Here is a 230686-nt window from a genome sequence, read left to right as displayed (position 1 = left end):
AGGTGCGCATGTTTGTTGTGATGTTTATTTGCTTCCTGCTTGCAGCGGGTTGCACGAAAGGGGCTGGAAAAGAAGTCATGACGAAGACATTTACGAATCCAATTCTCGATAACGGAGCAGACCCATGGGTGACTTCGAAAGACGGCACTTATTATTATACACATACGACAGGTAACTCCATTCGAGTGTGGAAGTCGCAAAAGCTGACGGGGCTTGCTGACGCCGAATATAAGGATGTGTGGTTCCCGCCTGTATCAGGCCCTAATACTTCAAACATCTGGGCGCCTGAACTGCATTATCTGCAGGGAAAATGGTACATCTATTATGCGGCCGATGATGGCCAGAATGAGAACCATCGCATGTTCGTGCTGGAATCAGAAACGGATGATCCGCAAGGCCGATATATCGATAAAGGAATGATGGATACAGCTGACAGGTGGGCAATCGATGGGACGACGCTGCAAAAAGAGGACGGTTCCTTATACTTCATATGGTCCGGTTGGGAAGGAACGGTAAATGTTAGCCAGCAATTGTACATTGCTCCAATGAGTAATCCCTACACGATTAGCGGCAAGCCGGTCGAAATCTCGAGGCCTACATATGAATGGGAATTGAACGGTACACCAACCATTAATGAAGGTCCACAGGTTTTGCTGCATAAGGATCAAATTTATGTCATTTACTCAGCGAGCGGCAGCTGGACGGATGATTATTGTTTAGGGATGCTGAGCGCAACGATGAGTAGTGATTTGTTGAATCCGGCGTCATGGAAAAAGCACGAGCAGGCTGTTTTTTCCAAAACAGACCAGGTATTCGGACCAGGCCACAGCTCTTTTACGAAATCGCTGGACGGCAAAGAGGACTGGATTCTGTATCACGGTGCGAAGACGCAAGGCTCTGGCTGGAATCGCAATGTACGTATGCAGCCATTCAAGTGGCATCCGGACGGTTCTCCTGATTTCGGAGTACCGATTGCAGAGGGTGTTCCTATCCCTGTCCCGAGCGGTGAATAACAGTCGAAACATCTCCAGGATTGGGGATGTTTTTTTGCTATTTATTCGGGATCCAAAAATATGTCCATGTCTGGTGGAAATAGGTCATTGGATTCGGCAAGGCCAATTTGTATAATGAAGACACACTATGTATGGAGCGAGGGATTTCTGTGAGAGGCAAGCTGCGAGCTAGAATTAGCACCATTTTCCTTCTGATTCCATTCTGTTTACTAACCATAAGCTGCAGCTCTCAGCCGGATACGCAAGTTGATGATGCGGCATCGAATAAGCTTAGAATTACTTTCTGGTCGCCATTTAGCGGTGGAGACGGCCAATTTATGGCTGAATTAATTCAGCAGTATAACAATGAGAACAAAGATCATGTGAAAATTGATCAAATCAATAATAACTCAGGTGATTATTATACCAAGCTGTCAACAGCGATTGTGACAGAAGAAGCGCCAGATATCGCGATTGTCCATTCAGCCAAATATTCGCAGTATGCGCCTGCTGGATTTTTAACGGACTTGAATACGCTTGCTTCAGAAGCGGGCGTGAACTGGCAAGATTTTAACCAGACGATATTGAAAAGTACGGTTGCCGATGAGAAGCATTACGGAATTCCGCTCGATACCCATCTGGAAGTGATGTACTATAACAAGGCTTGGCTCAAACAAGCAGGCCTTTTAGATGAGAAAGAGAAGCCTGTTCTGATGAATGGCGAGGATGGATTCTTGCAATTTTTACAAAAAATAAAACAAAGTGTACCCGCAACTGTTACACCATTGGCTGAACCCAATGTACGTATCGACTCATTTTGGCTATGGTACTCCTTTTACAGTCAGATGAATGTAGATGGTGGCAGGTTTTATACAGACGACGAGAAGAAAGCGGCGATCGAGAATGCCTCTGCGCTTCAATCTCTGAATTTTGTTAATTCCCTCTATTCGCAAGGGTTCATTATTCCAAATATAAACGATTCCGTACAAACCTTTTCGAAGGGCAACGCCGCTTTGTTAATTACGGGTGTTTGGGCGACGGGCACGTTTGAGAAAATTCCGGACCTTAACTTCGGTGTTACGAAAATACCGCAAATTTACGATCATCCCGCTGCTTGGGGGGATTCGCATACCTTTTCCTTGCCTTATCATGAAAAACCGGATAAGAAAAAGCAAATCGCAGCGCTGAAATTTGCGAATTGGGTTGCAGCGCACGGCGCCAGCTGGGCGAAAGCCGGCCACATTCCAGCGGTGAAACAAGCGGTACAATCCCCGGAGTTTCAGAGCTTGAAGTACCGTCCGGACTATGCAAGTTCCGCTGACGATGTGAAATATTTTCCGAATCACCCTAGACAGGGGAAAATGAATGAAGAGATCGTACGCGAATTCGAAAAGATGATGGTGGGGCAATCCACCCCGCAAGAGGTGCTGCGTAATGCGCAAAGGATTATTAACACGAATATTCAAATACAGCAGAATACAGCTCCAGACTAAAAAGCAGTGGATTCAGAATCTTCCGATCGTCACCAAATTGATCGTTATCAGCTTTATCCTCATAGCCGTTCCGCTGGGGATAGCCAGCTATTTGACGTTTACAAGCTATTCGGCCTCGATTCAGAAAAATACAGGCAAATATCAAATGGACGTTGTGAAAGAGTTAATGGCTAACATTGATACGTACATGAATGAGCTTAATCTTTTAACCTTATTGCCGTATCAATCCCAGGATATTGTGAAATATTTGGAGTCGAATAAAGGGACGGAAACGACGATCTCGTTTGATGATCGGGTAACCGTTGAAGATTTCGCCAAGCGCGTGTATGCCAATGGACGTGTAGATATATCGGGATTAACGCTGTATCGCCAATCAGGCGGCACTTATACGGCGATGTTAGAGGAGCAAGCGAATTATTCTCTGAAAAAGGCTGAAAGTGAACCTTGGTACCCCAAGGTTTCCACGACAGGGAAGGTTGTCTATATCGGCACGTACAACAAGAACGCGTATGATACGACGAATCAGGTGTACTCTTTTGCGAGGAAAATACGCAGTGTAGATACTGGAAGAGTGCTGGGCTATCTCGTTTTGGATGTGGATAAAAATATCATTCGCAACAAAATTGAGACGATCTCGAATGACAAGAAAAACATTATGATTGTCGACAGCGAAGGGGCTCTCATTTATAAAAGCGCTGATTCTTGGATCGACATGGACAAAGTGCAGCAATATCAGGGTACCGGCACAGTTATCTATAAGCAAGGTGTAGATACAGAGCTGTTATCCTACTATACTTCGCCGAATACCGGATGGACGATGATCGAGATGGTGCCTCTCGCGTCATTGCTTCAGGATACAGTAAATGTGAGGAATTATATCATTCTGATTGGTGTCGTTTGCTTGCTGCTGGCTGTCATTCTGTTTACAGCTTTAGCTTTTCGTATCACTAATCCGATTGGCGAACTGCGTAATCTCATGAAAAAAGTGGTGCTAGGCGATCTGGACGTTTCGATTCCCATTCGAAGCCGGGATGAAATCGGTCAGTTAAGTCAATCTTTTAACCTCATGGTTTCGAAGCTCAGTGATCTGGGCTACCGGTTATACGAATCGGAAATCAGAGAGAAGAATGCGCAAATATCTGCGCTGCAAAGCCAGATTAATCCCCATTTTTTGTACAATACCTTGGGCTCCATTAGCATGTATGCTGAAATTCAAGGCAATCGTGAAGTTGTCAAAATGACGAATAATTTAAGCAAGCTGCTGCGCTACAGCATCAATAGCCATAAGAGCCAAGTGCCGCTGAACATGGAATTGGAGCACGTGAAAGGTTACATGGCTATCCAGCAGATCCGCTTCGAGGATAAAATACAATTTCAGGTCGATATCGAGCCTGAATTGCTTGTCTATTCAGTGATCCGGTTTATTTTGCAGCCGATCGTCGAGAATAGCATTGTGCACGGTTTTGAAAAAGGAAGCGGTTATGGGACCATTACGCTCAGCGGTAAGAAGCAAGATGACACGATGGTCATTATCATTCAGGATGATGGTGCGGGGATGAGTGAAAACCGTTTGCAGCAAGTGCTTCAGAAACAATTTGATTTCACCCCAAACGAAGAGGGAACAGGCGGGCACGGATTAATGAACGTACATCGGAGGATTGTGCTTCGGTATGGCCATCCATACGGCATGAAGATTGAAAGCCTATTACACCGAGGAACGACGATTATTCTCACATTACCACTCATCGCAGATGAACTTGAAGGAGGCAAACTGGATGCCTAAACTCCTTATCGTGGATGATGAAACCATCTTTCGCAAAGGCATTGGTTTAATGATTGCTGAAATGCAGTCGGAATGGTCGGTTATTGACGAAGCCAAAGATGGCGTGGAAGCTTTAGAGAAAATTGAAGCCTTGCAGCCGGACCTGATTATTACGGATATTAAAATGCCCCGCATGGACGGCATACAGCTGCAGTACATTGTGAAAGAGCGTTATCCGCATATTTCCTGTGTGGTGATGAGTGGCTATGACGATTTTCAGTACGCACGTGAATCGCTTAAATTAGGGGCGAAGGACTACTTGATGAAGCCTTTCGAACGGGCAGAGCTCTATACTTTGCTGGACAGGCTTCAGGTTGAAATCGCGCTTGAGAAGGAACAATTGACTACGAACAAGAAGGACAAGCAAGTTCAGAATCAAATGCGCCAGCATGTGCTTGCTGGACTGTTGACAGGAAGCTTTTCACATGGAGAAACAGAACTGCTCGATAATGTCGGCGTACAGTTTCCGCTTCCCTGCACAAGCTGTTTGGTAGCCAAGCTGGACCGAGATTCCGTGACGGATGAAAGGTATTACCAGTTAAATCCATCCTTATTTTCTGTGTATATTTTGCAGTTCATTCAGGAGAGCATCGAAAAACCGCTGCTTGGTTACGTGTTTATTTTAAATGAGCATGAAGTAGTCGCGCTGATTAATCATGAAGATACGGCGGCTTCCTTTGCTGACATCGAGAAATTAACGAATCGAATCCGCAAGGGAATTCGGGGGCAGTCGAATTTTACGATCTCATTCGGGCTCGGAAGTGCTGTGAAAGATTTGGAGTCGATCTCCAAGTCCTACAAGGAAGCGGGTTTGGCGCTGCTCTACCGTTTAGTTATTGGCGGGGATCGCCTTCTTTCCAGTGACACGATTGCTGATAGGACGATGGAAAAGCTCCAATGGCACACCGCCGATTGGAATTTACTCAATCAGTATGTGCAGGAGGGCGATTTGGCGAATGTGCATCTTCAAGCCGATCAATTCGTTACCAAGCTCTGCCAGCAATGGAGGGATCCCGAGCTGATTCATGAGCAAATTTGTAAAATGCTGCTGCATTTTTACGAGTTGGCCGTGAATTTAACCGTGGTGAAGATGTGGCTGCAAGGCACGGATATGAAACAGGTATTGATGGAGATTTATTCGATTTCGTCCAGTAAAGAGTTGAGCGAACGCTGCCAGAAGCTGCTGGGGGATTTGAGCGTGTGCATGGTGAACCGTAAAAAGAAATTCGTCACTAGCCCTGTTGAATTGGTGGTGCGGTATGTGGAGGAGCATTATGCGGAATCCATTACCCTGAATATGATGGCGGAGATCGTCTATCTCAACCCCTCTTATTTGAGTTCTTTGTTTAAAAGCAAGCAAGGCCAGTCCTTTATCGATTTCTTAACGGAAAAGAGGATCGAGAAAGCGAAGGCTATGCTGCTTCACTCTGATGAGAAGATTCAGGTGATCTCGGATTCTACAGGATTTACGAACATTCGCCATTTCAACCGCGTATTCAAAACGCTTACGAATCGAACGCCTACGGAGTACCGTGAGGGTAGACAAACGAGCTGACAAACGGCCAATCAAGTGCGAGGGAATTATTTTGCTGGGGCATACTAATGGAAAATGTCTGGCAGGAGGGGTTCCGCTTGCAAAGGAAACGCGTTGTTGTGATAGCTTTCTTGTTGACTCTGACCACCGGTTGTTTCTATCGCGCAAACCCTCTTGTTCATAAGGAAGCGGAGCCACAAGTTAAAGAAGAACTGCTAGGTGCCAAACAGGATGCCAAACCAGAAGCACCGTGGAAATCTAAAACAGAAGCTAAGCGCGTTGAGCCGCCGACTGTAACGGTACCCACGATACCGCCGGTTGTTTCGGAGCCTAGGGTAAGTAAAGTCACATTAGGAGCCATCGGCGACGTTCTCATCCACAGCGAAATTTACCAAGATGCGAAGCAAAAGGACGGCACGTACAACTTCTTCAAAATGTTTGAAGACGTGCAGAGCTATCTGCGTGTACCTGACATTTTAGTTGCGAATCAGGAAACGATGATTGGGGGGAAAGAGCTGCGACTATCCGGCTATCCGTCTTTCAATAGTCCGCAGGAAGTGGGGGATGCTCTCAAAGCGGCCGGGGTGGATCTCGTTACAGTAGCAAATAATCATACGCTGGATCGCGGGGAAAAAGTGATTCAAAGCGCTCTGTCGTACTGGGATCGTCTCGGCATTCCATATACCGGATCATTTAAATCAAAGGAAGATCAGAAGCATATTCGTACAATGGTCAAAAATAACATTACGTTTTCGTTTCTGAGCTACGCCTATGGACGAATGGCATCCCCCATCCGAAAGGGAAGGCGTATTTGGTTAATCGCATCGATTCCGCTCAGATTGCTCAAGAAGTCGAACAAGCCAAGCGTATATCTGACGTTGTCGTGGTTGCTATGCATTGGGGGACAGAATACGAAACTTTACCTAATGAGAGTCAAATGGCGCTGGCTCAAAAGCTGGCGGACTACGGTGTTCATATCGTCATCGGGAACCACCCGCATGTTTTGCAGCCGCCTGCTTGGGTATCAGGCATCAATGGCCACAAGACGCTGGTTCTGTACTCATTAGGTAATTTCATATCCGCGCAAGGCGGAGTTGCCAAGCGAGTAGGCGGAATGGCAACGATTGATGTCGTCAAAAGGATGGGGAAAGAGAGGACCATTACGCTGAAACAACCGTCCTTTCTTCCGACATTTACCTCTTACCAAAACTTGACGCAGTTCAAGGTGCTCCCGTTGAAGCAAGCTGCTCCTGTGCAGATTAGGAATGGTACGATTCAGTTTGATCCTATTAAGCAACATATGAGAACATACATGCAGGAACTTCACTTTATCGGTACGGAATAAAATACCCCTCGAACAAGTGTCGAGGGGTATTCGCTGCTGTGACTGCTGCGTGGCATTAGGAGAGACTTTCGTCATCCTCATTGCTTGCAGATGATTGCGTTGTACGCGCTTCAGCTAATTGTGCATGCGCCGCGTCTAACTGCTCCTGCGCACCTTGAATCACTTGCCGACGATTATTGTTGGCGGTCTGGGCTACGTTCAAATTGTGCAGAGCATCCGCCACAGCATTGTGAGCCTGGATTTCTGCATTTTGTTGTTGATCGGATTGTTGATCTGACATGGAGCATCCTCCTAATTGTTGGAATTTTGCTTCGTTAATATGCCCAAGAAGGCAGGAATCATTCATGCAGCGATAGAAAATGTCAGGTGGAAGGAGGCTGATGCGTTGAATATCAAAAGTGTGAACCATTTTCTTTTTTCGGTAACGGATTTAGATAAGTCGATTTCATTTTATCAAGAAGTGTTTGGAGCCAAGCTGCTGGTCAAAGGGAGAAGCTTAGCTTACTTTGACTTGTGCGGCATATGGCTGGCGTTGAATGTCGAGAAGGAAATTCCTCGGAATGAGATTCAATTTTCATATACCCATATGGCTTTTACAGTAGAAGAGGCGGATTTCGATGCTGTGGTGGAAAAGCTGGAGCATCTAGGAGTCAATATACTTCCAGGGCGGGAGAGAGACGAACAGGATAAGCGATCTGTCTACTTCACCGATCCGGACGGGCATAAATTCGAATTCCATACCGGCAGCCTGGAAGACCGGTTAGCTTACTACAGGAAAGAGAAGCCGCATATGACATTTTATGAAGATGATTTCCCTAAATAGAAAGAGGCTGCCCCGTGGGGCAGCCTCTTTGCTGTCTAATCCTTAATCCTGCGAATCGCTATTGGAAGATGAGGATGAATTGGATTGGAATACTTCTGCCGCTTCCTCTGCGGAGAATTCTGTATCCTCTTGACCAGGAACTGGTAATTTATTTAGTTCGGTAGTCTGTACTTGCGCTTTGGATGCTTGATTGGATTGATTTTGATTTGGCATAGTGACACCTCCTTTGCTCTATATACAACAAAGAGTAGTATGCCAAAGTTTGGAACTTTCTATACGGATTGTGTGGACATAAAAGAATAAATCAAATCTTGAATGTTAACGAACCGACGTTCTTTCGAGAGCATGTGGTGCACCAGCCGTTTCAGCGGGGTTCGTTCCTCGTAATAAGGTGGGGCATATTTGCGAATGTGAATATACGGAAATTCCAGAAAGGGGTGGTAATAAAATGAAGCCAAATCATCCGCACCGTATTGATCCACTTGATCCATAATCCTCGTGACGTCCTGCTCTACGGCATCACCCCTTACAAATCCCAGTGGCGTTGGGACGTAATAGGTTCTTCCAACGATTGAAGCAGCTATTTGATAGGTCACCTGGCGATTGGTTGGGTCATGGGGATTATCTTCGTAAATTAACCATGAGCATGATTCAATAATCGTACGCTGCACATCCGAGGCTGCATAGTGTGGCGTTTCAAACCAATCGGGTCGCAGGCCGGCGGATTGAAAGGCGGATAAGGCCATATGAAATCTGCCATACGCATAGGACCTCTGAATATGCAGACTATCGGTAAGGGAAGACCTCGGGTCATCCGGCGGGCAATCTTTGAGGCAGTCCGGATATGCGAATTCGTACCCCTCGCCGCTGATGGAGTGCCCATACTGATGAGTGTACCCGTGAATACCTAGTGAAGCTCCGCGAGTTCGTAAGGCTTGTAACGTTTCAACAAATCTGACGGAAATGGCATCAAACGGATTGCTGATGGTGCAGTCATATTGCAGATTCGGATTGATGTATCGGGGAATGACGGCCACATGAAAAGGAATCTTTTGCATATATAAATAATCCGCAACGGCACGTAACTTCATTTGGTCTTCTGTTTTTTCGTAAAAACCGCCAGGTCCGATATCTTCAAGCCGCAGTAATGCTTTCACGGTGAAATCCCTCCGCAACGAGTAAGTTGGATACTTCCAATACCATTGTATGTGTAAGACTTCCGTTTCATTTCGCTGAATATAGCGGTGAAATTCATGCAGAATTATGTCGATGCTTGTCCGAAAAAGAAGAATCCTGGCAAAGAGGAAAGAAGGTTAAGGTAAGCGGTTTCAAGTTTTGTTAAAATAGTGTAAACCTCTTTTGTACCAATGGGTTAACCGCTTTCTCATATTTTACGAATTATTAATAAAAAACGTGTTGTAATTTGTCTGTTTTTAACTATAATAGGGAATATGAAGGGCGTTAAACCGGTTTAATTAAACCGCTTTAATGATTTGAAAGTGAAAGCTATTTTAAATTGCATAGAGGAGGTGGAAGGATGGCTACCATTGATGATGTTGCCAAGCTTGCGGGTGTTTCCAAAGGAACAGTTTCGAGCGTATTCAGCAAAAAGAGACCGATTTCTCAACCGGTAACGGATCGAGTACTTTCGGTAGCCAAAGAACTGGGATATTTCCCGAATCATATTGCCAGAAGTTTGGCAATTAAGAAGACGATGATTGTTGGACTCAAGATGCCGATTTCTAAAGAGGGCTCGACGACGCAATTTGAAATTCAAATGCTGAATGGGGTCATTAAGGAATGTACGAAGCATGGGTATCGTATTCTGCTAGACACGCTTCCAGAGCATGAAGATCTTACACAATTTTCAAGCGATCCTGTCGATGGCGTTATTATGTTGAATCCACGTAAGCACGATCAGCGTATTGAGCGATTCGAGCAGATGAGAATTCCGTTAGTGCTGGTAGGCAGACCTGATCCCTTGGAGAGCTCAATCAGCTATGTCGATAATGACAATGAGCAGCTTGCCTACGAGGTTGGCAGTTACTTATTAGAGCAAGGCCACCGTTCTATTTTATTCTTAAATGCATCAGCGAACATGACGGTTTCAGTCGATCGTGTAAATGGTCTTAAGAAGGCATATGAAGAGCAAGGAATTCCTTATGATAACGTCCATGTTATGAACTTTGACCGTCAGCAGCATGCGACACCGATGGATTACGGCTACATGTCTATCATGCAAATGCATGAACAGGTTCCTTTCACAGCGGTTGTGTCGGATACAGACAGAGTTGCACTAGGTATTTTGCGGGCCACTCGTGAACTCGGTATCCACGTCCCAAGAGACCTTTCGATCGTGGCATTAAGCAACGATGTGAGGCTGGCCGAAGAGATGTCGCCGAAATTGACTTCTGTTGAGCTTTCAGCGGAAACGCTAGGAGCAGAGGCAGGACGCATTTTAATTCAAAAAATGAAAGATCCGTCAACGGTGGAACAACTTATCGTAGATGCACAGCTCATTGTACGTGAATCTACCAGAAGTTTATAAGGATGAGAAGCCAGGAAGAAAGGTTCATTGCCTATTGTGAAAGCGCTTTATTAACATTTCGTAAAGGTTAATCCCATAACAACGCATATAACGGAGGGTAATATGAAGGCCAAAAAAGCGAAAGTCGTTACTTCGATGATGGCAGCTCTGCTTGTCGGAAGTTTAGCAGCGGGTTGTACATCTAACAGCAGTACAGGAACTGAAGCTCCGAAAGCATCCGATCAGGCGAAGACGGAAGGGAATAAGGAAGAGCGCTCTTTGCGAATGATGTCCGGTGTTGTTGGCGGTAAAACACCCGAAGAGAACGTCTTGTTTGAGAAAGAAATCGAACGTTTGAGCGGCATCAAAGTTAAGATGGAAAAGCCGGCTTCCGATTATAATCAGAAGCTGATGGCGGCTGTGTCCTCCGGCGAGAAATACGACCTGCTTCAAGTAAGCAAAGAGTTGATGAACACCCTGGCTGAGCAAGGTATTCTCATGCCTTTAACCGATCAAGTGAAAGGGTCAAAAACACTTCAAGATCCTGAAGTTTTGCCAACGTCGGAGTGGGATCAAGTGAAGACCAAGGACGGCAAGATCTATGGCGTCTTCAGTAAATTTCAAGGTGGAACGATGCCGATCGTTCGTGCGGACTGGCTAAAAAAACTTAATTTGCCTGAGCCGAAAACGTTTGATGATTACTATAAGGTCTTGAAAGCATTCACGGAACAAGATCCAGATGGTAACGGGAAAAAGGATACATATGGATTAAGCACAGCTGGGATGTACGAACTGCAAGGTTTCTTCAGTGGAGCCGGCTTGAAACAACGTTATGTGGAGAAGGACGGGAAGCTGGACGTTCCATACTCAACGGATGCGGCTATTCCGGTATACGAGTGGTTGAACAAATTGTACAAAGAAGGCATTCTTGACCCTAACTTTGCAACAAACGATACAGGTAAAATGCGGAATCTGTTCCTTGCTGACCGTGTCGGCATGATTACTTACTGGGATGCTTGGGTTGGTATGCTGAACAATACAAGAAAAATTGCCGATGCGAATACCGCATTTGAAGCGAAGGGCCTTCCAGGCATCGCCGGAGCTGACGGTAAATATATGCTGCGCCGTGGAGATCCGGACGTTTGGGTCATTCCGGTGAATGCCCAACATCCAAAAACAGCTTTTGAATTCATTGAGTGGTGGCACTCCAAAGATGGTATTGTTTTGGGCAGCTTGGGAATCAAAGATACGGATTATACGGAAAATGGCGGGAAATACGAGCTTACACAAACAGGGAAAGATCATGCTATGGATCACGGCGTTCCTTTCTGGTATAACAAGAAATTCCCGAATCCATTCGGTTTACTTCCGGGCGTGAAAGAAGCGCAGGATCTTATTTTGAAAAATGCAACGCTTGAGCTGACGCCACCGAAATGGGCGGATGCTGAGAAAATCATTAACGAATATTCCTTCAAGGCTATTCTTGGCGAAATGCCGGCTGCGGATGCAGTGAAGAAAATGCGCGAACAATTAAAATCAGCGAAATTGATCGACTAGTTCATATGGACAGGGGAGTATGCACGACATATGCCTGACATACTCCCCTTACAATTAACGGCAAGGTGGTGACTTCGTTTGAAAGTTGTATGGAAATTCAAAGCCCTCTATTTGATGATGCTTCCAATCATGGCTTATTTTCTTGTGTTCTCCTATTATCCGCTCGTTCGCGGCTTTATCATTTCCTTCCAAGAGTTTCGATTGATTGGAAACCGGCCTTTTATCGGATTTGATAACTATATTACCGTGCTTAAGGATCATTCCTTCTGGGAAATGATGCAAAACACATTGCTGCTAGGCGGAGGCATGCTGGTGATCGGTTTTATTATGCCAATCTTGCTCGCGTTGTCGCTTAATGAGATCCTCCAGGCATGGTTTAAAAAAGTGGTTCAGATGATTGTTTACATTCCCCATTTGTTCTCATGGGTTGTCGTAGGCGGCATGTGGATTCTTATGCTTTCTCCGGACACCGGTATTGTGAATGCGATTCTCAAGCTGGTAGGCGTGGCAAAACCGATTACTTTTATGGCCAGTGCGGATTCTGCCCGTTGGGTCATGGTGCTTACTTCGGTGTGGAAAGAGATGGGCTTTATCTGCATCCTTTATCTAGCGACGATTGTAGCCATCAATCCGGCGTTATATGAGGCTGCACGAATGGATGGAGCGAATCGTTGGCAATTGGTTCGTTATGTTACACTGCCATCGCTGGTGTCAACGATGAAGGTTGTTATTATGCTGAATGTGCTTAGCATTTTGCGTATTTTTGATCAAATCATCGTGATGCGCAACGGTGCCATTGCCAAGAAAGTGGATGTCATCATGATGTACACGTACCATAAAGGAATACTGGAATTCAAAGTCGGTTTAGCAACATCAGCAGGATTTTTAGTGATTTTCGCGACATTGCTCATTACGTTTGTGACCAGAGCGATCATTCGCTATGACGAGGGGTGAAGGGATCTCCATGAAAACAAACAATTTGCCTACGAGCTGGGGAAGCCGGTTATTCGATGGGGTTAATTTATTATTTTTATTCATTTTACTGGCTACCATGCTTATTCCGTTATTGAATACGTTCGCACTGGCTTTCTCATCCAATTTTGCTTCCATGCAGCCAGGCATTATTTTATATCCAAAACAATTCAGCGTTGAGGGCTTCACGACGGTTTGGAATCGCATGCAATTGTATACGCCGTTCCTGAATAACGTGATTGTTACGCTTGTAGGGACAGTTTGTCATGTGCTGCTGTGCTCGATGGCTGGTTATGTATTGATCCAAAGAGGGTTGCCCGGGAAAAAGTTTATGGTTTCCGCTATTCTCCTTACTATGACGATTCCAGGCGAGGCGATCATGATCCCCGTTTATGTGGTGAACAAAGAGCTTGGCTTGTTAAATTCTTTAACGGCATTAATTATGTCCGGACTGGTTTCCGGTTTCAGTATTTTACTTATGCGTAATTTCTTCCTGTCCGTACCTGTTGAAATGTCGGAGTCTGCGACGATGGATGGGGCGGGAGCATTCCGTATTTTCATTACTATGTACATCCCGTTAGCTGCTGCAGGACTTGCTACAGTTACACTTTTCGAATTCGTTAGCCGTTGGAACCAATTCACGCCAGCACTATTATTTATTAGCGATCATGCGAAATATACGCTGCAAATCGCCTTGAAATCCTTAATCGTAGATACCGATTCTACATCCAGTAACTTTATTGTCACGACGAATGTTAGGATGGCAGGGATTGTGATTGCGCTTCTCCCTCTCGTTATTATTTATCCCTATGTGCAGAAATATTTCGTCAAAGGCATTTTGGTTGGTGCTAACAAAGAGTAACATATATGAAAAAGGAGCGTGGAGTTCGTCATGCCGCAGACAAGCCGAAGAAACCAAGTCACTACTTACCGCAGAGAGATTCATCACAGTGAGCAAAGTACATATGTGGAAGTTCCTTTCGAAATGCCTGAAAAGGTGGAAGAGATTCATGTGCAATTTGCCGTTCAATCTCACGGTGATGCAAAGCCTGTCATTGATCTTGGCGTCAGAGACAGCCATAAAGTGCGAGGCTGGAGCGGAGGGGCTCGCTCCGAGTTTGTGATCGGGCTAGAGAAGGCGACTCCCGGTTATTTGCCTGGTGAACTGCAAGCCGGGGACTGGGCTGTTCTTCATAACGCCTATAAAGTCCCTGAAGAAGGCTGTGAAGTTACGATTACCATCACGTTCTTTTTTCATACAGCGCGTTGGCTCAAAGGGGACTTGCACACGCACAGTGTTAACAGTGACGGCTCTTATACGCTGGAAGAAAACGCGGCGATCATGGAGCAGCTGGGCTGCGATTTCATTGCGATGACGGATCATAACGCGGTTAGCCAAAATTATTCGTATCCTCAGAATACGCCGGTCGTCATGATCCCGGGCATGGAGTTTACGACCAATTTTGGCCATAGCAATTTCCTTGGCGTTTTGGAGCCAATTGATGATTTTCGAGTGAAGAATCAAGATGATGTTAATCTTCGACTCGCAACGGCACGTGAGCGTGGGGCGAAAATCGTGCTTAACCACCCCCATTGCGATTATTGCCCGTGGGAGTGGGATTTCAATACGAATCACGACTGGTGGGAAGTCTGGAATGGCCCTTGGACAGCTCGCAATGAGCGGGCGCTGGCCTGGTGGCAGGAGCAGCTCGCCTCAGGCAGGAAGCTTGTCGCAACTGGCGGCAGTGATGTTCACCGACCTGAACGTTATGTCAAACATGCCATGCCGTGTACATGGGTTTATGCCGAAACGAAGACGGTGAATGGTATTCTTCAAGGGATCGATAAAGGGCATGTGGTGATTAGTTATTCACCGGAAGGCCCTTTCGCGCAGCTAACTTGTGGTGACTATATGACTGGCGATACCGTATTAAATGACGTGAATGACAACGTGCTGGTCAGGATTGAACACATTCATGTAGGTGACCAGATCAAACTCATTAGCGAACATGGCGTGGAGCTATCGGAAGTTTGTTCATCATCAGGATCATGGGAACTTGCGGTTGAGCAAAAGGGCAGAACATTTTACCGCGTTGAAGTATGGCGCCACTTTGAGGAATTCGATCAGAATTTAATGGCGATGTTAACGAATCCAATCTATTTTCAGAGGTGAGTTCAGATGGCATATACCGTAATGACATTTAACTTAAGATACAACAATCCAGGGGATGGACAGAACGCATGGCCGAATCGGATTGACAAGGTAGTGGAAATGATTCATGCGCATGCACCACTTTTTGTCGGAACGCAGGAAGGCTATTACGAGATGCTGAACGATTTGCAGCCGAAACTGGCCGAGTATGCGTGGATTGGCGAAGGTCGATTTGGCGCCCGTGAGAATGAACATTGCGCAATTTTTTACAAGCAAGAGGAGCTGACGCTTCAGCAGCATGGCCAGTTTTGGCTGTCGGAAACCCCGGAAGTCACCGCTTCCATTTCGTGGAACAGCGGTTTCCCTCGCGTCTGTACGTGGGCTATTTTCGAACATAAGAAAACGGGGGAGCGTTTTATCGTTTACAACACGCATCTTGATCATCAAAGCCAGCAAGCTAGAGATCTCGGCACGAAAGTAATCTGGGATTATATTACCGCTCATCACAAAGAACATGCCCTTCCCGTGATTTTGATGGGAGATTTCAATAGCCGACCTGTGGATTTACCGATACGTTTCCTGCGCGGAGAAACCGATCTGGATGGGGAGCAATCCTGGCTAAAAGATGCCTATACCCAACTGCCTGGTCCAATTGGATGGACAGCACATGATTTTCAAGGCGGCGAAGCAGGGGAGCCAATCGATTATATTTTTGTATCGCCGGATGTAGCAGTGGATCGAGCGCTTGTAGATCGAAGAGAAATTGGCGGGGGTTATCCGTCCGATCATTACCCGGTTATTGCTCAGATTAACCTCTAAGAAGAACAACTAGATGACAGTCAGAAGGAGACAGAGGAATGACACTTGAGAAGATTTATGTCGTTTTTAAAACGCATTTTGATATTGGATTTACAGGCTTAGTTTCAGATGTTGTGGGGCGTTATCGTACTGAGATGCTGAAAGATGTTATCGAGATTTGTGATCAAACCCATACGAATGAGGAACATGAGAAATATGTTTGGACCATGTCAGCTTGGCCGCTGCTTCAATCCTTGAAAGGCAGCCAAGAGGAAGAGAAGCAGAAGGCGCTTGCCTATCTGGAGAATAGACAGCTGATTTGGCATAAGCTTCCTTATACAACGCATACGGAATTTTGCGGCTTAGAGGAATGGATTCGCGGGATGTATGTATCGGAAGGACTTACCAACCTCTATGGCTACGATCCGAAGGATGCCAAAATGACGGATGTACCCGGGCATACATGGATCGTGCCGTCGCTCCTCAAAAAAGCAGGCGTGGAGTTTCTGCATCTCGGCTGCAATCCGGCTACTACACCTCCTGACGTTCCGCCGGTCTTTTACTGGGAAGGCCCCGATGGCGAGCGTTTGTTGACGTTTTATTCCAAAGGGTCCTATGGGACGGGCATTTTGCCGCCGGAAGAGTGGACGCATCCCGTGTGGCTTGCGATGATTCAGACCAGTGATAATCACGGGCCGCATGACGCTGGTATTATCGAAGAAATGAAAGCCTCCATTCGTGAAAGCGGTTCAACGGCAGAGCTGCATATCGGCAGCTTGGGCGACTTCGCAGCGGACTTCTTAGCGCGGAATCCGGAATTGCCGGTTATTCGCGGCGATATGGCGGATTCCTGGATCCATGGGGTTGGGACTGCGCCGCGCGAGGTGGCAAGGGTAAGAGCGCTAAGAAGTGAGGTTACCGCAGTGGAAAGCGCGGTGGCTATGAATCATTATGAAGGTGGAAAAAAAGAGTCTGAGAAGACTGTAAAAGCACTCATCGATGAAAGCTATGAGCACACGCTGCTATTTGGCGAGCATACGTGGGGGATGGATTGCAAGACATTCCTTTTTCCGAGAGTCGCTTATGATAAGAAGTCATTCCTTCAGTTAAAACAGAGTGAACGCTATCAGCGTATGGAACAATCCTGGGCGGAACAGGTTGACTATTTGAACAAAGCGGAGAGCTCTTTGCATGAGGCAAAAGCGGAATTGACAAGCGGACAATGGACAGATAATCAGGCTGCAAAGGCACTGCGAGTCCATTCTAATTTGGGCTGGAGCCGCTCGGCCAAAACATGGATTCAAGCTAGCGATTTGCCTGCTGACGATGAGGTACTAGTCGATGCGGAAACGGGCAAAGCGATTGCCTTAAAGCGGTCCGAGGGTGGTGCAGAAGCTTACATCTCCGGCCTGCCTGCACTTGGATATAAAACGCTGAATTACGTGAAGAAAGACGGTCAGACTCTTGCCGCTGAAAATAAAGGGCTAGCGCGAGCTTATCTAATGGAGACACAGGCTGTTATCGAAAATCCTTTTATCATCGTAAAAGTGGATCGAAACACGGGCTGGATTCAAAGCCTCTGGGATAAAAAGCTTCGGAAGGAATGGATCGACGATTCTGCAGAAACCGGTTTTGGTCAATATAAGTACGATATTTACTCCAATAAAGAGATCACGCGCTATTTGAAGAAATACGCCTATCGCTTTTATGATTGGGGTGTCCATGACTTTGGTAAAACCGATTATCCGGAACAGCAGAAAAGGCTTACGTTCACTACGCAAGCTGCGGATATTCAAATTTGGGAAAATGGCGGTTCTGTAGGCCTTACTTGCAAAGCAGCCACAGACATTGAAACTACGACGGAGTATGGTAATGCGAGTTCTATCGAATGGTCATTCTCCTTGACTGAAGATTCTCCGTATCTGGATGTTGCCTACAAGCTGCATGCCAAACAGGAAACCCCGCTGGCAGAATCGGGACATATCGTTTTCCCGTTGAAGCTTGAACGCCCGCAATACAGCATCAATAAGCTGGGCTCTGTCGTCAATCCGCTCACGGATACGATTCGCTCCTCAAGCACACTGCTTCATTGTTGTGAGCTTTTTGTCGATATTTCCAATGGATTCGCGGGAATGGCGATCATTCCGCTGGACTCGCCGCTCTTTTTTATCGGGAAAAATGGCATGTGGGATTTCGAGCACGAGTACAAGCCAGAGAAGCCGGAGCTGCATTTCAATGTATTCAACAATTGGTGGGGAACGAATTTCCCGCAGTGGAGCGGCGGCGACTTGCATTATCGTTTTCGTTTGGTTCCGCATGCCGGTGATTGGCGAGAAGGCGAAGTTTGGAAAGTGGCCCAGGAGACGATGACACAAACGGTTACGATTGCGGCACCTGCAGATGAGCTCCAAACGATGCAAGACATCCTTCCGGCGGGACTGGACGGGATGGCGGTTAGCTGCTGGAAAGTTGCAGAAAATGGGGAAGGCTGTATCCTGCGTATTCGTGAATGTACAGGCGTTCTGAGAGAAGTTGAGATTGTTCTCCCGGAGCAGGTCAAAGAAGTCCGTATGACGAATCTTCTGGAACGCGATCAAGACAACATGCCAATAAGCAATCATCGTATTCGACTGATAACGAAACCATTTGAAGTGCATACATTTAGAATAATCAATTAATTGCTAATCTCACGTTTACAGCTCGGCGGTTCATATCGTATGATAAAGCCAATATGGATTGTCTGTGATAGGAACGTTTATTGAGAGGGGCAAGGAATGAAACCGACCATCTACGATGTTGCCCAAGCCGCCGGGGTGTCCATCGCTACCGTCTCCAAAGTTATTAACGCCACGGGCCGAATCAGCGATAAGACGCGGAAGCACGTACATAGCGTAATGGAGCAGCTGAAATACCAGCCAAGTATGGTAGCGGCAGCATTAACGGGGAAAAGCACTTACACAATCGGACTCACGCTACCCGATTTGGCGAATCCTTTCTTCGCCGAGATAGCCCGGTCTGTCGAAGATCGCGGTCATGAGCATGGTTTTAACGTGTTTATATGTAACACCGATAACGATCCGGACAAAGAAGTGAAATATTTATCGCTGCTCTCACAGAAGCGAGTAGACGGAATTATCTCAGCGACCCGAATTCAGAATGATCAGTTTTTAAAAAAGCTGATCCAACAAAACATACCGATTGCTTTAATTACGGGCGAAATGCCAACGCTTGCCGTGGATACGGTCATGGTTGACGACTATCTTGGAGGTTTCCAGGCGGGCAACCATCTATTAGAATTAGGTCATAAGCGAATTGCTATCCTCGTTGAGGATATGGATAATATGAGTAACCGGGAGCGACTAAGAGGCTGTAAGCAAGCTTTGAGCCACGTTGGTTTGCATGTTGAAGAACGGTTGGTCGCTATAGGCGGTTTTTCCGTAGAGACCGGCCAGCAGGCGATGGCCCAACTGCTACAGCTGGAAGACAAGCCTTCGGCGGTGTTCGCTTGTAACGATCTGTTAGCTATCGGCGCCATTCGCGCGGCTAGAGTTGCGGGCATGCAGCTGCCGAGCGAGCTATCGGTCGTCGGTTTCGATAATACGATTCTGGCAACTTTGATTGATCCTCCCCTTACCACGATTGCTCAACCAATCCAGGAAATTGGACGAAGGGCGGTTGATCTGCTCGTAGAGGAGATAAAAGGAGAGAAAGTACTGAAACAGCGGGTTGTTTTGCTGCCGGAGCTTGTTATACGGAACTCATGTACATCTTACAATAAGCAATAAACGAGGCCGTTCTACCTCTCATGTGATAGATTCGAGAAGATGGAACGGTCTGCATTATTAAGATTAGGTTAAGCGCTTACCCTATTGTACCCCGAGGTGTTATTATCTAGAAGGAGGTTTTAGAATGAAAACTTTGTTGATTGCAGAAGGAACCGTGACACCGAGCTGTTCCAAAAGTCATATTACTTACACGCTTCATCTGTCTAGAGATTGCCATGAACTTCATGTGAAATTCGCCTATGAGCCGAAAAAGCTGGAGGATGAGGAGCAAGCGGAGGCATTGATTCGTGAAGGGTTTAACCAATACATCTTGGAAGAACATAGAGCCTCCTACAATTGGCGGGAGTTTCTGCCTTTGCAGAATTTATTGACACTATCCTTCGATGATGAGCATAGTTTTCGCGGCGCCGGACACCGCCACGATCCTGTCCAACACCTCACAGTTACTGCCACGGAGGCTTCTCCCGGATTTACGCCGGGTGTCTTCCCGAGGGGGCAACTAAAGATCATGATTAATGTTCATTGTGTTGTAACTGAGGAATGCCGCTATCGCCTGCAGGTATGGGATGGAGGTGCAGACGCATGAAGCAATGGCTGCCATTTGAGCTTCACTGTCATACCTTTCACAGTGACGGCAAGCAATCCCTGTTAGAGCTAGCTGAAGCTGCCAGAGAATTAGGGCTGCGGGGTGTCGCGCTAACAGATCATAATACGATGACAGGTCTTTCGAATCGTGATGAGGTCGTGGCCGCAACCGGGGTCGAGGTGATCCCTGGATTGGAGTGGACCACTTTCTTCGGTCACATGCTGACACTCGGATTGTCCGAGTATGTCGATTGGCGAAATCTAAGCCCGTTTCACATTCATAGAGGCATAGATGGAGTTCATCGCCAAGGCGGGCTTGTCGGGCTGGCGCATCCTTTTCGTGTCGGCAGTCCCATGTGCACAGGCTGCTACTGGGAGTTCGAGGTCTCGGACTGGAACGAGATCGATTATATGGAGGTATGGTCAGGGTTATTCCCATCGATTCGGAGAAATAACGCACGCGCATTTGCAATGTGGACGGATCTGCTTAATCAGGGTTATCAGATTGCCGCGACCAGCGGTAGAGATTGGCATGTGTCCGATCCGGTATCTGAGCCGATTTCAGCGACTTTTTTAAGATTAAGCGATTCGCTCGTGGCGAGCTCAGGCCTTGTCGCAGCTGCGCTTGATGCGTTGAAACGGGGAGCGGTCGCGGTTTCCATGGGGCCGCTGCCACAGCTGCGCGTTGGTCAGTCCGGCCGTGAAGGGGCAGAGATCGGTGACAGCATTCAAATCAAGCAGGGTGAGCTGACGGAAGTCACGGTTGGCGTGGATTTTACGGCAAGAGAGGGTCACTGGGAGCTTCCGGATCATCCGTTAGAGATGAAACTGGTTAGCAACAAGGGGGAGCTTGCCGTATTGAAACTGACGCGAGACCAATTCCAGCTGACAACAGAGCTTGATTTATCAGGCGTTACGTGGATGCGAGCGGAGATGAACGGTGTTTTTTGCAACGTTCATACGTTAATCGGATTTACGAATGCGATTTATCTGACGCAAGATAGAGGAGGAGACGATAAATGAGTTCATTTCCACGCATGACAGCCCACACCGGCTGTATGGGTACACCGGATAATACGCTCAAATCCATCGAAGCCGGATTAAGTTGCGGAGCCGATATTCTGGAAGAGGATATTCTTGTTACGGCTGACGGGATGCTTGTTCTTTCCCATGATGATAATGTTCATTTGGCAGACGGCACGGAATGCTGGATCTCTCAAATGAGCTATGAACAATTGCTTCAATTAGATGTTAAAGCCCATAATGGGGCACCTGGCGAAACCATGCGCATTCTTCCCTTGGACGCTGTACTTCCTTACCTGAGCAAATCTGGTGTGCGGATGAATTTGGATCTTAAATCAGATGCTTGTGTAGAGCCTATAGCAGCGTGGATTGAAAAGAATCAACTGCTGGAACAGGTTTTCTTGTCCGGCTGCGAGAAAGACCGTGCCCAGCTTGTTCAGCGAGTAAATCCGCGTCTACGCAAGCTGTTAAATGTTGATCCTGCTGTATTTATGACGGATGCTCCTTACACGGACGTAGCTCATCAAATTTGTAAAGACGCCGCAGCTTCGGCCTGTTTCGGGCTTAATTTGAATTATCGCGTGGTCGCACCTGAACTGCTGCCAATCGCAGCGGAGTACGGGCTTGATGTCTGTATTTGGACAGTCAACGAGGTAGATGAGATGGAGCATTTTAGTCAAATGGGCGTTCACTCGATCACCACACGTAACATTGCCGCCCTCGTCCAATTAAAGACTGACCGGCAGATATAGAAAAAGAAAACCTCCCGAACCACAGTTGTGGTAAAGGAGGTTTTTTACTTGTTCCTCATGACCGGAATCATGTTAAGGAGATGGGTTCTTCCAAAATGGACTTCAAGGGTTGTCCTTCTTTGTAATACAAATGAGGGGACAATAGAATAAAGAAGATATGAACATCGCCATAGCCATGCGCGGCTAGCAGGTTATTCATCTCTTGCGCAATGCGGTCGTGCATTTCCTGATCTCTTGGAAACATGAGAATTTCCAGCGATTGCGGTGAATTGCTAAGCTGTTCTACTAGCAGAAGCTCGATTTTCACCTTTTGCGGCAAGACGCCGGTTACCTTTGAAAACTCCTGCACCACGCTGGTTGAGATCGAAGAAACGAAGTCCTTCTGAAATCCTTTGAAACGGAGAAACGGCATGCTGATTCCTTCTTTGCATAGTTGTTAGCGAATTTAATCATTCTATTGAAAACTAAACATAAAAACAAAACCTATTTTAGATGAAATCATTCTCAGATCTCGATAGGTCGTGTGAACGATCTTGTACACTTAATCGTATTATAGTTGTTCAGATAAGTTTAGGAAAGTAATGCTGAATGGAAAAAATTTGAATCTCGGAGGTACTCCTATGCCAAGAACCGTTGAATATACGAATGACCGCCTTATTTTACATCTATCAGGATTGACTAGTGCTGCCGCGTTAAAACGTCAAGTCGATATCCCTTTTAAAAACATAAAAAAAGTGTCGATTGAAGATTTTAAATTATCGATGTTTCAATTCCGGGTGGGTACTTCGGTCGCCGACATTCGAGAAGGTCGTTTTCTGATCGGGAACAAATGGTGCTTCATTTCTTATGAAAATCACAAGGATGTCGTTGTTCTTGAATTGGAGGAACATGAATTTGGCAAAGTTGTCTTTCAGATCGATCATCCAGAGGAAATTAAACAGCGTATTTTGGAGCAAACTGTGAGATTATAATCAATGAAAAAGGGAGAGAGTTCAAAGGAATGGATATTCCTTGAACTCTCTTTTTAGTAAGTAAGCCTTATATTAAGGATTAATAATGTCTAGCTGTTATGTAGCGAGTACTCCAGTAACCCGTGTTTAAAGACGAAATGACAACGCCGGAGCTCTTCGTGTTACTTATAAAATTACCATTGCCAACATAAATCCCTACATGATCGATTTGACCAGGCTTGCTCACGCTGAACATGACGAGGTCGCCGATGGCTAGTTGGCTCTTGCTTGGCACGCGGGAACCGAAACTCGTTTGAGCTTTGGAGCCCCATGGGATATTCACACCATTTTTCTTAAATACAAATTGTGTAAATGCGGAGCAATCAAAGATGAGATGCGCTGGATCTTTGGTACCGAAACGGTAAGTTACTTTACCGATATAAGATTTTGCTGTATTTACAAATTTATGACCGTTCGTGGCATAAATCTCTTGTGCCGACGCAGAAGCAGGCATTGACACCCCAACCGTCGAAAATAGTACAGAAAGCGCTACCGTGGTAGATATAACTAGTTTTTTCATATGTGATGACACATCCTTATTCCAAATTTGGTAGTAAAAAGCCTTTATGGGATAACTGTACCATAGAAAATCATGGTGGGCTTTAGTGGATTAATGGGTACGAAGGGTTTATTAACCATGGCAATTATTGTGCTTACATTTAAACGTAAGATAAAATAATGAGTACGATTTGCGGAGAAAGAAGGATGAGAAACCCTATGATTCAATTGCAAAATGAAGCTGTGACCGTTTTCCAAAGCGCACTGTTTCAAACCACTTCGACCGTCATACAAACGAATGAAATGATCATCATCGTGGATCCAAATTGGCTGCCGAATGAAATTGAAGCTATCCAACAATATGTCCAATCCATCCAGGGGGAGCGGGAGATTTATCTGCTTTTTACACATGGAGATTTCGATCATATCATTGGCTATCAGGCATTCCCGGGCGCGAAAACAATTGGAAGTTTGGCGCTCCAAAACCACCCCAAGAAAGAACATAAGCTGAAGCTTATTAAGAACTTTGACAACGAGAATTATGTGATCAGGAAGTATCCGATTCTATTTCCCGAGCTGGATATCGTGATTCAGGAGGATGGTCAGCAGTTACAGCTGGGAGAAACGACATTGACCTTCTATTTGGCGCCAGGACATACAGCAGACGGATTAATGACGGTAGTTGAACCCTTGGGCATTCTGATTGCAGGGGACTATTTATCGGATTTTGAATTGCCTTTCATTTACGATAGCGCGAAGGCGTACACTCAGACACTTGAGAAAAGCAGCAGAATCCTCGAGCAGCATCATGTTCAGTTATTAGTCCCTGGTCATGGCTCAGCCACATCCGATCAAGGTGAAATGAAGAGACGTGTGGAACTGGCAGCCGATTATCTGAAAAGGCTCCGCCAGTCTGTTATCGCGAACGATGAATCAGCGCTAGAGGCGCTTAATCAAGAGCATGCTTTTCCATCTTCCTTCACGGAAGAGTGCCATAAAGAAAACGTGAGTATTATGAAACGTGAATATTTGTAGGTGGTGGAGGAATCGAAATGAGGACTGAAAAAGAGATGCTTGCACTCCTTCTAGGGTTTGCACAAGAGAGCGAAAACATTCGAGCGGTCATCATGAATGGTTCACGCGTTAATCCGAACGTTCCGAAGGATATTTTTCAGGATTATGACATTGTGTACGTGGTGACCTCTTTGCAATCCATTATTCAAGATCGCAGTTGGATTGACCGCTTCGGGAAAATTATGATCATGCAAACTCCAGATGAGATGGGGGTGGAAGTTTCAGAACCTATACATAAATTTACATTCCTTATGCAATTTACGGACGGTAATCGAATTGATTTATCCTTCTACGAGACAGACCATATCGCCACTTGGCATAGAGACAGCTTGAGCGTACTTCTGCTGGACAAGGATGGAATTATCGCGCCATTTGATGAACCAAGTAACCGCGACTATTTGACACATCCGCCAACTTCATCTCAATTTGCAGCTTGCTGTAATGAGTTCTGGTGGGTAAGTACCTATATAGCGAAAGGATTATGGCGCAGAGAGCTTGCCTATGCGAAATTCATGTATGAGCACCCCGTGCGGGATATGTTAATCAGGATGCTTCAATGGCATATCGGAATCAAAACGGAATTCGCTGTTGACTCCGGAAAATGCGGCAAGTATTTCGAGAAATACCTTGCACCTGCTCAGTGGAAGGCATTTGTTCAAACCTATCCAGATGGGGATTATGATCGTATGTGGCAAGGACTTTTTATCATGTGTGAGCTTTTCAGGGAAACGGCAAAGGAAGTCGCTCAATATTGTGGTTATGCTTATAATGTGGACGAAGACGAGAAGGTTACAGCTCATTTGGCACATGTAAGGGAACTTCCAGTGAACGCGGAAGGTATTTACTAGGATTAAAGTCGGATAGAGCGGAGGGCGTCTATGAAAAAAGTATGGTTAGACACCGATATCGGCGGAGATATTGATGATGCTTTATGTTTGGCGTACTTGCTTCGACAACCGGCATGTGAATTGGTCGGGATATCGACCGTCGGCGGCGAAGTTGAGCAAAGAGCGATGATTGCCGACAGCATCTGTAAAGCCGCTGGCCGTCATATTCCCATATTCGCAGGAGCGGACAGGCAGCTCTTACCTAGCGATCTGTATCCCACTCCTGGCGGGGCTGTCCATCTGCCTCTTTTTCCGCATGACACACACTTTCGTAAATATGAAGCCGTCGATCGCATGCGCATGGTGATAAGAGCGCATCCGTATGAAATTTCTCTCGTTGCCATCGGGCATTTAACGAATATCGCAATGCTTTTCTCTCTGGATCCGGAAATCCCCACGCTGCTCAAGGAGCTATTTATCATGAGCGGCGTATTTTCGGAGGCGTTGGAACGAAGTTTGAATATGCCTCAAGATAACTGGAACGCATGGGTTGATCCTTATGCTGCGGCAATTGTTTACCATGCAAACGTTCAGCATATGAAAACATTCGGACTAAACGTAACAACCAGGCTTGTCCTAGAAAAGCAGGAGAAAGATGACCTTTTTCACACGGATCTGATGAGAGCGGTGGAAAGTTTCGGCTCCCCCTGGTTGGCGGATCATCCGATGACGTTCCATGATCCGCTCGTGGCCGCCTGCTTATTTGAGCCAGCTCTTTGTGACTATCAAAGAGGGCACATCGAGGTTGATTTTAAGCATGAGCAGAAGCTTGGGATGATGAACTTTCGTGAGTGCGATGAGGGGAGACACGTAATAGCTTCAGCGGTTGACCGAACGCGCTTTTTTGAACATTATTTCTCAGTTGTGTGTGTCTAGTCTTATCGGGGGAGGGCGCAATATGCATGAACTTGTTGGTACTTGTGCAAAGTGCAGTAAACCGATTTATTGCCGGGAAGGGTTTCTGGACGGAGTTGTTTTGGAGGACAAAAGCCTCGTTTGTTTTGAGTGTTTGGAACTTTCGAAGCCGCGTTGGGAGCCGTCGGAGTAACGACGTATATTCGAAACATAAAATCTCATTGAATGGATTTCGTTATCTTGCTGTCATATTCGAGAATACGTACAAGAGCTTATTTTGGGGCTATACTGTTTGTGGACACCATTATCATAAGGGGGAGACTTACAATATGCCTGAAAGCCTATTGTTAAACGTTGAGAATATGAATTGGAATAGTATTCAGCAAATGCTGGACGAAAATGGTTATGCTAAACTACCCAGTTTGTTAAAGAAAAACGAATGTCAAGAGCTCATCAACACTTACGAAGAAGAAAGTCTCTTCCGAACGACTATCGACATGTCTCGATATCGGTTTGGGGTTGGAGAATACAAATATTACAGTGCCCCACTCCCATCATTGTTAAAGCGGCTGCGTGAAGGATTGTATCCGGAGCTTGCTATAACTGCGAATCGCTGGCTGAAACAATTAGGTCTCGATGCTTCATACCCGGCAACACTGGAAGAATTCCTTGAACAATGTCATCAAGAGGAACAGAATCGTCCAACCCCATTAATCCTGAAATACGATGCAGGAGGGTATAATTGCTTGCATCAGGATTTGTATGGGAAAGTGTTCTTCCCATTTCAGGTCGTAGTCGCTCTCAATCAAAGAGAAGTGGACTACACAGGTGGAGAATTCTTATTGGTGGAGCAGCGGCCGCGGGCGCAAAGCCGTGGGCACGTCATAACCTTGAATCAAGGGGAAGGTCTTATTTTTCCGACCAACCATCGTCCCGTATTAGGAACCCGTGGTTATTATAGAACGACACTTAGACACGGTGTAAGTACTGTAACTACAGGTACAAGATACAGTTTGGGGATTATTTTCCACGACTCGAAATAGAAAAAACACCTAGACCAGGGCAGACCAAGGCCTAGGTGTTACTATTTGTATCAGTTTGGTACTAGTTTAATGTAATCAAGTGAAAGATGGTTGGCTGAACTTGAGCCATTTTTACCTGCAACAGTAAACTTGAAAGCTTTATCGCCTGCTGAACTGAAGGTGATGTTGGCGACATTCAGTTCCACATAGTTAAATGCAGTTGAATATAAATCCTGAACCACACCATGATTTACACCGTTTACCGACAATTGGAACTGCCCTCTGTTAGGGCCCTTTTTCACACCGACCCTTACACTATAGCTGCGTGCCTCGGGCACATTCACCGTGTATGTCACATAATCATTGACCGCATTGGCTTCCAACGCAGTTCCAAATCCACCGCTCAAACTGAGGTCGCGACCAGTTCCATTTCCAAACATGGTGTGTTTATCGCCTGAGGTAGCGCTTACAATTAAATTTTCTGTTTCGTATCGGCTGCTTTGAACGGAAATATTATCAAATTTGGCCGCTGAATCATAGGTTCGAACGCCCACACTTCCTCCCTTATAAGTTGAATCCGTCACACTAACCTTTGGTGTCGTCATATCCCCAACATAAACCTTAAGGGAGTCATCTTGTGCGATTATTTTAACATGATACTTTGTATTAGCGGTTAAGCTCATCGGAGCCGTGGCAAGTGAGGTCCAGTTGTTGTTGGCCTTGCCAATCAACACTTGCTGATTGGGAACATCGAGTCCCGCATAGTAGCCTTGGTAAGCATCCGCACCCGTTCCAGGATTGGACACCCTAAATACCAGACCCGCATTGCCAGTTGACCCCGGTGTCACATCAGCTTCATAGATCAGATCTGAGAAACTGGTATCCAGAAGAGCTTTAGCACCTGGGTTTGATGCTACACTATATTGACCGCCAGCTGCGGTCCATGCACCGCCATATGTTGTCCATCCTGTATCATTACTGTCATCAAAGTTATCTTCTTCGGCCATTTCGACTGGCTTAATCGTATTATCAGGATTAAACTCAAATTTATCATACGCCAGTACGCGTTGGGAATTATTCAGATAACGTTTATGGTAAAAAATGTACCAATCATTTGTTGTAGGGGACTGAACAATACCATTATGGCCAGGCCCATCTGCTGTGGTCGTATCTGTGTGCAGCATAATACCTTGCGGTACAAATGGCCCTGTTACAGAGCTGGACGTTGCATACATAACCTTATATGATGAATCAGCCCATACACCGGCAGCATAATTCATATAGTAAATCCCGTTTCGCTTGAACACTTTAGGCGCTTCAAAGTAGTCATTATCGCCTGTTTTCGTAGGCGTAACTTTCTTATAGACGCTTCCGTCGGGCCATGTTCCCAGAGACTTCATGTCAGCGTTAAGCTTTACAACATTACACTCGCCCCAACTGCCATAATACATATATGCCTGACCGTCATCATCGATAAATACATCTTGATCCATTGGCCCTGCACCATTTCTTACAACATTGATAAGCGGTGCGCCAATCGCGTCGGTATATGGACCTTCTGGATGATCAGCGACTGCAACGCCTATTCCGCCTAATTGTCCATCGCCATTGATTGCGTTAGCAGCAAAATAGATGTAATATTTTCCATCACGATAAGCCCCGCTTGGTGCCCACAATGAATGTTGCAACCATGAGATATTGGCCGAACTGATGACATTTGGGTATTTGGTCCAATTAACCATGTCCGTTGAAGAGAAAATGTCCACAGATTTTGCCCCAGTGTTGGATTCACCAACTTGAGTCGAACGTGTCGGATACACCCAATATGTGCCATTATATATCTGTACATCAGGGTCTGCATAATAGCCATCCACAAATTGTGGGCCAGCGTGAATCGGAGCAGCATAAGCCAGTCCCGGCATCGATACAATCAAGCCAAATACGATCGAAAAGCAAAACAATACCCATTTAGATTTATTTATTTTCCCCATAAAATAACCTCCTTTGTAGCTGACAATGTACTATTCTTGTTGGCATTTGTAACTTTGAAGCTGATAGGGAAACGCTTTCAAAATAGATTAATTGCTACAAACGGGCCACCTCCTAAAGAATGTATCCGCCACTGCTGCCTAGCGCTATGGATATGCGGTTTACACTTAGCACATATGTGATTCGGGAGAAGACTCTGTTGGGAATTTTATACAGAGATCTCATGTGAAAAATTATACGCTGATGAATTTTTATTAAAAATGTAATTTGATAAATAAATTTTGTAAAAAATTTATATGTGAGATTTTGCGGAAATCATCACCTTGACGTAATTAAATAACTTTACTAAACTTAATTACAAATAGTAAGTATTTAAAGGGGGATTTCCATGTCAGCGACTCTGCCTAAGGATATGAAGCTTGGCATCATCAAATTGTTTGTCTCCAATTTAGAACGTTCCGTACACTTTTATCAAGAAACAGTCGGCTTTCGCCTAGGCAAGACAACGTCCACATCCGCTGAATTGACGATTGACGGCATTGAACCCTTTGTATTACTGGAAGAAATGCCTGATGCACAGATTACAGCACGCAGATCTGCAGCCGGGCTTTATCATTTTGCAATTTTGCTGCCGACACGGAAAGATCTTGGTTTGAGTTTAAAAAATTTGATTCAATCCGGCATCCATATTGGTCAAGCGGATCATTTGGTAAGCGAAGCCTTGTATATCACCGATCCGGATCATAACGGAATTGAGATTTATTGTGATCGGCCAAGAAACACATGGCGCCGCGACTCCGAAGGAAACTATATCATGGCGGCAGATCCGATTGACTGGGATGGCTTGCTGCATGAGGCGGAAGGTGCGGTATGGAGCGGTTTACCCGTCGGTACGGTGATGGGACATATTCATTTCCATGTTAAAAATTTGCAGAAGTCCAAGGAATTCTACTGCGATATTCTAGGTTTCGATGTGGCGGCCGATGCCCGCATTGCGATGAAAGCCTTGTTTATCTCCGCTGGTGGCTATCATCATCACATCGGTTTGAATGTTTGGGCCGGTGAGGAGGCGCCATTACGGCCTGCCAACGGCACAGGGCTGGATTATTACACCTTAGTGTTTCCTAATGTGGAGACCCGTAATGAAGCCATCGAGCGCTTGAAGCAGGCAAACGTGCAAGTAAGTGAGATGGGTAATATTTTTATGGTAAAAGATCCGTCCGGCATTCCGCTGAGATTGGGTTACGAACAATAAAGCCGAAAGAAGCAGTTGCGGGGGAACCCTGCCTGCTTCTTTTTTATTTAGGGAACTACAGGAAGGGATCCCAGTTCCCCTTCACGGCAAGATGGGTCTATTTCCCAGAAATAGCGCCCTGCAGTTCACCACCGCCGAGTCACAGCCTCGGCTCGGCCTTGCCGCCGCCATGCCAGGCAGCATGCGGCGGCACATAGAGGAACCTGAGGGCACTATTTGTTGCCTCAGGGCTATTCCAGAGCTTTCCGGGGAACTACAGGGCCTTATTTCTAAGTATTTGGGGGAGTATCAGCCAAGTACTTAGAAATAAGGGCCCCCAGTTCCCCTTCAACACCAAAAGGGCCTATTTCGCAGAAATAGCGCCCCGTAGTTCCCAACAGCCGAGTCACAGCCTCGGCCTGGCCTTTCCGCCACCATGCCAGGCAGCATGCGGCGGCACATAGAGGAACCTGAGGGCACTATTCGTGCCCTCAGGGCTGTTCTAGAGCTTTCCGGGGAATTACAGGGCCTTATTTCTAAGTATTTGGGGGAGTATCAGCCAAATGCTTGGAAATAAGGGCCCCCAGTTCCCCTTCAACACCAAAAGGCCCTATTTCGCAGAAATAGCGCCCTGTAGTTCTCCACCGCCGAGTCACAGCCTCGGCTCGGCCGTGCCGCCATGCCAGGCAGGCGGCACGCGGCGGCACATAGAGGAACCTGAGGCACTATTTGTGCCCACAGGGCTGTTCTAGAGCTTTCCGGGGAACTACAGACTCGTAATCGGCTGCTCGCTATAAGTTTGAAAAAGTACAAAAATTAGTTCCAGATTGTCCCTTGCGCTTCGGACGAACCACGCATACTTTAGCATAAAGGATGGCATGTACAGAGGAGGAGTCTTTCATGCGTCGAGTTGCTAGTAAATGGTCGAAGTTCGCTGTTCTGCTGCAGCATTCCGGTGTCGCCAAGCATATTCCAGCTATGCGTCGCTACAGCGCAGAGAACCTTGCAGCAATGCTTCGTCAATTTCAATTTGTCGTAGCCAAACCAATCGTTGGAACCGGTGGGAGCCGTGTGATGAAAATCCAACGGGCAGGCAGCGGCTTCATGCTTCACAACGCGGGTACGAAAAGAGTCTATAACTGGAATGAGCTGCTGCAAGCCATTAATCGCATACGCCAGAACCGTCCGTTGATGATCCAACAGGGTATACATTTGACTACCATCGATGGCAGGCCCGTGGATTACCGCGTTAAGCTGGCCAAAGTCGGACGTACCTGGCAGATTCGGGCGGTTGTGGGCCGATTAGCGCGTCCAGGTCTGTTCGTCACGAACCTATGTCAAGGCGGTACGCAGCTGAAAGGCAGGCATGCTGTGGGCCGGACGTTCCCTACTGCGCTTGTCAAATCCAAAATCGACACCATGGTTGGTGTTTCTCGGACTTGTACCATGTTATTAGAGGCCAAATTTCCCGGAATTGGGATGTTAGGCTACGATTTTGGCATTGATAAAAGGGGAACTGTCTGGATTTTTGAAGTGAACACAAGACCTCACTAATATTGGCCTCATGCTTCAGCCCACACGCCTTATTCCTGAGCGCATACCAATATGGTAGGTGCATGACTACTTACAAGTCACAGGAGGCTCATATCCATGTATAAAATAATATGTCATTGGAGCCGTTTGGATTGGCACTTTCCTCAGACTGTGATGAAGGAAGAATTTGAAACGAAGCAAATTTGGAAAAAGGCGATCCCCGCCAGTGTGAAAGTTGATCATCAAGGACAGTATTATGTTTCTGTTCCGCGGTGGTCTCCTGATATTCCTGCAACGATGAATCGCATCGTGGTCAAGGAAGATAAGCCGCTGCTTGAAGCTTTTCCAAGTTGGGCATGGAATGAGGTTGGCGACATCACTACCCTGCAATCTGTCCTCGGCTTTGAAATTGATGAATATAATCGCATGTGGCTGCTGGATCAAGGCAAAATTGCCTTCGAGCCTTCGCCGGACGGGTCTCAGAAGCTTGTGATTTGGGATTTAAACAGCAATTCGTTGGTTGACGCTATCGTCATTCCGGATGAGATCGCACCGTATCGGACTTCCTTCCTTAATGACCTCGTGGTGGATAATAAAAATGGTTTTGTCTATATTACGGATTCTGGCTGCGGCTACCCGGACCATCCACTACGCGGCGGCATTATTGTGTATAACATGAAAACCAAATCGTTCCGGCGTGTGCTCGACCGGCAGTTCAGTACGCAGGATTTCCCTGACTTTCATTTTCAAATTGATTATAAGCCTGTATTTAAGAATAAACCGCTGCGCATCGGAGTCGGTGGCATCGCTTTGTCAGGGGATCGTTCTACACTCTACTATTGTCAATTAACTGGCCGCAATTTGTACGCGGTTCATACGAAACTATTACGAAACGAGCAAATACCGCTCGAACAAATAAATAGCTCCGTGCAGGTCCTTGGGAGCAAAGGGACAACAACAGACGGGATGCACGCGGATAATCGAGGGAATTTGTTTTACACGATGTTGGAGGGAAAAGGGATCGGTTTTTTCGACGCAAGGGATCGCAGTTTCCATAAATTCGTTTCAGACGACCGGATGCTGTGGGTAGACGGGGTTGCTTTTGATCAGAAGGGCTCCATCATCTTTAACAACAACCGGCTTCATGAAATGGTTGAGGATCATGAAATCGATTGGAACAATCCGTACAATTTAATTATCTGGAAAGCTTATGTTGGAAAAGATGTGAAATCCTATTTATACGGGTAGCTTTAACTATAGTTCGCAAAAAAACGGTCAAGAAGGTAGAAGCTACCTAACTGACCGTTTTTTTTTTTTCAGTCGTTTTAGTTCAGCAACGATAACAAAGGATACAATCACAAGTAAAAACCAGGCAACAATTTTGGACGGGTGCACGATATGCCATAAGTGATCTTGATTGGGATACCGCCATGCACCGAAATAAGTAGCAATATTTTCTGCGATCCAAATGAAAAAACCGATGCACAAAAAAGATAATGGGAGTGGCATTGCAAGTTCAAACCGTGATAACTTAAACCTGATTTTTGTGCGGTAGAAAAGAATGCAAAGCAATAAAATGAGCAGGTATCTCACATCGTAAATGAAATGATGCGTAAAGAAATTGAGATAAATGCAAGCACCGAAAGGAATCGTGATCCATTTTGGCGGGTAAGCGTTCAAGGAAAGCGATAATCGACGCCAAGATTGACAGATGAAGCTTGCTACACTTGCATACATAAAGCCGCTGTAGAGGGGAACGCCCCAAATTTTACTAAACCCATACTCTGGATAGCTCCACGATCCCATATGTACTTTAAACAATTCCAAAGCAATACCAATGACATGAAAGACACAAATAACTTTTAATTCATCCTTCGTTTCCAACTTGCTGAGATACATAAAAACTTGCAAGAGGAGACAGCCTGCCAAAATAAAATCATACCGGGGTACCCCAGGGATTGATAGGAATTTGCTTAAAGCAAGTGTTATGAAAATGCCCACAGGGAATAAACACGACATCGCTTCGTGGTAAATAAAAAGGCTTAACAGCTTAATAAACAGTCTCATGCCATGCCTTCCTTTCGAGTACGATTCATAGCTAGTATATCGGCACTTTCCTAACAAATTGACTAGATTATTTACCGATTTGTTCAAAACAGAATTTTCCATTTTCAGCAAACGTTAAGTTGGCTTTCAACTTTCTTTCAGCCTGTGCTCAGTAGGGTTTCAGCCAAACCCCTTAGACTCCTAAATGTGAGATCTATATGACGAAGACAATCGTGGTCTTGGTACATGGGAGAGGGGAAATCAACAATGAACATGAATCGGAAGAAAAAATGGATCATTGTCGTTGTGGCTGCGATGTTGTGTGGTGCTGGAACTTACTACTACATACACAACAAATCGAAGCCTGTAGCAGCCGCTACGGGGCAGCAATCGGCAATGAAGGTAACCAAAGGAGCCATATCTTCATCTATATCGGGAACCTCTCAGCTGGATGCTAAAGATAAGCAAAATATCGTAATACCCGTGGACGCAATTATTAAAACAATGAATTTGACTCAGAATCAGGCGGTAAAGAAAGGCGATGTACTTGTAGAGTTGTCTGTTCCTTCCACAGAAACAAATCTGAAAGAAGCGCAGGTCACTCAGCAGCAGCTGGAAAAGGAACTCGCTGAGCTGCAGGGCGAGCAAAACCATATGACGATATCCGCCTCAATGAGCGGAAAGCTTACTCTGGCTTCCAATTTGGATGTGGGAAGTCAAGTGAATAAAACGACGAAGATCGGAACGATTTCGGATACTTCACAGTTTAAGGTCAAACTTGCTTTCCCTCTGCAAGAAGCTGTTCAACTGCAGAATGGGGAAAACGTCGAGTTGACGGTAGACGGATACTTATTGTCCAAGATTGGGACGGTATCCAGCGTATCTCATGAAATGAAAGCTGATACGAACGGCAATAAGATCGTTGACGTAGAGGTACTGGTCACGAATGACGGGACACTTTCTGCCGGCATGAAAGTGAAAGGCACTATCGGAAGCGGCGATAGCAAAATTGAATCAACAGAGCTTGTCGCATTGGATTATGTGCGTACGACGCCTATTTTTTCCGAAGCTAGCGGCACGGTTAAAAGCTTGAAATTTAAAGACGGAGAGACTGTGAAACAAGGGGATCTCATCGCAACGTTGTTTAACGATGATCTTCAGCAAAACATCATCAGCAAGCAAGCGGCCATCGACAGCCAGAAAATTAAAGTCGACGATGCGCAGCAAAAGGTGAATCAATTGACAATCACAGCGCCATTCGACGGCGTGTTCTCAGCGGACTTTGCGAATAGCAAAAGCAATGTGCTTCGCAACTATCCAGTAGGCGCACAGATCACGGCCAATACTACGCTTGGAGCGGTAGCGAGTTTAAGCACGATGCAGCTGGCCATTGCTGTGGATGAGCTGGATTTAACGAGTGTGAAGGTCGGTCAGAAAGCTGTCGTGAAAGTGGACGCGATTTCGGGTAAATCTTTTGAAGGTGAAGTAACATCCGTGTCAAATGTCGGTACGACAACCAACGGAGTAACCACCTACGATGCCGTTGTTTCCATCCCGAATCCGGATAGTGTACTCAAATACGCGATGACGGCAACAGCTGAAATTTACATTCAAGATAAAAAGGACATTCTCGTAGTGCCAATTCAGGCAATTACAACGACGAAGGGCAAATCCACCGTTTCCTTGAAGAAAGCGGATGGAACCGTCGAAGAACAGCACGAAATTAAAACGGGTATACGCAGTAAAACACAAGTTGAAATCTTAAGCGGTTTGGCAGAGGGCGATGAAGTTGTGATGCCGACGCGCAAAGCTACGACGACGAACGCGCAGATGCCAGGCGGTTTCCCTGGCGGAGAAGGCGGTCCTCCCGCTGGTTTCCAAAGAGGCGAAGGCGGATTCCAAGGCGGAGGAGGAGCGCGCCCATAATGGGCAGCTTCGAGGAAAGGAGCCAGTCGTATGAATATCATTGAATTAACGGGAGTCACCAAAAGCTACGCACGCGGGGAAGAAGAATTGCAAATTCTCAAGGGAATTACCCTGCACATTGCCAAAAGTGATTTCGTTGCTATTATCGGTCCGAGCGGATCTGGGAAATCCACGCTAATGAATACGATCGGATTGCTGGATATACCGACTTCAGGCACATACTCGCTGGATGGCGTTTCTACGGTAAAAATGTCCGACAACGGCTTAGCCGAGCTCAGAAATCGGAAAATCGGTTTTATTTTTCAACAGTTCAATCTGCTGCCCCGGCTATCCGCTATCGAAAATGTGGAATTGCCGATGATTTATGCAGGTATTCCTGCCAAACAACGCCGAGAGCAAGCCCAACGTATGCTGGAAAAGCTGGGAATGGGCCAGCGTGGACATCACAAGCCAAGTGAGCTTTCAGGGGGACAGCAGCAAAGGGTGGCGATTGCCAGAGCGCTAGCCATTTCACCATCGTTAATATTGGCTGACGAACCGACCGGAGCCTTGGACTCCAAAACAGGGATTGAAGTGCTGGAGTTAATTCAGGAGCTCAATCAGCAGGGCAACACGATTGTACTGATTACGCATGACAATCATATTGCCGATCATGCCAAACGTGTTGTCACGCTTCGAGACGGCGAAATCATCAAGGATGTTCGCAATCAGCCGATGCCGATTCCGAAGGTGGAAGAGGCGGTGACGAGATGAGACCTTGGGAGCTTTTTCAAATGGCGATGGCCACGGTACGTTCCAATCCGCTCAGGACGGTTCTGACGATGCTTGGCGTTATTATTGGGGTTAGCTCCGTAATTACGCTGGTATCTATTGGACAGGGAACCTCCAAATCGATTGAGAAGCAATATGAGGGACTAGGAACGAACCTACTTACAGTGAATCTGCTTGGCAATGGCCGCGCAACCCAACTGAAGTATGAAGAGATCATGGAGCTCGAAGGAACAGCGGGCATAAGCGGGATTGCACCAACGATGACCAGAAACAGCACGAATATCAAGTATGACCGCACGACGGAAACGTACAACGTGATAGGGACGAACGACCGTTATCTGAGCATGCAAAAAGGAGAAATGGGCAGCGGGCGTTTCCTGGCCGAAGCGGATTTGGATTATCGCAATCACGTGGCGGTCATAGGAAGCGAAGTGGCGACGAAATTTTTTGGCAAGGATGATCCATTGAATGAGGAGATCAATGTCAATGGCTACATGTATACGATTATCGGTGTTTTGAAAAGCAAAGGTTCTAATACGAGCGGAACGTCGCTAGACAGTGCGGTTATTGTGCCGCTGCCAACAATGAGCAGAGATTTTAAATTAGGATCCATTCGCTCTGCGTATGTAGAAGCAGCAAGCGGGGACGAGGTCAGCAAGGTGCAGGCTGTTCTTGAGAGATATTTAGCGAGCAAATTCAAGAGTACGTCAGGTTATAACATTTTCAACTCTTCCGAATTGATCAGCGCCAAACAAACGGCGTCAAGCACGCTAACGAATCAATTAGTTGCTGTAGCTGCGATCTCCTTATTGGTTGGCGGGATCGGAATTATGAATATCATGCTTGTAACCGTTAGTGAACGAACGCGGGAGATTGGGATTCGTAAATCCATAGGGGCCAAACGTCGAAATATTCTCTTGCAGTTCCTGGTGGAAGCTACGTTAATCAGCGGAATGGGCGGATTTATTGGCCTTGTTGTTGGGGTAGCGTTATCGCTCGCTTGGCCCTATATCAATCCGAGTCAGGCTACAAGTCTTTCCATTAACGTAGGTCTTTACGCATTCTTATTCTCAGCATTAGTCGGTGTCATTTTCGGACTGTACCCGGCCAATAAAGCGTCCAAATTAAAACCAATCGATGCTCTTCGTTACGATTAATGCATGACTGCTGAGTAATTTATTGATTATTCTAAGCTACGGGAGGTAAACATCATGATTCGCAAATTGACAACACTTTCTTTGAAACATACGACCTTAGCCTTGTTATTGACCGGCAGCCTAACCGCTGCCTCTTTACCAACAGGTATGGCTCAAGCAGCAGGGGAAGCCGTGTATATTACTTCTTCCTCTTATTTTACAATCAGCCAAGCTGCGCTCTCGTCCTCATCGTTACAGTTTGCGGTTTCCTTACATAATGGGGACCAAAATGCAATCGACTTCAATCAATATGGCGTGCGCGTCACCGATACGTCTGGGCATAGTTTTACAGCTAAATTGAGTGAAAAGAAAAGCGCCAGCGTTCTCCCCGGGCAGGATACGAGCTTTCGTTTCTATGCCAATTTGACAGAAGGCGAAACCGCAGATCAGCTGAAGATCGACGTCTTCCGTTGGGATGCTGGGCAGGCAGATTTCATGAAACATCTGGGGCAACTGCCTGTAAGTTCTGCGCTTGGAGAAGGTCAGGTGACCGTGCCGGAAGAGATTATTAATCTTCGGACGCTCGACAGCACGTTAGCCAATGATGCTTCACTTGCTTTCCAATTAGGGCAGAGCGTACGCGTTTCGGAAAATGGAAAATGGTATCTGTATACGCAGGTATCCGCGAAAAATCTAGGTTCCAGCAGCGTTAAACTGCCTGCAGCTCTTCAATTCAGATTAGTAGATGCCAATGGCTTGAAATACGCTTCAACCTATGCAAATGGATCAAGTACAACGTTCCTTCCAAGTGAATCGGATACCTTAACGTTAAAAACGCCTATCTCCAAACAGATGGCGATGTCTGGTGCATCGTTGGAACTTTATTACTTGAATCAAACCGAAGATGTGACGCTGGGGAACATGAGCCTGAATGCATCTCTCCAAACAACAGCGCTAAATACAAAACAGGTGTATAGCGGACAGCAAGACGGAGAGCAGATGACAGTCCAAGCGAGTACGTCCCAGTACTCGACGCAAGCTGACGGCGTTCATGTGCAAACGGTTGTTACGTTAAGTAATGACGGCGAAGCGTCTGCGGCAATTCCATCCTTCTTTGCAACTTACCAAGTTGGAGATTCCGGCACGGCTTTGTCTGCAGCGGATAATACGGCTCGCTCCGCATTTTTGGCTCCGAAAGAAACAACGACTTTTTACTTTAATGCGATTTTGCCGTCCGGCACGGATCCGAACGCGGCTCAGCTTGTCCTCTGGGAGAAGACATCGGGCACAACAGGCGCAGGTAATGGAGGCAGTACAGGTAGTGCGGGTAATACGAACAGCACGACTAGCACGAACAGTGCAAGCGGAGACACAACGTCAACTACGGCTGGAACGAACGAGACGTCCGAATCGGCAACAGTTTCTGCGGGTAGCGGAACTACAGGACAGATGCCTGTAGCGGTGTTCCTGTTGAAAGGCGCGAGCGAAGCCAAAAATGGCTTTACAACAGCTGCAAGCTACTCGATTGGCAATAAGCTGACTTTAACGGATAATTCCATCGTGAATAAAAATGTGGATGTTTCGCTCGTCGAGCTGCATGCTCACGAAAATGATGATCTTGGCTACAAAACCGCCATCGCCAAATATAAAATCACAAACAATGGCTCAAACACGATTGCTTTGCCTGAGCTTCAAAATGAGCTGTTGGATAGCAATGGCAATTCGTACACGGGCACACGCCAAAGCTCTGTCACCACGCAGCTTACGCCGGGCAGCTCTTATGTGGTTAGCTATTCCTATCTGCTTCCGAATCGCAAAACAGCGGACGATGAAGCCTTTGCGCTGAACATCTATGATGATAAATCAGTGTCCGAAGGCAAAGTATCACTCGGAACGTATCAGGTTGCTCTACAGAAAGAGGATGAGGGCGACACGATTGATCTCTATCCGTTCTCATTGAAAGTGAATGATGAGTCAATTAGTTGGCTGTATAGCGGTGGTTCTTACTCTTATCAACTAAACCTTGATCTTGATATCACCCATGAGGATCAAGTCATTATAGACTCGAATTTCTCGACTATTGAATTCGACATGGTGGATTCGCTTGGTCGCATCGTAGGCACTCAAACGTCCTCACTGGTCGGTACGGGTAAACTGACGAGCGGTAAGCAAAAAATTGTTGTCACTGGACTTAAAAACGAGCAAGTAGACTCGGGTGTCGTCGTCAACATGTACGAAGTTATTAATACCCCTAACGGGACAGCTAAACGTCTGATTAAGCAATTCCATTAATGTCGAGTTTATTTCAATCTAAATAACGCGTAGGCCGAAAACCAATCATACTTGATATGATTGGTTTTTATATATTAGGCTAGTAGTGTGCGAGAAAAATATGAAGCCGACGGGAGCTAGTAGCAAATTATGAAACAAAACAAATATGATGATCACAGCTTTTTTGAAAAATACAGCCAAATGGCACGCTCGACAGGTGGACTGGATGCAGCAGGGGAGTGGCCTGCACTTCGCGCGCTACTGCCGGATCTTTCAGGCAAAGCCGTGCTTGATCTTGGCTGCGGATATGGCTGGCATTGCCGATATGCACGCGAGAATGGAGCTCGCTTCGTTGTAGGCGTGGATCTTTCCGAGAAAATGCTGGAGCGTGCGCAAGAACTAACGGAGGATAAAGCCATTACATATCGCCGACTTGCGATTGAAGACATCGACTTTCTGGCAGGCCAATTTGATGTGGTGATTTCATCACTTGCCATTCATTATGTGGAACATTTCGACGACCTCAGTCATAAGGTTCATCATTGCCTCACAGAAGGGGGAAGCTTCATCCTCTCCGTCGAGCATCCGATGTTCACTTCGCGTGCAGAACAAGATTGGTATTATGGTCCACAAGGCGAACGCCTGCATTGGCCAGTCGACAATTATCAGGATGAGGGACTAAGACAGGCTAGATTTCTGGAAACGGACGTCGTGAAGTATCATCGAACGGTTGCCACTTATATGAATGCGTTGATCGATGCTGGATTCAGCATAACTAAGCTCTCCGAGCCTCAACCAACGCAAGAAGCATTGGACAAGTATCCGGAGATGAAAGATGAGACTCGGCGTCCCATTTTCCTTTTGATTGCAGCAGCAAAACACGCCCAATAAGCCTATTTCTAATTATTTCATGCCCGGCTGCATAATTTTCTTGATTGTTAGGCTAACTTGGTTATAATGAAATATGTAAGTTTATACATTAAACAAACTAAGTTTAACGAGGAGAAAATGGACATGAACAAGCCTGCACAGCCTAAGGAACCTTTAGTTACGCATATTTACACGGCTGATCCATCTGCCCACGTATTTGACGGCAAAATTTATATTTATCCTTCCCATGACCTAGACCACGATGGACCTTCTAATGATAATGGCGACCAATATGCGATGGAAGATTATCATATTCTCTCCATGGACGATTTTAATTCACCTTGTGTCGACCATGGCGAGGCTTTGCACCTGAGAGATATTCCTTGGGCGAAGCAGCAATTATGGGCGCCGGACGCAGCGTATAAGAACAATACGTATTATCTCTTTTTCCCGGCTCGGGACAAAGAGGACATTTTCAGACTTGGTGTCGCTACAAGCTCAACGCCTGCAGGTCCTTTTACGGCTCAGGAAAATTATATCCCAGGCAGCTACAGTATTGATCCTGCCGTGTTCATCGACGAGGATAACAAAGCTTATATTTATTTTGGCGGACTATGGGGTGGTCAGCTGGAGAAATGGCAGACAGGAACATTCCTACCTGATGCTAAGGGGCCGGCAGAGAATGAACCAGCCTTGGGGCCGAGAGTGGCTGTTTTAAGTGAGGATATGCTCACGTTCACGGACGAGCCGCAAGAAATCAAGATTGTGGACGAAGAAGGCAATCCAATCCTAGCAGGCGATGAGGACAGACGATATTTCGAAGGTCCATGGGTTCATAAATACAATGGATATTACTATCTTTCCTATTCAACGGGGACTACACATTGTCTTGTTTATGCAATGAGCGAACATCCTCAAGGGCCGTATGTGTTTAAAGGTACGATCCTTACGCCGGTAATCGGGTGGACAACCCATCATTCCATTGTTCAATTCGAAGATAAATGGTACTTATTTTATCATGACTGCTCCCTATCAGATGGTGTTAACCATAAACGCTGTGTCAAATATACGGAATTAACGTATAACGCGGATGGAACTATCCAAACGATTGACCCTTATAAATAAACAATTATTCCTATAGAACTGCTTCCTATGGTCTTGTAAGACTTGAGGGGGCAGTTTTTTTCATGCATAGAATCCCGATTTTGGATAAAAATACATGGAAGGAAATCAATGGGGCGAAGAAAGCTGCAATCATCTAATGAGATGTACAGGGGGCGTATTCGGATGACGATTTGGCAATGGTATAGGCGTCGAACAAGACCGGGATCCCAAAGTCAACAGCCTTCAAAGAATTCAAATGTCGAAACACCCGCACATCAGACTTTGGAGAAATATGCTGAAGCTACCATTAGCCATAAACTCGATGACAGCTTGGACTTCGTTCAGGGCATACTTGGCGACAATGACGATTTTATCATGCGCCGTTTTTGCATATGTGACGAGCATCCGGCAGCAGCTTTATATTTCGCTGATTTAATTGATAAACAACATTTAAATGATCATATATTAAAGCCCTTGATGCATACGACCGCGAAGGGATATCCGAAGGATGATAACCGTTCAATGAGAGATTATCTGTTGAACGATACTTTGTATTCATGTGAAGGCAGAACGGAAACTGAGCTGGATGAGATCATCCAAGCCATTGTAGAAGGGAAAACCGTCATCCTGGTTGATGGGCTGGCGGATGGTTTTGTTTTCAGCACCCGCCAAGTTGACAAACGTTCGATCTCGCAGCCGGAGACAGAGCAGGTGATCAGGGGAGCCCGGGAAGGTTTTATCGAAATATTGGGGACGAACTTGGCACTTCTGCGCTATCGGCTCCCGACACCGGATTTGCGAATAAAAACCATACGGATTGGGCGAGTTACGAAATCCAAAGTTGCTCTTTGTTATATTAATGGCATTGTGAACCCTGAACTCGTTAAAGAGGTATTCAGACGCCTTTCGTTGATTGATATTGATGGCGTTCTTGATGCAGGTTATTTGGAGCAATTTATCGAGGATAATCATGTCTCGCCGTTTCCTCAAATTCAAAACACAGAACGGCCAGACAAGGCTGTTGCCAATCTGCTGGAAGGCAGGGTGATTCTACTGGTAGACGGATCACCGTTTGCTCTTATTTTGCCAACAGTTTTCAGTCAATTTTACCAAACGGTGGAGGATTACTCGGAACGGTATCTCTTGGTTAGTTTCATACGTCTATCTCGCCTCGTAGCTCTGGTATTCTCACTGATTTTTCCATCGTTGTATGTAGCTCTAATCTCGTTTAATCCGGAGCTTATTCCAACGGAGTTCGCCGTCGCGGTGGCAGGGGGAAGAGCAGGAGTGCCATTCCCGTCGGTCATTGAGGTGTTAATCATGGAAATCTCCATGGAAGTTCTGAGGGAAGCGACGCTGCGGCTCCCCCAGCAGGTTGGCGGAGCCCTATCCATCGTTGGCGTGCTTGTCGTAGGACAAGCGGCGGTAGCGGCAGGATTTATCTCACCGATTACGGTTGTTATCATTGCGTTAACGACGATCGGTTCATTTGCAACACCGGCCTACAACGCTGCGTTAGCTCTTAGATTGTTGCGATTCCCGCTTGTCATCTTGTCAGGAATTTTCGGTCTGTATGGCGTAATGATCGGATTAATTTTGATCGCGAACCATATGCTCTCCTTGCGTTCATTCGGCGTTCCGTACTTGAGCCCGATAGTACCTGGAAATTTCCAGGGTATGAAAGATACGCTGGCACGCTTGCCCCTATGGTCGATGCCCAAAAGACCTGGGCTTTTACATACCCCTAATGACACTCGTCTAAGCAAATTAACGAAAGAAATGAGTGACAAAGCAGCAAATAATACGTTAGATCCATTGAAGGTTGGAGATAGGAGGAACGTAACCTATGGAGCATCCTCGCCAGATAACAGTGATTCAAGCCGCGATCATACTGATTAGCACGATTATTGGAGTGGGGGTGCTAGCTCTCTCACTCTTTGCTGTCCGAGCAGCTGATTCCGGGGCACCGCTTGTTACTTTTCTCGGTTTAATGCTTGGAATAGCTGGTCTTTGGCTTCTAACAAAGCTCGGAATGCGATTTCCTGATCAAACGATTATAGACTACAGCAAGGTTTTAATCGGCAAATGGACGGCAGGCGTATTCAGTGTATTAATCATTGTTTTTTTTGCTCTGATTACAGCGCTGGCAGCAAGGGAGTTCGGTGAAGTCGTTGTTACGTCCGTATTGATGAAAACACCGCTTGAAGTGACGGTGATCGTCATGCTGCTGCTAGCTGCTGTTTCCTCACGGGCGGATATTACCACGTTTACCTATTTCCATCATTTTTATTTCCCGGTCATTGTATTTCCTGGATTATTAATTGTTGTACTCTCGCTGAAGAACGCGCATTTAGTCAATTTGCTCCCCATATGGGGGAATGAACCAAGCGGCATGTCTGCTGGCATCCTCACGATGGCAGCCTTATTTCAAGGCTCTTTCGTTATGACCATCGTCATACCTGCGATGCGCAGACCGGAGAAGGCCATGATTGCAGGCTATGTCGGGATGGGTATTTCCGGAGCTTTATATGTCCTTATCGTCATTGCGACGGTTGGCGTCTTCGGATCGGAGGAAATTAAAAAATTAGTGTGGCCAACCTTGGAATTAGCCAAAACAACTTCACTGCCTGCGAACATATTGGAGCGTTTGGATGGGGCTTTTCTTGCTGTTTGGGTTACGGCGGTGTTTACGACATTACTGTCGTCTTATTACTTAGCCATTTATTTTATCAGTCAGCTCTTGAGACTTAAGGATCATAAGATGTTCACTTTCTTTCTAGTTCCTTTTATATATGTGATGGCTATGTTTCCTCAAAATTTGCTGCAGATGTATGAAATTATTCAAGTTGTAGGACGTTGGGGATTAATCATCACAGTGGTGTATCCACTTGTCTTATATATAGTGGCATTGATTCGTAAGAAAAAAAGTCGGGGTGATCAACTTGTGGCAAAATCTGATTAAACAGATTCTTGTTGTCGTGTTGATGACCCCTTTGCTTACAGGCTGCTGGGATCGTCTTGAAATCGAAGATCGCGCGGTTGTATTAGCCATTGGCATCGATGAAGCAAAGCCAGGAGATGAGAAAGAAACCAGCAATGCGACACATCTTCTTAGTCAGGAATCCTCAAACAAGGGACTCATTCGTGTCACCGTTCAAATTGCTGTACCAGGTCGCATTCCGCTCGGGACAGGAGGCGACACAGGGGGGCCAGCTGATCAAAAGCCAGTTTGGGTTTTGACCAGCGTAGGAAACACCATTGAAGATGGTTTAATGAACTTACAGCAGCAGCTCGCGGATCGGTTGTTCTATGGCCATTTAAGAGTCATTGTGCTGTCGGAAACGGTTGCCAAAAAAGGGATTCAGAACGAAAATGACTTCTTTCGCCGTCAGCCGCAAGTCCGCAGAACGGTCTGGATGGTTGTTTCCAAAGGAGCCGCGGCAGACATTATGAATGCGACTCCGCAATTAGAGCGCGTTCCATCCTTATATTTGCTCGCCACCTTGGAGCATGCCAGAGAAATGGGCAAGCTGCCCAACATTTTCTTAGGTGTTTTTTTCAGTGCCAGTTCGGCTAAAGGTCAGGAAGGAACGGTTCCTTACTTGGAGTTAAAGAAGGAATCGAATATTGAACTTGCCGGAATGGCTTATTTTAAAAATGATAAAATGGTGGGCACTTCAACAGCATTGCAAATAGGCCACTATATGGCCATAAAGCAATTAAACCCCGGCGGTTACAGTATCCTTCAGGAAATGCCGAACTCTCATACAAACGTTATTTTCAAAACCACACATCGGAAATCGAAAATAACAACAACAATCAAAAATGGGAAAGTGTTTGCGACCATTAGATGCCAGGTCGAAGGGGACTTAACGGAAAAATCGGATGAGAAGGTACTCGTGACGAAAAATAATTTGCTCCAGCTGGAAGAGAAAATAAAGAAAGACGCTGAAAAGGGATTTGAGACATTCATCCAGCAGACACAGGAAGATGGCAGTGACATTTTCGGCTTTGGAGAATTTGTACGCGCGACGCAGCCATCCTATTGGAACAAGGAAATAAAAACCAAGGAAAAGTGGGAGAGCAAATATAGAGAGATGAACGTTGATGTCTCGATGCACGTTAAGATTAGACGAATTGGAACGAAAACGAAGTAAGGAAGGATTCGGCTCATGATTACCTTTAATAATTACACGGTTTTGCTGCTGCTGATCTCCGGACTGCTCGTCTTAGTTTTCGATGTGAGAGTGTATAAGAAAGCAAACTTGCAGAGGGAGAAAAAAGGGGCTCTTTTTACCGGATGGCTCAATATATCCCTAGGGATTCTTTCCTACGTAGGCTACCTCGTTTATGAAAAATGGTTTTGGAAATAAGCGCGCACAGCCTTCTTGGTGTTATTCTTCAAAAGAGGGAAATAGGAGATATATGGAGAATATAGACATGCTGCACTTTGTACCAAAGCCGCAATTACGAGGAGGGGGAATTAGCAATGAAATACCGTCAACTAGGTGATACGGAACTTAGCATTAGTGAGGTTAGCTTTGGCACATGGGCCATCGGTGGGAGCTGGGGACTATCTAACGACGATGAAGCCATTAAAGGCTTGCACTTGGCTATGGAAGCAGGGGTTAACTTTTTTGATACAGCCGATGTTTATGGATCGGGGCATGCGGAAGAACTGCTCGCCAAAGCAACTAGAGGAAAAGAAGATGACATTTACATAGCAACAAAGTTTTGCCGTGCAGGAGATATTTATGATGCAAAAACGTATTCAGAGGAAACGGTTCGAGAGTATTGTGAAGCTAGCTTGAGAAGATTGAATCGGGAAAGAATCGATCTTTATCAAATTCACTGTCCACCGCTAGCCATTTTGAAGGATGGTCACGTTTTCGAAGTGCTGGACAAGCTCAAAGCGGAAGGCAAAATTCGTCATTACGGCGTTAGCGTCGAGACGGTGGAAGAAGGTTTGTTCGCGCTGAGTAAGCCAGGAGTCAAGGCGCTGCAAGTGATTTATAACCTGTTCCGGCAAAAACCGGCCGAAACTTTATTTCCGCAAGCGCAAGCTGCAGGGGTAGGGATTCTGGTCAGACTTCCGTTAGCCAGTGGCCTACTGACCGGGAAATTCACAGAAACGAGCACATTTGCTGCCGATGATCACCGGAATTTCAATGCGGATGGCGCACAGTTCAACGTTGGCGAGACGTTTGCCGGGCTTCCATTTACCAAGGGAGTGGAGCTGGCAAGGGAACTGGCATGGATCGCAGAAGGTTGCGGCAACATGGCGCAAGCTTCTATGCGTTGGATTTTGGACAATCCGAATATTACCTGCGTAATTCCGGGATTCAAAAACGAACGCCAAGTTGCTGATAACCTCGGCACGGCGCAGGCGCCATCTTTTTCCGAGGAAGAAATGGCTCGACTTCAAACTTTTTATGAGGACAGGGTGAGAGACTACATTCGGGGGCCTTATTAGAAGATGATGTTTCTATGATTGATTTTTTTAAAGACTTTATATTAAATATCTTCTTGATCTTCTCTCCGCTTGTTGTTTATCCCTATTTGTACAAATTTCAAAGTCATAGCATGAAGTATCGGCTGTGGCTTTGCTTTTTTTTCACAATAGCCATTGCGTTCGCGATGTCCATTCCGGTTAATTTGAATGGTTTGGTCTATGATTTTAGATCCATTCCACTGATTGTCGGATCCCTGTATGGCGGAATTTATGTGTCGATGTTTCTGTATGCGGCAATTATCGTAGTCCGTTATCTTCTCGGAAATCCCAATAATTTGATCTATTGTGTTTCCTTTCTTCCAACCATTATTTTTATCATCTTACTTCTAAAAAGATATCGACAAATGCGTTTAGCACATAAAATGATTTCTGCCGTCATTGTGTGCGTAGCGGTTAAAATTGTTAGTTTTCTCATTTATTTAACGAGTATTGGTAAGATGGAGCTTTTTACTGCCAATCTCATTTCCTCCTCCCAAACCTACATTCTGCAGAGTGTGGTAATCGCCGTCTATATTTATCTGATCGAGTTTCAACAGAAGTACATTCATATGCAGGAAGACACAGTCCATGGTGAGAAAATGAGGATTGTCAGCGAGATGGCGGCTTCAGTTGCTCACGAAATCAGAAATCCGCTCACGGCCGTTAGAGGGTTTATTCAACTCATGGGGGTACCTCATTTGGCCCCATCGAAGCTCCAATTTTATCAGCAAATCTCACTGGAAGAATTAGAGCGGGCACAAGTCATCATTAGCGACTATTTAGCCATCGCAAAGCCTGAACCTGAGAAAGACGAGTTAATCCTGATGAAGGATGAAGTGCAATATGTCTCTCAAGTGTTAGTAACGATTGCCAATTACAACGATGTCAAAATTGAAGTAACCTTGCAGGATGAACAAATGTTTATTCAAGGGGATCGGAATAAGCTTAGGCAGTCGCTGATCAATATTGGGAAAAATGCCATTGAGGCAATGTCGAAAAGCGGTGGTGTTTTGGTAATTGGGCTAAAAGAGCAAACCGATAGAATTATGATTACAATACGTGATAACGGGATTGGCATGACGAAGGAACAAATTAGCCGATTGGGTACGCCGTATTTTTCCACCAAAGAGAAAGGCACTGGCCTAGGTACAATGGTCTCATTCAGTCTTATTAGAGCAATGAAGGGTAAAATACATATTACCAGCGAAGTAGGCAAGGGGACGGAGTTTGAAATATCATTCCCAGCAGTTCCGCGAGGATTGTGACAAAGGTTGAATAACAGGTTACTTAAGGGGCTTGCCACTGGCAGCTCTTTTTTTGTTTATATTCACTTAAAAATTGTCCCGTATAGTTGATCGCAAGACAACATAGGAGGCGGACACGATGGCAAAAGAAAGCATACAAAGCCGGTTCATTAAAGCTGGATTACGATTCATACAAGTCAATGCCATATGGAAAAAGACAGGGGAAGCCCTTCGAAGAGAAGTAGAAAATAGACAGCATAAAGAAAGTTATGAACCGCCTAAGAATATGTTTAAAAAGTATGATTGCCACAAATATGAGGCAAACGGTCATGCTTATTATGTCGTGAAACCTTTGGAATCAGCTGCAGGGAACAAGCATATCTTCTACTTGCATGGCGGTGGCCATGTGCTCAAAATCACCTCGCTGCACTGGGAGTTTATTGCGTATTTAATTGATTCTTTACATTGTACGGTCACAGTTCCGATGTATCCTCTTGCGCCAGCGCATAGCCACAAGGATGTTTTTGAGATGCTCGTCCCTCTGTATCGCCAAGTGTACGCGGATGTGGAGGAACGAGATATCGTCATGATGGGAGATTCAGCCGGTGGAGGGATGAGCTTGGCTTTGGCACAATTCCTGCGGGAGAAGGGGCTTAAACAGCCAGGGAATATCATTTTGATCTCCCCTTTGCTGGATATGACCTTCAGCCATCCCATGATCAAAATGATCGAGAAACAAGATCCGATCTCAGCTACGCCGGCGCTGCACGATATTGCCAAGTGGTATGCGGACGAAGAAAGTGTGAAACATTATTTAGTTAGTCCCATTTACGGGAATTTCCATGACTTGGGGAGGATCAGCGTGTATATCGGAACGCATGATATCTTATATCCTGATGCGAATAAATTCAGTAAACTCGCTGGCATGCAGGGTATTCCTATAAATTATTATGAATACCCTTCTATGCTTCATGTCTGGCCGTTATTTCCTTGTCCGGAAGCCAGGCAAGCACGGGAGCAGATGATGCATATTATTCGATCATTTTAACAATTTTTTAACAAATTCGCTTGACAGTTAAAACGATTTGGAAGGATAATAAAAACGACTGAGTAGTCATTTTAAAGAGAGAATAGATGAGGAGGATATCAATGACTAAACACCATGATCAATTAGTTAAATATGCGTCTTTGGCCATACAACTGGGAGTTAATGTGCAGCCGGGACAAACACTAGTCATTTTTGCACCTCTAGTATCGGTGGATTTTGTACGCTTATTAGTTAAACGCGCCTACGAAATAGGGGCAAAGCTTGTCTATGTAGAATGGGCTGACAGTGAAATTACACGCATGAAATATGAATTGGCGCCATTTGAAGCGCTGCTTGAATACCCGATGTGGCAAGCCAAAGGTTATGAAGAATTAGCAAGCCAAAATGCCGCTTTCCTATATGTTTCTGCCAATAACCCGGATCTGATGAACGGCATTGATCCCAAACGGCTTCAAACCGCCAGTAAAACCTCAAGCTCGGCAACCCAAGGGTTAACGATGGCAAGATTGACAAACAAAGTGAGCTGGACGATCGTCGCTGTGCCAACACCAGCTTGGGCGGATAAAGTTTTCCCACTACTTCCGGAAGAGGAGCGGGTGGATGCGTTATGGAGCGCCATCTTCCAAGCAACGCGGGTCCAGAAAGATGATCCGATCGAGGAATGGAGGAATCATGCCCGTACATTACTAACCAAATCCGATTTGCTGAATGAGAAGCAATATAAGGCGCTACATTACCGCGCGGAAGGTACGGACATTACCGTTGAATTGCCTCAGGATCACTTATGGGTATCGGCCGGCAGCAATAATCAGCAGGGAGATCGCTTTATCGCCAATATGCCGACAGAAGAAGTGTTTACATCTCCTTTACGCACCGGTGTAAATGGTACTGTAAGAAGCACGAAGCCGCTAAGCTACAACGGTGTTCTAATCGAAAATTTCTCTCTGACTTTTGAAGAGGGAAGGATCGTTGATTTTGCAGCGGAAAAAGGCGAAGAGATGCTGCGCACTCTCGTTGAGATGGATGAAGGGTCTCATTATTTGGGGGAGATTGCGCTTGTTCCGCATCGCTCACCGATCTCGGATATGAATATCATTTTCTACAATACCTTGTATGATGAGAACGCCTCCTGCCATTTTGCGATCGGCCGGGGATTCCCGTTTTGCTTGAAAGACGGCGTGACGATGAGTGGGGAGGAGCTGCTGAAACGCGGCTTGAACGAAAGCTTGACGCATGTAGATTTTATGATGGGATCAGCTGATATGGACATTGACGGGATTAAGATGAGTGGCGAAGTTGAGCCGGTATTCCGCAAAGGGGACTGGGTTATTTAATAGAAACGGAGGAGCAGCATGTCACCGAAAGTCACGCAAGCCTACAAGGAAGAGAAGAAAGCCGTCATTCTTGAGGGAGCGCTCCACTGTTTTACGGAAAAAGGCTTCCAGGCTACGACGATGGATGATATCGTTCGGCATTTGGGCATTAGCAAAGGCGCTATCTACAGCTATTTTGCCAGTAAAGAAGAAATGTATATTCAGATGGCTGATGATAAAATGAATGCCATGCTGGAGAACTCTACAGAAACCTTCAAGAGTATGCCTAGCGCCGCGGATCAAATCCGTTACATGTACAACCGGTTTCGCAGCCAATCGCTGGCAGAACTTCGCAAATGGATAGCCTTTCATTTGGAATTTATGCTGTATGCAGCACGCCAGCCCCAGTTAACGCAGCGATGGAATGAGTACGCGGACAAAGCCTTAGTGTTCATTAAGGAAATCATGGATGGCGGCAAGCTTACAGGCGAATTTCGCTCGGATTTGGATAGCGCGGCAGCTTCTCGGTTATTCTGGTCGATTCGGGATGGCCTTGCACTGCATTACATGTTAAGTGGCGAGGAAGCCGACTACAAGCGCACAATTGATGATATGGAGAGTATGATGTTCCGCTATATCATGGGGTAATCCTTTGAAGGGGAGAGGTAGGCCATGTTTTTCAAAAGAATGAGCGAAATGTCCGCCGAAGATATGGTAGCGCTATGGAATAAAGGCTTTGAAGGGTATTATCTCAACAGTTCGCTGGACATGAGCAAATTCATGGCAAGAACCGTTCATGAAGGTCTCTCTTTGGAGCATTCGTTGGTATTGTTTGAAAATGAGGAGCCGATTGGTTTCGTCATGAACGGATTTCGCACCATTGAAGGGAAAAAGGTGGCGTGGAACGGTGGTACCGGAATTGTTCCTGATTACAGAGGTAAGGGATTCGGAAAACACTTAATGCTTAGAAATTTGCAATTATATCAAGAGCAGGGTGTGGACACCGCCATGCTTGAAGCGCTTGTTCAAAATGAAGCTGCGATTAAACTTTACCAGAAGGTCGGCTACGAGATTACTGAACAGCTTGTCTGTTTGCAGCATACGGGCGAGCTTAATGTTAACCTGCTGGAATCAAATTTCCCAGAAAGATATACGTTACGTAGGGGACATCCTGTTGAAGTTAATGCGGTGCCATTCAATAGGCCGATGTCTGCCTGGCAGACACAATGGCCTAGTATGAAAGGCGGTGAAAGCGTAATTGTAGCGGCCTCTGAGGAAGTGGTAGGTTATGCGCTTTTCAAGCGAGTTTATGCGGAGAATGGCAGTTTAGCATCGTTCGTCCTTTATCAATGTGAAGCACGTCCAGGACGCGAGGATGAAACGGAGATTCTGAAAGCGGCTTTAAGGGAAGTATACGCACCACTTACCTCTTCATGTACGCGATTAACGATGAATATCAGACATTCCAATGAAGGGTTAAATGAGCTGTTAGCTGGTTTAGGCTTTACCTTTTTTGTCGATCAAGTACATATGCTGCACCATATTTGAAATCTGCCGGCTTGGAACATGTGAACGTGACGTATGAGTTGGGCATGGGGCGCATATGAATCGTTATGAGCAGAAAACGATGAATGGAGGGGGTACCCCATGTCTTTTTTTGACAAAGTCAAACAAGGTGCAACGGATGCCGCGAAGAAAGCTCAGCAAACTGTTGAACTGACGAAGCTTAAAGCTCAAGTCTCTTCCAAGGAGAAGGAGATAGAGAAATTTTATAATCTCATTGGAGAGTCCGTGTATGCCGCTTATATGTCGGGAGATATTGCCAACGCCGGCGAGATTGTCGAGAGATTCAGCCTTGGCATCGACGCGGTTAAGCAAGAAATTGCCGTATTGGATCAAAAAATCATTGAACTGCGCAATGAGAAAGAATGCGTTTGTGGGAAAGTCGTTGTGGCCGACACGAAGTTTTGTTCATCTTGCGGCCATCAGTTTTGAGGAAAGCGGAGACAGTCTGAAGAGACTGTCTTTTTTGTTGCGGGTGCGACTTAAACCCTGACGGAACAGCCCCGTCAGGGTTTTAAGCTAGCTACTTCACCGGCCTTCCACCTTCCAGTCACACAAATGCACAATACAGCCAACGTCCACCTCCCAGTCACATAAATGCACAATACAGCCAACGTCCACCTCAGTAGAACACGACAAATTTCATGAAACCTAGCGAGAATTCCGCTATGGTGCTTTTAGAGGGAACTATGGTCCACTATTTGAAGGTGAATCAGCATTGTCCTTGGTGAGTGGGAACTACAGGACCTTATTTGGCCTCACAGTCAGGATTTTCGGGTGAAATCGGCGAAATAGAGGATCGTAGTTCCCCTGGCTGTTGGGAGCGGTGTCTTTTCTGGAAAATAGCGGACTGTAGTTCCCACTACATGCAGGGATGTGCTGGGTCATAGGGAATTAATGTAAATGGAATGCCATGCAAGCGACAAATAAAAGCAAAGGAGTCCTAAATGTCCGATTATGAATGGGATAACAAAATTGAATATTTAAGAAATACAAGAGATTTGTACTACAACGATGACTATTTGGAGTTTCTAGTGAAGTCAGTTTGGAAGATCACTCAGCCAGTGAACGTCGTTGACTATGGTTGTGGGTACGGATATTTGGGGCTGAAGCTGTTACCGCTTTTGCCCGAGGGGTCCACATATACGGGGATTGACAAAGGAACAGAGCTAACTAACACAGCAAGGGAAATCTTTGCAAGGCAGCCTTTTACAACAAATTTTAACGTAGCAGATGTTGAAACGTTAGCGATCGACAGAAAATATGATCTTGCCGTCTGCCATGCGTTATTATTGCATCTGTCAGATGCGAAGAAGTTACTCGATAAGATGATCAATTGCGTGAAGGATGAAGGGATGGTCATCTGCTTCGAGCCGCATTGGATTGCCAACATGTCTAACTACAGTTTGCAAGGTTACGATCAAAGCCAAGTGATCCGCTTGGGAATTCTACAAAAACTATTTGAGCAGGATACCAAAAATAACGGAAAAGACGGAAATATTGGGATAAAAATACCCGAATATCTAAGCGAATTAGGCTTAACAAACGTGCAGTGCAGAGTAAGCGATAAAGTTAATTTTCTAGATCCAAGTGCGGAGCCACAAAAGAGACAACGGCTGTACAACTCCTTGAGAGAGGAAGGGATTGGCGGTTATCCAGGGGAAGAAAGCAAGTTTATACGCAATTTGATGAACCGAGGGCTGACAGAAATTGAAGCGCAGAGCCAATACGAGGCGGAGTTATTATTTTCAAAAATGTTCAACGAGGATTCGGTACTAACCTACGCTCCTAACATGAAGATTTCATTCGGCACGGTGAAACGATGAGCACAGAAAGCAAAATGTTTTTTATAAAACCTGTGATCGTTGGGGCAATCGGCTGGGCTGTCTTACTTTTGTCAATTTCTACCTGCTATCTTATTTGGTTATTTAGCCAATATGCGCTCCTATACTTCTGCGCATTTTTATTTGCAATTTTCCTCGTGGTTTGGACGGTAGTTTCTATTTTTGGCGTATTACAGAGTTTATTGGATTTCAAAGAATTAAATTTTTTGAAACCTTATCTCCATCCGTCCGAAATGAAGAAGCGGAAAACACTGTTTATGTTGGGACTGGTTGCAAATTTATTATTAATTCTATGCAACAGCATGTTGATTTTTTGTCTATACAAACTATGGCAAAAGGTTTTTCCGTAAAGGAGAATCCCAACCAAGCATGTCAGATTTGTGCCGAAAAACAAAAATAAGAATTCTCATCGTAACTATATTGACACAATGTAAGGGGATACATTAATATGTAAGCATGCTCAGGAAAACGTTTGGGCAAGAATTTGGATAAACATGGTTTTGGATAAAAAGGAGCTGTCACTATGCCTACACTTAAGGATATCGCTGATTTAGTGGGCGTCTCCATTTCAACAGCCTCGCGAGTGGTTAGAAATGATACAAGCAGGCATATTAATCCGGAGACGAGGGCCAAAGTTTGGGAGGCCGTTCGCCAGCTCGATTACACACCGAACGAGTCAGCACGCCATCTTGTGAATAAGCAGAAGACCGAGAAGAGACAGACCAAACAAATCGGCTGCATTATTCAAGCGGCACGACTCAATGACGATCATCCATACTATTCGCCGATTATTACGGCTTTTACGAAAAAGATTTTGGAGTCAGGCTATTCATTAGCTTTCATTCATACTTCGGATGAACTCGCGGACGATGCTTTGCTTCACCGCTGCATCCACGATATTCAAGTGGACGGCATTATTATCGTTGGCGAAGTCGGGCCGGCCATTTTGGATTATTTGCAAAAGGTAGAGGATCTTGCCTTGATTGGTATTTGTACGATTGGCACTGAGATTACGATGGTGGACTATGATCGTATTCACGCAGCCAAATCCGCTGTCGATCACCTCATTGCGCAGGGCCACCGTTCCATCGGATTTATCGGCGGACCAGGACATACGGGAGAGCTCAACAGTGAAGAGAGGTTCCAAGGCTACAAATTCGCGATGTATGACGCCGGCATTCCCTTACATAAAGACTGGGTGATAGACACCCGTTGGGAAATTGACCGCAGTTACGAATACGTGAAAGAGCAATTGAAACGGACCGACGTGGAGCGCCCAACGGCAATCTTCTCAGCAAGCGATCAGTTGGCGATTCCGGCTATGCGCGCTGTGATCGAAAGCCAGCTGCGAATTCCGGAGGATATCGCTTTCATCTCGATGGATAATATTGATTTCGCGCAATACACGACGCCACCGCTATCTTCGGTGCATGTACCGAAAGTAGAGATCGGCCTGACAGCGGCTGCAACCTTGCTGGATATGCTAAAAGGAGAGCAGCTGGCGCTATCCAAAGTACTGCTGCCACATAAAATTATTGTGAGAGAATCGTCCACATTTGCTAGAAGCTAATTTTTTTTATTACTCAGGATAACGTTATCCTGAATTTGGCGCCAAAATATTTTACTACATCAAGGAGGTGAAATCAGCTTTTACGGGTTCCATTTTTAGCAAGGTCATGTTTCTTTCACAAAAATTAAAAAAGGGTGATTGCGAAATGGTAAAGAATACAAAAAAAATCGTCTGCTTAACTATGTTGATGTCTTCAATGGTTGTTGCAAGTGCTTGCGGTAATTCCTCTTCCTCTAATCCCGTCTCATCCGGTGCGCCTGCAAATGATGCAAAAGCAACAGCGGCCGCCAGCGGTGAGAAAGTAACCATTACCTATGGCGGTTGGGGCCTGGACACGATGACGGAGGTTATCAAAGCCTTTCAAGCCAGTCATCCGAACATTGAAATTAAAGCAGAGAATACACCGTATAAGCAATATTTCACCAAATTGGAAACAGCGGCACAAGGCGGAACGATGCCTGACGTGCTATGGATGAACGGTCCGAATTTCATTAAATACGCGGAAAATAAAATGTTGTTGGACTTGTCCGAAAACATCAAAAAGGACCAATTGGATCTCAAAAATTATCCGGCATCTCTCGTTTCCCTATACAGCCTTGGCGGTAAAAACTACGGGATTCCCAAGGATTATGACACGATTGGTCTTTGGTACAACAAGAAGCTGTTCGATGAAAAAGGCGTCGCATATCCAGATGCAACTTGGGATTGGAATAAGTTAACGGAAGCTGCGAAAAAGCTTACCGATCCTGGCAAAGGCATCTACGGCTTCGCAGCTCCAATGATGAATCAAGAGGATTACTACAACACGATTCTTCAAGCTGGAGGCAACATTATTTCCGACGATCACAAGAAATCGGGTTATGATCAGCCGGAAGCGATTGAAGGTTTGAAATTCTTGACGGATCTCATTCAAGTTCATAAAGTATCGCCTACATTGGCGCAAATGACAGAAACGGCGCCTTCGGATTTGTTTACTTCCGGCAAGCTGGCGATGTATTTCGACGGTTCATGGGCAGCATTCACGATTAATCAAAATGCCGAGATGAAAAACAATGCCGATGTTGCGCCGCTGCCAAAAGGGAAAAAACAAGGCGTTGTCATTCACGGATTGGGCAATGTCATCTCCGCGAATTCCAAGCATCCGAAAGAAGCATGGGAATTTGTGAAATTCCTTGGCTCAAAAGAGGCGGCAGAGGTTGCCGCTAAGCAAGGCGGAGCGATTCCGGCTTTCAAAGGCTCTGAAACAGCTTGGTTAGCAGCATTCCCACAATACCACGCCAAAGCGTTCATCGATATGACGGAGTATGCTTCCCCTTATCCGGTTTCCAAGAATACATCCGTATGGACAACTTATGAAACTGAGATTTTGAAAAATGCATGGACAGGAGATAAACCGGTAGCTGACGCAGCCAAAGAGCTCGGCGCCAAAATGAATCAAGCGCTAGCTGCAGAAAAATAAGCTTTCGGTGCGGAGGTTCGCTTGCAAGCGGAGCGAATCTCCCTCCTTACTACACTCATGGGAGCGTGAGTACTCATGCGAATCAGCTCGAAACGCCGGTCCGATTGGATGTGGGCGTACATCATGATCACACCTTTAATGCTCGGTTTGCTCGTTTTCTACATTTGGCCTGTGTTTCAAACGTTTTATTTTTCATTCACGGATTGGGGTTCATTCGGCAAATATACCTGGTCAGGTTTGGCGAACTATAAGCAGCTTTTTACAGATAAAGATTTGCTGTATGCCTTTCGAAATACGGGAATCTACATTATAACGGCTGTCCCGGTCGGCATTATTTTATCCATTATCTTAGCTGTTCTGCTGAATCAAAAGGTAAAGGGGTTATCCGTATATAGAACCCTGTATTTTCTCCCTGTCGTTACGATGCCTGCAGCGGTTGCGATGGTGTGGAAGTGGTTGTACAATTCCGACTTTGGACTCATTAACTATGTACTCAGCAAATTGTCCATTACAGGCCCGCACTGGCTGACGGACAATCGCACGGCATTATTATCTATCATTATCGTAGCCATCTGGAGTTCCATTGGCTCTCACATGATTATCTTTTTATCCGGCTTACAAGGCATCTCGGAGTCTTATTATGAAGCCGCATCGATCGATGGGGCAGGTTCTTTTACCAAATTCACGCGAATTACGATGCCTCTGTTAACGCCGACGATTTTTTTCGTCATGGTAACGTCTCTCATTGGTGCGTTCCAGGTATTTGATTACATTTATATGATGGTTGGCGAAATTGTTATGGAATCTACGCAGTCGATTGTATTTTTATACTACAAGTACGGGTTTCTCAAAAATGCCAAGGGGTACGCCTCTTCCATTGCCGTCATGCTGTTCGTCATTATCATGATCATTACGTATATTCAGATGAAAATTCAAAAGAAATGGGTTCACTACGAATGAGAGGGGCGAGTGTATGAATACGAAACCAGTCAATCAGAAATCGCTTCGAATCGGCGGAATCCATCTTATCCTCATATTGGGTGCAATTATCATGGTTACGCCATTTATTTGGATGTTTCTTACATCGGTAAAAACATTAGGAGAGTCAACGGCCATTCCTCCGGTTTTGCTGCCAAAAGCTTTTCAATGGAGCAATTACGCGAAGGTTTTTGTAAACTTGCCGTTCTTTACTTTCTATTGGAATACATTCATAACAACTTTGGTTAAAGTGATCGGCCAGCTGATTATCTGTTCGTTAGCGGCATATGCTTTTGCAAGGATAGCTTTTCCGGGGCGCCACTTCTTTTTCATCCTGATGTTGTCGGTGCTTATGGTTCCTGGGCAAGTATTTCTCATTCCGCAATATATGATTATGAAGGATCTCGGCTGGTTGAACTCTTTGACAGCACTAATTGTACCTGGTCTATTCAGTGCTTTCGGGACCTTTTTGCTGCGCCAATTTTTTATGACGCTGCCTAATGAATTGGAAGAAGCCGCGAAGCTGGATGGCTGTAACCAATTCCGAATTTATTGGCAAATCATGATGCCGCTTGCAAAATCCGGGATGATTGCGTTGGCTATTTTCACCATGTTGTGGTCATGGAATGATCTGATGTGGCCGCTCATCGTCAACTCTTCACCGGATAAAATGGTGCTGTCCGCAGGGATCGCCTTCTTGGAAGGGGAGCACAAAACGAATTACACGATCATTATGGCAGGCTCCATGATGGCGATTTTGCCAATGATCATCATTTTCTTCGTTTTCCAACGTTCTTTTATTCAAGGGATTGCATTCACAGGAAGCAAGTCTTAATTAATGGCATATATTAGCCTATCGTTATCATTATCGTTATAGACGAAGTCACAGGAGATGAGTATTTGATGCAAAAAGTAACGGCAATCCTGCTCGGCGCAGGTGATCGAGGGGCGCAAGCTTACGCGCCATATGCACTGAATTACCCGCATGAATTACAGATTGTAGCAGTCGCTGAACCGAATGAGGAGCGTCGCGCTGTCTTTGCTTCCGCACATGGGATTGCACCGGAACATGCTGTTGAGAATTGGGAGCAGCTGCTTGCACAGCCCAAGCTGGCGGATATCGCCATCATTTGTACGCAGGATCAAATGCACTATCACCCCACATTGAAAGCGTTGGAGCTTGGCTATCATGTTTTGTTAGAGAAGCCGATGTCTCCTAGTCCGGAAGAGTGTGTGGAGATGGAACTTATGGCGAAGAAGCACAACAGGCTGCTAACCATTTGCCATGTTTTGCGGTATACAGCTTTCTGGACGGCCATGAAACGAGTGATTACAGAAGGTAAAATCGGACAAATCGTCAACATTCAATTGAATGAAAATGTCGGTAACATGCACATGGCACACAGTTTTGTACGCGGGAATTGGAATAATTCCGACAAGTCTTCCCCTATGATTTTAGCCAAATCATGCCATGACATGGACATTCTCTCTTACATCATGGGCGAGCCATGCGAGCGTGTCAGCTCCTTTGGTTCGTTGATGCACTTCAACGAAGAGAATGCGCCTGCAGGTGCGCCTGCACGATGTTTGGACGGCTGCCCGGCAGAAATGAGCTGTCAGTACTATGCACCTAAATATTATTTAGGCGCAGGACGCCGTTGGGCGCGTAAATTCACAACGGATACGAGCAATGAAGGTATCATTGAAGCGTTGAGCACGACGCCTTACGGGAAGTGTGTGTATCGCAGCGATAATAATGTCGTTGATCATCAAGTCGTCAATATGGAGTTCGCGAGCGGGGCGACAGCGATGTTCAGCATGTGCGGATTTACCCGTGATAACACGCGCATTCTGCAAATCATGGGCACAAAGGGCGATCTTCGCGGCAATATGGAAGAGAATGAATTCACCATTCATGATTTCGTGACGAATGAGAAAACGACCGTGCGTGTGCACGCCTCGGAAGAGGGGCATAACGGCGGAGATGCGGGGATTGTGCGCAGCTTTTTGAGCGAAGTCAGAACGTATAACGGGGGAGAAAGCAGTTCTTCCGCTTCCGTTTCCGTGCGCAGCCATCTGATGTCGTTCGCAGCGGAGGAATCCCGCTTGAATGGCGGCAAGCCTATTGCGATTGAAGAGTTTTATAAGCGACTCGTTACGGTATAAACAAAACGCAAGCGACCAGAGAGGCTGGCTGCTTGCGTTTTTTTAAGAAGACGGGTAGTAAATAAGCGTCTTGTATACAGCTTTGCGATCAGACAAATTCGTATACGTGTGCGGACGATCTGCTGTGAAATGGATCGCGTCACCAGGTTGAAGAATGTAGCTTTCCTGAGCGATAGATATTTGCAGCTTGCCTTCGACCATTAGAATGTATTCTTCAACACCCTCGTTATGCGGCTCAGAAGCATGGGTACAGCCTTGCTCCATTTCGACGGTGTAAATTTCGAAGCTTTTTTGCGGGTGAAAAGGGAAAAGGGGATAAGCGCGATATTGGCCGTCCTCCTCATCAAAGGAAGAAAGATCTTCGGAACGAACAACGGTAATCTTCGGTTCATCATCCTCAATCAAGCTCGTGAAAGAGATTTGTAGTCCGCTCACAATTTTCCATAAAACGGAGATCGTTGGGTTAGAATCTCCTCGCTCAATCTGCCCCAGCATGGCTTTGCTGACACCCGTCAATTCGGCAACTTGATCTAAGCTTAAACCTCTTGTTTTCCTTATGTTCAGCAGCTTTCTGCCCACCATTTTGTGTATCGGTTCCTGCATCAACGTGACTCCTTTTATTTATTTTGTGTCCGTAAAAATAGCCTATTTACAATATAACATACATTCGTGTAGTATGGTATATATAGACAGTAAAACGCACGTATGTGTATTATATTGCATATTTGTCCTAGGGGGAAAAATGATGGGCGCAACAATGATAGGGTTGGTTAAAGAACACCGTGGACCCGGTGCTACACTAAAGGAAGTTCCTGTTCCCACGATTGGTGACGATGAAGTACTCGTTCACATTAAGGCAACTTCCATCTGCGGAACGGATTTGCACATTTACAATTGGGATGCTTGGGCTGATAAAACGGTGCTGACACCTAATGTCTTCGGGCATGAGTTTGCGGGCATCGTCGTTGACATCGGGGACCGCGTACGAGGCGTTAAGATCGGAGATCATGTTTCAGCGGAAGGACATATGATTTGCGGTACCTGCAAGGCTTGTCGAACCGGAAACGGGCATGTTTGTCCGAATACGAAAAGCTTTGGGATTACCGCGCCGGGATGTTTTGCCGAATATGCGGTTGTGAAAGCAAGTAATATTATTCATAATGCGCCTGAGCTGCCATTTGAAATCGCTTGTTTGCAAGATCCGCTAGGGAATGCGGTGCAAACCGTTTTGTCCGGAGACATCGTGGGTAAAACAGTGGCGATTATCGGTGTAGGACCGATTGGCTTGCTTGCCATTAAAGTAGCCAAAGCTTGTGGAGCAGGAGCGATTTATGCGGTAGATATTAATCCAAACCGATTAAAGATGGCTTTGCAAATGGGGGCGGATGTAACGATAAACGCGATGGAAGCGCGTACATCTGAAGAGCTGCGCAGACTGACAGACGGTGAAGGCGTTGAGGTTGTACTTGAAATGTCCGGGAACCCAGTAGCGATTGCGGATGCGTTTGAAGCTGCGGCCAATGCAGGCAGGGTGTCCTTGCTTGGAATCCCTACAAAAGAAGTCAGCTTGGACGTAACGAATCAAATTATTTTCAAAGGCCTCAAGGTAGAAGGCATCACGGGCCGTAAAATGTACCAAACCTGGTATCAAATGAAAGGGTTATTGAATCAACACCGGGTTGATCTCGCATCCGTCATCACCCACAGATTCACGCTGGATCAGTACGAGGAAGCGTTCCGTTTGATGCATAAAGGGCAATGCGGAAAAATCGTGTTTACTCACTAAAAAAGGCTCGGGAGGGCAAAGATGAATTACTTAAATGATTTGGCGGCAGATATTGAAGGCTGGAAGCGCGATGGACGTTACCGCACGATAAAAGTATGGGAAAGCGGTTCGGATACATGGATGAATTTGAACGGACGCAAAATTCTCCAAATGTCCTCCAACAATTATTTGGGATTGACTCATCATCCCAGATTGAAGCAAGCAGCGATTGCTGCCATAGAGAAATACGGCGTCGGCAGCGGCTCCGTGCGCACCATTACAGGGACGCTGGATATTCACGAACAGCTGGAGCTGGAGCTGGCTGCCTTTAAGGGTACGGAAGCGGCGCTCGTGTTTCAATCGGGTTTTACAACGAATCAAGGCGCATTGTCTTCGATTCTTGGCGCAGACGACGTCGTCATCAGCGATGAATTGAATCATGCCAGCATCATTGATGGCATTCGCTTGACGAAGGCGAGCCGTAAAATATTCGCCCATAAAGATATGAATCAGCTTGAAGCTGTGCTGAAAGAAACGCAAAAGCATCGCAAGCGTGTTGTGGTAACAGATGGCGTATTTAGTATGGACGGCGACATCGCGCCGCTGCCTGAAATCGTACAATTGGCAGAAGCTTATGATGCCATTGTGTATGTCGATGATGCCCATGCGAGCGGCGTATTAGGGAAGAACGGCAAAGGCTCAACCGATCATTTCGGGCTTCATGGACGTGTTCACATTCAGATCGGGACACTGTCCAAAGCGATTGGTGCTGTTGGCGGGTATGTAGCCGGTGCGCAATTGTTGAAGGAACACTTGATTCATACGGCAAGACCGTTCCTGTTCAGCACTTCGCAGACGCCAGCAGTAGCAGCTACGTGCTTGGCGGCGATTCAGGTGCTGCGCGAGAGCGAGGACTTGGTAACCCAATTATGGGCGAACGCCAATGGATTCCGCAGTGAATTGCAGCGTTTAGGCTTCGACACCGGAGCAAGTGAAACGCCGATTATCCCCATCATTATCGGAGATCCTGCACAAACGATGCGTTTCTCGGATCGCTTGCTGGAAGAAGGCGTATTCGCGCAAGGGATCGTTTACCCGACCGTTGCCATGGACAAAGGGCGTGTACGTTTGATTGTGACGGCACAACACACGAAAGAGGATTTAGCGTTTGCTTTGAACAGCCTGCAGAAGGTTGGCAAGGAATTTGGATTGGTGTAAAGCAGTGTAGACGGCACCGCGGCATTTTTCTTATGTGGACAAAGATTTGCGGAATAGAAAGTCACTTGCTCCTATATAATTAGGTCGATGGTTACATTTTGTAACATAACCGATGAGGAGTGATGGGGTTGAGTAAGTTCCGTAAACAGGCTTTTATCTTCTTTATTCTTAGCGTGTTGGTGCTCGCGTTTAGCGTAGTTCCGGCAGCGGCTGCAAGTGATGATTATGACATTTTTTTGAAACTGGATGGCATTAACGGGGATTCGATCACAAGAGGGTATGAGAAGTGGATTCAGCTTAATGATTTCTCGTTCGAAGTGACCAATAAGGCGACGGTGGCTGTCGGAAGCGGATCTGCCGCAGGCAAAGCTACTGCTCAGCCAATATCGATCAACAAAAACTTTGATTCCGCCTCGATTCCCTTATTTTTAAATACAACGACAGGGAAAGCGATTGAGAAGGGCCAAATTGTTTTCGTAAAAAACACGGGCAATGAAAGGCAAGTTAGCCTCGTTATTGATTTGGAAAAAGTCCTCGTCAGCAATTTTAGCCTATACGATACGCATGAGAGCATTGAACTCACGTATGGAGCCATTACTTTTAAATACAATGTTGTAGGTCCAGATGGAAAGACGACAAGTACAGTGACAGGCGGTTGGGACTTCACAAAAAATCAGAAAAAGTAAGACAGATTGATAAGGATTTATGGGAAGCGATAGGGCTTACTCGAGAGGACTGAAAAGGCCTTTTGGGTAGCCCTATTTTCATATAAGCAGGGGGATTATGTAAACTGTACTTCTCTTCTCGATGTCGATATAATTGGAATTATTTCTCAGATATTGAGGAGGGAAGAGCGTTATGTTTATGGAAGAGGAGGTCATCGTGTACTTGAGAGCGGGCTTCCTGATCGTTATGCTGCCGGTGATGGCTGTCGTCCTTTTCTTAATGCTTAAATTCAAGCGAATGGGGTATGGGTGGTTTTTGATCCATTTGGTTTTGTTCTCTATTGGTGCTCTTTGGTGGATACGGTTGCTTGAAACTAGAGCTTTTACCAGTTCTATTTATAATTCTCTCATGATCGCGATGATTGGGATGCTGTGGCTGATAAGTATGATCTTTTTCGTCAAAGGTTTATTTTCATTACGTAATAAGGGGGCGCGCGTGTGATTAGATTGGTGGGAATAGGGATTGTTGGGATGGCGGTAATCTTGCTAAGCTCAGCTTGCTCGGACAAACTCAGTTCAACGACGAAGTCGAAAACGGTTGAGAGCCAGACAAAGGCAGGCAATGCCTACACGATCCTCGCTGAAAAGCTGCGAACACCGTGGTCGATTCAGTTCGATGAGGAAACCGTCTATGTGAGCGAGCGTGAAGGAAGTATTGTCAAAATAAGTAATGGCTCTGTGTCACGTCAAAAGGTGAAGCTTAACAAACCCCTGAAGGTACAAGGAGAAGGTGGGTTTCTCGGGATTCAACTGGCTCCTGATTTTCAAAAATCGCGCCAAGCCTATGCTTATCATACCTATGAGGAAGGCGGCAAGATTTTCAATCGAGTCATCGTTCTGCAGGAGATAAATGGCGAATGGAAGGAAATCAAATCATTCCTCGAAGGCATTCCTAGCGGTCAGATTCATAATGGGGGCAGACTTGCGATCGGCCCTGATAATATGTTGTATATGACAACTGGTGACTCGGGAGTAGACAAGCTTGCACAAGACTTGAATAGCTCAGCGGGCAAAATATTGCGCATGACATTGGATGGCAAAGTCCCATCTGATAATCCATTTGCCAAGTCTTATGTTTATTCATATGGGCACCGAAATTCACAAGGGATTGCGTGGGACAAGCAGGGGCGCATGTTTAGCTCTGAACATGGTCCTTCAGGAAATCCTGGCGGGCATGATGAAATCAATCTCATTGAAAAAGGCAACAATTACGGGTGGCCGGTTATAATCGGAAATGAGAAAAAGGAAGGGATGGTAACTCCGCTGTACCAAACGGGAGATACCGCCATTGCACCATCGGGGATTGACATAGATGCAGACGGACAAATTTTGATCGCAACTTTAGTCGGGAAGAAGTTATACAGGTTCAACCCTGACACCAAGCAAATGGCTGCCGTATTGGAGGGTGAAGGGAGACTGCGTGACGTAAGGCTGCATAATGGGGATATTTATGTGCTGACTAACAACACGGATGGTAGAGGAAGTCCTTCGGCGAGCGATGACCGTCTTCTGATGCTTAAAAAGTAAAAGCAAAAAACCTAACCCACGCAGCTGCGGCTGAACGGATTAGGTTTTTTTATTGGATCAGTTAGGCAGTCGTTTTCTTGAAAACCAGCACGGCATTATGGCCGCCGAACCCGAAGGAACTGGATAACCCGTAATTGAGCTCCGCCTTTCTGGCTACGAGTGGTACATAATCGAGATCGCACTCTGGATCTGGATTCTCCAAGTTAATGGTAGGAGGAATGATCCCGTCCTGCAAGGTTTTGATCAACGCGACAGCTTCTACGCCACCGGCTGCGCCAAGCATGTGCCCAATCATGGACTTGTTCGCGCTGATAGGAACGTCGTACGCGCGGCTGCCAAGAAGCCGCTTGATGGCGCGCGTCTCCGACAAATCACCGGCAGGCGTGCTTGTCGCGTGCGCGTTGATGGTGTCGAGCTCCTCTGGCGCCAGGCCGGCATCGGCCAGCGCATCGCGCATGGCCCGGTAGGCACCCGCGCCTTCAGGATCGGTCGCCACAATGTGGTAGGCGTCCGAAGTCGAGCCATAGCCGATGATCTCGGCATGGATGCGGGCACCGCGGCGCTCGGCATGCTCGAGCGACTCCAGCACGAGCACGCCGGCGCCTTCGGCGGCGACGAATCCGTCGCGCTGCGCATCGAAAGGGCGGCTCGCCTGCGTCGGCGCATCGTTACGCGTCGACAAGGCTGTCGCGTTGCCGAAGCCCGCCAGCGCGAGATCGGTGATCGTCGCTTCGGCGCCTCCGGCAATGACGGCGTCTGCGCCTCCGCGCTGGATCAGCTTAAAGGCTTCGCCGATGGCATTGTTGCCTGTGGCGCAGGCTGTTACCGGCGCAAGGGTAGGGCCTTTGGCGCCGAACAAGATGCTGACTTGCGCCGCTGCCATGTTGGCGATCATCATCGGCACGACGGTCGGGCTGACGCGGCCTGGTCCGCGGGACATCAGAGTCCGGTAATTGTCCAGAATGGTATGAATGCCTCCAATACCAGAACCAATGTAGACGCCGACGCGTTCCTCATTCGTTGCATCAATGGTAAGGTTCGCATCCTCCATGGCTTGCTTGGCTGCGGCAATAGCAAATTGTGTATAGCGATCCATACGGCGGACTTCCCGTCGACCGACGGCTGCTTCCGCATCGAAATCTCGCACGACCCCTGCGATAGTGGTTTTATATTCGGATACATCCATGTGATCGATTGTAGAAATACCTGATGTTCCATTGATGAGATTTTGCCAAAAACGTTCGACTTGATTGCCAATTGGCGTAATTACGCCCATCCCTGTCACAACTACACGCTTCATAGATAACGCCTCCTTGGTATTTTTCATAACTTGCTCTTAGTACCTGATATCAATAGAATGTCACACTTATTATCCTATTACAAGTTATCGTTTATACTGGTATAATGACTTCTATGATGAGATGTGAAGGGGGAAAATGATGTGAATACGAAGGAACGGCTGCAAGCTCTTTCTGCGTTCTTAACCACTCACCGGGCAAGGCTTAAACCCAGTGATGCGGGGCTTCTTGGCGGCAGCCGGAGACGCACGCCCGGCCTCCGCAGGGAAGAAGTAGCGACAATCGCTGGCGTGAGCACAACCTGGTATACCTGGTTAGAGCAGGGGAGAGAAATCAAAATGTCAGTGCAGGTGCTGGACCGAATCGCCTTTGCTCTACAGCTCAACCAGGATGAGCGCCAATATTTGTTCATGCTGGCTCTTGAGCAGCCAGCGCCAACAACCATTGTTGATCAGGCACCGACAATATCGCCTGCTTTGAATCGAATTTTGGAGGAGCTTCATGATTGTCCCACCATTATTTCGGATCGCAGATGTAATATCGTCGGTTGGAATCAAGCGGCCGCGGCAGTATTCCTGGATTTTGCACTGGTTCCGTTGGAAGAGCGGAATCTGATTTGGCTGCTTTTTACGAGGAAAGAATTAAGAGCTTTGGCTGTGAACTGGCGTGAGTTTGCGATGGGCTTTTTGGCGATGTTCCGCTCCTATTATGGTCAATATCTGGGTGATAATTGGTATAGCGAGTTTATTGAGCGCATTAGCGGAGAGAATCAGGATTTTCGGACATTTTGGAATCAGAGCGATGTGAGCAGCGCTCCGGAAGTGTTCATCGAGTTTCGTCATGCGAAGGCAGGGAAGCTTTTATTTGATTTGACGACATTGCAGGTGCAGGGCCGAGCGGATTTAAGATGCAGCGTGTATACGTCGTCACCTGGTTCGGACTCGGATTCTAAAGTAAAGCAGTTGATGAGTAGAATTTAGGGTATGAGGATGTGAGGATAGGATGCTGTCTTTTAGAAAAATGGACGAGAACGACTACGACTTTTTGATGGATATGCAGTATGAATCGATTCACATTTTGGAGAACAAGCCGCCTAAACTGGAATTGTTGAATGCTCCTCATTTAAAGAAATATCACGAGGGCTGGGGAAGACAAGGGGATATGGCTTTACTAGCTTTAATGAACAATGTGCCGGTAGGCGCAGGTTGGTACAGGTTATTTGATGAATCCAATCGAGGATATGGATTTGTTGATCATGAGACTCCGGAGTTAGGGATTGCTGTTTTACCGGCGTATCGAGGTCAGGGAGTAGGCTTTAAGCTGATGCAAGAGTTGATCAAACAAGCACAGAAAGATGGCTTCCCATCTTTATCTTTAAGTGTTGATCCAAATAATCTAGCTGCTGTGCGCATGTATGAGAAGCTTGAGTTTGTGTTTTGCGGGGTAGTGGGGACCTCTTGGACGATGAAGTTAGTCTGAATTTATGGGAAAGCAAGTGCCGCGGCTCCTGCTAAATCGTCACACACTTCCCGTATTAGCTTTAATCTCTTCTGATTAAATGGAGATAATCCATGTAAATAGCCCAAACATGGCTCAGAGGAGGGAATTAGCTGGAGTAATCGGCGTTATTTCACAAAAGATGAAGGTGCTCGCCTAGCCTAGTCAGGACTTTTCGTTTATAGCACACAAAAAAAGGAACGCTATCCAGCGTTCCTTTTAAACGGCTCTATTTACGTATGAGATAGTTTTTTGTCCTCACGTTCCAGTGCTTTCTGCTGCTCCTTGGTGAAGGTACAACGAAGTTTGGCTAATCCGGTATGTTCGTTGACATAAATGATTCTAACAATGCCATGGATCGATTTCAGTTGTTTAGTCCATTCTCGCGGATCGAACATGAACATCAACTCCTTTTGAAAACGCTTTATTCTTTAATTTATCTTATGTGCCTGGGACAAGTTTCATGCCTGAGGTATGGAAATGCTAAAAAAGTGGCATTCTGGATAGTAATGACATGAGTGTACGGTGGGTGAAAAGGTTGAAAGTAGAAAAGAGTCAATCAGCAATTTGTTCGTATTGTGAGGAATCAGCAACATTTCGGATCGGCAACGACGAGTACGCGCTGCATGCTTGTGATCGTCACGAAGATTCTGCGTATAACGAATTCGATTTCGTGAGCGGTGAGGATTCGTGGCGCATTATTTCCATCGCGTCGCACGGCTTTCCTGAACAAGCCATCATTTAAACAGGAGGGATTCCCATTCGTTTATTTCATTTGAGCTACATTCTCTTTTTTAGCGCTGTGCTGCTTGCTGGCATCATTGGAATCGCTTGGTTTGTTTTTCATCGCAGAAAAAGAAAAGCACGTTAATGTTCATGATCATGGTTAGAAACCATATATTAGTTTATGCAAAAAAGCCTCCACATTCCACTAAATACGTGGGAGTGGAGGTTCTTTTGTTTTCAGCGGACGCCTTTCATAAAGCCTTGAATTTTTGGAGTCATTAGAAAAAGAATGACACTTAGGACCAATGCAATCACGCCGATAACACCGAAATACAGCATTTCCGAGTCGGGCGAGTAAAATTTCACGATCTGCGCGTTGATGGCTTGGGCTGCAGCATTTGACAAGAACCACAAACTCATGGTCTGGGCTAAAAAGGCCGCAGGCGCTAACTTGGTCGTTGCCGAGAGCCCGACTGGAGACAAGCATAATTCTCCGAGCACGACAATGAAATAGCTGAGTACAAGCCATAGCGGATTAACGAGCGATTCATTGCCGCCGAAATAAGCGGGCAGGAGGATGACGAGAAAGGATACGCCGGCCAACAGCAAACCTATTGAAAACTTGGTGGGGATGGAAGGCTGCCGGTCCCCGAGCTTGACCCAAATCCATGCAAAAATCGGCGCAAATACGATAATAAATAATGGATTCAAGGATTGGAACCAAGCTGGAGAGATATGTATGCCTGCAAAGTCAAGCTGTGTCCGCCGGTCCGCATAATTGGCGAGAATCGTTGATCCCTGCTCCTCAATGGCCCAGAACATGACAGACGCAATAAAAAGCGGGATATAGGCTAGAACTCTGGAGCGCTCGATGGTTGTGGTCTTAGGGCTTCTATACATGACAATGAAGTAAATGGTTGGAATCAGGATACCCAGCAGGCCAACGATGGCACTAAAAGTCTGAAAAGTGAGGTACCCCGCAGGGATCGTTATGACAAGTATTAGGATGATGATTACGGCACCTAGTCCAATCCATGTCATGACCTTTGTTTTCTCTGATGGTGAAAGCGGATTGACGACAAATGTACCTGCGAGTCCCAAGCTTTTTTTCTTCGTCAACAGAAACACAGCTAACCCAAGAAACATGCCGATTGCCGCTAATCCGAAGCCCAAGTGGAAATTAACATTCATCCCTATCGTACCGACGATCAATGGGGCAATGAAGCCTCCGAGATTGATACCCATGTAGAAAATGCTGAATCCTGCATCGCGGCGGGCGTCCTCTTCACTATAGATTTCGCCTACAATGCTGGATACGTTTGGTTTTAGCATGCCTGTCCCTAACACAATCAGCACCATAGAAACAAAAAATAGCGCGACGCTTCCTGGTATAGCTAATACTATATGGCCTAGCATAATGAATATGCCGCCATATAGGACAGCTTTTGAATTTCCAAAAATCCGATCAGACAACCACCCGCCAATAATGCCGGACATATAGACAAGTGAGCCGTAAATCGACATAATGGCAAGAGCGGTATTTTCGGCTATGCCCAATCCGCCTTTGGAAACTTCATAATACATATAAAAAACAAGAATTGCCCGCATGCCGTAATAAGAAAAACGTTCCCAAAATTCTGTGAAAAAGAGTGTGAATAACCCTTTCGGGTGACCGAGGAAACCGTGTTGTGGAACACTTGAGACAATATTCTTTTTTTCATTTATGTCGGTCATGAAGTAATCTCCTTTAGTTAACCTAGTTGTGAGCTTTATGAGCTTTATGCTGTATCCCCACAAGGTAGATTTCCCATGTAGATAAAGTTCTACACTTTAATTAAGTCCATATTCGAAGGAAAGGGGAAATCATGCTAAAATATGCTGCAGCCATCATCGTGACGATCGTCTTAGGGTTAAGTTCAAGAAGGTTCCCGAATGTACTTCCTGATATAATCACTGTAAACGCTGGAGACATCCTTTGGGCGAGCATGATTTACTTCGGATTTCGGTTTATTTGTACAAAAAGATCGTTAGCTTGGGCAGCAGGATGGAGCGTCATCTTCTGCTTTGGCATTGAATTCAGTCAGTTATACCAAGCGGAACGGATTGTAGCGGTTAGAAGCACAGTCGTTGGCTCGCTGATCCTTGGCAGAGGATTTTTGGCAATTGATTTAGCTCGATATGTGATAGGCATTGCTGCTGCATGGATCGTTGACAAGATTGCCTTCCAGCGCAGTAAGCGTTAATTCGGCTTTGGAGATGATGAAATGGAAATTAGACGCATTCAAAAAGAGCAGGCCTGGCAGCTGCGGCATGAAGTGATGTGGCCGGAGCGTGAACTGGCTTATGTTCAACTTTCGGATGACGATGAAGGCGTACACTACGGACTTTTTGAAGCGGAGGCGCTTCTTTCTGTCGTATCGCTATTTATCCAGGGAGATGAGGCTCAATTTCGAAAATTTGCCACCAAGGTATCTGATCAAGGCAAAGGCTACGGCAGCCATCTGCTTCGCCACATGCTTACGGAAGCTAAGCAGGCAGGTGTGAAGCGCATTTTTTGCAATGCAAGGAGCAACAAGGTCTCATTTTATGAAAAATTCGGGTTGGCCGTAACAGATAAGCAATTTACAAAAGGCGGAAAAGATTATGTTGTCATGGAACACCATGTCTTCCCGGAACTTGATCTAGCCGAAATAAGAAAGGAAGATTCACATGTCTAATAAGCTGTACTACGATTCTGCCTATATCCGAGAATGGCAAACAACGATCAGCCGCGTTATAGAGAGAGAAGACGGGGTTTATGTCCTTCTGGAGGAGACAGCCTTTTATCCACATGGGGGCGGACAGCCTTGCGATGAAGGGCATATCAACGGCGTGCCTGTATTGGATGTCATCAGTGAAGAGGAGAACGTCCTGCATAAAGTGGCGAGTCTCCCTGGAGAGGGCACTGTGTCCTGCGAGGTGAATTGGCAGCGAAGGTTTGATCATATGCAGCAGCATAGCGGCCAACATTTGTTATCAGCGGTATGCCGTGATCTCTACCAGGCAATGACTGTCTCTTTTCACTTGGGCACGGATTATGCCACCATTGATGTGGAACAACCGGAACTCTCACCTGAACAGTTGGCGGCTATTGAGAAAGAAGTGAATGAGCAGATCTATAAGAACCGAACAGTCACCAGTTATTTTGTTACGGAAGAGGAATTGGCCAAGCTGCCGCTGGTGAAACAACCCAAGGTGACGGAAAACATCCGAATTGTTGAAATTCAAGGTGTGGAATATAACGCATGTGGAGGCACACATGTTTCGTCAACGGGCGAAATCGGGATGATCAAGCTGCTGAAAGCGGAGAAGCAGAAGGGGAATACGCGGATTTATTTTAAATGTGGATATCGTGCGCTCCAGGAGTTTAATGATAGCCTGAAGATTTTGGGGACATTATCCATCAAATTCAACACCGGTAAAGACGAAATTATCGATCGTTTGGAGAAGTGGGAGTTCGAGACGAAACAGCTGCAAGCGGAACTAGTCCAGTTAAAAGAAGAGAACGACACCTATGTCGCAGCTGAGCTTCTCGCCCAACGAGAAGGGAACTTGATAGTCCGCGTTTTCGAAAATAAGTCTCTAAAAGATTTGCAAAACCTCGCTGGCAAGCTGGCTGTCCAGAGCGATTGCCCCGTACTGCTTGCCACCCTTGCGGAGAATAAAGTTGTATTAGCGAATAATAGCGCATCGTTATCCTGCGGCGCATTCTTCAAAGCGAATTTGGCTGCCTACCAAGGCAAAGGCGGCGGGAGCGACAAAGTCGCCCAAGCGGGATTTCCCTCATGGGATGACGCCGCAGCATTCTTGGAGCACGCAAAAAAACAGCTTAGTGCTTTATAAGTAAGAAGATCAGGCAGCTCACCTTCATTGGGTCAGCTGCCTGTTTTACGGTTAATCGGCGGATGTGCGCTGTTTCTGCCATATCGTTTCAAGCTCAGGAAGTAAACGAACGCTTTCCTGTTCATTTGGATCGGTTCTTGCCAGCAGGGCGGTGCAGGGCTCGCTTTCGCTAGGGTTATAGGGCATATGAGGCATCCCGGCAGGGATGTACAGAAAATCGCCTTCTTCCACCTCCATATGCTGGTCAAGTTTCTCGCCGTACCACATGGCCGATTTCCCTTGCAGCATATAGATGGCTGTTTCATGTTGTTCATGCAAGTGGGCTTTTGCTCGCTTGCCGGGGGGAATCGTCAGCAGATGCATGCATATGCCTTGCGAGTCAACGCTTTCCTTGGATATGGCCTCCGCATAGTCGAAGCCTTGTTTGCCATGGTATGTGCGAGATGAACGAATGAGTCGACATGATCGTGTTGGCTCCATGTTCAAACACACCTCCTTTGATTCAAACTATTAAGAAGGATGAAGTTTCATGCAGAAAAACCCTCATCTAAGGAGATGAGGGTTTTCGATTGATCATTAGCAAGGACGGAAAGGGAAAAAAGGTCTAGTATCCAGTAAGGCAATCGCCAAAAGATCAAACAGGACGAGCGGTAAAATAAACGGCAGAAAAGAGATTTGCGCCTTGTTACCGTTTCGCGCCGGTTTCAGATAGACTTTATTATTGTCCACTTTGACAATGGTACCTTTGTAAGTGCCGTGTGTTGTTTTGATCATCACTTCGCGATTGAGGTACTTCTTACAAATTCGATAGGAATCCGCTTTTTTCATCGTGAATACCTCCTCTCTAGCTGTCTTATTCTAGTATATGTTCGTCCAATAGAACTAGTGCGTGGAAATAGGAAGGAATGGGAGAAAGATCCAATAAGCATTTTGAAGAATAAATGATATAATCAATAAGCAAATTACACCGCTATCCCATAAAATTGCAGGGTTAAGGAAGAGTAGATCGATATGCACAAGAAGTCTGTAGTAAGGGTAAAAAGCTCTTTGAAAGTGACCTTGCTTTATGTCTTGTTTGGAAGTTTGTGGGTTATTCTATCAGATCGATTCATTGATCGTGTGAACTTGACCGATGCCATTTCCGTAAATTCATCAAAAGGTCTTTTTTATGTCGTGATTACCGCATTTATTTTGTATTTTTGTTTAAAACGGTTGAAAAAGGCATTGTTGGAGAGCGAGGAGCGGTACCGAGTCCTGGTAGAGCATTCGCCGGAGCCAATCGTTGTTCATAGCGATGGGATCATCATTTTCATTAACCCTGCCGGTGCCAGAGTGTTGGGTGCCAATTCGCCTGAAGAGCTCATCGGACAATCCGTCATGACATTTGTGCACCCCGATTTTGTAGATATTACAATGAAACGGGTCCGCCAAATTACCGAAGACAAGCAGCCAACGGAACCGATGGATCAAAAGTTTTTGCGACTCGATCAGCAAGTTATTGATGTTGATGTAAGAGAGGTGCCGATCGTCTTTCTTGGCGAGCCTGCGGTGCAGTTGTTATGCCGAGACATCACGGAGCATAAACGGGCGCAATGTATGCTGGAAATGCGGGAACAGAGCTATAAATCGCTTGTCGAGCACAATCCGGATGCGATTTTCACGATGGATTTAAAGGGGAATGTGCTGTCGGTTAATGCGGCTACTGAGAAAATTACCGGCTATACGGAAGAAGAGTGCACGCAGCAGACATTTCTGCCCTTTCATGTTTCCAGTGACCATGAGAAGGCATGTCAGCTGTTTGTAAAAGCGATGCAGGGCGAATCCAACAATACGGAAATAACACTTATGCATAAAGAAGGAAATCAAATCGAATTAAATTTGAAAATGGTTCCCATCTATATTAATAATAAAATTGACGGCGTCTACGGCATAGCCAAAGATATTACAGAACGTAAACGAACGGAAGAGCTGCTGCTCAAATCAGAAAAGCTGTCCATCGTTGGGCAGCTCGCGGCAGGGGTCGCCCATGAGATTCGAAATCCTTTGACTTCGTTGAGAGGTTTTGTACAGCTTCTACAGTCAAAAGTAGAAAATTATCAGTATTATTTTCAAATCATGTTATCGGAATTGGACCGAATTAACGATATCGTGAGCGAGTTTATGGTCATTGCGAAACCGCAGGTGATTAATTTTGAAATGAGAGATATCCGGAAGATCCTGCAAGATGTCATCTCCCTGCTGCAAACCCAAGCCATACTTAATAATGTGCAAATTCATACAGAGATCTTGACTGAAATTCCTTTCATCAAATGCGAAGAAAATCAACTGAAACAGGTCTTCATTAATATTCTTAAAAATGCGATTGAAGCTATGCCAGACGGAGGAAATGTCATTATCGAGTTGAAGTCGGATGACGTCAAGGTTCAAATTCGTTTCATTGACGATGGCTGCGGCATCTCGGAGGAGAGATTGGCGATACTAGGCGAACCTTTCTACACAACCAAAGAGAAAGGGACGGGCTTAGGTTTAATGGTTTGTCATAAAATCATCGAAGCTCACCGTGGATGCCTTAAGATCGAGAGTGAAATCGATCAAGGAACCACCGTACATGTCTATCTGCCACTTGATGAAGAAAGTTCGGTTCAATGAACTTAAAACAAAAAAAGGACTGCTCAATAGTAGGTTATCTACTAGGAGCAGTCCTTTTTATAATGACTGAATGATTATTTTTTCACACGTTCCCGTACGACTTTTTCAATAATTAATTTGTGTCCAAGCATGCCCATGAGACGAATAAGTCCAGTTGTTCTTCCGGAAATGATATGGCGATGGCCGTCGGCAACGTTGGTTCGAATTGAAAAGCGGTGAAAATGGTTGGGACCATTGCCAATGTTGAGTCCTGTTTGACCGGAGTAGGAATGCCTGTGTCCGTCCGCTGTCGTTGTAATGCCGCGGAAATTGTGACGGTGTCTGCCATTATCAGGAATGAACAAATCAGTCAAATTCCCAAAAGCATGTTGATGTCCTTGTACGCGAGTCGTCAAACCCTCCATTCGATGTTTGAACTGAACAGGTCCTTCGTCTCCTTGCTTGACTTTCGCCATGATCCCATCATCCTCTCGAAACAAGATGCTATTAATGTATGTACCGCTTTCATACTTGGCTTGGACAGACGACCAAAAAAGGACCTATTTCTGGGACCGGAATAGGACAAGTTGAATCTTGATAAGATGATAGAAAACACCAGCTTTATCATCCATCATGTATGTCGTAATAGAGTAGGAGTGGTTAAGTTGAGCGTAATAGGAAAGGGCATCCCAAGACTTGAATCCCGGGATAAGGTAACCGGTTTCGCTACATATACGAACGATACACAATCTCCAGGTATGCTGCATGGTTGGCTCGTGACCAGCCCCTATTCGCATGCGTTAATTTTATCGATTGATATTACGGATGCACTTGCAGTGAGCGGTGTTCACGCCATTGTTCGGGGAGAAGACTCCCCCGTCCTAACAGGTACTCTTCTAGCAGACCGCCCGCCGCTCGCCTGGAAGAAAGTGAGGTATTACGGCGAGCCGATTGCCGTCGTTGTGGCGGAAACGGAGCAGATTGCCAAGCACGCTGCAGCCTGTATACGAGTGAAATACGAACAGCTACCTGTTGTTCATTCACCCAGTGTTGCCTTACAACAGAATGCTTCATTAATACATGAAGATTTGGGCAGCTATCAAAAGTTCGGTGATGTGTATCCTGTTCCAGGAACCAACATCGGCAATTTAGTCAAAATCAGAAAAGGTGACATGGCCTCAGGCTGGGCAGCAAGTGAAACGACAGTGGAAGGAACATATGCGTTCAATTCGTCAGATCATTGCGCGATGGAACCGCGTTGTGCCATCGTTGAAGCAAAGCCAAGCGGTTTAATCAACATTCAAACGTCGACGCAAGATCCTTTTATGATAAAACGTGCCTTTGAGCGCTTTTTTCAAGTGGAGCAGTCCAAGGTGATCGTGCATGTGCCTTTTGTAGGCGGCGGATTTGGCGGCAAGGGCTCCATTCAATTAGAATACATGGCGTATCTGGCATCCAAAGCTTGCGGCGGCCGTCCTGTCAAAATCAATAATTCTCGTGAAACGGACATGGTCAGTTCCCCTTGTCACATTGGCCTGGAAGCGAAAGTCAAGCTCGGCGCTACCCGAGACGGCAGATTAACCGCAGCTGAAATTACGTTTTTATTTGATACAGGTGGCTATACAGACGAGGGAGCAACGGTGACCGTAGCGGGAGCAATCGACTGCACGGGGCCTTATCGTGTAGAAAACGTGTGGTGCGACTCTTTGTGTGTCTACACGAATCATCCTTATGCAACGGCATTTCGGGGATTTGGGCATACGGAAGCCCTTTATTGTATGGAGCGTACGATGGATATGCTTGCGAAGAAGCTCGGGATGGATCCTTTGGATTTGCGGTTTCGCAATGCAATCCAGCCAGGCGATACGACGCCAACGCAAGCACCCCTTACACGAAGTTCGGTGGGGGATCTACCGTTATGCATTAGCAAGTTGAAGACGCTGATCGAGTGGGATCAGGGTCAATGTACAAAGGTTGACCGTGATAAAGTCAGGGTGAAAGGGATGGCCTGTGTGTGGAAAGCCTCGGGCTCTGGCATCGATACCGGAAGCGGGGCTACGATCACATTCAATCACGACGGCAGCGCGAATCTCAGCGTAGGATCGATTGAGATAGGCCAAGGTAACCGTACCGTCATGGCGCAGATCCTGGCCGAGCAGCTGGATATGGATGTGAAGGATGTTCATGTCAAAATGGATGTGGATACCCAAATCACACCTGAGCATTGGAAAACAGTGTCAAGCAGCAGTACGATGATGGTCGGTCGTGCTGTTCAGGACGCAGCTGAAGATGTAATCGCCCAGCTGAAAGCTAATGCATCAATCGTTCTACAAGTACTTCCCCAAGATCTCGCAGTCGGCCGAGGCATGATTTATGTCAAAGACGACCCGATCGTCAGTCTTAAAGTCAGTGAAGTGGTTAGCGGCTACGAATATCCGAATGGCAGTGCTTCGGGCAAACCGGTTATCGGCCGTGGCAGATACCGTGTCCATGATATTACAAGGCTTGATCCCGAAACGGGGAAAGGCATCCCAAGCCAACAGTGGACCGTTGGTGCACAAGCCGTTGAAGTTGAATTTGATACTCGCGAATGTACATACCGTGTTCTTCGGGCGGCATCTGTTTTTGACGCGGGAAAAGTAATTAATGAAGCCACCGCACGCGGGCAGGTGGTAGGCGGAATGAACATGGGGTTGAGCTTTGCCACGCGTGAAGGATTTCTGTTTAATCAGGCGGGGCAAGTGCTTAATCCGCAGCTGCGGTCTTATAAATTGACCCGGTTCGGGGATCATCCGGAGTACTTGGTTGAATTTGTCGAGACGCCGTTCACAGAAGGTCCCTTTGGTGCCCGCGGCGTTGGGGAGCATGGAACCATAGGGATGGCTCCTGCTCTGGCAAACGCCTTATCGCTTGCAGCCGGTATTGAATTGAACGTACTGCCTTTGACACCAGAGGTAATCTGGCAATTAATGGGGAGGAGCCAATGATTTCATTTGACTTTGAATACTATAAGCCAGCTACCTTTGATGAAGCAGTATCGATCTTTCAGAACATGGAAGCAAACGGTAAAGCGCCCTTGTATTATGCCGGTGGGACTGAAATCATCTCCATGGCACGTATGGATCAGCTCCGCACAGGTGCGGTGATTGACATGAAAGGGATTCCCGAATGCCGCGTATTTCAATTTCATCATAATCAGCTCGTCATTGGCGCAGCACTTACACTCAATGAGCTTGTGGAAACCCCTTTGTTTCCACTGCTTGCGGACACTGTTCAAGACATCGCCGATCATACCATTCGCAATAAAATTACAATCGGCGGCCTCTTATGTGGAAAGTTCATTTATCGCGAGGGTCTGCTGCCTTTTCTCCTAGCGGAGAGCGAGGTTATTTTGGTAGGCCCTAGCGGCGTGCGTCAAATCCCCATTCGCCAAATTTTGAATGGAGAGCCGCGATTGGAGCCGGGTGAACTTCTTGTCCAAATCATAACCGATGCCAATTATTTGGAAATGCCTTATGTGACGATAAAGAAGACCAAATTGGAACGAATCGATTATCCAATCGTGCGCATAGCTGGACTCCATACAGGAGAAAGGATTCGTATTGCTTTCAGTGGAGTCAGCTCGATACCTTTTCGATCAAAGAAAATCGAAGAAATTTTAAACGATACCTCACTTACTTTGGAAACTCGCGTAGATAACGCCATTCAATGGTGGCCTGTGCCGATTTTGAATGACATTCTCAGCACTGCCGCTTATCGGACATTTGTGCTTCGCAACACACTATTGGATGTTATGGCAGCTCTGGAACAGGGGAGGCGATGAGGATGAGCGGGACGTTCAAAAGTGAAGTTGAATTCGTTGTCAACGAGAAGCGACATCACGCTGTTATTCGATCCGCGGATACGCTATTGCGAGTGCTGCGCGAGCAATTGGGGCTAACTGGAGCAAAAGAGGGCTGCGAAAATGGCGATTGCGGTGCATGTACGGTGAATGTGGATGGGGTCCCAATCAAATCGTGCCTGATGTTGGCCATTGAAGCTCCGGGATGCAGCATCACGACGATTGAAGGCTTAGGCGGAGATGCGCCCATGCAAAGGGCTTTCGTCGAACATTTTGCTTTTCAGTGCGGATTCTGTACACCGGGTTACATAATGGTCGCACATGCTTTGAGCCAGCAATGCCCCAATGCGAGTGAAGACGTGATGCGAAGATGGCTGCAATCCAATATTTGCCGCTGCACAAGTTATGAGGAGATTGGGAAGGCTGTCAGGTCTGTGATCTCGAACTCGCAGAAATAAGTGAATTGGAAATTGAAGGGAACTACGATCCTCTATTTTCATGAAAACCTACTTCATCCACAGAGTGGGGGAACTACAGTTCGTTATTTTGTCATTTTCAGCTGATAATCCAGCTGTGGAGGACAAATAAGTGCCTGTAGTTCCGCTCAACCTTCAAAATAGCTCGTAATTCTCCAGATAGAGGACCACAGTTCCCTTCATGCTCCCAAATTAGGTGCGGAAGCTCGGTTTGTTTTTATGAAAGGAAATGAAAGGGTGAAGTTAGAATTCATTAGTATGCCAAACAATAAGGAGGATCCTGAAAAGATAGACGGATCAGGGTAAGAGCAAATATGTCATCCATTATCTTATTTCGCGGGAAAGCTGGGACAGGCAAAACAACCTTATCTAATGAACTTGGCAAAAGGCTTAAGACAGCTGTGCTTCATAAAGATGATATTTATGATGCTGTCGCAAAGGACGTCTTCACACATGAGGCGAGAAATCAGATCTGTTTTGATTTTCTGTATCGGTTTCTTGAAACGGTTATTGCGACGGAAGCTGATGTCATTCTTGATTATGGGTTTAATCACTCGGATGATGTGTTGAAGTTTAAGCATTGGATCGAGGAAAGAGGAGGAAAGCTGGAGTCCTTGCACTGCATATGTAGTGATGAGTCCACTTGGGCGCAGCGACTTGCTGAGAGGAGCAAAGCGCCAAAGGCCAATCAATTAATAACCGATTTAGATAAATTGAAGGAACATTATAAGCATGTTAGATTGGAATTTTTGGAGGGTGAACTTGTTTTGGACACGGTTCATCCTATCGATTCATTACTGGATCAAGTTTTCAAGTCTCTTTGAATGAGATACTATAATTCATGTAGATATAACAAATTTAGGAGGCAATGGAATGAATAAAATCGAGCTTTTGCTTCATGGATGGGATAGCTGCTATGAGAATGAGGACTGGTATCCGCCGCTTACGGATGCACTCCAAGGTTTGACTGCCGAGCAGGCCAACTGGCGGCCGGAAGGCGAGTATGTGAATACGATTGCAGAGAATTTAAATCATTTAATATTTTATAAAGAACGATTGTTGTATAGAATGACTGGACAAGAGTCCGAGTATCCGGATATGACGAATGATGATACGTTTGTTGTGGCATCTACTTCAAACGAGACATGGGAGACAACTTTAACTCGTTTGCAAGCTGTCCACCAAGGTATTCGAGATCGGATCGCGCAGTGGGAGGAGCATGATTTTGAGCATGTGTATCCGAATCGTTCGCAGTCCGTTGGGCGTTGGGTGAACAGTCTGATCATGCACGATGCTTATCACACAGGACAAATTATGTTTATCCGGAAGCTGCAGGGATCCTGGCCTTCTCGTCGTTCATTTGAATAAAAAATAAGTGTAAGGCTTGGCGGAGATTGACTCGTCAGGCTTTTTGCATTGTTTATAGAGGGATTTGCCGTTTTAGTTCGAATAAAGAAAATAACTGATTGTAAGGAGGTCTCGTTGAGACATGAATATGGACATGACATTGCCCCTAGCGGCACCAGAGCAACTGGGGATAAATGGTGATAAATTACAGCTTGCCTTCCAACTGTTGGATCGTGAAGAGGCAGCAGGAGAAATACCAGGTGGCGTGGCCATTGTGGGGCGAAAAGGGACTATCGCAGGGACGTATGCCGTGGGTCACTCGGTTATTTCGGACGATACGAAGTTGAAAGTAAGTGAAGATACGATTTATGACTGTGCTTCTTTGACCAAAGTGATGGCGACACTTCCCTTGATTATGCAGCTGATCGATCGTGGCGAGCTGCGCCTCAGGGACCCCATCACCCGGTTCTTCCCTGAATTCTCTGGGAATGGGAAGGATGAGGTGACGGTGAAACATTTATTGTCACACACATCCGGGCTGCAGGCTTTCAAGGATTTGCATTCACATGGCTGGACACCAGAGCAAATTAAGGCTGCTGTGCTTGGAGAGAGTCTGAGTCATGCTTGCGGGAGCAGTTATGCGTACAGTGATTTTAACTATATCATTCTTGGCGAATTGGCTGCGAAGCTGTTTAGCATGCCGCTGGATGAGGCCGCTAACCGATATGTGTTTGAACCGCTGGGGATGCACGATACGGGTTATTGTCCGGCGAAAGAATTACAGCCCCGCATAGCGGCAACGGAATTCATGGACGGCGCCTATCGATGGGGCGAAGTGCATGACGAGAACGCATGGGCAATGGGAGGCGTCAGCGGGCATGCCGGTGTTTTCTCAACGGCGATGGATGTTGCGAAATATGCCGCCATGTGGCTGAACCATGGAAAGCCTGCCGCTGACGGCCATGGCCATGTGCTGTCAAGTGCATCCGTTGCAGCAGCTACGCGAAGCTACACAGAAGACAAGGTAAATGCTAACCGTGGCCTTGGTTGGGTGCTGAAGGGGGATGTCTGGGACGCTTCGGGGGATTTGTTTTCCTCGCTTAGCTACGGGCACACGGGGTTCACAGGGACCAGCATTTGGATGGATCCCCAAAGCAGCGTTTTCGCTGTATTATTAACCAACCGTGTGCACTTTGGACGCGAGAAGTCTGTCGTACGGCTGAGGGATTGCTTTCATAATGCCATTGCCGCATCTATTGAAGCATAAAGGTGGAAAAAGTACCAGATGAGGTGGAATCGCTTCATTGATAAGGGATTGGCGCTGCTTGATAATCAGGATAGGAAGTAAATCTCATTGTTGGGGGAGCGAATCGCCATGAGTATCGTCCACACAGGTCACCAAGTCCACATCACATCCGAGCAGATGAAGCATTATCAGGAGCAAGGCTATATCATTTTTGAAAACCTTTTTTCAGGGGAAGAGATGGATCGTATTCGGGGTATCATTGACGGCTTCGACGAGGCTTCAGAGAAAGCCTTGCGCGCGAAAGGGAAGGAATTCATCAGCAGATCAGGTCAAATTAATTTTACTGCAAATTTGAATTTCCTAAGCGCAGAGCTGCAGCAATTTATTGCAGATCAGCGTTTTGTTGATATCACGACAACGATCTTAGGTCCAGACATTAAGCTGTACTGGGATCAGTCGGTGTACAAACGTCCGGAAGCAAGCAAAGACTTCCCCTGGCATCAGGATAACGGATATGTACCGACGGAGCCGATCCACTATGTCACTTGCTGGCTAGCGCTTGAAGACGCTACCGTTGATAACGGTTGTATCTGGGTTCAGCCAGGCACGCACTTGGATGGTTTCGTGGAGCATGTGAAAACAGATCTCGGCTGGGTTTGTTATTTTGGAGAAGAAACGGGCATACCGGTTGAACTGAAAAAAGGCAGCTTGGTTGCCTTCCATTCCTTGCTCTTCCATCGCAGTACGCCAAACTTAAGCAAAACGCAGACACGCAAAGGTTATGTGGTGCAGTACTCGGTGGACGGGTCTTTTAATCCGAATACCGGTCAAGTATTCAAGAACGGACCGTTGATTGCAAAAGACGGAAAGTCTGCGTATGAAGGTTTTGTAACTAGAGAGAATTGTTTCTAATGGATCTAGGCAATGCCCGGGAAATCGGTTAAGTTGAACCTATGAGGTGAATGTCAATGTCAACGAAACCGCACGAATGGGTAGAAGGGCCATGGTCCGTTCAGCTGCACAGTGTGAATCGATCGCCGTATGCCAAGCTTCATATGGAAAATCGCAGTTTTCCGAATTGGATCATTAGTTATGTGAAAACCGGTCATGTCACGACAGGCACAGGAGGCGAAACACATACGGCTAAAGCGGGTGATGTGATGCTACATCCACCTGGGCTGCCATTTTCAGAGCACGCGGATGTTGGCGGTGTTCACTTATGGATGCAGGTTAGCATTCTGTGCTCCCATCAATTCGACCTCCTGATGCTCTATCGCGTCTCACCGGTTATTACCCTGCCTGAGCCTGCCCGTTATGAGGCTGTATTCGCCAAATTGCTTGCCGATTGGGGGAATCGGGAGCTGTCTTTTCGTGACTTGAAAATCACAACTTCGATGCTGCAGTTAACCGAAATGATTCTGACCGGTTGGGAAAAAGCAGGGAATCCGGAGCGTTCAAGCGCATACAGCTCATCCGGCGACCGCTTCGCCCGGTTAACTGGACAGATGTCCATGCGGCTGGAAGAGAGGCTGACCAGAGAGGAACTCGCGTCGCTCGTTTGTCTGAGTGCGAACTACATGGACAGAGCGTTTCAGCAGCAGTTTGGACTAACACCTATGCAAATGCTGCGAGATATGCGCCTTAAGCGTGCCAAACAGCTGCTCGAAATGAGCGAAGAGACACTCGAAACTATTGCCGCACGATGCGGATTCACGGATGCGTCCTATTTATGCAAACAATTTAAGAAAGAGTATGGTGTTCTTCCTGGGGAATATCGCGAGTCTGTCCAATACAAACAATTCGAAAATGTGTATGGTTAGGGTGAAGTCATGCAGGAGCAACTAGATGAATTGGTTCGTCATTATTTTGAGGAAGCGGATTATGAGACGGAGGCCGTTCCGTTTGGACTTACCAATTTAACAAAAATAGTTACGCTAAACGACCAAAGGTATGTTCTCCGTGTTTATAACCGGCATACAAAGCATGCAGAGGGTATCGAGTTTGAATCAATAGTGACGTCATTTTTAGCGAACAAAGAGCTGTCTTTTCAAGTGCCTGAATTTCTTCCAACTTTAAGCGGGGACGATTATGTTCGATTGTCTGGCGGAAGCTTAGGCGCACTTGTCGTCTTTCTTGAAGGCACGAATCACGTGCTTGCAAATGTCCATGATGCCGCTGAATTCGGGCGTGTTGCTGGTGAAATGAGCCAGGTACTCCAGCGATTTGATAGAAGTGGGCTCGATTATCAAGGAATATCATTTGGGGATTATTACAATCTTCATCCGCTTGCAGATCAAAACGCTGTTGCCGCTTTTATTGAAAATCCATCGTTTCATATTCCAGAAGCGAGTTTGAATTTTTATATAACCAAGGTCGAATTCGTTGGAAACAGACTTAGTGAGATACAAAAACTTCCTGTACAGCTTGTTCATCATGATTTGTTAATCTTTAATTTGTTAGCTCAAAACAACCGAATCTGCGGCGTACTGGATTTTGATTTTATATCGGTGGATACAAGCTTTATGGAGTTTGCGATTTGTTTCAATCATATTTTACAGATGTCGAATGGTTCCTTAGAGATGGCAGAAGGTTTTGTTAAAAGTTATTCCGTTTACAGAACGCACAGCTTGCAAGAGATTGAGCAACTGCGGAATTTAACTCAGGTGTATCATCTCGCAGTGCTGCACATCTACATCGGCCAGCATTATGCGGGCATCGACATCCAACATAACTTCACCTACATTATGAATCAATTCATACATAGAGATATGTGGTTAAAGGAGCATGGCAAAACAATTGAGCAGATGCTGATAGCTTATTTGGTTGGGTGAATCTCATAGATTCAAAAAAAAGGCTATCCCTCAGTCAGTGTTGACTTAGGGACAGCCCTTCTTTTTTACCAGGCGTACGCTCGTGGAGCATCTCCGCCGGGACCCGGGAAGATTTCATCTAACTTGCTTAATGTGGAAGCATCGAGTTGGATGTCAACCACACGTAATGTATTTTGGAATTGCTCCAACGTACGAGGTCCGATAATCGGTGCCGTCATGGCCGGATGGACGAGGGTCCAAGCCAAGGCTACATTCGCTTCGCTCTCGCCGAGTTCTTTGCATAAGGCGGAGAAAGCTTCCAGCTTGGCGCGATGTTTTTCGACACGCTCAGGGTTGCTCGCGCGCTTCGAACCATTGACTGGATTTAATGCGTTACCGCCAAGCAGACCTCCATCGAGCGGACTCCAAGCGATAACGCCAATGCCCAGCTCCTCAGCAGCCGGAAGGACTTCCAGCTCAGGCAATCTGCAAAGTAAGCTGTATTTATGCTGCTCGGACACAAGGCCAAGGAGATGACGGGATTTGGCTTCATATTGCGCTTTCACCAGATCGCGCCCGGCGAAGTTGCTGGAGCCGACGTAACCAATTTTGCCTTGGTACACAGGAACTTGAAAGGCTTCCCAGAGCTCATCCCAAGATACATTACGATCTACGTGATGCATCTGGTACAGCTCGATATGATCGGTTTGAAGGCGACGTAAGGAGGCGTCCAAGTGACGGCGCAACTTATAAGCAGATAACCCGCTTTCACGGTTCGGTCCATCATTAGCGTCATGCATATCACCATAGAATTTCGTGGCGATAACAGTCTTCTCACGGCGGTTGCCGCCTTGAGCGAACCATCGACCGATAATTTCTTCGGTGCGGCCTGAATTTTCGCCCCATCCATATATATTGGCTGTATCAAAAAAGTTGATTCCAGCATCTAAAGCAGCATCCATGATGCGAAAAGCTTCTTGTTCATCGGTGTCTACACCAAAGTTCATCGTTCCCAAGCACAATTGGCTCACTTTCAAGCCTGAACGTCCCAAATAACTGTATTTCATCGTGATCTCCTCCATTAAAGGTAAGGTTGGGCAAAGCTTGTTCTAATCTATCACTCCCATCTTACTAGATTCTTAGACGGGGCAGAAGTACGCACTTTTCTTTTATTTAGTAGACATTGTGATACCTACTCACTTAAAGGTAAGCGCTTATTTGTAGCCGTAATTTAGCAATAATGCTATGATGGGAAAGTTACCTATTACGGAATGAAGGTGTAGAAATGAGTACATTAACTAAAGCAATTCTACTAGCAGCCAAAGCGCACGACGGCCAAACCGATAAGGGCGGAAATCCCTACATCTTGCATCCGATTCGATTAGCAAGCAAAGCCAAAACGACGGAAGAATCCATTGTAGCCGTCTTACACGATGTCGTTGAGGATTCAAATATGACCTTATTTGATCTGAAAAATGAAGGATTTAGTTCAAACGTCATTGCAGCGCTGGATTGCCTGACGAGGCGAGCGGATGAAAGCTACGAGGGGTTTATTAAACGAATTAAACTCAACCCGCTTGCCTCGAAGGTGAAGCTTCTGGATCTGGAAGATAACTGCGATATCAACCGAATTCCGCAGCCCACAGACGCTGATTATGCAAGAATCGATAGATACAAAAAAGCGATCGCTGAGCTCAAGTTTTAGACGCGCAGAACACTCCGTTCCACTTAGGAATGCGAGTGTTTTTTTGTCTCTTTTTGTCGTAAAAAGAAATAAAAATTCACGCTGTTATTTGTGCAATAAAATAAAGTTTCAAAATCTATTGACCCTCCAATTCTTTTTCAATAGTATAAAAACAATAGTCATTCTACGGATTGGAAAGGATGACAACTTAACAGGGAGGGGGGCGATCGAAATGGCCATTTCTAAGGTGCATAAGTTCCGATTAGCCCTTTTTTGGCGGCTTTTTACCAACTATTTTATTGTGATTTTGATTCCCGTTATTGTTGCCAGCATCCTTGCACATGTGCTTGCCGTCCGCACGATTGAGAAGGATGCCGAAAAGCTGAATGATGTCGTGATCAGCCATTTTTCCAAGCAAACCGATACGGCCCTAGATTCTCTCAAAACCAATATGATCAATATGCTCAGTTCATCGAATGTAACCGGTCTGCTAAGGGTTGTTGATGATTCACGGGAAAATCAGCAGCGATCGGATCAATTTTATGCTCTCAGAGAACAATTAATGAAGCTTCAGTCGGATAAATTGGTCTCAAAGGTATTTTTATATTTTGCCAATCATGACCTGGTGGCGGATGTCGATATTTATACGGATAAATCGTACTACTTTAACATGACTTATCCGCTTGATGAGCAGCAGAAGGCAGAATATCTCACCCATTTTACCGGTAAAAAAATGATGGATATCATAGACTCGCGTACGCTCGGGATGTCAGCCGTTATGAGTTATCCGTTTAATACGGAGACTCCGGAAGTTTATCTGGTCGTGCATTTTGATCAGGACAAATTGAAAGAACAAATTTCGATCCCTGAGAAGTGGGTCACAGGTACGGCGATTGCTACGAGCCAAGGTGAAATTTTGAATCAGCACAGTCTGACGGATAAAGAGGTTAAAGCGGTGCTGGAGCATACGCGTTCGAAGGTTATTGAATCTCAATTCCTGGTCACGGATGAAATTGCCATGTCACTGGTGAAATCCCGGTTCAACGATGCTTGGTATTATGTGACCATCGCCGATCTTCGTACCTTGATGAAGCCCGCTTATATGACAAGATTGATTAGTTGGGGATTTCTGGTCTTTTTTCTCGTGGTGGGCAGCGTGGTGTCGTATTATTTAAGCCGTCGTTTGTATCGGCCGATTCAAGAAATCTCCAATGAAAATAAAGAGCTGTCCCAGCGAATGAACGGCATGTTCCCCTTGATGCAGGAGCTTTTTATCACCAAAATTTTGCAAGGGGAATATCAAGACGAGCTGTCTATCGCTTATTATGCGAAGGAAATTGATTTTACTTATGACAAGCAGGCCATGCGCACAGTGCTGTGTATTGCTTTTCACTATAACTCGGAGGTGTATGACCGGCTGTCGGAGACGACGAAATCTTTCATGTTCGTGGAGATCAAAGAACTGATTCGCAAATCCACCCCATCCATAGTCTGGTTATGTCAAACGAAACCGGATGTATTAGCTTGCGTGGTCACCCATGATACGTTCCTTCATCTAGGCGCGGAAGAGGCTGCGGACATTACGAAATTGGTGCTGGAGTCGTACAGCCAATATTTCAAAGCAACGATCGGCATCGGGAAAACCGTGAACGCCGCAGAAGAGCTGCATGAATCATATGAGCAAGCCTTATCTGTCCTGCAGAATCGCGGATTGGATGCGGATGTGGAAATATGCCGCGGACCGCTTGTAGGTGAACGGACACAGTGGGAAAGTTTTCTATCTGTCCAGGAAGTGAACCGCATCTTCAATCAGCACAAAACCAAGGAATATGAACGATTGCTGGAGTCTGTGCGTGAGAAGCTGGAGGACGGTAAACTCAAAAAAGCAACCGCCATGCAGGTCAAATATTTAAGCACGGACGTGTTGAATACATGGATTCGTGCGGTTGAAACTGAGCACAACGATTTCAATGTGCCATTTTTTTCCGGCTTGTACGATCGGCTGCATAGTTGTATGACGTGGGATGAATTGGATCAATGTTTCTTTGACATCCATCGTGTTTTATTCCGAACGGAGGAACCGGATCAGCGCACGCAGCAGTTTACGGAGATCCTGGATTATATTCACGAGCATTATAACGAGGAGCTTTCGATTGAATATTTTGCCGGGCTGCTCAACATGTCGAACGGGCATTTCAGCCGAACGTTTAAAGAGGCGATGGGCGAGAAATATGTGGAGTACATTGCCAAATACAGGCTTATGAAAGCGAAACAATTTTTGCTGGAGACGGACATGAAAATCGATGACATCGCGGAGAAAGTGGGCTACTGGGGACGTAATTCGTTTATTCGAACTTTTCGCAAATACGAAGGCATCACGCCGGCGAAATACCGCACGATGCATCATTAATGGATAGAGACTTCATTTTTTCCGAAGTCTCTATTTTTTCTTCAAGCATCGAAAAACCGCTAATAAACCGCAGAAAATCGGGCTTGCAAAAAAAGAGACATGAGGTAATTATGCGATCTTTACGCGAATGCTCCGGTCTCGGTATAGTAAGGCCATCAACTTCCGAAAGGAGGAGGGGGGAGGCAGTATGCAGCAGCGTAATGGGATATGGTACGTATTGAAGAAACATAAAGCGCTATATTTGTTAATGCTGCCGGGGATTTTATACTACATCATTTTCAAGTATGTGCCTATGTACGGGGTCGTCATTGCCTTTCAGGATTATTCAATCGGCAGAGGAATTTTGGGCAGTAAATTTGTAGGATTTAAACACTTTATTGAATTCTTTTATGTCAATCCGGATTCTTGGAAATTGATTCGCAATACGGTCATGTTAAATGTGTATGACCTGCTGTTTCATTTTCCGGCGCCGATCATTCTGGCCATCTTGTTTCACGAGTTGAAGAACAAAATGTTTAAACGCATCGCACAAAGCATCAGCTATATGCCGCACTTTTTATCAACGGTCGTTATAGCGGGAATTCTTGTCACGTTTCTATCGCCGCAAACCGGAATCATTAATTTCTTACTGGTGAAAGTATTTGGCATGGAGCCGATCTTATTCCTTGGGCTGCCTGAATGGTTCAGAGCGATCTATGTCTCCTCGGAAATATGGCAAAAAATCGGGTGGGGAACGATTCTTTACTTGGCGGCAATCGCCGGGATCGACCCGACCTTGTATGAGGCGGCGAAAATGGACGGAGCGAACCGTTATCACCAGATGCGTCATATCACCTTCATTGGCATGGTTCCCGTGATGATTATTTTGTTCGTTCTGACATTAGGACATTTTATGGAAACAGGGTTTCAGAAAATTTTGCTGTTATACAACTCCATGAACTACGAAACCTCTGATGTGATAAACACGTTCGTCTATCGGCGCGGGATCTTAGATGCAGACTTCAGCTTCGCAACAGCAGTCGGATTATTTCAGTCCGTCATAGGTCTCATTCTCGTCATTGGCGCAAATCGCATTGCTAGAAAACACTCAGAGACAAGCTTGTGGTAAAGGAGGAACTCTATTGAAAATCAAACAGTCAGCAGCCTCCGTCATTTTCGACACATTGAATTATACGGTTATGATCCTTCTTATGCTTGTAATGATATATCCGCTTGTCTATGTGTTTAGCGCTTCGATTAGCGACAATGCTTTGGTTTCGAGCGGTGATGTTCTGCTTTTTCCCAAGAAAGTAACGCTGGTCGCCTATAAGCAGTTGGCAGCCAATTCAGATCTATGGATCAGCTACTGGAATACGATCCGTTACACGGTCGTTCATGTCATTCTGACGTTGATTACAACGGCAGCTATGGCCTACCCTTTAGCGAAGAAATGGCTGCCCGGCCGCAAATTGATCTTGATGATGGCGGCATTCACGCTGCTGTTCAGCGGAGGGATGATCCCAACGTTTCTCGTTGTGCAAAAGCTGGGCATGTTGAACTCCATATGGGCCATCGTTCTGCCTTCGATGATCAGCACCTGGTATTTATTCATCATGCGGACGTTTTTTGAAGCTTTGCCGGAAGAGCTGGAAGATGCAGCAACGATTGACGGTTGTTCCTCGCTGCAGGTGTTTTTGCGAGTCGTTATGCCGCTCTCGATGCCTGTAATGGCCACAATCGGACTATTCACGGCTGTGAACCAGTGGAACGCTTTCTTCGATGCCCTCATTTATTTGAACGACCGCTCGATGTATCCCCTGCAAATTATGCTGCGCAACATCCTCGTAGCAGGTACAACGATTCAGGGCGAAGGTGATATGAGCCTGCTGCAAACCATGAAGTACGCGATCATTATGATGGCTACGCTCCCAATTCTGTGTGTGTACCCGTTCATTCAGAAATATTTCGTTCAGGGTACGATGATCGGCGGAATTAAAGGGTAAGATCGGATTGCGACTACAGCTAGTAACTACGGTTTTAAAACAGTATAAAACAGCCTTTTAAACACATTGGGGAGGTTTTTCCATGAAAAAAAGAACAGTAGCAGCAGCAGTATCCGCCGTTATGCTTTCCAGCTTGGTCGCAGGTTGTACGAGTGGGTCAAAAGATACGCCTGTATCCGGGGATGGCAAAAAAGGAGAAGAGTCCAAGAAGCCGATCACTTTTTCATGGCTGGCATATGATCGTCCAGAAGGGAAAGTACGTCAAGACTGGGAAATTTTCAAGGAAATCGAAGCAAAAACCGGCGTGAAAGTGGAGTTTCAAGTGGTCAGTCAGGAAGGCCTGAAAGAGAAGAAACAGATCATGATCGCGACCAACGCGGTTACTGACTTCATTCAAGTGGATACACTGGAAGGCAGACAGCATGGACCGGACAAAGTGTTTCTGAATCTGAAGGATTACATGGATAAAGCCCCGAATATGAAGGCGTTTTTCGATAAATATCCAGAAGCCAAGGCTGTTGCAACGGGAGCTGACGGAGGGATTTATACTGTGCCGGTTATCGAGGGCGATGCGGAAGGCAAAGGGTTTAATTTTATCTGGTACACCCGTAAAGACATTATGGATAAATACGGCTTGAAAGCGCCGACGTCCGTGGAAGAATTTTACCAGTTCTTGAAAACGTTGAAGGAAAAACAGCCGGATACGTACCCTTTGATCAATAACGCAATTACAGGCGATACAGGGCTATTCACGACGTTCGGCAGAGCCTTCACTGGCATTCACGGCTTCTATAACGTTGATCCGGCTACGGATAAATATGCTTTTGCACCTTACCACAAAGGGTATAAGGACTCTCTGATCTTCCTCAACAAATTGTATAACGAAAAATTGCTGGATCCTGAATTCTCGATGATCACGCAAGCGCAGTGGGAGGAACGGATTCTAAAGGGCAAATCGTTGGTTACCTTCTTCTGGAAGGCCGATCTGGAAACGCTTATGGATAAAGGACGTAAAGCAGGAATTGCTGATTACACGCTGGATGCAATTCCACAGTTCGCTGCCGACGGCATTAAGAACTATCAATTCTCGCGTTCTGTTGTAGGCGCTACGGGTCGCGCGATCTCCGCCAAGGTCAAAGATAAAGACAGAGCCGTTCAATTCCTTGATTATTTGCTCAGCGAAGAAGGCTCGAACTACTTATCCCTAGGGATCGAGGGCAAAACCTATACGAAGCAAAACGGCGTACCTGTGTACAACAAGGATTTCGGTGCATCGCCATTTACAACATTGCGGAAAGATTGGGGTGTCTGGTATGACATGATTACGCTGGACAACGCCAAATCCCGCGCAGTATGGGAAAGCGGCTTAAGCGATAAAAGTAAAGCGATTAACAAGCTCTATGAATCGGTTATTATCCCGGCACCGAAGCAGATCGTTAAAACCAGTGAAGAGTTGGAGCTGGAGAAATCGAAGCTGAACAATTTGAACAAGTATTTGGAACAAAAGCTGACGGAATTCGTTTCTGGTAAAACACCGATTAACGATAAAACATGGCAAGAATTTATTGATCAAACGAAAAAGCTTGGCGCAGATGACCTGCTGAATATGTACAATGCCGCTTACACGCGCACATACGGCAAAAAATAATCGCACTGGTACTGTAAGGGGGCCCATTCACTCAAAACGGGCCTCCGAAATGGAGGGGTGAAGATGGCCGAAAAGATGAAGGTCATTGATGTGGATGTCCATAATGAGCAAAACGATTCCGATCTGCTGCCGTATTTGGCTGAGCCTTGGCGTTCACGCGTTGCAGCTACAGGAATCGGATATTCCGGGTCAGGTTACTACTCGCCGGTTGGCGTCATGAAGAAAGACGCTATTCCGCCGGGCGGGGGCAAAGCGGGTTCTGACCCGGATCTGATGATTAAACAGCTGCTGGAAGGTTATAACGTTGAATACTGCATACTAACGGGAGTTGTGTATAACATTTCTACGACGCATGATGCGGACTTTGCAGCTGTGATTTGTTCAGCGTATAACGACTTTTTGGCGGCTGAGTGGCTTGGCAAGCATAAAGCGTTTAAGGGCGCTTTGGCTGTCGCCACGCAGGATCCCTATCTCGCTGCAAGAGAGATTGACCGGATGGGAGGGCATCCCGACTTCGTCGAGGTGATGATTTCCAGTGCGGCGCGCGCGCCTCTCGGCCAACGCCAATTCCATCCGATTTATGAGGCGGCGGAACGCAATGGTCTCCCTATCGCACTCCATCCCGGAGCGGAGGGCGGCGGCGGTTCAACAGCACCTACGGCGGCTGGATATCCATCCCGTTACATTGAGTGGCATACCTGTCTGTCTCAAATGTTCATGGCTCATCTCGTATCGATGGTATGCGAAGGGGTTTTCGAGAAATTCCCTCGACTGAAAGTCGTGCTGACCGAGGGTGGAATTGCTTGGCTGCCGCATCTGATGTGGAGGCTGGATAAGAATTATAAAGCGCTGCGTTCCATGGTCCCATGGCTCAAGAAGATGCCGAGTCAATACATTCGCGAGCATTGCTATTTGACGACGCAGCCCATCGAAGAGCCGGACAATCCGCAGCACTTGATTGATTTATTCAATATGATCGATGCAGAGAATATGATTCTCTATTCAAGCGATTATCCGCATTGGGATTTCGATTCTCCGGATATGATACTGCGAAGATTAAAGCCCGAAGCCAAGAGGAAAATCTTTTATGAAAACGCCAAAAGCTTATATAACCTTTAATTTGATGGAGGAGCATATGACGGTACATTATGTGCTTGGTGTAGACGAAGTTCCCGAAGGCGGGCACGCCGTCGTCACAATCGAGGGAAAAAGTATCGGCGTCTACCGAATTAACGGTGCCTATTACGCAATCAACAACTATTGTCCGCATCAAGGCGCGCCAATGTGTGCTGGACTCGTCTCTGGAACGACGCTCCCTTCAGACGTCTACGAATATGAGTATGGTAAAAAAGGGGAGATCCTGCGTTGCCCTTGGCATGGCTGGGAATTCGATATTCGAACGGGCAAGTCGCTGTTCAGCGAGAAGATTTGGTTGAAAACGTTTGAAGTCAGCGTACTTGACGGCAGAATCGGCGTTCAATTGCAACGAACATAATGCTGGAGAAGATGAGGGATCGGAGAGGGCTGAAGCAGCCTTTTCGGTCCTTTTTTATTCAAAGCTTTTCGCAGGAAAAACAAGTACCTGAAGCGAATGAAGTTCCATACAAAACGTATCCATAAAGGAGTTCATCTCATGAATTTATTAATTGTGGAAGACGAAGTTCGCCTTAGAAATGCGCTGGCCAACAACATTCCGTGGGACAAACACGGAATTGAAGTCGTCGGACAAGCAGGGAACGGGATGGAAGCGCTGCGGTTCATCGATCGCAAAAAGCCGGAAATTATTTTGCTCGATCTACAGATGCCGGAGATGGATGGGTTAACCTTGGCGAAACAGCTTCGTCAGAGTGATCCTTTTTTGAAAATCATCGTGTTAAGTGGACATGATGATTTCGCTTATGCGCAGGAGGCGCTTTCGATAGGCGTCATGAAGTATTTGCTGAAGCCAGCTGGCGACGAGGAAATTTTGGAGACGGTACTTGAAGCGGCTGAAAAGCTGAGATCAGAACTGGAGCAGCGCCATAACGAGGATGAGCTGAAGCAGAGATGGGAGCAGCATCTTCCATATTTGGTGAACGATTTTTTGCAAGGATGGCTGAAAGGTAAATTCGAGTTGTGGGAGATTGAGCAGCGAAGCAAATACCTTCAAATGGATATGCCGAAGGACGCGCAATTTGCAGTGGCAGTCGTTGATATGGACCCGCTGCCGGATACGGAGACTCGATTCAGCAGAAAAGATATGTCCTTGCTCCAGTTTTCACTGGGAAGCATCGTTCAGGAATATTTGCAATCCACTCGCTGTTGGGTGGTTTCGGATTATGCGGGTTATATAGTTGTCGTGTATAAGCTTTCAGGGGATGAGGCTCCAAAGGAAGCCCTGCAAAAGATAAATGTGTTGACGGAGAAGCTGCTTTTTACCGTCTTAAGCTGCCTTAGACTTACGGCGAGCGCGGGCATAAGCGGGACGATAGGCGGTTGCGAGGATCTTAACAAGCTGTACGTGCAGGCTGTCAGGGCACTGCAGAACCGGATTATGCTGGGTCACGATCTCGCTATACCCTATCAAGAAGTACATGGGAGAGAGCCGGAGTTCGTGCTGCAGCCAAATTTGGAGAAAGCGTTGGAGATCGCTCTTGAAACGGGAGAAGACGATAAGGCGGGCGATATGCTATCCACACTATGGGAGGGAGGCATGGCCAAAGCGGAAACCATTGAGGAAATTCATGAGCATATATTATATTTCGAAAGTCTTTTTGTACGTATGATTCAAAAACAGGGATGGTCCGTGCGGGAGGTCGCAGGAGAAGACTATATTTATTTTCACAATCACCGGGAGCTGATGGTCAAAGAGCAAATTTTCATTTGGCTGCAAAGGATGATCAAAGCTTATTTAAGCTATGCCAGAGAACGTCGGAAATCAACAAGCCACGATATGATCAAAACGATTCTAAGCCTCGTGGAAAATGAAATCGACCAGGAGATGACGCTGCATGCCGTCGCTGATCGACTGTATGTCAATTCCTCTTATTTAAGCCGTTTGTTCAAGCAGGAAACCGGGAAAGCGTTCTCGACCTATGTGATGGAAAGAAAAATGGAGCGGGCAAAGGCTACGCTGCAAGAAGGCGTTCGCGTTTATGATGCTGCTGCCGCCGTCGGGTACCGGGATGTGAGTTATTTTACAAGAGTATTCCGTAAATATTGGGGGGTAACCCCCGGGGAAGTTCGATCTTAATTTCCTCTTCCTTTCTGAATAGAACCTTCTCCCTTATTGGAGGAGGTTTTTTTGTTCCACTTGTGAAGCCGTGACTCAATCGAGAAGTACTGAAAGTACCAAAACAAGTAATATTACTCTAATTCGCATTAAATCGGCGGATGATACACTAAATCTATAACTGACAGACAAGAAGGAGCGGGCAGCTTGAGAGAATCTACCGCAACGGAGGAAACTGTTATGCTTACGCCAAATAACGCAAAAAAGAGCTATACACGGCGATTGTGGATCGATATCCGGAAGGATTGGGATCTATATCTGGCTCTCATCCCCGGTATCGCATTTCTGCTGATTTTTAAATACACGCCGATGTACGGGATTATTATTGCTTTCAAGGATTTCAATATTTTTGAAGGCATGTCCGCAAGTCCTTGGGTAGGATGGAAGCATTTCGAGAAATTATTGTCCTCCGATAGCTTTTTGCAGGTATTTCAGAATACGTTAGCCATCTCGATTTATAAAATCGTCTTTCTTTTTCCGCTTCCAATCGTAATCGCCATCCTGCTGAATGAATTGAAAAATATGGTGTTCAAGCGAAGTGTCCAAACGGTAATTTATTTGCCTCATTTCCTATCTTGGGTTATTGTCAGCGGCTTGTTCATCGATTTACTTTCCACCAACGGCGGTGTCGTTAATAAAATAATCGTCGCTTTGGGCGGCGAACCCGTTCGCTTTTTTCTGGACAGCCATATCTTCCGATCGGTTCTGGTATCATCCGCAGGCTGGAAGGAGACGGGCTGGAATACGATTATCTACTTGGCTGCTCTGGCCAGCATCGACCCAGGGCTCTATGAATCGGCGAAAATCGATGGAGCCAACAGGTGGAAACAAATCCTCCATATTACGCTTCCTGGCTTACTCCCTATCATCTTATTGATGTTTATTCTCCGGCTTGGTTACGTTTTGGAAGCGGGGACGGAACAAGTTCTCGTTATGTACAATCCGAGCGTCTATAACGTAGCTGACGTAATTGGCACCTATGTATACCGGGTCGGTTTAGGCGAGCAGGATTACAGTTTTTCAACCGCTGTCGGTGTGTTTGAATCGGTGGTTGCCTTTATTTTAATACTTAGCGGAAATCATTTGGCGCGAAAGTTTTTTGGACGTGGGATTTGGTAAACGGGAGAAAGGTGGTGTATGTCATGCAAGTTAATCAAACTGTGAAATCTCCGGTCGCAAAAGCTGCAAGCGCAATTCGCACTTCTCTCAGCGAAAAAGTGTTTACCGTGCTCAACTATATGTTCTTCATCTTATTAGGACTTTCGACGATATTTCCATTCATTAATCTGATTGCCAAATCGCTCAGCAGTGAGGCAGCCGTTGTTTCGGGCATGGTATCCCTATATCCCATCGATTTTCAAATAGGGACTTACCAATATGTGGCCAGCAACGCGATGTTTCTGAATGCATTCACGATTTCGATCACGGTGACGTTGATTGGATCACTGCTTTCTTTATTCATGACAACGCTAGCTGCTTATCCGCTCTCGAAGCCGAGGCTGCGGGGACGTAAGTTTTTTATCCTCCTCTATTTATTCACGATGCTGTTCAGTGGCGGTTTGATCCCAACCTATTTGCTCATGCACACCCTACATTTGATCGATAAACTACCGGTGCTCTTTCTGCCATATATGATAAACGTGTATAACATGTTGATTATTAAAAATTATTTCGAGGGCATGCCCGACAGCCTTGAGGAATCCGCGAAAATTGACGGTGCCAGCAATATGACGATTCTTTGGCGCATTATTTTGCCGCTATCGCTGCCTGTGCTTGCGACCATCGGTTTGTTCTATGCGGTTACCTATTGGAACGATTATTTTACTTCCTTAATTTATATCAATTCAGCCAATATGAAGCCACTCCAGCTTTATTTAAAAGAACTTTTCGTTTCTTCCACGGATGCGTTTCTGCGTACAAATGTGGATGCCTCGCTGAATGTATCACCGCAATCGATTCAAGCAGCATCGATTATTCTGGCTACGCTTCCCATCGTGATCGTTTATCCTTTTTTACAGAAATATTTTGTTAAAGGCGTGCTGGTTGGTTCAGTTAAAGGTTAATTGTTGCAAGGCTGGCTGGAACTACTCGAAGGGTGGTGGTGGGCAAGTCGAGAGCACTGTTTGAATACGAATCAAAGGGAGGCTTATGCATGTTAAAAAAATGTTTAGCTGTATTGTCGATCACAACTTTGGCGGCGTCTTTGGCCGCATGTGGAAGTGGAGGAGGGGCTTCGTCCGGTACGGCGGCGCCAGCTCCATCCGGAGCTCCCGCCACAACCGCAAATGCGAATGCACCCAAGCCGGAATTCAAAGCGCTTCTGCAATACGCGAGATTTGATCCAAACGCGGAAGTTGTGGCGAAATTTCTAAATGAGAAAACAGGCTACAAAGTCACGTATGACATGCTGCCGGTTGAAAATCCAGACGATAAACTGAATCTGCTTATGGCGAATAAAGAACAATATGCCTTCATGCTGCTCACGGGTCCTCAGTACTCGAAACTGGCTTCTTCAGGCGCCTTGGAGCCAATCGACGAACTGGTTAACAAATACGGAACCAATATGAAAAACGTGATCTCGCAAAATTCCTGGAACGGGGCAAAGCTAAACGGTAAAATTTACGGCATCCCGCAAACGGGTTCAGGAACGGTCGTTAACTCTGCGCTAATCATCCGTCAAGATTGGATGGATGAGCTGGGACTGAAGCCACCAACGACGCGCGATGAACTGTACAATGTGATGAAAACGATAAAAGAGAAGAAAAATGTCATGGCTATGTCGGGAGGTAAAAGCCCGCTGCTTCCTGAAGTACTACCGACCTTCGGACTAACCATGATACAATCAACCTTAACGACGGGTTGGCAGGATATAAATGGGAAACTCGTGAATACCGTTGAAAATCTGAATATGAAAAAATATTTGGAGTTCATGAAAAAACTTTACTCCGAGAAATTGATCGACCAAGAATGGTCACTCAACCAAGCGAATAAAGTCATCGAAAACTTTACAAGCGGTAAAACAGCCATTATTTCAAACGGTTATTTTAATGCCCCAACGGTTCAAAACGCTTTGCTTAAAAATTCGCCGAACGCCAAAATTGCCAGCCTGCCATACCTCAAGGGGGACGACGGCAAAGTTCAAGTCATGGCGAGTGCCGGAATCAGCTTTTACGTAGGAATTCCGAAGTGGGCGGAGAAGAAAGAAGAGATCATCAAATATCTGGATTTGAAGCTGGACAAAGATATTCATAAAGAAGCATCGATTGGTAAAGAAGGCGTTCATTACAAAGTGGAAAACGGAAATTATTTCCCGATTCTTCCGATTTTTAATGATCAATACAATAACGCTTCTTCGTTCCTGACAGGTGTGGATGAGAAAAACTATCCGATTTATTGGCAAGCACGCGTGCGCAAAGATCCTATTTTGACGGATGCGTTTAATAAAAATCAAGAAGCTGCCAAAGGGAACATGGTCGTTGACCCCCTTGCCTTCGCACCACCTCTTGAGGCTATCGGTAAAAACAGCCAGAAGCTGCAAAAGCTAATGGAAGACACCTTCCTGAAGTACATTACGGGTGCTGAACCGCTTGAGAATTATGATAAATTTTTGGCTCAGTGGAAAGCCGATGGCGGCGACGATATGACGAAAGCGGCCAATGAATGGTACGCAGCGAACAAGAAGTAAGAAGCGGCATCCCCTCTGGTTTTTCCATGGGGGTTTTATGACTGGAGGGAGTGATCAGAGGATGAAGAAAATCGGATTTATTGATTATTATTTGGATGAATGGCATGCGGAGAAATATCCGGAGTGGATAGAAACCGCTTCAGAAGGCAGAATGAAAGTAGCATATGCCTACGGCAAAACAAATCTCGAAGGCAAACTAAGCAATGCCGCTTGGTGCGAGAAAAAAGGCATTCAGCTGCTCGATTCCATTGAAGCCGTCGTCGAGCAAAGTGATTATTTGATCGTTTTGTCGCCGGATCACGCTGAGTTCCATGAAGAGCTGTCGCAGCTTCCTCTTCGATCAGGCAAGCCGACCTACGTCGACAAAACCTTTGCGCCGGATCGGGCTGCCGCCATTCGGATGTTTGAGCTCGCAGAGCAGCATGGGACGCCGATGTATTCGACTTCGGCGTTGCGGTTTGCTGCGGAGTATACGGAGCTCAAGATGGAGGGAATCGAGTCCATTTGCGCTTTGGGTCCGGGGAGCTTTGAAACGTATGCGATTCACCAGGTCGAGCCTATCGTTTCGCTCATGGGAACGGATGTGAAACGTGTGATGTGGACGGGGACGCCGAACGCTCCGGCTCTAGTCATCGGGTTCGCAGATGGACGCCAGGCCACTATCAACCATTATGGCCCTAACTGTCCGTTCAGCATGGCCTTGCGCTCAGAGCAGGGGGAGTCGCAATTTCTAAAAATTGATTCCAATTTTTTCGGAGCATTTATTGCGAATCTTGTCCGCTTTTTTGAAACAGGGGTTCCTGCTGTTCCCCGGGAGGAAACGATTGCGATTGCTGCTATTTTGGATTATGGCAAAAAGGCTGCGACCGCACCGTTTCAGTGGGTGGATTTGCCATCGTGAGCGAAAAGACTCGTCCAGTGGGAACTACAGGCCGTTATTTCGGTGAAAAAGCACATTTTCAACGTGTAGGAGGAACTACGATCCGCTATTTCCGCGGTTTCACTGAAAAAGCATGCCAGGGAGCCGAGATAAGACCCTGTAGTTCCCCTCCGAGAGGAAAAAGCTCGTTTTCCTCGAAATAGATGACTCCAGTTCCCTTAATGAACGCCTAGTGGGTTGTCACGTCAAAAAAAGCATCCATCTCCCAACCGGACAGGAGGATACGGATGCTTTTTCACGTTTATTCAACCTTTATTCAAGCTCTCCGGATGGGATTTCATCCAATTCTCTCTCTAATGCCAGGTTGACCTTCTTATCTCTAGTTCCTATGCCTAGAAGCTTATCTCTTTTCCTAATCTGCTGGATTCATAGATGCCGCAAAGAATTTTCATCATCTCAACGCCGTCCTGAACAGGGGAAAGAGTTTCCTTTTTCCCTTGGCACACTTCGACGAAGTAATTAATTTCTTGCTGAAAACCGGCCACAAAATCAAAGGAAAGATTATTGATCTGGGGTGTCAGGTTTAAAATCGTATCGTATTTCTCAGTTACGATGGACAGCTCAGGCTCCAATTCTGCGCCGCCTTTATCGCCGTAAAGCTTGACCGTAAGCTCATCTTCCTTAGCATGAAGCGTGAAGCTGACATCAACAAGAATAGAAGCCCCATTTTCAAAACGAATCAACGCATTTGCCATATCCTCTACGGTATTGTGGATGGCGTCGTAATCGGCTGCTTTATAAAAAGCGAGGTTCTTCACGTTGGCACGATTGCCAAGCTTGTTATACGTGTTTCCGGAAACGGATTTGACCTTCGGCCGCCCCATTAGATACCAGCAAAGATCAATCACGTGAACACCGACATCAATCAGCGGCCCGCCGCCTGAACGTTCCACGTCGGAGAACCAACCGCCCGGGTTGCCCAGACGGCGTATACAGGAAGCTTTGGCATAATAAATCTCACCTAATTCGCCATGATCCAGAAAAGATTTGACGATGCCGGTATTCGAGGCATATCTGCGGACAAAGCCCACCTGCAGCGTTTTGCCGGAGCGATGAACCGCTTTTTCAACAGCTAGCGCTTCTTCCACTGTTTTGCAGAGCGGCTTCTCCGTGAGCACATGTTTGCCTGCCTCAAGCGCAGCGATGGAAATAGGAGCATGGCTGTTGTTCCACGTGCAGATGCTTACCGCATCAATAGCCGAGTCTGCAAGTAGCTCTTTATAGTCCGTGAACACACGGTTAATACCATATTTCTCAGCCTTCGCTTTTGCGCGCTCCTCATTCAAATCACAGATCGCGTACAGCTCAACATCCGGATTGCCCTGATAGGATCTTAAATGCATTTCAGAAATGGAGCCAGCTCCGATTACGGCTACTTGTAATTTGCTCATCGTAAAAAGCACCTCATCATTGGATGTATTTGGTAAGGCTAAACAGCATGCATAGTCGGCCACTCCAGCTCAATTCCGAAGCTGACCAACATGCGTTGAAATTCCCGAAGCTCGGATTCTTGGTTTCGAATATCTCGGGGTTTCAGCTTGCGATCGATACAACGACTAGCTAAAAAACCTGCGGCTTCCCCGATATTCCATTCGACGGGATGGAGGCGGTAGCAGCCATTCGTGATATGGGTAACGCCAAGATTTTTGCAAGCGGGCAATAGATTATTCATCCGAATAGGGATCAGACTGCCCAGTGGAATCTGGAACGGAAGGGAGGAAATATCGATGTAATGCCGATTGCCCGTACTTGGATGCAGGTCGATGCGATAGCAGCCGATCCCGACGGAGTCGTGGAACTGCTCTGCTTTGCCATCTGCGCGGCAATCCGTACTTACATGCTGTTCGAGCACGGTAAACTCGGCTTTAATCCGGCGAGATTCCCGCATATAGGGATACATCGCTAGCCCGTCATCCGTGCCGACCACGTCTTTGCGCAGCCGCAGCCCCGGGTAGCCTGTGCCACCGTCTGGGCGCGGAGCTTCCGTCTGCAGCCAGTAGAGAAGGGAGAGGCTGAGCTGCTTGGCATCCCACAGGTGCCGCTGCCGCTCGCTTTCGCTCACATCAATGACGGATCCCAGCCAGTAATCGTTTTGCGGCCAGTTCACCAGCGTGATGCTCCCGGGGTAAGTGCCTTCCTCAAACTGTGCAGCGTCGATGATTCGGCGATAGTAGAAAAGGGAGTAACGCTCTGTGCCCTCAAATAGTTCGTAGTCGACAGCTTCAAGCGTATGTGGACGGACGCCGGTCCAACTGAGCAAACGATCCGGCCAGAAATCGGCTTTATACGAACGCCAAAAGTCATAACGCTCAGGGCGCTCAATCGTATGATCCTCGCCTTCGATATAGTCCATGGCAAAACAGTAGGTAAAGCCCTGCATATCCTGAGGAAGCGCATCGCCTTTAACCGCATGTGGCTCGCCCGTTTGGCTGAACGATTCCGCTCCTGTCACATATTCCGCTCCGGCAAGCGGCAGAACATCCCCACATTCTGTAGCATCTAGATAGTAAGCAGCAGTTAGTTCAACAAGTTCATCTGTCTGCAAATGCCTCATCCTTACGGATTGAATGTCATCCCCGTCAACGGAAACAGCCTGTACTTGGTAACGGTAAAGGATCTGCAATCTGCCGCTGTGAACATAAGGAGCTAACATCGCTTGCAGCACGGCTAGTGCCGCTCGCGGTTCGTGGCACAGCCGGGAAACGCCGCCGTTCCCCGGGTTCAGATGAATGCGGGATCGTGCCTCTTCGGTAAGCGGGAAATGGCGTCGATAATAGTCCCGCACTTCATTGCGAAACTCGCGGTATGTACGCGTACAGCCAAACTGTTCAATCCATCGATGCTCATCGGGAGGGACGGCTTGGCTTGTCAATTGTCCCCCAATCCAATCGGTTTCTTCGGTTAAAATTACCGATTTCCCGGATTTGGCTGCGGCAAGCGCAGCGGCGCACCCGCCGGTACCGCCGCCGATAATGACAATATCGGCGGTGTATGATTTATTGATCTTGTTTGTCAACAAAGATCCCTCCTTATCTCCTGTTGCGCAGTGGTTGCCAGGCTATTCTCATTGTATTACAGCAAGAAAATAGCCACAGCAGAGGACTATGACTTCTTTTGGTACTTTAATAACCTTTGAAGTAAAGAAAAAAAGGATTCAACGTCCGTATGCCGAAAATTTTTACAGAAGTACTTATTAGTGAACGAAAAGAGGTCGTGATCCGGATGAGCGATAAAAAAACCGTTAACGCTGTACAACTTGATGCGAATATGCAGGTTGAGACTAGTGACAATAGTCTTCAATGGCACTCTCCGATGGAGAAACCTTTTCAAGTAGCGGGCTTCGGCTGGTTGGAAGAAGAGAGGCGGTATCGTCGGCTTCCAGCAGAACCAGCATGGGAGCTGCCGCTAGCGGTTGATTTGCTGGCCAACTGCACGACTGGCGGCCAAATTCGCTTTACAACAGACGCAGTCTCACTTTCCGTCAAGGTACGCCTGACCGGTGCTGCGGATATGTATCATATGCCGGCTACCGGGCAATGCGGATTTGATTGCTACATCGGTGGCCCTGGCGAGCAAATCTATTACGGAACGACAACATACAATCATCAACTGACGGAATATGAAAGCGTATTATTTACAGATATGAGCAGGGAACAACGGGTTATTACACTGAATTTTCCATTGTACCAAGGCGTAGATGAGGTGCTAATCGGTTTGGACCCGGAAGCACAAATCACGGCGCCTCCGGCGTATGACCATAATCATAAAATTATTGTATATGGAACCTCTATCACACAAGGCGGCTGTGCCTCCCGCCCGGGGATGTCTTATACGAACATTTTATCGCGCCGTTTTAATGTGGAATTCCTCAATCTAGGGTTTTCTGGAAACGGGAAAGGCGAACCTGAGTTGGCCCATCTCTTGGCTGAAATCCAAGATCCGGCTTGTCTGATTTTGGACTACGAGGCTAACTGTGTATCCACGGAGCTGCTGCAGGAAACACTGCCGAATTTCATTTCGATCTATCGAGAGAAGCACCCTTTAACACCCATCTTGGTGATATCCCGGATTACGCATGCGAAAGAGTATTTTGATGTTCAGATGGCGAAAGATCGAGCGGACCGCAAACGGATTTCCATACAGGCCGTAGAGGAGCGGCGAGAGAGAAATGACGCCAACATTTATTTCTGTGACGGTTCTTTGCTTTTAGGGGAGAACGCGCAAGAATGTACAGTAGATGGTTCTCATCCGACTGATCTTGGCTTTCTAAGGATGGCCGACGGGTTGACGCCGATTCTAAGGCAAATTCTAGGATAACGGTTGCTTGAAGGGGTGGTTGAATGAAACTAAGATCGAAATCGTCCGGTCTCGTTACTCTCGCGATAGTCACTTGTTTCACCGCCTCTGGCTGCAGCGTTCAAGCAGATAATAAGGAAGGTACGGAAGCTGGTCAACAGGATACAACTTCCGCCATCCGAATTGTCGTAAACAGTCTGGGTGTGATTTTTCCTGATGGCATGGATGAAAACAACAATCCTTATTTAACATACATCGAGAAAAATACGGGTGTTGGAGTGGGGGTCACATTGCCTCCGCTGAATGGGTATGATGAGAAGCTGAACGTCATGATGACGTCCGGGGAGCCGCCGGATATGCTTAATACAAGCAGTCCGTCTTGGTTTATAAATTTTGTTAATCAAAAAGCGCTGACACCTCTGAACGACTACATCGATAAGTACGGCGCGAATCTGAAAGCGAAAATCCCTAAAGAAGCTTGGGATAACGTAACCGTTGACGGCAAAATTTATGCGATTCCGAGCCTAAATGAGGTGAAAGGGACGGAGCTGATTTACGCCAGGAAAGATTGGCTGGACAAGCTTGGTCTTCGTCCCCCGCGCACCCTGCAGGAGTACACAGCCGTGATGAAAGCTTTTGCGGAAGGGGATCCGGACGGCAACGGTCAGAAGGACACGTATGGACTTTCGATCCTGGAGCGATTAGGGAGAACCTCACCTTTTCTAGGGGCCTTCGGGGTTCAAATGAACGCTTGGTACGAAAGAGACGGCAAGTTAGTTTACTCAGGGGTATTGCCTGAAATGAAAGAAGCCCTCGCCTACCTGCACAGTTTGTATGAACAGGATATTCTCGACCCGGAATTTCCTCTGAACAAAATCGATGTGCTTGGTGAAAAGATTGCATCTGGAAGAGTCGGACTCTACTCAGCGGCATGGTCCGATACGCGATCACTTATTGCAGCAAACCGTAAAAATGATCCGAAAGCGGAATGGATTTCACTTGATTTTCCAATTGGACGCAGTGGTAAACACGGGGTATACAGCACGTCCAACGTCCGATCCTACAATGTTGTGCCACTCAAGAGCCAGAAGGCAGAATCCGTGGTCAAATTTCTTGATTTCATCGCAGGTCCAGGGCAGCAAAATTTGAAGCTTGGGTTTGAAAATGAGGTTTGGACGAGGGCTGGTGGCAAGTTGTCCATTCGATTCGATGAGCATATCAAGCAAGGTTATAGGGGGATTTATGGGGCTCTTGCGGATACGGTTGAGCCGGACATGACCCGGGATCGTTTGAAAGCGCTGGGCGAGCCGTTCAAGCTGTATGAAAATTTGCAGCAGATCGAGGGCAATCTCATGGAAAATCGTTTTAACGGACCACCTACCCCCGCAATGGGCAAGCATCAAGTGAAGCTTTCCAAGCTGCAGGAAGAAACCTTCACGCGCATAATCGCCGGCATGAGTCCGATAGAGGATTTCGATGATTTTGTGAAAAAATGGAAGGAAGCCGGCGGAGATGAGATTACCGGGGAAGTGAACGAATGGTGGCGGGATAACGGAAAGCAGCCGGGACAATGATCCGGTACCCATGGAGGGAACCAACATGGCCAGAGACATCGCGCCAAAATTGCGAAAAGTGTTAACCGGGTTCATTCAGGTTAGATTAACGTGGTATTTTTTACTGATACTGCTGCCGCTTTCCGGATTCAGTCTTTTTGCTATTGCCAAATCACAGATGATCGTGGAGGTGCAGACGGGAGAGAGAACCCAAGGGGCCTTGCACACGATGGCGGATTACATTGACCTCTCGCTTCAAAATATCGAGCAGCTTTCCTCATTGATTGCTTTTGATATGAATATGAATGCAACCCTGCAGTCTGTCGGCCAAGAGCCGAGGAAGCAATCGTTTGTTCAATTCGCTCAGGTGATGGACCAAATCACGAGTATGACGAATGTTAATCTCATGGTTGATCAAATTACGATAATCCATATGCCATCGCGTACCGTGATTTCTACGAAATTGGGGGGCAGCAAGCTGCCTGAGGGCGCTGAGAAGCAGGAGTGGTATATGCGATTAATGGAAGCGGGAGGCGGGACGTATTTCTATACCCCTCAAGATGGGGAGTCATATTTCGATGCGGACAGTGTACATTTGATCCGGACTATGGATCCTTATAATCGAACGTTGATTAATCCTAATTTGCTTATCATATCTATTAAAAAGAGCGCATTGATTGAGCAGGCCAAACCGCTCCTGCCTTCGAAGAATGCGAACATTTACATATTTGGCAGCAATGGTAATCTGATTACCGGGACGGGTGCAAGCGTCAATGCGCAAGTTTGGGATAAAAAAGATGAGGTCAGATCGATCCGCAAATCTCCTCAGACCGGGCAAGAAATGGTCACGATTAGCGTGAAGTCGAAGCTGTCCGGTTGGTCCATTATGATGGAACAGCCGCTTTGGGAGATTCGAAGCCATACCGATTCGCTAAAAGTGTTTACTTATGGCATTGTAATCGTCAGTTTAATGCTTGCGATTATTATTTCCTGGATCGTTTACCGCGGCATTTCAGCTCCTCTGCGGAAACTGGCCTACGGGATGAAGCAGCTGCGTACCGGCAATTTTACCATTCAATTGGAAGATAAACGCATTGACGAACTGGGGTACGTGATTGAGTCCTTCAACCGAATGGCGGAAAATCAGAAGACGTTGATCCGCGACCATTATGAGAAGCAATTATTACTGTCCAAAATGGAGCTGAAATTTTTGCAGTCGCAGATTAATCCGCATTTCCTATATAATACACTGGACTCGATTTATTGGACGGCCAAAAATTATGAGGCAGATGAAATCAGCGAGATGGTCTTGAATCTGTCGAAGTTTTTCCGGTTAAGCTTGAACAAAGGAAACGAGACTTTTTCAGTTGCAGAGACAATCATTCATTTGACATATTATATTAAAGTCCAGCAGTTGCGATTTTTGGACCATTTTACGGTCAGGTACGAAATTGCGGAGGAAAGCAAGCCTTATCATGTTTTGAAGCTCCTTTTGCAGCCATTAGTGGAAAACGCCGTTATACACGGACTGGAGAAACAGAGTGAAGGCGGAGAACTTGTCATTTCCTCCTATTTGCTGGGACCTAATCTCGTGTTGGAGGTTAGTGATAATGGGGTAGGCGTGAATCGGGAGAGACTTGCCTATATTTGTGGTAAACTGGAAGAAGCATCCAAACAAGCAGTCGAAGGCATTTCTACCGATCGAAAAAAAGAGAAAGATCTGTTCGGCTTGCGCAATGTAGTCGCCCGTATGAAAATGTACTATGGCGATGATGCTTATTTTCGCTTCGAGAGCAGCGCTGGTCGCGGTACCAGAATGACGTTGTGCCTTCCGCTTGATAAGTGTGTAACGACATTGGAGGATCAAGTGGGGTGAAAAGGTTTTTTATATGAAATAGGGAGGGTGAGCTATGCTCTATGTTATTGTTCTAATTCCCGTGCTCGCACTGATGATTTATGGCGTGGTCAAAATGACGCGAAAAGCAAAGGGCAAGGTCGAGACTTCAAAAGTCATTCAAATGTCGTCGTATCAATCCAAGAAGAAGACTTCTACGAATACGAATGCGAATACGCAGGCATGTTCCTTTTGCAAGAAGAAACAGAAAAAGCTAGCGTTCTACTCGGATGAGGAGGGGCGGGTCGTTGGGGTTTGCTCCGATTGCAGGCCGCAAGCAGAACGCCGGGCGTTGATGAGGCTGTGATTGGGGAAGTTACATAGAGCCTTAGCGGGAATGCCGCTAAGGCTCTTTTATTTGGCATATCAGATAATCTGATAGAACTTATAAATTCATTATAATTGACCTGCAACTAAACCTGTGATAGGTTCAAGAGAGTAAAATTTTATGTGACAAATTAATTGGGGAATTTCTTATTACTGCAGCATATGAGAGGTGGATTTTGTTGGAACTTCAAGTAACAAACAGTCCTTTTAATCAGGAACAAGTAGAACTGCTTAATCGTCTACTGCCTACTTTAACAGATTCACAAAGAGTCTGGTTAAGCGGTTATTTCGCAGCAATGAATGGTGTGCCGGGATCAGTTAGCACTGGCGCGGTTCCTGCAGTACCAGCAGCAAATGCAGCACCAAGCGTAGCGGCTATTTCGAAAGAAGTAACAGTCCTCTTCGGATCACAGTCCGGGAAAGCGCAAGGTTTGTCCAAAAAGTTTAGCAAAAAGCTCGAAGAGCAAGGATTTCAGGTAACGCTTTCTTCGATGTCCGATTTCAAGCCGAATGCTTTGAAAAAGGTGCAAACTTTGTTGGTTATTGTCAGCACACATGGCGAAGGAGTTCCGCCGGATAATGCGATTTCCTTCCACGACTTCCTTCATAGTAAAAGAGCTCCTCAATTAGACGGACTACAGTATTCCGTGCTTTCGCTCGGCGATACGTCCTATGAGTTCTTCTGTCAGACGGGGAAAGATTTCGACAAGCGTTTGGGTGAACTTGGCGGCAAGCAGCTTGCTCCGCGCGTAGATTGCGATGTTGATTTCGACGAACCGGCAGCAGAATGGATGAGCAGCGTATTAAGCTCACTGAGCGCATCTTCAGGTGCATCATCCGCGGCAGCAGCAGGTGCAGCAGTTAGCTCTACGAGCGCAGCTGAATCTGAGTTTTCCAGAACGAATCCATTCCAGGCTGAAGTCCTTGAGAACTTGAACCTGAATGGACGCGGGTCGGACCGCGAAACGCGACATGTGGAGATTTCCCTGGAAGGATCGAACCTTCAATATGAGCCAGGCGATTGCTTAGGCATTTATCCGGAAAATCATCCTCAACTTGTCGAGGAATTAATTGAAGCTATGGGCTGGAATGCGGAAGAGCTTGTTACGATTAATAAAAACGGCGACAAACGTTCCGTACGTGAAGCTTTAACAAATAATTTTGAAATTACAGTTCTGACAAAACCTTTAGTAGAGCAAGTTGCGAAATTGACTGTAAATACAGACCTGAACGGGCTTGTAGCAGCAGGAAATGAGCAAGAGCTTAAATCCTACATCCACGGCAAAGATCTGCTTGATCTGGTTCAGGATTATTCGCTAAAAGGGCTTGCAGCAGCTGAATTCATCGCGGTTCTGCGCAAAATGCCTGCTCGCTTATATTCCATCGCCAGCAGCTCAAAAGCATTCCCGGATGAAGTTCATGTAACGGTTCGTTCGGTACGCTATGAAGCGCGCGGTCGCGAACGTTACGGTGTGTGTTCCGTGCAATTGGCGGAAAGAGTGAAAGCAGGCGATTCGCTGCCGGTTTACATTCAGAACAATCCGAATTTCAAATTGCCGGAAAGTTCAGATACACCTATCATTATGATTGGACCTGGAACTGGGGTTGCTCCTTTCCGTGCATTCCTTGGCGAACGCGAAGAAACAGGTGCGGAAGGCAAATCATGGTTGTTCTACGGCGATCAGCACTTCTCAACAGACTTCTTGTATCAAATCGAATGGCAGCGTTGGTTGAAAGATGGCGTTCTAACGCGCATGGATGTCGCTTTCTCGCGTGATACGGATCAAAAAGTATATGTTCAGCATCGCATGCTTGAGAAAAGCAAAGAATTGTATCAATGGCTGCAAGAAGGGGCTAGCGTGTATGTCTGCGGGGACGAAAAACGCATGGCTCATGATGTTCATGAAACATTGGCAAAAATTATTGAACAAGAGGGCGGTTTCAGCTCCGAAGAAGCGGCTGAATACTTGTCCCGGATGCAACAGCAGAAACGCTATCAGCGGGACGTCTACTAAGACGAAGCCGTTGATTGCTAGAGGAGAGAGCCGATATGTCAGAAAACAATTTATTGTCGAAGAACAGCGCACCGCATAGCGACGTTGAACACATTAAACTTAGAACGAATTATTTGCGGGGGAGCCTCGCTGATACGCTTTTAGACACGATCACAGGATCGATTCCTGAAGATGATAACCGTTTGATGAAGTTTCACGGCAGCTATATGCAGGATGACAGAGATCTGCGTAATGAGCGCCAAAAGCAAAAACTGGAGCCGGCCTATCAGTTCATGCTGCGCGTACGTGCAGCCGGTGGTGTCGTAACAGCGGACCAATGGCTTATGATGGACCGTGTAGCACAGAAATACGCGAATGGAACCATTCGCTTAACGACTCGCCAATCTTTCCAACTTCATGGCGTTCTGAAATGGAACATGAAGAAAACGATTCAAGAAGTCAATGCTTCGCTGCTCAGCACGCTCGCAGCTTGCGGTGACGTTAACCGTAACGTGATGTGCAATCCTAATCCTTACCTTTCGGATGTGCATGGTGAAGTTTACGAATGGGCTTGCCGCATTAGTAACCACCTGGATCCACAAACTCGCGCCTACCACGAAATTTGGTTGGACGGAGAGAAAGTGATCGACAGCCAAGACGCGGAGCAAGAACCGATTTATGGAAAAGTGTACTTGCCGCGTAAGTTCAAAATCGGTATTGCCGTTCCACCATCTAACGATGTAGACGTATTCTCACAAGATCTTGGTTTCATTGCCATTGTGGAAGACGGGAAGCTGAAAGGCTTTAACGTTTCCGTTGGCGGCGGCATGGGGATGACGCATGGCGATACGCTGACGTACCCGCAGGTTGCTCAAGTGATTGGATTCGTTACACCGGATCAAGTTGTGGATTTGGCAGAAAAAACCGTCACGATTCAACGTGATTATGGTGATCGTTCCGTGCGTAAACATGCACGTTTTAAATATACAATTGATGACCGCGGCATCGAATGGTTCGTGGAAGAACTGACTGCTCGTCTGGGCTGGAAACCGGAAGCTCCGCGTCCGTATCAGTTTGACGATAACGGAGATCGTTATGGTTGGGTAAAAGGAAGCAATGGCAAATGGCATTTCACCCTGTTTATCCAAAATGGACGCGTCAAAGATGAAGGCAGCTATCAGCTGTTAACTGGACTTCGCGAAATTGCCAAAGTACATTCCGGCGATTTCCGACTTACGGCGAACCAGAATCTGATTATCGGAAATGTTAGCGCTCAGAAGAAGAAGAAAATCGAGGAACTAATCAAGGAGTACGGCCTGACAGATGGTCTTCATTACTCCGCACTGCGCAGAAGCTCCATGGCTTGTGTCGCACTTCCAACATGCGGCATGGCGATGGCGGAAGCTGAGCGTTATTTACCGGAGTTGATGGATAAAATCGATCCGCTGCTAGAAGAAGCAGGTCTTAGCGAGAAAGAAATCACGATTCGTATGACAGGCTGCCCGAACGGCTGCGCACGTCCGATGCTGGCTGAGCTTGCGTTCATCGGGAAAGCACCTGGCAAATACAACATGTATTTGGGTGGTGGCCATGCGGGTAACCGACTCAACAAGCTGTATAAAGAAAATATCGGCGAGCAAGAAATTCTACAATCGCTGGGTCCGATTTTCAATCAATATGCCAAAGAGCGTTGGGATGGCGAGCACTTCGGTGACTTCGTTATTCGCGCGGGTTATGTGAAAGAAGTTCGTTCCGGCCAAGATTTTCACGCATAATATTTCATCTTGTGGGGCTGTCCTGAAGATCTGTCAAAAGATCTCCATGGATGGTCCCTTTTTGAATGTTCCTACAATTATTGTGGTAAAATATGGCGAGGTTTGACGTATAAGGAGCAAAACGATGAATGACACCAACATCTCAGCGATCACTAAAACACCAAACAGAAAAAAGCTATACCATTTTACACGCGCCAGAAATTTACCGGCCATTGCGTATTTTGATACGCTGTTTTCAAGTTATAAAATCGATCCTTCTCAAGATGGCCCGCGTCGGTTAGTGCCAAGGCATTTGAGCTATCAAGCTCAAAAGGTTACGATCAATTCTCATTTGAGAATTGCAGATAGCATGATCGACGCCTCTACGACACAAGAGGAATTTCGGGCGTTTTTGGATCGGCATGTTTTTTTATGGCCAACCCTGAAAGATTGTCAAAAAATGATGGCAACGTATGCCAGAAGAGAGCCGGAGGAAGCTTTTGCCGTTCTCGAATTTGATGCGTCATCTTTGCTGATGAACCATGGCCTTGAAATTACGCTTTCGAAATATGATTCTGGTAGTTCGCCGCGCTTTCCCAATCATTGTTCCTATAAGAAAAGTTTGGCTATGTTCTTGCCATTAGACCAGTTTGGCCTTGTCAAAAATGACTTAGTGCCAAGTACCCCTTCGCAGATTAAAGAGATATTAATCGATGGCCAGATGACTGGTGTGACTGAGCTTCTCTCAGCGGTTTATGTCAGCAATGGGGGAGAAATTCCTGCTGGTTGGAGCGATTTGGCGCGTCCCTGGGCGATGTTAACCGACTAATTTCGAGCAAACAAGCATCTACCTGACACTATCCCACATACACTGTTACATCAAGGAATTCAGGTCATGAAACAGCGGTCTGACGAGGAGGGGTACAGGTGAGATATACCGTGCAATATATATCGCTGAGTAAAATTAAACCGGAAAGTACCACAACCAAAACCTCACAGCGGAAAAAAGAATTAAAAAAAGTAGCGCAAGATCTGATGCATTTATTGGTTGTGCAAAAAAGCAAGAAAGACAAAGGATACGTCGTTGTAGACGGACATCATCATTTGAATTTCCTCAAAAAACATACACACAAACAATCCGTGGTATGCCTTGTCGATGAAAGCAAACTATCCACGAGTGTTGGAAAATTTATGGATCGATTTCGTAAGCAGCCGTTGCCTTACGATCTTCCAGCCATCAAATCGGATCGGGTAACCGTCAGCAGCTGGTCGATCATCCGTACATTTCTGAAACGTGAACCGCGGTTTCGTAAGCTTTCGCGCAGGCAGCAGCTGAAGGTGCTTCGGCTAGGTATGCAATATAAGAAAACAACGGTTCGCAGTATGCAGGAGAAGGTCGATGAATTGTTTAAAAAGATGGTCACGCATTAACATACAATGCTTTTTCAGGGGCTGCTGCGGCAGCTCTTTCGTTTATCTTTAAAACAATTTCATCTATTGTGCAGGTGGAATGAGGTATAATTAGGGCTGTAGATGAAAGAAGGAGTGATTATGCCCATGATAGAGAACGTACGCACGAGTAATGTACAGCGTTTTGCCGGATTCGGCGCGTTGTACGATCAGAATCGTCCCACGGCTCCGCAGGAAGTCGTTAAGCTGATAACAACGTACTTGCAGCATAAACCGCAAACCGTTGTTGACGTAGGCTGCGGCACAGGTCTTTCAACGTTTATATGGCTTGATGAAGCAGATCAAATCATTGGCGTTGAGCCGAGTGACGATATGCGCGCTGTTGCCGTTAGTAAGTGGGAAGCGATACATAAACCTGATAATATGCAGTTTGTCAAAAGACTTTCCCATGAGCTGGAACTGCCTTCTGCGTCCGTTGACGTTATCACTTGCTCGCAGTCTTTCCATTGGATGGAGCCCCAAAGCACACTGCGTGAGTTCGCTCGCGTACTCCGACCCGGGGGGATTTTCGCTGCTTACGACTGTGATTGGCCGCCGGCGGTTGACTGGAGGATTGAGGAACAGTACAAGCGGCTTCTCGCTTTAGGCGATGCTAGAGCCTTAGAACTGGCTCCGAGCGAACAACAGGCCCACAAATGGGACAAAGAGGGGCATTTGCAGCAAATTCGCGACTCCGGCTTATTCCGATATGCGAGGGAGATCGTTTTCCATAACTGGGAAACGTGTGATGCCGAGCGTTATGCGAATCTGGCTTTCAGCCAGGGAGGCTTGCAAACGGCGCTGAAGCTGGGCGCAGAAGAACTGCGTGCGGAGTTTTCAGCTTTCCGCGAGCTGGTAGCTGAGGTTTTTGATGGCGTGGAACGGGAGATTATGTTCGGTTATCGGTTGCGCATGGGTGTGGTTTAGTTTTCAAAAGGTTGGCTATGATGGACTTCTCATCATAGCCTTTTTTTCGAGCTGTTGCCGGCAAATAGCAACGTAAGAGGACGCTTACTGATCGAGGTGCGTGCATGTACAGCCAGCACGATACATATATTTTTTAGAATGAGATATCAAGATCGCCACGGAAGAAAGGAGTGTACCATGGATTCTCCCAAACGGAATCAAGGCATGAACGGCATTGTACCGCAGCCCATCCGTTATGACGGTGCTGGTGGAATCGACGCGGGTCCAAGGGATATCATGCGGGATAAGGAAAACCCCAACATGCTGGTACCACCTAACACCGATGCCGGATTGGTGCCTAATTTGAAGTTTTCCTTCTCTGACACTCCCATGACGTTAAGCCACGGCGGGTGGTCGCGGAAAATTACAGCGAGAGAATTGCCGATCGCGACGACGTTGGCCGGTGTAAATATGAGTTTAACACCTGGCGGTGTCCGAGAGCTTCATTGGCACCAACAAGCGGAATGGTCCTATATGCTGCTCGGACGTGCGCGTATTACGGCAATAGATCAAGACGGGCGGAATTTTATTGCCGATGTCGGTCCAGGTGATCTTTGGTATTTTCCGCCAGGGCTTCCACATTCCATTCAAGGGTTGGAGCATTGCGAATTCCTGCTTGTTTTCGATGATGGCAATTTCTCTGACCTTCATACGTTATCGATTTCCGATTGGTTTGCTCATACACCCAAAGAGGTATTGTCTGCGAATTTCGGTGTTCCCATAAGTGCATTTGACAATATTCCGTCAGAGCAAGTCTACATTTATCAAGATAACGTTCCCGGTCCGCTGGAAAGTGAGATCGTGCAATCCCCTTACGGTACGATCCCCTTAAGTTTCAAATATCAACTGTTAGCTCAAACACCGATCAAAACTCCCGGCGGAAGTGTACGAATCGTAGACTCAAGAAATTTTCCCATCTCCCAAAAAATCGCGGCAGCCCTCGTTGAAGTAGAAGCAGGTGCTATGCGTGAACTGCATTGGCATCCAAATAACGATGAGTGGCAGTACTACCTCGCTGGTCAGGGGCGCATGACGGTGGTTCTTGGAAATGGCAACGCGAGGACGTTCGACTACCGGGCAGGTGACGTCGGTTATGTGCCATTTGCTACGGGGCATTATATTCAAAATACAGGAACAGAATCCCTATGGTTTCTTGAAATGTTTAAAAGCAATCTGTTTGAGGATGTCTCACTAAACCAGTTGATGGCACTTACGCCGCAGGGGCTTGTGAAAGGCAATTTGCATGTTGGACCTGACCTTATTAACGCGCTGCGCAAAGAAAAATGGCCGGTCGTCAAGTATCCGGGATTTTCTTACTATCCGCGATAATAATATTTTTTGAAATTGTGATAGAAATTCATGAGAGGTTGTGTCCTATAGTTGGAATCCACTAAAATGAAGTGAGACTCTCAAACTAAAGGAGAATGACAATGAGAAAAGTTGTATTATTCGTGCACGTATCGCTGGATGGTTTTGTAGCTGGACCGAATGGGGAATTGAATTGGATCTCCTATGACCAAGATTTGATGGACGCTGCGGATGAGATCGTAAAAACAGTGGGGTCCCCCATCTATGGCCGCGTAACGTATCAGATGATGGAGAGCTATTGGCCTACTGTTCTGAACGATCCTGAAAGCACGCAACATGATATCGATCATGCGAATTGGATCGAGGACATAGAGAAAGTTGTGATTTCCAAAAGCCTAAGGGAAGTTCAGTGGAACCGCACAACGCTCATTAACGAGAATATTGCAGAGGAAATCGGAAAGCTCAAGCAGCAGCCGGGAAAAGACCTTGTCATCTTCGGCAGCCCGAGCATCGCACACACGTTTATGGATTTGGATTTAATCGATGAGTATCGATTAACTGTTAGTCCCATTGTGCTAGGGACCGGAACGCGCTTATTTCAAGAGGATAAGGCGACCAAACGATTGAATCTCCTATCTTCCAAAGTACTTCCTTCAGGTGTGCTGGTGCTTCATTACGAAGCTAAGAAGGAGTAATACATTCGATTATAAAAAGCTAAAAAGGAGTTAAGCGAAAATAAATCGCTTAACTCTTTTTTGTTACCCGCCTAAATTGGAGATACGATTGATTAACCCCGTGATGTCCGTAATTGTAGCAAGGATCTGGGAGTTTTGCAGTTTGTCGAGCGCCAAGTGTCCATTTACTACCACTTGATTAATTTCATCTAACAATACTTTATTTTTCTCAACTAATTGCTCGTGAATATCTTTTGCGAAAGCAGGTACACTTTTCAAGTTAAACTGTTCAATTTCCGTTTTTAAGGCGAGTAACTGTTCTTCAAGCTTCATCTTTGTTTCAGGATTCGTAGCGGCATCTTTGATTAGCTGTGGGGCTTGTTCGGCAAATGTACTCAGTTTGTTAATGTGCGCCGTGGCTTGATTCACGTAATCCAAGGATTGATTCGCTCCATCCAGGAACGAACATGCTCCTATCATCATGGATGAAAGAACGACGAAAAGCAGCATTGATTTTCTCATTAATCATCACTTCCTTTTTCATGTAATTTGAGAAATTTGGTTTGGTTTGGTATTGTTTTAATACGCTTCAAGAGAAAATAGAGTTTCAAGATAAGGAGAAAAAGACATGACGACTTTTATTGATAAGATTGCGCTGATACGTATCGTTGATGGACAAATATTGGGGACACGTTCGAAAGGGAAAGAGCTCTATTATTTGCCTGGAGGCAAAAGAGACCCTGGGGAGACGGATACCGAGACGCTGATTCGGGAAATTGAGGAGGAGCTTTCGGTACACATTAAGCCGGAGACAGTGGCGCATTTCGGGAATTTCGAAGCGCAAGCAGACGGTAAAGCAGAGGGGATTGTGGTGAAAATGGCTTGTTATACGGCAGATTACGACGGCGAACCCAGTCCAACTTCCGAAATCGATGAATTGGAATGGTTGTCTTATAAGGACAGGGATCGAGCCTCACGCGTGGTTCAAATTATTTTTGATCACTTACATGAAAAAAATCTACTGCCGTAAGGCTTTAGACAATTTGTGCAACTAATTCTCTCTCATGACGTCAAATTAGGACAGAGGGGAGAGAATGCTATTGTCTATGTTAAAAAAAGCGGTTGTTCAAACTGCTGCGCTGTTCGTACTTGCTTCGGCAGGAACCGCCTACGCGTATGATGTTTCTTTAAAACCGTTTACGGATGTAAGTAATGCGGATTGGTTTCAAAATGAGGTCTACTCGTTATCGGCGATCGGTATTATTGACGGCTATTCGGATTTGACGTATAAACCGGATGGAACGCTAACGCGGGAGGCTTTCATTAAATTGCTGATGAATGCCAACCGGGAGGAGGCTGCTTCTGGCTCCGGTATGGCGGGCGCTCCAGTAGATGTTGAACAAGGCCGATGGTCATACCCATTCGTATCTGCGGCATATGAGCGGAAATGGCTTGATTTTATGCTGGATTCGCAGGGCAAGTTTCACCCGGATCAATCGATAACCCGAGAAGAGGTGGCCAGCATTGTCGGTAAAGCCCTGCTCGATGCTCAGACTGCCGAGGCTCGCAACAGTTGGACACTTCAAGGCTGGCAAAACGAGAAGAACAAGAGAAACTTTGCCGATAGCGATGCCTTGAATCAAAATCTGCTGCCGTATGCCTACTATGCAGTCAATCAAGGAATCATGGAAGGCGATCAACTTGGTTTTCACCCCAAGCAATCCCTGACACGCAAAGAAGCGGCCGCCATCATTTATCGTGTGATTCAGACAGAAGTAGACACTCGTGAATTAGATACGGTAGGTTTTTATGCGATTAATTCTTACCCTGCCATCAACCACATGCCGCTGCTCGATCAAGTTACGTTCGGATGGTCGCATTTGAAATACGAAGCACCAGGCAACGCTCAATTGGAGACAACTACTACCGAATATCGCATTCCTTCCGGCTGGGAGGAAGTTGTTCAGACAGCGAATGCAGCCAACATTCAGAAAAATTTGATGGTTTATTACGGTGAGAAGAATCTGAAGGATTTCTTGAAGGACGAGCCCGCGCAAAAAGCGTTTATCCAATCTTTAAAAGGGGTCCTTACGGATGCCAGATATGGATTTACCGGAGTAACCATGGATTTTGAGGGGCTAATGGATGCAACCAGCGCACCTGACTATAGCCAATTTCTGAAAGCGTTGAAAGCGGCAATCCCATCCTATCCATTAACGGTGGCGGTTCAACCTGATTATTACTATAAAGGTTATGATCTAAAAGAAATTAATGCCTTAGCGGATACGGTTGTTCTCATGGCGTATGATTTTACGCATAATGATAGTAAACTTCCTTCTGCTCCACTTCCCTTGGTGAACGATGCGGTGAAACGCACATTAGCGTTTGTTCCCAAAGAAAAGCTGGTGCTTGGGATATCTAAGCAGGCGAATCAATGGATTACAGCAAACGGAGTTGCTGAACTGTACAATCCGGAGATTGAAGCTGTTGAGAAGAGGCTTACATCACCTGGAGTTAGTCAATCGATGAGCCTGCCTTATTTTCTGAGGGAGATCTCTTTCCAAGATGATCGTGGCAGCCACGATATTTACTATGAAGATACGGCCAGTGTGGATAAAAAGGTATGGCTTGCGAAGTATTATGGGTTAAAAGGTATTTCTTTATGGTACATGGGCAATTATACCGAGTCGGATTGGGCATTATTCCATTCAAAATAAGATTAGAGGCTGTCTGGAAAGGTCAGGAATGATCTTCCAAGACGGCCTTTTTAATTTTCGTACGGGAGACAGGGAAAACCTAAAAAAAACCCGACTTCCCCTAAAGGAACCCTATATGAGGTTCGCGCGGATTCGTATACGATTAAAACAGAAACCGATGGAAGCGGTTACATCAGGATGCATGCCAACATTTATGAGCCGGATGTTCTACGAATCTGGGTTGAACAGAAAGCGCTTGGCGCTTTCGTTTTATCATAACATGTAAAGGAATGAGGGGTACGATGAGAAGGTCAAAATGGATGGCATGTACGATGGCTTTTGCACTAACGACTGGATTGGTTGGTTGCAGCTCCAATACAGATAAGCCGGCGCCTGCAGCATCTGCGGTTTCACCTGCAACGGCGAGCACAGCACCTGTTGTGCCGCAAGGACCTACGAAATTCAGCATTTCCTTGCGAACATTGAATTTTGATTATGTAGAAAAAGCAGCGAATTTGAACGAGGACAAATGGGTGAAAGAGCTAGAGAAGAAAACGAATACAGACCTGGATATCCGTTTAGTGCCGCATGCAGATTTTGAGAAGAAGATGGTTCAGATGTTTGCAACAGGCGACATTCCAGACGTCGTGCAAGCGGGAGCCAGTACGAGTGGTAAAGAGCTTGCAGGTTCTGTTCAAGCCGGCGTTTTCCTTGAATTGAATGACCTTATCAAGCAGTACGCGCCGAATTTGTTGAAGACGATTCCGCAAGCGGCATGGGACGAAGTTACGCTGAACGGCAAAATATATGCGATTCCGGAATATATTTCCCAGCCTTCCCGCAGAGCGACTTGGGTACGCGAAGATTTGATGCAGAAAGCCGGGATCACGAAGGATCCGAAAACGGTTGATGAATACCTGGAAATGCTGCGCGCTTTTAAGAAAATAGGTGTAGAGCATCCGTTCATGGGACGTCAAGATTTTAAATATGCGGATATTTTCTTTGGCGCTTACGATGTTTACCCGTACCTCAGCCAATTTGAAGTCGTTAACGGGAACGTACAGCCGAAATTTTTTGATTCAGAAAATATGCAAAAGGCATTGCAAACGTACAAAACAATGTTTGACGAAGGGTTGATACATAAAGAATTTGCAACGATTAATCCAACCAATTTCAAAAACATTATTTTATCAGGGAAAGCCGGCATGTGGGAAATGAACGCGCAGGAGCTGCTGCAGTGGCAAACGCAATTAAAGCAAGCAGTGCCTGATGCAAAAATTAAAATCATTCCTTCTCCGGTCGGACCTGACGGAAAAGGCGGCGGATATTTATACTCATCCGGTGCACGTTCCTATTTAATCAACGCAAAGACAGCAAAGGATAAAATTCCAGGCATTCTTAAGTTCTTCGAATGGCAAACATCGGAAGAGGCTGACAAGTGGTTCGATCTGACGCTGCCGACAGAACCAAAGACGGATGCAGAGGTATCCGAACAACGTTATCTAAGCGGTTTTCTCCATATGGTCAAGGACGATGCGTTCCGCAAACAAATTTTGAGCACTACGCAGGATGGGAAGGATCTGCTCAAAACGTTTGAAACCGTCTTGCCGAATGAAGGGCGTGGCGGCTTGGAATTTGATCCGATTTTGGAAGCTATGCAGAAAAATCCGGACATTGCGCCATTATCCGATACGGCGCCTGCTGTACTGCTCACACATATGGTTAAAATGGTGTATGGCAAAGAACCGATCAGCGATTGGCCGAAGGTTATCGAAGAGTGGAAGTCCAAAGGCGGGAACGATGCGTTGAAGGCTGCGAATGAGCTCTACCAGAAGAGAAGCGGCATTAAACTTAGAGGTCCGGAAGCTCAGAAGTGGAAGTAAGTTAACTGAATAAAGGCTGGGCTAGAGGTCTGCGAAGACATTCTAGTCCAGCCTTTTGTTGCGTCTAGGCGGTGGCGGTCCAGTGTGGCGGCCGATCGAGTGATTTCGGAAGCTTGGTATGCGAATCACCCTTGGCGGCATTGATCTGGAACTGTGTGAGAAAGAGGCTTCCCGTCAAGTCAGCGCCACTTAAATCGGCGTCCCGGAAATCAGCCCCAATGAGATCCGCTGATCGCAAATCTGCCTCTCTCAGGTCGGCAGCGATCAGATAGGCGCCCCGCAAATGCGCGCCTCTAAGATCAGCGCCTCGGAGATTCGCGCCAATGAGATCCGCACCACGTCCGTAGCTCTTTTGACGCCCACGGGAACCTTTCGGCTGACGCTGAACACTTGCTCTTACGAGCTCGCTCGTCTGCAGGAGCAAGACATTCACATTGGCACGATGTGCCGCAATGTCAAGTATCAAGAGCGCTTCAGCACCAAGGGATGTGAGTCGGTTCGTCTCATCCCGTAGGGAGCGAAGCGCTTCATGGATCCATCGCGTCTGCTCAAGCTCAAGCGCTTCGGTCAAATACCAGAGCAGCTCATGCAGCTGCCTCATGATAGGAAACACCTCAAACATATGTCTCGCTGTTTCCGGAGCTTTCACCCAGTCCTTACCGCTGTAAGTCACTTGAGCGACTTGTTGACCAGCGCCAAAGCAATCATATACGGTGCATCCGCGATAACCGATCTTTCTTAGATCCTGGTGTACGCCACAGCGAAAGTGATCTCCCAGGTTATGGCAGCGTTGTCCGGCCTGTTTGTCAACCGCGAAGTCGACGGAGGCGGAGAAGGGCAGCGCTACACAGCATAGACCAAAGCAATTTGCACAATCCGCCCGTAGAAGGCCATAATTATCGTTGGAAACTGCTGTAGATTCGTGAGGTTCTGGCAAAGGTTGTCCTCCTTGCATGCTAAGACATTTCAGATATTTCCAATATAAAATTCAGGACTAAGTTCGTCAACGGTATAAGATGGTTATAACTAAACTTACTCTGATTCCGTATCACTACCTGCAATCTGGGAATAATATACTTCTTAAAAGGATTGATAGTAATTATTACCATAGTGAAATGGGAGATGGCGATGCATAAGCTTATGCGAAAAGACAGAGGAAACGATCTTTTTGAACTGGCGCTGTATGTGCTTGCGGCCGTGTGTTTTGTATATTTTCTGATAAAAGGGATTTCGCCGAAAATGTGGCAGGCCGTCTTGATCGCAGTGGTACTGCTGTTGATCAGAGGGATTGTCAAGCTGACCAAGAGCACGATGTTTCCGGCGCTTAGGTTCTGTGTGTTGCTGTTCATATTTATAACGATGTTTTTGGCAAATGAATTCGGATTTTATAGTGTCATTCCCTATTTGGATAAAGTTGAGCATCTCTTTTCAGGTGTCATCCTTTGTTTTGTGGGCTTACTTATATATGGGAAAGCAAGCGATTTAGAGAACAAATCCGTCACGCCAAACGCAAAGGTCGCGATATGGCTAAGCCTCTTTTTTTCCGTAGCGATGGCAGGGGTTTGGGAAATTTATGAGTTCACGACGGATCATTGGTTCGGATTGAATTCACAAAACGGCAGCTTGGTGGATACGATGACAGATATTATTTGCGGAACGATTGGCGCGGTGCTGACCAGCCTTTATTTAGTCATTCAGGCAAAGCGGAGGAAAATGCCCTTAATTGACGAAGTTACTACGCAGCGATAAAAGTAACAGGTCAGGAACAGGGAGGAACGCATGAGAAAAGTAATTATGTTTAACAGAGTATCTATAGACGGCTTTTATAAGGGGCTAAATGGGGAAATCGATTGGTTTATCCATGATCCTGAAGTCGACAAAGCCGCGCATGAGATGATGAATCCGGATACGATTTTTTTCGGTAGAGTGACCTACCGGATGTTTGAAGGTTATTGGCCCCAAGTTGCCAATAATCCGAGTGCACCAGCAGGGGCTCGGGCGATGGCGAATGAATTAAACGAGATGACCAAAATCGTATTTTCTTCAACGATGGAACGTGCAAGCTGGGAGAATTCCAGGTTAGTGAATGGGGATATCGCCAAATTCGTTCAAGAGATCAAGCAAGAAGATGGAGCGGACATCGTTATTTTTGGAAGTGGATCGATTGTACAGCAGTTATCTCATGAGGAACTCATTGATGAATATTTATTTGTAGTCACTCCGGTCATTCTAGGTTCGGGAAAATCATTATTTCATGATGCGAGTGGAAGTCAAACCTTGAAATTGAAAGAAACGAGGAGCTTTGGCTCAGGAAACGTTTTACTTCATTACGAGAAGTAGAAGAAGACAACAAAGCAAGAGGAGTCTGCTTACGGGCAGCTCCTCTTTTTTTCAATCGGTAGAACCAAGATATGCTGGAGACCGTTTCGGCCCATTTTCGTGCGGCCATCATCTCTAAAGCCTGCTTTTAAATAAGCTTGTCGTGCGGGAAGATTGTTCAAATTTACAGCTAGTACAATTTCTTCTGCTTCGGGGAAATGATGCTGGGTAAATGCTTTCAGCTGCAGGAGCGCTGCTTTGGCATGACCATTCCCCTGATCTGCATGATTAATTGAAAAAGCGCGAAACACAAGGGAATTCGAATGATCCGTATAGTCAAATCGTTCTTCTCCGTCATACAGAATAAAAAATCCAACGGGCGTTTCATTTGAAACGATAACAACAGGAAAACGGTGTTTATCTTCCAAGGCGATTTGAAGCATCTCTTTTGGCATGCCTGTGAACTGTTTTTGATCTTCTGGCAAGTAGAACGATTCCAAAGCGGCTTTATGTTCCCATGAAAAAAGAGAAAAGTATAGCCTGATAAAGTCCCCTTTTCATCAAAAAAATAATTTCGTGCCCTCCCCAGGTTTCTGTACTTTTCACTAGAAGAGTCAGATATGTATTATCAGTAGGTAAAAAGGAGGGGGATCCATGCTAGAGGAATACGAGTTTATTTTAAGTTTGAAATTGCTGGAGTTTGAAATTAGGCAAATAACAGCGTATACCAGCGCTTTTCCGAAGTGTTACACGATGTTGAAAAATAAACTAGATGACTTGTGTGATTTTATATATAAAGAGGAAAATGTTCAAAACTGGCCTTTATGGCAGTCTAATACTGAAGTGCAGGAACTATCGCGAAATGTGAGGGAAACGTCCATTCGTGCTTTGCGTGTTTTGGAGAAATATCAAGCAGGACATGGGGAAAAGGATGAAATTCAGCAAAGCAAGTATATGGATTCATTACTGGATTCCGTTCGTTCCGAACTAGCATGTTTACAGATTGATCAACATAGCAAAGTGTTGTTTATCGGCTCAGGAGCTTTCCCTGTCTCTGTGCTAACCATTGCCCAAATGTCAGGAGCAGAAGTGTTAGGACAAGATTTAGACGAGGAAGCGGTAGAACTTTCTAAGCAAGCAGCAGCAATGAGCGACTGGGTAAACCGTGTAACTTTCACCCACCAACCATTGAAAGAGTTGGCCTTTGCCCAAGAGGCTACGCATATTATTGTGGCCTCACATGTGGCCGATAAGCAGGAGGTTCTTGAGGATTTGAGACAAATAGCAAGCAGTCGTGTGAAAATTTTGATGCGATACGGCAATGGGTTAAAATCGCTGTTTAATTATACGTGGCCGGAGGGGAATTACTTGCCGGGGTGGACACAAAGTCGTGTAAGTACGGCATCACAGCTGTATGACATGGTCATTTTGGAGAAAGCGATGCAAATGAAAAGCGTTTGAAGCGGGACCTTCCTATTGAATAGGGAGGTTTTTATTTTGCCATTTGGAGAACTCAATTTTCCTTCCACATCAACCTGAATATTCCAACAATATTAAGCGCATAACAATAAGTAAAAAGTGTGTGATTAAGGAGAGTTTGGCATGAAGAAGGAGATTCCGAGGGAGCTAAGTGTCGAGAAAGAAGCCTATCAGACCGCTGTCTCGGCCGAACTTTCCGGGAACTTGCAAGTATTGCGAACCTACTTTACAGATTGTGCGGATGTTTTGTTCACTCATTTTCACACTCACAACGGGTTGAACGCCTGTATGCTGTATCTCCGCGGCGCTGTGGATGTGGAGCTTCTGGATGGAAACGTGCTTACCCCGCTAAAGAACTCGAAGATAGACTCTGCAAACTCGATCGAAACTTACAAAGATTATGTCAATGTGTCTGATGTCTATGAGATCCAAACTATTGGTGAAGTTCTCCACGATGTTCTGGGAGGCAGATCCGTTGTCTTCATTGATACCGTACAAGGCGCTCTAACCATTGGACTTATGAAGTACGATACACGTGCTGTTGAAGAGCCGCTAGCCGAATCTGTTGTGCGTGGTTCAAGAGAAGGTTTTATCGAATCGACAACCGTCAATACCTCATTAATTCGGAAAAGATTAAAGACGCCGGCTTTAAAGTTCATCACCTTCACGGTGGGGACTTATTCTAAAACGGAAGTCACCATGGCTTATATCCATGGGATCGCAAAGCCTGATATTATCAACAAGGTTTCAGAGCGAATAGAGCAGATCGATATTGACGGTGTGCTTGAGAGCGGATACATCGAGGAACTGATCGAGGGTAATACGTATTCGCCTTTTCCACAAATACAAGCAACAGAACGCCCCGATGTGGCTGCAGCCAGCTTACTGGAAGGACGTATTCTTATTTTGACCGAAAATACGCCTATCGTGCTGATCGTCCCAGCAACATTCTGGTCCATGATGCAATCACCTGAGGATTATTATCAGCGATATTTAATCGGGACGTTAATTCGCTGGCTCCGTTACACGTTTTTCCTCATCGCCATGCTCGCTCCTGCTGTGTATGTGGCGGTTCTAACCTTCCATCAAGAAATGGTGCCGACGACGCTGCTTCTGCGCGTGGCCAAATCGCGGGAAGAGATCCCGTTCCCGGCCTTGGTGGAAGCGCTCATCATGGAAATTACGTTTGAAGCGCTGCGTGAAGCGGGTATTCGACTTCCAAGGCAAGTCGGCTCAGCCGTCAGTATCGTTGGCGCGCTTGTCATTGGCCAGGCGGCTATACAAGCCGGTCTTGTTTCGGCGCCAATGGTCATGGTCGTTGCGATTACCGGGATATCTTCTTTTATGATGCCTCAGTACTCAGCAAGCATTGCTCTTCGAATCCTGCGATTTCCCATTATGATTTTGTCAGGAATGATGGGGTTATTTGGCCTAATTCTGGGGCTGTTGTTAGTCATTAGCCATCTTTGTATACTTCGTTCATTTGGAGTTCCCTACATGGCTCCTTTAGCTCCAATTTCCCTAAGCGGTATTAAAGATGTGCTTTTCAGAGCCCCTATCAATAAATTGAAGACGCGACCGTTGTTCTACAGTGAAGGCAATATCAAAAGGCAAGGCGATAAGCCGGATAGGAAGAAATGATGCAGGATTGATGGAGGGGAAGAGAATTGAGGCATTGGATTGGCTTCCCAGTACTTATACTAGTGCTGCTTATGACAACAGGCTGCTGGGATCGTGTGGAGGTCAATGACATGGCCTTGATTATCTCCGCAGGAGTAGACTCGAAAGATGAAGATGAAATTGAAATGACCGTTCAAGTCTTTATTCCGAATCCAGCTTCAGGAGGTAGTGAGGGGAATGGCGGGGGGCAGGGAAATGTATACACCATGTCTTCGGTGGGCAATTCCATGGCGGATGCTCTAAGTGAGTTGCAAAAGAAACTGCCTCGTTTTTTTTCTTGGGGGCATGCGAAAGCCTTCTTTTTTGGGGAAGAATTGGCAAGACAGGGCTTGAGTGACGAGTTTGATTTCTTATTCAGAGATATCCAGACACGGGAGCAATCCAACTTCTTTATCTGCAAAGGAAGCGCCAGGCAGCTGTTGGAGTCGCAAGTGGATCCCAATACCTATGAAACCTTAATTAAACTTTCTCAGAAGCCAGTCAACCATTCTTCTACCATGCACGAAGTAGAGGAACTGTTAAGCGCTGAATCGCAGTCCTTTCTTTTACCGGTAGTTGCGCCTGCCACCTTAATTACAAACAAGGCTAAAAAGCAGATTCTAACTGTCGAAGGGATGTCCGTCATCCACAAACAGAAACTAAAAGGTTTTCTAAGCCCGGAAGACATCATGGGAATTCGCTTATTAAGACCAAAAGATCTTGGACGAAATATAACCATGACTCAGAAATTGGACGGCGGTAATATTGTTCTCAAGATCATGCATACGAAAATTCGACTGTACCCTTCGATTGAAAACGGCGTTTGGAAAATGAGAGTGAAGTTATCGTTGGATGGAAATGTCGTTCAAAACTCAAGCTCAATAAATATTACAAAAGGCACCGATGCCATGAGACGCATTGAGGAACCTTTTAATCAATCAATGAAAGAAATTATGGTACATACCCTGCATCGTTTGCAAACGGAGCAAAAAGCGGATGTTGTAGGATTTGCGAGAGCCTTTCACAAAAAATATCCACTTATATGGCGAGACAAGAAGGACGAGTGGATTTCCATCTTCCAAACCATGGAAATGGAAGTGGAAGTTGATAGCTCTATACAGGGGCCAGGAGTAGCCAATATTCCTGTGTATCGGAGAAGAGGTGAGGTTAATGATGAGTGACATGGTTTTAACGACCCGCCAAATATTCTGGATGATGGTAAGCACGCAAGTCATCATGACCATTCTGTTGACAACCGCGCCAGCGATTCAATTGGCCAATCAGGATGCCTGGATGTCCTTGATTGTTTCTACCGCGGTAGCGGTAGGAATCGCGTATATTTGCGGGAAGCTGGCTTCCATTTTTCCTGATAAAACGCTCATTGAATTTAACCGGATTTTGCTTGGAAAATGGTTTGGCGGTGTGATTTCGGTGATGTATTTGCTGGTCTGGATCGTCATTCTTACCGTCATATTAAAACAATTCAGCTTGTTTATTACTGGGACCATCATGCCCAGAACGCCGGTTTTTTTAATCCAAATTCCCATGTTTCTCGTTGTGATTTATCCGACAGTGCATGGTGTTGGCGTGATTGCCCGAATTTGTGAACTGACGGGACCGATCATTTTAATTGGCGTTATAGGTCCTATGTTTTTGGCCATTAATCAACTGGACTGGGATCGACTGCTGCCAATTTACATCGATAACGGTTTGCTGGCGTTAATGAAAGGTTCGCTGCCAGCGGCCGCCTTTTTGGGCGATTGCATCATGCTGCTCATGTTGATTGCCTTTGTTGTGCAGAAGAAGCAGATTGTCCGCCACGCAGTAGGAGGCGTCATGCTTTCCGGCGTCGTAACATTAATATCCGTTATTTTTAGCATCTTAATGTTTGGACACAACGTTTCCGCGAATTACACGTATCCAATGCTCATGATCGTTCGATCGATTTCCATCGGCGGTATCATCGAAAACCTGGATGCCATAGTTGTAACGATTTGGATCATGAGTGTGTTTACTAAATTATCGCTCTATCTATTTGTATCAAGCTACGGCACCTCACAGCTTTTTGGTTTGAAAGACTGGAGAAAAATGACATGGGTGATATCGGCAATCGTCATGTTAGCCACATTTATACCCGTTAACTATGAGGAGATATCCGTCATTTTTCCCTTAAAAGTGGCTGCTCCTTATATATTCCCGATTTTCATGGTGGCAGGTCCGCTTCTGCTGCTTTTACTGGCACTTGTCAAACGGAAGAAGCTCCGCATGCAGCCGAACGCTTAACTGAACATAAAAGGACCGTCAGGAAGCTCGTTCTTCTTTGACGGTCTTTTTATGGAGAACTATATTGACACTCGATATATCATGGTTTATTATATCGATATACGATACATTGTGTTTCGATATAACAGAAGGCGATATAAATACGGATTGAATGGAGGTGAGAACCACATGGAGCTTTCCAAAGATCTGCTGCCATTGACGGAAGCATTTTACTATATTTTAGTGACTTTATATCCCCGTGCGGCACATGGTTACGCGATGATGCAGGATGTGGAAAAGATGAGCGCAGGTAGGGTACGCATAGGCGCAGGCACTTTATACACTGCATTAAATACGCTGCAGAAAAAAGGGTTAATTGAGAATGCGCCTGAGGCAGATGTTGGTGCAGATTCACGTCGCAAACTGTACGCGATAACCGAGCTGGGCAGGAATGTATTAAAAGCTGAGATGGAACGTATGGAAGAACTGCTGTCGAATGCAAGATCAGCCATCGCAAATGTAGAGTAGGAGAGAGGGCGTGCTAATGATGACCAATACGCTAAGTAACCAATTCGAATATCGGACTAGATTTTCATTTGTATGGAATTATGAGAAGGATGAATCGTGGTTCACTTCTTTGTCTGCACAAGGCCTACACCTGGTCAAACCGGGAGTATTCCGCAATCGTTTTGAGAAAAATAGCGCGGTTCGCTATGTCTATCGCATGGATTACCAAAAAATCAGCGGCAAAAATAATTTCGATGAATATAAGGCTCTTTTTGAAGATTTAGGTTGGGAGCACGTAGATTCTCTTTTTGGCTGGCATTATTTCAGAAAGCCGTTTCGTGAAGGCGAATCGTATGATATTTATACGGACCGCTTATCGTTAAAGCTGTTATTCAAAAGAGTGCAACTCACTCTAAGCGTTGTAGCACTAGCCAATTTGGCGCTGTTATTCATGAATACCCCTAAATTGTTCTCCGAATCACGCACACAACTCATCGGAAACACACTTACTTTCTTGGTTCCCATTGAATTCATATGTGTTTGTTTGCTAGCCTACGGCTGTTTGCGATTTCAACAAAAAATCAAGAAACTTGATGAAAACTAATGATCAATAAGGAGCGATTATGGCCTTGCTTGCCTATGTGAAAAAAGTGTATGCCGCTTGGATCGATTATCCGTTGCAAGAGGGAGCATTGCTTCAAGCTAAGTATCGTATCCTGCGATTTCTCGGCATGGGAAGTTATGGGTTAACCTACTTGTGCCAGGACATCAGGACTGGTGGAGAACTCGTCATTAAGCAAGCGAAGCCAAGTAAAGGGAAGTTGGGGCGTGATCTGTTGCAAAAAGAGATCGAAATCATGCAGCAGCTGCAACATCCGTCCATACCAAGATGTCTGGCATTCTTCGAGAAAAATAAACAGATGTTCATGCTCATGGATTATGTGAAAGGGCAAACGGTTGAGGATTTAATTTTTGAAAGAGGCGCGAAGTTTTCAGAAAAAGAAGCCTTAAGCCTGATTTGCAAGCTAATGCCAGTGGTGTTCTACCTGCATGTGCAAGGTTTTGTCCATCGCGATATTCGGATTCCTAATGTTATTTTGCAAGGGGATCGAATCTATTTAATTGATTTTGGTTTAGCTTCGCGAATCGGGGAACCAAATGAGTACGTAGAAGGGGAAGCGCTGCAGAGGCGGCGGGCGACTAAAGTGACGTCCGATCTGTATTCAATCGGTCACTTTTTGCTTTTCATGTTGTATTCAACCTTTGAGACGTCGGAAGGGCATGAGGAAAGCGCCAAAGGCTGGGAAGAGGAGCTTGATCTCTCACCGGCGACGAACCGTATGATTCGCAAGCTGCTTCAGATAGAGCCTGCTTATACGAGTACGCAAGCATTCATTGATGAACTGAATACAATCCTGCAGCAGCCATAATTCGTTCATCCTAAAAGCAAACAAAAAAGCCACTTTCGCGGCTTATGGTTAACTTGAACTATGTTGTCTGTTTCGATAATAACCATGACCTTGCTGCCCGTGACCATTACCGTAATACCGATCAGATGAAGAATGACGACGACCATAGTGAACTCGATGACTGCTATTGTGACGATAACCTCGGTGTTTGGAGTGGAAGATGGAGCCTAATAGCTTTTTTAGCAAATATTTTATCATTTGTCAGGAAGCCTCCAATCGTTTTAATTTTTAATACGAATGGAGACTCCATTAGTTTCAATCGGCTCGGGAGCTACTCAATGTTTTGTTTGTCTAATTCGTTTAAACGCTCAAGAATTCTACGCTTACGGTACAGCATTTTTGCGGATTCGCCTACATCTTTAAGCGTGCCTCGATTGATCCATGCACCGAACAGGATGCCGGCAACAGGAATCAACTGGAACAGTTTCTTCCAACCCCAATTGTCACGATAGGTAGCAAAAACTTCCCGCCACCCTTGCAGCTGCGAAATCATCTGCGCGTCTGCTTGATCATTTGCTGCATAGTCGCTGAGCTCATCAAGAATTGCTTTCTTGCCAACGATATCCGCAGAAGAGAATTGCATACATTTAATCGTGAAGATGCGTTCCTGCTTGATTTTGGGATCATAGCCGTAACAGATGGCCAGCTCTTGAATGGTTTTCAGAGACAGGCCGAGAACGGCCGGAACATCGATGGCGAGTGTCAGAATGCCGCCTATTCCCGTCGTTGCACCTTGGAGCGTTGCTAACTTCGTCCGATTGTGAATGATCTCATCTGCTGCTTGATCCAAGATGCGAAGGGGAAGTGTCTCCACGTCTTCTATAGCAGCTATCTGTGTATGGACCCGATGATGACCTTCACTTCGGTGACGCACTTCTTCGATATGGCGCAATGTCCCGGCTTCAGAGATGAGATACCGGCCACCCGCTTGCAAATAATTCCCTAGTTCATTTAAAGCCTCGCTAATCTTCTTGTTCAATATTTTAGGTGTCAACCGGTCCAACAATTGAAAAGGCAGACGCCCGATTTTCTCCCAAAACCATAAATCCTTCTGTTCAGACTCCCAAGCTTTAACGATGTTCAACTCTTTCAGCAATTGTTCCCTTGATTCCATCATGATTACAACTCCTTTGCATCTTGTATACGTTTGAGAGCTGTATTTGGATGCAAAGGCAGATTTTTTTGATAACGGGTTGCTACTTGTTCTAAATATTTGTGAATCCAGGCATCGACCGTTTCGGCGTTAAGACTATTTTTGCGAAAGGAGCTTGGCGGAGTACCCATTTCCTTGGTGAACACTTGCGTGAAATAGTGGATGCTTTCAAAGCCGGTATCTTCGGCAATTTGTTTAAGCGGAATGTCTGTGTAACCTAGCAGATAGGCGGCCCTTTTGACCCTTTCGGTTTTGACGACGGAAGGGAAGGATTGTCCTAATTCTTCTGCCATGAGGCGGGAAAGCTGCCGCTCGGATAGATGCAGGCTTTGGGCTACCTCTGAAAGCGCTATTTTATTCGTGAGGTGAGTTTGGATATATTCTTTTGCCCGCTTGAGAGTGCCCTGAAGATCTGATCTTGCAGTTGATAAAGCTGTATCGCCAGAGACGCAGTGCTGCAGAAATAAGCTGACACAACTCATGATCAGCGTATAGGCTAGATGTTCAATGGATTCTTTATAGCGAATTTCGGATTCAGCCGCATGCAGGAGCAGTGCTTGCCAAATAAGTGCAGGCGAAGTTTGCTCGGCATTCGGGATGAACAAATGCGGATAAGCGCTTAATTGGTGAAAATCGTGAATAAAAGCTTCGCTGGATTCGGACTCTACGGGCTCAATGGCAAAAAACAGCAGCAGCATGCCCTCATCGCTTTGTATATAGTGTCTGCTTTCAGGCTTGGAACAATAAAGCGTTCCAGCACGCAGCGGATAGGTTACACCATCTGAAAAGTAAACGCCTTCCCCTTGGACGACATAACAAATTTCAAAAAAGGAATGCGCATGGGGGCTATTTCCCATATGCTGCGGCTTTGCACCCCAGTAGTGAACAAAGATGGATGCGGAGGTGCCATGCAGCTGATTCACATGTTGGTTGAGATATAGGTTACTTCGAGAATAAACAGTATGGCTCAGCACGAAAGCGTTACTCCCCTCTAGTAAGGTGACATCTATTATATCACGGAATTTTTTAAAAAAGCGGCGTGTTTTTACAAAGACTGACTTCGTGCTCCTTTCCTATAATGAAATGGAAGATCACACGAAGGGGTTGTTCGATATGGGAAGCGAAAAACATCTATCACTGGCTGGGATTATGGGTTTTCCGGTAACACCGTTTGATCATAACGAGAATGTGAATGAAAAAGCGTTTGAAGCGAATGTGCAATTTTTGTTGGCAGGTGGCTTAGATTCCGTATTTGTTTGTGCGGGTTCCGGAGAGTTTCAATCGTTGGATATCAAAGAATATGAGCAGCTAGTTACGATCGGAGTCGCAGTATCCGCTGGGAAAGTGCCTGTCTTTGCAGGCGCAGGGGGCAACCTGAGGGAAGCGGTCGATCGTGTCCAATTGGCGGAAAAAATTGGAGCAGACGGATTATTGCTGCTGCCGCCTTACCTGATCATCCCTGAACAGGAAGGACTGTACAACTATTACCGGACAATCGCTGAGAGCACGGCATTGCCAGTCATTATTTATCAGCGTGATAATGCGGTGTTTACATTAAAGACGCTTGAAAGATTGGCTAATCTGCCAAACGTCATTGGGTTCAAGGACGGGTTAGGCAACTTCGAGCTTAATATTGAATTTGTGCAATCCCTTGGAAATAAGCTGCAATGGATGAACGGAATGCCACTGGCGGAACTGACGATGCCGGCCTATCATGCACTTGGCTTTCATTCCTATTCATCAGCTATATCCAATTATATCCCTCAAGTTTCAAAGAAATTTCACGAGAGCCTGATCGGAGGCAATCAGGAGTTGCTGCAAGTAATCTATCGCGAAGTGATTTTGCCGATTCACCGAATCCGCCAGCAACGCAAAGGTTATGCGGTTTCCCTAATCAAAGCGGGGATGGATATCGTCGGTCTGCCCGTTGGTTTGCAAGTTCGGTCACCATTAGTACAGGTTGAGCGAGAGCATTATGTACAGTTGGAATCGATTATCAAGAAGAGCGTGGACTTGATCGCTGCTGCCAATAACCTATAGGAGGTAATGAACAATGATGAAGGTATCAATTCAAGTTCCAACTTGCGATCTGTCTGATAGCGATTTAAAACAAATGTGCCAGCTAGGCGTTGATTGTATTGATTTTACGCGAGGATCTTCCTTTCCCGGCGTGAAGGAGCTCGGTTATCCGGATCTCGATCAACTGATCAAGTTAAGACGAAGAATCCGATCACATGGGATGGACATCAACCGTGTGACGCTGCCAGATATAACAAGCAGTTTTATGTTGGAGGAACCTGGATCTGAGATCCAATTGGATCATGTCAGCAATGCCATCAAAGCTTTTGGCGAAGCGGGGATCACGCTCGTTCGTCAGCGGTTTGCAGGCGATGTCTTTCCTTATTTGTCAGAGGAATACACGGCTGTGCACCGAGGAGGGGCGCTGGTACGCGGGGAATCTATAGCGCGGAATTCAGACAAGCAGCCTCCTACCGTGGAACAATTGAACGCTTGGTGGAAGCGTTTCGATCTCGTCTTTGGCAAGCTGGTTCCATTGGCAGAAGAGTACAATGTCAATCTGGCTGTACATCCTTCCGATACACCGCATCATAATACGCCTTTCGGCGGGCTTGGTTTTCACCGCGTGATTGATGCTTATCCCAGTAGAAATGTTGGCTTAGTTTATTGCGTCGGTACTCGCGGAGAAGCAGGCGGTACACCGCTAGTTCTTGATGAAATTTATCAATACGGGCGCAAAGATCGGATTTTTCTTGTTCACTTCCGTAATATTCGGGGCAGCCTGGCGACGGCCGGGGCATTTGAAGAGGCGCTTTTAGACGATGGTCATATGAATATGGCGAAAATTTTGTTAGCCTTGCATCAGGTTGGCTATAACGGCTGTATTAACCCGGATCACATTACTTCCCTTGAAATGGATCGTGCACCGCTTAATCCTTCAAAATCCGGCATGGGATGGGTTGGATGGGCGTATTCCATCGGCTATGTGAAAGCGCTGCTCGCGGCATTAACCGAATTTAGAGGCGGGAGGGATTAAACCATGTTTGAACCTCAAACGTTTCTCAATTATATCGGCGGGGAGTGGAAAGCAGCTTCAAGCAACATGGTTGAAGCTAGCATGAATCCTGCTAACCGCCATGAAACAGTGGGCTATATCCAGCAATCAACGCTGGATGATCTGGAGGAAGCTGTTGGCGCGGCCAAAGCGGCCAAGATGGGATGGCGCAAATTATCGGGACCAGCGCGCGGCGAGTTCTTATTTAAAGCTGCGAATCAAGTGGAGCAGCGTCTGGATGAAATTGCGGAAATGATGACCCGCGAAATGGGAAAAACGCTCCCGGAGGCGAAAGGGGAAACCGCGCGCGGGGTAGCAATTTTGCGGTATTACGCCGGCGAAGGCATGCGGAGTATCGGTGAAGTAATCCCTTCAACGGATAGCGCAGCGTTGATGTTCACGTCCCGTGCGCCGCTTGGTGTCGTCGGCGTTATCACGCCTTGGAATTTTCCGGTTGCGATTCCGATCTGGAAGATGGCTCCTGCACTGATCTACGGAAACACCGTTGTGTTCAAGCCAGCGCAAGAGACAGCCGTAACCGCGGCTTTGATCATGGAATGTTTCCATGCAGCGGGACTTCCTGCCGGTGTCATCAATATGGTGACAGGCGACGGTGGCCTCATCGGACAAGCAATGGCCGACCATCCGGACATCCAGGGCATTACTTTTACAGGCTCGAACGCAGTGGGGAAAAAAGTCGGGCAAAGCGCTCTGGCAAGAGGAGCCAAGTACCAGCTCGAAATGGGCGGGAAGAACCCCGTTATCGTGGCTCGGGATGCGGATCTAGACCTGGCCGTTGATGCCACCATTAGCGGAGGCTTAAAATCCACGGGGCAGAAATGCACAGCGACGAGCCGAGTAATCGTCCATACCGAGATTTACGAAGCTTTTAAGACGAAGCTGCTGGACAAAGTTCAGAACATCCGTTTAGGCTCCGGCCTTGAAACAGCAACGTGGATGGGCCCTCTTGCAAGTGAAAAGCAGTACCGCACAGTCCTTTCTTATATCACAAATGGTGTAGAAGAAGGCGGCACTTTACTATGTGGAGGCGGAAAAGGGCAGGGCCAGGATTTGGAGGCCGGTTACTTCGTTGAACCAACCGTTTTTGAAAACATCTCCAGCTCAATGACCATCGCGCAAGAAGAGATTTTCGGCCCTGTGCTTGCTCTTATGAAGGTGGATTCGCTGGAAGAGGCGATCGAAATCGCGAATGACGTGAAATTTGGACTTAGTGCTTCCATTTTTACGCGGGATATTTCGACTATGCTGACGTTCTTGCAGGATATCGATGCCGGTATGGTTCGGATCAATGCGGAGAGCGCTGGTGTGGAATTGCAAGCACCGTTCGGCGGCGTTAAGCAGTCCAGTTCCGGCTCTAGGGAGCAGGGGCAAGCAGCGATAGACTTTTATACGGATATTAAAACGGTTTTTGTTAAAGCTTGAATAAGCGATTTATCGTGAATAGTTGGGCGGGGATCAGCATCCTGCTCAACTATTTTTTTCTGCTATATGAGCACTTCTTATCGAAAAAGGAGAGAAAGCGACAAGAAATGTCAGCAATCTTTGTGTGAATTTGGTGTTTGAATGTATAATAGATCTATAGATGAATTAACAACTGGGTGAATAAAGGGGGATGTACGGTGCAATCGAAGTTTAAAGTTGCTATAGGCATATCCGTTTTGGGGTATGTTGTAAGTCTCATAACTGCCCGCTTTCTGCCTGGCGCAGTTAACTTATTAGTGCCAACTACTTTCTCATTAGGCAGTCTTATGCTGATTAGTCGCAATCATTCAATGGAAGTGAAAAGGCTGCAAGGTTCAAATACTGCCAGTGATTCTTTACCGAATACGGGGAGGACAAGCAGCACGAATTCGGGCAGTGAAATGGAGCAGACGGGTAAAAGTGAAAGTGAAAACGATCCATTTTGGGGTCCGATAGCCGAGTACATTCATGTCATCGAAGAGACGATGATATCCGAAGGCCAGAAGAACACGCTGGATAATGAAATCGTAGAGAAGACGCTTAGTTTACTATCAAGAGTTGGCAGGTTAATTCCGCAGCTGAAAGAACTAAATGATGCAAACATGAATCATAACATACAACGGTTGATTTTCAAGGATCTGAATGGCGCGATTAACCCCTTTCTGAAGCTGGGTGGAGAAGCGAAACGGCTGAATCGTCGACTTCTGCTTACGGGGATTAAGGATATTAACTCCAAACTTTCCGCTTATGTCGAGACAATTGAACAAAAAGATCTCATGGAATTGCAGACGCGAATGGAACTCATCCAACAACGCTATCGTTCTGAAGACTAAAGGAGGAACTAACGATGACAACCCAATTAGTACAATTAAAATCGGCAGATTTGCAAAGAGTAGAGCAGGAAGCGAAACAAATGCTCCAAAAAGTATCGACCACGGACGACATGGAATTAGAAGTCCTGATGGACTCCATCGGTCGTATGGGTTCCAAAACCATGGAGCAAGCGGGTCAATCCTTAGCCATGTTAGAGCGCCCCGTGAATGAATTGATGTCTGGCAAACGATCAGAAGTTCAAAACAACATTTTGAAGCTTCGTCATGAAATCGATTCTTTGAGCAAAAGTAAGCAGTTGGGTTTTTTCGAAAAAATCATGAAAAAGACACCGCTGAAAAACTACATTTATAAATATCAGTCCGTAAAAACGAACGTGAATGCGATCGTCCAATCGCTTCGCAATGGCAAGGAAACACTGGAAGAAAATATGGCTTACATGAAAACATTGAAGAAAAACTCTTTAGAATCGGTCTACAACCTTCAAATGCGGATTGCCATGGGCGAGAACTTAAAGCAGTTGTTTGAAACGGAGATTAGCAAGCCTGAAAATGAAGGACGTAAGGTTCATCTCGAAAGAGGACTTCGTAAAGTAGTGACGCGTATCCAGTCATTTCAGGAAATGGTCATCCTCTATCAGCAAGCGATTGCGGGTACGGATATCATCAATGACAATAATGATAAACTCATTGATGCGGTTGATGCGACAATCGACAAAACGCAGAATCTACTTACTGTATCCGCGATGATTTCAATGGCGATCGAGGATCAAGTACAAACCATTGATGCAGTCAATTCGGCGAACGCGACACTTAATAAAATGTTTGAGGACAACTCACGGTTATTGAAAGAAACGACGCAGAAAACGAACGAGCTGCTTGGGAACTCGGGCTTACAGATGGATTCCATTGAGCGTGGCATGAATGATCTCTTTAGTGCACTGGATCTATTCGAACAGTCCAATCGGACAATCATTCAATCGGCTACGGAGCACACGAAAAGGCTCGGGAACATTAGCCAGCAGATGACCCAGCGACTCGGCTTAATGCCTGGCAATAAGACAATTGCCGAGAAAGACGCTGCGCTTAGCGGACTTTTAGAATAAAAGAGAGCGAGGCTGCCCTTCGTATGGGGCAGCCTCGTTTTTTATAGAAAATTTTGTTGTTAAAATCTAAGTATGGAATCGAATGGACTCAAACAAATATTTTTCGTTGTAAAGACGGCTGTGCAGCAAAGTTGAAGGCTACGTTGCATGACATACAACGTAATGGTGTGGTCAGACCGCGATTTCGGTCTTTCGTTGCACATCATACAACCATTTGTTGCAAACGGTGTATTGAAAGCGGTTTAAATGCAACAATCGCTGTATTAAGTGCAATATAGAGGCGAAGTGGGGCCACTTTACGACCAAATGGTTGCGTAAAATACAACATAGCTGTCACAGTCGCTACGATCGCTCCAGCGGTTCCTCCCTGAGGGGAATTACAGGGCCCTATTTCATCGAAATAGGCTCCTCCTCACGTGGAAGGGAACTGACGTCCTCTATTTGTCCGTTTTCTTGAAGAAATCGGGGTTAGCGGTCAAATAGGGCCCTGAAGTTCCGCTTGAACGCGGAAACGGGCTTAATTTGTTAGAATAGCGCCCTGTAGTTCATCCTAGTGGCCTGCCAGCCAGTTTGGCTCTCCTATGAGGATGCCGCCTCCGCCAGATGTCTCAGTAACGCTGGATTGTTAGCGGTGTTGGGTGTTCTCCACCGGCCAAATTCGCTCCCATTAGGCTCTTAACAAGCTAAACTATGGAAGGAAATTAACTCCTCCAACGATCCTTTCTCCTCAACGAGGAACTACTGGGCACTTTTTCATTGAAATGTTTTGGGATGAGCGAAATCTCAACCTTTTTTTGTGAATAAGTTTTGTCCATAATTGGGAAATTAGACCGAATGTCAAACCAATCGAAATGGGAGGTATATACGATGCCTGATACGTCGAAAAGCCAAAAGAATGTCGTTGAAAACAAAACGAGCATGTTTAATAACATGGGGCAGTCAGCGACAAATTATGTCCAAAACGCTATTGAGAATGTGTTTGATTCTACACAAGACGCAACCCAAAACTTGGTGAACAACGTCATGAAGCGACGGAAATCCGGGAATAAAAGCGAGGTTTAGATTTCTCCAGCTAAATCTGCCAAAACAGTGGTTTTTCGTGAAGCTATCATCGAAATAGCTGGAGTTTATCCAGTTATTTCCTTGATTAGCTTCTGCTTTTCGACACCCACTTTTCAGATCTATCAAATTCATGTAAAGTATGGAAAAGACATCTAAGTAATAAGCGTTTTTGAAGGGTAACGGACCTTTTTATACGAGAGGAGAATGAATGATGTACTCTTTATTAATCGTGGATGATGAAAGGTGGGTTCGTCAAGGATTAGTTACAACGATTGATTGGGAAGCAGAAGGTATTAAAGTCATAGGAGATGTAGAGGATGGAGAAGATGCATTAACCTTCATTCAAAACCAGATGCCGGATATCATCATCACAGATATCAAAATGCCGCGTATGGATGGTCTTGCTTTCATTGAAGCCGTCAAAAACGCCAATATGCTCTCGAAAATCATAATTATTAGCGGATACAGCGAGTTTAGCTATGCGCAAAAAGCGATGCGTCTCGGAGCCGTTGATTATGTGCTGAAGCCAATCGAGGAGACCCTCATGCTGGAGGTTGTGCGAAAGTGCATTGAGCAAATCAAACGTGAAAGAGAAGATCATAACGAATTCGTGCAGATGTCAGAACGCGTTCGAGAAAGTTTGCCGTTGGCGCGGCAGCGGTATGTTGAAACACTTCTTACAAATGGAAGCGCTTCACAACAATTCTCGCGAACGGTGTGGGATCGTCTCAACATTCCACTCGACCCCGACCAGATCAAAGTCACCATGATCAAGATTTATGATTGGGGCGTGCATGAGCACAACCCGAAGGAGCATTACTTGCTGCGCCATGCCATTGGCAATCTCGCCAAAGAAACCGGGAAACATGCCATGAAGATGATCGCTTGTCCTTTGCATGACGACCCCGATACAGATTTAGCCATTCTAGTGTCGCCCAACAAGGAAGCTGATCTTGCCCACGAGCAGGGGATTTGGGAGACGCTCATCTCCGCATGCTGGCGGTACTTGGGAATCGGTATTAACATTGGAATCAGTAAAAATAGTCAGATTGCAGACATCCATGCCTCGTTCCAAGAAGCCGTGCAGATTTCCGCCTATGCGTTCTACGAAGGATACGGGAAGGTTTATGATGCGGATGAGATGGACGTGCCTCAGTCCCATTCACTCCCTAAATATACGCAGCCTAATGGCTGGGTAACTAGGTTTGTACATGCTGTGAAGCTTAGCGATGATGCTGCGCTACGTGCTTTAATTGATGAACTGTTCGGACATTTGCAGTTGCATAAACAGAAATGTTCGCCGCATGTGCTGAGAAAGGGCTTAACCTCACTCTTCACGGAAGTGGAGATGAAATTGGAAATCAATTATGCTTCAGATTTGAAAGAGGCAACCAAGAGTTTTGTCCTTCCCTACTTTGCTTTGTCAGATCTCAAGGATGTGCTCCTAACGATCCTGCTCCAATTCCAACCAGGCGATAATGCCTCTGGAAATCGAAAAAGATTTATAGAGCTCGCTGTCGATTATATGGAGAAGCACTATACAGAACCGCTTACGATGAACCGGGTTGCCGAGCATTTGTTTTTGAACCCTTCGTATTTTAGCAAAATATTTCATGAAAAAACGGGGGAGACGTTCAGTAAATACTTAATTCGTCTTCGGGTCAACAGGGCTAAAGAGCTGCTCAAGGTTTCAACGCTTAAAATTTATGAGGTGGCGGAGCAGGTGGGTTACCAGGACTTCAGGCATTTTGTAAAACTATTTAAAGAGCAGGAGGGCATGACGCCAGCTCAGTATCGTGATATTGGCGTCTAATGCCTAATTTGGAGGGGACATTAGCTTGAAGCTTCTTGCGCATCTCAAATGGCGTTCCGTAGGCTATAAATTATTCATTTTATTTTTTGCAAGCATCACGATCTCCATCATGCTCATGGGGTATTTATCCTATCATAAAGCAAATGAAATTATCAGCTCCAAAGTCTCGCAAGTAGCTTGGCAAACGATTCAGCAAGCGAATCGGCGGCTTGAGCTTATTATGAACGAATATGATAACAGATCTTTATTGATTTTTGGCAATAAGGAAATTCAGAAAGGCATTCTGGGTGAATACCGGGACAGCTATGATCAAAGCTATAACAACCAACAGATCGGCAAATTTTTATCCAACTTGGTAAATGTCAAAAATGATACGTTGAACATTTATATTTTGGGAGAGCGCAGTGCTTCCTACCGGTTCACGAACACGGGTTTCACAGAACTGCCGATGGTAAGCAAGGTAGAGAAGGAGCAGGATTGGTACAAGCAGATTAAAGCGGCTAACGGTCAGGTGGTCTGGTACGGTATCAGATCCCCCCTTGTTAAGTCAACGATTGATCAAGACAATAAACCCGTCTTTGTGATGGGGCGCTCGCTCAAAAACTTCGATAATCTGGATCAAACGCTTGGCGTACTCATCATGGAGTTTAATCCGGAGTTGATTCAGCAATTTTTGTCTGAGGTTGACTTCCAAGCGCAAGGTACGACGTATATTGTGAATCAGAACGACACGGTTGTTGCTGATTCGGACGGCTCATTAAGTATGCGTCCAGCAGGCTTGAACCTTCCCCCGAATCCAAGCGGGTATTTAACGGACAGGGTCGATGGCAAAGATCTCATGGTCGTTTATGATCAATTGAAAATTAATGATTGGAAGCTTGTCGGCATGGCCCCAATCCAAAATTTGGTCAGTGATTCAAGAAAAATTGCCTACTACACCGTTTATCTCGTCATTGGTTTTAGTGTTGTAGCAATCGCTTTAGCGTTTTTATTTGCCAAGCAAATGCATAAGCCGGTCAGAATGCTGCTGTGGTCCATGCGCAGGGCAAGAGAAGGCGATTTCGATGTGCAAATTATGGATGAACGCAAGGATGAATTCGGCATGCTGTATCACGGTTTTAACACGATGGTGACGCGTATCAAGGATTTAATTGATGAAGTGTACATTCAAAAACTGCTTAAAAAAGAAACACAATTGAAAATGATGGCCTCGCAGATTAACGCCCATTTTTTATACAACACGTTGGATTCCATTCATTGGATCTCCCGCATTTATAAGGTCGATGAGATCAGTACGATGATTTTTGGTTTATCGAAATATCTCCGGATCAGCTTAAGCGAAGGAAATGATTTTGTAACCGTCAAAGAAAGCGTTGAACTGCTAGAAAGTTATTTATCGATTCAAAAAGTAAGGTATCAGGACAAATTTACGGTGAATATGTACATAGATTCCGCCATGCTGAACCATAAAGTGCTGAAATTCGTTTTTCAGCCTCTTGTTGAGAATGCGATTTATCATGGTCTTGAGAATAAGCGAGGCAAAGGCCGGCTGGATATCCGTTGGAAACTGGACGGTCAGATTTTACACTTCGAGGTAGAGGACGATGGAATCGGGATTCAACCAGATAAAATGGCGGAGCTCACGGCTATGATGGCCAGTGATGAGTGGGAGGGAGAGCATAATTTTGCTCTAAGAAACATTCATTCACAAATTCAGCTAACTTATGGAAAAGAATATGGTCTATCGATTGAAAGTACGCCGGGGTCAGGAACAACAGTGAAGCTCGTACTGCCACTTCGATTATGACGAAATCCGTGAATGAACAAAAATAATACACTAAAAACAAAAATCCCCACGTTTAAAGGAGACCTTGAAAGCGCCTACAATAAAGGTGAGCTCATCAGCGAGTGAGAAACTTAAAGGAGGATCAATATGAATAATAGAAAAAAACGTATCGATTGGCAAAGCAAAAAGTTGATTGCACTCCCCCTCTCAGCAGCACTGGCAATTACTCTGACAGCGGCCGGCTGCAGTTCCACGAACACCGCATCGAGCAGTCCAAGTACCAAAGGAACAGATACAAAGAGCACAGACGCTAGTACGCCTAAAGCGGCTACAAGTTCAGGAGATCCAGTTACCATTGATTTTTGGTTTCCTTGGGGCGGAGACTATCAGAAGGATTTTAAAGCTACGGTAGTAGACGTATTTGAGAAACAGCATCCTAACATAAAAGTGAAAATGACCTTCGTGGAGACAACAGGCCAGACACAAGCCTCCGATAAATTGTTGACGGCTATTGCCGGCGGAAATCCGCCAGATGTCGCTTTGTTCGACCGATTCTTAATCGGTTCTTGGGCGGCGAAAGGCTCGCTGACAGACTTATCGGGTTATGTGAAGAGCAGTGGAATATCTCCAGATGACTATTATAAAGGGCTTTGGGCCGAAACGGTGTATAAAGACAAAGTTTATGCGTTACCATGGGGTACGGATAATCGCGGGATGTTCTACAACAAGACGTTGATGAAAGAAGCGGGGCTAGATCCGAATAAGCCGCCTACAACGATCGCAGAGTTAGATCAAATGGCGGAAAAGATTTTCAAAAAGGGCAGCAACGGAAAATATTCGCAAATCGGCTTCATCCCATGGATGAATCAAGGATACTTATTCACGCATGCATGGAACTTTGGCGGGAAGTGGGAAGATAGCAGCCATAACTTGACGCCGAACGATCCGCAGAACGTTAAAGCGCTTGCATGGATGGCTGACTATGCGAAAAAGTATGACATCGGGAACTTGACCAGTTTCTCCGATGCCATGGGGCAAACCGGTATGAATCCATTCTGGACAGGTAAGGTTGGTTTCGAATTTGATGGCAACTGGATTTTGAATGATTTGGCGAAATACAAATTAAACTTCGATTGGGGCGTTGCTCCAATGCCTGTAGCAGATGGCGCCAAACCGACGACTTGGGCTGGCGGTTGGTCCTACGTTATTCCGAAGGGCTCCAAGCATGAGAAGGAAGCATGGGAATTCGTCAAGTTCGTCGCGCACAAGGAAGGTACGCTGCTCTACGCCAAACGTCCGAAAGCCGGAAATGATATTACGGCAATGCCGCAAGTGAATGAAGAGTTGAAGCTGTCCGATAACCCGAACTTAAAGGTATTTCTGGACTTAATGCCAAATGCATACACAAGACCGGTATCCCCTGTAGGCGCCTTCTTGTGGAATGAATCCATCAGAGTGCAAGATTTGGCGATTCATGGCAAAGGCGATGCCAAAACGCTGCTTGATGAAGTGAAAAAGAATGTGGACACGGAATTAGCTAAAGTTGGTAATTAGATTCTAGAAAATAGGAGGCAGGGCATTCTGCATGGCCCTGCCTCTTTTACTTAGAAAAGAGGGGAACGGATTGAAATTGGCTGAGACTGAAACTTCCATCAATAAACTGTCAGCTTCCGCAAGTGCTGTAAAGACGAAGAAAACACGCTTCGAAAGAAAGATTTCCTTATTCGGATTGATCTTCGCAATGCCTTGGATTATCGGTTTGCTTCTCTTTCACGCCTATCCGCTTATTATGTCAGCTTACTACAGCCTAACCACCTACAGCATTCTTGAACCCGGAGAATTCGTAGGTTTCGATAATTATGCAAATCTTTTCAAAGACCAGGTATTCTGGATCAGTATTTATAATACCTTGTACTATACGGTGATTTTCGTTCCGCTAAGCATTGCGTTTGGCGTGTGTCTGGCGCTGCTGCTGAATTTGAAAATACGCGGGCAAGGCTTTTACCGAACCTTATTTTTTATTCCAAGCTTAGTGCCACCAGTCGCTACGACAATCATCTGGTTGTGGCTGCTCAACCCGCAATTTGGTCTCGTTAATTTTTGGTTGGAAAAGATCGGGATCTCCGGTCCGCCTTGGATCGGAAGTGAGGCATGGTCGAAGCCGTCCCTAATTCTAATGAGCTTGTGGGGTACGGGGCAAGCCGTTGTCATTTATTTGGCAGGCTTGCAAGATATCCCTCAAGATTACTACGATGCGGCCAGCGTGGATGGAGCCAGTGCTTGGCAGCGAACGAAAACGATTACGTTACCGCTTTTGACACCTGTTATCTTTTTCAATCTAATTATGGGCACCATCGGCGCTTTACAAAATTTCGTTCTTCCCTATACTCTCACTAATGGGCAGGGAACGCCGGCTAATTCGATGATGTTCTATGTCATGTATTTGTACACGAACGGTTTCGGTTACTTGAAAATGGGTTATGCTTCCGCGATGGCCTGGATTCTGTTCTTGATTGTGGTCGGTTTAACGGCGTTGATCTTCGCGTCACAGAAGCGCTGGGTCCATTATCAAGGAAAAGAATAGGGAGGAGAGATTATTATGGGAAGCACAGAACTTGGAACGGTTCGAAAAATATTTTCACATCTTTTGTTAATTCTCGTTGGCGCCTTTTTCCTTTCACCCTTTCTATGGATGGTGTCTACTTCACTCAAAGCAAACGACGAATTGTTCATATGGCCTCCAGTATGGATTCCACATGTCATGGAGTGGAGCAACTATCCTGCAGCGTTAGATTATATTCCATTTTTCAAATATTTGAAGAACACGCTTACAATTGCAGGCCTGGCAACATTCGCGGTGCTGTTATCCTGCCCGCTTGTTGCGTATAGCTTGGCTAGAATTCCTTGGAGGGGGGCGAAGCCGCTTTTTGCCGTGACACTCATCGTCATGATGCTGCCTTATCAGGTCACGATGATTCCCATTTTTATCGCCTTCAAAAATTTCGGCTGGGTCGGGACCAGCATCCCGCTTTGGCTTCCCGCTTTTTTCGGTGCACCGTTCTTCATTTTCTTGCTGCGCCAGTTTTTTATGGGCTTGCCCAAAGAACTGGAAGATGCTGCGCGCATTGACGGCGCTTCAGAACTCCGCATCTATTGGCAAATTATTCTTCCGCTGTGCCGACCTGCTTTACTGACGATTGCGTTATTCCAGTTCATGGGCAGTTGGACGGATTACCAGGGACCGCTCATTTATTTGTCCGACGATAGCCAGTACACGTTGATGCTTGGGATGCAGTCGTTCAAATCGCAGCACGGTGCCGAATGGCAGATGATGATGGCAACGCTGGTTATGATTACGCTGCCTATAATTTTGCTTTACTTTTTTGTACAAAGGGCATTTATTCGAGGAATCACTTTCTCAGGTATTAAATAGGAGGCTGCAGTCCAATGAGCAAAATTCGTATTGGTATGATTGGAACGGGAGGAATCTCCCAAGTTCATGGCCGTCAACTGCTGGAATTAGAGGAAGCGGACATTGTAGCGCTTTGTGATACGAGCACGGAGAACAGAGAAAAGTTTGCAGCCAAATTTGAGCTTGAAGGTGTAAAGCATTATACAGACTATACAGTTATGCTGGATGAGATCGAATTGGATGCTGTCGTGATCTGCTCACCGCATACGCTACACTTCCAGCAAGCGACCGATGCGCTGAGCAAAGGGCTGCATGTCCTCATCGAAAAACCTATGACTTGTTCATCAGAGGAAGCGGAGCTCTTGATAGCAACAGCAGAGAAGGCTGGGAAAATCATGCAGGTCTCCTACCAACGGCATTTCCAGCCGGAATTCCTGTTCATTCGCGATGCGATTGCAAACGGTGAGATTGGGAAGCTGACGTCGATTACGGCATCTTTGTATCAGGAATGGAAACAGTTTACGACCGGCTTGTGGAGACAAGTACCGGAGCTGTCTGGCGGCGGTATGCTGATGGATTCCGGCAGTCACATCGTCGATGTGCTCCTATGGACGACGGGGCTTACACCGGCTGAAGTGAAGACGAACCTGCATACCCAGGGAGCACCTGTGGAGATCGATTCTTTTACCTCCATCCGGTTCGAGGAGGGTGCTGTGGCTGGGCTAAACATTATCGGTTTTGCGCCATGCTGGCATGAAACCTATGTGTTTTGCGGGGAAGACGGAGGTATTTTTTACGATAATGGTAAAATTACGATCCAGCGCTTTGGAGAAAAGCCGGTTGTTCCTGAACTGCCTAAACAAACGACGAATCAGGATAAAAGCTTTATCGACGCCATTCTTGGTCGGCATGAGGTTAAGGTGCCAGGGACATTTGCGCTGAAAGTCGTTAAGTTTACGGAGATGATCTATCAAGCTGGTGGCTATAAACCTTATTAAGAGAAAGTTGGCATAAGGAGAGTAATGCTATGAAATTACAAATAGGAATGCGCATCCCGCCTAGAATCGGTGCTGAAGGCTTGGAATTAACGGCAGCATGGGCCGTTCAAGTAGGTTTGGATGTCCTCGATGTCCCTCATTTGAATCCTGAAGTCAAACAAATATGTGACGCAGCGGGAATCGGCATTGGCTCCGTAGATGCGGTGCAAATGGGTGGAACACTTCTAAGCAAAGAGGATGCTCGCAGAGAAATTGCGGCCGAAGCCGTCAAGAAGCAGATAACGGAAGTGGCTGCGCTAGGTGCGAAGGTCATGTTCATGTGTCTCGTGCCGGAAGATCATACGCAATCGCGTCAGGAGAGCTTCGCCATATGGAAGGATACATTCCCGGAGATTATCGGCCATGCGGAACGCGAAGGCGTCTACATCGCCATTGAGGGTTGGCCAGGGCCTGCCCCTCATTATCCGACGATTGGCTGTACTCCGGAAATGTGGCGCGCCATGTTTGAAGCCCTCCCGTCCAAGCATTTTGGCTTGAATTATGATCCGTCTCATATGGTGCGGTTGGGTATCGATTATTTGCGCGCATTGACAGAGTTCGGCGAAAGAATCAATCATTGCCATGGCAAAGATACCGAAATTCTGCATGATGAGTTGTATGAATGCGGCATCTTGCCGGCAACTTTTGGTGCGAAATATGGCTTCTCGGAAGGCTCTTGGCGTTATACGATACCAGGCCAAGGGGATGTTGAGTGGAGCAAGGTTGCTGTGCGATTAGACCGACTCGGCTACAAGGGCGCGATTTCCATTGAGCTGGAGGATCACCGGTTCTGGGGCACATTGGAGAAGGAACGGGAAGGTATCGTGAAAGCGGCGGCGCATTTAAGGAATTATTTTTAATTAAAGCGTTCGAAAACCTTATCTATTCAGCATGCTGCTGATTAGGTAAGGTTTTTTTGAGTTAGGAAAATATATCCAAGGCGTAGCGAATATGATAAGATAATGTCGAATTCGTATCCTGCGAAATTAGATGTATATTTGCAAGGGGGAGCCCAATGCACGCACGTATCTCGAGTCAAGCAGTCAAACAACCGGCACAAGGAGGGAATTCAAGAAGGTCAAGTACGCAGCAGAATGTGTTGAATCATCCCTATTCATCTCTCTTACAATTACAACGAACGATCGGAAATAAAGCTGTCCAGCAGATGATAGTCGGAACGCCACTGATACAAGCTATGAGATGGCCTGCTGCTAAGCAGCAGACCAAATTAATGACCCAAATTGATGATTATTGGAGCGACTTGGACAATTCGGATGTTAAGGATTTCTATGAGTGGTGCACTTCGGATAAACAATTTGAGATTATTCCCAAGGAGCTTAGCCACTCGGAATGGAAAACGTTAAGGAGTAAATGCACAGGGGCACAGATGGATGAACAAGGTTTTTCTGGCGATCCTAGTGAGGGGAATGTAAGGGCTATTTTTACCTTCCTTACAGCGAAGAAAGTGGTTCCCTTCAAAAGTTTCGATATGGGAACTTATGTGGAATCCAATGATCTGTTAGCTGCAGATATCGCAAGCAAGCAAACCCAAGGGACCTTCAATCTTGATCGGATTATTGAATTGGATAAATCATTCGCTTTTGATCTCGTAGAGGCGGACAAGGAAAGGCATGCTGCGCTATGGGAGAAAGATAACAATTCGGATCTCGAAAGAGAGAAGATATTGACACTTAATCAAAAAATTAAAGCGGCAAAAGAAAAAATACAGCTTGCCTTAACATCTTTGGTACACGCGCATGAGATCAGGATCGCTGAAGAGAAAGAAGCGGCCAAAAAGCAAGCGAAGATCGACGGTGCTATCTTAGCGGCAGAGCAGTCGTATGCAATTACCGGCAGTAGTCAATTGACACAAGCGATATGGGCCAGCACAAAAGCAAATGCCGGGGCAACAGGTTATTTGGAGATCGGCGGATCGTATTCTGCCCAGGAGTTGCAGACCGCTCATGATGAATGGCGTGATTTTGGCAACGCATATAACAGTTCGGTCGGCAAAGTCGATTTTCTGGATAATATCCATAGTCCAGGGAATGGGACGGCACAGGATAAAACAGGCCATGCCAATTACGAGAGCCGCTCTTGCTCCAGCCAAGTAGATTTCATCTCGACGTGGGGTGGAAGCCGTACGGTTATGCACGTGGGTTTACGGGGAACTGAGAAGTAAGAGGATGCTGAAGAAAAGCATTAGCGAACCGCGCTTAGCGCGGTTTTTTCGATAAAAGGTTACTTCCCTATTACTTGTATGATACAATGAGTTTAGAATTTGACAGAAGATGGCATGCTACATACAACAAACATGTGTTGAGGTGAAAGGATTTGAATGACAAAGTTGTGCTGCCGGTTTGGACGGTCGGCTTATTTATCGTTATCATGAATACGACGATGTTTAATGTTTCTATCCCCAGTATTATTGGTGATCTCCAAATATCTGCGGATCTCGGGGCGTGGGTCATTTCTAGTTATTCCATCGGATATGCGTTATCCACGGTTATTTACAGCAGGTTAACGGACATTGTGCCATTAAGAAGGTTGCTGATGGTGGGGCTGCTTGTACTTGGCCTCTCTTCCGTATATGGAATCTTTGCTCACAGTTTCGGTGCTTTACTTGCCGCTCGCATCCTTCAATCCGCTGGTGCCGGCGTCATGGCTGGATTAGGTTTGGTGCTGGCGAGCCGATACGTGCCCATGGAAAGACGCGGCTCTGCCATCGCCATGATCTCAGCTGGAAGTGCCATGGCATTCGGTTTAGGCCCGATTGTAGGAGGGCTTATCAGCGAATATTTTGGCTGGAACGGGCTGTTTGCGATCACTTGCCTCGTCTTGGTCATCCTGCCGGTACTGCTTCGTTTGCTTCCGAAGGAGGACCCTCAGCCTTTCCGCTTCGATCTCATAGGGGCCATCTTAACTGTTATCAATGCTGCTACCATCCTATTAGCAGTAACGCAATTATCTATGATTTGGATTGTTGTCAGCGTTATATCCTTCTTGCTGCATGCGTGGCATTTGAGACGGGGGAAAGAGACGTTCATCAACCCGGATTTATTGAGGAATCATGATTTTCGCAAATTGGTCGTCATTGGGTTTTGTGTGTTAGTGTTAAATCTCGGAAATCTGTTTCTGATGCCGCTAGTTTTGGCAAACCTGTTTCATCGCTCGGCGATGGAAATCGGCTTGACGATTGCGCCAGGGGCCATCTTGTCGGCATTCTTGACTCGCTTCGTCGGTCGCTGGATTGACACCTATGGGAATCTGCGTTTTCTGCTGATCGGGCACATCGTGCTTTCTATAGTTATGCTGCTTTTTTACGCAGTCGTAGGTACTTCGTCCATCGTTGTGCTTGTCGGGTATATTTGCTTTTCGCCCGCATTCTCAGCAACGTTGTCCTCTTTAAACAACGAGACTTCGCGCATTCTACCGAAAACGCTCATCGGTTCAGGCATGGGACTGATGCAGTTGATTCAGTTCTGCGGCGGATCGATCTCCGTTGCCGTGTGCGGCATTTTGCTTGAGGTTCAAACTCATACGAGCCTTGCTCTGTCCTATCAGCATGTGTATGGTTTATTGCTGCTAATTGGTTTAGTCTCAATCGGGATGTTATTGTGGTACCAGTCTTCGGGAAAAAGAGTACGACAGGCTGAAAATTGATGTTCGCAAAAATCAATGACTTGTAAAAAAAGTGAAGGTCAGCTATTATGGATATTGCAGGTCCATAAAGATGTTGACCAAATTTTATTCGCTGGAAGGTGTTACTCATGCAATTCTCCAAAAGCACAGGCCACGCTCTGCACGCCATCCTTCATTTAGCTCGCGCTGAAAGAGGCCAGCATGTAGGCATTAAGGAATTAGCTGCGCTTCTGGGAGTCTCCGAGAGCTATCTGTCCAAAATCATGTCGAAGCTGCGGCAGGATGGCATCGTGCGTGCAATGACAGGTGCAAGTGGGGGCTACGAGTTGGCTAAATCAGCCAATCTGATTACGTTTCTTGATGTCATTCAAGTTGTGGAAGGCCGCCAGAAGATGTATGAATGCTTCAATCTGGATTCTCAGCAGCATCAATTGTTTTTTGAATCAGAAGAGCAGGCTTCACGGCATGCCGACCATCATGAAGGCAACGGCTGTTTGGTTAAAAAAGTGATGGACGGCGCTGAACAACAAATGGTTCATTATTTACAGCAGCACACGATTCAGGGTGTACTTGATTCAGCGGCTACTACAAGTACAAAGTAAGCAGTAAACAAGGAGCTAACAGCTTCTTATGGCTATATTATGGATATTAAAGATCCAGAAAGGTGATGGAAATGAAACAGTTAATGGATGTAGGGATTATTGGCGGAGGACCGGCAGGATTGAACGCAGCACTTGTGCTCGGGAGAGCCAGAAAAAACGTCGTGGTCATCGACGAAGGACGGCCTCGCAATCGGGTAACACGGCACACGCATGGTTTTCTCACAAGGGATGGCATTACACCTGCGGAATTTCGGCGGATTGCTAGAGAAGAGATTCAAGCATATCCATCCGTTCAGTTTGCTGATGAGACTGTGGTAACGATAACAGGCGCCGATGGTGATTTTCAGATCACGACTGCACAAGGCAGCACGTATCGGGCGAAAAAATTGCTGTTTGCCGTAGGCATGAAAGACCTTCCGGTCGATATAGAGGGCTTGGCTGAAGTGTATGGCAAAAGCGCGTTCGTTTGTCCCTACTGCGACGGATGGGAGCTGCGAGACCAACCGCTTGTCGTGATTACGAAAGGCGCGAAAGCGATGCATATGGCCAAATTGCTGGCCGGGTGGACCTCGGACTATGTTATTTGCACGAATGGACCGGATGAGTTAACGGATGAACAACGCGCAGAACTCAAGCAGCATCATGTATCCGTATATGATTCACCGATCTTACGCATTGAGTCAGACAAGGGATTGGTGCAGCAAGTGTTACTGGAAGATGGCACGCTTGTTCCTTGCACGGGTATATTTTTTGCACCGAAGCTTGCTGCCGGATCTGATCTCCCTCAAACGCTTGGTTGCGAGAGGACGGAAGCCGGGGCTATTATCGTAGATGCTTTCGGAAAAACGAACGTTCCGGGTATTTATGGTGCTGGTGACGCCTCTTCAGAAATGTATCAAGCGATTGCAGCCGCCTCATCAGGTGCTCTAGCGGGCGCTGGAATTAATAATGAGCTGCTTATAGAAGCATGGGATCGTCAGGGCTAGATGAAAGCTGAGAGTAAACTTTAGCAAATTCGTCTTCTTATTATCATGCAATAAATGATAATCTAGTATGGGTTGTAAAAAAAACCAGCTTCTCGTCAAATTTCACGAGGAGCTGGTTTTGATTTTTATCCGACATAAATCAGAAAGTTAATGCTAGTGTACGAGCTTCTTGAACGGCCTTTTCTTTAATGGCTTGAGCTTGATCCGCAGCAGCGGCCATTCCTTCTACAAAAATAGCGTCAAAGCTTGGCACGCCTAAGAATTTCATGATGGTGTCCAAGTGGCGATGGCTCATTTCGAAATCAGCGTAAGCCGATCCAGGAGAGAGGACGCTGCCGCTAGCTTGAATATGAAGGGCTTTTTTATCGGTTAATTGCCCAACAGGACCTACACCGGCTACGTACTTGAAGGTTTTGCCTGCGACACAGATCGCGTCGATATAATCTTTGAGCACTGGTGGATAGGAGAAATTCCACACCGGATTGACGAATACATACTTGTCTGCTGCAACGAATTGATCAACAAGCTCGGATAGACGGCTAACTTTCTTTTGCTCGGAGGAAGATAATTGATCAAATGCAGTGCCAGTACCTAATTTTCCCCAAGCCGTAAGTACTTCGGCGTCAATACGAGGGATGTCCATTTGAAAGAGGTCTAGGTAAATCACTTCATCATTCGGGTTTGCCGCGCGGTAAGCTTGAATAAATTGGTTCCCGACAGTTGTGCTATAGGATGCTTCACCTTGCATAGGGTGAGCAGAGATATAAAGTACAGTTGACATTATAAATTCCTTCTTTCTATATTCAAATATTAACTTATTCTCATTTACTAACATTTAGTATGTTACTATGAAAATGTAGTTGTGTCCATTGACATATAGTGGTAGAAGATGCAAACACAAAAAGGCTGCCCAGCAGGGCAAGCCTTTTTGTTGTGTTAAGCAAAGATCCTGTTGAATTTACTTAGGAGCTCACCAAACTTTTGCTGATCTTCCGCGGGCCAATCTCGCAGCAGTTCCGCAACGCGTTCATAGCGAGCCTGCTTGTTGGAGGCCAGTTCCGCGGCGCCGCTTTCCGTGATTTGCAGCGAGTAGGCGCGTCCATCTTGAGGATCGGGAATCCGGTAGACGTAGCCTTTTTGCTCCAGTGAAGCGGTCTGTCGGCTGATCGTCGAGATATCCAGCTGGAACTCCTCCGCCAAAGCTTTCACACCGGACGAGCCGTTCGAAGAGATCTGATGGAGCAATAGATAAGCGGAACGGTCTAACGTGCCGATTTTTTTATTGGTCGTCGCAGCAAGGAATCGACGCATGAGGATGGCGAGTTCGAGCTCAATCGTTTCCGCGGGATGATCGATCTTTTCGGACATGGAGTACCTCGTTTATAATTTAGTAGAAATGACTATGAATTCATCGTAACATACAAGGTTCATTTTGAATATGTTTCAGAATAGGGTACGAATTACAATTGAAGTTCCATGTATATAGTTGTATAATACAAATATATAGTTGCATTATACATCTAGATACATCAGAAGGCAAATGATATGGGGGGGATCGTCATGAAAGCAAAAGAAATCATGGTTCGCCAAGTTTACAAAGTCAAAGAAAACGACCCTGTTAGCGATGTGATTGAGAAATTTATCAAATACAGAATCAGCGGGCTTCCTGTTGTCAACGAGCGAAATGAAGTGGTTGCGTATATTAGTGATGGAGATATTATGCGCTACATCGGCAAGCATGATGATCATGTATTCGGATCTTATATGTACACAGCTGTTGTCAAAGGGGATGACGAAGAGTTTGATGAAAGAGTTCGCAGCTTGCTTCCAATGTGTGTCATGAGAATCGCTCAAAAGAAAGTGATTGCCGTAGATGCGGAAGAAGATATCGAGCAAATCGCAGCCATTTTAGGTAAAAAACGAATTAAAAAACTGCCGGTGGTTCATCGCGGCGTATTAGTTGGCATCATTAGCAGGGGAGACGTTATCCGCCATTCATTTCAAACCTTATTGTAAGCGTATACGCAAATTGGAAAAAAGAAAAAAGGATGTCCTGACAGCCTCGAGAGGTTGGGGGCATCCTTTTTTACGATATTAATAAGCTAGAGCGGACAGACCATTGATGTGGGACAAGTAACGGATATTACTTGCTTCTTTCATCAAGGAAGCCGGTAAGCCTTTCAGCTGTGTGTTGTTTCCGCCGATTGTTCCGATTCCGTCTTTGCGGCCTAAGCTGCCAAGTGTTCCGGAGAATACAGGAACGAATTTGTCCATTGCTCCACCTTTGACTTGAACGGAAAGGTTGTAACCAACGGTTTCGCCCATTTGCCATGCAAGCTGTGCAGTAGGAGGGTATGGTCTTTCGCCACCTTCAGGGAAAACAACCGCGCAGTCGCCTGCAAGGAAGACATTCGAGTGGGAAGTGGATTGAAGTGTGGAAGTGACAGTCGCACGACCGCGGTCTTCTGCGATTCCGCAGCTGCCGACAACCGGATTACCTTTCACACCACCGGTCCAAATAATCGTATTTGATTCGATGGTTTGTCCACTTTTCAGTGATACTGTGTTTTTGGTAGCTTCAGTAATGGCAACGCCTGTCAAGAAAGTAACGCCGCGTTTCTCAAGGCTTTCCACCGCGCGCTCGATCAGCACTTTAGGGAATACTGGCAGAATAGCAGGACCTGCTTCTACGCAATAGATGGAGACATCGCTGAAATCGATGCCTTTGCTGCGGCAAACTTCAGGCAGTTTATCCGCGAATTCGCCAACAAGCTCAACGCCTGTCAGACCGCCGCCGCCAACAACGATGGTTGCGTCAGCTTTGTTGCCGGATGCTTTGTAAGCATCCAGACGCGCTTCAACGTGCTCGCGAATACGGTTAGCATCGGAAGCTGATTTGAGAACCATGCTGTTCTCTTCTAGTCCAGGAATGCCGAAGTAGTTCGTTTCGCTTCCAAGAGCAACGACCAGCGCATCGTAAGTATGTACTGCGCCACTAGTTGTAATGACTTTTTTATCATCTGGTTTAATTTCTTTAATCGTATCAACCACGATGTTTACTTGTTTGTTGCCGAGTAGTCTTTGCAAAGGAAGGGCAACGGCTTGCTCTTTAATCGTTCCGCCAGCAAGACGGTGTAATTCCGTAATAATTTGATGCGTAGGAAAACGGTTGATGATTGTTATGTTTGCTTCTGAAGCTGTCAGATGTTTGCGCGCTGTTAATGCGGTCAAAAGGCCGCCATAACCGCCGCCAAGAATAAGTATTTGTTTAGCCATCGTTATCATCCCTAGTCCGTATTAGTTTTTACGTTCAGCAAGTACGTTCAAGAATGCTTGTGCAAAACGAAGTGTTTTTTGCACTTCTGGGTCTTTCAGCATTTTTAGTATTCCGAATAGACCGATTGTTGCTCCTGCATCAGCTTGTGAGCGTTCGCCAGCTTCAATAGCCGCGGATGCAATGTCTTTTGCCTTTTCTTGTACCGGTTTAACAAACTCGCCAATACCATGGGCAAAATCGTTGATTAATACTTTGTCTGTAGCTACACTTTGCGCAAAATCATAAGCTTTGGTTAACACAGTCACCATTTCTGCCAATTTAGGCAGATTATCGACCAGAACAGTCAGAGATTGTTGCACCTCAGGCTTAAGCAATTGGTCGAGTACGTCTAACGATTTTGGTTCCGCAGCAGCCGTTGCTGCTACTTCTTGAACAGCAGATGTCTGTGACATATGAAAATCCTCCTTTGCGATGAAAAAAAATCGGGTACTGTCACAATGTGTACGGGTGAAACAATCGTTTCCCACATGGTTGTAACATTTTTCACATAAGAAAATGTCAAGCAACATCGCACAATTGGATATAAACCGTATTTAGGTATTGTACACCTAATGGACACAAAATTATAATTGAAAATATTTCAAATTTGTGAACATTGGATGAAAATGAGGCGCAAAACTACTAGACGTAATTGATGAGAATGATTATCATTGAGATTAGAATGAGAAGGACGAAAGGGAAGTTCAAATCATGATGATTAATGATAATTTATGGAACCAAATGGGAGATGTCAGCTTCAATTTGCACCAACTGCTGCGTAAGCGATATCCAGCTGGCAAACGAGCCAGTTAAAAGCCGTACAGAAAAACCAAGTGCATCCCGTCGATTACGATTTATGGTTCCAAGGCTTTGGACCGACGGCCTATTCCCTTATGATTGATGAAACTGTGAAAATGCTGACAACGAAACAATAAAGGCATACCTGTATGAAAACGGCATTCGATCCTTTGGATCGGATGTCGTTTTTTGCTCATCTTGGGAAGGATTCTTTAAGAAAAATATTGAAATACTACACAAGTACACCACAAAGATAGTAGCAGTGGTATTCGTATGTACATAGCACTTAGCGGGGAAGGAGACATAAACTTGCACGTTTTTATTATCATTCTGAGCCTATTGGTTCTAATTGGCGTATCCAATGTCGTGAACCGCTTTGTTCCATTTATTCCGGTGCCCTTGATTCAAATTGCCTTGGGGGCCGTTCTGGTGATCTTACCGATAGGTGTTCACCTGGAGCTGGAACCGGAATTGTTTTTTCTGTTGTTCATTGCCCCGTTGTTGTATCACGATGGCAAGCATACGCCAAGAGACGAGTTGTGGAAATTGCGCGCGCCGATCCTGCTTCTCGCGGTGGGCCTCGTTTTCATAACGGTATGTGTCGTAGGTTATGTTGTTCACTGGCTGATTCCTTCCATTCCTCTGGCGGCGGCGTTCGGATTAGCGGCGATTCTCTCGCCTACGGATGCTGTAGCCGTCAGTGCTTTAGCCGGCCGCATTCATTTGCCGAGAAGCTTGATGCGGCTCCTTGAAGGAGAAGCATTGATGAATGATGCATCCGGCCTTGTCGCCTTTAAGTTCGCTATCGCAGCGGCGGTTACCGGTGTGTTTTCGTTTCCCAAAGCAAGTCTAAGCTTTATCGTCATCTCCATTGGAGGCCTGGTGGTTGGTGCGTTAGTCGCCTTTTTAATTATCGGACTTCGCCAGCTGCTGCGCCGTGCAGGTCTTGAAGATGAGACGATGCATATGCTGTTGCAAATCTTGACGCCTTTCATGCTCTATTTAATTGCCGAGGAGTTAGGCGTATCGGGCATTCTGGCAGCGGTAGCAGGCGGATTGGTGCATGCGATCGAAAATGAGCGATTGGCGTTTACGATGCCGAATCTTCGAACTGTTTCTAACTCAACATGGTCTGTTATTTTGTTTGTGCTGAACGGCTTGGTTTTCGTTCTTCTGGGCTTGCAAATCCCAGGTGTATCCAGGACGATTCTCAAAGATCCTCATTTCGATAATTTCAAAGTGATTGGTTATGCCTTACTCATCTTTGTTTTACTGTTGGTCTTGCGTTTTGTTTGGACGTTTATTTTTGCAAGAGGAGGACGCTGGTTCGGGAATAAGAATCAAGAGGTGCCAAGCTTGCGGATGCTGACGTTAACGGCGATTTCGGGTGTCCGTGGGGCGATCACATTGGCAGGTGCTTTCTCCATACCGCTTATTCTGCAAAATGGCGATCCGTTTCCGGAAAGGGACCTTATTATCTTCCTTGCCTCTTCCATCATTTTGTTCTCTCTCCTGACCGCAAGCATTGTGCTGCCGCTGATCGCGAAGAAGAAAAATACGGACGGCAATGCTGAACAGGAAAGATTGGAGCGTGAGTGGCAGCTGGAGGTTATGGCTGCGGCCATTCGAGCTCTGCAGAATACTAGCAACGAGAAGAATGAGGTTGCTGTAGGTACCGTGATTGGCGATTACAAATTAATGATGCAGCAGCTTGGTCAAAAGGACGGTAACTTGAAACGTCTGCCGCGATTCCAACAAGAAGAAGCCGAGATGCGGCTGCTTGCGCTGGATATTGAACGCAAGGTTGTGAATGAGCGTCTCGAAAGCGGACAAGTGAGCCGTGAACAGGCTAATTATTATTTGAACATGCTGGAACAAATAGAAATGATTTTAGCCAATAAACTCGATTTAGGCAAAGTGCTGGTTAAGAACATCTGGCGCCGCTTCAAACTTCTATTTACGTTCATCGCGCGGCCGCGCCTTGCTTCTAATATTGTAGAGCCTGATATGGCAGAGATTCGGACCTTGAAAATGCAATGCAGCCAAGCTGTCGTCGAGGAATTCTCCAAACGCTGCGCCTATCAAAGCGATGATGCAACAGAGGGCGTGCTGGATTATTATCAGCAGATGGTGGACAGACTCCGCAGGTTTGCATTCGGCTCAAGGCGCAAAGATTCTTCCTTCATCGATAGCCGTCGTGAACTGCATTGGATCGCTATACAGGCGGAGCGCGATGCCGTGCAATGGTACTATGAGCGGGGAGATATCACACGCGATATGGCCTCCTTGCTGCGACGAATCATTCGGAACAGAGAAGCATCGCTGTATGAGCTTGAAGGAATTGGCTAAATTCAGCGATTTTATTTTTACTTTTTGAATGAAAATAGGTTATTATGTTAAATGAGATAAAAACAGAAAGTGGGAACAAACGTGGGCCGTAAGTGGAATAACATTAAAGAAAAGAAAGCCTCAAAAGACGCTAACACAAGTAGAATTTATGCGAAATTCGGACTTGAAATTTATGTAGCTGCACGCAAGGGCGAACCGGATCCGGAAGCGAATCGCGCATTGAAAGTTGTTCTCGAGCGGGCCAAAACGTACAATGTACCGAAAGCGATTATCGATCGCGCTATTGATAAAGCAAAAGGCAGCTCGGATGAAATTTATGAAGAGCTTCGCTATGAAGGTTTTGGGCCAAATGGTTCGATGATTATTGTGGACGCCCTCACGAATAACGTGAACCGCACGGCGCCAGCGGTTCGTTCGGCTTTTAATAAAAATGGCGGGAATATGGGCGTAAGCGGTTCTGTCGCTTACATGTTTGACGCGACAGCGGTTATCGGTCTGGAAGGCAAAAGCATGGATGAAGTCATGGAAGTTTTGCTTGAGGCGGATGTTGATGTTCGCGACATCGTGGAAGAAGATGAAATGGTCATGGTCTATGCAGACCCGGAGCAGTTCCACGCTGTTCAAGAAGCGTTCAAACAAGCTGGCATTAACGAGTTTGCTATTGCTGAGTTGACGATGCTGGCTCAAAACAACGTCACGTTGTCGGATGAAGGACAAGTCCAATTCGATAAATTGATCGAAGCTTTAGAAGATCTAGAAGATGTTCAGCAAGTTTATCATAACGTGGAATAATTCATATAGTGACTTAAAGATCCGCGCGACTAGCGCGGGTCTTTTTTTGCACGCCATTTTCATAATATTGCGATGTTCTTCATATATGGGTGTTTGGTGCAAACATGGGTGACGTATGCATGACTCGCAAACTAGACATATGCTTAAGCCGAAAGAATACGCTTAGAATATGGACATTCATATCAACGGTTCTGCTAGGAGGGGAAAAAGTGTCTAAACATCCGGAAAGATGGCGTTTGCTAGATGATGGTATCCAATGGAACATCCCGCATGACCATGCAGATGCTCACGAAGATCATCTTGAAATGAGCGGCAAGAAAGTGTCTGTTATTGTCAGCTACGGTGTGAACCAAGAAGGAAAGCTGAAGCTGGCCCGCAAAGTAGTCTGGCCTACTCTTAGGACGATTCCTAACGATACGCACGGCAGCTTGATCCATGATTTTGAGCTGGAATCGATGCCGGCTATATGGATAAATGGGAAGCCGAATATGAATGAGAGGCCGATATGCTTTCAATTTCATGGTTTGCTGTATATCCGAAGTAAAGCGGATGAGGGGATATGGATAGAGAGAACCCTTTTTCCTTCAACGAATTCGAAAAGTGTTTATGAGAAAATCGTGATGACGAATTCATCTGATCAAGCTGTTTCTATTCAAATAAGTTCCTCTTTGTCGCGAAAATCCGTAAAAGGCGTATCCGGCATTTATTTGATTGAAGTTTCGCACGATGCTGCCAGTGAGTACCGGCTCGGCCCGCAGGAGGCTTGTCAATTCAGTTTTCGCATAAGCGCAAGGCATTTGCAAGAAAAGGATATAAGGATGGATGTTGGTCAGGAAAAGGAACAGAGATCCAATTTGATCAATCAAATGAATCAAAATTTACGCTTAGAAACGCCAGATCCGGTTCTCAATCAAATGTTTGCATTTGCGAAATTAAGAGCCGCGGAAAGCATTTTTGAGACGAAAAATGGACCCATGCATGGACCTGGCGGCGGACGGTATTATGCGGCGATATGGACCAATGACCAAGTGGAATATGCTGGTCCCTTTTTCCCCTATCTGGGATATGCGCTTGGAAATGAAGCAACACGTAATGCGCTGCGGTTATATACGGCTTTCATGGGACCGGACTATCAACCGATTCCAAGCTCCATCATTGCGGAAGGCAGTGATATTTGGGAAGGAGCGGGAGACCGGGGCGATGCGGCGATGTATGCTTACGGAGCGGCGCTTTTTGCGCTTAACTCAGGAGATCGGGCTGTCGCAGCTGAACTATGGCCAGCTATTATTTGGTGTTTAACCTATTGTGAAAAGCAAAGAAATAAGGATGGTGTTATTGCATCGGACTCCGACGAGTTGGAAGGGCGCTTTCCAAGTGGTTCGGCGAATCTATCGACCTCTTGTTTGGTATATGCCGCGTATGTTTACGCTTCGCGTTTAGCTCTAGAACTTGGCGATGGGGCAATTGCCAAACAATACGTTTCCAGCGCTCAAGCGCTCTATGAGGCCATCGAACAGTATTTCGGTGCTGTGGTGGAAGGCTATGACACGTATCGATATTACGATGGGAATGACCTCTTGCGATCATGGATTTGTTCGCCGTTAGTTATGGGCATTGAGGAGCGTATATCCGGAACGATTCGGGCTTTGTTATCACCAAGGCTATGGTCAGAAGACGGTTTAGTCACACAAGCGGGAGACACCACATTTTGGGATCGATCCACGCTTTATGCCTTACGGGGGTTATTTGTCGTAGGGGCAACGGAGGAGGCGATCTCCTATTTGCTGTCCTATTCGCGGCGGAGACTATTAGGAAATCATGTTCCTTATGCCGTTGAGGCTTATCCGGAAGGCAATCAGAGGCATCTATCTGCGGAAAGCGCATTATATGGCCGCATTATTACCGAGGGCATGTTTGGACTTCAGCCTACAGGGTTAAGCAGCTTTATTTGTAAGCCCAGATTACCCGATGCTTGGGACCATATGGCGCTTCGGTCTGTTCATCTATGTGGGCGAGAACTGGATTTGATTGTGACTCGACAGGGTGGAGGAATAGAGCTGATTGTCTCGGATCAGGATGGCTTCGTTAAATTTGAAGGGACGGTAGGGACAGCATTTGAAGTTAAAAAATAGGATGTATGTGAGGGATGATCACAGTTCCGCTCCTTTCGTTCAAGGCTTAAAAAGCCGTCTCCAAAGTCGCACAGACGACTTTGGAGACGGCTTTTTAGTGTCTTAAAGGATGGAATCGGCGGCGTCGAACGAACAATTTTGTTAAAGCTTTTAAGAATAAAAGGGATATTGACTTTTTCTTCGGTGAGGGGTGCCGCATGGAGCGCGGCGTTAAATCAGTAGGGGAGAGCACCAAGCTAAGCTCATGCTTGACTTCCGTTGTTCGCACGGGTTCGATGAGAACGGTCATCTCCGCGCTGCTTGCGATTTGGGCTTTGCTTTCCATCAGGATATCCAATCTGCGCTCATATTCAGCAATCCGATTCGAGAGGATCACATTTTCTTGTTTTAACTTTTTAATAAGTTCATACAGCAGTTTCATGGATAGTTTTGGATTCTCAGACACGTTCGTTTCTTGATTATCGCAAATAGGAGACAGCAGCAACAATAGTTCTTCATCACTGATCACTTTATGTGCCACGAGTGGTCCTCCTTATTATTCATAGTATTAATTATAGATTAATAGAGTGCATTTAAAATGTCGCTCGAAACTCGTTGTCGGATTGTAGGCATTAATGATGAACAATGTTCCCGTAGGAAGGAGTCTAGAACACTGGAAATTTATCTAAATAAACGGAATTTCATCTAAATACAAATCCGCTATCGGACGGCATAATGTAGGAAAACTACTTGGAGGACCTACATCAAGATGACAAAATCTAGTAGAACGATCCTTGATCCAGAAGAGCGAGATCGATTGGCGGTTGAACAAGCGGTTGCGAGTTGGTGGCCTGCTTCGTTAGTTAACAAAGAAGAGCGAATTTCCTGGTGGCGCGAAGCTCGGTATGGCTGTTTCATTCATTGGGGGGCATATTCGGTAACCGGGGGAAGATGGAAAGGCCAGCCCTCGCGAGGTTATGCGGAACACCTCATGAGAGCTCAGAAGATCAGTCTTGATGAATACAAGAAGGAGTGCATCGAGAAGTTTAATCCGCAACAATTTGATGCGGAAGCTTGGGTACAGCTGTTTAAAGCGGCAGGCATGCGGTATGTCGTCATAACGGCTAAGCATCATGACGGCTTTGCGATCTATCCGTCGGATGCCTATCCGTTCGATATACGGATGACCCCATTCCAGCGAGATCCGCTGCAAGAACTGAAGGATGCTTGCAAACGGCATGGCCTACGGTTTGGATTTTACTATTCGCATGCCTTCGATTGGGAGCACCCGGACGCCCCGGGCAACGATTGGGAATATGCAAATCCGGGAGGCGACCTCCGCTTATACGAAGGAAAGGGTAAGCTGTGGTTCAACGAACATCCGGAGCTTGTGCCAAGGGTAGCTGACCATTACGTGAGCCAGAAATCGATCCCGCAAATTGTCGAGTTAATTAACAAATATGAGCCGGATATTTTGTGGTTTGATACGCCTCATAAATTGCCGCTTTCGGAAAATTTAAGAATTCTGAAAGCGATTCGTGAGGCCGACGACCGCATTGTTGTTAATGGACGTCTTGCTCATGGATACGGTTTTGACACTTTCTCTGATTATGTGAATACGGCAGATCGCGCATTGGAGATTTTTCCGTGTGAAGGTGACTGGGAAACGATACCAACGACCAATGAATCTTATGGCTATTCAGCTGATGATCATTCGCACAAGCCTGCAGATGTCTTCCTTCAATTGTTGGCGAAGTCAGCTGCGCGAGGAGGCAATGTACTCATGAATCTGGGGCCAATGGGCGATGGTCTCATCGATGAGAAGGATCGTTCGATTCTGCAAGGAATCGGAGCTTGGTTGGCAGTGAACGGAGCGAGTATCTACGGTACCCAGAAAACGCCGCTTGACGTCCAGAGTTGGGGAGAGACTACGAGGCGAGGGAATCAGCTGTATCTTCACGTTTTTGATTGGCCACAAGACGGGAAATTAGTGTTAGGAGGCCTGAAAAGCCATATCAAGAAAGCTTGGCTGATGGATGATGAAGCGGCTAATCTGGCTGCCCGCAGGCTGAATTACTACGATTGGGAAATCCATGTGCCAGAGCAGGCGGACAGCAAGTATCACCGAGTTGTGGTCATAGAAGTGGATGGGGAACCTGCTGTACATCCTGGACGGTTGATAAGCAGCAGTCAGACAACGACGCTAAGAGCTTTTGATGCAGAAGTAAGCAAAGGTATTGGTTACGGGGACGGCAAGAAAGGCAACGATTATGTCTGGAAATGGACAAGTATCCACCAATTCGTCAAGTGGCGTGTGAGATTCAATCATCCAGGTGTTTATAAACTGGTGATTCGCATGAGCGCACCTGGACCTGCGTACGGGGGAAGCTATGTGTTATGCCTTGGTGAGCAGCGAATTCCCGGTCAGATTGCACCTTCTGAAGCAACGGCTCCGCTACAGATTGAGCACGAAGTATCGCTTGCCGCAGGAGAGCATGACATCCTGATGATGCCAGTCACCATCGAAGGGAATGAGCTCATGAGGCTTCATGCCATTACATTCATTCCGTTGTCGATGAATCAAGAACAAAAAGAATCCTATGATGAGGTCGATACAACGGATGTTGGGAATTAGCGCTGCCCCTACTAAAAGTCAGGATTCCTTCTTCGAATAGGACACCGTTGCCACCTTCGTCTGCTTCCTTAGCTCGGAGGGAGGAAGGCCGAAGTATTTGGAAAACTGCAGCGAAAAATAATGAACCGAGGAGAATCCCAGATCTTCCGCAATCGATGTGATCGAGCGTTTGCTTTCATGGATCGTCGCGTAGGCTCGCTGCATTTTAATTCGAAAGAAGCACTCTTTTGGCGTTAATCCGGTCATTTTCTTAAACATGCTGTAGAATTGGGATTTCTTTAATTGGCACAGCTCAAGCCACTGCTCATAGGGCGGATTCATGCCGGGATATTGTTCCATGAGATCAATGATCTTTTGAATACGGTAATCAGGGATGTTGTCCGACAGATTTAAATTGACGAGCTGTAAAATCCAACTGTAAAGCAGGCTGTTTACGATCTCAGCTTTAAATTGAATGTCTAATCGATTCATACGAACGATCTGAATAAAGGTTTGAATGAGTTCGGGATACCGGGTTAGCTGTGTAATCCCTGTTAATTGCTCCAGCTCTTGGCATGGTCTGCTTTCAGTCAAAAGACCGGGTTCGAAATCGAGCTGAGGATCGAAATACAGATGCTGAATCGATTTTTTCTTCATGAAAAAATCGCAGTACATATCATAAGAAGAAATCGGCTGAGATTCATTCATGTGGAAAGTATGCTTAAGCCCGGGAGGAATGAACACAAGCGTGCCCTTCTTTAAAGGGTAACTTCTGCCGTTCATCTGCACGGAGCCAGACCCTTTATAGATCAAATGAAAAGCAAAGCAGTAGCCAAATCTGTTTTTCTCTTTCACTCTGCCGGAATAGGCATGATAATGAGCTGCCCGAATGGAGGGCTCGATAGAGACGATAGAAGTTAATTCCGTCATTGCTTAACACCTCTAGTCTGCGAAAACGCAAGAATGCTGCCATTTTACGCATTTTTCTTAGGATAAACCGCTTACTATAAGCTGTCAATTGTGTCTATCACTTTTAAAATTAAAGGAGGATTTATATGTATATTCAAACTAAAAGCTTGTACGACAGATTGCAACCAGCACCGAAGAACGGAGGATTTCGGATGGAAGGATACTGGGTGTGGTGCGGTTCTGTAATAAAAGGAGAGGATGGACGCTTTCACATGTTTGCATCCCGATGGCCCAAACATCTGCCGATGCATCCAGGCTGGCTTGTTCACTCGGAGGTTGTTCGAGCGGTCTCCGACACGCCGGAAGGGCCTTATGCGTTCGAGGAGATTGTGCTTCCCGCACGCGGAGCTGAATATTGGGACGGGCGCAGCACGCACAATCCACATATTACAAAACACGGGGATACCTATGTGCTGTATTATATGGGCTCAACAAACCCTCTGGCTGATGTACTGCCGGGTGAAGAATTCGGGCTTACAGATCCACGATGTATTGTTGCTCGCGCAAATAAGCGTATTGGCATAGCGACTTCTACGAGTGTGTTCGGTCCTTGGGAGCGGAGGGACTCGCCGATTTTACCAACAAGACCAGGGCATTTTGACTCCTTCCTGACGTCCAATCCTGCGCCTTGTATTCATGAGGACGGTTCCGTCATGCTTATTTATAAAGCACGTCAATACGAAGGAAATGTCCATGGGAACATGATGATCGGTGCGGCGCGCGCTGATCATTTCGAGGGTCCCTATCGCGTAATCAGTGAAGATCCCGTATTTCCGCCAGCAAAATTCCATCTGGAAGATCCATTTATTTGGCATACGGGTGAGCGATATGAGCTTATCGCCAAAGATATGGACGGTCGCATATGCGGGGAGGTGCATGCCGGAATTCAGGCTCACTCCATAGATGGATTAACCTGGCATGTAGCTGACAATCCTAAAGCCTACTCCAGGAAAGTTCGATGGGATGATGGTACGGAGACGGTCATGGGCAGTTTCGAACGACCTTTCATTCTCTTTCAAGATGGAAAACCAACGCATTTGTTTGCAGCAACAGCCGATGGAACAGGCGGATTCACCAAAGCTTCTCAAACATGGAACATGGTGGTGCCGATTGCCTCGGAATAACGATCAAGCTACCATGAATGAATTAGCCGGTCTCTGATAATCAGAGGCTGGCTTCTTTATTTTCATAAACGGCTAAGACATATCTATTGAATTAAGACAATATAGTTGAATATAACAAATTTGGGGAGGCCGTGAGATATGGGGGCAGCTGCAATAAAAGGATGGACAACTATGCTAGCCGGAGTCATGTTATTGGGGGGCTTGGCAGGGTGCAGTGGAAGCGGAAATACGAGCACTACGCCAGCGCCAGGAGGAAGTACGCCGGCTTCTTCTGATGCTCCGAAAAGTACGGAGCCTGCTGCAAAACAAGTGACGCTTCAGATGATTGAAAGTCTAACAAGCCCGGAGCGCACGAAGCTGCTTCAGGATGCGATTGGACGGTTTCAAAAGGACAATCCAAACATCAAAGTTGAGCTTATTTCGCCGCCTTTCGATCAGGCAGACAATAAAATCAGGACGATGCTGGCCGCTAAGCAAGACCTTGATATTCTGGAGGTCAGGGACCTAAACATAGCCGAATATGTCAATAATGGCTACCTTGAGCCTTTGGATTCTTATGCTTCAAGCTGGGCGGATAGTAAAACACTTTCCGGTACTTCCAAAGTAGTAGGTTCCACAAGCGGCAAACTTTACTTTATCGCCAATGCGCTGTATCAAAGACAAATGTTCTATCGCAAAGACTGGTTTGAAGCCAAAGGGTTAGCTGTGCCAAAAACGTGGGATGAGCTGGTGGATGCAGCCAAAAAATTGACCGAGCCAAAGCAAAATCGGTACGGCTTCTCCTTCCGGGGTGGACCGGGAGCGAATGGGAATTTTGACCATATGATTTATGATTACAATGATAAAGTCATGAATCTTGACGATGCGCCATTTACGAAGGATGGCAAGACGATCTATGGGACTCCCGAAGCCAAACAAGCGCTAGAATTGTATAAAAAGCTTTACAAAGAGGCATCCCCGCCGGACTCCATCAACTGGGGCTTCCAAGACCAGGTTCAAGCCTTTACGTCAGGCGTAACCGGTATTTTGCTGCAGGATCCTGATGTTATTAAAGTTCTTCAGGACAAAATGGACCCCAAAACCTTAGAGACAGCAGCGATGCCTCTGGGACCTAATGGCAAATCTTTGGTTAGCACAGGAGCAGCAGGTTGGGGGATTACCGCAAATTCCAAAAATAAGAATGAAGCATGGAAACTGATCTCTTACCTCTCAAGTCCGAAAGAAAATACGGAATTCTCCAAACAAATCGGCACGATTCCGATCCATACGTCGGCGACGGCGGATACGTTCTTCCAAACAGGGCCGTATAAAACACTACTGGATATGACCGCAAAAGCGGATACTTTCATTAGCTATACTCCGCCTTTCAAATATCCGGGTAATGGCAGCTGGGGAGAGCTGAGCATGAAAGGGCAGCAATCCTATTTGCTGGATAAAAAATCCGCTGACGATCTTCTGAAGGAATGGGATAAATTCTGGCAGGATCAGCAGGCAGGAATGAAAAAATAAGACATGAAGCAGCAAGCGGCGGGCGCTCATCGCCTGCCGCTGCTGTCTTACCGGGGAGGTGTTCGACGTGAGTGCTCGGCAAAAATTCATACTCTCCAGCTTGGTGCCCGCACTGCTGCTAGTCGCTATTTTTACCTATTACCCCTTTCTCAAGGGGGTTGTTATGGCCTTTCAGGATTACAAGCTATTCAATCTGAAGCAGGTGCATTTTGTTGGCTTACAAAACTTTGTGGATGCGTTCCGCGACCATCAATTTCTTGCAGCGCTGAAAAACAGCTTGTATTGGGTGTTCTTTTCGTTAATATTTCAATTTCTTCTGGGATTCATCCTGGCGTTGTTTTTAAATAAGAAATTTTGGGGACGAGGCATATATCAAGGATTTATTTTTTATCCATGGGCATTATCCGGCTTTCTCATTGGTCTTATTTGGAAATGGTTATTTAACTCACAAATTGGCGTCGTTAATGACCTCTTGCTGCGGCTAGGTATCATAGAAGACCGAATTGGTTTCTTGTCGGATCCTAAGTGGGCGATGTCGTCTGTCATTATTGCCAATGTATGGTACGGCATCGCCTTCTTCACGATCATGCTGTTAGCTGCGCTGCAATCTATTCCTTCGGAGCTTTATGAGGCGGCGAGTATTGACGGTGCCAACAGCTACCGCAATCTGCTTGATGTGACGATTCCATATATTATGCCAACCATTATCGCTACGACGCTGCTGAGGGTTATCTGGATTTTCAATGATCCAACACTTATTTATGGCATGACGAATGGGGGGCCGGGAGGCGCCACACACATTCTGTCTTCCTTAATGCTGAACAAAATCATCTATGACGGGGATTATGGCGCAGCTTCGGCTGTTGGCGTCATCATGATTGTGATGCTGTTTTTGTACACTGTATTTTACCTGATGGTCACGAAGTCTGAGAAGGTAGGTGACTTTTGATGAAACGTAAATTGGGGTATCGGCTCACGAAGGTTGTCTTTCTCTCTTTTTACTTCGTCCTGATGGTGTTTCCCTTATATTGGATCGTCATTACTTCCTTGAAACCACAGAAGGAGATCTTCAGTTATCCGATCCATTATTGGCCTGAGCAATTCACCTTCCAAAATTACATTAATATTTTCAAAGTATCCAAATTCAACGTGTATATCGCCAATAGCCTTCTTGTCTCCATTACATCTGCACTTATTGTTATCGTGATTGCGATATGCAGCGCTTATGTGCTGGCGCGATTCCGGTTTCGGGGGCATAGGCAAATTATGCTCGGTTTCTTCATTACGCAAATGCTGCCAGGCTTCATTTCATTGGCTCCACTTTATATGATGATGTCAAATATGCATTTGCTGAATCAACGCATCTCATTAGTTTTAATGTACACGGTCATTCTCATTCCTTTTTCCACGATTATGCTGCGGGGTTTCTTTCAACGGATACCTTCCAATTTGGAGGAAGCGGCGATGATTGACGGTTGTTCCCAGCTGTCCGCTTTAATGCGAGTTATCATTCCGATTATGATGCCTGGAATCTCCTCTATGTTCATCTTCGCATTCGTGCAGAACTGGAATGAGCTATTCTTGGCCGTTATGTTTATTGATAATGAATCGCTGAAAACACTGCCGGTGGCAATGAATTCGTTTATTCTCAAATTTAATGTTGATTGGGGTTCCATGTCCGCTGGAACCGTGTTATCTGTACTTCCGACTATTCTGTTATTCGCTCTCGCACAGCGATTTATCGTGGAGGGACTAACCCAAGGGGCGGTGAAAGGCTGATGACGGCTAATGAGAAAAATTTCTCGATCGTGGCGCATGATGAACATGATGACCACCATCACGGCTCCATCAATGTTCCGATTTACCAGACAAGTTTGTTTTCGTTCGATACGTATGAACAATATAATTTGGCAAGAGTGGATGAGCAAGAAAATTTCGTGTATTCAAGAGGCAATAATCCAACTGTGCGGTTCCTGGAAGACAAGCTTGCCCAGTTGGAGCGGGGAGAAAGGGCAAAATGCTTTGCGTCCGGCATGGCGGCTATTTCGGCGGCGATTATGTCGATCGTTAGGTCAGGCGATCATGTGATTTGTTCGCATCAAGCCTATGGTCCAACAAGAGAATTTCTAGGCAATTATTTGCAAAAATTTGGCGTTGAAACCACTTTTATCGATGGCAGTGACCTAGATCATTGGAAAAACGCCGTACAGTCAAATACACGGTTGCTGTATTTGGAGAGCCCGACGAGTATGTTTTTTCAGCTGCAGGACATCCGCGGTTGTACGGATTTGGCGGCCTCCATTGGAGCGGAAACGATTCTCGACAACTCCTGGGCGACGCCTTGTTTCCAAAATCCGCTCATACTGGGGGTCGGTCTCGTCGTCCATTCCATAACGAAGTATATTTCCGGTCATAGCGATTGCTTAGGAGGCGTCGTCGTTGGTTCCAAACGGTTGATGGACCCGCTAATGTCTACCGAATACATGTTATTCGGCGGCGTCATGACCCCACAAACAGCGGGATTGGTAACACGTGGACTCCGTACGCTGCCATTACGGATGCAGCGCCATGAATCAAGTGGACTTAAAGTTGCTGAATACGTGAGCAGACAACGTTATGTCGCGAAAATCAATCATCCCGGATTGCCGAATCATCCTCAGTATGAACTGGCAAAAACACAGATGACTGGCACAGGCAGTTTATTTTCATTTGAATCTCGGGAATCCGTCGACAAGCTCAGAGCCTGGGCGGATCACATGCACTTTTTCCGGATTGGAGCCAGCTGGGGTGGATTCGAAAGCTTAATCAATGTGAATGCCTTACATGCATTGAACACTAAGGATCCGCAAGTAGGCACCCTTGTTCGACTGTACATCGGTGCTGAGGACCCTGAAGATTTAATTCAAGATTTGGATCAAGCCTGGCGATGTGTCGAACAGAGCCCTTCTGAGGAGGAGCTATATGAGCAGAATCCGGGAATCAACCAAAAGGGATGAGCGACAGCCGCTTTATTTGCAAATTCAAGAGCATTTTAAACAGGTAATTCTCTCTGGAGAACTGGAAGTAAATAGCAAATTCCCAACGGAAAAGGAGCTGATGGAGCAATTCAAGGTTAGTCGAATGACGGTGTCCAATGCGCTAACGCAGCTCGCGAAAGATGGATGGATCTACCGCATACCGGGGAGAGGCAGCTTTGTCAGTTCGGAGTATGAAGGGAATTCGTTGGGTAAAAATTCGGACGACAACTCCAAGGACCATCCATCAGCTAATGGCAAGCATTCAGAGTTAGGGCGACATGCTTCTACGCGCAAAATGATCGGGTTAGTTCTTCCCTTTTTGGAAGATTTCTTCGCCATTCGTCTTATTAGGGGAATCCAGACCGCTCTGGAAGACACCGAGCACTACTTATCCATTGTCCTTTCGCACAATCGTCAGGAGCGGGAGAAGGAAGCGATCCAGGAGTTGATTCAAAATGGGGCGGCGGGGCTTATCATTTTTCCGATTGATGCAGAGACGTACAACGAAGAAATATTGATCTTGAAAATGAACAAATTCCCGTTTGTGCTCGTGGATCGTTTCCTGCCAGGGTTTGAAACGCATTGTGTCTGCTCGGATAATATAGTGAGCGCTCAGTTGGCCGTCCATCATCTGTGGGAGCTGGGGCATCGAGATATTGCCATATGCTCTGATATATCGATTGGCACAATGACCGTTGACGAACGAATTCGGGGGTATATGGAAGCGTTGAAACAAAAAGGCTCGATGATTAATCCGGCACTGATTGTAACTGATTTTCAGGTGAACGATACGCATTCGATTGAAAAACATCCGCTATATCTGTTCTTGAAAAAACGGACGGCAACCGCATACATTACATTGAACATGAAGTTGGGCTTATTTATGGCTGGACTCGTTAAACATTTAGGGATGAAAGTCCCGAATGATTTATCTATGATTACCTACGACAATCCATATTCTGAGCTAACGGATGACCGTGTGTTCACTCATATTGATCAGCACGAGCAGGAAATAGGCTCCAAATCGGTTGAAATGCTGCTTCAACTGCTAGGTAACAAAGAAAAGATGAATGAACCTATGAAATGGATTGTAAAATCAGCTTTAGTAGAAGGGGAATCCACAGGCCGGTTAACAGCGAAAGTCTAAGTGCGGAGAATGAGAAGGAGGAGTTATCGCATGAATCCCATTTCTAGTCCAGGAGAATTTACGGAGTTAGATCGGTTCACATTTGAATCTTGGGGTTATCTCTTGATTCCAAATGTCCTCTCGCAAGAGGAAGTCAATGAATGTCTGGAAGCGTCTATTCGCTTACACCAATCAGCCGGCACCACTGGCTGGGCCCAAGTAGGCAGAGGATATGAAACGGAGATATCCTTAGAGCGACTGATCGATCATCCGGCTATCCTGCCCAAAGTCAGAGCGCTATATGGTGATCGCTTTATTATGCAGTCCGGCTGGTGTACGAAACAGCCGGCTTTCGGTGGGGTAGGCGGATGGCATCAAGACGGATCAGGTGCTTACGACTTCCGTAAGCTGGGCTATCCGATTCCCCTGCTTCAGCTGCGTGCTTCCTTTTTACTGACGGATCAGACGATTCCGCGAACCGGAAATATGGAGCTTATCCCAGGAAGCCATCGAAGCCAGGTTCAGCTGCCGGATTCTATTCGATCGAACAGGGAAGACGTGCCAATCGGCCATGTCATCTGTGCGCCGGCAGGATCTGTCTTATTTTTTCACAATGCAGTTTGGCACCGCACATATGCACATGACGGTGATTACGACCGTTACACGATGCATTATATTTATAGCCCGCCGTGGGTACGTTGCTCCGATCGCTTCGCGAACAATCCAGAGTTTCTAGCGCGCACAACACCTACACGGCGTTATCTCATGGGAGAATTCGAGAGACCGGACGCGCCTTTTGGCGCCGGGTATCCCGTGCAATTTGAGAATGAATGATGTCTGCATGGTACATAATGAGAAGAGCCCAAGATGGTCGTTCATCTTGGGCTTTTTACGATGAAGAAACGCACTTCATTCGTCTCGATTTACTTTCCCGATATTGCGCGAGCTCTACCTGTAAGCTAATCTGTAGTTGGTTCGAACGTTCAAACCAATGTGTAAGGAGAATGGAGAATGACCCCGTGGATGATTTTGATCAATTAAATGTCATAAAAGCTGATTTCAAAGCAAGCGGTAAAGTACTGGCTGCGATCGGTGACGAGACACGACAGCACATCATTATGGTGCTGATTGCTGCGGGCTGTGAGGGTGTGCGTGTTGGAGAAATTACGGCGCAAACACATTTATCAAGACCTGCTGTGTCACATCATCTCAAAATTTTGAAGGATGCAGGAATTGTCCTAGTCTACAAGGTGGCAGCCATGAACTACTACTATCTTGACTTATCCAGTTGGATTAATAATCTTAAAATGCTTACCGTTAACATAGAAAATATGCTTCTGAAACAAAGCAGCAAAGGAGGACAATAAACGATGAGCATAGGACAAATACAAACGGTGCAAGCTGCGATTTCAGCGGGGCTTTCACCCCAATCAACGGCAAAGCAAGTACTAGGCAAGCGAGACTTAACAGATAAGGTAGCCATTGTGACCGGTGGCTATTCGGGGATTGGACTCGAGACCGTGCGAGCATTAGCTAACGCAGGCGCAACCGTCATTGTGCCCGCTCGTACATTGGATAAGGCGCGTGCCGCGGTGAGAGGCATTCCTAATGTGGAGTTAGAGGTTCTGGACCTCATGGATCCACTCTCCATCAATACCTTTGCAGAACGTTTTCTATCAACCGGAAGGCCGCTCCACATGTTAATCAATAGTGCAGGGATCATGGCAGCACCGCTCATGCGAGATGCAAGAGGTTATGAATCACAATTTGCCACCAATCATTTGGGCCATTTTCAATTGACTGCAAAGCTTTGGCCAGCCTTGAAAAAAGCGAACGGAGCACGGGTTGTTTCGGTTTCTTCCCGAGCACAGCGGTTAGGTGGCGTAAATTTCGAAGATCCTAACTTTGAGAATTCTGACTATGACAAATGGAAGGCGTATGCCCAGTCCAAATCAGCGAATGTTCTTTTTGCTGTTGAGTTGGATCGCTTGGCTAAGAATTCAGGAGTCCGCGCATTTTCGGTACACCCTGGATTAATTCCTACCACTGGGATAGGTAGATTTAGTGTGGACGATAAAACATCTGCCTATATGAGAGCTTTTAATTCTATGGTGATAAAATTTGTTAATAAGTTTCAATTAATAAAGCTTGTCAATCTAACGAGAAAAGTAGATAAATACAAAACGATTGAACAAGGCGCGGCCACCTCCGTCTGGTGTGCCACTAGCGATTCGTTGGCTGGTATGGGCGGCGTGTATTGTGAAGATTTGAATATCGCTGTGACCGTTCCGGGCGACAGTACGAAGGGTTATGGCGTACGTCCATGGGCTATTGACCCTGAATATGCAACTAAGCTTTGGCAGCTCAGCGAGAAGTTAACAGGTACCAAATTTGACTGTCTCTGAACATAAAATGAAGTAGGACGGTTACAGATATTCTTCCCTATTTTTGATATGAAATGTAAGAGGCAGGTTCCTCATAAAATACAAAACCATAAAGTTTTTTGGTCGGCAAATCATTCGTTTTGGTCTTGACGATCGGTTCTGTCACATTAGTATCTTCAATTAAACCCAATCCAACAATAGCTCCTGCAAAGAAAAGACATGTGATTGCGATGACAAAATGATTCTTTTTCATGAGAGCTCCCCCTGGTACATTCTACATCGGCTGCAGGATTTGCTTGATGGTGGTTGTTTTATTGTAAACCATTTTGTGTGTGAAAGTTGTAGAAACGTGTCCCGTTTAAGAGAAACTACCTCGTTTATTTTCAGTTTAAAAAGCAGTCGTATACTTTGGTCAGTTGATAAACAAAATCTAACGACGAGGGGTCGATTCGTATGAACACAACAAAACAACAGCAACGCATTGCTATCGTAGGTGCAGGTCCTGGAGGACTGACGTTGGCCCGGATTTTACAGCAGCATGGGATCAAAACTACCGTTTATGAACGGGAAGCATCACCTTCAAGCCGCAAACAAGGCGGTTCGTTAGATATCCATTCCGATTCTGGTCAGAAAGCACTCAGAGAAGCTGGCTTAATTGAACAATTTGAGGCGCTCGCCCGATATGAAGGAGAAGATTTCAAGCTACTCGATAAATTCGGTAATCTGTATATGGATGAAGTGGCGGAGGGCGGTGAAGGAGATAGACCTGAAATCGATCGTGGGACGCTGCGGGATCTATTGTTAGACGCTATCGACCCTGGCACCATTCAGTGGGGCCACGATTTAGTTCAGGCCATTCCTACGGAAAATGGGATGCACGAACTGCATTTCCAGAATGGGCATGTGGATACCGTTCATCTTGTCGTAGCCGCAGACGGGGCATTCTCCCGTATTCGTCCGCTGCTTACAGAATCAGTTCCTGCCTACAGCGGACTAAGTATGGTTGAGCTCTATGTTGACAATGCCGCTGTCGCACATCCGGAACTGGCTGCTTTTAATCGACGTGGCAAAATGTTTGCCCTTGCGGATCATAAAGGCATATTGGGCCAGTTGAATGGAGATGGCCGAATTTGTGTCTATGCAGCATTTGAAGTTGAACGTGAATGGCTGGATACGTGCGGTATTCCGTTCGATCAGCCTGAAGAAGCGAAAAAGCAGCTGCTGGAGTATTTTAGCGATTGGGATGCTTCACTGACCGACTATATCCGCTCAGCAGATGGGCCAATTGTGCCGAGACGTATTTATAGTCTGCCGGTTGGACTCCAATGGACGCATAAACCAGGTGTCACCTTGATTGGAGATGCCGCGCATCTGATGTCGCCTTTTGCTGGTGAAGGCGTGAATTTAGCGATGTTAGATGCCGCTGAGCTGGCGTTGTCCATCGTTCAACACGATGACTTGAACACGGCTGTTCAAGCTTACGAGGAGAAGATGTATGCTTACTCGTCGATTTCAGCAGAGGTATCTGATGCGAATCTCAAGCTTTGCTTTTCGGACGATGCTGCGCGCAAGCTGGCGGACCTGATGAACCAATACCATGAGAGGGAGAATGGGCAAATGCGCTGAATTCGGATAGAATAAGAATGAAGCACTTTAAATAGAAGAGGGATATCGATGAAACGTATTACAATTTTGGTCGCGGATGACGAGGCGGAGATTGCCGATCTGATAGCGCTGCATTTAGAAAGAGAAGGGTACCAAATCATCAAAGCGGCGGACGGCAAAGAAGCTGTCCAGGCGATTCAAACGCACTCAATTGATTTGGCTATTCTAGATATCATGATGCCGAAGTTGGATGGGCATGAGGTGACGCGGCAAATTCGTGAAAAGCATCAAATGCCGATCATTTTTCTTAGCGCCAAATCATCTGATCTGGATAAGATAACGGGATTGGTAATTGGAGCCGACGATTACATGACCAAGCCGTTCAATCCGATGGAACTGGTTGCTCGCGTGAACGCTCATCTGCGTCGGTCCATGCAGTTAAGTCAAGCCAAAGTCGACCACAACCTACTGGAAGCAGGCGGACTGACGATTGATCCTGACAAACGGACAGTGAATCTATACGGTGAAATGATTGAATTAACACCCAAAGAATTTGATATCCTCTATCTTTTAGCGGCTCATTCCAAGAAAGTTTTTAGTGTGGAAAATATTTTCCAACATGTATGGGGCGAAGCCTTTTATGAAAGTGGCAACACCGTCATGGTGCACATCCGTACACTGCGCAAAAAACTGGGTGAAGATGAGAACAATAAAAACAAATGGATCAAAACCGTTTGGGGTGTGGGATATACTTTCAATGGGTAAAATGATACGAAGTTTCCGCTTCCAAATGATCGTTCTATTAGGAATGAGCATGCTTTTGTCGGGTGCTTTCACCTTCATCCTTTATAAAGTCCTTCAGCTCTACTACAGCGGTGTTCGGGCTGAAGATCCGTTGGCCAAACTACGCCATTTTATCTCGAATATTGGGGATTTTAATTTCTTTCTGATCTTTTTCATCCCCCTTGCGATTGTTTGTTTCTTTTTCCTTACTAAACCTTATGCCACCTATTTTCATGAGATTTCCACAGGGATTCATCGCCTCGCTAACGGGGATTTCCAAAGCCGTGTTCATATTTCTTCGAACGATGAGTTCAGAGAAATTGCGGAAGATATCAATATGGCAAGTGAGAAGCTGCAAAAAGCCGTGGAGCGGGGCGATTTCGCGGAAAGCAGCAAAGATCAGCTGGTGTTGAATTTAGCGCATGATTTGCGGACACCACTAACCTCGGTCTTAGGTTATTTAGATTTTCTGCTTCAGGACAATCAATTGACGGCGGAACAAATCAGGCATTATACAACGATTGCTTTTACGAAGTCAAAACGGTTGGAGAAGTTGATTGACGAACTGTTTGAACTCACTAGAATGAATTACGGCATGCTTTCCATTGAGAAAAAGCAAATCGATCTGAGTGATCTTCTCATTCAGCTTAATGAGGAATTGTATCCTGTTTTCGAAAAAAGTCACCTGCTGGTCAGGCTGAATATTGAACCGCATTTGCAAATTCGGGGTGATGGCGAGCTGCTGGCACGTGTTTTTGAAAATTTATTAACAAATGCGAATCGGTACGGAAAAGACGGCCAATTCGTGGATATTAACTGCCATCTTGATGCAGGCGAAGCTGTCATCCAAGTTGTAAATTATGGCGATAGTATTCCATCGGAAGAGCTGCCGCATATTTTTGACATGTTTTACACCGGTGACCGGGCTCGCACGCATCAAGGTGGAAGTACGGGACTCGGGCTTTTCATTGCCAAAAATATCGTGGAGCAGCATCAAGGAACGATATCTGCCCAAAGCAGCTTGGTTCGCACGCTCTTTGAGGTGCGTTTACCGCTTTAATGAAAGAAATTTAAGAAAAACTTTAATTTTAACCCACTTCTTTCTTAAAAAGTTTGCCCTATTCTTATGTCTAGTAAGAAGAAGGAGGAAACGAAGAATGAAGAAGTGGGTTTTTTGGCTTGTCATACTGGCACTGCTTGGTTATGAAGCCATTCACCAGAAAACGGAGCGTGTAAATGAAGAACAAGGGGGAGCAAAAGTTGACATACAAGAGTCAATTCCCCAAAAGGGCGAACAAACGATTAAGATTATGAAAGATCAAATATACCAAGGGAATTTAGTCTTAATTAATATGGATTACCCCATCCACCAAGTAGGGATTCTCACGGATGTGGTTAATCTTTTTCAACATAAAGAATTGGTCAATGGCTATGGTTTGCTAGATAACACAATTCGCTTGTCACAAAGCATCGTGAAAAATTTTACCACCATGATCCAAGCGGCTGATAAAGAAGGAATTCATCATTTTATCATTAACAGCGGCTACCGGGATAACAAAGAACAAAGTAAGCTCTATAAAGATATGGGGCCGGATTATGCTTTGCCGGCGGGGAATAGCGAGCACAACTTAGGTATAGCTCTTGATATTGGTTCGACGCAATCGGAGATGAGTCAAGCTCCTGAGGGGAATTGGCTGAAGAAGAATGCTGCGACCTACGGGTTTATTTTGCGTTATCCGAAAGATAAAACGGCGATAACGGGCATCCAGTACGAACCTTGGCATTTCCGATATGTTGGAGTGCCCCATAGCCTGATTATGCAGCAAAAGAATTTAACGCTGGAGCAGTATTTAGATTTCCTGAAACAACAACAAACATTAACAACGACTGTTCTCGGTGTAAAATATGAAATTTCTTATCATCCGATTTCAAAAAATACAACCATCCAAGTGCCAAACAAGCTTAAGTACGAGCTGTCAGGGAACAACATGGATGGCGTGATTGTCACTGTGTTTCTATAAATAACATCAAAACTCAGGAAAGGTGAGGATGTAAGTGAAACAGATGAAGTTCTTGTATGACACTGTGCTGTCCGGGCTATTTGCCCTTTATATCTACGTGGTGTTTAAAGTGATCTTATTTAAGTTCGCTGCGGTTGACATCCCTTTTCTCTGGCATCAACTTCAGAGAAATCTCGGGAATCCGATCTATATCCGGAATCGCTTGCAAACGGCTAACTTCCGTCCATTCGAGTCCATCTCACACAATATTCAAAGTTTATCCAGCCATGATATTATCAATTTGTATGGAAATATTTTGATATTTGTTCCTTATGGCATTTTTCTGATGCTTATGTCCAAAAAATCAAAGATGTCAGTGATCGGGGTCGTTTTCCGATCCTTTGCCTTAAGCTTAAGTTTGGAATGCTCGCAACTTTTATTTTCTATCGGCGCCTTCGATGTCGATGATCTCATTTTAAATACGTCCGGCGGATTATTGGGCTTCTGCGTATTCAAAATCATTTCAGCTGCTAGCGGCTTGATCCGGATCGGTTCCCTTCGTTTCTTTGCCGAAGAGCAGAACAACCAGCGCTCCGATTACGATGGCAATGAAGAAAATGGTAAATATCGAGGTAATGCTGTGATGTCGAGACACCAATAACCCAACAAGATAAGGGCCTATGATCCCTCCAACACGTCCAAAGGATGCGGCAAAACCAACGCCTGTCGAGCGGATACCAGTAGGGTATAGCTCGGGGGTATATGCATACATGGCTCCCCAAGCGCCAAGATTGAAAAAGGATAAGCTAATCCCTGCAGCGATCAGCATGGCTTCAGTAGTGGCCGTACTGAACCAGATCGCGCTAAAAGCGGTTAACAGCAAGTAAGTGACGAGAACAAACTTACGGCCGAATTTCTCAATAAAATAAGCCGCTGTGAAATAGCCGGGAAGCTGCGCTAGCGTCATGATCAGCACATATTGAAAACTTTTTACAAGACTAAAGCCCTTCAAAACCATGACGGATGGAAGCCACAGAAATATGCCGTAATAGGAGAAAACGACGACAAACCAGAGAATCCAGAGCGTAATCGTTGATTTCCGGAAACTTGCCGACCAGACGGATGAGGCACGTTCTTTGAGCGTCAAGCGGCGATTTCGTTGCTCGTTAAATCGCGGGGAATCTTGAATCGCTCTTCTTAGGTATAAGGCATATAAGGCCGGCAGCGCACCAATGAGAAATGCCGCTCTCCAGCCATATGTAGGAATAACAAAATAAGAAATTAAAGCCGCGATAATCCATCCGCATGCCCAGAAGCTTTCAAGCAGCACCACAGCCCGACCCCTCTCTGTAGCGGAAAACGATTCAGAAACAAGCGTAGAAGCTACGGGTAGCTCCCCGCCAAGACCGAATCCAGTGATAAAGCGCAGGATGCATAACATGATGAACCCTGTAGCTATAGCGGAGAGCCCGCTTGCGATAGAAAAAATCAGCAGTGTGATTAAAAGTACGGATCTACGGCCATAGCGATCTGCACTTGCTCCGGCAACGGCCGCTCCAACTGCCATTCCTATTGAATTGATGGCTGCCAACAAGCCGATTTGCTGTGCTCCCAATTTCCAATCAACAGCCAAAGCGGCGACGATAAAGGAAATAATCCCTACATCCATGGCATCGAATAACCAGCTTATTCCCGCGCTGAAAAGTAATTTTCGTTTTGCCGGGTCTTGCAGCAATGTTGATTTACTCATGTTCGTATGCTACTCCCATCCTCAAACTGTTACCTCTATCTTCCACCTATATTCTGTTTTCATACATGAGAAAGGCTAAAGGAACGATATGAATTGTTATGGGTAATTCTACCTAGTACTTTTCTACTCTACAAGTCTATCAATTTCTCATTTGTTGGGATATAATGGGACACGTTCCGTATTATTGATGTCGCATGTATTTTACAGGAGGATGGATGGTCAGGATGGTTTCATTTCGTAAAGGGGTAGCTTCCCTGTTAGCGGCAGTATGGATAGCGGCGATTTCGCTGCCAATCGGGGCACAGGCAAGCAGCGATTCAGTCGCTTATCCGGATGTGCCGGCAGATTATTATGCAAGTCAAGAGATTGCTCAGCTCAAAGAGAAAGGTATCGTGGATGCCGAAGAAGACGGAGCTTTTCATCCGGACGATGCTGTTACACGCGGAGATGCCGCTAAATGGCTTAGCAAAGCGCTTAAGCTCAAAAAGCCTACATCGTTGAATGGCTTTACGGACGTTGCAGTAAACAGCCCTTATGCAGAAGCAGTCAATGCATTGAAAGAACAAAACATCGTGCAAGGCAGCGATGGCATGTACCAACCGGATGCGCTCCTGACGCGCGAACAGATGGCCAGCTTGCTGGTGCGTGCTTTCCAATTGAAGGATAACGGCATCCAAGCATGGCTTAAGGATGAAGCAACGATCGGCAAAGCGCATCATGACGATGTCTTGAAGTTAAAGCAAAATTTTATTACTGAGCAATTAACGTTTATGCCACAGGATCAGGTAACTCGCGCTCAGCTAGTCTTATTTTTATTCCGAACGATTTCTCAAAAAGAAGAGACAGGTCAAGGTCCTGTTTTACTGGATGACTTTTTGCAACTGCCGAATAAAGCCCAAATGCGGTTATCGCCTGATAGTAAATCTTTGGCTTACTTGCAGCCATGGGAAAACCGCATGAACCTATATATCCAAAAGGTTGGTGACTCGGAAGGTACGAGAATCACGACTTCCAAAGATGAAAATATTAATGGCATATATTGGATAACTGACAAAGTACTGATTTACAAGATGGATAAAGGTGGTACGGAAAACACACATATTCATGTTGTGAACGTTGACGGATCGGGTGATAAAGACTTAACACCATATGCGAATGTAAAAGCTGATCTCCTGGATGTGCTGCCTTCCAAAAGCGAAAGTGACATTGAGTTACTGCTAACTATGAACAAGCGAGATCCCAAAGTGATGGACGTTTATCGGGTTAATCTCCGTTCAGGGGATACGAATATGCAGGTTCAGAATCCTGGAAACGTCAAATTTTGGGTAACGGATAACTGGGGGAAGGTTCGTGCCGCAATAGCTGTAGACGGTGAAGCCACGAGCCTTCTATATCGTGATAATGAAAGCAAAGATTTTGATAAAATTGATACGTTTGACCGCAAAGATACCTTTATTCCGGCTATGTTTACGTTCAACGACACGCAAATCTACGCTGTTTCCAATGTAGGGCGTGATAAGCAGGCTCTCGTGAAATATGACCCGCTTACCAAGAAAGAGACGGAAGTCATTTATGTCAATGATGAGGTAGATCTCTCTAATTTTATCGTGTCCTATAAGAACAAATCGATTGCAGCCGTCATCTATGAGACGGAAGACATGAAATTGCATGCCTTGGATCATGATTTTGAAGATTTGTTCAAAAAAATCGAGGATAGACTGCAAACTCCCCATTGGGGCTTAATCGGATCGCCGGACAAGGATATATTACTGTTATACACATATAGCGATAAATCTTATGGCAGCTATTATCTCTATGACCGTAAAGCGCTTAAGATGGAGAAGATTGCAGACATCCAACCAACGTTTGATGAAAAAAAGATGGCGGATATGCAGCCGATTTCTTTTAAAAGCAGAGATGGACTTACGATCCATGGGTACTTAACGCTTCCCAAAGGTGGAGCATCGACCCAATTGCCCGTTGTCGTCAATCCGCACGGTGGACCTTGGGCACGCGATTCCTGGGATTTCAATATGGAAGCTCAACTACTGGCGAGTCAAGGGTATGCGGTGCTGCAGCTAAATTTCCGTGGGTCATCAGGCTACGGGAAAGCGTTCATGAACGCGGGAGATAAGCAGTGGGGCAAAAATATGCAAAACGACATCACGGACGGTGTGAATTGGCTGATTAAAAGGGGAACTGCTGATCCTGAGCGCATTGCCATTTATGGAGCATCCTATGGTGGATACGCGACATTGGCAGGGGTGACGTTTACGCCCGATTTGTATGCCGCGGGTGTGGATTTCGTAGGACCTTCCAATCTAATTACTTTCTTGAACACGATTCCGCCATACTGGTCGATGGACCGTTCCATGATGTATCAGCAGGTCGGTGACCCTGTCAAGGATAAGAAGCTGCTTGAAGCGGCATCCCCAGTCCTGCATGTCGACCAAATAAAAGCGCCGTTAATGATCGCACAAGGTGTTAATGATCCTAGAGTGAATAAAGCAGAGTCGGATCAAATGGTCGCCGCGCTGCGTAAATTGGATGTAGATGTCCCTTACATGCTCAAGAAAAATGAGGGTCATGGGTATCAAAAACAGGAAAACGTACACGACTTTTATGAAGCACTTATTCATTTCTTAAATAAAAACGTGAAAAACAAGAAAAAATCTGCGTAATCCTATTTACATTTCTAAGTGCCAAGCACCTTGATTTTATGGGGATGCTTGGCACTTTTTTCTTTACTAAGACCTGATTTGCTGGAGAAGTAGACGGGTGATATGATTAGTGGATTAGAATAATTTGTTTTTTTGATATAGGAGGCTACCGTGGACAAAATATCAATCCCTGAATTATTTAAAAAACTAGAAACAGAAGAAGTCCTGTTGCTGGATGTCCGTAGCAAGGAAACCGCTTCTGAATATACACCAGAGCATAATAACCTTCATCGCATTCACATTGAAAAAGGTGAAATTAACAACTGGTCGGAAAGTACCGCTGCTGAACTTCAAAAAATCGCCGATGGCAAGACGCTGTACGTTACTTGTTCAGGAGGCAACTCAGGGACGAATTGTGCCATTTTGCTGCGTGAGAAAGGTTTTGACGCGGTCACCGTCGATGGCGGAATGCGTGCTTGGCAGGCCGAATTGTCAAAACATGAGGACGAAAAGGAGCGCGGCTGGAATTTCGACAATAGTTATGCTCGTCTGCCTAAACTATTTTATAGCCGCATCAACCCGACACCTGTTCCTTCACCGGAAATCGTTGTTTTCAACGATAGGTTAGCTGCATCACTAGGTTTAGATATCCAAGAGCTCCAAGGTACTGATGGCGCGGAGATTTTCGCAGGCAACCAAATCCCTGAAGGTGCTTCTCCACTTGCTCAAGCTTATGCGGGGCATCAATTCGGGTATTTTAATATGTTGGGGGACGGTCGGACTAACCTGCTCGGTGAACATATTACGCCTCAAGGCGTCCGAGTTGATATTCAGCTGAAAGGAGCAGGACCTACCATTTACTCTCGCGGCGGAGATGGTCGGGCGGCGCTTGGTCCGATGCTGCGTGAATATATCATAAGTGAAGCGATGAGCGCATTAGGTATCCCAACAACCCGCAGTTTAGCGGTGGTTACGACGGGGGAAACCGTGTATCGTGAAACCGAGCAGCAAGGAGCAATTGTTACTCGTATAGCTGCTAGTCATATACGTGTTGGTACTTTTCAATTTGCCGCAAAATTCGGCACTCCTCAGGATCTTCGTGCGATGGCTGACTATACGTTGCAGAGGCATTTTACCGAAGTTGCAGCAGATGAGAACCGCTACCTATCGCTGCTTAATGAAGTGATAAAACGTCAGGCTGATCTTATCGCCAAATGGCAGCTTGTTGGGTTTATTCATGGTGTGATGAACACAGACAACATGGCGCTTAGCGGTGAAACGATCGATTATGGTCCTTGCGCTTTTATGGATGTGTATGACCCAGCTACTGTGTTCAGTTCCATTGACTCGCAAGGGCGCTATGCTTATGGCAACCAACCGCGCATTGCGGCTTGGAATCTTGCAAGATTTGCTGAAACTTTATTGCCATTATTAAGTGAGAATGAGGAAGAAGCTATTAAAATTGCTGAAAATGCGCTTGCTCATTTTTCGGAACGGTATCATCGGAACTGGTTGTCCGGAATGAGAGCGAAATTGGGGATTTTTAACGAAGAGGTTCAAGACGTTACGTTAATTGAAGAACTGCTCAGTATGATGCACAACTACGGGGAAGATTTCACGAACACGTTCCTTGCGCTAACCTTGGATAAACCTGAAGAGACATTCCTGTTCGGGACCGCGGAATTCGCTCAGTGGTATGAGCAATGGCAGGCAAGATTAGGCCGGCAGCAGGAGACAAAAGACTTGTCACAGCAGTTAATGCGCTCCAGCAATCCTGCCATTATTCCACGCAATCATCGCGTTGAAGAAGCACTGGAAGCAGCTGTGAAACAAGGAGACTATAGTGTCATGGAGCGGCTTCTTCAGGTGCTCTCCAATCCCTTCGCGCATACAACCAAGCAATCGGAATATTCCGCACTGCCGGCTCAAACTGCTCGTCCTTACCGGACTTATTGCGGAACTTAGAATCGAATTGGATAACGTGAGGATAACAGCATGGATAATCAAGTAACGATTCAAGCCTTGAAATACGGAAATGTTCCTCATTACCAATGGAACACAACGTTACTGGAAAAGACGGATTCTCATATTTTTGTCTTGGGCCAAAAGGGAAGACAGTTACATCATTATACGAAGCAAAAAGTGTTTACGATGGAGACATGGACGATTGAATTTTTTTCATTTGATTCGTGTTTTACGGTAAGTGCTGACATCGTTGGCGGCACGGTCCGCCAGTATTATTGCAATATTAATCAACCTGCCAAATTGGACGGGGATACCGTTTCATTTGTAGATTTAGATCTGGATTATATTCAGATAGGCGGCGAATGGATGGTTGTTGATGAAGACGAATTTGCCAGCAATGCCATCAAGTTTGCTTATCCCACCGATTTGATTCAGCAAGCTCGTCAGGAATTAGAGGGTTTAAAGGAGCGGGTTCGTCATAACCTGTTTCCTTTTGACGGCTCGCTAGCCAAACACATCGCACGTGTTCCGATCGACTAGAGTAGAAAAGAGGCTTTCCCAAAGGTCATGTAATGACCGTGGGAGAGCCTCTTTTTATGAAGAATGACTCGCTTAGTGCACGCTCACTTCACTAATTTCAACTTGAGAAGATTGCAATTCTTTGGGCGTACGTTTCTTCTGAATGAGCACAATAATGGCTATAAGCGATAGCGCCATAAAGACGACAGATCCTGTGATGGAAGCTGCAGAGGCGTGAGCGAGCACATACCGAGCTTGGTCTTGTTGCGCTGCTTCTGCAAGCGGGTGAGTAACGGCTTCGCGGCTCGCTGAACCAAACACGGTAATCAAGATCGCAAGCCCCAAGGAAGCGCCTGTTTGATGAGCGACATTCACAAGACCGGAAGCTGCACCTGCGTCGCTGCGTTCAACACCGGCGATACCAGATGATGTAAGGGGAATAAAGACGACCCCAGCGCCAACACCCAAAATCACTAATGGAATCGCGATATTTGGAAAATAGGAAGTATCTACGGTGATCCGGCTTAACCAAAACATCCCGATAAGAGCAAGGAATACGCCGCCGATCATCAATCTTGTGCTTCCAAAGCGTGATAGCAAACGAGGAACGGCATAGACCATGCTAAACATGACACCAGTCATTGGTAGAAAAGCAATACCGGCAACGAGCGCGTTAAAGTTCGTTACACCTTGCAGGAATTGCGTTAGAAAAAAGAACATGGCAGACATGCCGCCTACAAACAGAAGTCGCGCTAAGTAAGCGCCAGTGCGTTCACGGCTTGCGAACAAGCGGAGCGGTGTAATCGGCTGTTCGGCTTTCTTTTCGATACGGATAAAGAGGGCTAACAGTACGATCCCAATTAGGAAGGATGCGATCGTCCCAACATTGCTCCAGCCAGTAGAGGCTGCGCGGACAAAGCCGTAGACAATGGAAGTCATACCAACTGTTGAAGTGGCGGCCCCTGAGAAATCGAAGCGGCCGTTTAACCGCGGCGTTTCTTTGAGATAACGTGGAGCTAAAAGAATAAGGGCGATACCAATAGGTACATTGATGAACATGCCTAAGCGCCAAGATATCAAATCTGTTAGAACGCCGCCGAGCACAAGCCCGACGCTCCCGCCTGCACCGGACACGGCGCTATAGAGGGAGATTGCTCGAGTCCGCTCTTTGCCTTCCGGAAAGCTAACCATAAGCAGCGCAAGGGTAGATGGTGCGGCAAAAGCAGCGGCTAAGCCTTGAATCGATCGAGCGATTAGCAAGCTCTCAGCGGAATTGGCGAAGCCAGCGATTAACGATGCCAGTGTGAATACGGCGATGCCGGCCATGAAGACGCGTCTGCGTCCTAAGAGATCGCCCGCTCTTGCTCCGAGCAGCAGAAGTCCGCCGAAGGTTAATGAGTAAGCATTTTGCACCCAGGATAAATCTGTTGCAGACAGGTGCAAGTTGCGTCCGATCTCCGGCAGCGAAGTAATAACAATCGAGCCGTCCAAAATAATCATAAGTTGGCATGCAAGTATAATGGCCAGAACGATCGGTGATGTGCTTGATCGTCCATTTAAAGCAGAAGCGGATGAAGACATGTGTGTGATCTCCCTTTCGTCTTTGGAGTGTTTGTTCCAACACATCATATAGCCTGAGAAAGAAGAAGTCAACATATTTTTGGATTGAACATTCCAATTGTATGAAGAGTTCAGCAGAAATAGCGTCACTTCACGGTATTTTCCTTGAAAATACCGTGAAATTACAGAATATACATTCCGAATACTTGACGTTCCCAGTTGTACATACTAAAGTTGAGGTTAACGAGGTGTGTATAATGAGTAAACGAGAAGATATCTTGAATGCTACGTTGGATTTAATAGATGAAGAAGGGCTGCAGGCCGTTACTTTCGCCAAAATTATGAAAAGAGCGAATGTAGGCTCGGGTACTGTTTTTAACTATTTCAGCAATAAGGAAGAGCTCATCAATGAGCTGTATCGGGAATGTCGAATTCTTCTCGGTGATCACTTGATGATGGGCTACGATGCGGAGTTAAGCTTGTATGAGCGCTTTAAATGCCTTCATACGAACAGGATTCGTTTCGCGGTGGAATTTCCCAAGCATTTCCGATTCATCGATGCGTATTCGTATTCGCCTTGCATCAAACCTGAACTACGGAAATTGGAAGATGATAGCGTTTCTCGCGAAGCGATCCTGGCTCTGATTAGAGAAGGGCAGAGAAATGGCGTCATACGGGAATTGGATGTGAATTTTTGCAATTCCATCACCTATGGGATTGTTTCGTCCATTGTCAAAGGCTACTATGTGAAGAAATTTGAGTTAACGGATATCAAAATACAACAGACGATAGAGGCTTCTTGGAAAGCTATTTTAGTTTGAGTTGGATCGTATATTCCAAAAATGCAAGGAAAAAGAAATCTTTCATCACCCGCGCATTGCGCGGTTTTCTTTTTTTGAGATGAATTGGACGTAAAGGCGGTGGAGGCAATTGGGAGGTTCGAATCTTTGGGATGCAGAGTGGGAGGTTTCAGAGGATTTAGCTCAGAAATTAATCACTAGCCAGTTTCCTCAGCTTGCGCATTTAACGATTCAAAAACTTGGTTACGGCTGGGATAATACCGTTTACCGCGTTGGTGATGATTTCGTTTTCCGCTTTCCAAGAAGAAAAGTGGCAGTCGCTCCATTACAAATGGAGGGCAAAATTTTGCCAATGCTAGAAGCGATCATACCCATTCCCTATGCTAAACCGTTATATTTTGGCGAAGGCGATTATGAATATCCGGCACCTTTTCTTGGATATGCTTATTTAACAGGCAGTTTCCCTATTGGATTGACGGATGAACAACGAACCTTATCAGCACCTATTCTTGCCCAATTTTTAAAAAGGCTACATACTTTTCCCGTTCAACTAGCCGTCGAGAGCGGAATCCAGTTTGACCATAGGAATCTAACCGATATTGCATTACGAAAAGAGAAAATGCTAGGTTTCCTAGCTGATCTCAGAGCTCATATCAGCGATGAAGATTATCAGGCAATGGCCGATTATTTGTATCAACTAAACACAGATCCAGTAGAACCAAGACATATCTTTTTGCATGGTGATTTGCATTTTAAAAATATGTTGGTAGACGAGCAAGGAGTCATTTCCGGAATCATAGACTGGGGGGATATGAATATCGGCCACCCTGCCTGTGACTTGAATGTTGTTTATAGCTTTTTACCTCCTGGTGCTCGTGCGAGTTTTTTTGCCGAGTATGGGGAAGTGGATGAAGAGACGAATCGTTTAGCTCGTTTAATCGCTGTGTACATACCTATGTTGATCTGGATGCAGGCCATTGATGACCAAGAGGCTGCAGTTGCCGAAGAGGCAAAAACAATTATTGCGCGTGCGCTTGCTGATGCTTAGCACGTTTTAAAGGAGACATAAGAAGATGAGCCTTCAACTGACAACGGATATTTGCCGTATTTTTAAAATCAAATACCCCCTATTTTTGGCTGGAATGGCTGGGGTTCCAGGTACTGTGAATCTGGCGGCAGCCGTTTCGAATGCCGGTGGTCTCGGCACGATAGGTGCCGCTTATATGACACCGGACGCGATTCGAGTGGCCATCCGGGAATTAAAACAGTTGACAGACGCCCCCTTCGGAGTCAATCTGTTTGCGATTCGGGTGCCTGACAACAACACGAGAACACAAGTCGTGCAACAGGAACTTAACAAGGTGCGCGGCCAGCTTGGGATTGCGGAAGCCACTGGGGAGAACGTCAGCACCCCTGATTATTTGGATGAGCAAATCGCTGTTTTGCTGGAAGAGAAGGTGCCTGTCATTAGCACGGCATTCGGTGTTCTTTCGGAGTCTTATAGGCAGAAGGCAAAAGCGGCTGGCTTACGAATTGTTACGATGGTCACGACTGTGCAAGAAGCTATCTTCGCTGAACAGGCCGGTTGCGATGCGATTGTGGCACAAGGCAGTGAAGCAGGAGGGCATCGTGGAACCTTTGACATTTCGAGCCATCCGATGGGAGCCAATATTGGCACCATGGCATTGGTACCGCAAATCGTGGATCAAGTTCGCATTCCTGTTATTGCCGCTGGAGGGATCATGGACGGACGTGGTCTCGTTGCTGCACTTGCCCTTGGCGCTCAAGGCGTACAGATGGGAACCAGGTTTCTGACCGCTTATGAATCAGGCGCGAATGTGGCGTACAAGGAAGCGCTTTTGAAAAGCACAGAGGAAAGCACCGTGATCACGAAGGCATTCTCAGGGCGCGCGGCGAGAGGCATTGTGAACTCGTTTATTCGGCAATGGGACGAGCGAGGCGTTGAACCGCTGCCGTTTCCTACCCAGAATACGATTACAAGAGATATTCGAAATGCTTCGGCTGAGCAGCGTAATGCGGAATATATGTCTTTATGGGCCGGGCAAGGGACCAGAATGCTGACGGACGGGGAGAAAGCCGGGGAACTGATCGTGGAGATCATGCAGCAGGCGAGTGCGATTCTCAAGTAAAATAAAAGAAGCAATTGGCTGGAAAGCTGCCGAATGCTTCTTTTTGCTTTAAATCGATGAACTTCCGAGCCGGTATTGTCCGGGCGTGGTGTTTTCAAATTTTTTAAAAACTTTGAAAAAATGCCGCGGATTTTCATAGCCGACGAGTTCAGCAATGGTATTGATCGGCCAGTCCGGGTGATCCTGCATAAACTGCTTGGCTTTGGCGAGGCGAAACGTATGTAAGTAGTGAAGGAAGGTGAGGTCCATCTCTTTGCGAAACAGCATGCTGATGTAATTCGGATGCATTTGCACATGGTCGGCAACCACATCGAGAGATAAATCCAACTTATAGTTTTGTTCGACAAAGGAAACGATTTTATCGATAGCCTGCGTGTGTGGCTGACTGTGCTCAGGACGCCGCTCAAAGGGGAGAAGCTGTCCTGTGGTTTTAGAATGAGTAGCGACATCAGGCATTGTGCCAACTTTTTGGTTGTGATCGCCAACAAGACTGAGAAGCAACTCACGAAGTCTGATCTTGTGATCACAGTCAGGGAAATGAAGGTGCAGGGAATGCATCTCCTTTTCGAGTTGCTCGAAAGCAATCAAGTAATTACTCGCTTGGACTGGAGCTAATTCATGGCCGATAGGTTCAGCATCTTTTCGATACACGTTGAAGCTGCAGTTTGTGAAGTGCCGGTTAAACAGCATGGCAGCCACCGCTTCCATGTAAAGCTCCCGCAAACTATCTATATCCATGAGTCTGCCGCTGCCGCCAATTGCAAGCCCGTTGTTTTGCGTGTTTTCGCTCTCTACCAAATCACCACAAGCAAGCTGCAGCTCTGCATCTGATGGCACATGCATACCGTTCAGGATCAGCACAGTTTGCCGTAAAAAGCGGGATTGAAAAGTGTAAGCCTTAAACTGCATCTCGGATAGCACGTTACGCAGCTGTTTCATGCGTTCAGTTGTCATCATCGGCGTATCTTCATTAGGTTGAAAAACGAGAATTGTCATAAACGGATCAGGTAAAAGCGTGTGCAGCTGCTCCGGCTTGAGCGGCATGTCCTCATAGGGCATATCATAAAGGAGATGCTCCTTCAGCATCAGCAGGTCATGTTCTCTTATTTGACGTTGTTCAATCCGAATCGTCTGCTCAACTTTTTCAAGCACGCCTACCAGTTCGATCTTATTAATTGGTTTTAATAAATAGTCAACGACTTGGTAACGCAGTGCTTGTCTAGCATACGCAAAGTCGTCATAACCGGTAATAATTACGAAGCGGTTGCCATAATGCTGCGCTTGCACTTCTTTAATTAGCGCAAGCCCGTCCATTTCAGGCATATGAATATCCGTTAGGATCAAATCGGGCTGAAAGGTTGCCAGCTTGTGCAGCGCGTCAATACCATCACTTGCTCCGACAATTTCGGTAAAAGAAGTGTTCGCTTTCTCTATCATACGAATAATGCCATTTAATATGATAGGTTCGTCATCGACTACCATAAGCTTCATTGTGCTGCCCCCTTGCCTAATTTGAGTAAACAAGTCGTTCCCTCGTTAAGTTTACTCGTAATCTGGGTACCTGAACCTTCGCCAAAAAACATTTTGATGCGTTCACTGACATTCACGATGCCGAGTCCGCCGCCGCCGCTCTGTAATTGAGAAGCATCCATTTTACCATTTAAAACACCTTGAACCCGTGCCAATTGATCCTCCGCAATACCCGCTCCCGTATCACTAACAGAAATGAACATGAATGTGGCATCTTCCCAAATCCGAATGGAGAGGGTCACTTGTTTTCTAACGGTAGCAATCCCATGGACGATACTATTTTCAATAATTGGCTGCAAAATATAGTGGGGACAAATAAAATGATCGATCGCTGCGTCAATCATGAAACTTACTTGCAGCCGGTCACTGAGCCTGATTTGCTGGATTTTGATATAATCTTTGACATTTTCAACTTCTTCTTTCAAGGTTGTTTCACTTTTCGATCCCGATAAACTGTATCGGAACAGCTTGCCTAACGTATAGGACATTTCGGCCGCTTCCGAATCATCATTTGCTTCTGCGATCATGCGTATAGACTCAAGCGTATTGTAGAGGAAATGAGGTTTGATCTGCGCTTGCATCATCTGATAAGCGGATTCTTTCCGCAGCATTTCAGAGCGGTGCACGGTATTAACCAGCTCGTCCATTCGCCGGATCATGGCATTATAAGAGGAGGTTAGATGCCCAACTTCATCTTTATTAATTTCTCCTACGTACAAGGGGAAGTGGTTTTCATCGACCCTCCGCATATGCTTGGAAAGTTTCAAAATCCGTTTCGTAATGGAACTTGCGATCAGATAATACATACCGGATAGCGTCAATAGTAGGATCGTTACGATCATTACTAGTACATATTTGTTTTTCTTAATTCCGCTAAAGACATCATCTACTTGCTCCATCATAACAAAATGCAGCTTCAAACTGTCAGCATAAAAGGATTCAATCAACATTTTATCTCCGCCTACAGTTTGATAGAAGTACTTCATGTTGGTTTGGAAGGCATCATCCAATAGGGACTTTTCTGAAAGTTTATTCAGTGGAATTTTCTCAATGCGCGAGATGACTTGGTGATCCTGATCAAGCACATACAGATTGCTTTTGCTATTCAAATTTAACGATTCAAACAGCGGCTTAATCAGCTTGGAGGTTACTTTAATATCGAGTAGACCAATGTCCTGCTCAAAATTTCGATTCCCTATCTTGTGAACATAATGGAGGTCGATGTTTGGATCGGATCCATTGCTGGACGTTACCCATTTCCCTACACCTAGCTGGAGCTTTTGGATGCCTTCTCCTAACTTGAACTCGTCCATTCTGGCCATTTCCGGTCGAAAAATCATTCCGTTTTGCTGTTCCATGTAAATTGTCATACCATCAATCATTCGATTGGATGACAGGATATAGGAAAATAAGGGTCGAATATAGGTCAAGAAGTTGGAAACTTGTTCAAAATCCGTCCGATAATTGCCGCTGAGATAAGCGATCGTATTGGAATTATTTTGGAATAGCTGATAGGCGGACTCGATCTGTACCGTGCTGATGCTTATATTATTTAACACTTGATTCACGATTTTTTGTCTGCCTTGTGCGTATTCTTCCAGGAAGCTGTTATAGTTCTGATTATAAAGGAATAGTCCGAAAGAGATGATCGGAATAAAGATGATCACGATGTAGCCTATCGCCATTTTTTTGACAATAGACAAGTTCTGATAGTTGAAAGCAAGCTTCTTTGGAATGAGGCACACCACCTTATGAATGGACAGTTCATCTTAAAAATGATCCCTATAAATTTGTTCGACAGTCCATTATGATAGTCCTTGTAAGCGCTTAAACAAATAGGTCACTAAATGCATCTTGGAGGGAGAGTTACCATGAGTATAGCATTGAGAATGGTAAGGAAAAACTGGCAGCTCTATCTGATTATCCTGCCGTCACTTCTATATTTGCTTATTTTTAAATATGTACCGATGGCTGGCGTGCAAATTGCGTTTAAGAATTATGTCGTAACCAAAGGGATCTGGGGGAGCGATTGGATTGGCTTCAAACATTTCATTGAATTTTTCAGGCTGCCGATTTTCTGGCGAATTATTAAAAATACGGCTCTCCTAAGCCTATATTCGCTAATTGTAGGTTTTCCTGCGCCTATCATTCTTGCATTAGCTTTAAACGAGTTGAGAAATGGCGTGTTTAAGCGAGCCGTACAGCTAGTCACCTTCGCGCCTTATTTCATTTCAACCGTTATCATGGTGTCGATTATTATGCTATTCCTTTCTCCACAACTTGGATTTGTCCATCTACTGGCAGATAAATTCGGTTTTCCAGCAGAAAATATTATGTCAAAGCCTGAATATTTCAAAACCGTCTATGTGCTCTCCGACGTCTGGCAGTTTACCGGCTACGCTTCGGTCATCTATATTGCGGCTTTGGCCGGGGTAGATCCGCACTTATATGAGGCTGCGAAAGTGGACGGCGCATCACGCTTCCAACGGATGATCCATATCGATTTGCCGAGTCTTATGCCGACGGCTGTGATCTTGCTTATTTTGAATGCAGGGCAAATCATGAACGTAGGGTTTGAGAAAGTGTATCTGATGCAAAATGCCATCAACGTTGGGGCTTCCGAAGTCATTTCGACCTATGTATACAAAATGGGATTAGTCGGAGCGAACTTTAGTTTCTCCGCAGCGGTCGGACTATTTAATGCCGTCGTGAACTTGCTGCTGCTCATCGTTGTAAATTATGTAGCACGGAAAAATTCCGAGACGAGTCTGTGGTAGGAGGCAGGGTAGATGATAAATTCCGAACAAGCCTTAGCGTTAAAATCACGAAAATCAACGACCCGCATCGTTGAAAGCAGTATAGATCGTGTTTATCTGTTCTTTGTCTATCTATTTTTGATCATTTGCTTAGTCATCGTAGCGTATCCCTTAATTTATATCGTCAGCTCCTCATTCAGTTCATCATCCGCTGTTATTTCGGGCAAAGTGTGGCTTCTCCCTGTTGAGCCGACACTGCGAGGTTATCAAGCCGTCTTTCAGAACCCGCAAATTTTGAAAGGGTACGGCAACTCTTTGTTCTATCTGGTCGTAGGGACCCTAATTAGTGTATCGTTGACAATTACGGCTGCTTATCCGCTTTCTCGTAAAAACTTTTATGGACGCAATGTGATCACGGCTTTGTTTGTTTTCACGATGCTTTTCAGCGGAGGTTTAATTCCCTATTATTTGACGGTAAAAGGACTGGGGATGCTCGATACGAGATGGGCCATGATTATCCCAGGTGCGATATCCGTCTGGCAGGTTATTCTAGCGAGGACGTTTTTCCAGACATCGATTCCATCCGAGCTAACGGAGGCCGCACATTTGGACGGATGCAGCGACTTCAAATTTTTAACGCGAATCGTCATCCCATTATCTAAACCGATCATTGCCGTTCTAGTGCTCATGTATGCAATTGGTTACTGGAATTCTTATTTTGAAGCCTTAATCTTCTTGAAAACCGCTAACTTATATCCGCTGCAGCTTATTTTACGTAACATTCTAATCCTGAACTCCATTGATCCTACAATGATTAAAGACGTCAGGGAACTAGCGGAGAGGCAGGGCTTGAAGGAGCTGCTTAAATATTCACTCATTGTCGTAGCAAGTGCACCTGTTCTTATTCTTTATCCATTTGTGCAAAAGCATTTTGTGAAGGGTCTACTGATTGGTTCTTTAAAAGGCTGATTCCTGGTGAAAGATGAAAGGCGGGATGCGAGGCAGCGGATAGCTCCGGTTTGCCCCCACGAAGATGGATTGGCGAAGACAAACAAGGAGGGTTTGAGTATGGGGATGAAAAAAACCAATAGAACATGGAAATCGATAGCCCTAATCGTATTCATTACTACGTTTGTGGTCGGCTGCACATCAGGAGGCGGTGAGCCGAACAGCGCTACTCCGAATGGAGTCGGAAGTTCAGATGGAGGAAGCAACGTGAATGTTACGGGCTTTCCGATCGCCAAAAGCAAAATCAACATGAGTGCTTTTGCGCCGCAATCGGCGAATATTGCGGATTTGAATACAAACTGGTTTACCAAATATTTGGAAGATAAGACGAATATTCATTTGAACTGGCAGCTTGTACCTGGCGAAGCAGCGGCTTTGAAAGAGAAAAAGCAATTACTGCTGGCAAGTGGTGACTATCCTGATATTTTCATGTCGGGGGACCTCACGAAAGAAGAGCAGTTGTTATACGGTCAACAAGGCGTTTTGCTACCGCTTAATAAGCTGATCGATCAATATGCGCCAAATATTAAAAAGGCATTTAAAGATATTTCTTATCTGGAAAAAGCAATTACAGCGCCGGATGGCAATATTTACGCGATTCCTTCGGTTAATGAGTGCTATCACTGCCAATTCTCCGCCAAAATGTGGGTGAACTCGAAATGGCTGCAGAAGCTGGGTCTGAGTGCGCCAAAGACGACGGACGATTTCTACAACATGTTGAAAGCTTTTAAGGAGAAAGATCCGAATGGCAACGGCAAAGCCGATGAAATTGCGTTCACCGGTTCGCCAACGGGCTGGCATACGGATATTGAAACCTTCGTCATGAACGCGTTCGTTTATTTTAATGCCGACAATAACTATTTCGTGTTAAACGGTGGCAAGCTGGGAACATCTGTTGACCAACCAGGCTTCAAAAAAGGATTGCAGTATTTGAATAAACTGTATTCGGAAGGCTTGATCGATAAGGAAGCTTTTACGCAAAAATCAGATGCGCTTTCACAAAAAGGGAATAGCCCTGACACGGCCATTGCAGGCGCAATTCCAGCAGGTTGGTTCGGTGAATTTACCGATGCATCGCCAGCGGCGACTCGCCACAAGGACTATGATCCGATTGCTCCGCTAACGGGGCCGGATGGAGCCTCCTTCACTGCGCACTATATCGGGATTGGGAATTCCGTATTTGCCATAACGAACAAAAACAAAAATCCGGAAGCAGCCATTCGTTTGGCGGATTATCTCTATTCGGATGAAGGCACGACATTGTCCAACTTCGGAGAGGAAAATCGCAACTGGGTGAAAGCGGATGCGAATGATAAAAACACGCGTGGAACTGCCGCTAAGTTCAAGGTGAAAGAAACATCATACGGCGTTGGCCAGGTACAGAACGACCACTGGAACCAAATGGGGCCGAACCTTCGTTCAGCTGAATATCGTGAAACATCCTATGCCGCGAGCCAGGACATCTATACGATGGATGGATTGGAAACACGTTTGTACAAGGCAACGAAGGAATTGTATGAAGGGCATCAGCCGAAGGAAGAGTTCCCGACGGATATTTTCTTGACGAATGAACAAGCAAATCAAGTTAAGCAATTAAAGCCTATTATTACGGATTATGTGAAGCAATCCATGCTGCAGTTCATTATGGGCGCCAAAAGCATCGATAAGGATTGGGACGCCTACTTGAAAGGTCTTAAAGATTCCGGTATGGATCAATTCATCTCCATTTATCAAGACGCGTACAATAAGGTGTATAAAAAATAACGCCGAATAGCAGGAGGAATGGCTGAATAACGCCGATCACTCCTGCTTTCTCTTTTTCTAGTTGATCCTTACCCCTTGGAAGACATAATCCCATGTTGCATTCCGATTAGGGTCAGAAGGAACCTCCACAGCACATACCCTTTCAATGCCCCAATCCAATAATGTCACCGCATTGGTGCTCTCAGCAGGACAGAGGATCAGGACACTAAATTGACCATCTACCAATTCGGATAAAACCGATTGTAACTCAACGGCCTGGTCATAATTTGCGGCCCATCTCACAAATAACATGCTTCGGCTAGTTTGCATCTTATCCATCAATCTGTCTATTCGACGACTCATTTTCTCCCGATAGGAAGGGTATGTCATCGTCCAGTGTTGGTTTGGGTCTATCGGAAAATCATGAACGGAAAGAATATTGTAATAAGTGTCTTTTACAAAATGCGACTTTACAGATTGAATGGGGACTCCGTCATCTAATAAATGAGCAACCCCGTCTATTAATCTCATATGGCTCAAATCCATGAAGTTATGGAATTTATTTTTCAACAAGCGGTTTACATCAGAAAGTGAAAGGGATACATGCCAATCCAGCGGACCTGAAAACGTTCTCAACTGGTGGCGTTTTAATTGAAGCGAAGGATTGCAAGCACTGCCTAAACTAACGATTGCGTCATAGGAACCTTTAATTTCAACCAATTTTAATGCCAATCCCTCCTCTGGAGTGCTCCTTCTATACTAGATGATCAAAGATTAAACTTTGATTGGACATCTTAGTAGATAGGGCAAGGTAGAGGCATACGAATGGCAGCAGCATGATAAATATATTGTATTCTTAACAAAAAAATGGTTTACAAAAACCAGGTTAACGCATATATTTAAGTCAAAGTGTTTCCTTGGGCAAACTTTTTGTCCCAATGGAAACAAAATTTTTACGCAAAATGTTTCCTTAATGCAAAATAATTGTAAACAAGCAATATTAATGGGGGAGGGTTCAACGATGCTGCGTGATTCGAATGATAAGATCTCAAGGCGTAAACTTTTGAAGATGGGAGGTGCCGGGGCTTTTGCCGTTATTGGAGCTGCTTTATTAAATCCATCCACTTTATTCGGAAAGTCGACCTTAGTGGCGGATAAACATGACATTCATAAGGCGATGAAAGGGCAGCTGCATGAAGGCATGAAGCATGGCTATGTGCCAAGTAATGACGCTACCGATGGATTTAAAGCCGCACAGAAGGCATTGACAACATTTGATTATGGCAAAGTAAGTAAACTTCCGGACGGAAGAACATTGCGTGAGTATGAAATTACCGCCTATGAGAATGAAGTTCAGATTGCCAAGGGCATTAAGTTCCCGGGATGGACTTTTAACGGCACAATTCCTGGCCCTACCATTCGTTGCACCGAAGGTGATGTGCTTCGTATTCACTTCGGCAATGCAACGAGCCATCCGCATTCCATCCACTTTCATGGGATGCACCCGACGAATATGGATGGGTTGGAAGCTGTCAATGCCGGAGATACGTTTACTTATGAATTTGAAGCCAAACCAGCCGGCATGCATGTGTATCATTGCCATGTTGCTCCATTAGCCAGACATATTCATAAAGGGCTATATGGGAATTTCATCATTGATCCCAAGAAACCAAGAGCTGCAGCCCGAGAGTTCAGTATGGTCATGAACGGGTTTGACTTGGATCTTGATGGAGAAAACGAAATTTACACAGTAAACGGGTATGCTTTTGCCTATCAACAAGAACCGATTAAGGTGAAGGTTGGAGAACTTGTACGCATTTATCTCAGTAATTTGACGGAATTCGATCTGATCAATTCTTTTCACCTTCATGCGAACTTTTTCAATTATTATGCAACCGGCGCGGACCCTGAGGCTCGTCCTCAATTCACGGATACGATCATGCAATGCCAAGGGGAACGCGGTATTCTGGAAATCGTGTTTCCATCCGCCGGGAAATATATGTTTCATGCCCATCAAAGTGAATTTGCGGAGCTTGGTTGGATGGGCTTCTTCATAGCTGAATAAGAAAGGAGGTAAATGCTCAATGAGTTACGCAGATCAAAGAGAAACCAAGACGTCATCTGTTTCATTAAAAGCTATCTTATGGGGAATTCTCCCGCTCATTTTGTTAATTGCAATCATCGGTACGATTGCCAAAGTAGGTACCGGTATAGAGAGTGAGCCTGCTGCGCCTATTGAAGTTGTGAACGTTGAGAAAATCACGCTGAATGATGATGGCATACAAGTGAAGGTTCTGAACTCCGGGCCTGAGGAAATAACGATTGCTCAAGTCGTTGTTGACGGAGCGTTCTGGAACGCAGAGTTTTCACCGAGCGACACCTTGCAACGGTTCGAGAGAGGAACGATCCATATTCCCTACCCGTGGGTGCAAGGGGACCCCCATGAAATCAAATTAATCACGTCGAATGGATTAATTTTCACAGGTGAGGTTGCAGCAGCAGCAGCTACGCCAACTCCGACAGGAAAGCTTTTTGCTCAATATGCGTTAATTGGATTTTATGTTGGTGTAATTCCTGTGGGGTTAGGTCTGTTATGGTATCCCTTTTTACGCCGGTTTTCAGTGAAAGGCATGCATGTGATTCTTTCCTTGACGATCGGACTCTTATTTTTTCTTGTCATTGATACGTTCGAAGAAGGGTTTGAAATGGCGGCTGAAGCTCCTGGTGTATTCCAGGGAACTGGCTTAGTGTGGTTTGGCGCACTTCTAAGCTGTTTATTCTTGATCGCTGTCGATCAGTCGAATGACCGCAAATTAAGCAGCAGAACGCTTGAGGGAAGCAGAGTGTCCCGGAAAATCGCTACAGGCATCGGTTTGCATAATTTTGGTGAAGGCCTTGCCATTGGATCCGCATTTGCTGTCGGAGAGGCAGCGCTGGGAACTTTCTTGATCATTGGTTTTACCCTGCATAATATTACAGAAGGCGTTGGGATCGCTGCTCCATTGCTCAAAGAGCGTCCTAGCTGGAAAACTTTTGTTACATTAGCTTTAATCGCAGGGGGGCCAGCCATCATTGGAACTTGGGCCGGTGGATTCATTTTCAACGATACTTTGGCGGCTTTATTCTTCGGAATCGGCGCTGGCGCTATTCTTCAAGTCATTTATGTCATTTCCAAAATGATCCTCAAAGAATCCGAAAAGCGCAGTTTATCTCCCGTTTCCTGGTTGAATTTTGGCGGGTTATCAGCAGGGATTCTCATTATGTACATCACAGCGCTTATGGTGAAATTTTAATAAATGCAGGTCAGAAGGTAGGTGCTTTTCATGCTTTCAGGTATTGGTGTTTCAGGTGTTATCATCATTGCAGTAGTGGCGTTATTGTTATTCGGACCTACGAAGCTGCCTCAATTGGGTCGTGCGTTTGGTACGACAATCAAGGAGTTTAGACAAGGAACGAAGGGATTATTGGAAGAAGACACCGTTGAAAAACAAAAAAGCGAGTGAACAGGAAGGCCAGTCCCTAAAAGTGGGATTGGTCTTTTTTTCATGAGAAAGGTAAAATGAGGAGGTATCGCAGTGAAAGTAAAGGAACGATGACTAGGATGAAAATGGAGTTAGAAAATAGGACGATTGAATTTCATGTTTCATATGGCGTTAGAAAGAAAATATCCATTCAAATCGATAACACAGGGTACATGACCGTTAAAGCTCCTAACGATACAAGCCAGGAGACTATAATAAGCCTTGTAAAACAGCATGGAAAGCAAATCGTAGAGAAATTACAGCTTATAGAGAAATCGAAAGAAACTGTTGGAATAAAAGAGTATCAAGAGGAAGGAAAGTTCCTTCATCTTGGAAAATATTATTTTCTCCATGAATTGATTGAGACCACCGGGCTTACTGAGGAAGAGTTGAAAATAAATCTTAAAAAGTTCTACTTCTCAAGCTGCAAGAAAATCATTGCCGAGCGCATCAAGATCTATCAGGCACAATTAAAGGTTAAACCAAAGGAGATTGAAATCGAAGAGTCTATAACCAAATGGGGAAGCTGCAGCTCGTCTAAAAAATTAACCTTCAATTATCGTTTAGCCATGGCGCCAATCGACGTGATTGATTATGTCATCATCCATGAGTTATGTCACCTCACCCATATGAATCATGATCGCTCCTTCTGGAGACGCGTAGGAAGCATAATGCCCGATTACAAAGAGAAGGAAGAGTTCCTGGCCAGGTATGGACTAGCTATGACCCTTTAAAAAGTTTAACAGAAATGAACTGTCGTCCGGACAAAATCGGCGTCAGTTTTTTTGTTTTGTGCACGATTTTAGCTCCGTATCATCTACTTACATAAAAAGGGAAGATAATTGTAAAAAAGCGCGGGATATTACAAATCTATATTTTTGAAAATATGTTAAGTTAAAAACACGCAGCAAGATAGGGGAAGGAGGTTACGCGGTGTGTCACTAGGCGACGAGGCTGCTGGCTTTGTTTCTTGCATGAACTCGGAACGTTAGCAGAATATCCACGGAGTAGAAACGAATATGAGAATAGGAGATTACCGATGAAAAAAGTAATTGGGATACTTATGGCTTTTATCTTATTTGCATGTACGATCAATATGCCTATGAATGCTCGTGCGGCAGATCCAATTTCGGATGGACATGGATTAATGGGGGATTTCTTTAAATGTGTGCCCAATCCTGATAATCGAACAGATATCACCGTATTCAAATTCGATGATCTGCGTGGATCACGTGCTATTGGCAATCTGAATGGGGATTCATTTAGCAGTATTTTTAATCAATTTTCTGGAACACCTGATTATAATACGGCACGTTTTACAGGTACAATAGTTCCTGCCTACACAGAAGATTATACCTTCCATATGGTTGGTGACGATGGGTTTCGCCTATGGGTTAATGGGCAGCTGATCATTGACTTCTGGCAGCAAACTTGGGAAAAACCGCAAGATAGTGTTCCTATCTCTTTGGAGGCTGGCAAACACTATGACATCAAAGTGGAATATTTACAAGGTTGGGGCGGTACTTGGCTCAAGATGGAATGGGAAAGTGCAAGTCAGCAGCGACAAATCGTTCCTGAATCAGCCCTTTACTTGCCGGCAGATCGTACATTGGTAACGAAAAAAAGCGAGTTGACCGCAGAAATTCAAAAGCTGGATTATTTAGCCGACAATTTTGGAGATAAAGTAACAGCAAGTGATCGAACCAATCTCCAAACAGCTAAGCAAACGGCTGAAGAGCTGCTGAATACGATTGATGCTGCACAAATGAATGACCGAGATAAGGTTGAAGCGCTAATTCAAGGTATTGAAAACGTATCCATCGCTCGTTCTGCCTTTATGAAAGAGATGGGTGTCACAAGTTCTTCTATACATAACAAATTTAGCAATCCGCTCTATCAAGGGCAGGACCCATTTGTAACTTACAAAGACGGCTATTATTACTTCGTTTCTTCCAGCAACCTGGACTCTGAGAATAAAGTGTATGTATCCAAATCCCGTACCCTGACAGACCAAGGGGAAAAGAAGCTGGTTTTTGATTCACAAGGCACACAAACGCGGATTTTTGCTCCGGAAATCTTTTTCTTTGATGGCAAATGGTATATCTACTACTGCGCCGACTTGAAAGCCTATGATTACAAGCACATGGCGACAGTTCTGCAATCCGTTACGGATGATCCTCAAGGGGCTTATGTAGACAAAGGTGCTCTATATGCGGGCGAAAATGGTGTCTATAAGCAAGCGAACGATTTTACCGTTTTTGAAAATAAAGGGAAGCTGTACGCCGTATGGGGCACTTTGGGCTCTGGAGAACCAATCGGTCCGGCCATTGCTCCAATGGATAATCCTTATACCATTACCGTTGACCGGTCATTCTTGCCTGGCGGAGGCGGGGAAGGTCCTCGTGTCTTGCAGCGTGACGGCAAAGTGTTCATCACGATGTCCGAGGGTGACTATCAATCCGACGGTTACCGATTATCTTATTTTATGAATACGGATGGGAACTTCTTAAACCCGAGCTCTTGGACGCGTAAAAATGATGTTTTCGTATCGACAAGCGATGTTTCAGGACCAGCTCGAGCAAGTTTTGTGAAATCCGTAGATGGTACCGAAGATTGGATGATGTATCATTCACGGGTGTATCAAGATACAGGGCGTAACTGGTGGCGTCAGGTCAATATTAAAAAATTCGGTTGGAATGCCGATGGTACGCCAAACTTTGGTACGCCTGTTGCTCCGAATGAGTGGCAAGACCTGCCTTCAGGTGATCTGGGACAAGGAGATATGTATCAAGCCGAAGATGCTGTACTATTAGGGGATATTACGAAAGAAAACAGCCATTTGAACTTCCAAGGAACAGGTTACATTCATTTACCGAAGAAATCGGGCGCTGAAGTGAACTTTGTTGTGAATGCAGCAGAAGCCGGGGATTATATCGTTGGTTTAAGATACGCCTATGGGGAACAAGTAAACGGCGAATCGACTTCAAATCCTACCGTTCAATTGCCTTCAAGAGCGAAAATCAATGTCTATGTCAACGGAGATCATGTGAAGACGATTGCTCCGGACAAAACAGCGATAAGCTGGGATGAATGGTTTACAGGTTCTGAGCGTTTGGCCTTACAAGCGGGTAAAAATGTCATTAGTTACCGAATTGATGAAAGCAGTATCGGGAATGTCAATTTGGATTATTTAACGATGTATAAGGCTGATGTGCCTAATGTGACCGTGCCAACTGAACCGACTGAATTATCAGGAACGCTGACAGGTGTGTCTCAAGTTGCAGTCGGCCATAACCTTGATGTGAACTATGGATTGGCGCATGTTTCGACGAATGCGTCGGATGCCATCTTCGCACAGGATTTAACGATCAGCTATGATGCGGATACCTTCCTTTTTGATTCAGCACTATCACTGAAAACAGGTCTTGAAGTCGTTTCAGTGAATAAGGATGTGCCTGGCAAAGTACGTATTTTGCTGGCAAGCCTAGGCACTGATCATGCCGTTTCCACGGATGGAGGACTGCTTAAATTAACATGGAAAGCTCTTAAACAGTCGGCTAATGCAAGTATTCGACTTTCTTCCGTGCAAATTGCTAACTCAGCGGGTGTTGAGAGTACACTTAACGCTGTTACGTATAACGTAAAGGTCACTGGCACGGATGATCTGAACAAAGAAGCGTTGAATACATTAATTGCTCAAGCGCAAACAACTCTACAAGCGGCTGTTGAAGGTAGTGCACCAGGTCAATACCCAACTGGTTCCAAAGCTACCCTGCAAGCAGCGATCAATGCAGCCATTGCGGTGGTCGCGAACGCGGTTACGCAGGCGGAAATCGATCAAGCAACAAGCAGCTTGAATCAAGCTTTGCAAGCATTTACGAGCTCCGTAAATACCAGCCCTTCAGGAGACGTCAATGGAGATGGCAAAGTAACGGTCGGTGATATCGCAATTGCCGCTGCGAACTATGGCAAAACGGATGCAAGCCCAGATTGGAACTTGGTCAAGAAATTTGATCTAGTCAAAGACGGTATTATTGATATTAACGATCTTGCGGTAATCGCGAGGGCTATGTTTGAATAAGGTGGAGCAAGACCGTCAGGGGAGCCTGACGGTCTTTTTTTGGTTTGACGAACTTTTTTATATCGATTCAAGTGTTGATCCTATGTTAAAATAAGGAAACAAGTCAAAAAGAGAGGAACACTGGATGAAGCGAATAGCTGAGGGAAGAACAGCCGAGATTTTCCAAGAAAATCATGAAAGCGTAATCAAGCTATACCGCAGCGGATTTCCAAAAGAGGCAATTATCTATGAATATGAGATAACGAAACAAGTTGCATCGCTTGGTATTTCTGTCCCGCGAGTTAATCAGCTAGTAGAGATGGAGGGAAGAGTCGGCATTAACTTTGAATACATAGAAGGCAAGCCGCTCCTTCAGAAAATGGCAGAACATCCGCAAGAACTGGATGATTTTTCAGAAGTGCTAGCTGACATGCATGTTACACTTCATCGTTGTGAAGTCCCTTCCGATGAGAGGGGCAAGCCTTTTCGTAAACAAAAGGAAGTGCTAGCGCATAACATTCATCAAGCTCCCCAGCTTTCAACGGATGAAAAACATGCAATCCTTCAAATCCTTGAAGCCCTGCCTAACGGCAATCGTGTCTGTCATGGCGATTTTCATCCGGATAACGCGATGGTTGGGGAGAAAAGGTGGATCATTGATTGGATGACGGGCATGATTGGCCATCCTGCCGGGGACATTGCCCGCACATTGCTTTTGTTCCGATACGGTACTCTTCCAGAGGCTGCTCCGAGCCATGTGAAGGATCAACTACAAGCCTTGAGAGACAGGATGGGGCATGTGTATTTAAATTATTATCTTGCCCATTCCAATCTACAGATGGATGAGATTGATTCATGGATGTTGCCAGTTGCTGCAGCCAGATTAACGGAGTGGATTCCCGAAGAAGAGAAAGAACAGTTGAGGTCTGTGATTAGAGAACGTTTGAAGCTGAAATAAAAAGCAGTCCATCGGTGTTAATTTTAAATCGAAAACGAGGTGCTGACTGTCATGTGGAACCCGGATCACTATTTTAAACATCTATACGATCGTGTAACGCCGTCCGGAAAATTTCAAGCAAGTTCAGAAGAGGAATGGCTTAACTGGAATGAGCGGTTACGTTCGCGTTTTGTTGAGTTGTTAGGTGGGTTTCCAGCAAAGATTCCCGAACTTGGTCCCGAGCTTTTGGAATCTGTGGATTGCGGCACGTATACGAGAGAAAGAATTCAAATTCAGACGTATCCTGACCTCTTCATGCCCGTTTACGTACTTATTCCGAAAGAACGCGAAGAGCGAGCGGGAGCCATTATCGCCTGTCATGGTCACGGATATGGCAGCAAAGATATTGTAGGTCTAACGATAGATGGCGAGGAAAAAACAGGTGACAAGGGCTATCAGAAAGATTTCGCAATAGAGCTTGTTAAGAAAGGCTATATCGTAGTTGCACCAGAACTATTAGGTTTTGGTGATCGTAAGTTGAGCGGTGAAAAGCAGGATGCAAGCTCTTGTCACAGTTTATCTACGTATCTCTTGGCGATGGGCCAAACGATGGCTGGGTATCGCGTGTTTGAAACTTTGCGATGTGTAGATTATCTGCTCACACGTGATGATGTAGATGCCGCGAGGATTGGATGTATGGGGATTTCCGGAGGCGGACTTGTCTGCTCTTTCGCTGCGGCTATTGATCATCGCATATCGGCAGCTGTCGTAAGCGGGTATACGAACACTTTTCACGCTAGCATTCTATCCATCCATCACTGTATAGACAATTATGTGCCGGGTCTGTCACTAGTAGCTGAGATGCCGGATCTGATTGGCTTGATTGCCCCTAGACCTCTTCTCATTGAAGCAGGGAAAAGCGATCCTATTTTTCCTGTACACGCGACCATGGATGCCTATGAACAAATTCGTTCCATTTATCAGATTTTAGAGGCAGAAGAAAAACTAGCTTTAGATCTTTTTGAGGGCACTCACGAGATTTCGGGCAAAGTGGCTTACGATTGGTTTCAACGAGTTTGGGCTTGAGTTTCCTGAGAATCTGAAAGAGAAGATTAGCAACTTTTTCCACTTCATAGCGTCTTAATTAACATAGGTTTGTATGCGCTATCATTAGTTCTTTTTCATAAAAATTGAACATAAGAAGGATGGATGACTATGTATACCTTTGGTTGGTGCAGTGAGATTCAGCAGGCTGAGAAATTGAAGGATTTGGGATTTGATTACATAGAATGTGCGCTAGTTTCTTTAAATTTGGAAAATGAAACGGAATTTGCGGCAAGATTGCCGTTATTTATGAATAGCCCGCTGCCTGTCAGCGCATTTAATATTTTTTTTCCTGGCGATTTAAAAGTTGTTGGGCCTGAGGTTGATGAGGAGCGTCTCCAGCGTTATATATATAAAGCGGCTAAGGCGCTAAATCAAGTCGGAGCCAAAAATGTCGTTCTGGGAAGCGGGAGATCGCGTAATATTCCCGACGGATGGGAACAGAACCGCTCAGAGGAGCAGTTCACGCAGCTGTTGTCCCGTATCGGTGAAGAATTTGCCGGGACTGGCGTAACGTTGGTAATTGAACCGTTAAATAAAAAGGAGACGAACCTCATTAACAGTGTCTCCGAAGCTGTTCGTTTCGCGAAACAAATTAATCACCCGTCTGTTCGGGTTTTGGCGGATTTTTACCATATGGATGAAGAGAAAGAATCGCTTCAGACGCTTATCGACAACCAGGCTTGGCTGCAGCATATCCATTTAGCGGATACGGGGCGATTCTCACCGGGAACAGGTCAGTATCCCTATGAACAGTTCGTTGCAGCGCTGAAGGCTTCGGGTTATGAGGGGATGATTTCTGCGGAGTGTACAATCCGAGATCCGGAAACAGATCAACGTGACAGTTTAGCTTTTATGAAACGAGTATTTGCTTAGTAATAAGCATTAGTTATAGAAAAACGATAGCGTTCACTCTGATATGAGGTGAACGCTATTGTTCCTTGTTGATCAGCGAAGCAGCTATCCATTTTTTGCCTATAAGCCATATCTTTAATCCGGTGCCCCAAAGAATCAGAGCGGAGCCAAAACCGACAACGAGCCACCAGGTAATGACGGGATGCCCGCCAAATGCTGCACGTTCAGGTACAAATAGAAGGGTTGCAATCGCAAGCAAGGTAAGAAGTGTTCCTGTTACGTAGTGAGCTTTGATCCGAAACAACGGTGCGAGCGGTAGGAAATGGACACCAACGATGATGGCCATGACGGGGAAAAGCAGATTAAAATGGTTTGCAGCGGTGCATATGGCGCTTGCGGCTCCAATAGCTGCACCTTCTATAGTGAAAATGATACCAAACCAAATCCATACGCGTTTCCTGCGGTGTGTATCGGATACGGCTGATTGTGGCAATTGCTTGGAGGCAACAAGCAGCGAGATGCCACCAGAGAGTAGCAGTAGACCAACGATTACAGCCGTGATGATCAGCCAAGTGGAACCCCAGCCCTGAAGCCCGCCGATCCCGATCCCTGCCCATAGCGTACCGAATAACGCCATGAACATAACACCCAGCGATGAACCCCGAACAGCTGCTCTTGGAATTGTTGAAGTCGTGTGTCTCATACGCGCAAACTTCCTTTCCGCATCATGTGTTAGATGATTTTAACTGAAGGAGGAGAGAAAATGAATTTATTTTTTCGTGATAATTTTTTTAATGCAGGTTTTACGGAGATTTTGGACAGCGAGGAAAAAAACATGGGGCATCTGGATTTAAAGAGCTCCTTTGGTTCGGCCATCGATGTGTATGGCGTCAATGATCGACTGCTTTACAAAGGAGGATTTCCATTTTTATCTGGAAAATGGGAGGTTTCGCATCCCGGTGGGAGCTTGGCTGGTGTTCTGCGAAGCCGATTTGCGATGTTTTTCAAAAAGTTCACGTATGAAACGCAAGGGAGAGGCAGTTATGACATCACCTCCCCGGCATTTTCAAAAGAATATGAAATATCCGATTCCTCAGGCGTGCTTGTCGCTCATTTCGAGAAAATAAACGGATGGTTTTCTTCAGGAGCATTTACACTGCGAAATCAATCTGCAGAATTAGATAGTTACGAACTTGTGGCTGTCATTATGGGCATGCATGCGATTCAAAAAAGGCAGGACGCCAGCCATGCTTCCCATTAAGGAGCGGCCAATCTTTCTATTTTAATAAAGTGAATCTGTAAAGATCCGAAAAATACTCTTCCTTGATTGTATTGAAGTTCACATATGTACCCATAAGTTCGTGAGATCGATTGCAGTTCTTTGAAACCTGGGAGCCTTTTAACTAAAGTTGTAATTTGTTGAATGACGTGATTTGGCAGATGTGTGAACATCCTTGTATGGATGCCGTCGACGACGGATATGAAACTGGGAAAAGTGGTTTTGTTGAAGTGCGAAAGCTTCGCGCTATCCTGGGCAATTTCCAATATTTCCTTGTTCAGACGATTCAAATTAATGGTGATGTTCTTATAAAAATAAATGCCAAAACCGATTCTGTTCGTTATAGGGTTGATGCGTTTTTTCCACTTTAACACTGTTGCTTCGAGATAAGTCTCCAGCTGATCAGCAAATGACCGCTTATGAAATAGGGATTTGATAAATTTCCTCATGATTATTCTCCTTCGTATAGCAAAGTTGCCTTGGATTTGACGTAAGCGTGGCGTGTATTGTTCATTTTACAAATGCTCATATTTCTTCTGGTAGTTACTCAGGGTGAATAGAGGCCAAATAAATCGATAACTGTGATAGTTGGAATAAAAGCTGCCGGGCAGTCCGGCTCCGGTTGGATACCGCGTCGTCCAGTCATCCTTGTGCAGCAGCAGGAGCAATTGTCGCATGCCCTTGCGAATGGCAGGCAGAGGTTCATCGCATACCGCGATAAGCGCATCAAGCGCCCAAGCGGTTTGGGAGGGCGTGCTGGCGCCGAGCGGTACGTAATGTTTGAAACTGTCGCTGCTGCAGGATTCGCCCCAGCCGCCGTCTTCGTTTTGGATGCTTAGCAGCCAATCGACGGCTTTTTGCACTGCAGGGTGATCGGGTTTCGTTCGAACAGCCATCAGCCCTGTCAAAGCAGCCCATGTGCCATAGATGTAGCAAACTCCCCAACGGCCGTACCACGAACCATCTGCCTCTTGATTTGAGAACAGCCAATCCGCACCTCTGTGCACAAAGGTTTGACGGATGTCCAGACCTGCTGTTGCGCCAAGGAATTCCAATGTCCTTCCGGTTAGATCCGCAGTAGACGGATCAATGGCAGCTGCGGAGGCGCCGTCGATCGGGACCAGCGTCAGCAGCTTGTTGGTAATTCCTCTTTCGAAAGCGGGCCAGCCGCCATCTTTATTCTGCATAGACAGAACCCAGTTCAAACCGCGGTTCCATACGTCTTGGTATTTAGGATTCCGCTGCGCGGTTACATGTATGGCCCTCAAAGCTGCCGTGGTATCGTCCACGTCTGGGTTTATCGTATTCGATTCGGAGAAACCCCAACCGCCGGCTATTGGATGAGCGACATGAAATTTCCAATCTCCTAATTTGGATTGCTGTAAACCGTGCAAATAATGGACTGCTTTTGCGATCGAAGGATGGTCGGGTGAAGTTCCCGCCTGCTGCAGCGCCGCGGCAAGTAGGGCCGTATCCCATACTGTCGACGGTGAGTTTTGGAGATGAACCTTTCCGTTTATGTTCCACAGCATGGAATAGAGCCCGTTCAGCGCTGCGGTAATCGTAGGGTGATTCTTGTCATAGCCCAGCGCTAACAAGGACAAGATCATCAGCAGCGTACACGTTGCATAGCTGTATAGCGTTCCATCTGCTTCAATACGTTCAAGCATATAGGTTTCTGCATATCGAATAGCTCGTTTATGCAGCTGTTGGGGAAGACTGGTTAGCTGCTTAATACCGGTATGTACTTCTTTCAGCAGCTCCTGGAATCCTCGGGGTGACTCATGCTCTTGACGGACGGGGAGAGTCAGGTCCGATAAGTCCGGAGTGACCGCGTTTTTTCTGACAAATTTGAGGTCGGCCATGATCAAGACCGGTGCAAAGTGAACGCGGGCAAAGCCGGAGAAGTCAAAGAAGTTGACGGGAGAGGTCAACGGCAGCAACAGAAATTCTAGCGGAATCATGATCGAGGATGGCCATGGATATTGTCCTGCGGTTGCCAGGAATACCTTCGTAAGAAAGGTTTTCACTTGCTTGATTCCGCCTTTGGAAGTGATGAAGCGCGCAGCTTTCATCATCGGTTCGTCTGTTTTTTGGCTGTAGCCCGAATACAAAAGCGCAAAATAAGCATTTACGGTCGTATCCAAATGTCCATCCGCTTCATCCTGATAGACTTTCCATGCGCCATTGGGTTCTTGTTCAGCAGCGATGCGATCATGCAATTGTTTGATTAGCGCCTCCTGAGGTACTTCCAGTGTCCGAAGGACGATAATCATGTAGGCGTCGGTTAACAGACTATTTTCAAAGCAAAATCGCCAAGAACCGTCTTGCTGCTGCCATTGTTCGAGGCTGGCGCGCATGCGGCGAATTTCCTCATCCACTTCATTCCATACAGGCATATGCAGTCCTCCTGCCGCTTCAAGTCAAGATTAGATGGATCTTTACATGATATGAACAACGCACCATTTTAATCTAAAAAATCCAATACGCTTCTATGGCGGAATCGCTACCTCCGGTGATCGTAAAATAAGAAAAAACGCCAGTTTTCACTGACGTTTTACTTGTCTAGCCCATTAACTGTGATACGGAGGTGTAAAATCGTAATGATTTTGCGGCGCTTTAGGGACAAGCAGGCAGCCGATCATATAGATTAGGACTACTGTACCGAAGCTGCACAAAGCGGCGATGATGACCAACAAGCGAATCATCGTTGCATTAATACCTAGCCATTCTGCTAGTCCTCCGCAAAGGCCTGTTAATTTGCTATCTGTTCTAGAACGGAATAATTTGTTCATGGTTTATATGGCTCCTCTCCATTTTGCGATCTATGGCATGTCATTGTTTCGTTTTCATGTCTTTATTGTAGCTCTTGCAAGCTACTGCGAAAACGGACCTATGACGGTTATTGAAGCCGGACCTAAGGCGGGGAAGAGCCACTACGAAAGCCAAGACCCCCGCAATGAAGTTCGTAATCGCGGGGGTCTTTATTGATGGGCTGTGCAGATTAAGATAGGAGATAGTTAAGCTGGCGAAGATGGGGCTGTAGTTCCGGAACGACATCAAGATAAGAGGTAAACACTTTGATGAGTGTTGGATTGGGAGTTCGGCGAAGGCATTCGTCTTGTAGCATGACCGCAACCTTGCGAAGCTCCTCGCGCACATCATCCGGCTTTGATAGCTCGCTGATCTTGACGGCCATTAGCGAAATTAACTGCTCAATTGTCGTCTGACGGGCGGGAGAATCACTTGGATTCAAATAGTTGAAATGTGTGTTGCTTTCATCAATGATGGGCTTCGGTGCTGTCCGAATGAAGTCGTCGATTAAGGCATCCAAGCGATCCACGATGAACGCTGCTAACTCGGACATCGGTAAGGCAATTACTTTCTGCTGGACATAAGCTAAGTATTCAATATGAATGCCGCGGAAAATGGCAACAATATCCCATATGTAAGGCTCAATCTGACTGCCGTATGTCTCGATTAGCAGTTCGCGGCGCCAAGTGTGCAGCGCGTTTTTCTTCCGCTTCCATGCCGCGATGAATTGTTCATTGGTTGTAATGGGCAGTTCTCTGAAGTCAATCATGAACAAGTGATTCTCAACCGTATATTGCAACTGGAATTCGATCTTTCGCCGCAGTTTTTCTTTGGGAGTCAAGCTCAGCCTTTCAGCTCCACGATCAAGTGCTGCTGCTTGATCTAGCAATGTCTGATGGCATGCGACGAAAGCGGCTGTAAACAGTTCTTCTTTGGTCGCAAAAAATTTATAGATACTGGCTTTGGCCATACCGCAAGCCTCGGCGATATCCTGCATGGATGCGGCGCTGTAACCTTTCGATCGGAACAGCTCGATGGCTGTATTCAATATTTTATCTTTTTTCGAGTCTACCATCGCGATCCCTCCACCCCTATCTTGACATGAGTCAAGGGGATCGTCAATGTTTCTCATTGACGATAAAACTATCGAGTTCTATAATGAACTCATTGGTTTTAGACTTGAATAAAAGGAGGTGGCCGAGATCTTACCTCAAGATGGATAGAGGTTAAGGTATCGGCAATCACATGAGAATAGCTGAAGGCATTGAAATGTTGTCATTAAATTTGGGACCTATGACGATTCATCCGACGATACTTTTTGACAAAGAGTCCTGGGTGTTAATCGATACGGGTATGCCGGGTTCGGCCCCTGCGATTCGGGAGCTGGCGAAGCAAGCAGGGGTCTTGAATGTCCCGCTGCGCTCTATTATTTTGACACATCAGGACATTGATCATGTTGGCGGACTGCCTGAGTTTCTCGCGGCTGAAGACGAATCTCCCATCGTTTATGCCCATGAAGACGACAAAGACGTCATTAACGGGGAGAAACCGATGATCAAAGTGAGCCCGGAGAGGTTGGCTGGGCTCCTGGCTCAGCTGCCGGAAGTGACTCGCAACCAATTCGAGCAGACTTTTCTGTATCCGTCGCACCCCAACGTGGAGAGCACGATCGCAGATGGAGAGACGCTGCCGATTGCAGGCGGCTTAACCGTCATTCATACTCCTGGACATACGCCCGGGCATGTCTGTTTGTATCATCATGCAAGCAAGACGTTGATTGCTGGAGATGCCATGGTCGTCGACAATGGCGAATTAATGGGGCCGCGGGCAGCCGTTACACCGGATATGGAAGAAGCACTGAGATCGCTTAAGAAGCTGCTTGCCTTCGATATCGAGACTGTTATCTGTTATCATGGCGGGTACTTCCAAGGCGATATCAATAAACGCATTGCCGAATTGACTGAGCAGCCGTGATTCGTTTCGTCGTCACACTTGTTTTGTCGCTTGTAGGGGGGACTCTTTTCACGTTTATTCATTCTCCCTTACCTTGGCTCTTGGGACCGATGCTGTTTGCTTTCTTGGGAGCTCGTTTCTTGAAAAAGTTAAAGCCGCTGTGGCCTAGTTATTTACGTGATGCGGCACTGATTATTATTGGTTATTCCATTGGATTAACATTCACGGTGAACACGTTGCAAGAAATGGGAAAACAACTGCCCAGCATGATTCTAATGACCGTTTTACTGCTGCTTTTCAGCGCACTAATCGCCTACTGCATTTCCAAGGTATCGGGCTTGCCGCTGCCAACGGTGTTGATGGGGAGTATTCCCGGCGGACTGTCGCAGATGATCATCCTTGCGGAGGATACGGAAGGCATTGATCTTACGGTGATGACGTTCCTCCAAGTGTCTCGGTTGATGATCATTATTTTCTGCGTACCGCTTCTTATCTTTAGTCCATTGTTTGGCGGTGAACGGTCGGCCATAGAGCAGATAGCGGGAGTAAGTGCGCGTTGGAGTGATCTTTTCCCTAATATTTTCCTGTTCGCTATTATTTGTGTGATTTGTGCTGTGCTGGCGAAAAAGATTCGTTTTCCATCGGCTTTTTTACTGGGGCCGATGATCGCAACAGCCGTTCTTCATCTTTCCGGCGTATCAGGTCCAACCCTGCCGACGAGTCTTCTTGACGTTTCGCAGCTATTAATCGGCACGTACGTTGGTTTGCTCCTTCGTCCAGAAAGTTTAACGCATAAAGTGCGAATCATTGGGCTCTCGATCGTAAGCGGCTGTATTCTCATCTTGGGCTCGTTAGGTTTAAGCCTGATGCTTTCTAACATGCATAACGTTTCAGGAGCGACTGCCTTTTTGGCTATGGCGCCTGGAGGTATGGATCAAATGGGAATCATGGCCAAAGAGGTTCATGCGGATATTGCGATTGTCACCTGTTATCAAATATTTCGAACCTGGTTCATTTTTTTCGCGGTTCCGCCGCTTCTGAGGCTTGCCTTTAAATATTTGCTGCCTAGGGAAAAAGTAGGGAATGAACCGGTCCCCAGAAGCTGAAAAGTGGAAATTACAGGTTCTGCAGAGGATTGAAGCCATCTTATTCTGTCAAGACTAGTTAGTATAACTTTTTTTAGCAGATGAGTGGTGAACATGAAAGATATTACTTTCAGAGCTCTGGCAGTCACGAATGAAATTGATTTAAACAAAATCGCAATTCATTGTCATATTCCAAAAAAATACACGTGGGAGCAGCCGCTAATTCTGAGGGGGGATATTTTATCCTCAATCCTTCAAAAAGAAACGGATTCCTTGCAGCAAGTGCTGGTGTTTTCGTTTGGAAGTATTGTATTTGTGAATCACAAAAACAAGGATGAAATTACAGCTTTCTTGAAGTTTATTCAAACCTTTGAGCCTGATCTGGAGCTCCAGCATGTGGATAGATATATGGATGATTACAGCTTGCATATCGAGGAAATCGAGAGTATGGAGTTGACTGACAAGTATGTCATTGTTGCCGAGTATCAATTCTTTTACCCTGAACTCATCTCCACAGTGCTTGCCAAATCCGTAGCGTTAGAGAAGATTGAGGAACAACTTGGCGATATTCATGATGGCCTTGAAGGAATGATCGATCGATTAGAGAAAGGGAAGCTTCGCGTGGGCAATAAAGAATTAGCGAGAACCACAGCCAAAATCGTACGCCATGAATACAACACCCTTGCCTACATCATGATTTTGGATAAACCTGATCTAACTTGGACGAATAGCACGGCCAGTGAATTTTATGACGGGATGATGGATTTCTTTGAACTGAATGATCGCTATAAAATTTTGAAAAGCAAAACAGACATTTTGTATCACATCCTTGAGGGATTTTCCAATATCAGCCATTCTATTCGAGGGTTGTTCGTTGAGTGGATTGTGGTGATTCTAATTGTTATAGAAGTCGCGTTAACGGTATTACAAATTGTAGGCTGGCTTCCTTCCCATTAGGAGAATGGAGTATCAAAAGCTTGAGGGAAACTTCCTTCAGGCTTTTTATTTTTTTAGATCCAATGTGGCATAAAGTGGCCCGAAAAATGATAACATCAAGCATTATAGGGTTATTGTTGGAGGTATGTGAATGAAGGCAATGGTCTATACGAAATACGGAACCAAAGACGTTCTTAATCTTGTCGAGGTAGAAAAGCCAACACCCAAAGACAATGAAGTCCTGGTTCGCGTTCATGCTGCATCCGTCAATTCATGGGATTGGGATCTTTTGCGAGGAAAACCCTATTTGGTGCGCCTTGGGGGGATGCTAAAGCCAAAATATAGCATTCTCGGGGCTGACATTGCAGGGATCGTTGAAGCGGTGGGACGAGAAGTCAAACAGTTTCACCCTGGCGATGAGGTGTTCGGAGACATCTCTGGTAGTGGTTGGGGCGGATTTGCGGAGTATGTTTCTGTTCGTGAAACCGTTTTGTCATACAAACCATCTCATCTGACATTCGAGGAAGCTGCTGCACTACCGCAAGCGGGAGTCCTTGCTTTACAAGGCCTCCGTGATAAAGGGAAGATCCAGAAGGGGCAGAAAATTCTTGTCAATGGGGCCGGTGGGGGAGTAGGGACGATCGCCGTACAGTTTGCCAAATCTGTTGGTGCGGAAGTGGTGGCTGTCGATCGCCGCGAAAAGTTGGATATGCTTACATCGATTGGCGCAGACGAGGTTATCGATTACACAACGAAAGATTTTGCCAAGAACGGCCACAAATATGACTTGATTCTTGATGTTGTAGGAAATCGAACGATTTTCGATTACAAGCGCGCACTCAGTCCATCAGGATTTTATGTGATGGTTGGAGGTTCTATGGCTCGTATTTTCCAAGTTATGTGCTTAGGGCCTTGGATTTCAATGACGGAGAAGAAGAAAATGGGCATCTTGATCCACAAGCCAAATCAACATGATCAAAAGGAATTGGGTAGGCTTGTTGAGGCTGGAGTCGTTACACCCATTATAGATAAATACTATCCATTAAGTGAGGTTGCTGAAGCTATTCAGTATTTGGGAGAAGGCTACGCCAAAGGGAAAGTGATGATTCGCATCTTGGACTAAATGACTCTTCTGTTCCTGAAAAAGTGCATGATTAGATAGGCGGATTGAGGGAAATTCAAGCCAAGCTGCCACGCACCAATTCCGAGCAGCTGATAGTCGATGACTAGTTGACATTTCGCTGCCCGGGCCCTCGCATCTTCAAACCAGACGATATGTCTGCGTCCTTGCTCATCCCAATAACCAAAATACGGCTGCTGATGCTGCTCGGAGTATTGAATATTCACTTCATATTTAATTGCGGTATCTGTTGCTGATTTTACGGAAACCGCTTTGGCCGTTAGCGGGACATTCCCCTCCATAGTCCAATCGAAACCATACCGCGGGACACCAAGAATGATTTTATGACGGGGCATGTGTTGGAGTGCATAATCAACGGTTTTTCTTATTTCATCGATCGGGCCGACAGGTCCAGGACCTGAATGTGCTTCATGGAAATCATAGGCCATGATAAACACGAAGTTGACAGCGCTAGCAATGCCGCCGTAATCATATCCCGGATGGTCAAGTTGGGATCTTTTTACCGGTACCGCAACTGACGTATAATAACCGTCAGGTTGTAACTTTTCTTTCAATGCTCTCAAGAAACCGGAGTACAAGTCCCGTTCATCTGGCCGAATTCGCTCGAAATCCACATTGACACCGGCGTAATTTTTCGTTTTCAGTAAGGAATAAATGTTATTAATTAAACGGTTTCGAAGTTCCGGAGACTGCAGCAATTGTTTCGTCATGTCGGAACTGAACCCTCCTGGCGTTAAATTTGTTACTGTAGCAAGAGGAGCTACAAGGTGAGTACGTGCGGCTTTGACTGCGACATCATCGAGGGGGAGATCACTCAAACTGCCGTCAGGCGTAATATGATATTCAAAAACACCATAGTAGGTATTCAAGTTTGCGAAGTTTTGAACGGTTTTCTGAATCTGATCTGGCGTACTAGGCAAAATATAGCTTAGCCCTTCCTCCAAATATTTGGGTCGATCCGGCAACGTTAGCTTCATACCGACAGTCAAGTTATCGCTTTGGAGACCGTTAGCGGTTCTCAACAGCTGTATGGGAATATAGCTGATGCTTGCGATATAGGAAAGTGTGTCACCCTGTTGAACGATGTAGCTCGATGTTGAGATGATAAGCGCTTGACCTGGTACGAGGTCAGACTCAATTAACCCATTCACGGAGCGTATTGTTTCAGGTGAGACTTGAAATCTTCTGGAGATTGCATACAAAGAATCGCCTGATTTAACCGTATAAATAAACAAAGGGATCAGCCCCCTGACCGAGAAATGGGAATTTTATAATAGTTATTCCGTCTTCGGCATGTTTAAGAACAACGGCTAGCTTTCAAAATGATCCTCTCCTTAGTTGATGATCTTTTCAAAACTGGGAATGCTAATAAGCAATACGGTATCCAGAGGTGTACGAGTTGAATCAGATCCGATGCGATGAATCCCCAATGAAAGAACAGCTCAAACTACACATCCAAGAAATTTCTGATGCGCTGCATCATAGCTTACAAATCATAGATAATGAAAATCACTGCATGTTAAGCGATTTAGAGGCGATTCAAGAAAGGTTCAGGAGAGTTGAATCGATTGCCGCTTCCTTTTACATGCAATGTTATTTGTCAGCTTTCTCCATCCAATATTCCGATCTGACCATTGCCGTTGATCACTTGTCGAAACGCCGCCATGGTGCATTGATAGTCATCCAACGCAACGATCCTATAGAGGAACATCTTCATAATGGCATTCCAGTAGGTGCCAAAGTATCGTATTCCTTGTTGGAATCGATCTTCTACCCTGGGAATCCCTTGCATGATGGCGCAGTGTTCATGAGTTACGATCAAATCGTTTCAGCAGCGAATGTCCTTCCCTTATCAGCCACGATTGTAGAAAATAAAAAGTTAGGTACGCGGCATCGGGCGGCAATTGGGATAACGGAACGAACAGATGCTTTGGCTCTGGTTGTATCGGAAGAAACCGGCCAAACTTCATTTGCCTACAAGGGCCAACTGCATCCCATCATCATGTCGGATATTATTGTTTAGATCCCATAGGATAATAGGCCTAAAAAGGCTGTCGAGAATTGAATTCTCGGCAGCCTTTTTTCATAGCTCTGATATGCATTATAGCAACGATTTACATACAAATTTAAATTAGCTATAAAAAAATCGACGGGTTTCGCCGAAATTAAACATAGGATAATTTATCCTGTAAATTAAAGGGAAAACATGACCCCTTACAACAAAAAGAGAAACTTCGGAGGCTAGCAGAATGAAACTCACGCTGTACAAGAAACTTCTTTTTAGCTTTGTCATTGTTTTAGTGCTTCTCACGGCAATTAGTATCACATCTCAAATGCGGATGAAATCGATGGGTGACACCGCCAAACTAACGACGGATAAAGGACTTCCTTCCGTTATCTTACTGGGCAATTTGAACTATGATTTAAAAAGCCTAGATGATCAAATCCTGCGTATTCAATTTAACATGGAGGATAAGACGAAGCAAAACCTAAGTGGTACTGGTATGTTAGAGGATGAGGCCACCACGTCTCCTGCGGAGAGAGCTCAAACCTTATTTAATGATATCGAAAAGAAAATCAATATGCTGGATGGGACTTTCCAGGATGAGAAAGATATTCAGATGCTCAAAGTGTTCAAAGAGCAGTGGACGCAGTATGCTACTGTTTTTCCTTCAACGCTGGAAGCTGCGCAAAAACACGGTGCTGAAGGTTTAGCGCTTATCCAGGTAGCGGATAGTAATTTGGGAAGCTGCTCATTGCTGATTGAAATGTTCACCAAACGCATTCAGGAAAATGCGGAAGGATGGGCCGCAGAAGTGGAGCATTCTTATCAGGATGGCATTAAGTGGAATACGATTCTTAGTATCTTTGCTATCGTATTAGGCTTAGTTATCTCGTTCCTGATTGCTCGTCACGTCTCCAAACCGATTACGACGATGAGTGCAGCGGCAAGACGCATATCGGACGGGGATCTTTCTGTGAGCTATATAGCATTGAAGCAGAAGGATGAAATTGGAGATCTCAGTGCTTCGTTTGCACAAATGACGGAGCATATGAGAACTATGATCGAAACGGTGAATGGGCATGCGCAAAGCGTCGCTTCTTCGGCGGAACAACTTCGCATCAGCTCTATTGATATGCAGGAAGTATCCAATCATATCACGCAGACGGTGAAAGACGTGGCTACAGGGGCGGATCAACAGACACTTACGATGGAAGAAACTTCGCGCTCGATGGAAGAAGTGGGCAGCGGGATATACCGGATGGCTGAAAGTGCTTCAACGATTGCAGAGTCGATCGAATGGACCAAACAGCAGGCAGAAGCGGGTGGCACCTATGTACAGAACACCGTACAGCAGATGGAATCCATTCATGACTCTGTTCATCAAACAGATCAAGTAATGTCTATGTTGGAGAGAAAATCGCAAGAGATCGGCCATATTTTACAAGCTATTCAGGATATTGCACAGCAAACGAATCTTCTGGCTCTTAACGCAGCGATTGAAGCAGCTAGAGCAGGAGAGCAGGGACGCGGTTTTGCTGTCGTAGCTTCTGAAGTACGTAAGCTTGCCGAGCAATCCGGGCAATTTTCAGGCGAAATTTCCGCTTTGCTAAGTGAAATTCAAGCAACTGTACATGACTCAGGCGATGCGCTCAGCCAAGTCAAAAATGAAGTTCAAACGGGCATTGAGCTCGTGCAGAAAACCGAGCAAAACTTCGGTGAAATTTTGCAGTCCACTACACTAGTGGCGTCACAAATCCAGGAAATGGCTGCAACTTCCGAACAAATGTCGGCTGGTGCGCAAGAGATTACGGCATCTGTGCAACAGGTTGCTTCCATCGCCAAGAAAACGGCGGACTCTTCCCAGGACGTGTCATCCTCCGCTGTGAATCAGCTTGAGACTACAGGTGAAGTGAGAGTCGCCGCACAATCCTTATCGGAGATGGCTGAAGAACTGCAGCAGATCCTGGCTCGATTCCGTATTGCTTAGTCCCATACACATAGAAACCCCACAAACCCTTGCGGTTTGTGGGGTTTTATTCGGAAGGGCGCCTAGTACGTTTTTTTGCGTAGATAAGAAAATATAAGTTTTTACATTTGACTAGCTCTATCTAGACAAACGCGCTCGTCCTAAAGGACGAAGAAGTCGTTTATCCTTGTATCTCTGTAATATTTATTCAACCTTCGGTAAATATGACGTACTGTTGTCAGCTTTACTGTGCTATGCTAGATAAGTTCATGGTAGTTGATACGGAGACGGAGGACCATTCAGAGATGGCAGACGCATTAAAAGATATGTACAATCAAGCATTTCTCCAGGAATTCGCAAAAAAAGTTCATAGCGCTTACCAATCTTTCGACGAGGATTCGTTCGTGGAGAAGGTTATGAATGCTGACTGGGCAGATTTAGCTTTGAAACAAAGGATGAGGAAAATTACGCTAACACTCGGCGAGCATCTGCCGCCTTCTTATAGCGAGGCGTTGGCCATTTTATATGCAATTGAAGATACTTGTATTGGTTTTCCTTATTTGTTCTTTCCTGATTTTGTGGAAGTATACGGTCACAACAGCGAGCATTGGGAGATGTCCATGCAAGCACTGGAAAGATTCACATCAAGATCTTCCGCTGAGTTTGCTGTTCGGCCATTTATTTTGCATGATCCCGAACGAATGATGCGGCAGATGTCCGTTTGGGCCGATCATCCGAATGAGCATGTACGCAGGCTGTCTAGTGAAGGATGCCGTCCGCGTCTCCCTTGGGGGCAAGCGCTGGCGGTGTTTAAGCGGGATCCTGCGCCGGTACTGGCCATTTTGGAGAAGCTGAAGGCCGATTCGTCACTTTATGTCCGCAAAAGTGTCGCTAATAATTTGAACGATATTGCCAAGGATCATCCGGCGATCGTTCTGGAGACAGCCGCGCGTTGGAAGGGGAGCAATCCGGATACGGATTGGATCGTGAGACACGGCTGCAGGACGCTGATTCGTCAAGCGACTCCAGAGGTGCTTGCTCTGTTTGGATATGCGGTATCGCGGGATGACGATCCGCTCGCGGATTACGCAGCAATCATATCCGAGCCGGATGAGTTAATGATTGGTGAGAACTGTGAACTTCGGTACGAAGTTCATGTTCGGCAGGGTGACCCCGTGCATCTGCGTATCGAATACGGGATTGATTTTGTGAAAGCAGGGGGGAAACATTCCCGGAAATTGTTTCTGCTCTCTGATAAAACCGTACCAGGAGGCTCACAACTTACCGCTGCTAGAACCCATCGATGGGCGGACCTGACGACCCGTCGGCATTACCCTGGCGAGCATCGAATTGTTTTACTCGTGAACGGAAAGGAAGCCGCAGAGACCTCTTTAAATTTAACGACAGGAAACTAGGGAGCTGATTCCATGAGTCCTATTAACGTCCAAAAAGTTGAGAATCTGGATACTAATTTATTGCTGCCTTTGGCAGAAAAGAGTGCGAGTGAAGGTTTTCGTCACCTAGGCCGGTTGATCAACGAGTATGCGGATGGGAGCAATCAGTTTAATCAAGTTGGAGAAGCTCTTTTCATTGCCACGCTCGATAGTGAGATTGTAGGGGTCTGCGGACTGAACCGGGACCCCTACGCCGATGGCGCAGATGTCGGACGTGTTCGACGGCTTTATGTTCGGCCAAGCGCACGTAGATTTGGTATTGGGCAAATGTTAATGGCGTCTGTTATTGCGGAAGCGAGAAAAAGTTATCACCTGCTTGTGCTTAAAACGGATAACCCTCAGGCTGATATTTTTTATCGGTCAATCGGTTTTTCCTTTAACACGGATTCGAATAATCATACACACTTCCTTATATTGAATGTAACTAATGAATAAAGAATGGACTGGAGATTAGGAATGAATTCTTCTTTGTTTCGAAATCGTGCGTTTATCATTTTGATGATTGGTGAAGCCATCCAAGGCGGAGGCATCTGGACCAGCATTATTGCCAATTTGCAATTCATGCAAAGCCATGTTCCGTCTGATTTAGGCAAAAGTTTAATCCTGATGTGCGGGTTATTTCTTGGCGTGCTTATTTCACCGCAAGCCGGTGTGTGGGCCGACCGCTATGATAAGAAAAAAATCTTGCTCATATCAGGGTTCTTTCGTTGTCTTGCTCCGATTTGTATGTTCGCTGCTTTATATTACCAATCTGTCGCAATCATGCTATTGTCTGTGGTCATTATGCAGTTAGCCGCGACAGTCTATATGCCTACCGTGCAAGCTGCACTGCCGGCGGTCGTTTCAGCATCCGATCTGCTGAAGGCGAATACCGTAAATTTCAATGTGACTACAATAGCAAGGATTGGCGGTACAGCTGTCGCGGGCATTTTGGTCGTCGTCATGAATTTATATACGGTGTATGCATTATCGCTTGTATTTTACGTGATTCTGGTCCTGCTTATTACTCAGTTGAAGATTACAAATACTACGGATTCTACAATGGTTAAAAAGAAGGAGAAAATCCGTTTCTCCGAGCTGTTTCCGTTCATCCGGCAAGAGCCGGCTGTCCTCATAGCACTCATCAATAGCGGTATTATCACTTTGTTCTTGGGTGGTTTCAATTTGCTTGTGCTTAAATTTAGCCAAGTCCAACATAAGCCTGAACTGATGGGATGGATTTATTCCATTGAAGGAATGAGCATTTTAATCGTAGGTTTATTTGCCAAACGGGTGATCGGCAAGCGAAATCTGGTAACCAGTTCTACGCTATTTATGTTACTATTTGCAATTTCATTTGCTGGGATGTCCTTTAGCGAGAACACCTCTGCGGTACTTGGCTCTTTTGTTTTATTCGGCTGTGCCGTCGCTTTTTTCTTTCCGATGGTCTCGACCCTTTTCCAAATCAAAGTCCCGCAAGACGTTCAAGGCCGTTTTTTCTCATTTCGAGGAATGCTTGACCGCGTCATGTTCCAGGTTGCGCTGCTTGCGACGGGGGCATGTCTGGATTGGTTTGGGATCTCAACCTATTTATTAACATTGGCCGTCCTTACCATTGCAAGTGGTATCTTGACCTTGATCTTGGCCAAACAAAAGTCTGTGGATGTGCGGCAGCCCGCCATACGAGAAACGGTCAAAGGTTAAGTAAAACTGCGGCTGTAACCAATATTAGTGAGTTGTACGAAATGAAGCAGTTATAGTATATTTTATTCATCATTCAAAAGGTCATTGTACCTTTCGGGGCTAGGGGGTACATCTTGAATACGGAGACATTCATTCACATACTTAGAAATGAACTTGTTGTTGCACTTGGCTGCACAGAGCCAGTTGCGATAGCGTTAGCAGCAGCCAAGGCAAGGACTTATGTTAACGGTAAAATAGACAAAATTACGGTGCACGCTAGTGCAGGCATCATTAAGAACGCATTAGCCGTCGGCATACCCGGCACAGGTCAGACAGGGATCGACTTTGTAGCTGCGCTAGGGGCGATTGCCGGCAATGCGGAGAAACAATTGGAAGTACTTGCGGATATTGACCCATCCGCCATTTCCGAGGCTCGGGCAATGGTAGATGAGGGGATTTCTGTGGTCCATCTCGCTGATACACCAACCAAACTATACATTGAAGTCATGATTGAAGCTGAGCAAAGGTATGCAAAGGTTGTCATTACCGATAATCATACGAATATCACGTTGATAGAAGTCGATGGGAAGATCGTGGATACGGGAGGCTGTGCAAACGCGAGCTTTAAGAGCTCTAAGGAAGACCGGAACTCGCTAAAGATTGATTCGATTTTTGACTTTGTGAATACCGTCGATCTTGGAGAGCTCAGTTTGGTCAAGAAAAGCATAGAATTGAATCGTAAGGCAGGGTTAGACGGCCTAACACATTCGTACGGACTTGAGGTTGGGAAGACGATAAAAGAAAACGTGCAGCGGGGAATTTTATCCGATGATCTCATTTCCCATGCGATGGCGCTCGCGGCAGCAGGTTCGGATGCCCGCATGGCCGGCTCCACGATGCCTGTCATGGCGAATTCAGGAAGCGGCAATCAAGGGATTGCCGCGACGAATCCTGTCATCGCGGCAGCAGAGAGGCTCGGCGCCTCCGAGGAGCAGCTCATTCGCGCAGTTGCTCTAAGCCATTTGGTCACGATTCATATCAAATCGAAGTTTGGGCGATTATCCGCGTTATGCGGAGTGACCGTATCGGGTACGGGCGCCAGCTGCGGGATTACGTATTTGCTGGGCGGAGGGAAACCTGAGATCCGGGCTGCAATCCAGAACATGCTTGGCAATGTGACCGGGATGATGTGCGATGGGGCCAAAGGCGGCTGCGCCATGAAAGTTGCGACTTGTACAAGCGCAGCGGTACAATCTGCGCTCCTGGCGTCAAAAGGGAAGTCCATCTCCTCAACAAATGGATTCATTGAAAATGACGCCGAGAAGACGATCGAGAACTTCTGTCGGATCGGGAATGAGGCAACGTCCGAGATGGATAAACTAGTTCTGGAAATGATGTTAAATAAGGAATTATAAGCGATTAGCAGCGGTTATTTCATACGTTTCGAAAGGTAAGGACTTGGGGATTATGCCTCAAGTCCTTTTTTTGCGACCTTTACCGGGATGATCTCCCGAAGTGTATAGGTACAGCTAGAAGCTGGTCTTTATTCGTAGAGCGTGTATGGCGACAACTTGAGTCGGATGAACGCCCCTAAATTTGTAATGCTGTATGTTGTTTCCACATGCAGCGCGTAAAAGGAAGAGGAGGTTATCTTGAAACATGAAGAAAAAAGTACAGGCTCTAATCTGCATTTGTTCCTTAGGTATCATGGGAATGGCGGTTCCGGTTAGCGCACAATCATTATCCCAAGGCACGCAAAGTGACCAAGTATTGGATCTGCAAGAGAGATTAAGTGCACTTGGCTACTTTCATGCTGGAATTACGGGTTACTATGGCAGCCAAACGAAGAGTGCTGTTAAGAAATTTCAAGCCAGTTACGGCTTAACGGTTGACGGTGAAGCTGACTCACTGACATTGTCGAAGTTAAAAAAAACGATTTCACCCAAACAGTCGGTGCTGGATGAGCTGGCACGAATCATTCATTCCGAAGCTCGCGGTGAATCCTTCTTGGGTCAAGTTGCCGTGGGAGCTGTCATTCTGAATCGTGTTCAATCTGAACAATTTCCAGATTCCATCACGGAAGTGATTCATCAACCTGGTCAATTTTCATCCGTTGATGATGGTCAATTTGCTCTCAAACCTAACGAAACAGCTTACCGGGCGGCAGCAGCCGCTTTGAATGGCGCGGATCCAACAACAGGAGCTCTTTATTTCTATAATCCGGTCACTGCCAAAGCATCTTGGAGTAAAAGCAGAATCAAGAAGATTGCGATTGGTCATCACACGTTTACCATTTAGACCTTGAAAGGCTGCCTTGTGCAGTCTTTTTTCAGTAGAAGTCGTTTATCCTTGGTAGGAATAAAAACGCTTACTTATATTGTGTTATACAGTGAAAGTAGATAAATAACATTTTGCTTGCAACTTATTAAAAATAAGTTATAATAGAAATTGTAACAAATAAAATTACAGAATGTGAGAGTGAAACCATGGCAACTGTACTTTATATTACGGCAAACCCTAACGATCACCAAGCTTCCTATAGCATGGCGGTTGGTAAAGAATTTATCGAAACATACCGTGAAGCAAATCCTGGTGACGAAGTTATCCATATTGATTTGTTCAAAACTAACATTCCACAAATCGATGGCGATGTATTGAGCGGCTGGGGTAAACTTGGCTCTGGAACTGAATTCAGTGCACTAACGGCAGATGAGCAAGCTAAAATCGCGCGTCTTGGTGAAATCGTGGATCAATACATATCCGCTGATAAATACGTGTATGTATCACCAATGTGGAATTTCTCTTTCCCTCCAGTTATGAAAGCTTACATCGATGCGATCTGTGCTGCTGGTAAAACGTTCAAATACACAGCTGAAGGTCCTGTTGGTTTGCTGAACAACAAAAAAGCACTTCACATCCAAGCTTCTGGCGGCGTATACTCCGAAGGTCCAGCAGTTGGGTTCGAAACTGGTCACAGCTACTTGAAAAAAATCATGATGTTCACTGGCGTACCTAGCTTCGAAGGTATCTTCGTTGAAGGTATGGCTGCTGCACCTGATAAAGCTGCAGAAATCAAAGCTAATGCAATCGTTAAAGCGAAAGAAGTTGCAAAGCAATTCTAAGATTTATACCTTATATCGAAACAGCGCATCTTTTCAGATGCGCTGTTTTTCTATTTTCAGTTGAGGGTTCTCACACCTTAAAGCTGCTGAAAATCATCGCGAAACTGATGATAATCGGATACGCGGCATTCCAGCTTCAGACGGGTTCCGTCCGGTTCATAGTTCGTTGACTGAATATGGGCATGTTCATTGAAATAGGCGACCAATCGACCCTGCTCATAGGGGATTAATATTTCGCATGCCATGTAATTTTGGAAGATGCGGTCACGAATCAGCTGTGTGAGCTCTTCCATGCCGCTTTGCTGTCTGGCAGAAAGGTAGACGAGATCCTTTTCTACTCGAGGATAGGCATGCTCCGTCAAATCAGATTTGTTGTAGGCAAAAATCATGGGAATATGATCTGCGCCCAGCTCTTTCAACGTGTCATTGGTCACTTGAATATGTTTCTCGTAATCGGGATTAGAGATGTCTACGACTTGAATTAACAGATCAGCTTCTGAAACTTCCTCCAAAGTAGAGCGAAAAGCTTTAATTAAATGGTGGGGAAGTTGGCTAACAAACCCTACCGTGTCTGTTAACAGAAATGTTTTACGGTCGGGCAAGGTGATACTGCGAACTGAGGTCTCCAACGTGGCGAACAACATGTCTTTGGTAAAGACTTGTTTATGTTGCTTATCTGCTCGCGGATTGTACTGTTCGATCATGGCATTCATCAGACTTGATTTCCCGGCATTTGTATAGCCAACGACACAAATAACCGGAATCTCATTTTTGCGCCGCTGCTTCCGTTGTGTTTGGCGCCGTCCAACTAGCTTCTCTAACTCGGATTGTAAAGCTGCGATACGATCTTCGATCTTACGGCGGTCAAGCTCGAGCTTTGTTTCACCCGAACCCCGATTTTTCAAGCCGGCTCCGCCACCTTGGCGTCCTAAAGACTCACGCAGTCCGACGAGTCTGGGAAGCATATAGTGGAGTTGCGCAACCTCAACTTGCAGCTGCGCTTCCCGTGTTTGAGCGCGCTCCCCGAAAATATCCAGAATCAAGATCGTTCTGTCAATGACTTTGCAGTCAAGGGAAGATTCCAGATTTCGAATCTGAGAAGGAGTCAATTCATCGTTACATATGACCACTGAGGCGTCCTTGTCGCTAATTAGAGCGGCTAATTCCTGAATTTTTCCCGTTCCGATGTAGTGGGAAGGATTCACACGCGTAACTTTCTGTGATAACTCGCCAACCACTTCAATATGACAAGCTTCAGCCAGGTTGCTTAATTCCTCCATCGAATAAGCAAAATCCGATCGGTTCCATAGATGGACACCGATAATAATCGCTTTCACTTTCTGTTGTTCCATAGGTCATCATCCTTTCAAATTGGGAAATAAAAAGAAACAACACAAGCAGCAGGCTTGTGTTGTCAGTGGTTGAGAGGACGTTGACTATCATAGTGAATACAAGAAAACAAACAACAGTTGGCCGAGAAGGATACTTCACCTTCCTACAACTGAGCTTCTTGATTCACAGATAGGTGCAACAAATCAGGGTTATAAATGGACAAACTTATCCTGAGTCCTCTGTACACAGACAGAATCTTGAGCGCTATTCAATTAGCCGCGCAAAGATCTAACTCGGATAAAATCTATCACACGTAACCCCTCCGTTCGTTTTAATTATTATCAGATTAACACAAGATCAACCTCCTTGGCATTATGAAGG

Annotated in this window: 212 protein-coding genes and 3 pseudogenes; 174 read left to right on the top strand and 41 right to left on the bottom strand. The window is 45.9% G+C overall.

Annotated elements, in window-relative coordinates; translation table 11 throughout:
• Window positions 1-8 precede the first annotated feature (8 nt).
• From GON05_RS37590 to GON05_RS38970, 7 genes and pseudogenes are all read left to right on the top strand, one after another.
• A complete protein-coding gene (locus GON05_RS37590; protein WP_157326697.1) occupies window positions 9-1013 on the top strand; it encodes a glycoside hydrolase family 43 protein in 1005 nt (334 codons plus the stop codon).
• Window positions 1014-1144: 131 nt separating this feature from the next.
• Window positions 1145-2485, top strand: a complete 1341-nt coding sequence (locus tag GON05_RS37585; RefSeq protein ID WP_157326564.1) for an ABC transporter substrate-binding protein — start codon at window positions 1145-1147, stop codon at window positions 2483-2485.
• Window positions 2427-4268 carry a cache domain-containing sensor histidine kinase gene (locus GON05_RS37580; protein WP_157326563.1) on the top strand — a complete coding sequence of 614 codons (1842 nt, stop codon included), beginning with the start codon at window positions 2427-2429 and terminating at the stop codon, window positions 4266-4268. The genes GON05_RS37585 and GON05_RS37580 overlap by 59 nt, the downstream gene beginning before the upstream one ends.
• The gene (locus GON05_RS37575) at window positions 4261-5862 is read left to right on the top strand and encodes a response regulator (RefSeq protein WP_157326562.1); all 1602 of its coding nucleotides are present in this window, start codon (window positions 4261-4263) and stop codon (window positions 5860-5862) included. The genes GON05_RS37580 and GON05_RS37575 overlap by 8 nt, the downstream gene beginning before the upstream one ends.
• Before the next feature lie 47 nt (window positions 5863-5909).
• Window positions 5910-6569: pseudogene (locus GON05_RS37570) on the top strand (CapA family protein); the annotation flags it as partial.
• Between the two features lie 83 nt (window positions 6570-6652).
• Window positions 6653-6868: pseudogene (locus GON05_RS40215) on the top strand (CapA family protein); the annotation flags it as partial.
• An 87-nt stretch (window positions 6869-6955) separates the two neighbouring features.
• A complete protein-coding gene (locus GON05_RS38970) occupies window positions 6956-7186 on the top strand; it encodes a hypothetical protein (RefSeq protein WP_181646499.1) in 231 nt (76 codons plus the stop codon).
• A 55-nt stretch (window positions 7187-7241) separates the two neighbouring features.
• On the opposite strand, the gene GON05_RS37560 is transcribed toward GON05_RS38970, so the two are convergent.
• The gene (locus GON05_RS37560; RefSeq protein ID WP_127456052.1) at window positions 7242-7466 is read right to left on the bottom strand and encodes a hypothetical protein; all 225 of its coding nucleotides are present in this window, start codon (window positions 7464-7466) and stop codon (window positions 7242-7244) included.
• A gap of 105 nt (window positions 7467-7571) precedes the next feature.
• Between GON05_RS37560 and fosB the strand changes: the two genes are divergently transcribed.
• The gene (gene fosB, locus GON05_RS37555; protein WP_157326559.1) at window positions 7572-8009 is read left to right on the top strand and encodes a metallothiol transferase FosB; all 438 of its coding nucleotides are present in this window, start codon (window positions 7572-7574) and stop codon (window positions 8007-8009) included.
• A gap of 42 nt (window positions 8010-8051) precedes the next feature.
• On the opposite strand, the gene GON05_RS38965 is transcribed toward fosB, so the two are convergent.
• A complete protein-coding gene (locus tag GON05_RS38965; protein ID WP_164819672.1) occupies window positions 8052-8222 on the bottom strand; it encodes a hypothetical protein in 171 nt (56 codons plus the stop codon).
• 59 nt (window positions 8223-8281) lie between these two features.
• On the bottom strand, window positions 8282-9166 hold the full coding sequence (locus GON05_RS37550; protein WP_157326558.1) for a DUF2334 domain-containing protein: 885 nt from the start codon (window positions 9164-9166) through the stop codon (window positions 8282-8284).
• A gap of 380 nt (window positions 9167-9546) precedes the next feature.
• Here GON05_RS37550 and GON05_RS37545 point away from each other — a divergent pair, with 380 nt between their 5' ends.
• The 11 genes from GON05_RS37545 to GON05_RS37495 all read left to right on the top strand — a co-directional run bounded on the left by GON05_RS37545 (window position 9547) and on the right by GON05_RS37495 (window position 22160).
• On the top strand, window positions 9547-10557 hold the full coding sequence (locus GON05_RS37545) for a LacI family DNA-binding transcriptional regulator (RefSeq protein ID WP_157326557.1): 1011 nt from the start codon (window positions 9547-9549) through the stop codon (window positions 10555-10557).
• Window positions 10558-10659: 102 nt separating this feature from the next.
• Complete coding sequence (locus GON05_RS37540) at window positions 10660-12093, top strand: extracellular solute-binding protein (protein ID WP_157326556.1); 1434 nt, start codon at window positions 10660-10662, stop codon at window positions 12091-12093.
• Window positions 12094-12171: 78 nt separating this feature from the next.
• Entirely contained in the window at window positions 12172-13047 is an 876-nt protein-coding gene (locus GON05_RS37535) for an ABC transporter permease subunit (protein ID WP_157326555.1), read from the top strand.
• A 10-nt stretch (window positions 13048-13057) separates the two neighbouring features.
• On the top strand, window positions 13058-13927 hold the full coding sequence (locus tag GON05_RS37530) for a carbohydrate ABC transporter permease (RefSeq protein ID WP_157326554.1): 870 nt from the start codon (window positions 13058-13060) through the stop codon (window positions 13925-13927).
• Window positions 13928-13957: 30 nt separating this feature from the next.
• Window positions 13958-15238 carry a CehA/McbA family metallohydrolase gene (locus GON05_RS37525; RefSeq protein WP_157326553.1) on the top strand — a complete coding sequence of 427 codons (1281 nt, stop codon included), beginning with the start codon at window positions 13958-13960 and terminating at the stop codon, window positions 15236-15238.
• A 6-nt stretch (window positions 15239-15244) separates the two neighbouring features.
• Window positions 15245-16036 (top strand): endonuclease/exonuclease/phosphatase family protein, encoded by a 792-nt coding sequence (locus GON05_RS37520; protein ID WP_157326552.1) that lies wholly within the window; start codon window positions 15245-15247, stop codon window positions 16034-16036.
• Between the two features lie 38 nt (window positions 16037-16074).
• On the top strand, window positions 16075-18693 hold the full coding sequence (locus GON05_RS37515; protein ID WP_157326551.1) for a DUF5054 domain-containing protein: 2619 nt from the start codon (window positions 16075-16077) through the stop codon (window positions 18691-18693).
• A gap of 96 nt (window positions 18694-18789) precedes the next feature.
• Entirely contained in the window at window positions 18790-19800 is a 1011-nt protein-coding gene (locus GON05_RS37510; protein ID WP_157326550.1) for a LacI family DNA-binding transcriptional regulator, read from the top strand.
• 124 nt (window positions 19801-19924) lie between these two features.
• Complete coding sequence (locus GON05_RS37505; protein WP_157326549.1) at window positions 19925-20386, top strand: hypothetical protein; 462 nt, start codon at window positions 19925-19927, stop codon at window positions 20384-20386.
• A complete protein-coding gene (locus GON05_RS37500; protein ID WP_157326548.1) occupies window positions 20383-21408 on the top strand; it encodes a CehA/McbA family metallohydrolase in 1026 nt (341 codons plus the stop codon). The genes GON05_RS37505 and GON05_RS37500 overlap by 4 nt, the downstream gene beginning before the upstream one ends.
• Window positions 21405-22160, top strand: a complete 756-nt coding sequence (locus GON05_RS37495; protein ID WP_157326547.1) for a glycerophosphodiester phosphodiesterase — start codon at window positions 21405-21407, stop codon at window positions 22158-22160. The genes GON05_RS37500 and GON05_RS37495 overlap by 4 nt, the downstream gene beginning before the upstream one ends.
• 67 nt (window positions 22161-22227) lie before the next feature.
• Here the strand turns inward: GON05_RS37495 and GON05_RS37490 are convergent, their stop codons facing one another.
• Window positions 22228-22572, bottom strand: a complete 345-nt coding sequence (locus tag GON05_RS37490; protein ID WP_157326546.1) for a DUF1904 family protein — start codon at window positions 22570-22572, stop codon at window positions 22228-22230.
• 208 nt (window positions 22573-22780) lie between these two features.
• Here GON05_RS37490 and GON05_RS37485 point away from each other — a divergent pair, with 208 nt between their 5' ends.
• A complete protein-coding gene (locus GON05_RS37485) occupies window positions 22781-23131 on the top strand; it encodes a hypothetical protein (RefSeq protein WP_157326545.1) in 351 nt (116 codons plus the stop codon).
• 79 nt (window positions 23132-23210) lie between these two features.
• Here GON05_RS37485 and GON05_RS37480 read toward each other — a convergent pair whose 3' ends face one another.
• Window positions 23211-23690, bottom strand: coding sequence for a C40 family peptidase (locus GON05_RS37480; protein WP_157326544.1), 480 nt, complete (start codon window positions 23688-23690; stop codon window positions 23211-23213).
• 197 nt (window positions 23691-23887) lie between these two features.
• On the opposite strand from GON05_RS37480, the gene GON05_RS37475 reads away from it, so the two are divergent.
• The 5 genes from GON05_RS37475 (at window position 23888) to GON05_RS37460 (ending at window position 27527) form a co-directional block, all read left to right on the top strand.
• Window positions 23888-24703, top strand: a complete 816-nt coding sequence (locus tag GON05_RS37475; protein ID WP_157326543.1) for an MBL fold metallo-hydrolase — start codon at window positions 23888-23890, stop codon at window positions 24701-24703.
• Window positions 24704-24720: 17 nt separating this feature from the next.
• Window positions 24721-25590: an aminoglycoside 6-adenylyltransferase gene (locus GON05_RS37470; protein ID WP_157326542.1), complete on the top strand. Its 870-nt coding sequence runs from the start codon at window positions 24721-24723 to the stop codon at window positions 25588-25590.
• A gap of 30 nt (window positions 25591-25620) precedes the next feature.
• Window positions 25621-26505 carry a nucleoside hydrolase gene (locus tag GON05_RS37465; protein WP_157326541.1) on the top strand — a complete coding sequence of 295 codons (885 nt, stop codon included), beginning with the start codon at window positions 25621-25623 and terminating at the stop codon, window positions 26503-26505.
• Window positions 26506-26527: 22 nt separating this feature from the next.
• Window positions 26528-26677, top strand: coding sequence for a hypothetical protein (locus tag GON05_RS38960; protein WP_181646480.1), 150 nt, complete (start codon window positions 26528-26530; stop codon window positions 26675-26677).
• Between the two features lie 136 nt (window positions 26678-26813).
• The gene (locus GON05_RS37460) at window positions 26814-27527 is read left to right on the top strand and encodes a 2OG-Fe(II) oxygenase (protein WP_157326540.1); all 714 of its coding nucleotides are present in this window, start codon (window positions 26814-26816) and stop codon (window positions 27525-27527) included.
• A gap of 50 nt (window positions 27528-27577) precedes the next feature.
• Here GON05_RS37460 and GON05_RS37455 read toward each other — a convergent pair whose 3' ends face one another.
• Entirely contained in the window at window positions 27578-29497 is a 1920-nt protein-coding gene (locus GON05_RS37455; RefSeq protein ID WP_157326539.1) for a family 43 glycosylhydrolase, read from the bottom strand.
• A gap of 386 nt (window positions 29498-29883) precedes the next feature.
• Between GON05_RS37455 and GON05_RS37450 the strand changes: the two genes are divergently transcribed.
• The 3 genes from GON05_RS37450 (at window position 29884) to GON05_RS37440 (ending at window position 33510) form a co-directional block, all read left to right on the top strand.
• Window positions 29884-30750 (top strand): VOC family protein, encoded by an 867-nt coding sequence (locus tag GON05_RS37450; protein ID WP_157326538.1) that lies wholly within the window; start codon window positions 29884-29886, stop codon window positions 30748-30750.
• Window positions 30751-31629: 879 nt separating this feature from the next.
• Window positions 31630-32283 (top strand): YheC/YheD family protein, encoded by a 654-nt coding sequence (locus GON05_RS37445; RefSeq protein WP_157326537.1) that lies wholly within the window; start codon window positions 31630-31632, stop codon window positions 32281-32283.
• Between the two features lie 96 nt (window positions 32284-32379).
• Entirely contained in the window at window positions 32380-33510 is a 1131-nt protein-coding gene (locus GON05_RS37440; protein ID WP_157326536.1) for an L-dopachrome tautomerase-related protein, read from the top strand.
• Between the two features lie 42 nt (window positions 33511-33552).
• Here the strand turns inward: GON05_RS37440 and GON05_RS37435 are convergent, their stop codons facing one another.
• Entirely contained in the window at window positions 33553-34329 is a 777-nt protein-coding gene (locus GON05_RS37435; RefSeq protein ID WP_157326535.1) for a DUF817 domain-containing protein, read from the bottom strand.
• A gap of 246 nt (window positions 34330-34575) precedes the next feature.
• Here GON05_RS37435 and GON05_RS37430 point away from each other — a divergent pair, with 246 nt between their 5' ends.
• The 24 genes from GON05_RS37430 (at window position 34576) to GON05_RS37315 (ending at window position 61062) form a co-directional block, all read left to right on the top strand.
• Window positions 34576-36234: an efflux RND transporter periplasmic adaptor subunit gene (locus GON05_RS37430; protein ID WP_181646479.1), complete on the top strand. Its 1659-nt coding sequence runs from the start codon at window positions 34576-34578 to the stop codon at window positions 36232-36234.
• A gap of 30 nt (window positions 36235-36264) precedes the next feature.
• Window positions 36265-36987 (top strand): ABC transporter ATP-binding protein, encoded by a 723-nt coding sequence (locus GON05_RS37425; RefSeq protein WP_127456027.1) that lies wholly within the window; start codon window positions 36265-36267, stop codon window positions 36985-36987.
• Window positions 36984-38162: an ABC transporter permease gene (locus GON05_RS37420; RefSeq protein WP_157326533.1), complete on the top strand. Its 1179-nt coding sequence runs from the start codon at window positions 36984-36986 to the stop codon at window positions 38160-38162. Before GON05_RS37425 ends, GON05_RS37420 begins: the two co-directional genes overlap by 4 nt.
• Before the next feature lie 54 nt (window positions 38163-38216).
• Window positions 38217-40433 (top strand): hypothetical protein, encoded by a 2217-nt coding sequence (locus GON05_RS37415; RefSeq protein WP_157326532.1) that lies wholly within the window; start codon window positions 38217-38219, stop codon window positions 40431-40433.
• Window positions 40434-40562: 129 nt separating this feature from the next.
• A complete protein-coding gene (locus GON05_RS37410) occupies window positions 40563-41303 on the top strand; it encodes a class I SAM-dependent methyltransferase (protein WP_157326531.1) in 741 nt (246 codons plus the stop codon).
• A gap of 123 nt (window positions 41304-41426) precedes the next feature.
• Window positions 41427-42407, top strand: coding sequence for a glycoside hydrolase family 43 protein (locus tag GON05_RS37405; protein WP_157326530.1), 981 nt, complete (start codon window positions 41427-41429; stop codon window positions 42405-42407).
• A gap of 162 nt (window positions 42408-42569) precedes the next feature.
• Complete coding sequence (locus GON05_RS37400; protein WP_157326529.1) at window positions 42570-44285, top strand: spore germination protein; 1716 nt, start codon at window positions 42570-42572, stop codon at window positions 44283-44285.
• Window positions 44233-45348: a GerAB/ArcD/ProY family transporter gene (locus GON05_RS37395; RefSeq protein ID WP_157326528.1), complete on the top strand. Its 1116-nt coding sequence runs from the start codon at window positions 44233-44235 to the stop codon at window positions 45346-45348. Before GON05_RS37400 ends, GON05_RS37395 begins: the two co-directional genes overlap by 53 nt.
• Entirely contained in the window at window positions 45329-46543 is a 1215-nt protein-coding gene (locus tag GON05_RS37390; RefSeq protein ID WP_157326527.1) for a Ger(x)C family spore germination protein, read from the top strand. The genes GON05_RS37395 and GON05_RS37390 overlap by 20 nt, the downstream gene beginning before the upstream one ends.
• 15 nt (window positions 46544-46558) lie before the next feature.
• Entirely contained in the window at window positions 46559-46759 is a 201-nt protein-coding gene (locus GON05_RS37385) for a CLC_0170 family protein (protein WP_157326526.1), read from the top strand.
• Between the two features lie 116 nt (window positions 46760-46875).
• Window positions 46876-47859 (top strand): aldo/keto reductase, encoded by a 984-nt coding sequence (locus tag GON05_RS37380; protein ID WP_157326525.1) that lies wholly within the window; start codon window positions 46876-46878, stop codon window positions 47857-47859.
• A 14-nt stretch (window positions 47860-47873) separates the two neighbouring features.
• Window positions 47874-49142, top strand: coding sequence for an ATP-binding protein (locus GON05_RS37375; RefSeq protein WP_157326524.1), 1269 nt, complete (start codon window positions 47874-47876; stop codon window positions 49140-49142).
• 118 nt (window positions 49143-49260) lie between these two features.
• Window positions 49261-50169 carry an alpha/beta hydrolase fold domain-containing protein gene (locus GON05_RS37370; RefSeq protein ID WP_157326523.1) on the top strand — a complete coding sequence of 303 codons (909 nt, stop codon included), beginning with the start codon at window positions 49261-49263 and terminating at the stop codon, window positions 50167-50169.
• A gap of 101 nt (window positions 50170-50270) precedes the next feature.
• The gene (locus tag GON05_RS37365; RefSeq protein ID WP_157326522.1) at window positions 50271-51503 is read left to right on the top strand and encodes an aminopeptidase; all 1233 of its coding nucleotides are present in this window, start codon (window positions 50271-50273) and stop codon (window positions 51501-51503) included.
• Between the two features lie 18 nt (window positions 51504-51521).
• Entirely contained in the window at window positions 51522-52130 is a 609-nt protein-coding gene (locus tag GON05_RS37360; protein ID WP_127456014.1) for a TetR/AcrR family transcriptional regulator, read from the top strand.
• A gap of 24 nt (window positions 52131-52154) precedes the next feature.
• Window positions 52155-53030: a GNAT family N-acetyltransferase gene (locus GON05_RS37355; protein ID WP_157326521.1), complete on the top strand. Its 876-nt coding sequence runs from the start codon at window positions 52155-52157 to the stop codon at window positions 53028-53030.
• 99 nt (window positions 53031-53129) lie between these two features.
• Window positions 53130-53477 (top strand): hypothetical protein, encoded by a 348-nt coding sequence (locus tag GON05_RS37350; RefSeq protein ID WP_157326520.1) that lies wholly within the window; start codon window positions 53130-53132, stop codon window positions 53475-53477.
• 515 nt (window positions 53478-53992) lie between these two features.
• Window positions 53993-54871, top strand: a complete 879-nt coding sequence (locus GON05_RS37345; protein WP_157326519.1) for a methyltransferase domain-containing protein — start codon at window positions 53993-53995, stop codon at window positions 54869-54871.
• Window positions 54872-55031: 160 nt separating this feature from the next.
• Window positions 55032-55289, top strand: coding sequence for a hypothetical protein (locus GON05_RS39135; RefSeq protein ID WP_157326518.1), 258 nt, complete (start codon window positions 55032-55034; stop codon window positions 55287-55289).
• Between the two features lie 123 nt (window positions 55290-55412).
• The gene (locus GON05_RS37335) at window positions 55413-56459 is read left to right on the top strand and encodes a LacI family DNA-binding transcriptional regulator (RefSeq protein ID WP_157326517.1); all 1047 of its coding nucleotides are present in this window, start codon (window positions 55413-55415) and stop codon (window positions 56457-56459) included.
• A gap of 145 nt (window positions 56460-56604) precedes the next feature.
• Window positions 56605-57918, top strand: a complete 1314-nt coding sequence (locus GON05_RS37330; RefSeq protein WP_157326516.1) for an ABC transporter substrate-binding protein — start codon at window positions 56605-56607, stop codon at window positions 57916-57918.
• A gap of 75 nt (window positions 57919-57993) precedes the next feature.
• On the top strand, window positions 57994-58878 hold the full coding sequence (locus GON05_RS37325; RefSeq protein WP_157326515.1) for a carbohydrate ABC transporter permease: 885 nt from the start codon (window positions 57994-57996) through the stop codon (window positions 58876-58878).
• A gap of 13 nt (window positions 58879-58891) precedes the next feature.
• Complete coding sequence (locus tag GON05_RS37320; RefSeq protein WP_127456007.1) at window positions 58892-59731, top strand: carbohydrate ABC transporter permease; 840 nt, start codon at window positions 58892-58894, stop codon at window positions 59729-59731.
• Window positions 59732-59799: 68 nt separating this feature from the next.
• Window positions 59800-61062 carry a Gfo/Idh/MocA family protein gene (locus GON05_RS37315; RefSeq protein WP_157326514.1) on the top strand — a complete coding sequence of 421 codons (1263 nt, stop codon included), beginning with the start codon at window positions 59800-59802 and terminating at the stop codon, window positions 61060-61062.
• A gap of 42 nt (window positions 61063-61104) precedes the next feature.
• On the opposite strand, the gene GON05_RS37310 is transcribed toward GON05_RS37315, so the two are convergent.
• Window positions 61105-61665, bottom strand: a complete 561-nt coding sequence (locus GON05_RS37310; RefSeq protein ID WP_127456006.1) for a helix-turn-helix domain-containing protein — start codon at window positions 61663-61665, stop codon at window positions 61105-61107.
• 142 nt (window positions 61666-61807) lie between these two features.
• Here GON05_RS37310 and tdh point away from each other — a divergent pair, with 142 nt between their 5' ends.
• From tdh to GON05_RS37285, 5 genes are all read left to right on the top strand, one after another.
• A complete protein-coding gene (gene tdh / locus GON05_RS37305; protein WP_157326513.1) occupies window positions 61808-62848 on the top strand; it encodes an L-threonine 3-dehydrogenase in 1041 nt (346 codons plus the stop codon).
• Between the two features lie 21 nt (window positions 62849-62869).
• Window positions 62870-64045: a glycine C-acetyltransferase gene (locus tag GON05_RS37300; RefSeq protein ID WP_157326512.1), complete on the top strand. Its 1176-nt coding sequence runs from the start codon at window positions 62870-62872 to the stop codon at window positions 64043-64045.
• A 128-nt stretch (window positions 64046-64173) separates the two neighbouring features.
• Window positions 64174-64731 (top strand): Hcp family type VI secretion system effector, encoded by a 558-nt coding sequence (locus GON05_RS37295; protein WP_157326511.1) that lies wholly within the window; start codon window positions 64174-64176, stop codon window positions 64729-64731.
• 172 nt (window positions 64732-64903) lie between these two features.
• Entirely contained in the window at window positions 64904-65212 is a 309-nt protein-coding gene (locus GON05_RS37290) for a hypothetical protein (protein WP_157326510.1), read from the top strand.
• Entirely contained in the window at window positions 65209-66297 is a 1089-nt protein-coding gene (locus GON05_RS37285) for a PQQ-dependent sugar dehydrogenase (protein ID WP_309492056.1), read from the top strand. The genes GON05_RS37290 and GON05_RS37285 overlap by 4 nt, the downstream gene beginning before the upstream one ends.
• A 61-nt stretch (window positions 66298-66358) precedes the next feature.
• On the opposite strand, the gene fabF is transcribed toward GON05_RS37285, so the two are convergent.
• On the bottom strand, window positions 66359-67597 hold the full coding sequence (gene fabF / locus GON05_RS37280; RefSeq protein ID WP_157326509.1) for a beta-ketoacyl-ACP synthase II: 1239 nt from the start codon (window positions 67595-67597) through the stop codon (window positions 66359-66361).
• 141 nt (window positions 67598-67738) lie between these two features.
• On the opposite strand from fabF, the gene GON05_RS37275 reads away from it, so the two are divergent.
• Together GON05_RS37275 and GON05_RS37270 are read left to right on the top strand one after the other, a co-directional pair.
• A complete protein-coding gene (locus tag GON05_RS37275) occupies window positions 67739-68575 on the top strand; it encodes an MmyB family transcriptional regulator (RefSeq protein WP_181646478.1) in 837 nt (278 codons plus the stop codon).
• Between the two features lie 22 nt (window positions 68576-68597).
• Window positions 68598-69074, top strand: coding sequence for a GNAT family N-acetyltransferase (locus GON05_RS37270; protein WP_157326508.1), 477 nt, complete (start codon window positions 68598-68600; stop codon window positions 69072-69074).
• A 251-nt stretch (window positions 69075-69325) separates the two neighbouring features.
• Here the strand turns inward: GON05_RS37270 and GON05_RS37265 are convergent, their stop codons facing one another.
• A complete protein-coding gene (locus GON05_RS37265; protein ID WP_157326507.1) occupies window positions 69326-69490 on the bottom strand; it encodes a hypothetical protein in 165 nt (54 codons plus the stop codon).
• A 116-nt stretch (window positions 69491-69606) separates the two neighbouring features.
• Here GON05_RS37265 and GON05_RS37260 point away from each other — a divergent pair, with 116 nt between their 5' ends.
• On the top strand, window positions 69607-69837 hold the full coding sequence (locus tag GON05_RS37260; protein ID WP_157326506.1) for a hypothetical protein: 231 nt from the start codon (window positions 69607-69609) through the stop codon (window positions 69835-69837).
• A gap of 218 nt (window positions 69838-70055) precedes the next feature.
• Here the strand turns inward: GON05_RS37260 and GON05_RS37255 are convergent, their stop codons facing one another.
• Complete coding sequence (locus GON05_RS37255; RefSeq protein WP_157326505.1) at window positions 70056-71552, bottom strand: peptide MFS transporter; 1497 nt, start codon at window positions 71550-71552, stop codon at window positions 70056-70058.
• A gap of 131 nt (window positions 71553-71683) precedes the next feature.
• Between GON05_RS37255 and GON05_RS37250 the strand changes: the two genes are divergently transcribed.
• From GON05_RS37250 to GON05_RS37240, 3 genes are read left to right on the top strand one after another with little or no spacing between them, the layout of a single operon-like run.
• Window positions 71684-72061: a ribosomal maturation YjgA family protein gene (locus GON05_RS37250; RefSeq protein WP_157326504.1), complete on the top strand. Its 378-nt coding sequence runs from the start codon at window positions 71684-71686 to the stop codon at window positions 72059-72061.
• Between the two features lie 21 nt (window positions 72062-72082).
• Window positions 72083-72535: a GNAT family N-acetyltransferase gene (locus tag GON05_RS37245; protein ID WP_181646477.1), complete on the top strand. Its 453-nt coding sequence runs from the start codon at window positions 72083-72085 to the stop codon at window positions 72533-72535.
• Window positions 72528-73700 carry an alanyl-tRNA editing protein gene (locus GON05_RS37240; protein ID WP_157326503.1) on the top strand — a complete coding sequence of 391 codons (1173 nt, stop codon included), beginning with the start codon at window positions 72528-72530 and terminating at the stop codon, window positions 73698-73700. Before GON05_RS37245 ends, GON05_RS37240 begins: the two co-directional genes overlap by 8 nt.
• 51 nt (window positions 73701-73751) lie before the next feature.
• Here GON05_RS37240 and GON05_RS37235 read toward each other — a convergent pair whose 3' ends face one another.
• Window positions 73752-74180, bottom strand: a complete 429-nt coding sequence (locus tag GON05_RS37235; protein ID WP_157326502.1) for a cupin domain-containing protein — start codon at window positions 74178-74180, stop codon at window positions 73752-73754.
• 96 nt (window positions 74181-74276) lie between these two features.
• The gene (locus GON05_RS37230; protein WP_157326501.1) at window positions 74277-74528 is read right to left on the bottom strand and encodes a hypothetical protein; all 252 of its coding nucleotides are present in this window, start codon (window positions 74526-74528) and stop codon (window positions 74277-74279) included.
• 183 nt (window positions 74529-74711) lie between these two features.
• On the opposite strand from GON05_RS37230, the gene GON05_RS37225 reads away from it, so the two are divergent.
• Complete coding sequence (locus tag GON05_RS37225; protein WP_157326500.1) at window positions 74712-76349, top strand: PAS domain-containing sensor histidine kinase; 1638 nt, start codon at window positions 74712-74714, stop codon at window positions 76347-76349.
• A gap of 74 nt (window positions 76350-76423) precedes the next feature.
• Here GON05_RS37225 and GON05_RS37220 read toward each other — a convergent pair whose 3' ends face one another.
• Window positions 76424-76804, bottom strand: coding sequence for a YmaF family protein (locus tag GON05_RS37220; RefSeq protein ID WP_157326499.1), 381 nt, complete (start codon window positions 76802-76804; stop codon window positions 76424-76426).
• A 189-nt stretch (window positions 76805-76993) separates the two neighbouring features.
• Between GON05_RS37220 and GON05_RS37215 the strand changes: the two genes are divergently transcribed.
• From GON05_RS37215 to GON05_RS37175, 9 genes are all read left to right on the top strand, one after another.
• Window positions 76994-79315, top strand: a complete 2322-nt coding sequence (locus tag GON05_RS37215; protein WP_246239752.1) for a xanthine dehydrogenase family protein molybdopterin-binding subunit — start codon at window positions 76994-76996, stop codon at window positions 79313-79315.
• Window positions 79312-80151: an FAD binding domain-containing protein gene (locus GON05_RS37210; protein ID WP_157326498.1), complete on the top strand. Its 840-nt coding sequence runs from the start codon at window positions 79312-79314 to the stop codon at window positions 80149-80151. Before GON05_RS37215 ends, GON05_RS37210 begins: the two co-directional genes overlap by 4 nt.
• 2 nt (window positions 80152-80153) lie before the next feature.
• Complete coding sequence (locus tag GON05_RS37205; RefSeq protein WP_157326497.1) at window positions 80154-80627, top strand: (2Fe-2S)-binding protein; 474 nt, start codon at window positions 80154-80156, stop codon at window positions 80625-80627.
• Window positions 80628-80959: 332 nt separating this feature from the next.
• Window positions 80960-81469 (top strand): P-loop nucleotide/nucleoside kinase family protein, encoded by a 510-nt coding sequence (locus GON05_RS37200; RefSeq protein WP_157326496.1) that lies wholly within the window; start codon window positions 80960-80962, stop codon window positions 81467-81469.
• A 49-nt stretch (window positions 81470-81518) separates the two neighbouring features.
• The gene (locus GON05_RS37195) at window positions 81519-82013 is read left to right on the top strand and encodes a DinB family protein (protein ID WP_157326495.1); all 495 of its coding nucleotides are present in this window, start codon (window positions 81519-81521) and stop codon (window positions 82011-82013) included.
• 121 nt (window positions 82014-82134) lie between these two features.
• On the top strand, window positions 82135-83259 hold the full coding sequence (locus GON05_RS37190) for a serine hydrolase domain-containing protein (protein WP_246239751.1): 1125 nt from the start codon (window positions 82135-82137) through the stop codon (window positions 83257-83259).
• A gap of 108 nt (window positions 83260-83367) precedes the next feature.
• Window positions 83368-84150, top strand: a complete 783-nt coding sequence (locus GON05_RS37185) for a phytanoyl-CoA dioxygenase family protein (RefSeq protein ID WP_157326494.1) — start codon at window positions 83368-83370, stop codon at window positions 84148-84150.
• A gap of 56 nt (window positions 84151-84206) precedes the next feature.
• On the top strand, window positions 84207-85058 hold the full coding sequence (locus GON05_RS37180; RefSeq protein ID WP_181646475.1) for a helix-turn-helix domain-containing protein: 852 nt from the start codon (window positions 84207-84209) through the stop codon (window positions 85056-85058).
• Window positions 85059-85067: 9 nt separating this feature from the next.
• Window positions 85068-86069 carry a phosphotransferase enzyme family protein gene (locus tag GON05_RS37175; protein ID WP_157326492.1) on the top strand — a complete coding sequence of 334 codons (1002 nt, stop codon included), beginning with the start codon at window positions 85068-85070 and terminating at the stop codon, window positions 86067-86069.
• A 65-nt stretch (window positions 86070-86134) separates the two neighbouring features.
• On the opposite strand, the gene GON05_RS37170 is transcribed toward GON05_RS37175, so the two are convergent.
• Window positions 86135-87115 carry an aldo/keto reductase gene (locus GON05_RS37170; protein WP_157326491.1) on the bottom strand — a complete coding sequence of 327 codons (981 nt, stop codon included), beginning with the start codon at window positions 87113-87115 and terminating at the stop codon, window positions 86135-86137.
• A 218-nt stretch (window positions 87116-87333) separates the two neighbouring features.
• Here GON05_RS37170 and GON05_RS37165 point away from each other — a divergent pair, with 218 nt between their 5' ends.
• The 12 genes from GON05_RS37165 (at window position 87334) to GON05_RS37110 (ending at window position 101629) form a co-directional block, all read left to right on the top strand.
• Window positions 87334-87753, top strand: a complete 420-nt coding sequence (locus GON05_RS37165; RefSeq protein ID WP_127457467.1) for an HD domain-containing protein — start codon at window positions 87334-87336, stop codon at window positions 87751-87753.
• 211 nt (window positions 87754-87964) lie between these two features.
• The gene (locus GON05_RS37160; RefSeq protein WP_157326490.1) at window positions 87965-90142 is read left to right on the top strand and encodes a helix-turn-helix domain-containing protein; all 2178 of its coding nucleotides are present in this window, start codon (window positions 87965-87967) and stop codon (window positions 90140-90142) included.
• A gap of 187 nt (window positions 90143-90329) precedes the next feature.
• Window positions 90330-91250, top strand: coding sequence for an ABC transporter permease (locus tag GON05_RS37155; RefSeq protein WP_157326489.1), 921 nt, complete (start codon window positions 90330-90332; stop codon window positions 91248-91250).
• A 13-nt stretch (window positions 91251-91263) separates the two neighbouring features.
• Window positions 91264-92124, top strand: coding sequence for a carbohydrate ABC transporter permease (locus tag GON05_RS37150; RefSeq protein ID WP_157326488.1), 861 nt, complete (start codon window positions 91264-91266; stop codon window positions 92122-92124).
• A gap of 82 nt (window positions 92125-92206) precedes the next feature.
• Window positions 92207-93772 carry an extracellular solute-binding protein gene (locus GON05_RS37145; protein ID WP_127457470.1) on the top strand — a complete coding sequence of 522 codons (1566 nt, stop codon included), beginning with the start codon at window positions 92207-92209 and terminating at the stop codon, window positions 93770-93772.
• A gap of 63 nt (window positions 93773-93835) precedes the next feature.
• Window positions 93836-94891: an amidohydrolase family protein gene (locus GON05_RS37140; protein WP_157326487.1), complete on the top strand. Its 1056-nt coding sequence runs from the start codon at window positions 93836-93838 to the stop codon at window positions 94889-94891.
• Window positions 94892-94907: 16 nt separating this feature from the next.
• Window positions 94908-95267 (top strand): Rieske (2Fe-2S) protein, encoded by a 360-nt coding sequence (locus tag GON05_RS37135; RefSeq protein WP_157326691.1) that lies wholly within the window; start codon window positions 94908-94910, stop codon window positions 95265-95267.
• 138 nt (window positions 95268-95405) lie between these two features.
• A complete protein-coding gene (locus tag GON05_RS37130) occupies window positions 95406-97004 on the top strand; it encodes a response regulator (protein ID WP_157326486.1) in 1599 nt (532 codons plus the stop codon).
• A gap of 219 nt (window positions 97005-97223) precedes the next feature.
• Complete coding sequence (locus GON05_RS37125) at window positions 97224-98162, top strand: ABC transporter permease (RefSeq protein ID WP_157326690.1); 939 nt, start codon at window positions 97224-97226, stop codon at window positions 98160-98162.
• A gap of 23 nt (window positions 98163-98185) precedes the next feature.
• Window positions 98186-99106: a carbohydrate ABC transporter permease gene (locus GON05_RS37120; protein WP_157326485.1), complete on the top strand. Its 921-nt coding sequence runs from the start codon at window positions 98186-98188 to the stop codon at window positions 99104-99106.
• 89 nt (window positions 99107-99195) lie between these two features.
• Window positions 99196-100728 carry a type 2 periplasmic-binding domain-containing protein gene (locus GON05_RS37115; protein WP_157326484.1) on the top strand — a complete coding sequence of 511 codons (1533 nt, stop codon included), beginning with the start codon at window positions 99196-99198 and terminating at the stop codon, window positions 100726-100728.
• 61 nt (window positions 100729-100789) lie between these two features.
• Entirely contained in the window at window positions 100790-101629 is an 840-nt protein-coding gene (locus GON05_RS37110) for a Gfo/Idh/MocA family oxidoreductase (protein ID WP_157326483.1), read from the top strand.
• Window positions 101630-102000: 371 nt separating this feature from the next.
• On the opposite strand, the gene GON05_RS37105 is transcribed toward GON05_RS37110, so the two are convergent.
• Complete coding sequence (locus GON05_RS37105; RefSeq protein ID WP_157326482.1) at window positions 102001-103059, bottom strand: Gfo/Idh/MocA family protein; 1059 nt, start codon at window positions 103057-103059, stop codon at window positions 102001-102003.
• 38 nt (window positions 103060-103097) lie between these two features.
• A complete protein-coding gene (locus tag GON05_RS37100; RefSeq protein WP_181646497.1) occupies window positions 103098-104672 on the bottom strand; it encodes an FAD-dependent oxidoreductase in 1575 nt (524 codons plus the stop codon).
• Between the two features lie 161 nt (window positions 104673-104833).
• Here GON05_RS37100 and GON05_RS37095 point away from each other — a divergent pair, with 161 nt between their 5' ends.
• The 11 genes from GON05_RS37095 to GON05_RS37045 all read left to right on the top strand — a co-directional run bounded on the left by GON05_RS37095 (window position 104834) and on the right by GON05_RS37045 (window position 117904).
• Window positions 104834-105985 (top strand): SGNH/GDSL hydrolase family protein, encoded by a 1152-nt coding sequence (locus GON05_RS37095; protein ID WP_246239750.1) that lies wholly within the window; start codon window positions 104834-104836, stop codon window positions 105983-105985.
• Between the two features lie 23 nt (window positions 105986-106008).
• Complete coding sequence (locus GON05_RS37090; RefSeq protein ID WP_157326480.1) at window positions 106009-107538, top strand: extracellular solute-binding protein; 1530 nt, start codon at window positions 106009-106011, stop codon at window positions 107536-107538.
• A 25-nt stretch (window positions 107539-107563) separates the two neighbouring features.
• Window positions 107564-109393 (top strand): cache domain-containing sensor histidine kinase, encoded by a 1830-nt coding sequence (locus GON05_RS37085; protein ID WP_181646474.1) that lies wholly within the window; start codon window positions 107564-107566, stop codon window positions 109391-109393.
• Window positions 109394-109427: 34 nt separating this feature from the next.
• Window positions 109428-109718: a hypothetical protein gene (locus GON05_RS37080; protein ID WP_157326478.1), complete on the top strand. Its 291-nt coding sequence runs from the start codon at window positions 109428-109430 to the stop codon at window positions 109716-109718.
• A 199-nt stretch (window positions 109719-109917) separates the two neighbouring features.
• Window positions 109918-111753, top strand: coding sequence for an assimilatory sulfite reductase (NADPH) flavoprotein subunit (locus tag GON05_RS37075; RefSeq protein WP_157326477.1), 1836 nt, complete (start codon window positions 109918-109920; stop codon window positions 111751-111753).
• Between the two features lie 35 nt (window positions 111754-111788).
• Window positions 111789-113507 carry an assimilatory sulfite reductase (NADPH) hemoprotein subunit gene (cysI, locus tag GON05_RS37070; protein ID WP_157326476.1) on the top strand — a complete coding sequence of 573 codons (1719 nt, stop codon included), beginning with the start codon at window positions 111789-111791 and terminating at the stop codon, window positions 113505-113507.
• A gap of 124 nt (window positions 113508-113631) precedes the next feature.
• On the top strand, window positions 113632-114315 hold the full coding sequence (locus GON05_RS37065; RefSeq protein WP_157326475.1) for a DUF7002 family protein: 684 nt from the start codon (window positions 113632-113634) through the stop codon (window positions 114313-114315).
• Window positions 114316-114413: 98 nt separating this feature from the next.
• Window positions 114414-114917, top strand: a complete 504-nt coding sequence (locus GON05_RS37060) for a hypothetical protein (RefSeq protein ID WP_157326474.1) — start codon at window positions 114414-114416, stop codon at window positions 114915-114917.
• Between the two features lie 126 nt (window positions 114918-115043).
• On the top strand, window positions 115044-115862 hold the full coding sequence (locus tag GON05_RS37055) for a class I SAM-dependent methyltransferase (protein ID WP_157326473.1): 819 nt from the start codon (window positions 115044-115046) through the stop codon (window positions 115860-115862).
• Between the two features lie 177 nt (window positions 115863-116039).
• On the top strand, window positions 116040-117230 hold the full coding sequence (locus GON05_RS37050; protein WP_157326472.1) for an oxalate decarboxylase family bicupin: 1191 nt from the start codon (window positions 116040-116042) through the stop codon (window positions 117228-117230).
• A gap of 101 nt (window positions 117231-117331) precedes the next feature.
• The gene (locus GON05_RS37045; RefSeq protein WP_157326471.1) at window positions 117332-117904 is read left to right on the top strand and encodes a dihydrofolate reductase family protein; all 573 of its coding nucleotides are present in this window, start codon (window positions 117332-117334) and stop codon (window positions 117902-117904) included.
• Between the two features lie 63 nt (window positions 117905-117967).
• On the opposite strand, the gene GON05_RS37040 is transcribed toward GON05_RS37045, so the two are convergent.
• A complete protein-coding gene (locus tag GON05_RS37040; RefSeq protein ID WP_157326470.1) occupies window positions 117968-118405 on the bottom strand; it encodes a DUF6376 family protein in 438 nt (145 codons plus the stop codon).
• A 106-nt stretch (window positions 118406-118511) separates the two neighbouring features.
• Between GON05_RS37040 and GON05_RS37035 the strand changes: the two genes are divergently transcribed.
• The 3 genes from GON05_RS37035 to GON05_RS37025 all read left to right on the top strand — a co-directional run bounded on the left by GON05_RS37035 (window position 118512) and on the right by GON05_RS37025 (window position 122462).
• Window positions 118512-118913, top strand: a complete 402-nt coding sequence (locus GON05_RS37035) for an NUDIX hydrolase (protein WP_157326469.1) — start codon at window positions 118512-118514, stop codon at window positions 118911-118913.
• Window positions 118914-118977: 64 nt separating this feature from the next.
• Window positions 118978-120600, top strand: a complete 1623-nt coding sequence (locus tag GON05_RS37030) for a glycosyl hydrolase family 18 protein (protein ID WP_246239748.1) — start codon at window positions 118978-118980, stop codon at window positions 120598-120600.
• A 281-nt stretch (window positions 120601-120881) separates the two neighbouring features.
• Window positions 120882-122462, top strand: coding sequence for an extracellular solute-binding protein (locus tag GON05_RS37025; protein WP_246239747.1), 1581 nt, complete (start codon window positions 120882-120884; stop codon window positions 122460-122462).
• A gap of 64 nt (window positions 122463-122526) precedes the next feature.
• Here the strand turns inward: GON05_RS37025 and GON05_RS37020 are convergent, their stop codons facing one another.
• Window positions 122527-123399 (bottom strand): pentapeptide repeat-containing protein, encoded by an 873-nt coding sequence (locus GON05_RS37020; protein ID WP_157326468.1) that lies wholly within the window; start codon window positions 123397-123399, stop codon window positions 122527-122529.
• A 185-nt stretch (window positions 123400-123584) separates the two neighbouring features.
• On the opposite strand from GON05_RS37020, the gene GON05_RS37015 reads away from it, so the two are divergent.
• Window positions 123585-124211, top strand: a complete 627-nt coding sequence (locus tag GON05_RS37015; RefSeq protein WP_221435302.1) for a DUF2238 domain-containing protein — start codon at window positions 123585-123587, stop codon at window positions 124209-124211.
• Between the two features lie 30 nt (window positions 124212-124241).
• Window positions 124242-124802, top strand: coding sequence for a dihydrofolate reductase family protein (locus GON05_RS37010; protein ID WP_157326466.1), 561 nt, complete (start codon window positions 124242-124244; stop codon window positions 124800-124802).
• A gap of 29 nt (window positions 124803-124831) precedes the next feature.
• Here the strand turns inward: GON05_RS37010 and GON05_RS37005 are convergent, their stop codons facing one another.
• On the bottom strand, window positions 124832-125266 hold the full coding sequence (locus tag GON05_RS37005; protein WP_246239745.1) for a GNAT family N-acetyltransferase: 435 nt from the start codon (window positions 125264-125266) through the stop codon (window positions 124832-124834).
• A 169-nt stretch (window positions 125267-125435) separates the two neighbouring features.
• Between GON05_RS37005 and GON05_RS37000 the strand changes: the two genes are divergently transcribed.
• The 7 genes from GON05_RS37000 (at window position 125436) to GON05_RS36970 (ending at window position 132118) form a co-directional block, all read left to right on the top strand.
• Window positions 125436-126242: a class I SAM-dependent methyltransferase gene (locus tag GON05_RS37000; RefSeq protein ID WP_157326465.1), complete on the top strand. Its 807-nt coding sequence runs from the start codon at window positions 125436-125438 to the stop codon at window positions 126240-126242.
• Window positions 126243-126383: 141 nt separating this feature from the next.
• On the top strand, window positions 126384-127901 hold the full coding sequence (locus GON05_RS36995; RefSeq protein ID WP_157326464.1) for a spore germination protein: 1518 nt from the start codon (window positions 126384-126386) through the stop codon (window positions 127899-127901).
• Between the two features lie 26 nt (window positions 127902-127927).
• Entirely contained in the window at window positions 127928-129100 is a 1173-nt protein-coding gene (locus GON05_RS36990) for a Ger(x)C family spore germination protein (RefSeq protein ID WP_157326463.1), read from the top strand.
• The gene (locus GON05_RS36985; RefSeq protein WP_157326462.1) at window positions 129093-130202 is read left to right on the top strand and encodes a GerAB/ArcD/ProY family transporter; all 1110 of its coding nucleotides are present in this window, start codon (window positions 129093-129095) and stop codon (window positions 130200-130202) included. Before GON05_RS36990 ends, GON05_RS36985 begins: the two co-directional genes overlap by 8 nt.
• 168 nt (window positions 130203-130370) lie before the next feature.
• Entirely contained in the window at window positions 130371-130709 is a 339-nt protein-coding gene (locus tag GON05_RS36980) for a PadR family transcriptional regulator (RefSeq protein WP_157326461.1), read from the top strand.
• A gap of 16 nt (window positions 130710-130725) precedes the next feature.
• A complete protein-coding gene (locus tag GON05_RS36975) occupies window positions 130726-131292 on the top strand; it encodes a DUF2812 domain-containing protein (protein WP_157326460.1) in 567 nt (188 codons plus the stop codon).
• A gap of 19 nt (window positions 131293-131311) precedes the next feature.
• Window positions 131312-132118: a serine/threonine protein kinase gene (locus tag GON05_RS36970; RefSeq protein WP_157326459.1), complete on the top strand. Its 807-nt coding sequence runs from the start codon at window positions 131312-131314 to the stop codon at window positions 132116-132118.
• Between the two features lie 310 nt (window positions 132119-132428).
• Here the strand turns inward: GON05_RS36970 and GON05_RS36965 are convergent, their stop codons facing one another.
• Together GON05_RS36965 and GON05_RS36960 are read right to left on the bottom strand one after the other, a co-directional pair.
• Window positions 132429-133271, bottom strand: coding sequence for an EcsC family protein (locus GON05_RS36965; RefSeq protein WP_157326685.1), 843 nt, complete (start codon window positions 133269-133271; stop codon window positions 132429-132431).
• A gap of 5 nt (window positions 133272-133276) precedes the next feature.
• Window positions 133277-134284 carry an AraC family transcriptional regulator gene (locus tag GON05_RS36960; RefSeq protein ID WP_157326458.1) on the bottom strand — a complete coding sequence of 336 codons (1008 nt, stop codon included), beginning with the start codon at window positions 134282-134284 and terminating at the stop codon, window positions 133277-133279.
• Window positions 134285-134423: 139 nt separating this feature from the next.
• On the opposite strand from GON05_RS36960, the gene kdgD reads away from it, so the two are divergent.
• The 17 genes from kdgD (at window position 134424) to GON05_RS36875 (ending at window position 154141) form a co-directional block, all read left to right on the top strand.
• A complete protein-coding gene (gene kdgD / locus GON05_RS36955; protein WP_157326684.1) occupies window positions 134424-135350 on the top strand; it encodes a 5-dehydro-4-deoxyglucarate dehydratase in 927 nt (308 codons plus the stop codon).
• 13 nt (window positions 135351-135363) lie between these two features.
• A complete protein-coding gene (locus tag GON05_RS36950; RefSeq protein WP_157326457.1) occupies window positions 135364-136365 on the top strand; it encodes a mannonate dehydratase in 1002 nt (333 codons plus the stop codon).
• A 3-nt stretch (window positions 136366-136368) separates the two neighbouring features.
• On the top strand, window positions 136369-137826 hold the full coding sequence (gene gucD / locus GON05_RS36945) for an alpha-ketoglutaric semialdehyde dehydrogenase GucD (protein WP_157326456.1): 1458 nt from the start codon (window positions 136369-136371) through the stop codon (window positions 137824-137826).
• Between the two features lie 197 nt (window positions 137827-138023).
• The gene (locus GON05_RS36940; protein ID WP_157326455.1) at window positions 138024-138698 is read left to right on the top strand and encodes a hypothetical protein; all 675 of its coding nucleotides are present in this window, start codon (window positions 138024-138026) and stop codon (window positions 138696-138698) included.
• Between the two features lie 14 nt (window positions 138699-138712).
• Window positions 138713-139801, top strand: coding sequence for a toxic anion resistance protein (locus GON05_RS36935; protein ID WP_157326454.1), 1089 nt, complete (start codon window positions 138713-138715; stop codon window positions 139799-139801).
• Window positions 139802-140668: 867 nt separating this feature from the next.
• The gene (locus GON05_RS36930; RefSeq protein ID WP_157326453.1) at window positions 140669-140863 is read left to right on the top strand and encodes a hypothetical protein; all 195 of its coding nucleotides are present in this window, start codon (window positions 140669-140671) and stop codon (window positions 140861-140863) included.
• A 211-nt stretch (window positions 140864-141074) separates the two neighbouring features.
• Complete coding sequence (locus tag GON05_RS36925; protein ID WP_185157276.1) at window positions 141075-142676, top strand: response regulator; 1602 nt, start codon at window positions 141075-141077, stop codon at window positions 142674-142676.
• A 25-nt stretch (window positions 142677-142701) separates the two neighbouring features.
• Window positions 142702-144483 (top strand): cache domain-containing sensor histidine kinase, encoded by a 1782-nt coding sequence (locus GON05_RS36920; RefSeq protein ID WP_157326451.1) that lies wholly within the window; start codon window positions 142702-142704, stop codon window positions 144481-144483.
• A 126-nt stretch (window positions 144484-144609) separates the two neighbouring features.
• Entirely contained in the window at window positions 144610-146016 is a 1407-nt protein-coding gene (locus tag GON05_RS36915; protein ID WP_127454135.1) for an ABC transporter substrate-binding protein, read from the top strand.
• A gap of 31 nt (window positions 146017-146047) precedes the next feature.
• Window positions 146048-147046 (top strand): carbohydrate ABC transporter permease, encoded by a 999-nt coding sequence (locus tag GON05_RS36910; protein ID WP_157326450.1) that lies wholly within the window; start codon window positions 146048-146050, stop codon window positions 147044-147046.
• 15 nt (window positions 147047-147061) lie between these two features.
• Window positions 147062-147895 (top strand): carbohydrate ABC transporter permease, encoded by an 834-nt coding sequence (locus GON05_RS36905; protein WP_127454137.1) that lies wholly within the window; start codon window positions 147062-147064, stop codon window positions 147893-147895.
• Window positions 147896-147909: 14 nt separating this feature from the next.
• Window positions 147910-148872, top strand: coding sequence for a Gfo/Idh/MocA family protein (locus GON05_RS36900; RefSeq protein WP_157326449.1), 963 nt, complete (start codon window positions 147910-147912; stop codon window positions 148870-148872).
• Window positions 148873-148901: 29 nt separating this feature from the next.
• Window positions 148902-149771 (top strand): sugar phosphate isomerase/epimerase family protein, encoded by an 870-nt coding sequence (locus tag GON05_RS36895; RefSeq protein WP_157326448.1) that lies wholly within the window; start codon window positions 148902-148904, stop codon window positions 149769-149771.
• A 155-nt stretch (window positions 149772-149926) separates the two neighbouring features.
• A complete protein-coding gene (locus GON05_RS36890; protein ID WP_157326447.1) occupies window positions 149927-151093 on the top strand; it encodes a hypothetical protein in 1167 nt (388 codons plus the stop codon).
• A gap of 152 nt (window positions 151094-151245) precedes the next feature.
• Window positions 151246-152574: an MFS transporter gene (locus GON05_RS36885; RefSeq protein WP_157326446.1), complete on the top strand. Its 1329-nt coding sequence runs from the start codon at window positions 151246-151248 to the stop codon at window positions 152572-152574.
• A gap of 107 nt (window positions 152575-152681) precedes the next feature.
• Complete coding sequence (locus tag GON05_RS36880) at window positions 152682-153155, top strand: RrF2 family transcriptional regulator (protein ID WP_157326445.1); 474 nt, start codon at window positions 152682-152684, stop codon at window positions 153153-153155.
• A gap of 71 nt (window positions 153156-153226) precedes the next feature.
• A complete protein-coding gene (locus GON05_RS36875) occupies window positions 153227-154141 on the top strand; it encodes an NAD(P)/FAD-dependent oxidoreductase (protein ID WP_157326444.1) in 915 nt (304 codons plus the stop codon).
• Between the two features lie 139 nt (window positions 154142-154280).
• Here GON05_RS36875 and GON05_RS36870 read toward each other — a convergent pair whose 3' ends face one another.
• Together GON05_RS36870 and GON05_RS36865 are read right to left on the bottom strand one after the other, a co-directional pair.
• A complete protein-coding gene (locus GON05_RS36870; protein ID WP_157326443.1) occupies window positions 154281-154922 on the bottom strand; it encodes an FMN-dependent NADH-azoreductase in 642 nt (213 codons plus the stop codon).
• A gap of 155 nt (window positions 154923-155077) precedes the next feature.
• On the bottom strand, window positions 155078-155509 hold the full coding sequence (locus GON05_RS36865) for a MarR family winged helix-turn-helix transcriptional regulator (protein ID WP_127454151.1): 432 nt from the start codon (window positions 155507-155509) through the stop codon (window positions 155078-155080).
• Window positions 155510-155701: 192 nt separating this feature from the next.
• Here GON05_RS36865 and GON05_RS36860 point away from each other — a divergent pair, with 192 nt between their 5' ends.
• Window positions 155702-156157 carry a CBS domain-containing protein gene (locus GON05_RS36860; protein ID WP_127454153.1) on the top strand — a complete coding sequence of 152 codons (456 nt, stop codon included), beginning with the start codon at window positions 155702-155704 and terminating at the stop codon, window positions 156155-156157.
• A gap of 78 nt (window positions 156158-156235) precedes the next feature.
• Here the strand turns inward: GON05_RS36860 and GON05_RS36855 are convergent, their stop codons facing one another.
• Window positions 156236-157417, bottom strand: coding sequence for an NAD(P)/FAD-dependent oxidoreductase (locus GON05_RS36855; protein ID WP_157326442.1), 1182 nt, complete (start codon window positions 157415-157417; stop codon window positions 156236-156238).
• Window positions 157418-157438: 21 nt separating this feature from the next.
• On the bottom strand, window positions 157439-157870 hold the full coding sequence (locus GON05_RS36850; protein WP_127454156.1) for a helical membrane plugin domain-containing protein: 432 nt from the start codon (window positions 157868-157870) through the stop codon (window positions 157439-157441).
• Between the two features lie 694 nt (window positions 157871-158564).
• Between GON05_RS36850 and GON05_RS36845 the strand changes: the two genes are divergently transcribed.
• The 3 genes from GON05_RS36845 (at window position 158565) to GON05_RS36835 (ending at window position 163528) form a co-directional block, all read left to right on the top strand.
• Window positions 158565-160604, top strand: a complete 2040-nt coding sequence (locus GON05_RS36845) for a Na+/H+ antiporter (RefSeq protein WP_157326441.1) — start codon at window positions 158565-158567, stop codon at window positions 160602-160604.
• 81 nt (window positions 160605-160685) lie between these two features.
• The gene (locus GON05_RS36840; protein WP_181646471.1) at window positions 160686-161396 is read left to right on the top strand and encodes a YebC/PmpR family DNA-binding transcriptional regulator; all 711 of its coding nucleotides are present in this window, start codon (window positions 160686-160688) and stop codon (window positions 161394-161396) included.
• 209 nt (window positions 161397-161605) lie between these two features.
• Window positions 161606-163528 (top strand): glucosidase family protein, encoded by a 1923-nt coding sequence (locus tag GON05_RS36835; protein ID WP_157326440.1) that lies wholly within the window; start codon window positions 161606-161608, stop codon window positions 163526-163528.
• Between the two features lie 94 nt (window positions 163529-163622).
• Here the strand turns inward: GON05_RS36835 and GON05_RS36830 are convergent, their stop codons facing one another.
• Window positions 163623-164048: a hypothetical protein gene (locus tag GON05_RS36830; protein ID WP_157326439.1), complete on the bottom strand. Its 426-nt coding sequence runs from the start codon at window positions 164046-164048 to the stop codon at window positions 163623-163625.
• 228 nt (window positions 164049-164276) lie between these two features.
• Here GON05_RS36830 and GON05_RS36825 point away from each other — a divergent pair, with 228 nt between their 5' ends.
• The gene (locus tag GON05_RS36825; RefSeq protein ID WP_157326438.1) at window positions 164277-166142 is read left to right on the top strand and encodes an alpha-L-fucosidase; all 1866 of its coding nucleotides are present in this window, start codon (window positions 164277-164279) and stop codon (window positions 166140-166142) included.
• A gap of 18 nt (window positions 166143-166160) precedes the next feature.
• On the opposite strand, the gene GON05_RS36820 is transcribed toward GON05_RS36825, so the two are convergent.
• On the bottom strand, window positions 166161-167051 hold the full coding sequence (locus GON05_RS36820) for an AraC family transcriptional regulator (RefSeq protein ID WP_157326437.1): 891 nt from the start codon (window positions 167049-167051) through the stop codon (window positions 166161-166163).
• Window positions 167052-167176: 125 nt separating this feature from the next.
• Between GON05_RS36820 and GON05_RS36815 the strand changes: the two genes are divergently transcribed.
• From GON05_RS36815 to GON05_RS36775, 9 genes are all read left to right on the top strand, one after another.
• Window positions 167177-168214, top strand: a complete 1038-nt coding sequence (locus GON05_RS36815) for a glycoside hydrolase family protein (protein WP_157326436.1) — start codon at window positions 167177-167179, stop codon at window positions 168212-168214.
• 138 nt (window positions 168215-168352) lie between these two features.
• The gene (locus tag GON05_RS36810; RefSeq protein ID WP_246239744.1) at window positions 168353-169723 is read left to right on the top strand and encodes an ABC transporter substrate-binding protein; all 1371 of its coding nucleotides are present in this window, start codon (window positions 168353-168355) and stop codon (window positions 169721-169723) included.
• 67 nt (window positions 169724-169790) lie between these two features.
• A complete protein-coding gene (locus GON05_RS36805) occupies window positions 169791-170672 on the top strand; it encodes a carbohydrate ABC transporter permease (protein ID WP_181646470.1) in 882 nt (293 codons plus the stop codon).
• The gene (locus tag GON05_RS36800) at window positions 170672-171502 is read left to right on the top strand and encodes a carbohydrate ABC transporter permease (RefSeq protein WP_181646469.1); all 831 of its coding nucleotides are present in this window, start codon (window positions 170672-170674) and stop codon (window positions 171500-171502) included. Before GON05_RS36805 ends, GON05_RS36800 begins: the two co-directional genes overlap by 1 nt.
• Complete coding sequence (locus GON05_RS36795; RefSeq protein WP_157326434.1) at window positions 171502-172719, top strand: trans-sulfuration enzyme family protein; 1218 nt, start codon at window positions 171502-171504, stop codon at window positions 172717-172719. Before GON05_RS36800 ends, GON05_RS36795 begins: the two co-directional genes overlap by 1 nt.
• On the top strand, window positions 172685-173887 hold the full coding sequence (locus GON05_RS36790) for a GntR family transcriptional regulator (protein WP_157326433.1): 1203 nt from the start codon (window positions 172685-172687) through the stop codon (window positions 173885-173887). Before GON05_RS36795 ends, GON05_RS36790 begins: the two co-directional genes overlap by 35 nt.
• Window positions 173888-173917: 30 nt before the next feature.
• The gene (locus GON05_RS36785) at window positions 173918-174700 is read left to right on the top strand and encodes a phytanoyl-CoA dioxygenase family protein (protein ID WP_157326432.1); all 783 of its coding nucleotides are present in this window, start codon (window positions 173918-173920) and stop codon (window positions 174698-174700) included.
• A gap of 170 nt (window positions 174701-174870) precedes the next feature.
• Window positions 174871-175233 carry an ArsR/SmtB family transcription factor gene (locus GON05_RS36780; protein WP_157326431.1) on the top strand — a complete coding sequence of 121 codons (363 nt, stop codon included), beginning with the start codon at window positions 174871-174873 and terminating at the stop codon, window positions 175231-175233.
• Between the two features lie 3 nt (window positions 175234-175236).
• Window positions 175237-176271: an SDR family NAD(P)-dependent oxidoreductase gene (locus tag GON05_RS36775; RefSeq protein WP_157326430.1), complete on the top strand. Its 1035-nt coding sequence runs from the start codon at window positions 175237-175239 to the stop codon at window positions 176269-176271.
• Between the two features lie 37 nt (window positions 176272-176308).
• On the opposite strand, the gene GON05_RS36770 is transcribed toward GON05_RS36775, so the two are convergent.
• Window positions 176309-176503 (bottom strand): hypothetical protein, encoded by a 195-nt coding sequence (locus GON05_RS36770; protein WP_157326429.1) that lies wholly within the window; start codon window positions 176501-176503, stop codon window positions 176309-176311.
• Window positions 176504-176703: 200 nt separating this feature from the next.
• On the opposite strand from GON05_RS36770, the gene GON05_RS36765 reads away from it, so the two are divergent.
• The 5 genes and pseudogenes from GON05_RS36765 to GON05_RS36745 form a co-directional block, all read left to right on the top strand.
• Entirely contained in the window at window positions 176704-177876 is a 1173-nt protein-coding gene (locus tag GON05_RS36765) for an FAD-dependent oxidoreductase (protein WP_157326428.1), read from the top strand.
• Between the two features lie 48 nt (window positions 177877-177924).
• Complete coding sequence (locus GON05_RS36760; protein WP_157326427.1) at window positions 177925-178620, top strand: response regulator transcription factor; 696 nt, start codon at window positions 177925-177927, stop codon at window positions 178618-178620.
• Window positions 178613-179698: a HAMP domain-containing sensor histidine kinase gene (locus GON05_RS36755; protein WP_157326426.1), complete on the top strand. Its 1086-nt coding sequence runs from the start codon at window positions 178613-178615 to the stop codon at window positions 179696-179698. Before GON05_RS36760 ends, GON05_RS36755 begins: the two co-directional genes overlap by 8 nt.
• Window positions 179699-179795: 97 nt before the next feature.
• Window positions 179796-180659 (top strand): M15 family metallopeptidase, encoded by an 864-nt coding sequence (locus GON05_RS36750; protein WP_157326425.1) that lies wholly within the window; start codon window positions 179796-179798, stop codon window positions 180657-180659.
• Window positions 180660-180702: 43 nt separating this feature from the next.
• A pseudogene (locus GON05_RS36745) lies at window positions 180703-181149 on the top strand (VanZ family protein); the annotation flags it as partial.
• 12 nt (window positions 181150-181161) lie between these two features.
• Here GON05_RS36745 and GON05_RS36740 read toward each other — a convergent pair.
• Window positions 181162-182388 (bottom strand): MFS transporter, encoded by a 1227-nt coding sequence (locus GON05_RS36740; protein WP_157326424.1) that lies wholly within the window; start codon window positions 182386-182388, stop codon window positions 181162-181164.
• A 224-nt stretch (window positions 182389-182612) separates the two neighbouring features.
• Between GON05_RS36740 and GON05_RS36735 the strand changes: the two genes are divergently transcribed.
• The 3 genes from GON05_RS36735 to GON05_RS36725 all read left to right on the top strand — a co-directional run bounded on the left by GON05_RS36735 (window position 182613) and on the right by GON05_RS36725 (window position 187553).
• The gene (locus tag GON05_RS36735) at window positions 182613-185069 is read left to right on the top strand and encodes a S9 family peptidase (RefSeq protein WP_181646468.1); all 2457 of its coding nucleotides are present in this window, start codon (window positions 182613-182615) and stop codon (window positions 185067-185069) included.
• 150 nt (window positions 185070-185219) lie between these two features.
• Window positions 185220-187013, top strand: a complete 1794-nt coding sequence (locus GON05_RS36730; RefSeq protein WP_157326422.1) for a protein adenylyltransferase SelO family protein — start codon at window positions 185220-185222, stop codon at window positions 187011-187013.
• Window positions 187014-187043: 30 nt separating this feature from the next.
• Complete coding sequence (locus GON05_RS36725; protein ID WP_157326421.1) at window positions 187044-187553, top strand: DUF402 domain-containing protein; 510 nt, start codon at window positions 187044-187046, stop codon at window positions 187551-187553.
• A gap of 72 nt (window positions 187554-187625) precedes the next feature.
• Here the strand turns inward: GON05_RS36725 and GON05_RS36720 are convergent, their stop codons facing one another.
• Entirely contained in the window at window positions 187626-189113 is a 1488-nt protein-coding gene (locus GON05_RS36720) for an MFS transporter (RefSeq protein WP_157326420.1), read from the bottom strand.
• 236 nt (window positions 189114-189349) lie between these two features.
• Between GON05_RS36720 and GON05_RS36715 the strand changes: the two genes are divergently transcribed.
• The 3 genes from GON05_RS36715 (at window position 189350) to GON05_RS36705 (ending at window position 192042) form a co-directional block, all read left to right on the top strand.
• On the top strand, window positions 189350-189913 hold the full coding sequence (locus GON05_RS36715) for a TetR/AcrR family transcriptional regulator (RefSeq protein ID WP_127454207.1): 564 nt from the start codon (window positions 189350-189352) through the stop codon (window positions 189911-189913).
• A 109-nt stretch (window positions 189914-190022) separates the two neighbouring features.
• Entirely contained in the window at window positions 190023-190940 is a 918-nt protein-coding gene (locus tag GON05_RS36710) for a phosphotransferase (RefSeq protein WP_157326419.1), read from the top strand.
• 25 nt (window positions 190941-190965) lie between these two features.
• Window positions 190966-192042, top strand: a complete 1077-nt coding sequence (locus GON05_RS36705; RefSeq protein WP_157326418.1) for an NAD(P)H-dependent flavin oxidoreductase — start codon at window positions 190966-190968, stop codon at window positions 192040-192042.
• A gap of 48 nt (window positions 192043-192090) precedes the next feature.
• Here GON05_RS36705 and GON05_RS36700 read toward each other — a convergent pair whose 3' ends face one another.
• Both GON05_RS36700 and GON05_RS36695 read right to left on the bottom strand, forming a co-directional pair.
• On the bottom strand, window positions 192091-193533 hold the full coding sequence (locus tag GON05_RS36700) for a response regulator (RefSeq protein WP_157326417.1): 1443 nt from the start codon (window positions 193531-193533) through the stop codon (window positions 192091-192093).
• Window positions 193530-195275: a sensor histidine kinase gene (locus tag GON05_RS36695; protein ID WP_157326416.1), complete on the bottom strand. Its 1746-nt coding sequence runs from the start codon at window positions 195273-195275 to the stop codon at window positions 193530-193532. Before GON05_RS36695 ends, GON05_RS36700 begins: the two co-directional genes overlap by 4 nt.
• A 168-nt stretch (window positions 195276-195443) precedes the next feature.
• Here GON05_RS36695 and GON05_RS36690 point away from each other — a divergent pair, with 168 nt between their 5' ends.
• The 3 genes from GON05_RS36690 (at window position 195444) to GON05_RS36680 (ending at window position 199100) form a co-directional block, all read left to right on the top strand.
• Window positions 195444-196349: an ABC transporter permease gene (locus GON05_RS36690; RefSeq protein ID WP_157326415.1), complete on the top strand. Its 906-nt coding sequence runs from the start codon at window positions 195444-195446 to the stop codon at window positions 196347-196349.
• 12 nt (window positions 196350-196361) lie between these two features.
• Entirely contained in the window at window positions 196362-197297 is a 936-nt protein-coding gene (locus tag GON05_RS36685) for a carbohydrate ABC transporter permease (RefSeq protein WP_157326414.1), read from the top strand.
• 99 nt (window positions 197298-197396) lie between these two features.
• Window positions 197397-199100, top strand: coding sequence for an ABC transporter substrate-binding protein (locus GON05_RS36680; protein WP_157326413.1), 1704 nt, complete (start codon window positions 197397-197399; stop codon window positions 199098-199100).
• Between the two features lie 57 nt (window positions 199101-199157).
• Here GON05_RS36680 and GON05_RS36675 read toward each other — a convergent pair whose 3' ends face one another.
• Window positions 199158-199811: a DUF1796 family putative cysteine peptidase gene (locus tag GON05_RS36675; protein WP_157326412.1), complete on the bottom strand. Its 654-nt coding sequence runs from the start codon at window positions 199809-199811 to the stop codon at window positions 199158-199160.
• Window positions 199812-200100: 289 nt separating this feature from the next.
• Here GON05_RS36675 and GON05_RS36670 point away from each other — a divergent pair, with 289 nt between their 5' ends.
• From GON05_RS36670 to GON05_RS36635, 8 genes are all read left to right on the top strand, one after another.
• Window positions 200101-201144, top strand: a complete 1044-nt coding sequence (locus GON05_RS36670) for a multicopper oxidase domain-containing protein (protein WP_157326411.1) — start codon at window positions 200101-200103, stop codon at window positions 201142-201144.
• Between the two features lie 19 nt (window positions 201145-201163).
• Window positions 201164-202372 carry a ZIP family metal transporter gene (locus GON05_RS36665; RefSeq protein ID WP_157326410.1) on the top strand — a complete coding sequence of 403 codons (1209 nt, stop codon included), beginning with the start codon at window positions 201164-201166 and terminating at the stop codon, window positions 202370-202372.
• A gap of 30 nt (window positions 202373-202402) precedes the next feature.
• Window positions 202403-202582 carry a twin-arginine translocase TatA/TatE family subunit gene (locus tag GON05_RS36660; protein WP_157326409.1) on the top strand — a complete coding sequence of 60 codons (180 nt, stop codon included), beginning with the start codon at window positions 202403-202405 and terminating at the stop codon, window positions 202580-202582.
• A gap of 98 nt (window positions 202583-202680) precedes the next feature.
• Window positions 202681-203334, top strand: a complete 654-nt coding sequence (locus GON05_RS36655) for a M48 family metallopeptidase (protein ID WP_157326408.1) — start codon at window positions 202681-202683, stop codon at window positions 203332-203334.
• A 305-nt stretch (window positions 203335-203639) separates the two neighbouring features.
• Window positions 203640-206681: a family 43 glycosylhydrolase gene (locus GON05_RS36650; protein WP_157326407.1), complete on the top strand. Its 3042-nt coding sequence runs from the start codon at window positions 203640-203642 to the stop codon at window positions 206679-206681.
• Window positions 206682-206805: 124 nt separating this feature from the next.
• On the top strand, window positions 206806-207618 hold the full coding sequence (locus GON05_RS36645; RefSeq protein WP_157326406.1) for a phosphotransferase family protein: 813 nt from the start codon (window positions 206806-206808) through the stop codon (window positions 207616-207618).
• 51 nt (window positions 207619-207669) lie between these two features.
• Window positions 207670-208683: a dienelactone hydrolase family protein gene (locus GON05_RS36640; RefSeq protein WP_157326681.1), complete on the top strand. Its 1014-nt coding sequence runs from the start codon at window positions 207670-207672 to the stop codon at window positions 208681-208683.
• A 123-nt stretch (window positions 208684-208806) separates the two neighbouring features.
• Window positions 208807-209577, top strand: coding sequence for a sugar phosphate isomerase/epimerase family protein (locus GON05_RS36635; protein WP_157326405.1), 771 nt, complete (start codon window positions 208807-208809; stop codon window positions 209575-209577).
• Between the two features lie 55 nt (window positions 209578-209632).
• On the opposite strand, the gene GON05_RS36630 is transcribed toward GON05_RS36635, so the two are convergent.
• Window positions 209633-210259, bottom strand: a complete 627-nt coding sequence (locus GON05_RS36630; protein ID WP_157326404.1) for a hypothetical protein — start codon at window positions 210257-210259, stop codon at window positions 209633-209635.
• 60 nt (window positions 210260-210319) lie between these two features.
• On the opposite strand from GON05_RS36630, the gene GON05_RS38955 reads away from it, so the two are divergent.
• Entirely contained in the window at window positions 210320-210817 is a 498-nt protein-coding gene (locus GON05_RS38955; RefSeq protein ID WP_181646466.1) for a hypothetical protein, read from the top strand.
• Here the strand turns inward: GON05_RS38955 and GON05_RS36620 are convergent.
• The 4 genes from GON05_RS36620 to GON05_RS36600 all read right to left on the bottom strand — a co-directional run bounded on the left by GON05_RS36620 (window position 210814) and on the right by GON05_RS36600 (window position 214724).
• Window positions 210814-211284 (bottom strand): hypothetical protein, encoded by a 471-nt coding sequence (locus GON05_RS36620; protein WP_127454240.1) that lies wholly within the window; start codon window positions 211282-211284, stop codon window positions 210814-210816. The two genes, GON05_RS38955 and GON05_RS36620, sit on opposite strands and share 4 nt — an antisense overlap.
• A 66-nt stretch (window positions 211285-211350) precedes the next feature.
• Window positions 211351-213234, bottom strand: a complete 1884-nt coding sequence (gene shc / locus GON05_RS36615) for a squalene--hopene cyclase (protein ID WP_157326403.1) — start codon at window positions 213232-213234, stop codon at window positions 211351-211353.
• A gap of 174 nt (window positions 213235-213408) precedes the next feature.
• Window positions 213409-213630 (bottom strand): PspC domain-containing protein, encoded by a 222-nt coding sequence (locus GON05_RS36610; RefSeq protein ID WP_157326402.1) that lies wholly within the window; start codon window positions 213628-213630, stop codon window positions 213409-213411.
• Window positions 213631-213839: 209 nt separating this feature from the next.
• Complete coding sequence (locus GON05_RS36600) at window positions 213840-214724, bottom strand: TetR/AcrR family transcriptional regulator (protein ID WP_157326400.1); 885 nt, start codon at window positions 214722-214724, stop codon at window positions 213840-213842.
• Between the two features lie 170 nt (window positions 214725-214894).
• Between GON05_RS36600 and GON05_RS36595 the strand changes: the two genes are divergently transcribed.
• The 4 genes from GON05_RS36595 to GON05_RS36580 all read left to right on the top strand — a co-directional run bounded on the left by GON05_RS36595 (window position 214895) and on the right by GON05_RS36580 (window position 218746).
• On the top strand, window positions 214895-215623 hold the full coding sequence (locus tag GON05_RS36595; RefSeq protein WP_157326399.1) for an MBL fold metallo-hydrolase: 729 nt from the start codon (window positions 214895-214897) through the stop codon (window positions 215621-215623).
• A complete protein-coding gene (locus GON05_RS36590; protein WP_181646465.1) occupies window positions 215620-216708 on the top strand; it encodes an AbrB family transcriptional regulator in 1089 nt (362 codons plus the stop codon). Before GON05_RS36595 ends, GON05_RS36590 begins: the two co-directional genes overlap by 4 nt.
• 93 nt (window positions 216709-216801) lie before the next feature.
• Entirely contained in the window at window positions 216802-217644 is an 843-nt protein-coding gene (locus tag GON05_RS36585) for an RMD1 family protein (protein WP_127454251.1), read from the top strand.
• Window positions 217645-217774: 130 nt separating this feature from the next.
• On the top strand, window positions 217775-218746 hold the full coding sequence (locus GON05_RS36580; RefSeq protein WP_157326398.1) for an NAD(P)-dependent alcohol dehydrogenase: 972 nt from the start codon (window positions 217775-217777) through the stop codon (window positions 218744-218746).
• Here GON05_RS36580 and GON05_RS36575 read toward each other — a convergent pair.
• On the bottom strand, window positions 218743-219999 hold the full coding sequence (locus tag GON05_RS36575; protein ID WP_157326397.1) for a glycosyl hydrolase family 18 protein: 1257 nt from the start codon (window positions 219997-219999) through the stop codon (window positions 218743-218745). The genes GON05_RS36580 and GON05_RS36575 overlap by 4 nt on opposite strands.
• 164 nt (window positions 220000-220163) lie before the next feature.
• Here GON05_RS36575 and cdaS point away from each other — a divergent pair, with 164 nt between their 5' ends.
• From cdaS to GON05_RS36535, 8 genes are all read left to right on the top strand, one after another.
• On the top strand, window positions 220164-220787 hold the full coding sequence (gene cdaS / locus GON05_RS36570) for a sporulation-specific diadenylate cyclase CdaS (protein WP_157326396.1): 624 nt from the start codon (window positions 220164-220166) through the stop codon (window positions 220785-220787).
• Between the two features lie 226 nt (window positions 220788-221013).
• The gene (locus GON05_RS36565) at window positions 221014-222756 is read left to right on the top strand and encodes a methyl-accepting chemotaxis protein (RefSeq protein ID WP_157326395.1); all 1743 of its coding nucleotides are present in this window, start codon (window positions 221014-221016) and stop codon (window positions 222754-222756) included.
• Window positions 222757-223040: 284 nt separating this feature from the next.
• The gene (locus GON05_RS36560) at window positions 223041-224150 is read left to right on the top strand and encodes a DNA alkylation repair protein (RefSeq protein ID WP_157326679.1); all 1110 of its coding nucleotides are present in this window, start codon (window positions 223041-223043) and stop codon (window positions 224148-224150) included.
• 12 nt (window positions 224151-224162) lie between these two features.
• Window positions 224163-224624, top strand: coding sequence for a GNAT family N-acetyltransferase (locus GON05_RS36555; protein WP_157326394.1), 462 nt, complete (start codon window positions 224163-224165; stop codon window positions 224622-224624).
• A gap of 21 nt (window positions 224625-224645) precedes the next feature.
• Complete coding sequence (locus GON05_RS36550) at window positions 224646-225872, top strand: MFS transporter (RefSeq protein WP_157326393.1); 1227 nt, start codon at window positions 224646-224648, stop codon at window positions 225870-225872.
• A gap of 113 nt (window positions 225873-225985) precedes the next feature.
• Entirely contained in the window at window positions 225986-227266 is a 1281-nt protein-coding gene (locus tag GON05_RS36545) for an L-cysteine desulfidase family protein (protein WP_157326392.1), read from the top strand.
• A gap of 244 nt (window positions 227267-227510) precedes the next feature.
• Window positions 227511-228149, top strand: a complete 639-nt coding sequence (locus GON05_RS36540) for a cell wall hydrolase (RefSeq protein ID WP_157326391.1) — start codon at window positions 227511-227513, stop codon at window positions 228147-228149.
• Between the two features lie 188 nt (window positions 228150-228337).
• On the top strand, window positions 228338-228973 hold the full coding sequence (locus GON05_RS36535; RefSeq protein ID WP_157326390.1) for an FMN-dependent NADH-azoreductase: 636 nt from the start codon (window positions 228338-228340) through the stop codon (window positions 228971-228973).
• 77 nt (window positions 228974-229050) lie between these two features.
• Here the strand turns inward: GON05_RS36535 and hflX are convergent, their stop codons facing one another.
• Window positions 229051-230325: a GTPase HflX gene (hflX, locus tag GON05_RS36530; RefSeq protein WP_157326389.1), complete on the bottom strand. Its 1275-nt coding sequence runs from the start codon at window positions 230323-230325 to the stop codon at window positions 229051-229053.
• Window positions 230326-230686 lie beyond the last annotated feature (361 nt).

The organism is Paenibacillus anseongensis, from assembly GCF_009757995.1.
GTDB lineage: Bacteria > Bacillota > Bacilli > Paenibacillales > NBRC-103111 > Paenibacillus_E > Paenibacillus_E chondroitinus.
Note: the sequence above shows the minus strand (reverse complement) of the source record. Positions and strands in the feature narration are given on the sequence as shown.

Excerpts from the sequence above, each read along its gene's own strand:
- GON05_RS37590 (WP_157326697.1), top strand. The coding sequence starts at position 9 with ATGTTTGTTGTGATGTTTATTTGCTTCCTGCTTGCAGCGGGTTGCACG.
- GON05_RS37585 (WP_157326564.1), top strand. The coding sequence starts at position 1,145 with ATGGAGCGAGGGATTTCTGTGAGAGGCAAGCTGCGAGCTAGAATTAGC.
- GON05_RS37580 (WP_157326563.1), top strand. The coding sequence starts at position 2,427 with ATGCGCAAAGGATTATTAACACGAATATTCAAATACAGCAGAATACAG.
- GON05_RS37575 (WP_157326562.1), top strand. The coding sequence starts at position 4,261 with ATGCCTAAACTCCTTATCGTGGATGATGAAACCATCTTTCGCAAAGGC.
- GON05_RS38970 (WP_181646499.1), top strand. The coding sequence starts at position 6,956 with ATGGCAACGATTGATGTCGTCAAAAGGATGGGGAAAGAGAGGACCATT.
- GON05_RS37560 (WP_127456052.1), bottom strand. The coding sequence starts at position 7,466 with ATGTCAGATCAACAATCCGATCAACAACAAAATGCAGAAATCCAGGCT.
- GON05_RS38965 (WP_164819672.1), bottom strand. The coding sequence starts at position 8,222 with ATGCCAAATCAAAATCAATCCAATCAAGCATCCAAAGCGCAAGTACAG.
- GON05_RS37545 (WP_157326557.1), top strand. The coding sequence starts at position 9,547 with ATGGCTACCATTGATGATGTTGCCAAGCTTGCGGGTGTTTCCAAAGGA.
- GON05_RS37540 (WP_157326556.1), top strand. The coding sequence starts at position 10,660 with ATGAAGGCCAAAAAAGCGAAAGTCGTTACTTCGATGATGGCAGCTCTG.
- GON05_RS37530 (WP_157326554.1), top strand. The coding sequence starts at position 13,058 with ATGAAAACAAACAATTTGCCTACGAGCTGGGGAAGCCGGTTATTCGAT.
- GON05_RS37525 (WP_157326553.1), top strand. The coding sequence starts at position 13,958 with ATGCCGCAGACAAGCCGAAGAAACCAAGTCACTACTTACCGCAGAGAG.
- GON05_RS37520 (WP_157326552.1), top strand. The coding sequence starts at position 15,245 with ATGGCATATACCGTAATGACATTTAACTTAAGATACAACAATCCAGGG.
- GON05_RS37515 (WP_157326551.1), top strand. The coding sequence starts at position 16,075 with ATGACACTTGAGAAGATTTATGTCGTTTTTAAAACGCATTTTGATATT.
- GON05_RS37510 (WP_157326550.1), top strand. The coding sequence starts at position 18,790 with ATGAAACCGACCATCTACGATGTTGCCCAAGCCGCCGGGGTGTCCATC.
- GON05_RS37505 (WP_157326549.1), top strand. The coding sequence starts at position 19,925 with ATGAAAACTTTGTTGATTGCAGAAGGAACCGTGACACCGAGCTGTTCC.
- GON05_RS37500 (WP_157326548.1), top strand. The coding sequence starts at position 20,383 with ATGAAGCAATGGCTGCCATTTGAGCTTCACTGTCATACCTTTCACAGT.
- GON05_RS37495 (WP_157326547.1), top strand. The coding sequence starts at position 21,405 with ATGAGTTCATTTCCACGCATGACAGCCCACACCGGCTGTATGGGTACA.
- GON05_RS37490 (WP_157326546.1), bottom strand. The coding sequence starts at position 22,572 with ATGCCGTTTCTCCGTTTCAAAGGATTTCAGAAGGACTTCGTTTCTTCG.
- GON05_RS37485 (WP_157326545.1), top strand. The coding sequence starts at position 22,781 with ATGCCAAGAACCGTTGAATATACGAATGACCGCCTTATTTTACATCTA.
- GON05_RS37480 (WP_157326544.1), bottom strand. The coding sequence starts at position 23,690 with ATGAAAAAACTAGTTATATCTACCACGGTAGCGCTTTCTGTACTATTT.
- GON05_RS37475 (WP_157326543.1), top strand. The coding sequence starts at position 23,888 with ATGATTCAATTGCAAAATGAAGCTGTGACCGTTTTCCAAAGCGCACTG.
- GON05_RS37470 (WP_157326542.1), top strand. The coding sequence starts at position 24,721 with ATGAGGACTGAAAAAGAGATGCTTGCACTCCTTCTAGGGTTTGCACAA.
- GON05_RS37465 (WP_157326541.1), top strand. The coding sequence starts at position 25,621 with ATGAAAAAAGTATGGTTAGACACCGATATCGGCGGAGATATTGATGAT.
- GON05_RS38960 (WP_181646480.1), top strand. The coding sequence starts at position 26,528 with ATGCATGAACTTGTTGGTACTTGTGCAAAGTGCAGTAAACCGATTTAT.
- GON05_RS37460 (WP_157326540.1), top strand. The coding sequence starts at position 26,814 with ATGCCTGAAAGCCTATTGTTAAACGTTGAGAATATGAATTGGAATAGT.
- GON05_RS37455 (WP_157326539.1), bottom strand. The coding sequence starts at position 29,497 with ATGGGGAAAATAAATAAATCTAAATGGGTATTGTTTTGCTTTTCGATC.
- GON05_RS37450 (WP_157326538.1), top strand. The coding sequence starts at position 29,884 with ATGTCAGCGACTCTGCCTAAGGATATGAAGCTTGGCATCATCAAATTG.
- GON05_RS37445 (WP_157326537.1), top strand. The coding sequence starts at position 31,630 with ATGCGTCGAGTTGCTAGTAAATGGTCGAAGTTCGCTGTTCTGCTGCAG.
- GON05_RS37440 (WP_157326536.1), top strand. The coding sequence starts at position 32,380 with ATGTATAAAATAATATGTCATTGGAGCCGTTTGGATTGGCACTTTCCT.
- GON05_RS37435 (WP_157326535.1), bottom strand. The coding sequence starts at position 34,329 with ATGAGACTGTTTATTAAGCTGTTAAGCCTTTTTATTTACCACGAAGCG.
- GON05_RS37430 (WP_181646479.1), top strand. The coding sequence starts at position 34,576 with ATGAACATGAATCGGAAGAAAAAATGGATCATTGTCGTTGTGGCTGCG.
- GON05_RS37425 (WP_127456027.1), top strand. The coding sequence starts at position 36,265 with ATGAATATCATTGAATTAACGGGAGTCACCAAAAGCTACGCACGCGGG.
- GON05_RS37420 (WP_157326533.1), top strand. The coding sequence starts at position 36,984 with ATGAGACCTTGGGAGCTTTTTCAAATGGCGATGGCCACGGTACGTTCC.
- GON05_RS37415 (WP_157326532.1), top strand. The coding sequence starts at position 38,217 with ATGATTCGCAAATTGACAACACTTTCTTTGAAACATACGACCTTAGCC.
- GON05_RS37410 (WP_157326531.1), top strand. The coding sequence starts at position 40,563 with ATGAAACAAAACAAATATGATGATCACAGCTTTTTTGAAAAATACAGC.
- GON05_RS37405 (WP_157326530.1), top strand. The coding sequence starts at position 41,427 with ATGAACAAGCCTGCACAGCCTAAGGAACCTTTAGTTACGCATATTTAC.
- GON05_RS37400 (WP_157326529.1), top strand. The coding sequence starts at position 42,570 with ATGACGATTTGGCAATGGTATAGGCGTCGAACAAGACCGGGATCCCAA.
- GON05_RS37395 (WP_157326528.1), top strand. The coding sequence starts at position 44,233 with ATGGAGCATCCTCGCCAGATAACAGTGATTCAAGCCGCGATCATACTG.
- GON05_RS37385 (WP_157326526.1), top strand. The coding sequence starts at position 46,559 with ATGATTACCTTTAATAATTACACGGTTTTGCTGCTGCTGATCTCCGGA.
- GON05_RS37380 (WP_157326525.1), top strand. The coding sequence starts at position 46,876 with ATGAAATACCGTCAACTAGGTGATACGGAACTTAGCATTAGTGAGGTT.
- GON05_RS37375 (WP_157326524.1), top strand. The coding sequence starts at position 47,874 with ATGATTGATTTTTTTAAAGACTTTATATTAAATATCTTCTTGATCTTC.
- GON05_RS37370 (WP_157326523.1), top strand. The coding sequence starts at position 49,261 with ATGGCAAAAGAAAGCATACAAAGCCGGTTCATTAAAGCTGGATTACGA.
- GON05_RS37365 (WP_157326522.1), top strand. The coding sequence starts at position 50,271 with ATGACTAAACACCATGATCAATTAGTTAAATATGCGTCTTTGGCCATA.
- GON05_RS37360 (WP_127456014.1), top strand. The coding sequence starts at position 51,522 with ATGTCACCGAAAGTCACGCAAGCCTACAAGGAAGAGAAGAAAGCCGTC.
- GON05_RS37355 (WP_157326521.1), top strand. The coding sequence starts at position 52,155 with ATGTTTTTCAAAAGAATGAGCGAAATGTCCGCCGAAGATATGGTAGCG.
- GON05_RS37350 (WP_157326520.1), top strand. The coding sequence starts at position 53,130 with ATGTCTTTTTTTGACAAAGTCAAACAAGGTGCAACGGATGCCGCGAAG.
- GON05_RS37345 (WP_157326519.1), top strand. The coding sequence starts at position 53,993 with ATGTCCGATTATGAATGGGATAACAAAATTGAATATTTAAGAAATACA.
- GON05_RS37335 (WP_157326517.1), top strand. The coding sequence starts at position 55,413 with ATGCCTACACTTAAGGATATCGCTGATTTAGTGGGCGTCTCCATTTCA.
- GON05_RS37330 (WP_157326516.1), top strand. The coding sequence starts at position 56,605 with ATGGTAAAGAATACAAAAAAAATCGTCTGCTTAACTATGTTGATGTCT.
- GON05_RS37325 (WP_157326515.1), top strand. The coding sequence starts at position 57,994 with ATGCGAATCAGCTCGAAACGCCGGTCCGATTGGATGTGGGCGTACATC.
- GON05_RS37320 (WP_127456007.1), top strand. The coding sequence starts at position 58,892 with ATGAATACGAAACCAGTCAATCAGAAATCGCTTCGAATCGGCGGAATC.
- GON05_RS37315 (WP_157326514.1), top strand. The coding sequence starts at position 59,800 with ATGCAAAAAGTAACGGCAATCCTGCTCGGCGCAGGTGATCGAGGGGCG.
- GON05_RS37310 (WP_127456006.1), bottom strand. The coding sequence starts at position 61,665 with ATGCAGGAACCGATACACAAAATGGTGGGCAGAAAGCTGCTGAACATA.
- tdh (WP_157326513.1), top strand. The coding sequence starts at position 61,808 with ATGGGCGCAACAATGATAGGGTTGGTTAAAGAACACCGTGGACCCGGT.
- GON05_RS37300 (WP_157326512.1), top strand. The coding sequence starts at position 62,870 with ATGAATTACTTAAATGATTTGGCGGCAGATATTGAAGGCTGGAAGCGC.
- GON05_RS37290 (WP_157326510.1), top strand. The coding sequence starts at position 64,904 with ATGTTTATGGAAGAGGAGGTCATCGTGTACTTGAGAGCGGGCTTCCTG.
- fabF (WP_157326509.1), bottom strand. The coding sequence starts at position 67,597 with ATGAAGCGTGTAGTTGTGACAGGGATGGGCGTAATTACGCCAATTGGC.
- GON05_RS37270 (WP_157326508.1), top strand. The coding sequence starts at position 68,598 with ATGCTGTCTTTTAGAAAAATGGACGAGAACGACTACGACTTTTTGATG.
- GON05_RS37265 (WP_157326507.1), bottom strand. The coding sequence starts at position 69,490 with ATGTTCGATCCGCGAGAATGGACTAAACAACTGAAATCGATCCATGGC.
- GON05_RS37260 (WP_157326506.1), top strand. The coding sequence starts at position 69,607 with ATGAGTGTACGGTGGGTGAAAAGGTTGAAAGTAGAAAAGAGTCAATCA.
- GON05_RS37255 (WP_157326505.1), bottom strand. The coding sequence starts at position 71,552 with ATGACCGACATAAATGAAAAAAAGAATATTGTCTCAAGTGTTCCACAA.
- GON05_RS37250 (WP_157326504.1), top strand. The coding sequence starts at position 71,684 with ATGCTAAAATATGCTGCAGCCATCATCGTGACGATCGTCTTAGGGTTA.
- GON05_RS37245 (WP_181646477.1), top strand. The coding sequence starts at position 72,083 with ATGGAAATTAGACGCATTCAAAAAGAGCAGGCCTGGCAGCTGCGGCAT.
- GON05_RS37240 (WP_157326503.1), top strand. The coding sequence starts at position 72,528 with ATGTCTAATAAGCTGTACTACGATTCTGCCTATATCCGAGAATGGCAA.
- GON05_RS37235 (WP_157326502.1), bottom strand. The coding sequence starts at position 74,180 with ATGGAGCCAACACGATCATGTCGACTCATTCGTTCATCTCGCACATAC.
- GON05_RS37230 (WP_157326501.1), bottom strand. The coding sequence starts at position 74,528 with ATGAAAAAAGCGGATTCCTATCGAATTTGTAAGAAGTACCTCAATCGC.
- GON05_RS37225 (WP_157326500.1), top strand. The coding sequence starts at position 74,712 with ATGCACAAGAAGTCTGTAGTAAGGGTAAAAAGCTCTTTGAAAGTGACC.
- GON05_RS37220 (WP_157326499.1), bottom strand. The coding sequence starts at position 76,804 with ATGGCGAAAGTCAAGCAAGGAGACGAAGGACCTGTTCAGTTCAAACAT.
- GON05_RS37210 (WP_157326498.1), top strand. The coding sequence starts at position 79,312 with ATGATTTCATTTGACTTTGAATACTATAAGCCAGCTACCTTTGATGAA.
- GON05_RS37205 (WP_157326497.1), top strand. The coding sequence starts at position 80,154 with ATGAGCGGGACGTTCAAAAGTGAAGTTGAATTCGTTGTCAACGAGAAG.
- GON05_RS37200 (WP_157326496.1), top strand. The coding sequence starts at position 80,960 with ATGTCATCCATTATCTTATTTCGCGGGAAAGCTGGGACAGGCAAAACA.
- GON05_RS37195 (WP_157326495.1), top strand. The coding sequence starts at position 81,519 with ATGAATAAAATCGAGCTTTTGCTTCATGGATGGGATAGCTGCTATGAG.
- GON05_RS37190 (WP_246239751.1), top strand. The coding sequence starts at position 82,135 with ATGAATATGGACATGACATTGCCCCTAGCGGCACCAGAGCAACTGGGG.
- GON05_RS37185 (WP_157326494.1), top strand. The coding sequence starts at position 83,368 with ATGAGTATCGTCCACACAGGTCACCAAGTCCACATCACATCCGAGCAG.
- GON05_RS37180 (WP_181646475.1), top strand. The coding sequence starts at position 84,207 with ATGTCAACGAAACCGCACGAATGGGTAGAAGGGCCATGGTCCGTTCAG.
- GON05_RS37175 (WP_157326492.1), top strand. The coding sequence starts at position 85,068 with ATGCAGGAGCAACTAGATGAATTGGTTCGTCATTATTTTGAGGAAGCG.
- GON05_RS37170 (WP_157326491.1), bottom strand. The coding sequence starts at position 87,115 with ATGAAATACAGTTATTTGGGACGTTCAGGCTTGAAAGTGAGCCAATTG.
- GON05_RS37165 (WP_127457467.1), top strand. The coding sequence starts at position 87,334 with ATGAGTACATTAACTAAAGCAATTCTACTAGCAGCCAAAGCGCACGAC.
- GON05_RS37160 (WP_157326490.1), top strand. The coding sequence starts at position 87,965 with ATGGCCATTTCTAAGGTGCATAAGTTCCGATTAGCCCTTTTTTGGCGG.
- GON05_RS37155 (WP_157326489.1), top strand. The coding sequence starts at position 90,330 with ATGCAGCAGCGTAATGGGATATGGTACGTATTGAAGAAACATAAAGCG.
- GON05_RS37145 (WP_127457470.1), top strand. The coding sequence starts at position 92,207 with ATGAAAAAAAGAACAGTAGCAGCAGCAGTATCCGCCGTTATGCTTTCC.
- GON05_RS37140 (WP_157326487.1), top strand. The coding sequence starts at position 93,836 with ATGGCCGAAAAGATGAAGGTCATTGATGTGGATGTCCATAATGAGCAA.
- GON05_RS37135 (WP_157326691.1), top strand. The coding sequence starts at position 94,908 with ATGACGGTACATTATGTGCTTGGTGTAGACGAAGTTCCCGAAGGCGGG.
- GON05_RS37130 (WP_157326486.1), top strand. The coding sequence starts at position 95,406 with ATGAATTTATTAATTGTGGAAGACGAAGTTCGCCTTAGAAATGCGCTG.
- GON05_RS37125 (WP_157326690.1), top strand. The coding sequence starts at position 97,224 with ATGCTTACGCCAAATAACGCAAAAAAGAGCTATACACGGCGATTGTGG.
- GON05_RS37120 (WP_157326485.1), top strand. The coding sequence starts at position 98,186 with ATGCAAGTTAATCAAACTGTGAAATCTCCGGTCGCAAAAGCTGCAAGC.
- GON05_RS37115 (WP_157326484.1), top strand. The coding sequence starts at position 99,196 with ATGTTAAAAAAATGTTTAGCTGTATTGTCGATCACAACTTTGGCGGCG.
- GON05_RS37110 (WP_157326483.1), top strand. The coding sequence starts at position 100,790 with ATGAAGAAAATCGGATTTATTGATTATTATTTGGATGAATGGCATGCG.
- GON05_RS37105 (WP_157326482.1), bottom strand. The coding sequence starts at position 103,059 with ATGAGCAAATTACAAGTAGCCGTAATCGGAGCTGGCTCCATTTCTGAA.
- GON05_RS37095 (WP_246239750.1), top strand. The coding sequence starts at position 104,834 with ATGCCGAAAATTTTTACAGAAGTACTTATTAGTGAACGAAAAGAGGTC.
- GON05_RS37090 (WP_157326480.1), top strand. The coding sequence starts at position 106,009 with ATGAAACTAAGATCGAAATCGTCCGGTCTCGTTACTCTCGCGATAGTC.
- GON05_RS37085 (WP_181646474.1), top strand. The coding sequence starts at position 107,564 with ATGGCCAGAGACATCGCGCCAAAATTGCGAAAAGTGTTAACCGGGTTC.
- GON05_RS37080 (WP_157326478.1), top strand. The coding sequence starts at position 109,428 with ATGCTCTATGTTATTGTTCTAATTCCCGTGCTCGCACTGATGATTTAT.
- cysI (WP_157326476.1), top strand. The coding sequence starts at position 111,789 with ATGTCAGAAAACAATTTATTGTCGAAGAACAGCGCACCGCATAGCGAC.
- GON05_RS37065 (WP_157326475.1), top strand. The coding sequence starts at position 113,632 with ATGAATGACACCAACATCTCAGCGATCACTAAAACACCAAACAGAAAA.
- GON05_RS37055 (WP_157326473.1), top strand. The coding sequence starts at position 115,044 with ATGATAGAGAACGTACGCACGAGTAATGTACAGCGTTTTGCCGGATTC.
- GON05_RS37050 (WP_157326472.1), top strand. The coding sequence starts at position 116,040 with ATGGATTCTCCCAAACGGAATCAAGGCATGAACGGCATTGTACCGCAG.
- GON05_RS37045 (WP_157326471.1), top strand. The coding sequence starts at position 117,332 with ATGAGAAAAGTTGTATTATTCGTGCACGTATCGCTGGATGGTTTTGTA.
- GON05_RS37040 (WP_157326470.1), bottom strand. The coding sequence starts at position 118,405 with ATGAGAAAATCAATGCTGCTTTTCGTCGTTCTTTCATCCATGATGATA.
- GON05_RS37035 (WP_157326469.1), top strand. The coding sequence starts at position 118,512 with ATGACGACTTTTATTGATAAGATTGCGCTGATACGTATCGTTGATGGA.
- GON05_RS37030 (WP_246239748.1), top strand. The coding sequence starts at position 118,978 with ATGCTATTGTCTATGTTAAAAAAAGCGGTTGTTCAAACTGCTGCGCTG.
- GON05_RS37025 (WP_246239747.1), top strand. The coding sequence starts at position 120,882 with ATGAGAAGGTCAAAATGGATGGCATGTACGATGGCTTTTGCACTAACG.
- GON05_RS37015 (WP_221435302.1), top strand. The coding sequence starts at position 123,585 with ATGGCGATGCATAAGCTTATGCGAAAAGACAGAGGAAACGATCTTTTT.
- GON05_RS37010 (WP_157326466.1), top strand. The coding sequence starts at position 124,242 with ATGAGAAAAGTAATTATGTTTAACAGAGTATCTATAGACGGCTTTTAT.
- GON05_RS37000 (WP_157326465.1), top strand. The coding sequence starts at position 125,436 with ATGCTAGAGGAATACGAGTTTATTTTAAGTTTGAAATTGCTGGAGTTT.
- GON05_RS36995 (WP_157326464.1), top strand. The coding sequence starts at position 126,384 with ATGAAGAAGGAGATTCCGAGGGAGCTAAGTGTCGAGAAAGAAGCCTAT.
- GON05_RS36985 (WP_157326462.1), top strand. The coding sequence starts at position 129,093 with ATGAGTGACATGGTTTTAACGACCCGCCAAATATTCTGGATGATGGTA.
- GON05_RS36980 (WP_157326461.1), top strand. The coding sequence starts at position 130,371 with ATGGAGCTTTCCAAAGATCTGCTGCCATTGACGGAAGCATTTTACTAT.
- GON05_RS36975 (WP_157326460.1), top strand. The coding sequence starts at position 130,726 with ATGATGACCAATACGCTAAGTAACCAATTCGAATATCGGACTAGATTT.
- GON05_RS36970 (WP_157326459.1), top strand. The coding sequence starts at position 131,312 with ATGGCCTTGCTTGCCTATGTGAAAAAAGTGTATGCCGCTTGGATCGAT.
- GON05_RS36965 (WP_157326685.1), bottom strand. The coding sequence starts at position 133,271 with ATGGAATCAAGGGAACAATTGCTGAAAGAGTTGAACATCGTTAAAGCT.
- kdgD (WP_157326684.1), top strand. The coding sequence starts at position 134,424 with ATGGGAAGCGAAAAACATCTATCACTGGCTGGGATTATGGGTTTTCCG.
- GON05_RS36950 (WP_157326457.1), top strand. The coding sequence starts at position 135,364 with ATGATGAAGGTATCAATTCAAGTTCCAACTTGCGATCTGTCTGATAGC.
- gucD (WP_157326456.1), top strand. The coding sequence starts at position 136,369 with ATGTTTGAACCTCAAACGTTTCTCAATTATATCGGCGGGGAGTGGAAA.
- GON05_RS36935 (WP_157326454.1), top strand. The coding sequence starts at position 138,713 with ATGACAACCCAATTAGTACAATTAAAATCGGCAGATTTGCAAAGAGTA.
- GON05_RS36930 (WP_157326453.1), top strand. The coding sequence starts at position 140,669 with ATGCCTGATACGTCGAAAAGCCAAAAGAATGTCGTTGAAAACAAAACG.
- GON05_RS36925 (WP_185157276.1), top strand. The coding sequence starts at position 141,075 with ATGTACTCTTTATTAATCGTGGATGATGAAAGGTGGGTTCGTCAAGGA.
- GON05_RS36915 (WP_127454135.1), top strand. The coding sequence starts at position 144,610 with ATGAATAATAGAAAAAAACGTATCGATTGGCAAAGCAAAAAGTTGATT.
- GON05_RS36910 (WP_157326450.1), top strand. The coding sequence starts at position 146,048 with ATGGCCCTGCCTCTTTTACTTAGAAAAGAGGGGAACGGATTGAAATTG.
- GON05_RS36905 (WP_127454137.1), top strand. The coding sequence starts at position 147,062 with ATGGGAAGCACAGAACTTGGAACGGTTCGAAAAATATTTTCACATCTT.
- GON05_RS36900 (WP_157326449.1), top strand. The coding sequence starts at position 147,910 with ATGAGCAAAATTCGTATTGGTATGATTGGAACGGGAGGAATCTCCCAA.
- GON05_RS36895 (WP_157326448.1), top strand. The coding sequence starts at position 148,902 with ATGAAATTACAAATAGGAATGCGCATCCCGCCTAGAATCGGTGCTGAA.
- GON05_RS36890 (WP_157326447.1), top strand. The coding sequence starts at position 149,927 with ATGCACGCACGTATCTCGAGTCAAGCAGTCAAACAACCGGCACAAGGA.
- GON05_RS36880 (WP_157326445.1), top strand. The coding sequence starts at position 152,682 with ATGCAATTCTCCAAAAGCACAGGCCACGCTCTGCACGCCATCCTTCAT.
- GON05_RS36875 (WP_157326444.1), top strand. The coding sequence starts at position 153,227 with ATGAAACAGTTAATGGATGTAGGGATTATTGGCGGAGGACCGGCAGGA.
- GON05_RS36870 (WP_157326443.1), bottom strand. The coding sequence starts at position 154,922 with ATGTCAACTGTACTTTATATCTCTGCTCACCCTATGCAAGGTGAAGCA.
- GON05_RS36865 (WP_127454151.1), bottom strand. The coding sequence starts at position 155,509 with ATGTCCGAAAAGATCGATCATCCCGCGGAAACGATTGAGCTCGAACTC.
- GON05_RS36860 (WP_127454153.1), top strand. The coding sequence starts at position 155,702 with ATGAAAGCAAAAGAAATCATGGTTCGCCAAGTTTACAAAGTCAAAGAA.
- GON05_RS36855 (WP_157326442.1), bottom strand. The coding sequence starts at position 157,417 with ATGGCTAAACAAATACTTATTCTTGGCGGCGGTTATGGCGGCCTTTTG.
- GON05_RS36850 (WP_127454156.1), bottom strand. The coding sequence starts at position 157,870 with ATGTCACAGACATCTGCTGTTCAAGAAGTAGCAGCAACGGCTGCTGCG.
- GON05_RS36825 (WP_157326438.1), top strand. The coding sequence starts at position 164,277 with ATGACAAAATCTAGTAGAACGATCCTTGATCCAGAAGAGCGAGATCGA.
- GON05_RS36820 (WP_157326437.1), bottom strand. The coding sequence starts at position 167,051 with ATGACGGAATTAACTTCTATCGTCTCTATCGAGCCCTCCATTCGGGCA.
- GON05_RS36815 (WP_157326436.1), top strand. The coding sequence starts at position 167,177 with ATGTATATTCAAACTAAAAGCTTGTACGACAGATTGCAACCAGCACCG.
- GON05_RS36810 (WP_246239744.1), top strand. The coding sequence starts at position 168,353 with ATGGGGGCAGCTGCAATAAAAGGATGGACAACTATGCTAGCCGGAGTC.
- GON05_RS36800 (WP_181646469.1), top strand. The coding sequence starts at position 170,672 with ATGAAACGTAAATTGGGGTATCGGCTCACGAAGGTTGTCTTTCTCTCT.
- GON05_RS36795 (WP_157326434.1), top strand. The coding sequence starts at position 171,502 with ATGACGGCTAATGAGAAAAATTTCTCGATCGTGGCGCATGATGAACAT.
- GON05_RS36790 (WP_157326433.1), top strand. The coding sequence starts at position 172,685 with ATGAGCAGAATCCGGGAATCAACCAAAAGGGATGAGCGACAGCCGCTT.
- GON05_RS36785 (WP_157326432.1), top strand. The coding sequence starts at position 173,918 with ATGAATCCCATTTCTAGTCCAGGAGAATTTACGGAGTTAGATCGGTTC.
- GON05_RS36780 (WP_157326431.1), top strand. The coding sequence starts at position 174,871 with ATGGAGAATGACCCCGTGGATGATTTTGATCAATTAAATGTCATAAAA.
- GON05_RS36775 (WP_157326430.1), top strand. The coding sequence starts at position 175,237 with ATGAGCATAGGACAAATACAAACGGTGCAAGCTGCGATTTCAGCGGGG.
- GON05_RS36770 (WP_157326429.1), bottom strand. The coding sequence starts at position 176,503 with ATGAAAAAGAATCATTTTGTCATCGCAATCACATGTCTTTTCTTTGCA.
- GON05_RS36765 (WP_157326428.1), top strand. The coding sequence starts at position 176,704 with ATGAACACAACAAAACAACAGCAACGCATTGCTATCGTAGGTGCAGGT.
- GON05_RS36760 (WP_157326427.1), top strand. The coding sequence starts at position 177,925 with ATGAAACGTATTACAATTTTGGTCGCGGATGACGAGGCGGAGATTGCC.
- GON05_RS36755 (WP_157326426.1), top strand. The coding sequence starts at position 178,613 with ATGGGTAAAATGATACGAAGTTTCCGCTTCCAAATGATCGTTCTATTA.
- GON05_RS36750 (WP_157326425.1), top strand. The coding sequence starts at position 179,796 with ATGAAGAAGTGGGTTTTTTGGCTTGTCATACTGGCACTGCTTGGTTAT.
- GON05_RS36740 (WP_157326424.1), bottom strand. The coding sequence starts at position 182,388 with ATGAGTAAATCAACATTGCTGCAAGACCCGGCAAAACGAAAATTACTT.
- GON05_RS36735 (WP_181646468.1), top strand. The coding sequence starts at position 182,613 with ATGGTTTCATTTCGTAAAGGGGTAGCTTCCCTGTTAGCGGCAGTATGG.
- GON05_RS36725 (WP_157326421.1), top strand. The coding sequence starts at position 187,044 with ATGGATAATCAAGTAACGATTCAAGCCTTGAAATACGGAAATGTTCCT.
- GON05_RS36720 (WP_157326420.1), bottom strand. The coding sequence starts at position 189,113 with ATGTCTTCATCCGCTTCTGCTTTAAATGGACGATCAAGCACATCACCG.
- GON05_RS36715 (WP_127454207.1), top strand. The coding sequence starts at position 189,350 with ATGAGTAAACGAGAAGATATCTTGAATGCTACGTTGGATTTAATAGAT.
- GON05_RS36705 (WP_157326418.1), top strand. The coding sequence starts at position 190,966 with ATGAGCCTTCAACTGACAACGGATATTTGCCGTATTTTTAAAATCAAA.
- GON05_RS36700 (WP_157326417.1), bottom strand. The coding sequence starts at position 193,533 with ATGAAGCTTATGGTAGTCGATGACGAACCTATCATATTAAATGGCATT.
- GON05_RS36690 (WP_157326415.1), top strand. The coding sequence starts at position 195,444 with ATGAGTATAGCATTGAGAATGGTAAGGAAAAACTGGCAGCTCTATCTG.
- GON05_RS36685 (WP_157326414.1), top strand. The coding sequence starts at position 196,362 with ATGATAAATTCCGAACAAGCCTTAGCGTTAAAATCACGAAAATCAACG.
- GON05_RS36680 (WP_157326413.1), top strand. The coding sequence starts at position 197,397 with ATGGGGATGAAAAAAACCAATAGAACATGGAAATCGATAGCCCTAATC.
- GON05_RS36670 (WP_157326411.1), top strand. The coding sequence starts at position 200,101 with ATGCTGCGTGATTCGAATGATAAGATCTCAAGGCGTAAACTTTTGAAG.
- GON05_RS36665 (WP_157326410.1), top strand. The coding sequence starts at position 201,164 with ATGAGTTACGCAGATCAAAGAGAAACCAAGACGTCATCTGTTTCATTA.
- GON05_RS36660 (WP_157326409.1), top strand. The coding sequence starts at position 202,403 with ATGCTTTCAGGTATTGGTGTTTCAGGTGTTATCATCATTGCAGTAGTG.
- GON05_RS36655 (WP_157326408.1), top strand. The coding sequence starts at position 202,681 with ATGAAAATGGAGTTAGAAAATAGGACGATTGAATTTCATGTTTCATAT.
- GON05_RS36650 (WP_157326407.1), top strand. The coding sequence starts at position 203,640 with ATGAAAAAAGTAATTGGGATACTTATGGCTTTTATCTTATTTGCATGT.
- GON05_RS36645 (WP_157326406.1), top strand. The coding sequence starts at position 206,806 with ATGAAGCGAATAGCTGAGGGAAGAACAGCCGAGATTTTCCAAGAAAAT.
- GON05_RS36640 (WP_157326681.1), top strand. The coding sequence starts at position 207,670 with ATGTGGAACCCGGATCACTATTTTAAACATCTATACGATCGTGTAACG.
- GON05_RS36635 (WP_157326405.1), top strand. The coding sequence starts at position 208,807 with ATGACTATGTATACCTTTGGTTGGTGCAGTGAGATTCAGCAGGCTGAG.
- GON05_RS36630 (WP_157326404.1), bottom strand. The coding sequence starts at position 210,259 with ATGAGACACACGACTTCAACAATTCCAAGAGCAGCTGTTCGGGGTTCA.
- GON05_RS38955 (WP_181646466.1), top strand. The coding sequence starts at position 210,320 with ATGAATTTATTTTTTCGTGATAATTTTTTTAATGCAGGTTTTACGGAG.
- GON05_RS36620 (WP_127454240.1), bottom strand. The coding sequence starts at position 211,284 with ATGAGGAAATTTATCAAATCCCTATTTCATAAGCGGTCATTTGCTGAT.
- shc (WP_157326403.1), bottom strand. The coding sequence starts at position 213,234 with ATGCCTGTATGGAATGAAGTGGATGAGGAAATTCGCCGCATGCGCGCC.
- GON05_RS36610 (WP_157326402.1), bottom strand. The coding sequence starts at position 213,630 with ATGAACAAATTATTCCGTTCTAGAACAGATAGCAAATTAACAGGCCTT.
- GON05_RS36600 (WP_157326400.1), bottom strand. The coding sequence starts at position 214,724 with ATGGTAGACTCGAAAAAAGATAAAATATTGAATACAGCCATCGAGCTG.
- GON05_RS36595 (WP_157326399.1), top strand. The coding sequence starts at position 214,895 with ATGAGAATAGCTGAAGGCATTGAAATGTTGTCATTAAATTTGGGACCT.
- GON05_RS36585 (WP_127454251.1), top strand. The coding sequence starts at position 216,802 with ATGAAAGATATTACTTTCAGAGCTCTGGCAGTCACGAATGAAATTGAT.
- GON05_RS36580 (WP_157326398.1), top strand. The coding sequence starts at position 217,775 with ATGAAGGCAATGGTCTATACGAAATACGGAACCAAAGACGTTCTTAAT.
- GON05_RS36565 (WP_157326395.1), top strand. The coding sequence starts at position 221,014 with ATGAAACTCACGCTGTACAAGAAACTTCTTTTTAGCTTTGTCATTGTT.
- GON05_RS36560 (WP_157326679.1), top strand. The coding sequence starts at position 223,041 with ATGGCAGACGCATTAAAAGATATGTACAATCAAGCATTTCTCCAGGAA.
- GON05_RS36555 (WP_157326394.1), top strand. The coding sequence starts at position 224,163 with ATGAGTCCTATTAACGTCCAAAAAGTTGAGAATCTGGATACTAATTTA.
- GON05_RS36550 (WP_157326393.1), top strand. The coding sequence starts at position 224,646 with ATGAATTCTTCTTTGTTTCGAAATCGTGCGTTTATCATTTTGATGATT.
- GON05_RS36540 (WP_157326391.1), top strand. The coding sequence starts at position 227,511 with ATGAAGAAAAAAGTACAGGCTCTAATCTGCATTTGTTCCTTAGGTATC.
- GON05_RS36535 (WP_157326390.1), top strand. The coding sequence starts at position 228,338 with ATGGCAACTGTACTTTATATTACGGCAAACCCTAACGATCACCAAGCT.
- hflX (WP_157326389.1), bottom strand. The coding sequence starts at position 230,325 with ATGGAACAACAGAAAGTGAAAGCGATTATTATCGGTGTCCATCTATGG.